We start from the raw sequence: 230,686 nt of genomic DNA on the forward strand, positions 1-230,686 counted from the left end.
GCCTGTGATGTGGGATTTCTATTAAAAATGGGTGTCGCGGAGCTGCTCCCCAATATTGTTACCTCAAATTTCATACAGGGTAAACAATCATAAGGCTTATCTTGCTTCTTTTTTCAGCTCTTTTTCAATCTCTTCCATAAAAATAAGATCGATACCTTCTTCGGCTGTTGGTACAATGTTTAGTACATTATCCAATTGCGATATGGTTACCAGGCGGGCTACCGCATCATTTAAACCTGCCAGGATAAATAAGCCTGTAGCATTTTTACATAAGCGGTGACCTACTAATAAGCTGCTTAAACCAGAAGAATCTGCAAATTTTACCTGTGAAAGATCAAGAATTATATTTCGCTGACCTTCAGTATTGATCAATATCAACTCGGACTTTAATTGAGGTGTAACCAATGAGTTCAATTTTGACTCATTAAGCTTCACTAAAATATATTTCTCGTGCTTATCGACAGTAAATTTCATTCCTATTAATAATTAGAAAGCTAAGATATGATAATTTTACGGGGAATTAAAAAACTACAAATTTGTTAGCGCTGTTTTGATGCCTGTTTCCACGCGATTAAGCACGCTTTCGTTATCAGGTTTTACAAATGGTTCACCAATAATTTGCTCGTATAACTCAATATAACGTTCGGAGATGGATTGCACAATTTCGGGGGTCATAACCGGTACAACCTGGCCATCTTTACCCTGGAAGCCGTTCTCAATTAACCATTTCCTCACAAACTCCTTGGATAGCTGTTTTTGAGCCTCCCCTCTTTGCTGACGCTCTTCATAACCCTCTTTATAAAAGTATCTTGATGAATCAGGTGTGTGTATCTCGTCGATCAGGTATATCTGGTCGTTAACCTTACCAAACTCGTACTTGGTATCAACCAGGATCAGGCCTTGTTTAGCGGCTATTTCGGTTCCGCGTTTAAATAAAGCCTTAGTATAAGCTTCCAGCTGAGCATAATCATCGGCCGAAACAATATTTTGTTTCAATATCTCTGCTCTTGATATGTCTTCATCGTGCCCAACAGATGCCTTTGTGGTTGGTGTTATAATGGGTTCGGGCAGTATATCATTTTCCTTTAAACCCTCGGGTAAGCTTTCACCACAAACTTGTCTTTTACCCGCGCTGTATTCACGCCAGGCATGACCTGCTAAGTAACCACGGATCACCATCTCTACCTTAAAGGGTTCACAAATGCGACCAATGGTAACACTTGGATCGGGTACTGATATCACCCAGTTAGGTACAATATCAGCAGTAGCCTCTAAAAAACGGGCCGCTATTTGGTTAAGCACTTGTCCTTTATAGGGAATTGGCTCTGGCAGCACCACATCAAAAGCAGAGATGCGGTCGGTAACAACCATGGCCAGGTATTTATTATCGATAGTATAAACATCACGTACCTTGCCCTTGTAGTAGTTAGTTTGGCCAGGTAAGTTAAAATGAGTTTCTTTTATTGCGTTCATTCTTTGAATTTAGATTTGAGATGTGAGATATGAGATTTGAGACCAAAAATCAATCAAAAGCTCATATTCCAATCCATCCATTTTAGATACAAATAAGAGATAGGAAACACAGCGAAGTGTCTCATATCTCACATCTAATATCTCATATCTACTATTGTATATCCCCGTAGGCTTCCAGTATTTTACGTACCAGTTTGTGCCTTACCACGTCTTCGCCGCTCAGGTAAACAATTTCAATTCCTTTAATATCAGTTAATATGCGCAGGGCGGTATGTAAGCCCGATTGTTGTTTTTTTGGTAAATCTATCTGGGTAACATCGCCGGTAACAATAAATTTGGCTGATGGCCCCATACGCGTCAAAAACATTTTGAGCTGCATATCAGTAGCATTTTGCGCCTCGTCCAATATTACAAAACAATTGTCCAGCGTACGGCCACGCATAAATGCCAGCGGAGCTATCTCAATGGTACGGTTCTCCAGATAAAACTTCAGTTTTTCTGCCGGGATCATATCATCAAGGGCATCATACAAAGGTCGCAGGTACGGATCTATCTTTTCTTTCAGGTCGCCGGGTAAAAAGCCGAGGTTCTCCCCTGCTTCAACCGCCGGTCTGGTTAAAATGATCCTTTTGATCTCCTTGTTTTTGAGCGCTCTTACCGCCAGGGCTACAGCTGTATAGGTTTTACCGGTACCCGCGGGCCCTATGGCAAAAAGTATATCGCTTTGATTAATGCAATCTACCATTTTGCGTTGGTTGGCTGTACGCGCCTTAACCATTACGCCGTTTGGCCCAAAAACAATCACCTCGCCACTGGCAAATTTATCAGTTGTTGTCTGATCTGTTGATGGTGCGTTTGTGTTTTTTGAACCCAGGATACGCTCCAGGTCGGTAATATTCAGGTTTTCGAACTTCTCTACGTGTTGTAGCAGGTGATCGAATTTTTCCTGAAAGATATTCAGTTCGTGATCATCACCCAGAATTTTAACTTCGCTGCCACGCGCAACTATTTTAAGCTTAGGATATTGTTTCTTAATGATCTCAAAATGATCATTATTTGGCCCCCACAATACTGCCGGATTTACATTTTCAATTGATAGCTTTAGCTCGTTCAATACTAATTTGATTTTTAGTTACGGATTTTTATGAATTAAAAATTGAATATTTGTAGCTTCAAATGCTACTACAAGATTAGCAATAAATATTATAAAATTAATGGCAATAATAACATTAACTACTGATTTGGGCGATAAAGATATTTACCAGGCTGCATTGAAAGGCAGCATCTACAAATTGTTGCCTACAGTGAATATTGTTGATATTACCAATAACGTTGCCGCCTTTGATGTACAGCAGGCGGCCTTTATACTAAAAAACAGTTTTTACTACTTCCCCGATGGCACCGTACACCTCATTGGTATTGATACAGTTTATAACGATCATACCAAATTTCTGGCTGTAAGATATAAAAACCATTATTTTGTTGGTGCCGATAATGGTATTTTTTCGCTGATGTTTAAAGAAACACCTGAGGAGATCGTGGAAATAAACATTATGCAGGATCTTAAATTTTTACATTTCCCATTGGCGGATATTTTTGTAAAAGCGGCATGCCACCTGGCTAAAGGCGGTAAGCTTAATGAGATAGGCATCCCGGTGCAGGACATTGAAAATAAGATGAACCTGCAGCCGGTTATCGAAAAAAACCTGATCAAAGGTGTGGTTATCTATATCGATTCGTTTCAAAATGTGATCACCAACATTACCAAAGAATTTTTCAATAGTGTACAGCAGGGACGTAAATTCGTATTAAACTTTAAACGTAATGAAACCATCAACCACCTGAGCTGGCATTATAACGAGGTGCCTGTTGGTGAAAAATTATGCCTTTTTGGTATAAGCGACCACCTGGAGATTGCCATTAATAAAGGTAACGCCAGTGGCTTATTGGGTTTAAATTTGAATGATAAAGTAATCATTGAGTTTCAGTAGTATTATCATTATGAAAAAATTCTTATTGATCGGCATCATCCTTTTTTTGTTTACGGATCTACGCGCGCAAACAAACGAGCAGGTAAGTGCTGATTCCATAGCCTATCAGCTACAGCGAAAAAAAATAAACAGTATGCTGGATATGCGCAAAGTACGTTTTGGTCAGTACAGCCAAAGTCTGAATGAACATACCGGAATATTCGGCCTGCAAACAAAAAGCGATATCCGCCGGTCGAACGATATTTTGATGGATATTGTTAAAACTGACGATAACATTTATAAAGAGCTTAAGATCCTGCTGGAATATCGTGCTTTTCAGCAAAGGCAGATCCAAAGTCACTCCAAAGAGGCTGAAACTATAAACCAGAATTATGTCAATCTGATCAGCAAGTTAAGACAGCAAAACGCCGTTTTAAAAGCCAGCGCACAAAAGGCCGATACCATGCAGTACATCTATATTTTGATCATTGTTCTCATGATTGCGTCAATTTTATTTCTGATAAGCAGAAAAAGTAAAGTTAAGGTGTAATTTTGCGATCTTGGATCCAGGTGCTTTACTTCGGATTTAGAACTTAGAGTTTAGAATTTAAATATATACATGGCAAGAGGACGACTGAATAGTGGCGCTAAAGCAGAAGCAGAATTACCAAAAGCAAAAATAAACCGGCAGAGCATACAGAACATCCGTAAGCTGCTCAACTACATTAAACCTTACCGGGGCAAATTTATAGCTGGATTGATATTTTTGTTTGTATCCAGTCTTGTAGGACTTGCTTTTCCTAAAATTTTAGGTGCTTTGATAGATGCCGCGCAAGGCAAATATCCTAACAGCTATTTACCGCACAGCCTTAATGCAATAGCTCTTGCCGGCTTTCTGTTATTGTTTGGACAGGCCTTCGTTTCATTTTTCAGGGTGGTTTGGTTTGTTCAGGTGGCTGAAAAGTCATTGGCTGATATCCGTCGCGATACTTATTTTAAGCTGATCACCCTGCCCATGAACTTTTTCGCCAACCGCCGTGTTGGTGAACTGAACAGCCGCATATCAGCCGATCTTTCACAGATACAGGATACGTTGACCACTACTTTTGCTGAAATCATCAGGCAATTAGTGATCATGGTGGGCAGCGTTATTTTGCTGGCCGTGGTATCTATAAAATTAACCCTGGCTTTACTGGCCATCCTTCCCTTTCTTGTCGGCTTCGCTGTATTTTTTGGAAGATATATCCGCAAACTATCACGTCAGGCACAGGACAGGCTGGCCGAATCAAATACCATTGTTGAGGAAACCCTGCAAGGTATTGCCAACGTTAAAGCTTTTGTGAACGAAGCCTACGAAGCTACCCGCTATGATAAAATTTTGCGCATGGTAGTGAACATAGCTGTAAAAGGCGCCAAATTCCGTGGCATATTCGCGTCGTTCATTGTATTTTGCTTGTTTGGCACTTTTGTAGGTGTCATATGGTACGGATCGGTTCTGGTGAGCCATCATGAGATCCTGGTAGGCGACTTGACCACCTTTATTATGTACTCCATATTTGTTGGAGCAGCTATGGGTACCTTCCCTGATCTGTATGCCAACCTGCAAAAAGCTGTCGGCGCGAGTGAACGTGTACTGGAAATACTGGCCGAAAAAGGCGAAGACATCCACATGGTTGAAAACAATAACCAGGTAGATCAAAAAATTAAAGGCAACCTGGCATTTGAAAATGTGGTATTCGCCTATCCTTCCCGTTCAGAATTGACTGTTTTAAAGGGTATCTCCTTTGATGCAGCTGCTGGTCAAAAAGTGGCTATTGTTGGGCCAAGCGGCTCCGGTAAATCAACTATGGCATCGCTTATCCTGCAATTTTATCATCCTCAAAGTGGTACTATATTGTTCGATGGTCGTGCCGCTTCAGATTTTTCCATTACCGATATCCGTAACCAGGTAGCCATTGTACCGCAGGACGTTATGCTTTTTGGCGGAACCATATCCGAGAACATTGCTTATGGCAGACTCAGCGCATCAAAAGAGGACATTATACAGGCTGCTAAACGTGCCAACGCTCACCAGTTCATTACTTCTTTCCCCGAAGGTTATGAGACCGTTGTGGGTGAACGTGGTGTTAAACTATCCGGTGGTCAGCGTCAGCGTATCGCTATAGCCAGGGCATTGCTTAAAAACCCTTCTATCCTGATACTGGACGAAGCTACTTCGTCATTGGATTCCGAATCGGAACGCCTGGTACAGGAGGCTTTGGAAGAATTGATGAAGGATCGTACATCGATCATCATAGCACACCGCCTGTCAACTATTCGCGAAGCTGATAAGATCATCGTACTGGAAAAAGGCGAGATCATTGAATGCGGTAATCACCTGGAATTGATCAGCAATGAACAAGGACTTTACCGCTATTTGAACCAGTTGCAGTTTGATGCGCAGAACGGTTAAAAATTTATACGTGGTACGTTTTGCGTAACACGTAAAAAGCTAAAAAAACAGATTTACAAATTATTATATTACACCACAAACGTAATAGCTATAACATATAAACTAACGTACCACGTATAACGTTATACAACAACCTCAAAAACGTAATACGTATAACGTAACACGTACAACCTAAAAAGTGTACCACGTATAAAAATGAAATTAACCATACACGGGGCAGCCCGTCAGGTAACCGGCAGCATGCATTTGCTGGAGGTTGACCGATATAAGATTTTAGTGGATTGCGGGTTAGATTACGAGAAAGACCGCAGCATACAGGATAACGAGAACTTCCCTTTTCGCCCCGAAGAGATCGACGTAGTGATATTAACACACGCGCATATTGATCACTCAGGCAATTTGCCAACGCTCATCAGGCTTGGTTTTAATGGCCAGATCTTGTGTACCCCGCCTACTGCCGACCTGACCGAGCTATTACTGCTTGACTCAGTTAGCATTTTTATGAATAAGGCTAACAAGGGCCATAGGAAGCGCGGTAAAGGCAAATTCAATACCGGCGGAGGTCCTCAACCCCTCTACCTGCAAAAGCATGTGATGGATGCGGTTGATCGCTTTGTGACCATCGGCTTTAACCGGCCTTTCCGCATCAACGGCAATATTGAATTGACTTTTATACCGGTTGGGCATTTATTGGGTGCCGCATCAGCAGTACTGCGTATCACCGAGAATGGGGAAGAAAAATCCATCGCCTTTACCGGTGATATCGGCCGCAAAAACTACCCGGTACTAAATGATCCGCAGGAATTACCTCCTGTTGACTACCTGGTTTCTGAATCAACCTATGGCGGGCGCTATCATACCAAAGATAAATCTGTTGAACAAACCCTGATAGAGGTTATTGATAAAGCATGTGTCAAAGAACAAGGGCGGTTAATTATACCCGCGTTTAGTATCGGTCGTACCCAATCATTGGTTTACTCGCTCAATAAGATATTCACCGAAGGACTGTTACCACCGGTTAAGGTGTTTGTAGATAGCCCTATGGCGACTATGGCGACGGGCATTTTCCGAAAATACCATAGCCTGGTAAACCAGGACGCCCAGGATTTTTACAAGGACAAAGGTGACGAGTTTGAATTCGAAAACCTCACCTATATAGAGAATTTGAAGGATAGCCGACAGATATCCAATTATTACGAGCCTTGTATCATCATCTCATCTGCAGGGATGCTGGAGGGTGGCCGTATCCAGGATCACTTGTTTTATAACATCCAGAACTATTATTGCACCATCCTATTTATAGGCTATTGCGCCAAAGGTACTTTAGGTCACCGTTTGCTGCGGGGCGACTCGATAGTGCACATCAAAGACCGCGAACTGGCCGTGTATGCAACCATCAAACAAACCGACGTGCTGAGCGCCCATGGCGATCATAATGACCTGCTGGAGAACGTAAAACAGCAGGACAAATCAAAGCTCAAAAACGTATTCCTGGTACATGGCGAAACCGAAAGTATGCAACTACTCGCTAACGACCTGGAACAGAATGGCTATACGGTTACTATACCGGAGAAAGATGTAGTTTATATGCTTTAATTTAATATTTAATTATCTTTATAGCTAAACGCTGATCATTAATACTATGGCTATATTGATGGATCCTATAACTCGCAAGCATGTCAGTCGGGCACTTTTTTGTTTTGGTTTTATTGCCGTTTCCTATGGTTTACTACGAAGAGAAAAAGCAATGAAACATACAGTAGTTGTTATTGCCAAAGTTACAGGGTTTCAACACCCTAAAATTGATAGAACTGAAGTAGATATACAATACAATTATGATGGGAAGATGGTAAACAGCGATTTTTCTCTACGTCATCCAGATAGTTTAAAAGTAAATACTAAAATAAGGCTGCTCATTTCAAGTGTATATCCAACTGAATCTCAGTATATAAAATATATTGGAGTTGAAAATCAGTAATTTTTTGCCTTTTCTACTTACCCCAATATTATATCAATTATTTTCAAGTACATAATGGTAAAATGACCGGTTACCACTATGCTCTGTTTGGGTAAGCGTAAAACCCAGTTTTTCAATTACATGAACAGAAGCATCATTTCCAACCTGTATCATGGTAACAATGCGTTTGAGGTGGTGCTTATTAAACCCAAAGCTGATCAGGGCGTGGCCTGCCTCAGTAGCAAAGCCATTTCTCCAGTATGGATAGGCAATATAAAGCCCCATGGAGGCATCCCCTGCTATGATCTCACCATTCTGGCCATAGTGAGGATATAAGCCGCATCTGCCAATATATTGATCATCTGCCTTTAATACGGTAGCCCACATGGCCCAGAAACCTTCGTGGGGCTGCATGGGGCCATTAATAAACCTGTCTTCGGCCTCTGCCCGGGTGCGGGGCTTACCGCCTACATACCGCCGTACTTCGGGATCCTGCTCCATGGCACAAAAATCGTCCATGTCATCAAGGGTATGCAGCCGGAAGAGCAGCCTTTCCGATTCCAGAATTATTTTTTGTTGGTTTGGTTCCATGTCGTGATCATGGTGAAAACCCTAAGATACAAATCCCTTCTGAAAACTTTTTAAACCTTTAATTTTAACACTTTTCTGCCCGAAATTGGATGAAAATCGCTCGAAAACCGCTTCAAAAACCCTCATTTTAACACTTTTTAACAAATTTTAACGCAGTTTTAAGCAGTTTTTAAAACTTTAAAAAGTATTAAATAATTGATTATCAATCAAATAAATACTAAATGATTGATTTTTGGCTTGGTTTCACCCTTAACTAAACAGCCCGGATCTCTTCAAAAAGAGACCCGGGCTGCTATTATTATAAATATACGAAAAATTAAGGAGATTGTCAAAACGACCGGGAGGCGAGCGGCTCCAAGAATCCCGCTCCCGTCATGCCGAACTTGTTTCGGTATCCCATCAACAAGGAATGCTACATGGCGGTTAACCTCTCCTGTGAGGTCCTGAAACAAGTTCAGGATGACTATATAGAGAGTTTAAATCGCCCTCAAAACAAAATAGCCAGGATCATTTACTGATCCCGGCTATTTGCGTTAATTGTAAACCTCGTATTTACTTTTACTTTTTGAAATGGTCAATGATCAGATTGGCCAGTTCAACACCTATGCGTTCCTGGGCCTCGTTGGTGGCAGCGCCAATGTGCGGGGTCAGGGAAATTTTAGGGTGTTTTAATATTTCTTCGCGCGGGGTTGGTTCGTTATCAAATACGTCAAGAGCTGCAAATGAAACCTGTCCGCTGTTTAAGGCATCGATCAGCGCCAATTCATCAATTAAGCCACCGCGTGAAATATTCACCAGGCCAACGCCTTTTTTAGTTTGAGCCAGTTCTTCGGCGCCTAAAAGGGCTTTGTCGATGAATGGTGTATGCAGCGTAATAAAGTCGGCTGTTTTGATAATTTCGTCAAGCGTAGCTTTTTTAACAGCTACTTTTACCGTAGTGCCACCGCCCAAAACGATATCCAGCTCGGGGTTAAAATCAAAAAGGTCATAAGCTAAAACATCCATACCAACACCGATAGCGATTTTCGCTACCTCACGGCCTATACGGCCAAAACCTACAATACCTAATGTTTTACCGCGCAGCTCGATACCTTTAGCATAAGCTTTTTTCAGATCGTTGAATTTGGCACCGCCTTCAACCGGCATTTTGCGATTACTGTCATGTAAAAAGCGTACAGCACCAAATAAGCTGGCAAATACCAGTTCGGCTACTGATAAAGAAGATGAAGCCGGCGTATTATAAACGCTTAAACCTTTCTCCCTGGCGTATTCTACGTCGATATTATCCATACCAACACCACCACGACCAATTACTTTCAGGTTTGGTGTAGCGTCAATTAAAGCCTTGCGAACTTTGGTTGCGCTGCGCACGGTGATGGCATCGTACTCTTTTAATTTTTCAGGCAATTCATCCTGAGGTATATTGTTGGTATCAACAAAAAATCCGGCATCTTCCAACAGTTTTTTACCAATTGGATCTATACCATCGTTAGCTAATATTTTGATCATGTCTTTTGTGTGAGTGGTGAGTAGTGAGCGGTGAATGGTTAAATAGCAGTAAACTACTCACCATTATCCACTCACCATTCACTAAATTATTTATTACTTTCTGCAAACTCGTTCATTACATCAATCAGCACTAAAATGCTGCTTAAAGGCAATGCGTTATAAATTGAGGCACGGAAACCACCTACGCTGCGGTGACCTTTTATACCTATTATGCCTCTTTCGTCGCATAGTTTAAGGAAAGGTTTTTCCAGCTCAGGGTTTTCCATTACAAAGCATACGTTCATGTTTGAACGATCCTCAGGAGCAGCTACCGCCTTGAATAACGGATTAGCGTCGATAGCATCATATAATACGCGTGCTTTGGTAATGTTTTCCTGCTCAATAGCAGCCACACCACCTTTTGCTTTTAACCATCTAAGCGTTAACATAGATACGTAAATAGCGAAACATGGAGGGGTATTGTACATAGAACCACCCTCAATTTGAGTCTGGTAGTTAAACATTGACGGGATCTTACGGTCAACTTTGCCTAAAATATCATCCTTAACAATAACCAGGGTTACACCGGCAGGACCCATATTTTTCTGGGCACCAGCGTAGATCAGGCCAAAATCGGCCACGTTAACTTTACGGCTGAAAATATCTGAGGACATATCACAAACCACCGGTATTGGCGATTTAGGGAACTCCTGTAACTGCGTACCGTAAATAGTATTGTTGGAGGTGATGTGAAAATAAGCGGCATCAGCAGGAATAGTATAATCCTTAGGGATGTAAGTAAAGTTGCTCTCTTTTGAAGTAGCCACAATTTCAACCTCGCCAAAATATTTAGCCTCTTTTAAAGCCTTGTTGGCCCACACGCCTGTTTCCAGGTACGCGGCTTTACCGGTTGATGGCAACAGGTTATAAGGAGCTAAAGCAAACTGCGTGCTGGCACCGCCTTGTAAAAACAGTACCGAATAACCCTCAGGAACGCTGAATAACTCCTTCACCAAACTAACAGCTTCATCTAAAACTGCCTCAAATTCTTTTGAACGGTGTGAGATCTCCAATAATGACAATCCTATACCATTCAAATCAATTACCGCCTCAGCAGCTTGTTTTAAAACTTCCTGAGGTAAAATGCCTGGTCCGGCACCAAAATTATGTTTCATATAGTTAACAAATTGTAGGTTCTGAATACACGATTAGGAACTTCGTATTTAGTTGGGCCGAAGTTAATTAATTTGACAAAATATATAGAGATTATTTGCATTTTTTGAAAAAATATACAATTAATCAACAAAAGGCCCTTTGATTGCAAATTTGTAATTTATCCTACTGACTTCGTAGAATTTATTACAATTGTAATAACTTTTCGGGGTATTTAAGGTGAGATATAGCGGCCGAGGGACTGGCCGACGAAAACACAGAACTGCCAGCAACCAACACATTGGCGCCGGCATCAACCAGTTTTTGGATGTTATGCTGATCAACACCGCCATCAACCTCAATAAAAAGGTTTGGATTTTTATCGCGGCTCAGTTCTTTCAGGTCCAGCAGTTTTTTGTAGGTATTTTCAATAAACTTTTGCCCGCCAAAACCGGGGTTTACAGACATGATCAAAACCAGGTCCAGATCGGCAATGATATCCTGTAGCAAAGTAACCGGCGTATGCGGGTTCAAGGCCACTCCTGCCCTGCAGCCCAGCTCTTTAATGGCTTGTATGGTACGGTGCAAATGTGGGCAAGCCTCATAATGAACTGTAATACCATCAGCACCGGCATCTTTAAAAGCTTTCAGATAGCGGTCGGGCTCCACAATCATCAAATGAACATCAAGCGGTTTGGTGGCGTGTTTTTTGGTCGCGCTAACCACCGGAAAACCAAACGATATATTAGGCACAAACATGCCATCCATAATATCAACATGCACCCAATCGGCATCGCTGCTGTTGATCATTTCCAGATCGCGTTGCAGGTTTGCAAAATCGGCAGCTAAAATTGATGGTGCTATTAGATGGTTCATATGCAAATATATAAAACCCTCCGGGCCATAAAAGGGAGAGTTATAAAATTTGTGTAAAGTTTTTTTGGGGTTATGACTAAATTAAATCCCATATGTCATTGCGAGGAGATTGCCACGCTATCGCTCGCAATGACATAGTTGGGTTTAATATATAAGAGACAAGAAAATTTAAAGGTAATTCAAAAACTCCCCCTTCAGGGTGCCGGGGGGCTTAATCGCAGTTAAGCAACAGGTCGTAGTACTTTTTCATGAGCACGGTATCGTAGTTTACCAGGGAGCTGTAAGCTTCGGATACCAGTTCGTTCAGGATAGAAGAGCCTAATTGGCCGCCTCCATTGGGGATAGAGTCGTAATACACAATGAGATCTTTGACCCTAATGATCTCATATAACAACAGCTGGACAAGGTCGGTTTGCGCGCCCGACTGTATTCCATGCGGATTGTTATTTAGAAAATCTAAAGGATCATTAGTAGAAGAAGTCATGTTTTCTCTCAAGCAGGATCAGACTAAGTGGTTTTATCAACTATCTCTCAATTTTACTAAAGTTCAAATAAGCCTGTTTTGTTTTAATTTTTTTTCAAAAAAAACGTTAACAAAACAGGCTAAACAACAAAACCCTCGTTACGAGGGTTTTATATGTTCAATTCAATAATTAATTCGCTTTTGGCGCTTCTGGCTTCGGTAATAATACTTTTCTTGAAAGTTTTAGTTTTCCTTGCTTATCAACATCAAGCAATTTAACCCTTACCTCGTCGCCAATCTGGAATATACCATCCATCGTTTCGATACGACGGTGATCAATTTCAGAAATGTGCAGTAAGCCATCTTTACCAGGCATAATTTCAACAAATGCACCAAATGGCATAATTGATTTTACTTTACCTTCATATATCTCGCCAACTTCTGGTTTAGAAGCGATATTGCGGATACGAGTTAAAGCTGCATCGATAGAAGCCTTGTTATCGGCAAATACCTGAACAATACCCTGGTTGTCTTTTTCTTCGATAGAAATGGTTGCACCTGTTTCGCGCTGCATTTCCTGGATGATTTTACCACCGGGCCCGATAACTGCACCAATAAATTCTTTGTCGATTTTAATGGTAACAATACGCGGAGCGTGTGGTTTGTAATCTTCACGTGGCTGTGTAATGGTTTTAGCCATTTCGCCAAGAATATGTAAACGACCATCTTTAGCCTGGTTCAAAGCGTTGGTTAACACTTCGTATGAAAGGCCGTTGATCTTTAAGTCCATTTGAACAGCAACAATACCTTTTTCGGTACCGGTTACTTTAAAGTCCATATCACCTAAGTGATCTTCATCACCCAGGATGTCAGAAAGGATAGCATATTTGGTACCCATTTCGTTGGTGATCAATCCCATCGCGATACCTGATACCGGCGATTTGATCTTGATACCAGCATCCATCAGCGCTAATGTACCGGCACAAACTGTTGCCATTGATGACGAACCGTTTGACTCCAATATATCAGAAACGATACGGATAGTGTATGGGTTTTCATCCTCAGATGGCAATACTTGTTTCAATGAACGCATAGCCAGGTTACCGTGACCAATTTCACGACGACCAGCGCCACGGTTAGGACGAACCTCGCCGGTTGAGAAACCTGGGAAATTATAGTGTAACAGGAATTTCTGGTAACCGTTGATGAACGCGCCATCAATCATTTGCTCATCATCCTTAGCACCTAAGGTAACGGTGGTTAATGATTGAGTTTCGCCACGGGTAAATACCGCAGAACCGTGAGCAGATGGTAAATAACCAACTTCGCTCCATATCGGGCGGATCTGTGTAGTTGTACGACCGTCTAAACGTTTACCTTCGTCTAATACCAGGTTACGGATAGCATCATACTCCACATCGTGGTAATATTTTTTAGCTAAGAATTTAGTAACATCATCAATCTCACCTAAAGTAGCGATATAAGTGTCACGTACTTCTTTAAATTTAGCAGAACGTTCGTCTTTTCCAGATGCAGAAGAAGCGATAGCGTATACCTGGTCATAAGTAGCAGCGTAGATGGCTTTTTTCAAGTCTTCGTTGCTGTTTTCATGGCTGTAAACACGTTTTTGAGTTTTACCAACTTCAACAGTTAACTCTTTTTGAGCTAAACACTGTAATTTAATAGCAGTGTGTGCGAATTTAATGGCTTCAACCAATTCAGCTTCCTGAATTTCTTTTGATTCACCTTCAACCATGTTGATGTCATGCTCAGAACCGGCAACAATAAACTCCAAAGTTGCATGTTCAAGCTGGCTCAGGGTTGGGTTGATTACTAACTGACCATCAACTTTAGCTACACGAACTTCAGAGATAGGGCCGTTAAAAGGGATATCAGAAACCGACAGGGCTGCTGATGCTGCCAAACCGGCAAGGCAATCAGGCATAATATCTTTATCGGCAGATATTAAAGAGATCATCACTTGTGTATCAGCGTGATAATCTTCCGGGAACATTGGGCGTAAAGCACGGTCAACCAAACGAGAGATCAATACCTCATAGTCTGATAAACGAGCCTCGCGGCGTAAAAAACCACCTGGTATACGACCAGTGGCTGCGTATTTTTCCTGGTAGTCGACAGAAAGGGGTAAAAAATCAACTCCCTCTTTCGCGTCCGGTGATGATACTACAGTAGCTAATAACATGGTATCACCCATTTTAATTACTACAGAGCCATCGGCTTGTTTGGCCAGTTTACCAGTTTCGATCTCAATGGTGCGGCCGTCACCTAAATCAATAACCTTTTTAATTACGTTTAAACTCATCTTGTTTTTGTTGTGATGCGCTTTTCATCTTTCGGAGCGCACCGGTTTTTTATGTGTGTATATATATTTGTTCAAAAGTAAAAAAGCCATCCTCTAAATCAGGATGGCTTTTAAATAAAAACGGAGATAATTACTTAATGATATCCCTTAGCTGTAAAGCTTTGATGATAGCACGGTATCTTTCAATGTCTTTTTTGAATAAGTATGCCAGTAATGCACGGCGTTTACCTACTAATTTTTGAAGTGATAACTGGGTCGAAAAATCGTGTTTGTTTTTTTTCAGGTGACCAGTTAAGTGTGCAATACGGGTGGTGAATAATGCTACTTGTCCTTCTGCAGAACCTGTGTCTGTAGCACCTTTACCGTGTTTTGCAAAGATCTCTGCCTTTGCTTCTTTACCTAAATACATTACTTGAATAATATTAAAGCGTGAATGATTAATTAATTGTGGGTGCAAAGATAGGTATAAGCTTACATATTTGCAAGGGGTTTAATAAGTAGACTTGGGGAGAAAACCAGGTTATTTTTATAGAAGCGTAGCTATAGATATCAATGGGGCGTTGCCTGCGGCCCGGGCTTTCCGCTCATACGCCTGCAGGCCTTAGGCTCAAGGCCGGTATCCGCTGCAATCCCTAACGCTGGTTATGCGATTCATACAACCAACCTAATGAACTATATTTGCCTAATGAATACTCCTGCCCAATACAGCACCTTTGAAACCGAACTCCGCGTACGCCCTGATGATATCGACATGTTTCAGCATGTGCATAACAGCAAATATTTTGATTATGTGCTGGCTGCACGGTATGATCAGATGGAACGCTGCTACGGCATGGCCATGGAAAAATTCATGGAGCGCGGCTTTGGCTGGGTGATACGTATTGCCCATGTAGATTATAAGCGCCCCCTGGCCATGGGCGATTACTTTATTGTAAAAACAGGTATCGAATCAATTAATGAAAAAGGCTGCCGGGTACAATTCACTATCACCAATAAAGGTACCGGCAAAATAAGCTGCGACGGCTATTTTGATTACGTGATGATTGATATGGCTACTGGTCGCGGTGCTAAGGTCCCGCAAGATGTGATTGAGCATTACCTGATATAGGTTATACGTATGACGTGATACGTTGTACGTTTGTGCTCCTCTTTTTTACTTACAACGTATCACGTCAAACGTATAACTTACTTCTCGTTCACCACCCCCTCATACCTATAATAGTTATTGTAGAAAAACAAGTAGGCAATAACCAGGTTCAGCGGGATCAATACCCAAAGCAGGCGAAACATGATCACCCAGAACAACACGATGAACAGCCCGAGGATCCATTGCAGGTATTGATCCATATTGAGGCCAAACCAGTATAGCAGACTGTGGAACAGCAGGGCTATGCTTAAGCCGGTCAATAATAACTCCACCGCCATCAGCGGGTGAAACCTGCTGAAAAGCCAAACACTTTCGGGCAACAATAAAAAGAAATAACCCCCGGCAAAATTTAAGAATAATCTGAACCGGCTGATAGGTAAATTACGGGCAAAGCTTAATTTGGTTTCTTCAAAACGGCGTTCTTCAAATATCAATATTACGTGAGCGGTGATCACCGCCAGTATGGCTATGCCTGCCAAACGGGTATCCGTACTTACATCGGCAAACAAATAAAACACTCCGCTAATGATCAGCCAGGATAACCCCTTAGTGATAAAGTAAGATACTTTTTTATCATCAAAAATATGATAGATATACAGGCTGAAGTAAGGTTTGCGCCATTTGCTGCTCCACCTGAGCAATAGCGATTGTTTACTACCGTCAATCAGACCATTCATTACGCGTACATAGAGCACCGCACTGCACCAGATCATACCACTTAAAAACAGAATGATCACCGCCGGTAATATATATAAATGATTTGCAAGCCCTACCCCAATCGTCAGTAATGCGTAAATAATGACAGGAGCTAAAATAGCAGCTTGCATATAACACCAGCTTTTACGTTGTTCTGATCTGCTCAAGACTGTACTGCTGTAAAACAGGAATTGTTTATCAGGGGCAAAAATCTGGGTGCTTACATAATGCCAGCTTTTGAAAATATAGACAAGCCAAACCGCCAATACCAAAGCCAACATGATGGGACTACTGGTCATAGCCAGCATTAACGATTTATGGTAGGTGATGAGCATATTGCCTGGCACGGTACCCACCATTATAAAAAACACAACAAACAATATCCCGGCATGCACCTGGTAAAAGCCACCGGCAAATACTTTAAGCAATACTTTGGTGAGTGGTTGCTGCATCAGGCAATAAATTTGAGGGTTTGGTCTTCTACCAATAATTCGCGGGCTATGGGCAGCTCTGCGTGCTCCAATGCCTGGTGCGATGAGAGCAGAAAACTGGTGCCTTCCTGGTTATAACGTTCGGCTATCCAAGTATTGAGTATTTTTAAAGATGCCGTATCTATGGTGATGAGAGGTTCATCCAGCAGTATCCATTTCGGTTTCCCCATAAATGCCAATACCAGCGACAGCTTTTTCAGCATCCCGCTGGAGTACGTACCAACCGGTCGGTTTACATAAGCCTGCATCTGCATGGTATCAATATAATGCTGCTCCTGCCCTGCCGGCGCGTCTTTGGCCTGAGCAAACAGGGCTATCAATTCCTTACCCGTTAAAAATTCAGGGAATATGGGTTCTGCCTCCGCAAAGTTTACCAGTTTTCTGTATTCAACCGGTTGCTTTTTGATGCTGATGTTATTATCCAGCAAGATATCGCCCTCAAAAGACAATATGCCTGCGATGGATTTGAGCAGGGTGCTTTTCCCGGAACCATTTACACCTTTTATCCAGTAGATACCCGGATCGATGGAGAGTTCATCAACCTTCAGTGCCGGGAAACCACCATATAGCTTTTTGAATTCTTTGAATTGTAGCATTGATGATTTGATGATGAAAGAGATGCCATTGTTACATATAAAATATTAAAAAGAAAGAGACGCATGTGATGCGTCTCTACGGGCCGTTTTTTGTAGAGACACATTATATGTGTCTCCTTTAAATAATCAAAATTTCTTAAATCGCTCCTTCTATCAGTGCGCTGTAAAACTCACCAAGATCCATACCTGCTGCTCTTACCTGTTGTGGTATTAGGCTGGCGGCCGATTGCCCTGGGGTAGTATTTACTTCAATAAAATAAAAATCGTTTGACCCTTCCAACAGGATAAAATCTATCCGCACCATGCCTTTGCAATTCAGGCGACTATATACTTCGGTCACAATACCGGCTATCCGTTCGTTTTGTTCTGTGCTGAGGTCAGCAGGTGTTATTTCTTCCGTTACGCCAGAGGTATATTTGGCTTCATAGTCAAAAAAGTCTTTAGAGGTAATGATCTCGGTAGCGGGCAAAACCGTGATTTTGCCATGCAGGCGGGCTATGCCGATGCTAAACTCCCGGCCTTTTATAAATTCTTCAACCAATATCTGCTGATCTTCGTGAAAGGCTTTTTTTAAGGCATCGGGCAAACCAGCTACATTATAAACCTTGCTCATGCCCACGCTGCTGCCACCGTTGTTTGGCTTGATGAACAGCGGAAATTTCAAAGTAGCGGCAATAATGGCCACATCATGCATATCCTTTTCAAACAGGCGCATGGAATGAGCGGTGTGCAGGCCATGTATGCCATTTACCAGGGTTTTGGTGTAGGCCTTATTCATGGTGATAGCCGATGTGGTGGCATCGCAGGTATTATATGGGATGCGCAGCATATCCAAATAGCCTTGTACCTTACCATCTTCGCCTGGGGTACCGTGTATAGTAATAAAAGCGAAATCAAATTTTATCTTCTCGCCGTTCAATGTGATGGTAAAATCATTCTTATCCACATCAACCGGACCATTCTCCGATTCATAAAACCATCTGTCGCGATTAATCAATAAGGTATAAATTTGATATTTTTCGGTTGGCAAAGTATTCGCTATGTTCCTGGCACTATTGATAGATACTTCATATTCACCGGTAAAACCACCGGCCAAAAGGGCTATGTTTTTTTTCATTTCGGATATCGGATGTTCGATTTGGAATTTAGTATTTCTGTTTTTATCGCAATTAAATGCTTTCTGTTTTTCGATTTCGAAATTAAGGATAAAAGTGATTAATATACCAGTCACATCAGCAAAAATCCTAAATTGAAATTCCCAAATCCGAAATTATCACTATGTTTGATACTTAATTTGAAGCAAATACCAATGAGCAAATTTGGGGCTTACTTAAAAACAAAGTCATTTCGCAATAACATTATTATGGCTATTATTTCGGTAATAGTCATCGTTTTAATAGCTTTTTACAGCCTCGGATATTATACCCACCATGGAGCCGGCATACCTGTACCTAAACTCAAAGGACAGCTGATAGACAGGGCTACCGCGATGCTGAAAGAACAAGGCTTTGATTATAAGATCGACTCGGTTTATGTGCAGGATGTAGCCCCGGGAACTATTGTAGAGCAAGACCCCGACGCGGGCACCAATGTAAAGGAAGGCCGTGTTATTTACCTCACCATGGTTACCCTGCAGGCTCCCAATATTTCGCTGCCCGATCTGGAGCAAAGTAGTTATCGCGAAGCGGTGGCAACGCTGTCAAACTATGGCCTGAAAATCGGCGATACTACTTATCGCTCAGATATTGCGCGTGATCGTATCCTGGAAGTTCGTTTTGGCGGCCAGGTGATCAAAGCAGGCACCAAAATACCTAAAGGTTCACGTATTGACCTGGTTTTGGGCGATGGCGAAGGTGCCAGTGAAGTGGAGATCCCGGAACTGGTTAAACTTGACTTGGACGCCGCTCGTTTTGCCATTAAGGGAGCGGGTCTTACTATCGGTACCATTACTTACCAGGGAACTATTACCGACTCTACCAATGTGGTTGTAGTATCGCAGTACCCAATGAAAACCGATTCGGCCAGTAAAGCCAGTATTGGTACACGCATCAACTTAACCGTAACTCAAGGCACCAAAACACCCGATGCCCCAACAAATTAATGCTACTGATCTGCTGGCCCGCCTAAACAAGGGTGAGCACCTGAACCTGGTAGATGTACGCGGGACAATGGAATACCATACCTATAATATAGGTGGGCTCAATATTCCTTTACCAAAACTGGAAGAAGTGATTAGTGACTGGGCCTACAACAAAACAGATGAGATCATCGTTATCTGCAAAGTTGGTTTGCGCAGCAAAACAGCACAAACTATATTGCAGCAAAATGGTTATCTTGATGTTAAAAATTTAAGCGGCGGATTGATAACCCTTCAAAAATTAAAATAATTAAAAATAAGAATCAAGATATAAGAGTCAGGAATTAAGAAAAACAATAATAGTCTGTTAATTTTGCCTGGTCTTAATATTGATTCAAATCATGCGGGTTTTAATTAACAAAGTTTTGTCCCGTCTTGATTCCTGACTCTTATATCTTGATTCTATAAAATAAATATCTATTTATCATGACTGAACAGAAAGCGCCGTCAAAGGGTATACTCAAAAAATTCCTCATAGCCCTGGTGCTCATTATCATTGTACTACTGGGCTTTACCGGTTTCAATTATTACTTAAAATACTTTGGCCCCAACGTTACTGGCAAACAGGAATACCTGTATATACATACAGGCGCTACTTATGACCAGGTATTAAAAACCATACAGGAGCAGGATTTGGTTAAAGATACAGCCACATTTAACTGGGCAGCTGTAAATATGAATTACCCTAAACGGGTAAAACCTGGCCGTTACCACCTGCGCCAGGGTATGGGCAACCGTAAACTGATCAATATGCTGGCATCGGGCACACAAGAACCCGTTCAACTGGAGTTTCATGGTTTAAGGCAAAAAGAACAGTTTGCCGGTTTCGTATCCAAAAAAATCGAGCCCGATTCAGCCGCTATTATCAACCTGTTGGATTCTCCCAGTTATGTGTCTAAATATGGTTTTACTACCGATGACGTGTATACTATGTTCATGCCTAACTCCTACCAATTATACTGGAATACATCGCCCGAGAAGTTTTTTGAAAAGATGTATGCCAACTATGAAAATTTTTGGACACCGGAGCGCAAGCAACAGGCAGCAGCACTTAACTTAACCTTGCCGCAGGTTTCTATTTTAGCCTCTATTGTTGACGCTGAAGCCCTACATGATGACGAAATGCCTGCTGTGGCCGGTTTGTACTTGAACAGACTAAAAAAAGGCATGACACTGGACGCAGATCCTACTGTAATCTTTGCCCTGAATGATTTTACTATTAAGCGCGTATTAACCCGTTATCTGTCATATAATTCACCATACAATACTTACTTGCATAAAGGCTTACCTCCAGGACCTATCATGATGCCATCGGTTAATGCGGTAAAAGCGGTATTGAACTATCAGAAGAACGACTACCTTTATATGTGCGCCAAGGCCGATTTTTCGGGCTATCATGCCTTTGCCACCAACGTGGCCGATCATTTGGTGAACGCGCATAAATTTCAGCAGGCGCTTAACGAGCGAAAGATCATGCGCTAATGTTTGAGCATACTACTAAAATACGGGTCAGGTACGGCGAAACCGACCAGATGGGCTATATGTATTATGGCAACTATGCCGAATTTTATGAAGTTGGTCGTGTAGAAATGCTGCGCAGCCTGGGTTTAACCTACAGCGGCATGGAGCAATCGGGCATTATGATGCCCGTGCTGGAGCTCAAATGCAAGTACCTGAAACCGGCACTGTATGATGAAGAGATCAGCGTAAAAGTGATCATGGATAAAATGCCCGGCATCCGCATCCATTTCAGGTATGAGCTGAGTAACCCCAAAGGTGAACTCATCAATCAGGGCGAAACATTGCTGGTATTCATCAACATGAAAACAAACCGCCCATGCCTGCCGCCACAGGATTTCATTGATAAATTAGTACAGTTTTTTAAGTAGATTTGGTTTAATGAGATGGCTGCACCATTTTTTGCTCCGGTTTGGTTTTTACAGATACTTTGTTGACTGGACAAAAGTTATCATTCTGCCGGGCTTTCGTCCCTTACCCCTATACACGGTTATTGTTTTTTTTTACAAGGAAATCGCCAACAGTTCGCTGGTTAACCGTGCATCTTCATTGGCTTATAGCTTTATGCTCGCTATATTCCCGGCAACCATATTTTTGTGCACGCTGATACCTTATATCCCCATAGATCATTTCCAGGTTGAATTATTGCGGATATTATCGACCATTTTGCCTACAAACGCATATCTGGCCTTCAGGGACACCCTCATTGATATCATCAAGAATCAAAATGGCAAATTATTATCCTTAGGCTTCTTATCTACACTATATTTTGCCACCAATGGGGTAACCAACCTCATGAAGGCTTTCAATAAATCATCGCTACTCAAAGACAGGCGCAGCTGGATAAAAAGACGAGGCGTGGCGCTTATGCTTACCATTGCCATCAGTTTTGCGCTTGTTATAGCCATAGGTATACTTGTAGCCGGACAAACGGCCATAAAATTCATTAGGCGGCATCTGATCAGCAAAAGCATTATCTGGCTGTATTCCTTACTCGGTTTGGTGTTGAGCTGGATAGTGATCATCATCATATTTTTTGTAACGGTATCCATTTTATACCGTTATGGGCCAGCTCACAAAAAAAGATGGAAGTTCATTAACCCGGGCTCTGTTCTGGCAACCGGTTTAGCTGTATTAACATCAATAGGATTCTCCTATTATATTAACCATTTTTCATCATACAACAAAGTGTATGGTTCCATCGGAACCATCATTGTGGTGATGATCTGGATGTACCTCAATTCGCTAATTTTGCTCATTGGATTTGAATTAAACGCCAGTATTGAGCTTTCAAAACGCAACATTCGCATCGTAAAACCCCTTCATAACACCTTTCGGAGCAAAAAAACAGACGTTCCAAAAAATTAACCTACTGAGCATCAAATGCTTATTTCCCAATATTAAATAATTGAAAAAAAACGGTAAACAGATTTGGTAATTCAGTCCGGATTTGTACTTTTGTCGCCGGAGAGCTGGCAGAGTGGTCGATTGCGGCAGTCTTGAAAACTGTTGAACTGTGAAAGGTTCCTGGGGTTCGAATCCCTAGCTCTCCGCTCCTTATAGGTAGTGTATCAATCGTGTTGTTATCAAATTAATAACCTGATAATCAAGAGCAATAAAAATACACCACATTAAAATTTATTAAAAAGGATGGTACTTATGTACCATCCTTTTTATTTTAGTCGATTATTTAGACTGTAATTGCCTGAGAATTGGATACCTGTATCAAAGCTGTTGTTAATTCAAATTGTCATCATTGTTTAGGGCCAACTATCAAGTTTGGCAAGATCCGAAGTCAGCAGCGCTATCGCTGTAACAGTTGTAATAAGACTCAAATGTCACATTACTTTAAAAAAGCATATAAATCTGGCACTAACTCCTACATTATCAATCATGTCAGAGAAGGATGTGGCATCAGGAGTATCGCAAGATTGTTGAATATCCCGCCAAATACGGTTATCCGGAGAATTAAAAACATTGCTTCAACCATTACAAACCTCCAATTAGCACAAACAGGGTGTATGAAGTAGATGATTGACCATAATATCTGTGCTTGCTGACGAGGAATGAAATGAAAAATATTGTCTGTACAACCAGATAGACAAATAGTCGTTGTTAAAATCATTGTGCCGGTGAGGTACAATGGAAAACGCTGACCGCAAAAGAAGAATATAAAAATAATGTTTCCCACGCTGATATTGTTTTTCTGCACCCGGCTGAATATTCTGATTTGTAAGGTTTCTGATCCTTTAGAGCTTCATTTTACAGAGATTTAAATAAGATCAACAAGTATAATTTTAGGCGTAAACTAAAACCATACTTACTGATCTTGTCATAGTTTATTTTCTCACCTGGTGGTCATTCTCAATGGTGTCACGGTCCTTATTTCGCCAGTAGCATTGGAAACCAAAACGTCACCTGCTTTTACTACCTGGAATTTGTAAGCGATCATTACGTAGGGCTTAACATGACGCAAAGTTTTAATGGTTTTTTTCTGAATAAGATCCCGCTGATTGAGCACCTCAAATGGAGAGAGTATCTGTCTTTCAAAATGCTATACGGTGGTTTGCGCAATGAAAACAATCCGCTTTATGCTCCCAATCTATATCAATTCCCTATGGGTTCAAATGGTGGCACCGGTACCTATGCCCTGGGCAAAACACCTTATGTAGAAGCTGGAGCGGGTATCGGGAACATTTTTAAGGTATTCCGCTTTGATGTGATCCGGAGATTTAATTATCTCGATCATCCGGGTGCTTCTCCGTACGGTATTAAATTCAGTTTCAATCTTGATTTTTGATCGTATCGATGGAATAACTTTTTCTATAAGGCTCCATTTATATAAACCAATAAGAAGTTAATAATCAATGGCTAAAGCAAGTAGTATTATAAACTATGAAGCAAAACCGAGTAATATATAGATGCCAGTAAAACCCTATTTTAAACTGTGATTTTATTTGGGTGGATCGGGATGATCATTAGAACTTGGTGCATAAATATTAGAAGGGGGATGAATCCCGCTTTCTGGAAATAATACCTGTAACTGGCCCTGCGGAATCTCTATCTTCTCTTGTTCAAATGCCAAATATATAGCGCGCATAACACTGCTTTTTAAACTTACCCACTTTGAAATATCCGCACTCCAAAACAAAGCCCGAAACTCTATTGCCGAGTCGCTAAAATTATATAAAACAACGGAAGCGGCTGGTGCCTTCATAATATCGGGATGGTTCTGAACAATCCCATTCAGGATATTTTCTACCTTTTCCACATCTGTGCCGTAAGCCACACGAATAAGGAGCTCCACTCTGCGGTGATTGTCGGTTAAAGTCCAGTTTATGACATGCTGAGATATCAGATCCCCATTGGGTATGATCAACTCTGATCCATCACCACATTCTATTTTACTTGATCTGATCCCTATCTCTTTGATCGTGCCTGATTTTCCGCTTACTTCAATGATATCACCCACCTGAACCGGCTTTTCAAAGGCCAGTATCACGCCAGATACAAGATTATTGACAATATTCTGTAAACCGAAACCAATACCTACACCTAAAGCTCCAATAATAATGGTTACCCTGTCCATCGGAATTCCAGCAGCAGTTATTGCCACAAAAAAACCAACCACAAATATGGTTAACCTGATGAGTAGTATAGATGACCGGGTTTTCTTTGCCTGAGGTGTAAGTTTGGTTTGTTGTCCGGCAAAATCATAAAAATAGCTAATCACACGTGCAATGAGACCAGAAGTCCAGATCACGATAATAAAAACCAACACGCTCCTGAAGGTAAAAGCAGTACTGCTAATCTTATAGGGGTGGTTCAGAAAATCATTACCCTGATCATACAAGTAGTCATCGATGGTAAGATTTTTAGCTAATGCTATCAACCATAATATCGCTGTAATTTTAACCAGGAACCCTTTGGATTTCTTTTGCAGTGTTTTAAAATCCAGGTAAGAGTTTATCGGATGCTGATCCGGATCTTTATTTCCTTCCAACTGTAAAAACAAACTTTCCATTAATATCTGCACTAACAGATAAAAGCCCATGGCCAGGCAAATATTTAACGTTGCACTGACTTCCACTATTTTAGCCAAACTGAATCTTCCTGTTAGGTTTAACAAGATGGAAATGATATGTAATGCAATAAATACCTTTAATATCAATGATAGATACGGCGGATATGTATCCTGGGATATTTTAATGTGCTTTAATAATGTAATTGATTGGTAAATAACCAACCCAGATAACAAGAGCAATATGATCCTGTCTTCATAAGTGATTGTTACCTGTAAACTACTCAGGCAAAAGATAATTGCCACAATAAACAATATTCTCCAAAATTTAAATAAAGACGTAGGCCAGTTTTCTTTTATCAGTATACCAATGCTACCCATCATGATCAATAGCATCGTATGTGCGAACGCTTGCACCGGATGATCATAAAAATATGGTGACAGTATACTGATAACCGTCAATGCCGACAAATAGGGATGCTTTACGATATAATGTATCTGATCAAAAATGACATTATGTTCTTGATTGTCACGCATCACCTTCCGTCTGCAATGATATACCCAGGCAAAAAAAACAATTAGTGTTAACAAGCTGGCCAGGTGCCCTCCCCAATTTGATTTACTTGTTAAAAAATAGCTGTACAACAGCACATTCAAACGTACTGTTTTAACAAGTGTTGAATCTAATCTGTCTAACGCCTGTGCTTTCTTCCAATCCCAAATAAAGCCATATTCATTAGTCATCGATTTTAAAGTAAATTCATGTATCTTCAAATCGATCTTATCATCCAGATCTATCAATAAAATAGACAAAGCAGAAATTCTGTTTTCCAAAACGCCAATTCTGATGATTGATCTTTGAACACTATTATCCAAGTCATTCCATTTCTTTTCCAGCGATTGAACCTCAATAAAGCACCTTTCCCGTAAACTGCTATCAGCTGGAATAGTGCGCAAACCCGTATCCGCTTTAAAATCTGACACCTTGGTATGGATATCATCTAACTGGTTGTTGTAAACGGTCACTTGATCCTCCCATAGGTTCATCTGATCTTTCAGATGATCAATTATACCACGGATAGTAACCAGGTTACCCAGTGTCGTCGATTTATTGATCGTATTGCGCATTAATGCCATCCTCTTTTCCAAGGGTGGCAATTGCTGACTTATCTCCAGCGTGTCAAAGCCACGGGAGAGATCACTATTTGTTTCGACGTAAGAGGTCGTATAATCTTCAATTTTAGCCAGCAGATTGTTGATGGAGCTATTGGAGTGCTTAAAGGAGCGGATAACAGAATCTCTGTGTAATACCCTTTCCCGTAATGAGTCCCTCAGTGACCCATGTAGCTTTTTGTTTTTAACCTGTGCAAAACATTCCTGGCTTAGCGCTGAAGTAGTTAATGCAATCAAGATGATACAGCATATCTTAAAAATATTTTGCATGGCCGATGTCTGTGGTTAGTTTTTCTATAGTTGATTAACAAACGCAGTTAAAGTCTATTCCATATGGTGCAACCAATTAGAATTTTAGTTGGATTTCCATTTAAATAGGTCTCCATAAAGATAATCAATAGTTTTAATGTGTTTAGGGTAACACTTCACTAGTCCAAAGAGTAATCATAATCAATGCAAAGTAATGCGCCCCGACCATTAAATTAAAGTTACCCAACAACGTAATCGGCTCCCTAAACAACGCTACTATTAACACTTCATTACCAATAGGTTAAGTTATCTGACCAGGGCAATTTATTCAATATTTCTCCCAAATTGACCGGGTGATTTGCAAAAAAATCACTTGAACATATGAGGAATAAACTTTACCTGATTGTTGTTTTTCTTTTTCTTTCTTCCGTAGCTGCGGCCCAAAATGCGACTATGAAGGGACAAATAATGGATGAAAACACCAAAGAACCACTAAGCGGTGCCTATGTGCACTTTGATGGTATAAAAGGAGGATCAATTACCGATGCTTTCGGACATTACCAGATCAGCGGAATATTGCCCGGATCCTATAAGGTCAAAGTAAAATACATAGGCTACAAAGAATATGAGCAGCATATTGAGCTTTCCGCAGGCCAGATGCTGACTTTAAATATGTCGCTCACCGAAAAAACCGAATCACTAAAAGCGATAAGCGTTTATGCAAAGGCCAACGCGGAATCTGAATCGTCCTCCCGTCGTTCAGAGAAAAATGCTGGTAATATTACCAATGTAATTTCGGCACAGGCCATGCAAAGATCGCCAGATATTAATGCAGCCAATGCCTTGCAACGGGTATCAGCGGTAACGTTACAGCGCAACAGCGGCTCTGATGAAGCATATGCCATCATCAGGGGGTTGGAACCTCGTTATAACAATACTTTAATTAACGGTGTAAAGGTTACCAGTCCTGACCCCGTGTCCAGGTTTATATCACTCAGCATCGTTCCATCTGATCTTTTAGAAAAAATTGAAGTAAGTAAAACATTAATTCCCGAAATGGAAGGCGATGCCATAGGCGGTACGGTTAATCTGGTGTTTAAAGATGCCCCCGAATATGAATATTTCACAGCCAATGCATCAGTTGGTTACAGTGCCCTGTTTTTTAACCGTAAATTTGATGATTTTGTTCACGGAGCTGTTGTAAAAAGTCCCACAGAAAGATTTGGGCAAGGTTATGTGGCCCCACCGGGCTATTTTACCCGTCCTAACCTTGATTTTACTAAAAAAAATGCACCGGTAACCTCCTTGTTAGGATTTACCTACGGTCGCCGATTTTTAAAGAATAAATTAGGCTTTATTGTGGCTGATAGTTATCAAAACCAGTATTACGGTACCAATTCACAGTTTAATCTTGCCCAGATAGATCCACAATCGAGTAACTTTCAACCAATAATCACTGATGTTGCCAACAGGGCGTATTCAACACAACAGCTTAATAATGGCTTATCGGCCCATTTGGACTATAAAATTGACGATAACAATAAAATAAGCCTGGATAATGTTTTTCTGTACACATACATAGCTCAAACCCGTTTAAGTATTGATACCTCTATAGTGGGTGGCAATGGCGGCAGGATAGGTCCCGGTACCGGAACTGTATTTAATGATAATCGATCAACTACCCAGAGCCAGTTTGTCGAAAATCTTAAGTTAAATGGTAAACATATAATTGCAAAGCATTTTCTTTTTGATTGGTCTGGTATATATTCCAATGCTACACAAAATGCGCCTGACCGGGCAGATATATCAATCAATCACCTGATCAATCCTGACTTTACAAGTACTCCTAACTACTTTGATAATATTTCAAGGATATGGCAAAAAAGTGGCAATAAGGATCTGAGCGCCATGGCTAACCTAGGGTATAAAACAGCATTAGGAGAAAAAAACTCTATAGAACTGAAGGTTGGTGGCTTATATAGACATAGTACAAGGTACAATCAGCAAAACTCGTATACGCTTAGGCCAACAGCCACAGCCAACGGTGTAAAAAGCCCATTTACCGATATTTATGCTGCCGATTGGATAGTTTATAATGTTACCGGGACCTCCACAAGCGATAAGGCGAATTATACGGCTTATGAAAACATTACTTCAGGATACGGAGAGTTTAAACTTACCATTGATAAGCTGGAGATAGTTGGTGGCGTACGTGTGGAAGGCACTGTACAAGGTTTTGATACCCATCCGGTTGTTTTGGATACTTCTAGTAGTGCAAAAAAAACATATACCGATGTTTTGCCCAGCTTAAATTTGAAGTATAAACTAAGCGACAGATCAAACCTCAGGGCATCATATTTTAAATCCATAGCGCGCCCCGCTTTATATGAATTAGTACCCACTCCTACTCTTGGTCAAAGTAGTGATATTACAGGTAGCCCATCTGTACTTCATACAGAGGCTGATAATTTTGATTTGCGGTATGAATTATACCCTGGCAAAGAAGAACAGTTTTTTATTGGTGGCTTTTACAAGAATGTTAAAAACCCAATAGAATTTGCTTTAAAAGAAATAAGCGGTGGGCAATTTGAACAAACTCCTCAAAATTTTGGTACGGCTAAGATAGCGGGGGCCGAGATTGTATACAGCAGGTATTTTGGTGATTTAGGGGTTTCTGCTAATTATACTTACACTTATTCCAATATTACTTCTCCCAAATTTTACACCTCAGTTAGTACATCAGATCCTACTGCTGCTCCTACTACTGTTCTTAAACTACAAAGCAGACCACTACAAGGGCAAACCGGAGATGTTGTTAATCTTTCACTCTTATATAAAAATGACAAACAAAAGGCATTTGTACAATTAGCCTATACCTATACCAGCAGGACTCTGCCTTTTGTATACTCCAACTATGGTTATGATTATTACCAACAACCACAATCCTTTTTAGCTCTATCCGGAGAAAAACAAGTAACCAAACATATTATATTCACTGCAAAAGTTAATAATTTGTTGAATACCCCTACTACCATTAAGATCAATAATCTGATACAATCACGTGATTTATCCAATGTGAGTTTTAATGTAGGTCTCCGTTACGCACACTAAGCATAAAATCAAAATGAAAAAAAGATATCATTATCTGTTAATAGTTAGCTGCTTGCTAACCATTATATTGAACTCCTGCAAAAAAGCAGAGGTCACCACCTTTAACAAAGTAAAAATACCAGCATCAAGTCCTATTACACCAGGCAATATCAGTGGTTTCGTTAAAGGAACATTATTAACCGGTGAAACTTACACCGTAACCGGCGACATAACTGTTAAAAAAGGTGATACACTGGCCTCCCAGCCTGGCGCCATTATTATTGTTAAAAATAATGCACAATTCACTATTCAAGGGGTATTGCAATTACTGGGTAGCAAGGATCAACCTATATTTTTCAATTCGGATTTGAATAAACCCGGTACATGGGGTGGTTTTCAGGCAGATACAGCCCAGGCTATAACCATTAAGTGGACACATATCGATAATACTGGTGGACCCGATGCTTCAGGAAGCGCCAGAAGAACAATCATTGTGGCAAGCGCTATTCCTGTTGATATTGAAGATTCATGGTTTACCAATGGTCAGGATGACCTGATGGGATTATTTGGTGCAACAGTAACGATACTCAGAAACACCATCAGTTCGTCAGGAAGTACAGACGGTGAAGGCATTAATCTAAAATCGGGCACTAAGGGAATTGTTGCTTATAATGTGGTCTTTAGTCAGGCTGGCAGTGGCATAAAACTTGAAACCAATGCAAGTAAACCTTTTCCACAAACCGAAGTGGATGTTTATAATAACACCCTGGTGTCCAACGGGTGGAGACGAGGCTCGGCCGAACCTGGGCGTGCGGTCTCAGTGGGTGTAAACGCTATTGGTCATATTTACAATAACATTATCGTGAACGATTATCATGGTATAGAGCTTTTTAGCGATGGCGACCTGGTGCACACCACTTATGGTAACAACCTGTTTTATGCTACTGTTGATACCTATGCAGATCTGGTTGATCCATCACAAAAGATCAATATCAGAGATAACTTTTACCCGGCATCCGGCCTGGGCAAACCGCAACCTACTGACCTGATCTCCAAAAAAATAGGCGACCTTAATCCTCTGTTTGTAAAGTTTGATGGCACCGTGGCTGCACCAAACGGTTTCCCAAATACCAATGATTTCCATTTACAAAGTACCTCACCGGCTTTTAGTGCCGGTAATACTAAATATAACCTTGATCTTGGAGCCTATACAAGTGATGGCAAAGGCAACCAGCACTAAAATAAATCATTTTAGAGGATGGGCACCACCCCATCCTTATTCACCTATAACAACTTAAAGTATGAAAATCAGCAATTGTAAACTATTCACCCTTCTTTTATTTACCATATTCCCTTTTTTCGCATCAGCCCAAAACCTAAGCTATGTGGCCGAAAAAACTATTCCGCTGCCCGGCAATGGCGGATACGATTATGTATATATCGACCAAATTAATCAGGTTTTATATGCATCACATGGTACCGCAGTAAATGTTGTGGATCTTAAAACCGAAAAAGTGATCGGCACCATTGCCGATATGAAAGGCGTACACGGTATTGCTATAGTTAATGAGCTTAACCTCGGCTTTATAAGCGATGGTAAAGCCAACGCGGTTATAGCTTTTGACATTAAAACATTAAAGGTTGTTAAAGAGATCCCGGTGACGGGTAATGGCGCCGATGGTATTATTTATGATCCGTACTCAAAAAAGATCTTTGCGTTTGAAGGTCATAGCAGCGCTTGTGTTGTGGTAGATCCGAAAGAACTAAAGCAAGTTGCCACGATAGACATGGGTGGCGCGCCTGAGTTTGCCGTTGCCGATAGCAAGGGCATTATTTACAACAATCTTGAAGATAAAAGCAGTTTAAATGTAATTGACTCCAAAACTTTAAAAGTGATCAAGAACTATCCGCTTTCACCCTGCGGCGGCCCTACAGGCCTGGCTCTGGATAAACAAAATAAACGTTTATTTACGGTATGCCGCGAAAACAAAGGCATGAGTGTAATTGATACTCAAACCGGTAAAATTGTGCAAACCCTACCTATCGGCGCTGGGGTAGATGCCGTTGTTTACGATGCTAAAAACAAACTGATAATTGCTTCTAACGGCGATGGTACAGCAACCGTTTTTAAACAGGATACACCAGATGCTTATACACTGATACAGACTATAACCACCCAAAACAGAGCTAAAACGATGGCTATTGACCTATTAACGCATAAGTTATATCTGCCAGTGGTTGATTTTCAACCGGGTACAAAAACACCTGTTCTGGATAGTTTCAAACTATTGGTTTATAGTTTAAATAAATAATTGCATGAAACGCAGAGACTTTGTAAGAAACACTACGATGGGAGCTATAGGCGCTACCCTGATTAGCCCTTTAACAAGCCTGGCCAAAACTGAGGTTACCCATTTTGAAAGTGACGATCTATCGCCAAGCGCATCTATAAAAGATGATTTTGCCTTGCACTTTATGGCCCTTGGAGATTGGGGCCGCAATGGTGAATACGACCAACTGGAGGTTGCCAAACAAATGGGCGAATGGGGCGCGGCGCACCCCAATAATTTTGTTATTTCGGTAGGCGATAATTTTTACCCCAAAGGTGTGGTTAGCGAAGCTGACCCGCTTTGGCATTACTCTTTCGAAAATATTTACACCGCCCACTCCCTACAGTGTGATTGGTACCCCGTATTTGGCAATCATGACTATCACGCTGATGTTGATGCACAGATCAGATATAGCAAGGTAAGCCGTAGGTGGAATATGCCTGCCCGTTATTACGCCAAAGAAGTAAGCTTAAATAAGGATAAAGACAAGGAGATAAAAAGCGTAGTGACCGATAAAAAGAAAGATAAAGTTCTTTTTATAATGATGGATACTGATCCTTTTTTACATGAAGATAAGGCCGATTATGTAGCCACCCAGATGAAATGGCTTAACGAAACACTGGAAAAAGCATCTGCTGATGTAAAATGGAAAATTGTTGTAGGGCATCATCCATTTTGTACTGTTGGGCCACGTATCAATAATTATGATACCATTACCATGAAGAAAGCCTTATACCAAACCCTGAATGATCATAAGGTGGATGTTTATCTGTCGGGCCATGAGCATTCTCTACAGCATTTAAAACTCGATGGCTTTACCCATCAATTTATTTCGGGCGCGGGCTCCGAGCTTACCAAAGTTACAGCAGGAGAAGCTTATAGCCGTTTCCAGGCATCAGAGCATGGTTTTATGTATTTTTCTGTCGATGCAAACCGTTTAAATGTAAAAGCGATCAATCAGGTTGGTAAGGTTTTGTACGAAACAGAATTAAAGAAGGCCTAGTATTCAGTTACCAATAGAGTTACCCACTAAAGAATTATGGGATAACTCGAACTATGTTATCTCCTGTGTGAAACTTATTGTGTTAACAGTAGAAAAACAGGACACGGATCTGTAAGCAGGATGCATTGATTAAAATAAAGTTGTTGTAAAACCTATATTGAAATTTAAACTACTCGGGTTAAGTAATTTGTAGTTTCCACGTGGAGCGAGATAAAAATAAGATGATTCAAGTGTGAGGGCAAAATGTTCTGCCAGGTAATATTCTATCCCGGAGGTGAGTTTTATACTTAAATGATGGCGGCTGATCTGATCGATACTTATTGTTTCGGGGTTAAAATTAACCAGGTCATAACTATTGATGGCTAAGCCGGGTTGCAAAAGACCAAACACTTTGATGATTCCGACTTTACGCCGATAACCTAAACCGAGGGAAAAGATGTCTGCGGATAGTTTTCCGGTATTTACATTGGTAGGCGAATTGGAATAAACCTGCTGGTAACGATTATGAACAGCGTCATAATTGAACCGAATAAATATCGCATTCCCGTTAACCGGTCTGTATTCCAATGCGGTTGTCAGCATCGTGCCGTTTTTTAAGTGGAGCCGGGAATCATCAAACGGTAGGTTCAGACCAATAGAACCCGGGAAATAAATCCTGGAGGTAACGCTTTCCGTCTGCGCGTAACTCCTGCTGCCAATTCCTGACAACAACAATAACACGACGCATTGAATAAACAATCGGGCTAATTTCATCCTTAAAGAACCGGGCCAAAGAACCATTACTTACGCTCCAGTTTTTGAAATGGGACTTTGAGTATATTCCGGAAACGACCGTTGGTTGATAGCTCCATATGCGTATCCACCCCGTAGATTGTCTCCTGTCTATCCAATTCGGCATAGGTTCCAAAAAGCCGGTCCCAGATGCTTAACACATCACCGTAATTGCGGTCAGTAAAGGGTAATTGATAATGATGATGAACATGATGTAAATTAGGTGTGATAAAGATCATACCTATAATTTTGTTGGCGCGTCTAGGTAATCTGAATTCGGTATGAGCCACAATATTAGAAAACGTTTGAAAAGTTTGCCGCAGTACCAATACACCCGCCACCGGGCCTAACAAAAACACCCACAACATTAAAAAGCAAGTACGTATAAATGTTTCTCCGGGGTGTTCCCTCACCGTTGTTGAAACATCAACTTTTAAATCGCTGTGATGTACCAAATGAAACTTCCACAGGAAATCAAATTTGTGCATAATAACGTGATAGGTGTACTCGCACAGGTCCAATAAGATAAACAGGCTGATATAGTACACCCAGGAGCTCTTATGGAAAGGGATATAATTAATCAATCCCCAATGATGCCTGTTATCCCAAAGTGATATCAACAACACGATGCTGATCATAAAAAGCTGTATGGGCAGCGCAGTAAAAATAAACAGTAAGTTAACGCGACTGTGTTTTAGCTTATGAATCAGCCCATTATTGGCAAACAACACCTCACTGATCCAAAGGGAAACAATAATCAGCGCAAAATAAGCAAGTTGAACAATATCCTGGTGTTTAGAGATCGTTGAAAGAACCGTCATTGATTAAATTGAGTTAATGTTAAGCAACAGGCATGGATATCGTCATTAAAATTAATTTATCAATTCAATAACTATATCTTAATGTAACAAACATATAGACAGATTCTGAGTGAAAGTTGAATTATCAGAGGTTTCAATTTAATAATTGATGAAATTTCTAATTAGTTGAACAGAATAATTGGTATAAAGGAACAGTTTCAGGCATAATCAAACCTGATGTAACAGTGTATAATGATTAAATTTGCGCTATGAAAATAATTGTTTTACCTGCTATCCTTTTGCTCCTGTGTTTTCCTTTTATAAGCAAAGCAAGCGGATACTGGCTGGATATAAAAGGAAGCGGAAAACTGAATGATCCTGTTCAGATACAGGTTTGCTATGGCTATATTGATGAGTCTAGCATACGTCATCGTGACACAGGTCCTGAACTCGCGCTTATTGGCGGTTTCAAGATCAGTGTTTTGGATGAAAATGGGCGGCGAATTATTATACCGATCCATCAAACGCAGGATTGCTGGGAAGGAACATTTTTGCCTAAAGCGAACGGCGTTTATCGGATATTGGGCATAAACGACACCCATCCAGTTGTTAACCGTTCAAAAACAAGCGGAAAAAATATACGCCCTATCGATTATCTATGTACTGCTTACCAGGTGGGCACCACCTCTTCCGTGTCGAAACCATCGCAATTTTTGGATATTGTTACTGCTCCTAAAGATAAACGGGTGATCGTAAAAGCATTTAATCATGGCACCCCGGCTATTAGCTCAACCAAGTTACGCGTATTTAACCCGGAGAATTGGGAAAAAGAACTTGTTATAGATGATCAGGGTGAAGCAACCTTTGTGCCCACTATGAAAGGCCTTTATATCATCAGGGAAGACTGGGTTGACCTAACTCCCGGTACTTATCAGGGATTAACGTACATCAGCATCCGCCACCGGTGTAATTATTGTTTGCTGGTTCAATAAGCTGCTGCACAATCAAATACAAAAGCCTCTTTCTCCTCGTTCTTTATCAACGATGAGAAAGAGGCCTTTTAAATAGCTGAAATGGCGACTAATTTAAAACCATAGTCAGTGTAGCTTTTTCGCGGAATACATCATAATGCACTCCTTTATAAGTCCCAGGCGTTTCAAACTTCAAGGTAACCAGTGCAAAATACCTGCCTGGTTTTGGATTATGAAAAGATACTTTACCATCCTGATCAGTAGTTAGCTTCTGTTCCTGCATTTCAGGATGGCGCATAAATAAGGTAGCATTGGGAACCGGTTTACCGTGGAGCAGTACCTGCAGAATTATGTCTGCACCCGGTTGGTTTTCCGGGTCTTTCAGAATTGTCAGATCAGTAAGGCTTTCTTGTGCAATGGTTTTATCATTCCCAACCTGTATAGAGGTACGAGCATAATAATGCTGTTTGGCAATGCCAATTTTCGATGTCGATTTACTCCAGTCTTCTACTTTGCGTTGTTTGTTTTCGAGCAGCACCACATAGACTCCTTGTTCTGCTGGAGTAAAACTAGCTTCGTAAGCAGTTTCCTTCGGAGAAAATTGTAAAGCAATATACTTTCCTTTAGGGCTGATCATCCAGCAGGTAAAGTCTTTCACTTCCTGGAATTCCCCATCTATTTTTTGCAACCTGTATTGATTGTATGACCCGAAGATTACTTTGATGATCTGTGACTTACCAACCTGTCCTGTGGCCTCGGCTTCTATCCACAAGGAATCTGCTTTGGCATATGCAGTACCTAGCAGAATGCTCAGAAAAATGAATGCTAAACGTTTCATATATAATTTTTAAGAAGTATGTATTAAAATTTCAGGCTCATGCTGCCAATAAACCTGGCCGGGGCTTGTGGCGTTAATCGTACCGACCATGCTTTTTCGCTGGTCAGGTTATCTACCTTAAAACCGATACGATATCTGGGCTGATCATAAAATATACTAGCATCTAACAATGTATAAGCTGGAATAATCACTTTAGCAGTTTTGGTATTGGTTTGATAAGATGAATTACCTGAGTTACCACCAAAACCCAGGCCCAGCCCTTGCAGGTCACCAGCAGGCAGGCGATAGCTAATCCAGAAATTCACAATTTTAGATGGGCCGGATAAAGCCGGGCGTAAGCCTTCTACAGAAGCATCTGCTTTAGTATATTTACTATCATTATAAGCATAACCCGCAACGATATTCAGTCCCGGAAAAGGATTGGCTGTCAGATCAATTTCAACACCCTTGCTTAGCTGGGTTCCATCCTGGATGGAGTAATTCGCATCATTCGGATCGGTTCTTAAAACATCCTGAACCCTGATGTCATAATAGCTTACCGTTCCAACCAATTTATGGTCAATCACATCGCCCTTTACACCAAATTCTAACTGGTTAGCATGCTCTGGTTTAAAATGACCTCCGTCTGCTGCCACGCCGCTTTTATTGAAAAAGCCATTCATGTAGTTACCGAACAAGGATACGCGGTCTTTCATCACCTCGTACACCAGGCCCATTTTTTGCGATAGCGCAGTTTGACCATAAGGCCCTGCTTGTATACCTCCGGCACCTAAACCTCCCGCGGTTACTCCTGTGGTAATATTGTATACACCTTTATATTGGTAGCGGTCAACCCTAAGGCTGGCCATAGCCAGCAATCTGTCGGTAATATTAAACACATCAGATACGTAAACAGCATAGGTATTATCGCCATTGTTTTCTATACGCAGGGCACCTCTGCTGCTTAATGAGTCTACTTTAAAGCGGCTTATCCTGTAAGTAGCCGGAGTATGTATAAAGTTCACATCAGCAATATTAACCGTTACCCTATCAAAACTATTGGAGTTGTTATAATAATCTAAACCAAGCACTACACGGTTACGGTGTGTGCCTAATTTAAAATCGCCGATAAAGTTCTGTTGCAGATCAGTTGCGATAAATGAGGTATTCCCGACAATTACCTGTGGGCGGATAGTAGAATCGGTACGACCGTTTAACGCGGTGATATAGCCGTTAATGGTTGAGCGGGCACGGGAAATAATAGTCTGTGAGGTCCATTTCTCCGAGATCTTGTAGTTCAGCTGCGCAAAGATATTCAACATCTGGGTAGAATAGGCCAGATCGTTGCTCATAAAAGTCTTATTGTATGGGAACTGCATATCCACAATAGACTGCACCTTGTTGCTGCCTATATAAGGATTAAAACGTACTACGGATGTTCCTTTACCCTGACCAAACTCTACATCAAGTAATAGTGATAATTTGTCGGTGATCTGATAGGAGAAACTTGGGGCCAGGCTAACGCTATTGGTAAAGCCCAGATCCTGGAAACTTTTCTCGAATGATGTGGCGCCGTTTAAACGGAACAAAGCTGTTTTATCTGCGTTTACAGGAGTATTCACATCCCAGGTTATACGGTTAAAATTCCAGCTGCCACCCAAATAAGCTACTTCGCCCCCAAAGCCATTGTATGGTTTTTTGGTTACGCGGTTATAGAGGCCGCCATAACTACTGGAAACGCTGGTACCAAATAAGGTTGCCGATGGGCCTTTAATAGCCTCTACCCGTTCAATGTTAGCCGGATCTATTGAGGAGAAAGCGGCTCCGGCCACACCATTCCTGGCATTGGGTTCAGTTTCAAAACCACGGGAACGAAAGGTAACCCTGCCCTGGTTAGCAATCATAGGAATACCCGCACCGGGAACATTTTTGGAAATGCTACCCAGATCAACAGCCATCTGCTCCTGAATAAGCTCCTTTGATACTGAGTTATAAACTTGTGGGTTCTCAAGGTTTTTCAAAGGAAGCCTGGCAATATATACGCTCTCCTTTTTTGAAAATTTATTGACGCTGCTGGCTATAGTTACTTCCTGCAAGGCTTGCACGTTTTCTTTGGGCAACTGATAATTAACTATTGTTGTATCACCGGCAACAACCTTAACCAACAGGTCTTTCTCCGCCGCCGCTAATACCTGGATCTTGAGATGGTAGGTTCTCGGCGCCACTCCATTAAAGGTATAGTTTCCTTGTTCGTCGGTAAGTGTATTTTTATTTAGTTCGATTAGTGTTACGGATGCTGATGCTAAAGGCTGTCCGTCAACCATGGTAATTTTACCGGTAATATTCCCAGTGGTAGATTGGGCGAAAGAATTAAAATGGCCAAGTAATATACAAAACAACAGGATTGTAAATAGAGATTTCATCAATAATCAAATATAAGTTAGTGTAGGGTAAACACCGGCAAATATAGAATATTATTTATAATCAGTCTAATTAAAAACAATTTTAATAAACTCACATTCCCTGGTGTTGTGCCATTTATGAATTGATGTTTAGTCCGTAGTATATTTATACAAAACATGGTTTACATGTTTTGTATAAATATCAATTCAAATAATTGATCAACAGATATTTACATACTAACTAACATTAAATTATGTAAACCCACTTTTCTTGTTAATTGAGTCACATCCGGTCAGTTACCGGCCCGTTTCTGTACATCGGAAGAGCCGGACTCTATATGCACCTTGCTGGTTTTCCCGGACCCGAAACGACAGGAAAAATTCAGGCTGATGTAACGAGAATAATCCTTGAAATAAGAATATTGATACAATCCAAGGTTCCGGTCAATCCCGTAATGAGCCTCGCTTTGCAGAATGTTATTGGCATTGAGTGAAAGGGATGCTTTTTTACCAAGGAGTTGCAGCTTGATTCCTATGCTCAAACCAGAATAAGCCCCGAAAGTGGAGGTTACATATTGCCGTTTGGAACTGTATTCAAAATCGCATTCCGCCATTAAGAATTCACTAAGCTGAAAACTATTATTGGCGGTCACATCTACAGAAGCGAGGCCGGAATTATTCAAGATATACCCCCTGGTCTGCCCGGTAAATGCATTCTGGTAAACTGAAATTGTATTGTCGGTTGCCCACCAATTGGTTAATTTTTTGGTGTAAACAATATCTATATCCCAGGCGTGTGCACCCTGTATGTTGATCGGCCTGCGGGTAAGCGTAGTTTGATCACTGTCGAGGAAAGGCAAAGTCCGGATATAGTCTTTATAAATATCATAATTCAGGGTAATGATGATTGTACTTTGCCAGGACCAGGACAGTTCACCGTGCCAGGAGGTTTGCGGCCGCAGATCTGGATTACCCTGGAAAAACAGCGTGGCAGTTTGCGGCCTGCGGAAAGGTACCAGCTCATGGTAATCCGGCCGTTCTGTTCTTCTGCCCAGGCGCAGGATCAGTGTATTTTGCTCGTTCAGTTTCTCATTAAGGAACAAGGTTGGGAACAACTGTAAATAATTCTGGTTGATAGAAGTACCTGATTGCCGATCATTTCCTTTGGTAATTGTTTGCTCCGCCCGCAAACCAGCCTGCAACGTTAGTTTGCTATAGGATTGGTTCAGATTGACATAGGCTGCATTGATATTTTCGGAATTAACGGTATAATCGCTTTGCAAGGGATCAGGAATACTTTGGCCACCGATTTGGTCGTAATAAGTGTTGTTATTGTTTGCTTTCACATAACTGGATTTGAGGCCTGCCTCAAAACTGCCATTGTTTCTCAATGGCTGGGTGTAGTCCACTTTAGCCCCATAAATATCCAGCTGCCTATGCTGTTTTAACAGTTCATTGGTTTCGCTGATGATGTTATTATTGACATTTTCGAGGGTGTTAAAATTATACTGCAAAGGAAAGTTACGGTATTCTGAATGGTCGACATCGATATTGATGGACCGGCCAGCGGTATCCAACTGGTGAACGAACTGCATACCCGCGGTATAATTGAAGGGGCTATCCTTCAACCGGCTGGTAAAACCAATATGGCTAGTCTTATTTCGCATACTATCGCGTACATCCATATCAGAGAGCAGCTGACTATTTGCTGAACCAGTCCCTAATGTGCCGGATAATGTTAATGTACTTCTTTTGGATAGGTAAATATCCAGGCCGATAGTTGGCCGATAGTTTTTGTTGATTGAGGAGCCGTTATTGCCGGATACCTGTTCGCTCAGCAGGTTTCCACCAACGTCCGAAATATCGCTTGTCACGGAACGTCCGGAAAAATCATGGCTATAGCTGTAAGTATTATTCACAAAAAGATTGTAATGCCCGTTTTTATAACTCAATGAAAAACCCCCATTATACCTTCCGTAATAACCCTGAACATAACTACCATTCACCATACCATTAAATCCTTCCTTTTGATTTTTCTTTTTCACAATATTGATGATCCCCGCTGTTCCGGCTGCGTCGTATTTCGAAGAAGGGTTGCTCATCAATTCAATTTTCTGGATAATGGAAGCCGGCATACCATTTAGCAGGCTGTTCAGATCGTCAGCCGACAAATAGGTTGGTTTTCCATCAATGAGGATGTTTACGCCGGGCTTGCCATTCATGGTGATCTGTCCGTCAGGGGTGATCTGTACACCGGGCAGCTTTTTCATGACCTCCAGCACCGTTGAACCGTCATTGTTGATGTTGCGCGCGACATTGATCACGGTCTTATCGGTTTGGCGGTCAACCAACTGAACGTCTCCTTTAATGGTCACACTGTTAAGCTGATTGACGCTGCTTTTTAGCATCAGTTCACCCAGGTCAATATCCGAATTTTTCAATTGAATAAATTTCACAAGTCTTTCAAACCCCACCATACTGATCTCCAAACGGTAGTTTCCGGCAGCTAAGCGATGTACGCGAAATTTTCCTTTATCATCGCTTTGCGTGCTGCGATAATTGATAGAATCAGGTGTTTTCAGGACGACGGTAGCATAAGGCAGCAACTGGCGCTGCTCGTCCACTAAATGACCATTGATTGCGTGACTCGTCTGTGCCTCTAAAGCCGTTGCGGTTAGGAATAGTAAGATGGTCAAAAGAAAGCGTTTTATCGACTGCATGAACAATAGTAGCGGAATCCTGAACACAAAAAAGAGAGTACAACCCGACAGGCATGCATGATTGCCAAACGGGTGATTCCGCCAGTTGAATCGGTTGTACTCCACAAAATCGCCTGTTCGGGGGGCGAACCAGCCTATTGGTCGACAGACGATGATTAAACAGCTTTTAAGCTTACTTTTGCCTATGAGCCTTTCGGAAAGGATATTGGACTTTAACAGCCGGCACCGGGTGACCAGCCACCTGATCTTCTGGATTTTACTATTATTCATTCAGCTAAGTTCAAGTAGTTATTACAATGGTGAACAAGTGCCTTTTCGCAACAACCTGATGGGCGATGGCACCAACATACTTGCGCAGATTCCAGCCGCTTATTTTTTAGCCTATTTTGTCGTTCCCAGGTTTATTTACACTGAAAAATATCTGTCAGCTATCCTTTGTTTCCTATTATGCAGTTATTTGATCTGTGTACTGTCCAGGCTTTCCGTAGTCCATATCGAGGAACCCTGGTACGGGACGAAACCTAATCCCAAAGAAACGTTGGGCGAGATTTTCACAGATATTCCCAAATTGATCTACGTCTATTTTTTTCGAATCTTTTCCGTGGCTTTTGTCTTTATGCTACTTAAGCTACTTAAAGATCAGCTGCTCATCCAGAAACGCACCCTTTCACTGGAAAAGGAAAAAGCGGAAACAGAGCTCAAGTTGCTGAAGACCCAACTGAATCCCCATTTTTTATTCAATACTTTAAATAATATTTATTCGCTGTCACTGTCGAATTCACCTGTAACTTCCACTTCCATCGGGCGGCTATCGGAGATCCTGGATTATCTGTTGTACCGTTGTGACAGTCCTTATGTCCCGGTATCAGGTGAGATCCATTTGTTAAAAAACTATATCGGACTGGAAAAACTCCGCTATGACGAGCGATTGAAGATTGAGTTCACCTGCCAGGTTAGCGAACAGGTCCAGATCGCACCAATGATCCTTTTGTCTATACTGGAAAATGCCTTTAAGCACGGTACTGGGAATGATGCGGGAAAACCAGTTATCCGGATTGATCTGCACGCCGATAGAAATTTGCTTACGTTTAAAGTAGTTAACACGTTTCAAGCCAAAGACGCTGTAAACGCCGGAAATATTGGTCTCAGTAATTTAACCAGACAACTGGATTTACTTTATCCGCAAAAACATATGCTGCTGATCGAACAGTCCGAAAACCTATTTATTGTAGACCTTAAATTGAACTTAGCATGAAGATCAGATGCGTCATCGTGGATGATGAGCCCCTGGCTATCCAGTTGATGCAAAAGCACCTGGCGCAACTGGATTTCTTCGAGGTTGTGGCCACGAGCAATAATGCCCTCAAAGCATTGGAGATCCTGAACCAGCAACCGGTCGATCTTTTATTCCTGGATATTAAAATGCCGCAGCTTTCGGGGCTTGATTTTCTCAAGACCCTGCGCAACCCGCCAAAAACCATTTTAACGACCGCCTACCGTGAATTCGCACTGGAAGGCTTTGAATTGGGTGTAATTGATTACCTACTGAAACCGATTACCTTTGACCGTTTTTTTAAAGCCATAGAACATTATCTCAGCACAGGCAATCAGTCGATGCCCGAAATCCTGTATTCATCCGAACCGCAGTTTATCTACCTCAAAACGGGCCATAAATTCTTTAAGGTCGATACGCGTGATATTTTATATGCGGAAAGTTTAAAGGATTATGTACATGTTCATACCAAGGAAAGCATAATCATCTCCAAATACAAAATCGGTGACCTGGAACGAGAATTAAAGGACAAAGGCTTTTTACGGATACACCGCAGTTTCGTGGTTAACCTGTTCCATGTAACCGCCTTTACGGCGAATGATGTCGAGATTGGCAAAGTAGAACTGCCTGTTGGTGACACTTATAAACAGATCCTGTTAAGGGCATTCCACAACCGATAACCGGATTAACCCAAAAGACCATTTAAAATTCCGCGGACAGCAATTGCTACAATCTTTGTATGCTTAAAAGACGCTTATCAGCATTGAAACAGGAACACATCGATCACTGCTTTTCTTCAGTATAATAGCCAAGCCGCCTATATTTAGTCCTCTTTGATTATCCCTTTGTATAGAGAAAATTAACTTCAGCATTACTTAAACACCATTATTTAAAGTCGTATTTCTTTACTTTTCCGTCTCTCCAGGTATAGAGCTCATAATAATGCTTTCTGAAACCAAAGACCTCTTCGATAAGGTAATTCGTCGAATTTTGAATTAATGGTGTAATCTTTGGATGTAGGTTGGCCGGAAGTTCGGAGAGCTGTAACTTACGTTCAATCTCAAAGCCTACATCATATTCGAACTCCAATGTAAAACTATCCTTCTTCCACTGAACGCTTGTAGTAAGACCATGAGAAAGCGGCGAGAGGCTAAATTTTAAATCATCATTGGATGTAATTTTTCTTGCACCTCCGACAAACAAGAATATCCCTGAAAATACCATTGCCGCATAACCAACTTTTTGAAATACCTTCTCACTAATAAAGGGTAATATATATTTAATACCGAACGAGGATACAATGCCTGCAACAGCTATCATTCCTCCATATAAAAATACTTGCGCAGTAAATAGTCCAAATGATACATATAGTCCCAACTTAATTATATGGAGTATAATCTCGTTAGCAGCTCTAGTTGCTACTATTTCTTCTTTTGAAAGCCCGTAGGTAAGATAAAACCTATTAAAAATTAAACCTACGGCACCAGTTAAACCAGAAACAAATCCAGTCAGGAAACCAATTATTGCTACTGTAAGTTTGTTTTTATGATTTGGCTTTCCTTTATTTTGAGGTTTAAAGATATACAGGATATTGTATAAGAGGAACAAGCCCAAAATCAATTCCAAAAATATTGGGTTAAAATAAGTAAGCAGCCTGGCACCTAACCATACAGTGGGTATAGCTGGTGGGATAAACCATTTCACCAGGTCCCACCTGATGTTTTTCCAAAGGACAATAATTCTGGAAAGCGAACTGGATGCGGTTCCAACAGAAAGAGCTGCAGGAATCTGGGCTCCCGGAAGCATTATTCCTAATATCGGAATTAATATAAAACTAGCTCCACCACCACATATTGCACTCAGTATAAATGCAAACAACGCACAGATAAATAAAAGCAACGCAGTAAAAAACATATAATTTATATATCCGCTAAATTATATATTAAAGGGAAACATCGACGGTCAATTTATTGTTTTCGCCGTAAAATGTGGGTATCCCGGAGTTATTTACTACCTCGTTCCGGAATATCAAAAATATCACTCCGAAATCATATGGTCTGGACTCCCGAAATATCTATATTTTCTTAATAAATTGGCTAAAATTCTGCCCAGTTATGGAAACAAAAATATGCCTTAGTCGTCGCTATTCAATGATTCTAAAAAACAGAAAGTTTTTTTTTGAGTCTAAAAAAGTCTGTATATTTGATTTAACAATTAGAGAAAACTTGCCGATTGCGTCATTCGTAGAGCAAGGAACTTTTAAAGATGTAACACACTGATTATTAGCACATAAGAGCGATGATTCTGTTCCCTAGCTCTCCGCTTAAATAAAAAGCCTGGTAAATAGTATTTACCGGGCTTTTTTTATGAAGTGGAAAACCGTTTTTTCGGAAATTTGGCATATTGACGATTGTACTCCCAGTATCAATCCTCTTTGATTTTATTCATTTTAGCGTATTTTTCACTTTGATACCAGGCTTTCTGAGGCCTGTTTGTAGAGAATCCGTATTTTTCCCGATAAGCCTTGCGTTCAGCGGTGAAATGCCACCAACGTTTGCTGTCGTCTCGATTTTCAATATAATGTACCAGCAACCGGTATGAGTCTTCCACACAAGGATCAGCCCAGGTACCGCAGTGCTGTTCAAAAGCATCAAAAAGCTCCACTGCAGATCTTCCTTTGAGTTGCTCCAGTGTATAATATCCCTGACAGATGAGCTCTTCTGCAAAATTAATACCAAGTGATGGTATGCTTTGAAATTGCGTCAGCGCGTTCAATTCCCTGGCTCGCTGAGGTGAAGCTTCCAGCAGGGAGGCGATCTCATCCGGCGCATAGTCTTGCAATACCTTCTGACTTACCTTTTTAGTTTTAAGTATTTGCTTTTCCGCCAAGGTCAATCGATAATTAATCGTTTTTTTCATAGCCTTTCTACATAATTGATGATAAAATCCGCAAGCTGTTCCTGCTCTCCTACAGATAACAGATCGCCATCATAGATCCAATATCCTTGCGCATCAAACAGTATACAGCCGAGTTCATCCGGGTCTTCGTCAAAGGCTGTATACAACCGGTAGCATTGTGCTGCTTTCTGGTAGAAACGGTCGGGAATGATCCGAACCACCTCATCAGGCCCATTGATGCGCTTTACAAAAGCTTTAGCCTCTCTGGTCAGATAGCTATACATGGTCATTTTTAACGGTTGTGATTTTTTCAAAGATAAATAAAATACTAATATTTTTAGTATTAGTTTTGTAATTCATTATTATGTCCGAAATAAACAGATATTATCAACCAGCTATGCAAAAAGCTTTCCTACAAAAGGTACTTTTTATTAGGGGCGAAATTTTCATTGATAATGTTATTATTGTAAACGAATGAACGAACTTAACCCCGCGATGCACCTGGCCGCCGATTACCTGGAATCAACCAATACGGTTATTTTCCTCACAGGTAAGGCAGGTACAGGCAAAACCACTTTCCTGCAAAACCTGAAACAGATTTCGAAAAAGAAACTAGCTGTGGCTGCCCCAACCGGTGTGGCGGCGATCAACGCGGGCGGGATGACCATTCATTCGCTGTTCCAGTTACCTTTCGGGCCGCTTTTACCTGGTGGTGATTCGCGACCGGATATCCATTATAATCCCGAAAAGAAGGAACTGTTGAGCAGTTTAGAACTGCTGATCATTGATGAGATCAGTATGGTACGCCCCGACGTATTAGACCAGATCGATCTGATCCTGCGGAATATCAAAGATTCCAACCATCCTTTCGGCGGCGTACAGCTCTTATTGATCGGCGACCTTTCGCAATTGAGCCCGATCATACGGGACGAGGAATGGGCCGTATTGAGACGTTATTATACTACGTCTTATTTTTTCAGCGCACTGGTGATGCAAAAAGCACCTTATGCTCGGATTGAACTGGATCATGTGTACCGCCAAAAGGAACAGGCTTTTGTCGATATCCTGAATGAAGTACGTAACCAGCAGGTCAGTGCGAAAAGCTTAGCATTATTGAATACGCGTTACATACCAGACTTCCGGCCAGCTACAGATGATCCTTACATTACACTGACCACGCACAATAGTATTGCCCAACAAGTGAATACGGAATTCCTGGAAGCTTTGCAGGGACAAGAATTTGAATTTGCGGCAACGGTCAGGGGCGATTTTCCTAAAGATGCCTACCCTACCGAAATAAATTTAAAATTGAAGATCGGTGCACAGGTGATGTTTGTTAAAAATGATGGCTCAGCAGAAAAATTGTATTATAATGGCAAAATCGGAACGGTTAGCCAGATCAAAGGTAATACCGTGTTTGTTCAATGCGGCAGGGAAGGTAAAGAGCTTGCGGTGGAAACCGTAGAATGGACGAATGTAAAGTACCAACTTGACGGTGAGGCTATCAATGAAAGCAATGCCGGCAGTTTTGCTCAGATACCCTTAAAACTGGCCTGGGCCATCACTATCCATAAAAGCCAGGGCTTAACCTTTGACAAAGCCATTATTGATGTTAGCGAAGCTTTTGCCTCCGGGCAGGCCTATGTGGCGTTGAGTCGTTGTCGTACTTTATCAGGTATGATCTTACGCAATCCCATCGGCTCCCACAATATTATTGGCGATCCGGCGGTCATTCGTTTTAACGAACAAGCCACTTTGATCACACCTGATGCATACACACTTCAGCGCGACCAGCAGCTATATGAAAAGTATTTACTTGGTGAACTATTTAATTTCGGTGCACTGCAAACCCGGCTCAAAGGTTTCGAAATACTGTTGCCTGATCTGGAAAAAGAAATCATCAGCGTTGCGCTCAAATTCACTAAACAGCTCAAAACCGAACGGAGCCTACAAGCCGCCGCTTATTTTCTCGAAAAACTAACAGTCGCTACTGAAAGCCTGCATCAACAATTGCCAGGTTTGATCGGGCAATCGAAAGAATTAGCTAAAAAAGCAGACCAATTGATCATTTGGCTAATGAACCGTATCCGGCTCATGGAATATTTCGCACAGGCTTCTTTTACGACCGCCGTGTATCTGGAACTGACCAAAGAAAAAGTCAAAACATATGATCGCTCCTATCTAAAGGCGCTGAATGCCCCACCCAACGAAAAACTGTATGAACAAATACTGGAATGGCGTGAAAAAGCAGCAGTTAAAGAAAACATCATGCCTAATATGGTGCTTTCTGAGAAAACGGCAGCCGCCATAGCAGAAAGGCTACCGGATACACTTAAAGCGCTCGGCGTGATCAAAGGGATCGGTGCGCATAAGGCTACTCAATATGGACCGGAATTGATTGGATTGATCCGCAGCTATCAGCAAGAATTACAAAGCCCAGGAACTGAACAGGTTAGTTTGTTTTAAGCCTGGCGTTACCTCATCGAAAAGATACTTACCAATTGCGTATACTGCATACAGATAAATGAAAAAATCCCGGCCGTATTACACAACCGGGATTGAACCAAGAAACACAACCAGACTTTGAATGAACAATCTTTAAATTAGCCTGTGGTCTTTGTTAAAAAACGTAGAATATGCTGGCCTGGATATTGGTGTTTTTAAAATCGTTATTGATAGTGGTGCTGGTAAAATTACCCACTTTTGAAATACCGTAAACGTACCTGGCGCCGATACCAAGACCAATTTTTGACTGGTAGCCGATACCACCTACAGCAGCACCATCTATTTTTTTAGCAAAATCGGTACCGCTGTACCCTGCTACTTCTTCTTTGAGCTTGATACCTACCTGAGCACCCCCCTCAACGTAGAAACCAGAGTTGGTGCGGTATTTAAGCAGGAAGGGTACGGTCATGTAAGATAGCTTTAGGTCTTGGGCACCAAGCGCGCCATCAGTAACTTTAGCTCCCTGCTGAGAGTATAAAAACTCTTCCTGGATCAAAAAATTATTGGTGATCTTGAAAGCCACTGTAGCACCGGCATGAAAACCGGCCAGATAATCGGTACCAAAATTGGCCTTATCAAAATTACTGTAATTACCACCGGCCTTAATACCGAATTCTAATTTTGAGGTTATTTTTTGAAAGAAGGTTTGGCTGAAGCCCTTCGTCGATACCAGAACAAAACAAATTAACATTAAGATTAGCTTTTTCATAAATTTCATTTAAAAGTTTGAGATACTATTTGCAACACGGGGCCGCACTTATTTTTTTATTTAGGCCAAAGGTGGGTCTTTATAGGTAGGTGCAGAAGGAAAAGGTAACCGAAGCGGGCAAAGTTGGCCCGGAAAAGGCGTAAAGGCATTTGAATAAAATCAACAGACAACTATTCCAGAAGAATCGTATCGATAAAACAGTAAAAGCCTGATGTGCTACCAGTTAACACATCAGGCTTTTGCAATGAAAGAGAAATATCAGAATGATAGCTCAAGCTTTCGCCAACCAGTTGAGAAACTGGGACGCCTTTCCTTTACTTACCACAACGCGTTCGCCAAAAGCTATATTAAGATTGAGTGATAATTTCCTGGAGAAAAAACTGGACACATCAATAATGGCTTTACGGCTAACCAAAAATTGCCGGTTTGCCCTGAAAAAGTAATTCCCGCATAATTTTTCCAACTCATCCAGGTTTTTATTGGGATAAAAGGTTTTGCCCGAAAAGGTCAATAAATTGGTCACCTCGTTCGCCAGGTAAAACAGGGCTATATCTTCGAGCTTTATTGGAATAATCTTATCCTGGTGGTATACCAGTACAGAAGATGACTTTTGTGTACCTCTGTCGGCCAGCATTTCCAACAAGGCGTTATATTGCGGCCCCTGATCAGCCGAAAATAACTTTTTAAGCTCTTCGTATCGTTGCAAAGCCCGTTCCAGTGTTTGCGTGGTAAAGGGTTTAAGGATATAATCTATCCCGTTAGCTTTAAAGGCATCCAGGGCATACTCATCATAAGCCGTACAAAAAATTACCGGAGCCGAAACAGTTACCGCGATAAATATCTCAAAACTTAAACCGTCGCCTAACTGAATATCGCTAAAGATGAGGTCGGGTGATGGATTATTTTTAAGGTAGACAACGGCCTCTTTAACGGAATGTAGCTGCACTATACTTACCGGGCCATTTATTAATTGGTTAATACTAAACTCAAGATCTTCGGCAACTACCCGTTCATCCTCTATGATCACTATATTCATTGGTCAATAATTTTATACTTACAGAAAATGTGCTTTTATCTTCTTTGATCAGGATCTCGTCGCCCGACAACAGATTGTATCGTTCGGCAAGGTTAGCAAGGCCGTGAAAGGTAGAGGAAACATTAACCGATTTTTTCTGCAGGTTATTATATACTACTATTCGCTCCTCCAGGCAAAAAATGTGCACGATCAATGGTGCCTCCTGGGTAAGATCGTTATGTTTGATAGCGTTCTCTAACAGCGGCTGCAATGAAAAAGATGGCAAATAGTGATCTTTCCGTATTTTATCCGGCACATCAATGGTACAATCCAGTGCGGTACCAAACCTGATCTTCTGCATTTCCAGGTAATCGCCCAGAAGGGTCAGTTCCTCCTCCAGGCTGGATACCTTGGCGGCATGGTTGTAGACAGAAGCTCTTAAAAAATTGGCTAAATGTACTATATAAATATCACCGGCACATGGATCTTTCCGGTAGAGGGCCTTGAGAGTATTTAACGCGTTGAACAAAAAGTGGGGATGTATCTGTTGTTTTAAAAGCAGGTTGGCGGCTTCTGCATTCGCAGTTTTTAGTTCTGACAGTTCCAGCCCCGCGCGAGCTTTATCGCTATGCAGAATGATAAAATCATGAAAAATAACAATAACCGTATTAACAACCACGCTGGAAACAACAAATATGGAAGGAAATACAAGGAAAGGATAAGAGTCGCTTTTTTTAGAGATGTGATCGAATACTGGTGACAGCGCAATATAAATTACCGCACTGGCCGCATAAGTGTATAAAAGGCGGTACGCCTTGAATCGTTTGGTTTCAGTGTTATACCTCCGCTCCAAAAAAATTAAAATACCCACATTGGCAAAGCCAACCAGGCCGATACCCACCCCCGTCATCACTGTATAAAATATCTTGTGCATAGGTATGTCTTCCAGCAAGAAAACAAAATACACTGATGAGATGGCCGTAAAAGCCGCCACCAGTAACCAATTAAGACGAACAAGGTTTTTGATTGGTAACGTTGAATCCATATACACAAATGTAAGTAATCGTAATAATGAAGTAAATAATTCTGTACCGAAGCGGGCAAAAACAACATCGAACATCACTTTTAGCCATTTAAAAAGTTGTGAGCGTTAAATCTTCTTCACTCCTATTCCCCCATCGGCATTCGCTACCGCGTTTCTACTCCCGGCCATCCCTGATTTTATTAAAACCGTTTATTGAAACATTCAGTTGGCATTTTGCCCGCTTCCATGTGTTTTTAATATAACACGATGTTTAATGCCAATACCTTCGCTTTCAAATAAATGTTAAATTTTAAAAAATAAACAAAATGAAAAAGACAACTGCATTCGGTATTACCCTGTTTATCTGTCTGCTGTTCATCCTCTTTGCTTCTTACACAAAAGCGCAGGAAACACAAATAAAAGTTACAGATATCCGGTCGGAAAAGGGAAAGATCATCCTTAATGTATTTAAAGACAACGATTCATACGACAAGAATCAGCCGTACAAAAAAATCACATTTGACAAGAAGGCTTTGGTCAACGGGACATTGAACGTGCATTTTGGTTTAGAACCCGGTGTGTATGGAATAACCCTGATTGATGACGAAAATGAAGATGGTAAGATCAATAAGAATTTCGTGGGAATGCCCAAAGAAGGGTTTGGGTTTTCAAACTTCTTTATGACTAAAATGAAAAAGCCATCATTCGACGACTTTAAAGTTGATTTAAAATCTCCCGAACACCAGATTGAGATCAAGGTAAAATACATGTAAATCTAATATCGCGGCAAAGCTGGTATAAGATTGAATGCCGTGTATTCATTAATTTCTGAGTTAACACAAAATAATTAAACAAGTACTATCATGAAAAGAAATAAAATTCATTACAACATATTGATTGGGGCAGCGCTATTAGTAACCGTTATATCCTTTTCTTCCTGCAAAAAAAATGATGTCAATCCATCAGAGACCTTTGATATCAAAGTAGTCAATGCCTCAGAAACTTCCGGTCCACAGAGTTTTACATTGGCAGATAAAGTATTGGTTAACGAGGGCCTTGATTTTACGGATGCTTCTGATTATATCACTACAAACTCCGGTACCCGGCTGGTTGAACAATTCAAAAACACAGCTTCGGGTACTGTCACGGCAACAGGTGAGATATGGACGGACAACGGCAAAAGATTTACCGTATACCTGGTTGGTGAAGGATCAAAAGCCCGGGTTAAAGAATTTGAGGATAAGTTGACGATACCGCCCAGCGGCATGGCAAGGGTAAAGTTTTTGCATTTGAGTGATGGTGCACCATCTGTGATCAATATCAAAGATGCCAATGGCAACAACCTCGTGACTACCCTCGCCGAAAATACTGATAGCGGATACTCTAACGTTGCGCCCGGAACGCTTTCCATTAAAATTTACGGCGTGGCCTCCAGAAATAACATCGGCAACTTTGATGTAACTGATCTTCAGGCCGGGAAGATTTACTCCATTTATCTTACCGGTTCTACAGATGCTAACCTTAGCGTACATAAGGTACTACATAATTAAAAGCAATCAAAACCATATAGCCCCATTCCCGGATCATTGACAGATTCAGGAATGGGTATATGAATCCGGTTACAAAAGAGTAGATCATGAGGAATTTTCCTGAAAACATAATTTCTGTTGTAGCAGGTAGCGGAACTACCTGCTACAACATTATAACAGCATTGTTAAGTAATAATGCTACAGTAATTGTTCCCATTAAAAGTTATGCTGAGATACAATCCCTTCAAGAAATCACTGCCAGTATTACATTGGGCGAATTAGTTCCTGTATTGGCAGATATCCCGGACTATCATAGAGCCAACCATTTTTTTGAAGATATTGAAGAGCGGTTTGGGCAAATAAACTTAACGATAATAGTGTTTGATAACGACTATTCCGATAGCCAGCTTACAGAAACCACCTATGAAGAATGGGAAAGAATGCAGCGAAATAGCATATCAGCCTGTTTCATTGTTGGCAAAGTTATACTTGAGTTTATGAAACGAAACGCGAAGGGTATTTATCGAAATGCACACGGCATTTATATAGCTGTAAGTAATACCTCCTCACCTGATAGTGCAAAAATCTCTCCGCTTAATGTTATCGCAGCACATATGCAGGCAGAACTATCTAAAATATTTGCGGAAGAAATTAAATACACCGGCATCAAATATTACCATGTTTTTGTCGATGATTTTAATACGCAGACGGATGATTATGATATTGCCCGGTACATTATTGATCTGTGCGCAACGTAATTGAAGCTTTTTACACCTCCTTATAAATAGCTTCTTATATTTATTATATAGAACGAATAATGAGATCCAGACCGTATTTATTGCTTTTGAGCTTTTTAATAATGGGTAAGGTATTCGGCCAAACCAAGGTTGATACTGCCTACATAGAAGCGTATGCAGAAAAAATGTCGGTAACCGGATTTGTTTCCACAAATTCCTTAGAAATAAAACAGGATCATGCTTATTATAAACCCAATTACCCGATCAATGTTGGGTTGGATTTCGCGATAAAAAATACTGTTATTGACTTGGAACTGGCTTATGGTATTGCACCCCTCCGGAAAAAAGAATTTGGGAAGACACGGTCATTTGATTTTCAACTCCATCGCTATGGGAGGCATTTCGTATTAGATCTGTTTTACCAAAACTATAAAGGCTTTTACCAGGAACAGAAAAATACAGAGATAAAGCTTTACCCGAATATGTTGGTAAGGCAAATTGGTGCCGAGGGTACTTATATTTTTAACGGCGACAAATTTTCGGCCAGGGCGGCTTTTGAACAAAGCGAAAAACAGTTGAAATCCGCTGGCAGTTTTGTACTCGGTGGCGCAATTTATCTGGATAAGATAGCTTTTGAAAAAGATCAGCCTGTTTCGGATCAAAACTATATCCAGAACCTTCAATTAGGGGGCAGTATGGGTTATGCCTATTCCTGGCCCATCAATGACCGCTGGTTGATGTCTGGTATGGCAACCGGGGGAATCAATGTTGGGAATGAAACAGAATTACTTCAAAAAGTAAAAATAAGAGCATACCCTACTGCCTTCGCACGAGGATCGGCCGGGTATCATAAATCAGATTGGGCGGCTGCTTTTTCCTTTTTGATCAATAGTAAATCATTGTCTGGTTTGCAAAACAACAGCCTCAACCTCACGTCTATCAGTATGCAGCTTTCCTATGTAAAACATTTTAACAATCTTTTCCGAAAAAGAAAGCTATAGCCATTCTGTAAAAATCCACGATCATTACTTTTTGAACATAGCTACACCTGATGGTTTAATTTTAAGTATATCACCCTTTTCATCAAAGTTTAAACTATCTAAACATAATTCCCGCAATACATATTGCTCCTTTTGCGGATGGATGCGATGATATAAAATATAATACTGTCCATGCTCTTTAAAAACAGTGTGATGCCCCGGACCCAGGGTTGTGCTATCTGGAGTAGTTGAAAGTGTAGGATCATTAGGACCTTCGGTCCATGGGCCTAGTGGCGTTTTACCTGTGGAATACCGAACCTGGTAAGTGCCGTCAATAGCTTTTCCGTAAGAATACATTAAATAGTATAAACCATTACGTTTTACCATATGGGGTGCTTCAAAATAGTGCGGTGGGGTGATCTCCTGTGGAATACCATCAAAAGTTACCATATCTTTTTTCAATTTGACAGCCATACAATGACCATTTACCCAATTAAAGCCCGAACCCCAATATAAATAAGCGTCGCCATTATCATCAATAAAACAATCCGCGTCAATATTATGCACTTTCGGAAAATCTGTTTTGGTTACCAGCGGCGAATTATCCGCCTTTGCATTTTTCCAGGGGCCAAGAGGGTGCTCGCTAACACCAACCCATATTTCACTGCCCACAGCTACATACATATAAAACTTGTCCCTGAATTTTCGTACCGATGGCGCCCAAACCATAGCGTCGCCAGAAGTTGGGCTTGTACATGCTTGTTTGGTGGGCCAATTGATATGCCTGCTCACAAATGTTTTAAAATCCTTTGTTTCTAAAACCCCCAGCTCCTTACTGCCCCAGGGATCGATGGTTGCATAAATATAGTATACGCCTTTATCCTTAATCACCGTTGGGTCGGCATAATAACCTTTTATAATAGGATTTTCAATACGTTTTTCCTGCGCAAAACAGTTAAGCGCGGTGATAAACAATAGTAAAAGTAATGCAGGTGATGTTAGGGTGCAGCTTTTTGTCATGTGTAAATAAAATGTTCAATTTACAGTTTTTTAGTTCTTCGTCAATAATTCTTTAATTGATCACCTGTTCTAAAAGCGAAGCTCAGCCTTACTGAAGTTTTCTTATTTTCTAAGAGATATAGCTTATTTTATTCTTGTTTATAACTTTTTAATGTACCATCTGTATTAAACCCGATTGAGTACATACTGCGGTCGCCTGTAATATAGTTTGGGAACCAATTTATTTGATTATTTCGAATGGTAATAAAAACTAAGGATAAAGGCGCGGCCCCCTCTACCTTGAGCGCTTTTTCTTTATAGATCCGGGCAACCCTGGCCACATTGCTAAAGCTGAAAGTATTGAGCGAAATTAGCTGGGATTGTATATTATTATTTACTGATTGTGGCTCCGGCGTAGGGCCAGACCAGCTGCCAATGTATCTGTAAGCATCTACATATTTAGGATTATGCGGATTCTGGAGCTTAGCAAGGATTAAGCCATTATCAAAAAAATGAACCGTAGCATAAAGAAAAATTTCTTTTCCGGCATATTGAGGGAGTTTCCGTAGCGCCATCTCTGCCTGTTCTAATTTTTTAGTGTTGGTTAAAAAACCCGTACTTAATAATTGCTGATAAGTATGAAATATGGTATCTATCTGGGTAGTACTGGTAGTATTACTACTACTTGTTGTTTTAGTGATACTGGTATACTCGCCTAATGTTCCCGGTTCGTTATCCTTAGTCCGTTTGTTAATAACAGAATCATTAGGGTTAATGGTTTCTTTAACACTTTGTGATATTTGCTTACAACTTAAAATAAAAGCGACGCAAATGATGACGAATATTGATTGCTTCATTTTCATTAGCTGATTTCATCTAAGTCGCTTGCAAAGGCAATACGAGTGGCATCCTCCCGGAGATAAAAAATATCGATAGTCTTCTGCCTGGTAATATCCAGATCCAGCAAATCAATAATCTTTTTTATGCGGGCCTTATGTATTTGCTGTTGTTCATCAGTATATTCCAGGTTAAATTCAATCTGCGGTTGTTCATTCACATACAAACCAGTTTGGCTCGCGCCGATGAGCCTGGCGGTGGTTCTTATCCCTTTAAATTTAATGAGTGGGGCATTTTTTGAGCTTCCGCCGAATTTAGCCATGAGTGTTTCCAGAAAGCCATAAAACAAGATCACAGCAGGGCAAATCAAGAGAGGGTGCCAAAAGGCCATAAAACGCCATCCCGCACCATAGTTTTCTAAGTGATAAGAGAAGATATAATAACCCGCGATGAGCGCCAAAAGCACTAACCAGCCTAATGTTATCAGCGCAATAATGGTTTTGTTTATGGTAACATCTGAGTTTGCAAAAATAAAATAAGGAATACGCTTCATGTCCTTATCAATAAGTATGGCTGTCTTTTTACCAACTTCAAACCGGTGCTCATGCGGTTTACCATCGTTTACGGAGGCTTTTTGTACAATCGGTGTACCTACTAAATTCTTAAATGACAAAGCGAGCTCGTAACTATCACAGTCATTATCCCGAATGGGGATTTTGACTGAAGATAAAATGTCTGCCTCTCGATGTACGCCTTCTGTTTTTAATTGTTCTATATTCTGCTTGGCAACAAAGGGATAAACTATCCATTTACGAAAATAACGGGTCAAAAGTATGCTCCAAAGCACCATGGATACCGCCAAAAGAGCAAAGGCCAGCCAGGGATCTTTATCCTTAAGTTCCATGATGTCCGACTCGCTTTTGATGTTGTAATACAAAAGCATAGGAAAGGGAACCGCAAAGAAAAATGCATAAAGCATATGGAATATAGAAAAAGCACGTCCCATTTTTTGAGTGTTAGGTATATAATATCTCTTCTATAGCACCCAGTACCTCTATCTCATAGCGCTTCTGCTCCTCTTTTCCTTTCCGGGTCTCCAGGAAAAAGTCACTGATGGCGTAATTTTTTCCGTACCTGTCTTTTTTGTTCGACATCACATAGTGCAATTCGCAGTTAACCGTTTCTGGCAGCAGATGTACATCTTCAAATGACATGAGTTTCCTGGAATATAGACCTGGTATTTTCAAGTACACCTCCCTGTTCAGAGGGTCAAAAACATAGGTAAGATTTACTTTAAACAAAAGATCGTACAGTGCACAAATAGTAAAAAGAATACCGAAACATTGTATAGGTCTGCGTAATTCATAATTTAACACCCACACTTCTGGTAGCGCAAAGGCTATCAGCGCCAGCAGCACACAAATAACAATTTTGTTCCGGTATCTTCGGTTAGGTTGAAAGTTCAGTGTACCATTTATATATTTCAGGTTGTACGATATCATTATTTATGCTTCAAGCCTTGGCTATCATTATCCATCTATACCCATAATTTGCGCCGCTTCGTCTGTAACCCTTTGCAAGGGTTTGGTAAAAAACATGGTTTGGTGCAGGAGTAAGTTTCGCTGCTTACCATTTTTTTCTATGATCATCGTCGCCGTTGCATTAATGGTGATCAACAGGATTTGTTTGGTGATCAGGAAATTCTGAAAATCCTCAAAGTGAAAAACATTAGGCGATGTAAAGAAAAAGGACTGCGCTGTGATAGTACGGGCAACTACATCAAACCGGGTAACGGCACTGGCTCGTAACAAGATAATGAGTCCAAGTATGGCAAACAAAGCACATACTACTTTATTACCATTGGTTTTATTGCCATACAGGTAAGCAATTACTGCTATTGCAAACAAAAATATGGCAACGGCATAGTATAACCCCTTTTGCGGTGTTTTGATATAAACATTCCCTTCCTGGGTAAAATATTTAAATGATTGCATAATGCAGGTTTAAAGTGCCTGAATAAGGTATTGATTTCAAGTATAGATGCTTGATTAGCCTATGAATGAAAAACTTTTCTCGAATGCTTTGCCAAAAACAGGTATTGGCTTTTGGGCACTATTGGCAGCGTTAATTATCCCCAGTACCCAAAATATAAAAATCACCCAGCCAATCATGCCTAGGAAAGATAAAGCAGGCAGCATAGACCCAATAAAATTCAAAACAACATTGAGGACAATACTTACGATAGCCAAACCTAAAGATTGTTTCAAATGATATTTGAGCAGGCTGTCTGCTTTATCTTTTCCTGAAAAATAAGCGATCAGCCATCCTATCAAGGTGATGTAGGAAACGATAGATAATGTTTTGTTGTTCATGGTTTCTGTATTCGATTTTAGTCGGCGATATTGCCACAACAAAATTGATAACTGTTGGCCGTCGATTCCAAACTTTAGCATCCTACAAAGTGTCTACCTCTATCAGAAAAGCATCTACAATACGTCTACAATATTTATAATTATCTCATTATTAAATAATTATAAATAGTAAAATATACAAACCAAAGATATTTTCTGTATAATTCTTATCAATTTATAGTAATTTGGCTTGATGAAGTATCCCGTATATGGTCTGTTGGTAGGTATTTGCATGCTGATGTCCTTAAGCAGCTTTGGTCAAAATAGATTATCAGATAGTTTACGATCGGCTATTGATAATCCAGCATTGGACGAAAAAGAAAAGCCCGCTTTACTCCTTCAACTTGCCGAAATATACCGGGGCAGTAAAAATTATGCCCTGGCAGAGACCAGAACCAGGCAGGGTGCTGCTATAGCATTAAAATATAAAAACTATACAGAGGTTACTAAAGCTTATACGTTGCTGGTAATTATTGTGAGTAGTTTGCAGCAATTAAAACATTTAAAATCACTAACAGACTCAACTCAGATATTTGCAGCAAAAGCTAATGATCCACTTGCAATGGCTTATGGTTATTACGCGCGGGTACAGTTATATAAAACACTGGGTGACCCAGAAGCTATAGTAAAGTCTTGCAATCTGGGACTGAAACAACTGGCCAGTAAACCAGATCCGTATATAGCCGCTAAAATATATTATAGGCTTTACGTAGTCTATTCGAACTGGAATAACGAAGCCAAAGTAAATACTTATGCACATGAGGCCACTAAAAATGCTTTGCAGGTAAATGATTATAACATTTTAAGTAATTGCTATACAGCATTATCAGTAGCACATGAGTATAACTACCATACCACTAAAAAAAAGGCAGAGCTCGATAGTACCTTATTTTACCTGCATCAGTCAGAGATATTGTACCATCAATATCCGGGACAAGTGGCTGATTACACCTATGCCATCGCCTGTATTAACATAGCCGATTATTATTTAAAATATTTTCCTGAACCAGATAAAGAAGCCAAAGCTCATGCTATACGTTATGCCAATATCGCAAGGGACGTTTTGAAAAACACAAATAACAATCAGGAAGTTATAGCCAGCAGCCTGGGCATACTCAGCGAATATGCTAAGCGGGACGGTAACAGTGCTTTATCAGAAAGTTACTTGTTGGAGGCTTACAAGGTAATGAAAACAGAACAGCCCCCCTACTACTATACCATGATCAACGTGGTACAGGCCTTATCTAACATTTATGAACAAAAAGGCGACTATAAAAAAGCCATCGGTTTTCAAAAAGAAGTAACGCAGTATAATAACGAAAACTTCAACCAACAGCAGGCATTCAATACCCAGAAATTGGAAATACAGTATGAAACAGAAAAGAAAGACAGTGAAATGCGCATCCTGAAAGAACGGGAACAGAGTCGCAGAATGCAAAATTATCTGTATGGCTGTATTGCTATAGCCTCACTGCTCGGATTGCTATTTATGTTCAGGGCTTATCATTTTAAACTACGCTATTCATTACAGCGTGAAAAACAGCTACAATTGGAAAAACAAGACTCCGAGCTCCAGGTAAAATTAGAAAAAGAAGAACAGGCCAGGCTAAAGGTCGAACAACAACTGCTCGAAACACAGCAGCAACAGTTAAAAACAGAGGTTATGGCCAATGTGCTGCAACTGGAACATAAAAATCAGATGTTGCTCAATATCCGGGATAAGTTAACCGATGGTGACCCGGTGAATATGCATAAAATATTAAGAGAAGAAATGGTACTGGACAGCGATTTTGAACAGGCAAAGTTACAGATCCAACAGGTTCACCCGGATTTCTTTAACCTGATCAATGATAAAGCGCAAAAGAAACTTACCTTGCTCGACTTAAAGCTATGCGCCTATCTGTATCTTAAAATGGATACCCGGCAGATTTCCCAACTGATGCACATCGAGGCTAAAAGTGTACGCATGAGCCGGTACAGGCTTAAACAAAAGCTGGGATTGGAAAAAGAAGAAGATCTCCATATTTTTCTGCAGGGATTGACAGGTTGATCATATCCATAATGACGCTATCGTAAACAGAAGCGCTATAGTCATGATCAAAAATCCAAGCTTCAGGAAGGCCCAGGCGCTAACACTTTGTCCTTCACGGCGCAGGGCTACCAGCCATAGGATCGTTGCGAGCGAGCCCGTTATCGATAAATTAGGCCCAAGGTCAACGCCAATTAAAACGGAGCTTTTTACAATTTCTGGTACATGCCCTCCTTGCATAACATTACCCGCTATCAGTCCTACGGGTAGATTGTTCATCAGGTTGCAGGCAAAGGAAATGATAATACCACTCCCCCAGGCAGTCTTATTAACAGCTTCCTGTGCACTTTGATGCAGGAGAACATTCAGCATTTGAGTTATACCTGTTTTACTGAGTGCCTCAACCAAAACAAAAAGCCCCCCTACCAATGGGAGTACACTCCAGGATACGTCTTTAATAACCACCCAGGGGTTCTTCCTGGCCCGGATAATCACTATGGCCGAAGTAAGTATTCCTGTAATTGCCGTAGGAAGACCAAGTTGAATATCCAGGGCTGAAGCGGCAAGTAGAATGATAGCCGTAATAGCAATACCAAAAATCGCTGTTTTTCCACCTTGTGAAAGTATAGGTACAGGAATATTGGTTTCGATCTTTTGCCTTAGTGTTTTGCGTTGTGTTAAATAAAGCATCACATATGTTATCCCTATAGCCACTACAGAGGGTATAATATACTGCGACAACCATTGTAATAATGACGGCATATGAGTACCGTAAATAACCAGATTTGCCGGATTGGATATGGGAAGTACGAAGGACGCGGCATTGGCAATGAACGCGCAAATTAAAAGATAAGGAAGCGGCTTTTCTACCTTAGCCGCCTTTACCGCGGCAGCTACCGCGGGTGTTAGTACAACGGCTGTAGCATCATTTGATAAAAAAGTAGTAACTACAACACCAACCAAGTAAATTAAAAGAAAAAGATTGGTTGATGATCCTTTGGCCATTTTGGTTGCATGGGCTGCCAGCCAGTCAAAAAGTTTTTCTTCCCGTGCAGTTTCAGCCAGTAACACCATACCTGTTAAGAACAGATAAACGTCGGTGCCTTTAGCGATTCCTGAAAATGCTTCCGCAGGTGATATAAGCTGTAGCACAACCAATATAACAGCACCAGATACCGCCCAGATGGCTTCCGGTATTTTAAATGGACGGATAATAACCCCCGCTATAGCTAAAAAAGTAATAATCCAGATAATATAATGAGTCATATCATGGTGCATGTTTCTTTGTCAGACAAAAACATGCCTTTTAATTTATATCTGGCAAAGCGTTCTTAAATGCACGTGAATTGAGACGATTAAAATTTAACCTGTAGCTTTTCCGAAATAAGCTTACCATCTTTATAGTATTCGTAGAACCAGCCATCGTTCTTTTTCAAAACTATGCCGTTAGAAGCGCTGTTGCTGACAATATAGTAATCCTGTACAGAGGTTTTAAGGAGAGTTAAAACTATTTTTGGTGTGGTATCAATTAATTGATATCCGTTGGCTATTGCCTGGGCGTATAAAGTTCCAACCTGCTGATTCGTTTCCGCCTGTACAGATTTCGCTGGAGTAGTTGAAATTGCTGGAGTACTTACAACCGTTACCGGAGGCGTAACAGTTGGGGCCGGGGTGGTTGTATTTACAGTTGCAACCGGAGCGACAATTGCGCTTGTGGCAACCGTTGGCTTTACCGGTTGTTCATTAGTTGTTCCATTATAGGTATATGGCACCGCATCTAATGATTTAAAAGCTTCCCGCAGGGCAAGATTATAAGAAACGCGATATTCTTTCTCCCTGCTTTTGCCCTCTTTGCTTTTAAAAACGATATTACCCTGGCAATCTTTTAATAAAAGCGTAAGGGTGGTGGTAAACATGCCGCTTTTTTCTAATACATCCGCGTTCAGCGCCTGGCATTTATTGTTAGCCACTTCACTTGGCAATTCAGTATTATCAAAATAAACTGTAAACCCTTTTTCTGCCAAAAGGGATTTAGTCAGATTGTTTAGTCCGTACTGATCATTTTGCTTCAGGAAACTGAATTTCTCGGGCACTACAACGTATTTATAGTTATTGATCGTATTTTGAGCGTATACCGAAAAAGAGGCAAACACCAGGAGTAATAAAACGTATCTTTTCATATAAAACAAGTATGATATAACCTAAGTTTAACCTATGATTTAGTTTAGAAAACACTTACTCTCAGAAGCTTTACAGGTTATAATGAATGGCACTAAAAATAGCAATATTTTCTAATAAGTTTGGGGCATTTTATATGTTCAGATACTTTTTTAATGTACCAACTGTTATAGGTTAGCAAAATCTTTAACTACCAATAATTTGCTTTAACATTATTTAACTAATATTTATTTGGTGTTCTGAGTTTGCTTTCTTTATTTTATAACATAATGCTGGCATTCTTATACTCACTTAAAATTCGGAAGTTAACGTTTATCACCCTGTTTGTTTTTCTTGTACCTGCACCGCTCTTTGCACAAAATCTTTTTTTGGAAAAAATAGATGTGTGTAATACGGCCACTTTTTGCATGGACTGCGGAGATCCCAAAGCAACGTGCGATCAGTTCACACTTGATTATATATGTGACCAGATCAATCGTAAATACATTTTGAAAGATGCTTTTGGATCAATATCCTTCCAGGTATTGGTTGAGGCCTCTGGTTTTAGTTGTGTGCTTAGCCATACCGATGTAACAAACGGGCCGTTAACTGCAGAGTTGATCAGGTATTTGAATGGTAATATATGGAGAGCCGCCAAAGTAAATGGCAAACCTGTTTATGCATCTGTCAATGTGATCTTTCGTTTTGCGAATGGGAAAATATCAGGTCAAATGCAAAGAATGGATCTAACCGAATTAAAACCACCCGGTGATCCCACTATTTATAACAAAACAACTGCTTACACTAATCCGTCTTTGAATTCTTATGAATTCACCACCTGGACTAAGTATAACTCCCCCCTTCCAGATAACATCAGTAAATCTTGTATTGTAGATAAATCTGATGTGTTATGGTATACTACCATTAAGGGACTAACTCGATTTGATGGTCAAAACTTTAATCCCATCAACGAATTTAATTCCCCATTCACCGCCGAAACAGCTGTGATGGATATTAATGTAGATAAGGATAATAACAAATGGGTGTACGTTGATGATAAAATGTACAAGTACAGTGATGCAGGCTGGCAGATATTTGATTTTAAAAAATTTGTAACACCGGGAGCTATCCGGATCTTAAACAACCAACATGGTGATCTTCTTTTTGCTACTAAAGCCGGCCTGGTTGTATTAAGAAAGGATAAGGTTGTTGTACTGAATAAAAAGACCATCCCGCTGCTGCCTTCAAGCAATGTTTACTATGTTTATGAAGATAGCCGCAAGCGTTTGTGGATAGGCACATCAAAAGGATGCATCATGATTGATCATAACGTGCCAACTACGTTTAATACATCCAATACCCCTTTGAAAGATACCTATATTTCTAATGCCGTAGAAGATGAGGCTGGTAATCTGTATTTCTCGTTAACTGCCTGTAATGCAACTCCGGGCGATAATGACAAGGAAGGCATAGCGGTGCTGAAAACCAATGGAACGTGGCTGCACTATACTGATAAAAATTCAGGAATGCCATCAAACCATGTTAACGACATGTTGTATGATAAATATGAACATGTTTTGTGGATAGCTACAGAGCAATCGGGCCTCGTAAGGTTTAACCTGAAAGATAGCTGGGAAAATTATCACAATAATAACACTCCTATGCCTGGCTATACCATAAATAAGTTAGCGCAGGATTCCAAAGGCGTTATTTATGCCGCCACAACTAATGGTTTATTAAGGATCAAAAAGAGGAGATAAAAGTACTGGGCATTATTGAGCAGGTATTAACTTTTTTGTAGCCGTATCCTTTTCCATTATCGAAGAGGCAAAGTCGCCGGTTCCTGAAAACTCAAGCCCTTTTGATTGTGCCCATTCAATAAAGTTTTTTATCCGGGATATAAACAGCTCTCCTGAATTTCTAGCTATATAACCAGGGAGGCCATATTTTTCTTTATCATGCAGATCGGTAAACTCCCAGGGATGGAAATAAAGGTTAAGATATCCGTCTTTGCGATGAGCAGCCAAGCTGATCCATTTGATCAATGGTAGAGATAAGTTGTGGAAACTTAACCAAAAAAGCGGAAAACGAACTAAAGGTGATACCGAAGCAGGGATCTGTAAAACACCATCTTCATAAAACCAGGTGCGCGGTTTATCAAAATTATTATAACGCCCCGGCAGCCATGTAGGATTAATAGATGAATTGTATGTATATCCTGCCATCTTAATCTCAGCCTCATCAACGGGCATCATCCGCGCCATCCTAAAACCAGTCACCTCAGTACCCGAAATATCCTCCAACACCTCTTTTGATTGCTTTAGGTGCTCTGGTTTAAAATCAGAATGATAGTAACCATGTGATGCTATTTCATGCCCCTCATTCACAATTTTGGTGATAATATCAGGTTTGTGAAGTGCATAGTTGGCTGTACAGAAAAAAGTGGCTTTTATATTTGCCGATCTCAGCAACTCCAAAATTGAATTTGTGCCATTTGTTGAGATCGACAATTGTTCATCGAAAGATATTGACCGGCCATATTCCAACGGCAAATCAAATTCTTCTACATCAAACCCCAATAAAATCATTGTTTATATTTTTTATGCTCAGAAGATTTGTTGAGCGAATAATATAATTAGGGCGATGTTTTGACTGCATAAATATTTTACCCACATACACGCCTATTATGCCCAGCACTAACAATTGCAAACCACCAAAAAACGCTATTGTAGCCAATACAGAGGCCCATCCGGAAACAGCATATCCGGCAAAGTAGCTAAACAATACATAAGGGATATATAATATAGCCATCGCTGAAAAAAACAAACCAATACCGGCAACCAAATATAAAGGCCGGGCGCTAAAAGCCATAATACTACCTACGGCAAGTTTAACCAGTTTAAAGAACGAGTAACTGGCTTCGCCGGTATGTCTTTTGGATGGTGTATAAGGGATGCCTATTTGCTTATAGCCGGCCCATTTGACTATTCCTCTGAAAAATATCTCATACTCATCAATAAGCTTTAGCTGCTTTACAACTTTTTCATCCATCAACCTGAAATCGGCAGTGCCATTTTCCAGTTTAATATCCGAGAGCATATTTATGCCCTTATAAAAAAGCTTTGACGTAGCTTTCTGATAACCTTTCGCATGCGGGTTACTGTTTTGCCTGTAGGTGTAAATAATGTCATAACCGTTTTCCCAATATTTCAACATTTTTAATATTAAATGCGGGGGATGTTGCATATCGGCATCCATAGTTATCACGGCATCGCCCTGGGCCATAGCAATACCTGCTTTAAGGGCATGGTCTTTTCCAAAGTTTTTTGAAAGTTCTATGTAAAAAACATTGGCATGTAATTGCGCATTAAATTTTATTTCATTTAGAGTATTATCACTACTGCCGTCATCAACAAAAATCAATTCATAGTCATAATTAGTATGACTCAGTGTTTCGTTAATCTGTTCAATTAAAAAACTTATATTTTTTTCTTCATTATAGGATGGTATAATTACCGATACTTTCTTTTTTATAACGAATGTCATGATATTTTAAACAGGGGATTTAAATTGTGATAGGTAACTAAATATTATATTGGTCAGGTTTATTTTTATAATTTTTCAATCTATTCCTTATGTAACAAACATGATACGAAGAATTAAACTACAACGTTACAACCTCATCGTAATAAAAACTTTCACACTTATAAAAAGGAAATACCTCTCAGATAATGTAACTTTAGTGTTACAAAAATAAATAATTAATGATGATTTAATCATAAAATAATCTAGAATTAGCCATAGAATTGTAAACATATTAACATTCCCCGGGGTGCGGATATGTCATAACGCCAATAGCTTATATAGCTTTAACCTGTTCTTGCTTAGAAAAATCTCGGGTTAAGGTTTCGTAGATAATCTTTAGCCAGATCAGAAAGCATGGCAAAGCTTTAAGTTTATAAGGTACAACATACTCCATCCTGATATATCGCGGAAACAGATCGGATGGGGAAAGACTGGTTATAATGAGGGCAAAAATCAATAAAAACACTTCGTAACTGGTAACCGGCCTGTTTAAATTCATATACCAGATAGCTACTCCGGTAAAAGCAATAATATAAGTTGATGATTCCGATGAACTGCTGAAAATCACGGCAAAGATCAAAGCCGACGACAGGATAAGTAATTGATATTGTTGCCATTTAAAGCTTTTTAACCTTAAATAGGAAAGTGCAAAGAGCACCAAGGCCGGCGCTATAACGTATATATTTTTTAGTCCGGGGTAATTAAATATTTTCCTGATCATTCCCATCACGCATATTTCCTGTAACACAGAACCCTGGTTACTGAGATTTTTGGCTACAAGATCATCATACCAATCATAATAAGTTTGAATAATAAAAGCCGGTGAAGAAATAAGCATGGGCAATATAAATAATATCACAGACCAGAAAACAAAACCTCCAATAAACTTTAGTTTGTTTTCGGAAAAGAAAAAGAATGCAAGCCCAACTATCCCATATAATTTTACAAATGTTCCGAGAGCTATCATTAAAGCAGCCCAAAAATCTTGTTTCTTCTTAATAAAACTAAAGCTCAAAATAATCAATCCGGCTATCATGGGATTACTTTGAACATTGGCCGAAGCCGTCATTAACTCATGTGCACAAATCAACAAAATAACAACATACTGATTTTCTTTAATGGGTAGCGATTGCATGGCTTTAAAAAGTATAAAAGCATTAAACATTACCCACATTAAAACTCCAACACTATCGGGCATTAATGCAAACGGTGCAATGATTATTGAAAATACCGGCCCGTAATGATTAAGATCGTTAAAGTGCTCTGGCTGATAGGTGTAAAGATGATGCTGGTGAACGGTATTGATAAAATTATATTTAAAAACCAGGTAGTTATTAAATATTTGATGAGTGAGGATTCCTTTAAGAACAATGAGGAAACTTAAACCAAACCATAAAGAAAATACAAGGGGCTTATTATAAATAAGCCTGGTTATTTTATACATGCAGCAGGGGTATTAAAAAGCGAATATACAAAACAAGCCCTTTGGTAGTATTTTATCTTTAGGTTGGCATAGATTACAGGTTGATTACCAATTTGAAAATTACAAGCCCATAAAAAAGCCACCCGTAATGAGTGGCTTTTTTTTATATTCAGTAAGTATCAGGATCCTGGAGTTCCTGCGTCGAGTTTAACTTCCAGTGCCGCCCGTACATTGACAGGCAGGCTCGACAATAAGGTGTAACCTGTTGCCAATTCTATATCTTTTACGGTTACAATGTATTTTGTCCAATCGCTATTGGTGGTGTTAATATTAGGTGTATTTACAGCAATAACTCTTGTTGAACTAGTTACACGGCCCAAATCATTATCCCCAACAGGTATAATAACCGCTACTTTCCATACATTACTTGGTACATTAACATGACCATTATTTACAGTAGTTGCCGATCCATTTGAACCTGTACCGCCTGTGCCATAACTACCCATAATAATGTATACTTCGTTACCTAGAACTACTTGCTCACGCAGATAATTCTCCAGATTTGCCCAGGTATGCTGATTATTATTAGGCGCCTGCGGTATCATATTGGTCATCAGGAATGTAGCAGAGTTAGCATTAGCTGAACTTGTACGATCAGCCGAAGGGCAATTATGTCCTCTGTCAAACCCACTTCCGGAATAGGCGTTATCATTAACCACGTACCAGTTTGCCGGTAAACTTGCCCATGCTGCAAAATTATTTAAACGGTCTGAAGCTCCGGTGATATTAGTAGCATCCAAATGCCAGCTAACCCAATTCGGCTCACCTTTTGTAGCGTTGTATGATTCTGTGTAATATTTCTGATCAACAAGATAGTTATCCATTGAGGAGGTACTGCTTTGTGCGTTTGAAGGGTTACCAAAAAGCAGATCGCTGTTGTCGCCAGTTGTTGGCGGAGCGTCTGTACCTCCCGTTACGTCTCTTGGTGTAGATGCGGGTGCTGTTGGTGAACCACCACCGTCATCGCCGCCATCATCAGGAGTACCTACAACAATGCCGGGATCGCCTTTTCCTTTAAAGGTAATATCATCAATGTTGACACGATTGGTACCTGTACCGCTTCGTTTAATTTCAAAACGCACCTTACCAGTTACGCTTACTTTAAATGAGTCGGTAACCAGTGTAGTATTGTTCTCGCTGATATCAGTACCTACCTGTGTATAGGTTTTTCCCCCATCGGTAGACATTAACAGTTGCCAGACAGAAGCCGGATCTGACCCATATTTAGCATGTTTAATATACAAGGTATTAAGACCACTGATATCAAAGTTCATGGCAATATCACCTGCACGCAGGCGCACAGCCCAAAGGCCATCTTTTACATCAGCGGCCAGGGTACCTAAAACAGCATCGTTAAAATTCCAGCTGCCGGTAAGTAAAGTTACATCAGCCGCGGCATAAGCAGATTTCTTGCCTTGTTCGAAAGTTTCAGTGATACTGTAAGATGGCACTACAGGAGGTGGTTTAACTACTGTTGTATCCCCCGGACTGGTGGGCGGCATGTCCGTTGATTTTTTTGAGCAACTTGCCATGGTCAACACCAAAGCAAAACCAAGCAGTAAGTTTTGAATTTTCATCATAATTTGTTTTTTGTGATAGATAAACAGCAAAGCATGGCCATAGCATATATGCCCATGAAAAAATTATATTAAGCGTGATGTGGATAGAGAAGTAAAATCAGGAGCATATGTAAACCATGCTCCTGATAATATAGATTATTAATTTTTAACCCAAGTTGTTCCGTTATATTTAAACGTAAGTGTTGTAGGAACATCGGCACTATTAACAAATGCCAAATAAGTAATATTATAAGGAATATTGAGGGTTGGTGTTGGGAAATGCTTGGTCAGCACCAGTATCATAGCGCTTTGGATATCAGCAGCAGTCCAGCTGGTTTGAAAATCTCCATATTTTGCCAGATTTGTCCGTTGTGCATCTGTGCCAATAGTTGAATTTCCGATAAGAGTAGCATCATCCTTTGTAAGCGTATAATAAACCGTAGGATTTTTAATCCAGGTACCACCGCTTTTTACAAACCCAAGTGTTGCGGTTGATGATGCTAATGCTTTGGTTGTCCAGTTGGCACCGTCATATATCAATGGCATAACACGCTGATAATTTTTACTATTAAAGTACTTGTAGCTTACGTATTGAACATCTCTTAATTTAGCTGTGCTGGCAACCGCAGCATCGGCCTTCAATAATGTGTTAAAGTAAGATGAAAGTTGCGCATCATCTGATGAGCTAAAATCATTGAACGTCCCTCCTTTACCTATCGCTGTATACTGGGCAGGGGTTAAGGTGTACAATTTTTTCCAGGCATTGTTCAAATTTAAAAATGATTGGGTTGCTGTACTTGTTACCCCGTTTTCATAGTAGGTAAAGGTTAACAAAGCCAATTGATTGGTAGCAGGGTTGGGATACTTTATAGGCACCCAACTTAATATCTGAGCCGCACTAAAATCAGTAAATTTATTCCCTGGCAATAACAAATAATCGCTTTTTGTAAGTGTATATGATACGCTGTCACTTAAACTATCTGCCAGCTTAGGGGCTTTGGGAGGTGCAATAGCAGTAAGTGTAAACGTAATTGTTGCTGTTGAACCATCGCCTAATTGTGGGTCTTTTGAATTCAAGATCATAGGAATATACTTGTTGGCATCCCCTAAAGAATCAAAAGTAAAGGCATTATGCGGGTAGGCAGACGAGGGCAGCAACTGGTAATCTGATTGCGCAAGGGTAAACGTCATAGCCTTGGTGTATGTTGGCTTTACGCTTGGTTGCTTTTGGCAGGCAGTAAAAGCCACAACAACAAAAGCAAATAAATAATATATCTTTTTCATGAAGTTTCTTTTTAAAATTTAACTTTTATACCGGTAGTGAATGTTCTGAGTAAACCATAGTAAACACTCAATTTGGTTGGATCGCCAGTAGCAGAGGCATCATATCCATCAGATATATATTTGGTATTCAACAAATTGTTTACGTTACCATTCAATGAAGCATCTAAACCGGCAATTTTAAACTTAAAAGTGGCATTCAGGTCCCATAAAGAATAATTTGGCACTTTATAAGGCTGCACACCCGGGCTGGTAATATTGGCAAAGTTGAAACTTGAATAATAGTTACCATAGAAGTAATAATTTGTGCCAAGTTTTAAATCAGGTAAAACTTTAATATCTAAACCAAATGCAGCTGTAGTTTGAGCCGCATCCCCAACTTTAATTCCTTTTATCAATACTTCTTTTACAGAAGGAAGAGCTACATTTTGGCTATTAAATACAGTTGCCGGGCCTGCGTTCTTGGTATAATACCAATCACCATAAGAGAACATGCCATGTAATATGATTGCTTTAATAGGCTGGTAGCTCAATTCCAATTCGGCCCCCTGATGCATTTCGTTTACTCCAGCAACGTTCGCAGTATAAATTTGATTGGTTAGTGGATCTGGGATAGGAACACTGAATGACTCATCTTTATACAAACTGCGGTAAAGGTTAACCTTGGCTACAAAGCCAGATGTTTTAAACTGATAGCCTAATTCATAACTCAATAATTTTTCATCAACAGAGTTTGGGTTAATGGAGTTAGTGAATTTTTGGAATACGTTATCAAAATACGGTGGCTTAGTGATGTAACCAATGTTGGCAAACGCATTCATCTGATCGTTCAGGTTGTAGTTCGCGCCAGCTTTGGCCTGATAACTTAAAAAATTCACATAACGGCTTGACTGTGCCGGGTCGTTGTTCAGATAGTTGTATAAATCAACCCTCTTATCACCGGTTCCGGAACCAGACAGGGTTACAAATGCCGAGAAGTCATTTTTAACATACTCTGCCTGGGCATACGCACCGCCAGACATTACATAATCCTTATTATAATAAGCTATTTTATCACCAACTACCGCGCGATGATTAGGATTATTGATATCACCCGTGCTGCCACCGGGTTGGGTTCCAGGAACATAAGGGTTATACACATAATCAGCACCTAACAAGTCTTTAACTTCTTCATAGTGGGTACCTTTGTAATATCTTAAATCAAGACCGGCGGAAAGATTTAAATATTGCCCTAATGTGGTGGTATAAGTACTTCTTAAACCATACCAGGCATGATCATTATGTGAAGCATACAAATAGGTAGCTGCAGAGCCATCTACACTGGCTGCATTTGTTTTTTGTACCGCATCCAAATCAAAGGGTGAATATAGGTTACCCACTCTTGGTGGAACAGTATTTGTCCCCCCTATTGCGCCGCCACCGCCTGTACCATAAGTAGCATACAATACAGTGGACAGACTTGATTTTTCATTGATAGACCAGTTATGGTTTAATGAAAATACTGGTTTGCTGAAAAAGTTGTTATACGGATTTATTTGTTTACCATCCTTAACGCCCAGATCATAGTTCCATTTAACACCTTGTGGGGCACTGGCGTAATCAGTTAATGGACGCTCTGGTCTTTGACCATGGGTTTGGGTTGCCCCCATTACTGTAAAGGATAAGGTTTGGCTTGGACTTAATACTTTTGATAAGTTAAAGAAATAGTTATAACCTAAAAAGTTCAATCCGTCGGCATAGCCATCACCTTTGGTTCTGCTGCCCTGGAAGGTTGCAGCCCAACCATTGGCATTTAATCCTGTTGATACCAGTACTGCTGTTTTTTCGTAATTATTGGTACCTATAGTTTGAGAAATATATCCGCCCTTTTCGGCATCAGTTGTACGTGTGGTGATATTAATGGTCCCACCAAATGATGGAACAATAATTTTTGAAGCACCTAAGCCACGCTGTACTTGTACAGAGTTAGTTACATCGGTAAGGCCTGACCAGTTTGACCAAAAGATCGAACCGTTTTCCATATCATTAACAGGGATACCATTAATGGTCAATGCAACGTTACCTTTTTTTGAACCGCTTGAGAAACCACGGATGCTGATACGCGAGTCGCCATAACCACCGCCCTGTGCAGTAGCCATTATACCCGGCGTACTTTGTAATAATTGTGGAATGTCACGACCGCCCAATTTTTCTTCAATATATTGCTGACTGATGGTCGATACCGCTATCGGTGTTTTACGGTCTATGGCCAGATCACCAGTTACCACAACTTCTTTCATGGCGTTGGCACTGGATTTCAGAAAAATAATGCCCAGGTCGTTTTTGCCGTTAAGCTCAACTTCTTGCGTAACGTATCCAATATATGATATCACCAATGCTTTGACATCATCATCACCTAATTTCAACTTAAAATCGCCGTTAAGCCCGGTTGAAGTGGCTTTGCCTCCGCCTTTTACACCAACAGAGGCCCCGATAAGTGGCTCTTTAGTATCGGCATCAACTACCTTACCGCTATACACTGATGCTAACATAGCCTGATCAGCTGCAGATACCGGTTTGCCTGAAGTTTTGGCTTTAACCACAATGGTATGACCAATGATGGCATAAGTAATAGGCTGGCCTTTAAATACCTTTTCAAGCACCTTTGCTAAAGGCTGAGCCTTCATATCTATGGACACCTTATTACTGCCGGCAAGCAGTTCAGTCTGCATAAAAATATCATAGCCGCTTTGCTGCTCTATTTTATTTAAAACGCTTTCGAGGCTTGCATTTTTCTCGGTAAGCGTAATGCTTTGACTAAAACTTGCAGCGCTCAAATGAAGGCATACGGCAAAAAGTAAAGCTGTGATAAGTTTAATCCGCATAATAAATTTCCTTTTTGTGGCCGGATCTATCCGGGAAAAACAATTGGTAATCTTATTAATTTTATTTACCCGCGTGCCTTCACATACGGGCGCAGGAAATGTAGAAAAATCCATACTTTTGTTTGGGTTGTTTAGTAAAAATGTATTAGTCAATATGATTTTAAATTGTCAGCCCGATACCTGGCCGGAGGTGCTCGCAACACTTTCCGGCTTTTTTATGGGCCAAACCCGGTTAACCGACCTTGCCGGTTGCCGTTATCAGGCTTTATGATCTTACTATAATCTTCCTCCCGTCAATTGTGAAGTTTATGCCGCTTGTTTTTAATATCTGGAATATCTCTGAAACCGGTACATTCCGCGAAATACGGCCCCGGTAATGTTTTTGTGCTACATTACCCTGATACTCTACATCTACATCATACCACCTTGATAACTGGCGCATAATGGTATGCAGATCGGTATTACGGAAAAGAAACTTGCCGTTTTTCCAGGCTATAGCTTCGTCTATATCTGCATTTTCTTTTACATCAATGGTGTTTATAGTATTTACAGCCTGTTCTCCAGGTTTAAGTTTAGCGGTTGCGCCATTGGTATTGCCGGTAACCCTTACACTGCCTTCAAGCAGTGTTGTTTTGGTGGCAATTTCATCGGCATAGCTGTTGATATTGAAATGGGTGCCTAAAACCGTAACTGTTTGAGTCGCGGTTTTTACATAAAAAGGTTTACTGGGATCTTTGCTAACTTCAAAATAAGCTTCTCCGTTTAGTTCAACCCGGCGATCATTACCAGCGAATGTTGTAGGATATTTTAAAGATGAAGCCGAGTTTAACCAAACCCGGGTACCATCGGGTAAAACAATTTGGTATTGCCCACCACGTGGCGTGGCCAACGTGTTCATTACATTTTTTTCAACAGGCGGCAAGTCCTCAGTTTGACTGGTTTCGGCAGCCTGGTAAACCACCTCCCCGCTTTGATCTTTAGTAATGACAGCATTTTGCTGACTGGCTATTTTCCCGCGTTTGGCATCATCCAGGATAACCTTGGATCCATCAGCTAACGTCAGAACAGCTTTATTGCTTCCGGGTAAAAGATCTTGCTGCGGTTTAACAGCTATCTTTTGTTCGCCGGAAGTATTACGGTACCTAGTTAGTGTAACACCCAGGGCTATCAATATAATTATAGCCGCGGCATACGCCAACCATGGTTTACCGGTAACGTTTTTACTGGTGGTGTTTTTAAACCCCGTTTTCTTTACAATATTTTTCCAGGCTTTATCTTTATTGTTTGTCTCAAAAGTTTCAAGTGCTAAATCAATTATAGTTTGATCAGTTAATTTTTTGAATAATTCCTGGTTGCGCGTATCTGATTGAAGCCATTGCTCCAGTTGGTCTTGTTCTTGTTCGGTAAGCTCTTTTCGCAGGTGTTTCGCTATTAGCTTACCCAGATCAAAATAGGGTTGGTAATTATTCATATTTCCTTTTCGTATATAAAGACACCTTCGTTTTCAAAAAGGATAAAGAAATACAAAATATTTTTTGATGAAGGTTTTTATAACCAGTTAATACATTCTTACACGGCTAGCAACACATTCCTAACAAGTATTATAAATGATCAATAAATTCTATAAATTCAATTGATTAAAATTAAATATTCAGATTCCTTATCATTCATTAAGACAATATTAGTTGTTTACTGTTAATCTATCTCCATATGGAAAACAATCAGCAAAGTGAATACAACATCATCCAGACCGTACCTTTTTTCTGGGTAAAGGACATGGAAGCATCATTAAAGTTTTATATCGAGGCCCTTGGTTTTACCCTTGTTAATCAATGGACCCCACGGGGAAAAATTGAATGGTGCTGGCTTACGCGCGACGCTATTGCTATTATGCTGCAAGAACTACGCAAAAAAGATCAGAGCACCGGAGAGCCTGAACGCCCAGGCAAAGGCATATCTATTTGCTACCAATGCAGGGACGCCCTAGCTTTATATCATGAGTTTACAGGAAAAGGCATTCAAATACAGGAACCCTTTGTGGGCAATAATAACTGGGTAGTTGCTTTTGACGACGTAGATGGTTATCGGCTGGATTTTGAGAGCCCCACCGACGTGCCCGAAGAAACAAAATATTCGGAATGGTTTAAATAACCTTTCTCCGGGGTATTTTACCAGAATGTATCGCCAGATAAAAAAATAATTCGCCCCCAGTGTCCAGTTTACTCCATCTCACTTGATACGAGGGTGTAATTCATATATTTATTAACAATTAAAATTTGAAATAATGGACGAGTTCATTTTAATTTTCAGGCATGAAGATGGTACTAAAATAGCTTCACCTGAGCAGATCGAGGTCTGGATGAAACAAACTATGGATTGGATAGGCGGTATCGCGGCACAAAATAAATTTAGCAGCGGCACCGGTTTACCCTTTGATGATGCCAGGGTAGTTTGGCACAACAATGTAGTTACTAACGGCCCTTTTGGCGAGATCAAGGAAACCATTGGAGGATATATTATTGTAAAAGCCGATTCTGTTGAAGAAGCTGTTGAGTTTGCCAAAGGCAGTCCTGTATTACAAGGCGATGGTAATAGCGTTGAGGTACGCAAAATTGCCAGGCGCGACGGTGTACATTAAATTATTGAGACCGTATCATCAATCAAACTGACTATCACCTACAAATTAACATTAAGCCGGTGATATTTATGCAAAAAAGTGGGTTTACATGGTTTACACATTTTACGGTTAACATTGATTTATATAACTGATAACCAATTAATTATATATTTTTTCCAGCAAATTGTGTAAACCCACTTTTGGGTTAATTGAGTCAATCCAACCCTCATCTTACCATGCAAAAACAGGAACTCATACCACACTTGTTCAGAACCGAATACCGGAAGATAGTAGCTGTACTTTGCCGCCGGTTCGGTTTTGACCAAATGGAAACTGCCGAAGATATTACCAGTGATACTTTTTTGGCTGCGGCACAAACCTGGGCTTTTCATGGCGTTCCGCCTAATCCAACCGCATGGTTATATAACGTGGCTAAAAACAAAGCCAAAAATCATCTGCAACGTAATACCGTTTTTGAAAGCAAGGTATCGCCCGAGGTAAAAACCAGCTCTTCCGAATTTCAGGAGCTGGACATCGACCTCTCACCCCAAAACATCAACGATAGTCAATTGCAAATGATGTTTGCTATTTGCCATCCTGCTATATCGCCAGAGGCGCAAATCGGCCTGTCACTGCGTATCCTTTGCGGTTTTGGGATTGATGAAATTGCCGAGGCTTTTTTGACCAATAAAGAAACCATCAACAAGCGCTTATTCAGGGCTAAAGAAAAGATCAGGAACGAAAAACTAAAAATTGAGCTCCCCAATCCTGCTGAAATCGACGAGCGGCTTGGAAATGTATTAACAACCATATACCTGTTATTTAGCGAAGGTTATTACTCCGTTAGCCAGAACCAAACCTTACGTAAAGACCTGTGCTTTGAAGCGATGCGTTTATGCCATATGCTGATAGAAAACAACAGCACCAACCAACCACCGGTAAACGCCCTGCTATCACTCATGTGTTTTCATGCTTCCCGTTTTGAGGCCCGCCTGAGTAAGAATGACGAGCATATTTTGTATGACGACCAGGACGTTAGTCTTTGGAACGCAGACCTCATCAGTAAGGGTGCCTATTTTTTAAAATGCGCTACAACCGGGAATGTCCTTTCCAAATACCACATCGAAGCTAGTATAGCTTATTGGAGCACTCAAAAGACCGATACCAAAGAAAAATGGGAAAATGTACTACAATTATACAATCGTTTACTACAGGTAGCCTATTCCCCCATTGCAGCGCTCAACCGTACATTCGCCTTGTCAAAAGCCAACGGCAAAGGCGAAGCGATTGTAGAAGCCGAAAAACTAAAGTTAACCGACAACCAATTTTATTTTACCCTACTGGGCGAACTTTATACCGGCATTAATCATGATAAGGCAAAAAGTAATTTAAAAACGGCTTTGTCAATAGCTCGTACCCCGGCCGATAAACAGGTAATCCAAAAGAAGCTTGATCAGCTACGACAATAATATTTATTTTTTTAAGGCAAGCACTGCTAATGCAAACCAGCTAAATAGTTCGGGCGAGAGTTTTCCCCGAAGCAGTTCCAAAGCTCTTTGCTTTTGCTTTTTTACGGTATTGATAGACATATTCAGCTCATCGGCAATTTCCTGGTTCTTTTTACCATCAAAATAACCCATGATAGATATGGATCTGTAACTATCAGGCAAGGCATGAACAGCGGCATGGATCTCGGCCATAGCTTCGGCTGTGATCATGGCTTCAATTACAGGTGGTTCTTCCGGCTCGGCATTTCCATAGTATTGTATATAACCCTCTACTACTTTATGATGCCTGATGCTGTTAAGGCTTGCATTACGAACTGTGCTGTATAGAAAGTTCTTGATGGCTATGCCGTCCTGCATTACCGTTTCACGATGATTCCAATATTTTATAAAGGCATCCTGAACAAGATCCTCGGCCTGATCTTTATCTTTAAGCAACTGAAAAGAAAAATACACCAGCCTGTCGTAATGCTCTTTAAAAAGAACATCCAGATCTATTTGTTCAATTGACCTCTCCGACTCACTTTTGTGCGTAAATATCCCTTTTACAATGCTCATCTATCCGTTTCAGAAATAAGTTTGAGCATTACACGCATCATTTCTGATGCATCATAAATACCCGGTTCAAAGTTGAACTTTACGTGTTCAATTTAAGTTAAATCCGGGTTAATTAATAGTGTTATTACAGTAACTTTTCAGTTGCAAACTTCAGAGCAAATTTAATAGTCAGTGGTGTACGCCGGTCATTACAGATCATCATAAGTTAAGCTCCAAAATCCACCCGAAACAATCGGGTGGATTTTTTTTATAATTAAGCTGACCTGCTTATAAAAGCTCGCAATAATACCCGTTATTATTCATCAATTTGATGACCCTGGGCACAGGGATATGCTCTCCCTCAATCCGTAAAACACAATCACAATCTTCCAGATCAAAATTTATCAAGACACCGGGAATGTGCTGACTTAGTTTACGGATAAGCTTAACTGACTGACTTGTGTTTTGAACATTTGTTTTAAAAACTTCCACCATCGTATCTGTCATTGTTGGTGCATATGTCTGTTTAACCATCATCACTTTGTTTTAGGAGAATAAATTGTATGGTTCGAAAAGAATTATTTTTAAAACCGGTAGTTAATTCCGGTTGAAACGGCCACGCCTGTTTTCTTTAATTCTGTTAAAGGCGCCCCCCGTTTGTCCAGATTATTAAACGGTACCCAGTTAACTTTTTGATCTTTATCGTACAGATCAAGTTTTTGGACAACATTATATCCGGCACTTACCTCTACTGAGAAGTTCTTCGCCAGCATATAATTGTAGTATAAAGAGGCTTTAAATTGTTGCGCCTGGAAATAATCTGAGTTCATCTTTTTTGATAAACGATAAGTACCACCACCGATGCCAAAATCGCCGCTAAAGCCAAGGTTGCTTTTTTGGGATAATTTATAGTTCAATTTTTCAGAAACCGGTAATGTTCCTGATAAGCTTAGTTTGTCGGAAATATTCCAGTCGATACCAAATACCGGGACAAGCACCGAACCAAAGAACTGTTTAGAATAGACTACCCCTAATGAATAGGTGAATTTAGCTGACGACCTGATCTTTAACATGGCCACCCCGGTATAAAGCATATCATCACCAGAGATATCCTTCAGATCAGAAGACAACGTTGGTACAGCCGAAATAAGCAAGGCATATTTGGGCGAAAATGCCTTTTGAAAAGTAATGGGAACCGAAATAGCGTGGAAATTATTGCCGCCAAACTGATTGCCCATGCCAGAAAGAAACAGACCGCTATATCCTATTCCTGCAAGTAAAAAATCAACTTTTCCGTTTTGCATTTTGCTGTATAAGGGTAAGGTCAAGTTTCCGTTTACTTGCTGTATATTCATGTCCTTACCATTAATTTTAAGGGGGGAATAAGTATAATCGGCTTCAAATGAACCTAAATTCGGGACCGACTTTATGGGTGCTGCAACACCTTCTTCTACCGGTGTACTTTGCTGTGCCTGTGCTGATAGCGCGAATGAAACTGAAACTATCGCAATTAAAGACAAGATCTTTGTTTTCATGAGTTGTTGTGTGGGGTTATTTTTTTTTGATAATTTGATAATTTGTTTGCCAAATCGGCTGCCAGGCGGATCCTTCCTTGCATACAGTTTAGCACCATTGTTTTTATTAATATTTCTCTTGAAACACGCTCAGGTTCATTTACCCTTACTCGTTATGAAAATTATTCTGAGATACAGTCAGGCTATATCCCGTTTACCCTTAGCCTGTATTTAAATTATTTTCGGCAAATGACATTTTGATGATTAAACTCCTTAGCAGTAGTGCTGGTAAAATAGAAGGTATAAAATACCATGATTGAAAATTCAATCTTAAAAAAGGCCAGAAATAAGAGCAATGAGAATGCTCAGGTATTATCCTGCAGAAATTGATAAGACACCTCCGAGTTGGTGATGAAAAAACTTTTTAAACCTTAAATTTTAACACTTTTCTGCTCAAAAACGAGGTAAAAACGGGTGAAAATTCATTCAAAACCATCGATTTTAACACTTTTTAACAAATTTTAACACGGTTTTGAGCAGTTTTGAAAGGTTTAAAAAGTATTAAATAATTGACAATCAAATATTTGAATACAAAATGATCAATTTTTGGTCTATATTTTCCTTTAACAAAACGGCCCGGTTCTCTTTTTTATCAGAAAACCAGGCCGTTGCTTATGGTAAAAATACGAAAATTCGGGCACAAAACCAAGACAGACACACCCTATTTTGCCTCATCCTTACCGGCCGACAGTAAGGCCAATACATCATTCTTCAAATGATCGGGTATCAAGATAATGCTTTGGGAAACCTGCCCTATATCCTGGATCCCGACCGGTGTTTCGGGGGCAGGACTACGGTAGCCTTTCAGAATAAAACAGCCTTTTTCGTTTTCATATTGCACGGTTATTCTTAATTCGGTAAGCAATTGGATGTCACGATATAGCGTACGGGTACTGATGTGGAATTTTTCTTTTAAATAATCAACCGTTACCACCTTTTGGGTTTGTAAAACGGCCAGCACCTCCAATAGCCTGTCTGTCCTGTTCATTTCGTTTTGTATTTCTATACAAAACTGGTACAGTGCCGTGACAGCAGTATGTCAGTAATGATTTGAGGAGCAAGGATTTTTGGAGTAAGGAGCAAGGATTTTTTGATTTTGGGCAAAGATCCTTATCCTTGCTCTTTCTGTCCTTGTTCCTTACTCCATAAGTCTTTGCTCCAATATTAATCTTTCCTCAGCCTATCTCTTTCGTCACCGGTAGTCTGTTTGGCCTGGCCGCTTGCGTGGATGCTGCCAAATGATTTGGAATAGGTGAGTTTGATGATGGGGAACTTGCTTGATTCTGTGCGCACATCCACATAGCTTTTGATATTAAAAGGCTCCTGCGTTAAGGTTCCGTAATAAACATGCACCCGGATGCTCCTTAAAATATCGGCTACAGAAAGCTGAAAACTCCCGCCGTTATTATTCAGTTCCTTTTTTATGCCCGCATTGAGTGAGCCCAAGCCATTTATTTTTGTGGTACCGTTATACCATTGCGAATTATACCAGCCCGAAAGCTCGAATGAATATTTTTTCGGTAATTTAAATGACTCATTAAAGTTGAATGTATAAATAAAATAGCTTTTCTGGAACGGAAATGCCGAATAGCCGCCCCCTTTAAACTGGCTCAGTCCGCCTGTAAAGCTGTAGGTCATATCCCACCAGTTGCTTACCTTAAAGGGCAGGTTTGCCTGAAAAGTAAGGTTGTTTTGATAGCTCAGGTTTTGTGGTGATATGTAAAGCAGGTCTTTTGACGGCCCGGTACTGAGCTGATATCTCGCTATGGGGTTATCGTCGCGACTGTAAAGCAGAGAGAATGAATAATCATGGTAATTATAACCCAGTTTAATGTTATTGGTGATGGTTGGTTTCAGGAAAGGATTGCCAGTATACACCGCCGTAGGGTCGCTGTAGCCAACATACGATGCCAGGTCGTTATAAGTAGGCCGACTGATTCGTTTGCTATAGGACAATTGCAACTCGGCGTTTTCGTTCAGTTTTTTCGAAAATAATATAGTGGGGAACAGTACGCCCAGTTTACGGTTAACCAGGCTTTTACCCGTATTAGGATCGGTCATGTCGGTGTAGGAATACTCGTACCTTGCCCCTACAGTTAGGTTCATAGACGGGCTTATCTGCGCATTAAATGAAGCATAAGCCGCACCGATCCCTTCTTTCATATAGATCTCATTGGCCGATTCTGTTCTTTTAACCCAGTTATTATCCAGTAGGCTTTCCAACCCCGATGAACTGGCGCTGGTTGTATAGGTTCCTTTGATACCTGTTTCCAGTTTCAGCTTAGGGTTCAGCTGTTTGGTGTAATCTACCTTAGCTACCCCAACTTTGATAGTTGTAGCAGCAAAACCTCTTTGTTGGGGTGAATTCAAACTGTCGTTAGTCCCCGCCACCTCACCATGCTTATTAACAAAGGAGGTTTGCACCTGCGATGGGTTATCGTTATGGTAATAAATATAATCAGCGCTAAAGCTAATCTTATCGTTGGTATTTATTTGTCTGTCGATACTTATCGAGCTTACCAGGTTGTTCCACCGGTTTTGGAAGGTGTTAACGCCATCATACATCAATAAAGAATCGGGCAATACATTATAGCCTGCATGATTTGTAGTTATAAGGGCTGCATTGCTGGTATTATAGGTGAGGTTACCGCTTATGGTAGTTTTTGTATTGACTTTTATATCCGCCCCGACACTGGCATTTTGATCGTTCTGCACGCGTTTGGCATAACTATCGAAAATAACTGCAACATCGCCACCCCAAAAAGGCATATTCTGGGAACTGGTTATAAACAGATCGGTATAGGTTCTGTCGTGCGAAAAGGTGTAGGAACCGTATAAATTCACATTTTTTGTATTGTGTGCCAGGTTCAAACTGGTCATCCCCTTTTCGCCCCAACCATAGCCGCCCGTTGCCGAAAATGAGCCATTGGTACCCTGTTTCTTATTCTTTTTGGTTACTATGTTAATGATACCCGCGCTGCCTTCGGCATCGTAACCGGCCGGTGGTGTGCTGAGCAATTCTATTTTTTCGATGTTCGCGGCGTTCATTCCGCTGAGCATATTGACTACCTGATCCATCGGCATACGCATCAGTTTGCCATCCATCATCACCATTACCCCACCTTTACCATTTAAATTGATACTGTTGTTGCGATGATCGATGACCACACCCGGCGATCGCTCCAGAACCTGCAGCGCGGTACTCCCTTTGGTCATTAAACTACTTTCTACATTCACCACCATGCCATCCGGACGCTGCTGGTACAGCGGTTTACTGGCTTTGATCACTACCTCGCCTAATTGCCGGGTACTTTCCTGCATCACGGTAGTACCGAGATCTTTATTGGCAGAACGAGAGTTGATCTCAAAAACCGGAGAATCCCAGGTTTGGTAGCCAACGCTACTGAGCCGGAGTTTATAAGTCCCCGCCGCGATATTTTCTATGTGATAAATACCGTTGGCATTGGTTTGCGTATTTTTTACTACCAATGTATCCACTGCTTTAAGGAGCGATACATTAGCAAACACGAGCGGCTTGCCATCAGCTGCAACAAGCTTGCCGTTTATCTGCCCAAAAGCGTTTTGCAACAGCAGAAAGGCTAATATATTCAAACAGAGCATTTTCGTTTTCATGACCAGTTTATTTATCCGGTTCAAAGGAATGGCCGTGACAGGTAAGAGAAAAACGAGAATGACCAGCGGTCGTTTATAATTGATAAACTACACAAAACCGCGCAAAAGCTATAAAAACCGTGATTAAGAGGTCCAAATTACCGCTTATACATCGGGTGATGTAAGTGGTCAATTACTTGATGGCATTCATGTATCAGGGATGTATAATTAGTGGCAATTGCGTATCTTTAAATAAGTTGCCGAAAAACATTTTATTGTAGAGACGTATCACATGCGTCTCTAAACCATACAGAGATAACAGGCAAGGAGCACACACAATTGAGAGACGAGACGCATGTGATGCGTCTCTACATATAGGAAAATGAGCACATTAACAGCCGATAAATTAAGCCAGAACTGGTTGTTTAAATACAAGCTATACCACATCCCGTTTTGGTGTGTGTACAACTATTTTTGGTATACGATTGCCGTTGGCGATGCTTTGGCAGCCGCTCACTCCATGTTTTTTTCGGCTTATACCGTCAAGATTTTTTCCTATGTGATCTTCCAAGCGCTCGCGGTATATTTCAATCTCTATTTCCTGATACCACGGTACCTCGAGAAAAACAGGCTTACCGAGTACATCATTTACCTGGCTATAACCATTGCCTGCACTTCGTCGCTGATCAACACTGGTTATTATTTAAGCGCTTTTTTTGCTCATTGTACTATAACAAAAATGTTTGGGGCTGAGGCTGGTAGTTTTTTTCATTTTTATAACACCTCGCTCCCATCCACTTTGGCCAGTATGACGCTGGCCATGAGCATTAAACTCACCAAAAACTGGATCCAGGCCGCGCGAAAGCAGCAGATGATGGAGAAGGAAAAGCTGGAAACGGAACTCAAGTTTTTAAAATACCAGTTTAACCCGCATTTCCTGTTCAACAGTATCAATTCTATCTTTTTCCTAATCCACAAAAATCCGGATATGGCTTCCGATTCACTGGCCAAATTTTCGGGGCTGCTGCGGTACCAGCTTTATGAATGTAACGATCAGCAGATATCGCTCGATAAGGAGATCACCTACCTGAAAAATTTTATCGAGCTGGAAAAACTTCGTCAGAATAACAATGTGGAGGTGATATTTGAAGTTGAACAATCCAACACCGAATACCTGGGCATAGCGCCGTTTATACTCATGACCTTTGTGGAGAATGCTTTTAAGCATGTATCAAAACATAGCGACATCCCCAACTGGATCAGCATAAAACTGAGTACCAACGAAGGCCAGCTGGATCTGCTGATCACAAACAGCACATCGCCCGACGAAGCCAACGAAGTGGTTACTTATGGCGGCATTGGTTTAAAAAATGTACAGCGCAGGCTGGATCTGGTTTACCCCGGCCAGTACGAACTGAATATACAGCATAGCAACAATTGTTTTGAGGTTAAGCTCCGCTTAAAACTGAGCGAACTGGGATTTGAGAACAATGACTTTTGGAGAAAAGAACAAGGGTTATTGGAGCAAGGACTTTAGGAGCAAAGAGTGAGGACTTTTGGAACAAGGAGCAAGGATAAAAGGAACAAAGAACAAGGATTCATAGAACAAAGAAAAAATCCTTGCTCCTTACTCCATAAATCTTTGCTCAAAAAAAATAAAGATGATCAACTGTGTAATTATTGACGATGAACCACTGGCACGGGAAGGCCTGGCTAACTATGTAAGGGAGGTTGATTTTTTACAATTGACAGGCACCTGCGAAAACCCGATCGCACTAATGAAACTGCTGGATGAGTACCCGGTCGACCTGATATTTCTGGATATACAGATGCCCAAAATGAATGGCATCGATTTTTTAAAGATCGTGCAGAATCCGCCCATGGTTATTATTACCACGGCCTACCCCAGTTACGCGTTGGAAGGGTTTCAGCTTAATGTGCTTGATTATTTATTGAAACCAGTTACGTTTGATCGTTTCTTTAAATCAGCCAATAAAGCTAAGGATTATCACCGGCTGCTAACTCAATCGGCCCAAAGCGGGGTTCAAAAAGAAGAACCTGATGCCGACTATTTCTTTATCAAATGCGGTAATAAATACGAGAAGATCTATTTCGACGACATACTGTACGTAGAGGGCATGCAAAACTACGTGAGCATTTACACGGTAAAAGGCAAGTACATGACGCTGCTAAACCTCAAAAACCTGGAGCAGAACCTGGACAGCCGGGCTTTTATCCGCGTGCATAAATCATACATCGTCTCCATCAGTAAAATAGAGGGACTGGAAGGCAACGAGATCTTTATCCAAACCCACCGCATCCCCATCAGTCGCAATTACCGCGAGCTGGTAATAGCCCAAGTGGTGGAGTGTAAGTTATGGGATAAAATAAAGTTGTCTTGAGGATATTAAATTGGCCTGTCACCCTGAGCTTGTCGAAGGGTCGCGCGCAGAGGCCTGCCCACCATGCTTCGACGGAGCTCAGCATGACACCCGCTAACATAAATTGATTTATGGAAATAAAATATCAAACCGTACTAAATAATAACCCTGTAATTAGGCCAACAGCAGGTGATATGGCTGATGGACGTGATCATTCTTTTGTTCTTAAACCACTAACTATTGATGAGATCATCAGTTTAGAAACTACTTATAATAGCGGCAATCAATTCCCTACCTCCTTGAGAGAACTGTTGTTCATTGCTGGCCAGGATTGTTACGTTTTGGATTATGGGTTGAATGAAAATCAGGAAGAAATGCAGGACGATGCCCGTGGGTGGTTAGTAGATCGGAGTCTCAATATCATTACACGACCTTTCTTTGTGATAGATGTGCATAGAGGAAGCTCTGTTTTTTTATTTGTGTATTTGGATGAAGGAATAAATGATCCAATAGTATACCAAGCTGATTTAGATAGTAACTTAGATCCAGGCTACTCCAGATTAATGAGTCTCGAAGCTGGCCTGTCATCATTTGTAAACGCCAGAATCAGTTATCTCCTACGTGGGATTAACCCCTATTGAATTTTATAAATTCAAAACCTTAATAAAACCCTGTGTCATTTCGAACGAGGTACGAGGAGAAATCTTTTGCGTTGGACTCATCGCGCGCAAAAGATTCTTCGCTGTCGCTCAAGAGATAGTTTCACCCTCCGGTCGAAATGACATGACGTATTTTTCCTACCTCTTATCCATATATCTCCTTACTCAAAAAGTCATTCCGAAACTTTCCTTTCGGATCATACTCTGCAACCAGCTTTTTAAAATCGTTCAGTTTTTCATAGCGCGATTCCAGTACTTTGGGCGCCATGGTAAATATTTTACCCCAATGCGGCCGCGCGTTAAACGGCGAAAGTTCCTTTTCAATCAGCGGTAATAGTTTTAATACCGCTGCTGTTTCCTGTTTCCAGGTAAAGTGAATGGTAACCGAGGTTTGATTATGACATGGGCTCATCCATAGTTTGTCGGCAGCAATGGTACGGATCTCGGTGATGAACAAATGAGGACCTATCTGCTTGCCCAAACGCGCTATAGCCGTTATGGCTTCCACCGCGTGATGTATCGGCACAAAATACTCAGATTGCAACTCTTTACCGCTACTGGGGGTAAAACCCATCTTAAAGTGCGGCAGGCGCTCGTACCAGGGTCCGGGTACCCCCATCTGTTCGGTACAATTTTCGGCAGAGAGCGCGATGATGGGATGCACATTTTTTGTAGCAGCTTTAGCACCGTAAAACTCGGGGCCATTATGATCTTTATCGGTACCGATGCGGCTTTTTATCCAGACCTCGTTGATGCTATCCTGCTGCCAGTCGGTAAATAGACTAACACTGTAGCCGGCAGATACTATTTTTTCAAAGTTTTGCTTTACCTGCGCCATAGGCATATGGGTAAATACCCGCTGCTGCATCATAAAGGTTGGCTCCACCTGCAAGGTAACTTTGGTGATAACCCCCAGGGCGCCCAGGCCAACCACCGCCGCATTCAGCTTTTCGGCATCCGCAGCTTTGGACAGATGAACGATACTGCCATCGGCCTTTACAATTTCCAGGGCGGTAACGGCGCTGGATAAGTTGCCATTTTTAACACCCGAACCGTGCGTGGCTGTAGTGATGGATCCCGCCACAGAAATGTGGGGTAAGGAGGCCAGATTGTTCAAGGCGAAGCCTTCTTTATGCAGATACGGAGCTAGTTCGCCGTATTTGATGCCACCTTCAACGGTAACGGTGTGCGCTTTCTTATCAAGGCTTATAACCTTGTTCAGCTCTTTGGTGGAGAGCAGGTTATCCTTACTGTCGGCAATGGTATTAAAACAATGTCTTGTGCCTAATACCTTAAGCTTGGTATGCGTTTTAACCAGTTGTTGAACTTCCTGAACCGATTTCGGGTAGAACACATGATCGGTGCTGAAGGTAAGGTTACCGGCCCAGTTTTTTAATCGTGGGGCCTGGGCCCAACCCTCTAACGATGACAATAACGGTGTAGCCATTAAGGTAGTGCTTAATTGAATAAATGTTTTTCTTTTCATAATGCAATAGGTTACTACAATGTAACACTAAAAATTAAGAATCAATAAAGTTTCAATCCGGGGTGTTTTTTTAACCTCTTGAGAATCGATGATATTTATTCATTATTAAAAACATTTTGCAGGTATAATGCTTTAATAAATAATCAATTAAACCAAACAATTAATACCGTTATGAAACACGCATTTATTTTTGGCACCAGCATATTTTTAAGCCGCCAAAATACCCTGACTTACACAGACGGTGATAAAAACACCGAATTTTTAAAGGTACTTTCATTTTATAACCATCAACGGGGCTCAGAAGATCGTTCGCTCGTTATTGATGCCAACATTACTTCTTTAACGGGTGAGGTCATCAAAATAAGTGGCAACCGATTGGAGAGCGGGCCTTCGTCTGTTCATGTTGAAAGTGAGGTTAATCGGGTTTGGGTGTTTCAAACCGGCCATCATGAACCTGTATTGGATGTTTACCAGCTAAATGAACACGAATTTCATGGTTTAGGCAGTCATATTGTTAACGAGATAGGTGTACAACACCCAGACGCGGTACTCACTATTAAAGGTAATTTTAAGGTTGACGGAGCCCATTTTATGATCGAAAACGAAAAGATGTTCATCAACCATAACGGTTTTGCCAATGGTGTGGAAAATGCGCATGAAGGCATCCTGTTATCAGCCGGTGAGCCAACTCATTAATTCACCCAAAATCAACAAAAAAGAGGCTGCTTCCATGCTTTGGAAGCAGCCTCTTTTTTATTATGACTGCTCATCGTGTCAGTTCACTATGTTATCGTGCTTAAAGCTAAAATATTCAATAAACTTCTTAAACCTTTTTTCAGATCTGGTGAATTGCTCCAACAGCGCTAACTGATTTTGCGCCCTTACCAGGTTTTGTAATGGATAAGTAGTGTGGTAATAAATATCATCATTTAAAAAATCGGTTAAAAACCGGAGCACCTGCATATAGATCATGTATTGACCAGAATAAGTAAAGTATTCCTTCTCGGCTGGCGTCAGGGCTGTGCCCATAGCAGAAATGTATCCTTTATAAATGGAATAAAAACACTCTTCGTTGATCTGGATCTTTGAAAAATCACGTTCCTCTTCATTCGCCGGCGAAAGATAAGTACGCAGCATATCCCCTACATCGCTCAGAAAATAACCAGGCATCACCGTATCCAGGTCGATTACGCATAATCCGTTATGATCCCGGTCAAACAACACATTACTGATTTTGGTATCATGGTGTATAACGCGTAATGGCAGCTGTTGACGATCTATCAGTTGTATATAGGTGAATAATATTCCCTGGTATTTATAAATATCATCGATGGCAGCCGCGGCTGTGGCCAGCTTATCAGCTCCGGCGGTTGAACAAGCTTCTTTAAACTGATCAAACCGCAGTTTAAGATCATGAAATTGAGGTAAAGTGTAGTGCAGTTTTCCCAGATCAAAACCACTCAGTAAATAAGTAAATTTTCCAAATTGCCGGGCTGCCTCAAAAGCCTCCTGCTGGTTTTTAATTTCAGTAATGGTTACCGAGCTGTCAATAAAAGGGAAAAGCCGGTAGTATTCTTTGTTATTTATTTTAGCCATGTGCTCACCCAATAATGTTGGTATAGGTGCTACAAAAAGATAATCGGGCGAGGTTTGTTTAAGATAATCGGCCAATAGCGCCATATTTTCAGCAATAGCCTCCGGGTTTTTAAAAACGTATGGATTAATACGCTGAAGAATATAATTTTCGGGCCCGCTAACTTTCCAGGTATGATTAATCAATCCCGTACCAAAACTTTTAATAGTATAGTTATTGGTGTTAAGTCCGTACAGTTCCAGGATCTGGTCAAGCATCATTTAAGGCAAATTTTAGCCAAACGTAATTAATTACTTATGAAAAAGCACGCGCAAACGTTTGTGTATTTTTTATTACGCATAAGCTAATTATCTTACTAAAAGACAATTATAAATACCAATAATATTTATAACGTCAATATTATAAAATATTACCTGATTATGCACTCCAGAAGATTTAATAAATCTGGATGAGGCATCAATTTCATCTGATTCTTCACCATATTTAAAATCGATGCAAACAGTCACGATCAGGTGTGCATATTGCAAACGTTTGCGTGATATTTTGTACAGTTAATTGGGCAGCCTTATCAATGAAAACACTAATTTCCATTATTCTATTTAAAGCATATCATCATATGAAATACAATGTCAGCCAAAATAATTGGGGCGAATTTAACGGTCACCAGATATTTCTTTACAAATTAAACAATGACAATGGCGTAAAAGTTTCCATTACCAATTTTGGCGCTGCTATTCAATCTTTATCGGTGCCCGATCATTGGGGTAATATGGCCGATGTTGTACTGGGCTACGATGATTTACAGGGCTATATTGATGATCAGTTTTATATTGGTACCATAGTTGGTCGATTTGCTAACCGGATAGCCGGTGGTAAGGTAATCATCAACGGCACAACACATCAGCTTACGGTTAAGGATGGCGGTTTTCATCATCACGGAGGCAAGGTTGGCTTTAATAAAAAAGTATGGCAATCGCGGTCATTTAACAATGATCAGGGAGTTGGTGTGATACTGGAATATCTTAGCGAAGATGGCGAAGAAGGTTTCCCGGGTAACCTGACCACCACAGTTACTTACACCCTCAATAATCAGAACCAGCTAATAGTTGATTTTGATGCGGTAACAGATCAGTCAACACTGATCAATTTAACGCAGCATGCTTATTTTAACCTGGCAGGTCATACCGGCGGATCAATTTTAGATCATCAACTCCTGCTACCCTTGGCAGAGTACCTGCCAGTAAATGCTATGCAGGTACCTGAAGGTACCCTTACCCCGGTGAGCGGCACCCCTTTCGATTTTACAGAACCTGTAGCAATTGGCAAACGTATCAATGAAGATAATGCTCAATTGGTATTAAGCCGTGGGTATGATCATTCCTGGGTTGTAAAAAAGCAGGACTCTGATGAGCTAAAGCTGGCGGCGCTGGTTTTCGAGCCCGCAAGCAAAAGAACATTACGGGTTTTTACCACCGAACCCGCCATACATATTTATACGGGTAATTTTTTAGACGAAACCTGTATCGGTAAACAAAATAGTAACTACCCTTTCAGAAGTGGATTATGCCTGGAAACACAGCATTATCCTGACGCGCCTAATAAACCTCATTTCCCTAGTACGTTGTTAAATCCGGGCGAGCGGTTTAAGAGCCGTACTATTTTTGAATTTGGGATAAATGAATAACACTATCAAACGTTTGCGGCGTGTTTGGGGTGGTTGATCTGTTGATTTTATAAATATGATCAATAACTTCAATCCCGATACATGGTTATAAACCAGACCATCAATTCAAACTAATAAATCATTATCAAACAATAACATAAATGGACAGAAGAACATTTGTAAAAAACAGCGCCATCGCTGCTGCAGGACTTACCATACTGCCAACAGGCAGCTTATTTGCTAAAGATACCGGTAAAGTACGGCTTGGTTATATTGGCGTAGGTGCTCGCGGCATGAGCCATATATCTGAAGGCGCCCTGCGCGATGACGTGGAGATTGTTGCTATATGCGATACCCAGGAGCACTCCCTGAATATCTGCCGGGAATATTTAGCAAAAAAAGGCCGGCCAGCAGCTAAAGAATACACCGGTGGTCTCGACGCTTACAAAAAACTACTCGAAAGGAATGATATTGACGCCGTAATTATTGCTACGCCATGGCAGTTTCACCATCAGCAATCTATTGATGCCATGAAAGCGGGCAAATATGTGGGTTGTGAAGTTATTGCCGGTCTTACAGTTGATGAGCACTGGGATATTGTTAAAACATCCGAAAAAACGGGCATTCCCTACATGACCCTCGAAAACGTATGCTACCGCCGGGACGTAATGGCCGCTTTAAACATGGTTAGGCAAGGCCTATTTGGCGAATTGATACACCTGGAAGGTGGTTATCAGCATAACCTTCGTGATGTTTTATTTAATGACGGCAAAGGCCGCTATGGCGGTAAAGGAGTAGAATATGGCGCAAAGGCCCTAAGCGAGGCCCAATGGCGCACCCAGTTTAACATCGATCGTGATGGTGACCTATACCCTACCCATGGCGCCGGACCGGTGATGAATTATATTGATATTACCCGTGGTAACCGGTTTACCAGCCTGGTTTCCTTTAGTTCAAAAGCACGAGGTTTGGCTGCGTATGTGGAAGAACTTTCACCGGGACATCCTAATGCCAAGCTCAATTACAAAAATGGCGATGTAACCACCACCATGATCAACTGTGCCAATGGCGAAACCGTTTTGCTATCGCATGATACACACTTACCTCGTCCGTACTCATTGGGTTTCCGGGTTCAGGGTACCAAAGGTATCTGGATGGATGTAAATCAATCGATCTATATCGATCACAAATCAAAAGAGGATGATAGCTGGGATCCGGCAAAAGAATGGTTTGCTAAATATGACCACCCGCTATGGAAAAAACATGATGCGGAAGCCGTAGGTGCCGGGCATGGCGGTATGGACTGGTTTGTATTTAACGCCTTTGTCGAATCGGTAAAGCATAAGCGCCAAACACCTATTGATGTATATGATTCGGTTACAATGAGCGTGATAGCGCCATTATCTACCCAATCTGTAAAAGAGGGTAAAACCCTGGAGTTCCCTGACTTTACAAAAGGTAAATGGAAAGACCGTAAAAACACATTCGCGTTAGATGACAGCGGTTTTTAAGCTTGTTTTAATAAAAAATTCATTATTTTGAGCTGTGTTTGATCAGCTAAAAAAATTATTACCGCAACAACTTCAGGGCTCATGGGAAAGATACGCCAGCTTTTACCATCGCCTTGAAGTTCCTGCAAAAACCATCCTTTTGCACGAGGGAGATGTATCCAAAAAAGCCTGGTACATCGAAAAGGGCTGCCTGCGGGTCTGGTTCAACAATAAAGGCAAGGATGTAACCTTCCAATTCTTTTTTGAACAGGAAGGCGTATCATCTATAGAAAGTTTCAGGAAAGGTATACCAAGCCTGGTCACACTTGAAACCATTGAACCCTGCATACTTTACTGGATCCATAAAAAAGACTACGAAAACCTGATGAAGGAGTTAAATGAGATCCCGGAGTTCAGGAACCAACTTGCCGGGGTAATGCTCGACCGTCAGCTCAATTATATGAACCATTTTATGTCGTTCATCAAATACACACCTAAGGAACGTTACCTGACCTTGCTGAAAGAAAAACCCCACATTATTAAGCGTATACCTCAACATTATATTGCCTCTTACCTGGGTATTACCCCGGTTTCGTTAAGCCGTATTCGTAACGCCGTGACCAAATAGCAAGCCTTTTCATTTATTAACATTTGTTATCGTAGCCCCGCTGCCAAGTGCTGAAATTTGTTTGACAAATAACAAATTAAATGAAAGCAGCAGTATTATATCAAGCAGGGAAAATTCCTCAATATGCAGATTTTGCAGAACCTATCCCCGCTCCTCACGAACAACTCATCAACGTAAAAGCGGCCAGTATCAAAAACCTGGATAAGGGACGAGCTAAAGGTACCCATTACGATAAGCATAAAAATTATCCGGCAGTTGTTGGGGTTGATGGTATTGGCGTACTGGAAGACGGAACGCGGGTTTATGCCAGTTCACAAGCTGGTATGATGGCCGAAAAGGCCCTGATCAACAGCCACTGGTATGTTCCAGTACCGGACGGATTGGATGACGTTACCGCGGCCGCTCTACCCAATCCGGCTATATCGGCATGGCTGTCATTGGCGTACAAGGGGAAATTAAAACAAGATGATACCGTACTAATATTAGGAGCAACGGGGATTACCGGAAAACTGGCCGTACAAATAGCCCGTCATTTAGGTGCGGGTAAGATCATCGCCCTGGGCCGCAACCAGGGAGCATTGGATAGCCTTGGTGCCGATGTAACTATATCCCTTAATCAATCTGACGACGACATTAAACAAGCCATCAAAACCGAAGCAGCGAAAAAGCCATTTGATGTAGTGATTGATTACCTATGGGGAAAACCCGCTGAGTTGCTATTAGGCGCTTTGGCCGGGCACGATCTTAATGCTACGGCTGATCATATAACCCGTTATGTACAGTTAGGCGAAATGGCAGGTTCTGCTATCAATCTACCAGCTGCTATCCTGCGCAGTACCGCTATTGAGCTTACCGGCTCAGGCGGCGGAAGTATTTCAAAAGAAGTGATCGGTAAAATTCAAACAGAGATACTGCCCGAAGTATTTAAGCTGGCAGCGGAGGGTAAGTTATCTATTGATATCCTGGCCATACCTTTAAAAGATGTAGCTGAGGCATGGCAGCAGGAGGCAAAGGGTAAACGGGTGGTTATTACGATGTGATATACCTATTAGGTAAAAAAGCGTCATTGCGAGGTACGAAGCAATCTCTATACTGTACAGAGCACCATACATAGTTGACCTGCCTATGTAGAGATTGCTTCGTACCTCGCAATGACGCTTTTTTTATCTATCTACTTGCGCTCGTTTGCAACGAGTGCTTAATCTGGGTTTGCGTTTAAAACGCAAGAGCGATGCAATCGCTGCTCCACAATAAGCACTCGTTGCAAACGAGCGCAAGATGCTATTTACATTAATTAACCGGTAAGCCCTCCTCAAAACCAGCTTGCTCATCGCTCTTGCTTTTAGCGGCATTAATATTCCATGCCGAGGTTAGGAAATACGGCGTTGTACCGGCTGCATCTTTGTTGCTATAGGTGCATTTGATCACCCTTGTTTCGCCCGGCGCCAGAGAAACATAATTGTCGCTGAATATTACCGGCAATATATCATCACCATCCTTACCTTTCAATGTCCGCAGGTGTACAAAAAAGGCTACTGATTTCCCGGTGTTGGTAATCGCTACTGCATGTGTGGTACTATCGCCTTTGGCATCTTCCTGAACGCGGCTCAGTTTTAGTGCCGTTTTGGGAATCTGCTGTAAAGCCGTGTAATCAGCATAAGCCGATTCTGGTGTGGTATACCAGTTCGATTTTTTCCAATTCAGTACTTCCACTTTTTGCGACAACCAGTACCAGTTGATGCTCTCTACCTTGCCACGACTATCAGTCAGCTGCAAACGCACAAAATAAGCCGGGGACAGCCCTGTAATGGCAGGCAAAGCAAAGACCGCTTTCGAGGCATCTGCTTCTATGCTTACCGGGACTGTTTTAGTGTATTTTACCGTACCATCAATATTATAAACTGTGGCCTTTACCTGCAAACCGCTAAATTTTTTAAGATAGGAGTTTATAACCCCCACCTCGTTTGATTTATAGGAATACATCACATGCAATGGCTCCATCGACTTTTTCATACCGAAATAGGTGCCAGCCGGATACAAATAGTAATCATACGTATGCCATATCAATCCGGGCCATGGGTTGGCCAGCATCCATTGTACTACTCCCGTTGCTGTATTGTATTTTTTAAAGCCGTAAGCTTCCATCATGGCACGGTGCGCCTCATAATTTTGCGCCTGTGCCTTGGCTATATAATTTTTGATAGCTGTTGATTCGCCATAGCGGTTTGCCAGGGCTTTATCAAATACCTTGGTAGTTCCAAATGATCCCGTACCGCAATGATATAGCCATGCCGGCGAACTGGTTGACAGGGAATCTTTAGGTATAAATTTGATCAAACTCTCGTATGGAGGGATAGACGGGCCAGGTGATATTTCTGTAGCGAAACTCCAGGTACCACCGAACTTGTGCGTAGCATCTGTTTCCCAGTATATAGGCGGCACCCATTCATATGGGCCGGCCATTTTTACACCGCTGAAGCCGGATACTTTTGATTTGATTTCATTAGCCGTTGATAATATAGGATTTGGCCATTTCAGCGTTTTCTCGATCTTTAGGTAATCACTTTCTACCGAAGTATCTGTAGGTGGCATATCACTACCATTGAGCCAAACCATGAGACTGGCTTTGTTACGTAGCCAAAACATCACACTACTGTCAGATGCCATGGCTACCTTGCGCTCAGCGGCATCCCAGTGCTCGGGATGTTGCCATACGCCGCAGCACATCCAACCGGTCATCACCAGCATACCGTACTGATCGCACAGATCATAAAAATTATCATCCTCCATTTTACCTTCGGAGCGAATGATATTCATGTTCATATCGCGTACCAGTCTCACTTCCTGCTCTTGACGTTCGGGCGACCGACGCTGGAAAATATCCGGCGACCATGCCGCACCGCGGATCAGGATAGGTTTACCATTCACAATAAACTCGCGCGATTCATTGTCGATCAGCTTAGAGTCCATCTGGCGGATGCCAAATTTCTCCCAAAGGGTGTTACTCACTTTACCCCCTACCACTGCTGATAGTTCAACCCGGTTCAGCTCGGCCTTGCCGTATTGCCAAGGCCACCAGATACGCGGATTTTTGATATTGAGCTGTTTATAAACTTCCGGACTAAAATCTACATTCTTTGATTCGTGGGGCAGCAAATGCACTTTTTGTTCAAAGCTCAAATCACTATTGATCTGCCCTTTGATCACCGCATCCTGTGCAGTATTGGTATAATTGGTCACCAGCGCATCAACATATAAATGCGCTACGGCCAGTGATGGCAGATCAAAACGGGTAGTTACCAGCGGATACTGCACCCCTACTTTATCATAAGTTTTGATCTCCACATTGTTTACGATACCGCCATTGTAATCAGGCGGATAAGGTATCCAGTCGGCATAATCAATGGCCAGGTCGCCTTTTGCTTTGTTGGGCGTAAAAGGTCGTGTTATTTGAAGAGCCAACACATTGTTACCGGTATAATTGATGTGTTTGGTTACATCCAGCTGAATGATGCGGAAAGGCCCTTTGGTTTGGGTCGTATCGGCAATTTTTACACCGTTAAGCCATATGTTCGCCTTATAATTGATGCCATGCAAACGCAGGATCACATTTTTACCATTCTCGGCGGCAGGCAAGGTAAATTCCCGACGGAACCACCAGGGTTTATCCAGTTTAGGATCGCTGAGTTTTTTTAGATTACGGCCCATGAATGGGTCAAAATCATAAACCTTATTAGCCAGCAAACCGGCTATGATGGTAGTAGGTACGCTTACTTTGTACCAGCTTTGGGTATCGTAATTATCTTTCGAAATTTTATCGGCTGGTGCAGCATCGGTTACAGCCGATTGCATTTTCCAATCGTCTTTAAGAATAAGCTGAAAACTTTCCTGCCTGGCCTGGCTAAATGCCTGTTGAAAACACAAAGGCAAGATCAGCGTGAGTATGAATTTTTTCATGATAGCGTTAGTTATATTTATTGTTGATGATCATAATACAAAGCGGCGGCGCCTATGATGCCGCTATTTTCCAGTTCAGATACCTCTACCCTGATCCGCTCGACAGTTTTGGTATAGGCGAATCTTTTGATCTCCTGCCACATCGTTTGCTGAAAAAACGCGTAAGCATGCCGCACAGAACCACCCAGTACAATCAGCTGCGGATCATAAGCATACATCACCTGTTTTATAGCATGGCCAATATGAGTACCCAGCTCGCCATAGAGTTTTAATGCCTGCTCATCTCCCCTTTTAGCATCCTCAAATACCTGTACACCATCTAAACCATACACGTTGTTAAAGAAAGATCCGCTGCTGTAAAACTCCAATATGTTATCCAGGTATGGAAAGAAACCAAATTCACCGGCTCCGCAGTTAAAGCCAGGGTACAATCGTTTGTTGATCATGATACCGGCTCCTAAACCCGTCCCCAGCGTTAAACCGATCATCGAATCCACGTTATTCCCTTTACCGAAGTAATATTCACCTACAGCAAAGCAATTGGCATCGTTATTTACATAAACGGGGATGCCATAACGCGTTTCCATCAGCTGCTTTAAATGCACCTCTTTCCATGAAGGAATGTATTGCACATCATATACAATACCTTCGGCAACATCAACCACACTGGGTACACCAATACCAATGGCGGCCACCTGGTCTTTCTGAAGCAGGCTGTCAACTACCTGGTATATATCATTCATTACATCCTCAACAGATCCATCACTTTTTATTTTTTGTGATACAATGGCCGACAAAGTGTTATTATTTACAACAGCGCCTCGGATATTGGTAGCACCCAGATCTATTCCTATAACTTTAATATTATTCATGAGTAGCTTTCTTTTTAATGTCGATGGTTTTATTGGTGATGAGTGGTTTTGCCCAGAAGCCTACGCTTAATATATAACCCAGGGTGATGTACAAAAAGAACATCCCTGCCCGCAAGCCAAACGCGTCGCCCAGCAAACCGATAACCGGTGGTATTACCGCGCCGCCAATAATGGCCGTAACCAGCAGGCCAGCGAAAGATCCATGATCTTTATTGATGGAGTTAAGCGCCAGTGAAAATATAATGGGATACATCACCGAAGCAAAGAAACCTACGAGCGGAAACGCGATCAAAGCCACGCTGGTTGGCCCAAACAAAGCTGCCGTTAAGCAAACTAAGGCCAATACGGTAAAACTGATGAGCACTTTACGGCTATCCATGATCTTCAATAAGAATAAACCCAGGATACCTCCGGCAGTCATCAGTCCCCAGAAATAGGCTACGGTATCTGCTCCTTTTGTTTGAGGGTCGAGACCATGATAGGTTTTCAAAAATTGAGAGATCCAGTTGGCTATACCCTGCTCGGTACCTACATAACAAAACATGGCTACCAAAAACAGGATAACTATGGGTTGTTTAAACAAAGCGAAATGGGTTTGTAAAGAGCCCACCTGCTCATCTTCTTTCAACTCTACTTTAGGAAATTTGGTGAATAATAGCAACAAAACCATGGCCAGGCAGATCACCGTAAAAAGCCAATACAATGAGATCCATGGTAAATTGGCTGGCACCAATGAATGCAATAAACCCATGATACCGCCACTATTATTCTCTTTTAAAGCTTTAACCATATAAGAGTAAACCAGCGGACTTAGGAAAGATGCCAGTCCGAATATCAATTGCGCCAATACGGATGTAAAAGCATAATTCTCTTCGCCGCCTGAGGTGCGTAACAGCGGATTGATGACCACCTGCAACATAGCCATACCGCAGCCTATCAGGAATAAGGAAATGATAGCGCTCAGATAATTAGGTTCCATAGCCAGCAATAGCGAACCTAAAAAAGCCACGATAAACGCCGCCACCATGATCTTTTTCTCTTTAAATGTTTCCAGCATAATAGCCGATGGTACCGACATCACACCATAGGCTATAAAGAATGCCAGTGGAAGTACGCCTGCCAATGTGTAACTTAAATTGAATACTTTTATGATATCCGGTATCAGCGGACCGATGACATTGGTTAGAAAAGAGATCACGAAAAAGATCAGCATGATCAGGGCTACAATGTAGTAGTTACGTTTCATTGGCTAGGGTTAAAGGTTTATAAGATTTAATACTGCAAACAATGTTATTAATATTCTTTTATAATAACAGTTCCGTTTTATTCGTAACGGCACATGAAGGACAATTGTAGAGGCAAATACCCTCAAAGACAGAATAAATATTTAATTAACAATCGTTAAATTGAGCATAGAACAAATTATCAATCAAATTTATGCTGTACCCGAAGCCTCCGGGCAGAAGCTTCGGCAGGTTATCGAAGAAATTACTTTGCCTAAGGGGCATATCTTGTTTGAGGCCGGCAAAATTAGCAGGAACGTTTATTTTATAAAAAAAGGCATTGTAAGGGCCTATTTATATCAACATGATACTGAAGTAACCTTTTGGTTTGGCCGGGAAGGCGATACCGTTATCTCGATGAAAAATTATGTGGAGAATAAACCCGGTTACGAAAATATTGAGCTTTTAGAGGATTGTATATTGTACCGCATTAAAAACAGCGAACTCCAAAGGCTATTTACCGAAGACATACATATTGCCAACTGGGGTCGCCGATTTGCCGAAACAGAGCTGATTAAAGTGGAGGAAAGATTGATCTCCCGGCAATTCAGCATGGCGGCCGACAGATACCAGGATATATTAACCAACAGTCCAGATCTTATCCAAAGGGTTCAATTATGCCACATAGCCTCTTACCTGGGCATTACGCAGGTGAGTTTAAGTCGTATAAGATCGAAAATAAGGTAGCTGCATTATTTATCCTATGTTAATTTTTAGGCTGTTTATACTCCCCAACTTTATAGTCGAAATAAATATAAGATAAAATGAATTGGATAATATTAATCATCGCAGGTCTTTGCGAAGTGGGTTTTGCCTCCTGCCTGGGCAAAGCCAAACAAACAACAGGTACCGAAATGTACCTTTGGTATACCGGATTCTTCGTCACCATGACCCTGAGCATGGTACTGTTGATAAAAGCCATCCAAACCCTGCCCATAGGCACAGCATATGCCGTTTGGACAGGCATCGGCGCCGTAGGCACCGTGCTGGTAGGTATTTTGGTATTTAAAGATCCGACCAACTTTTGGCGCCTGTTTTTTATGAGTACGCTCATCATCTCTGTTATCGGGCTTAAGTTTGTTGCCGAATAAGCATAAAACAAAACCGGCGACCTGATATGGTCGCCGGTTTTGTTTATAAGGCTTTGTAAAAAGCCCTCCCTTCCGGGGAGGGTTTGGGTGGGGTTTATTGGTTTATTCGGAACTGCTCTGTTCCGGTTATAGTTGTTCGGGTGCAAGTCATGGCCACAGTACCTCCTTCGCTTGAAAGATAAGCGCCATTATTGCCTCTTAAAGAGATGGTACCGTTTGAATTGAAAACCCAATCAAATTGTTCCCAGGGGCCAATAGCGGTGCGGTTACAGTTAATGGCCTGTGTACCGTTTTCTGAGGATACATATTTGCTGGAATTTAACAAGGAAACCTTTCCGTTACCTGCGTTAACAACTGTAAACTGCTCCCAGCCTTGGGCGGTTGCACGGTTACAGTTCATGGCTTGTGTACCGTTCTCAGAACTCACATATAGGTTATTTGAACCTTTTATGGTTACTACTTGCCCGAAGGGCACCGTGCCAGTACTGCCTCCCACTACTGGCTGTGTTGGTCTTGTAGCTGTTAATGCAATTTGTCCTTTCAACATCCTGCCACCGTCGCCGGTTAAGCGCAGGTAGTAATCGGCAGAGCATACGGTACCATCTTCATCCAATGATAAAAAATTGGAACCAGCCGGAACGAACGATGAGTTTTCGGTCGTTTTAGCAATCTGATTACCTTCATTATACTCGTCAAACATGGATATATATATGCCCTGTGCACCACCACGGATCAGGTTGTAAAACTGCGTCCACATCAGGTCGCCATGCGCCCGTTGATGTAATTGCAGATCGCCAGGTAACACGCAAGGCTGGTAATCGATACCGTTGGCATTACAATAGGTCTGATCGCCTGCCTGATGATCGTTATAGAAGTTATTAGCTTCGGTTACGTTACTTATTTTACCGATCATCCATGGCGATATCATGTTCAAGGCAGTAGCGGTGGGTAAAAAGTTAGGCTGTATATCGGTCGCATTGGTGTCGCGCCATGAGGCAGGTACACCTCCTATAATATAAACACCCTGGCCTTTAAACCAATTGATCACATCCAGACAAACAGCTGAAGAAAATGGGTGATTAGCATCATTAAAGCCCAATCCCCAGATACATACTACCGGTTTTCCGTTTTGTTTGGCATAAGCAGATGACGAAGTATATGCCGACATTTTGTTCGTCCAGTCGGTTTTAATCTCCGATTGCATATTTGTCCATCCGGTTATATCATACATGATATAAAACTTGCGACCGGTAGCCTCTGCCGCGGTTTTTACCTTGGCAGTTATAGCGTCACGCACCGGGCCTTCGCCTCCCGTAGGATTAAAACGTTGTAGGGCAGCACAATCAATATTATTTTGCTGCATCCACTGGAACTGTACATTTACGGTTTGATCATTAAAAGACGAGAATAACTTAGCCGGAGTTCCATTATTCAAATTAGCGAACCCGGTTTGATATGAACTGGTATACTCGCGCATATCGGGCCATGATTTGATGCCGATGTTGTTTGTTGATGGTGCCTGGCCCGCATTTGGCGCCCAATGCCACCAGATATTAATGGGCGAACCATCGCCAATAGCGGCGAACCAGCCCTGATACCCCACGGTGATTTTACCCACAACATCGCCTACAGGTGATGCGGATGTTTTTTTGTTTTTTCCGGCCAAAGCACCAGCGGTGTTATTGTCTAATCCCTTTTTACAGCTGCTTACGCTTATTATACCAAATAGGGCTAATAAAAATATTGCCTTAATAGTTTTCAATTTCATAATTTAAGTGTTTAATAATTGGTCTGATATTAGTTAATTTTACAATTGGGCATAGCAATCCCTAAGGGGGCATAAAAACATGTTTTTTCATAGATATTAAGGTTTTAATAAACCGAAAACTTTAAGAAAAAGCTTATCGGCATAAATTGGTTATTGACATAAAATAAGCGGATGGATATTAAAAAAATCTTAATAAATACTTAATTTTTAAACTATTATAGATTATTAATTAATCGAAAAGAACTTTATATAACTTATTAAGAAATTCACAAACAATATATATGACCAATAAAACTTAATAAGTATCTGATAATTATCCATAAAAAAAGCCAGGCTTCATGAAGCCTGGCTTTTTTATTCTTTATAGAAAGACACATGTGATGTGTCTCTACGACCAATTTAACTGTAGAGACGCATTACATGCGTCTCCGACTTATATCTACCGCCATCCGCCACCCAGCGCGCGGTATAAATTCACAATGGCTTGTAATTCCTGTAGTTTATCGCTCACGCCGCTTAATTGAGCGGCTAATAAATTTTGTTCGGAGGTCAATACATCAGTATAGTTAGTAGCCGAACTATAGCGTAATAATTCCTGCGTATAATCAACCGATTTTTGCAGGGCGATGATCTGTTTGCTGCGTGAGTCCTGCTTTTCAACCGCGGTTTCATGCGCATATAGTGCGTTGGAAACTTCCTGTCCTGCCACCAGCAGTGTTTTCTGAAAGCTGTTCAGTGCTTCCTGCTGCTGCGCCTGCGCGGTACGTAAACGGGCTTTATTAATTCCCTGATTAAAAATAGGTTGTGTTAAACCCGCCGCTGCATTATAGAATATTGACTTATCAAAAAAGTCTTTTAAAGTCAGGCTTGATAAACCTCCCGAAGCGGTTATGGTAAATGATGGATAAAAATAAGTCCGCGCCAGGTTGGTATTCTCAAAAGCTGCTCTAAACGCATATTCGCTTTGCTGCACATCCGGGCGATTGGTCAGCAGTTGGGTCGGAACGCCTGTTTGCAGTTCGGTGGTCACCTTTTGATCGGCCAATGCGCTACGGCTAATTGGCCCGGGCGCTCTTGAAAGCAGGATGTCTAATGCATTTTCTGTTTCGCGGATACTGCGTTTAATGTCGGGAATAGATACCTCCGCAGCGTAGCGATTGGCCTCGCTTTGTACTACGGCTGCACCATTAACCACTGCTCCTTTTTTGAGCTCCTTCATGGTCTCCACATCCTTTATCCGGTTTTGGAGCGTTTGTTGGGTAATTTCTAACTGCTTATCCAAAGCCAGCAGACTGAAATAATTATTGGCGATATCAGCTATCAGTTGGGTTTGTACGGCTCTCTTAGCAGCATCGCTTTGTAAAAAACTGGCCAGGGCAGCTCTTTTGGTACTACTCAGCTTACCCCAAACATCAGCTTCCCAGGAGGTGCTTAAACCTGCCTGGTAAGTAGTTGTAAGGGTATTGATATCGATGCCTTCCGGAAAATTCAAGCCCGCCTGTGATTGTTTTGATCGTGTAACAGAGGCATTACCACTTAAACTGGGTAAATAAGCCGCTTTGCTCTGCCGCAATGTTGCCTGCGCTTCCAATATCTTTTGTACCGCGGTTTTCAGATCAAGGTTATTATTTAAACCTTCCTGTATCAATGACCGCAATACAGTATCCGCAAACAGGCTTTGCCAGGACATAGAAGCTATGGTGGTAGTATCAGTCGACTGGCTACCACGATAAAGGCCTTGAGTATTTACATCGGGTCGTTTATACCTTTTAGTTATCCTGCAAGATAACAGGACACTCGAAAGAGAGACAAATAGTAATATATATTTTAAACAATTTCTGTTCATGGCGATGTTTTTAATTGATAGATCAATGAGCAGGTTTGATTTCTACCGCGTCATCCTCATCGTCGTCATTATCTTCTTTCGGCGGACCGCTTACCTTTTCCTGCAAATGCTGGAAGATGATAAACAATATCGGGATCACAAATACCCCGAATATCGTTCCCACAAACATACCACCTACTGCACCTGTACCGATAGACTTGTTGCCATTGGCGCCTGCTCCTGTCGAGAACATCAATGGCATAATACCAAATATAAAAGCGAAGGAGGTCATCAGGATCGGTCGTAAACGGGCTTCGGCACCGGCAATAGCGGCTGGGATCAATTCCATACCCGCCCGTCGTCTTTCCAAAGCAAACTCCACTATCAGGATGGCATTTTTGGCCAGTAGTCCAATGAGCATGATCAGCGAGATCTGCAGGTAAATATTACTTTCGATACCGAAGATCTTGGCAAACAGGTAAGTCCCTGATAAACCTACAGGCAGGGAGAGCAATACCGCGAAAGGCAGAATATAGCTTTCATACTGGGCGCTTAATAAAAAGTAAACAAACACCAGGCAAAGCATAAATATATAAGCCGACTGTGTTCCTGCGGTTAATTCCTCACGTGTTAAGCCCGAAAACTCATAGCCGTAACCCGCAGGCAGGCTCTCTATAGCAACCTCTTTGATGGCTTTAATGGCATCACCGGTACTAAAACCCGGTTTTGGTTGCCCCGAAACTGATATGGCTGTAAACAGGTTAAACCGGGAAATAGACTCTGGCCCAAACACTCTTTTCAAAGAAATAAAGGAGGTTATAGGCGCCATAGTACCTGCGCTATTGCGTACAAATATTTTGCTCAAACCAGTTTCGGTGGCCCGGTAATCATAATCGGCCTGAACCATTACGCGGTATTGTTTACCAAACTGGTTAAAGTTGGAAGCATATAAGCCGCCATAATACCCTTGTAACGTATTCAGCACCGAATTTACCGTTACACCGGCCTCTTTACATTTGGCTACATTAACATCAACCTGGTATTGCGGAAAATTGGGGTTGAACGAAGAGTTAAGGCTCTGGATTTCGGGACGTTTGCCGAGGGCTGCTATAAAATCATTACTCACTTTAAACAATTCGTTCACCGTATGACCACCTTTGTCCTGCAGCTGGAATTCAAAACCATCGCTGTTACCAAAGCCATTTAAAGTAGGCGGCGAAAAATAAAACACATTGGCCTCCCTCATCCCACTGGTTTTGCCATAAAGCTGACCAATAATACCCTCCTGGCTATCACTTTTTGACTTACGCTGATCCCAGGTTTTCAGCTTCAGGATCACCATAGCATAAGCGCTGCCATTACCTGCTATAAAGTTAAACCCAACCAGCTTTAAAGAACTCACTACGGCCGGAAAGGTATGCCCGATGCTATCGATCTTACTGGCAACCGCGTCTGTGCGTTCCATTGACGATGCCGGGGGCAGACTAATGGCAGCAAATACAACCCCCTGATCTTCATTGGGTACAAAACTGGAAGGGGTAGTTTTTACCAGATAAATAAGAACCGCAGCAAATATGGCTATAGCAGCAAGCGCGATCCACTTTTTATGCGCCAGGAAACCTACTGACTTTTTATATTTACCGCTTACCGCATCAAAGGCGGTATTGAATATCACATAAAAATGATTGATAAAGCCGTGTTTTTTAGTCCCCTTTTCATGCGGTTTTAAGAATAGGGCACACAAAGCCGGGCTAAGCGTTAACGCGTTGATGGCCGAAAGCATAATAGCCACAGCCAACGTAATACCAAATTGTTTATAAAACACACCAGTTGAGCCCGATATGAAAGTTACCGGCAGAAACACTGCCGACATCACCAGCGTAATGGAAACTATAGCGCCTGATATTTCGCTCATGGCATCAATAGATGCCTTGCGGGCCGATTTATAGCCTATATCCAATTTGGCGTGTACGGCTTCGACCACCACAATAGCGTCATCCACCACAATACCAATGGCCAGTACCAATGCAAATAGCGTAAGCAGGTTAATGGTAAATCCAAACAGGTTAAGGAAAAAGAAGGTACCTACAATAGCCACCGGAACCGCGATAGCCGGAATGAGGGTTGAGCGAAAATCTTGCAGAAACACAAACACCACGATAAACACCAATATAAAGGCCTCTATAAGCGTACTGATCACTTTTTCTATCGAGGCATCCAAAACCTCATTGGCATCAACCAGGTAGGCGATCTTCATCCCTTTAGGAAAAGTTTCTGCAGCTGCATCCAGGATCTTTTTTGATTCGTTGATCACATCGCGGGCATTTGACCCTGCTGTTTGGCTAATGGCTACACCTACTGATGGCTTGCCATCTGTAATGATATGAAACGAATAATCCAACGAACCTAACTCAACACGAGCCACATCATTCAATCGCAGTAATTGTCCATTGCCTACCGATTTGATAATCATGTTGCCAAATTCAGCCGCGGTTTGCAATCGCCCTTTGTACCTGATTACATATTGAAAGGACTGATTACTGTTTTCGCCAAATTTACCCGGTGCAGCCTCTATATTTTGTTCGTTAAGCACATCGGTAATATCATCGGGCACCAGGCCATAGCGTGACATCACATCTGGCTTAAGCCAGATACGCATAGAATAATCCCTTGAGCCAAAAACCTCGGCAGTACCTACGCCGGTTACACGCTGTATTTGCGGTACCAGGTTTATTTTGGCATAGTTCTGCAAAAAGGTTTCGTCGTAGGTTTTGTTATCACTGTATAGCGAAAAAATAACCAGGTTGCTGCTTTGGCTTTTAGCCACGGTAACACCAGATTGTGTAACCACCAACGGCAATAGACTGGTTGCTCGCGATACCCTGTTCTGCACGTTCACCGCGGCCAGATCGGGATTGGTACCTACTTTAAAATATACCGTGATTGATGCAGAACCATCATTACTGGCGCTGGAGGTCATGTAGGTCATATTCTCCACCCCGTTGATCTGCTCCTCCATCGGGATGATCACACTTTTAAGCACTACATCGGCATTAGCGCCATTATAAAAGGCGGATACATTTACCGTTGGCGGCGCTATATCCGGATATTGAGATATGGGTAGATTAATAAGCCCGAGTATACCCAGTATCAGCAACAAAACTGATATAACGGTTGATAATACCGGGCGTTCTATGAATTTTTTAAGCATACAATTGCTTTAACAGGATTGATAAATTAAACTCCACTATTTAAGGTTGCCATAAACAGATGCCGCGCTAACCGGGTTGGCTTTTATAGTTGTACCATCAGGTAAATTATTGGCGCTTTGCAGTACTATTTTATCGCCGGCATGTAAACCATCGGTAACCACGTAAAACTGGCCGGCGGTGTTATCCATTACTTGTATAGCTACGTTTTTGATCTTGTTCTGTTTATCAACCAGGTACACAAAGCGTTTATCCTGTAATTCATATGTGGCGCTTTGCGGCACCAATAAGCCCGATTTGATGGTGTTTGGTATTCTTACGGTTGCGCTGCTTCCGCTTCGGATCAATCCACGGGGATTAATAAATCCTGCCCGTACGTTAGCTGCGCCAGTGGCGGTGTTGATCAATCCGTTTACCGTTTCCACACGGCCGGTATGTTCATAAATAGTACCATCAGGGAGTATGAGCGATACGTTAGGTAGTTTACTCAATTTTGATTTGAAAGAGGTTGTACCAGTACTATCCTTGCTAAAATCGAGCAGTTGTTTTTCGTTCAGCGCAAAGTAAGCGTAAATATTGGATGTGTTATAAACCGTTGTTAAAGGATCGGTTGTAGTACTGGTTACCAGGCTACCTAATTTATATGGTAATGAACCAATAACACCATTTACCGGACTGGTAATAGTAGTGTAACCCAGGTTAACCTGGGCATTTACCAGTGAGGCTTTTGCCTGTGCCAGAGCAGCCGCTTTTGATTGCTGTGTATACTCTGCCGATTCCAGTTCGTAATGACTGATGATGTCTTTGTCAACAAGTGGCTTTACTTTGTTCACCTGCATTTTGGCCAGGCTCAGGTCGGCCTCTGCAGTTTTGATACCAGCCTGGGCGGTACGTACATCCTGTTCATACTGTGGCGCATTGATCTTAAAAAGCAATTGCCCTTTTTTCACTATGGAACCTTCGTCAACATATATTTTTTCTACATAGCCGTCAACCTTGGGCCGTATCTCGATATTTTGCTGGCCTTGTATGCTTGCCGGATAATCTACATTTAAAGTAGCGGGGCGCGGTTGCAAAGTAAGTACCTTATAATCCAATACCTGCTCTCCCCCCTGACCTTCGGCTGCTTGTTTATTTTTACTGCCACAGGAACTCAATATAGCCGTTGATAAAACGATCGTAAAAAATGCAGCCCATTGTTGAGGCGAAAGTACATGATAAGTTTTGCAGGACGATTTTAAAAGTATCATAAGGTAAAATAATCGTGAAAATATAGGGCGTAGGGGTTTACGCCACTAAATACGGCATTAATTAGGTATTTTGATTGTTAAATATAGTTAATGTTACAGCTTATTTTAAAATTGCAGGTGTTATTAATCAAGCATCCATTAAAATAGCCTTTATTTTTTGATCAAGATCCTGCGCGTCAAAAGGCTTTGCTACAAAGTCATTCATACCGTGATCCATGCATTTTTTCATTACTAACAAAACTAAAAAAGGCCACCTGTTGGCAGCCTTCTTATTAAACTGGATATCTAAAGAATTAATGAAATACCGCGATAGAAGGGAAATAATAGCCGGTGTAAGCAATGTCATTAATCAATGAGCCTGTTGAAGCGTTGTAAAAACACAGATCATTAAAACTAAAATTGGTGGTAAAGCCAGAGTGTACCGTATTAACAACAACTTGATTATGAGCCGGATCATAAGCCACACCAGCACCATACAATTCCCTGCCCGTTGCTACGGTTATAAATGGCGTAGTAAATGAAGCACTGTTGGCAGCTGTATATTTATAGATCTGGGTTCCGCCAGAAAATGTAGCATTTTTGGCTATGAAGATGGCATTTTCGGTAGTAGAAGCCGTGATAGAGCCAGGATGCCATGCCGCCCATGAGCCGTATATGGCAAAAGGTACAGTTATGGTTTGTACCGCCAAAGTAGCCGGATCAATACGTACCAATTGTGTACCACCAGCAGCCCAAACAGCACCGTCAGGAGTTTTGGCAAACGCGCATAACATGCCGGCAATAGAGGTAACCACAGCATTGGTAGAAGCATTTAATACCACTACCCCATTTGATGCCGAAAGCACAAAAACATAATTACCGGCTTTGATCATATCACCTACCTGGCCGGTTACACCGCTGAGTTTGGTACCCAGCACCAGTGTTTGCAGATTGATAGGATAAATGCCCGAACCTGTGCTTACCAGGCCATTGTTAGCATCAATCCCAACAAAGGCTCTAAAATCATTAGTGCTTTTTGCGGCAATACGGTTTATTTCCAGCAAGCTGTGTGAATCGGCAACTACCAGGGGGCCGCCAACTTTGCTTACCAGATATAGCCTGTCGTTAAAAATAGTACCATACTGTAAAGTACTGCTGGTTGGGTTCAGGTTTTTACCCGGGTTTTCTTTGGTGAATAAGCTGTCGCTGATTAAGCCCGTTCCAAAGTCGTAAAAACTTACTGTTCCGGTACCGTGGCCATACCAGCCTTCGTTTACCAGGAAAAAGCCGTTATCATATTTGCCTGTGCCATGCACCTGGAGTTTTCCGCTTGCCTGATTGGCATTCAGTGTATTGTTAGCAGCATCTTTTTTACAGGAGCTCAGCATTCCCATCAGTAATACCGGAAAAATGTAGGGTAACAGTTTTACAAGGGTAGATTTTTTTGTGTTCATCTTTTTAGGTTTTGTGGTTTTGATAAGTAGAATTATTTATTTGATTTTAGTTTTTAAGCATGCTCAGATCGGCCGCACCGCCAAACTCGGTTGATTGTTCGCCCAGCCAGCCCATATTGTAAAGGATACCTGTTTGTACTTTGATGAAATCTATACCCTTCAGGCTTACTTTGTTTCCTTTGGCATCAATGGCGTTATCAATATCTACTTTGTCGCCACCGGCTGTATTATCGCCGTAGCCATAATCAAAAGCAGCACTGGTAATGTATGATGGATCGTCATCGTTAATATTTGATGATGGCAGCAGCGTACCACTCAGCGTATAGCTATCACCTTTAAGCCCTATCGGGAAATAAGGCTGCGTATGAAATATATTAGTTTGCACAACCCCGGTTTTGCCCTTATTGTCTTTCCAGGGCACGCTGCAGGTATCGCATTTAGGCCGGGTGTAGGTAACCGAGTAATTGCGGGTGTAACCATCTTTGTATTGGGCGCTTCCGGTTAATTCATACCAGGTATCATCGGGTTTGCCATTGTTATTGGTATCCTGCATCACCCATATTACGCCAGGTTCAGCAAAGCTGGAAAAGGCGTTTCCGTAAACAATAAAATCCTCTTTATAGGGTACGTTTAAAACGGTGTGATCAAAGCCAACCACGATATAGCCACCCCAGGCCCCCAAGCTTACCAGGCCCTGATCGTTATTTAAAGTACCTTTGGCTGCTACAGTATCGCCAATTCCCGTATTGTCAAACTGACCAGGGGCCGGATTAAAATCAAATAATTGATTTACATACGACTTACTTTGGGCAGTAATAGGGTGTATAGGTGTTTCGGGTGTTGTATCAGTTGATTTATCCTTTTTACAGGACGATAATAACGCTACGCCAAGCAAAAGCGCGAAGGACAGGTTTTTCATGTGGTTTAAGTTGATCTTTATCATTTTTATTGGTTCAATTTTAGTATTCTGTTTAATAAGCAAATGCAAAATGCGCGGGTATATCTCCGGCCACAACCGACCATTTTTTCTTGCCTGAAGGATCAAAGCAATACAGCGTTCCCGGAGTAACATAATCTTTAGCATCGGTAACCAATACCTCTTTGGTTATGGGATTTACCGCTATACCATAAGGAACTTTGATCTGACTTTCGGTGCCATCTGTAATGAACTTGCTGGACAGCACGGTTTCGTCCTTTACGTTAAGCATAGCATAGGTTGTAGTATTTTTACCCGTGATGTAGCTAAACTCATAGCTATACATATAGGCAATGTCATCATCGATCCAAAGGTTGCTCACCCCAAAATCAAATTCCTTTTTCACCTGGTCGGTTTTGGTATCGATCACAAATAGTTTTGATGGGATGTTATAATAATCACCGCGGGAGGTAATGTAGATATCGCCATATCTATCGGCCTTTACCCTATCCAGGTTAATGGCTACATCAATACGTTTCAATTCGGTAAATGAAGCCAGATCAATTACCGAGACTGTACGTTCATAATTTGGCGGACTATAGCCTCCTGAATTAGCCACATACAGCTTTTCGCCCACGATGGCCATCTCTTCGGGCTGGCGACCGACGGTTACCTTTCTTGTGATCTGCAGGGTAGCAGTATCTATCTCATTAACGGCACCATTTGGTGCTTTGGGATCACCAACTTTACCCAAATAGGCACTTACATAGGCTTTACCATTATGAAAGGTTACGTAGCGACAGTTATCTATATTAATAAGTGATATCCGCTTACCGGTTTTAGTATTCAAAACCTCCACCTTGTTGGATACATTGACCACTACATACACTTTTGAGCCATAAATACCGATGTCGTTACCCACATCGCCCAAACCTTTGGTAACATCGGGGTTGGTTTGATTATATATGTTACGGCGATATTGCCCGGTGGTATAATCCAGGTAATCAAGCGAAGCCTTGTTCATGTTCATATTACCCTCATTAAGCAAATAGAACCCTTTAACCACGGCGGTTGGGTCAGGCGGCAACAGGGGTTTATCCTGCTCCGGAATAGGCTGGGTATCCTTTCTACAGGCGCTGTAGCCCAGAATGATACATCCAAGCAGCAGATATTTGAAGAGTTGTATATTTTTCATAGCAGATACTTAAAATGTTGAACTTATGGTGAAGCGATAATTGCGCCCCGGTAAAGGGAAATTGTAGATCACGTCGTAGTATTGATTGAGCAGGTTATTAACCTCTGCTGTAAGCCTGACCTTATGTTTGTTGAACGGTGTAGCATAGGTAAAGCCTATATCATGGGTGTACCATGGCGGCATATAATTGGCCGCTTCATGATATTTTTGATTATACCTTTCGCCGGTATAGATATAGCTGTAGGTGAAGGCCAACTTATGCCACTCCACACCTATCAGCACCGAACCACTATTTACCGGGGTATAAGGTATTTGCTGATTATAATTAATGTCGGCTTTGTCGGTTACATCAACCGATTGCTGGTAGGTGTAGGATATGCCGGTGTTCAGTACCGCATCATGCCATAACTGCCATGTAGCCTGCGCATTTACCTCAGCTCCTTTAATATGTACTTTCCCGAGATTAATGATCGACCAGCGACCAAGATCTGCTCCAGGCACAGCCACTATTTTATCCTTCACCTGGTTGTAATAAGCATCGGCCTGTACCGCGAAATAAACCAGTATTTGCTGGTGCAGGGTTCTGTTATAGGTGAATCCCACATCATACTGCTTGTTAAATTCGGGCTTTACGGCAGCGTAACCCACAAAGGTGTAGTACAGATCATTAAAAGTGGGCAGCCTGAAAATGCTCTTGTAAAAGCCTCGCAGCCTGAAATCAGGATTTTTAGTTGGCTGCCAGGATATCAGCACAGCCGGTGTATACTCGCTTCGATTATCTGCATTAGCCAGGATCGGTACTTTATCCCGAACGAAGGTACCCAGCACATTGGCTTGTAAATTAAACCGGGCAAAATGCAATTCGGTAGCCAGAGCAGTTAACAGCTGATTACGGATCGGCGGTACAAAGGCATATTTGGCCGAGTCGTTTTCCGTAATGTGTAAGGTACTCCACTCATAATCGGCAGAGAGCGCCACATCCCAGAACTTGCTGACTTTGTATTTATTAGCTAACGAAAAGTAAAGTTCATTTTCATAGTAGCGGTCGTTCAGAAGCCCTGTGGTTGTGGTGATATCCGGATTAGTATAATGGCTGTAGGTATTTGCATACTTGGCAATAAGCATCAGGCTGTACCGGTCGCCAAGGTTTTTGTTATAGGTAGATTGTACAAAGATATCTCTATCCCACAAGCGTTCATGCGAATCAAACTTGTTAGATACGATAGCGGCTGGTAACCCCCTTGCGGAGTTATACAGATACCCTTTTACCGCCCATTTACTGCTATCCCGGAGTTTGCCATTTAATCCCAATTCCACACGTTGTGAGGTGATATCGCTATTTTGCCGTACCGCAGTAGTATCATAAACCCCATTGGTATACCTGAACTTGTAACGACCATTGGCATGCACAAACTCGGTGCTGATGGTGCTGTAGGTATTGTTACTCAGCTTATACTGCCAAAAGAACGATGGGTTAACCAAACCTGATGACCCGGTTTTAAAACTCACCTTGCCTGTTGAGCGACTGCTATCCTCAAAATGCGGCTGGCGCGAGGCAAGGTAAATAGCGCTCCCCGAAGCAAAACCCTTGGCGGGTTGAAATATGGTACCTTTCTGGGCATTGTATAGGGCTATTTCCTCGATGTTATCCAGCGAAAACTTACCCAGATCAACCTGGCCGTTTTGCGAGTTGCCAAACTCCACACCATCATAAAAAACACCTACATGGTTACTGCCCAAGCTGCGTACATTAATGGTTTTCAGACCACCTACTCCGCCGTAATCCTTGAGTTGCACACCCGAGAAATAGCGAATGGCGTCGGCTACGGAAAAACTATTCAGTTTTTCCAGCTCTGCTCCTTTTAGTATCTGTAGCGGCGTGGCCGAAGTACTGCGTGATGAGATCCTGCCTGCCCGAACGGAAACCTCTTTCAGATGATGGCTTTTGACTGTATCTGTAGCCAATTTCTTATGACTGGTATCTGCAACTTGCGCCAGGGCGTTGCCGCAAAACAGGCCCTGTATCGCCGTAAGGCAAATAAAAAGCGTCAGGAAGCACAAATATTTGTACAGGTGTTGCAATAGGTTCTGTTCGTAAAAAAATTAAACAAACAGCAAACAGGGTACAATAAATGGAAATACACACTACGTGAGATATCTTCATTCCAGCTTCAATCCCCGAAAGCTATGAATACATATAATGCAATGGCAGGTCTTCTGACTTACTCCCCGTTTACCCGGCCTTCCCGTCGCGATCATATCGAAACAGTGGCTAAAGAATGGATAGCGGTTAACAGAGCTTACAGCTGCGGGACAGTTCCGGAGTTACACCGGATTCCCTTTTAATCCCGAAACCTTAAAGGCTTCGGGAACCAAAAGCGACGCAAATATAGAAATAAAAAAGGCAAGGAATTTTATTTTAGTATCCCTCCAAAGTGTAACTTAAAATCGGTAGTCTGCATCGGACAAAACTTTTTAAACCTTAAATTTTAACACTTTTTTAGTCGAAAACGGGGTTAAAACGCTTGCCTTTTGGCCATTTTAACAAAGTTTTAACGCCATTTTAACACTTTTTAACAAATTTTTGATGGGTTTTGAAAGCTTTAAAAAGTATTAATTTATTGATTACCAAATAACTAAACACAAACTAGCCGATTTTTGGTCTTGTTTTATCCTTAACTAAACAGCCCGGATATCTGTTAAAAGATACCCGGGCTGCTGTTGATATAAATATACGAAAATTCGGGCAGATATACACTACTTTAATAAAACAACAACACTCAAGTCATGCCGAACTTGTTTCGGCATCCCATAAGCAAAGTCTACAGTATGTCGGTTAACCTGTCCTGAGGGATCCTGAAACAAGTTCAGGACGACTTATCAATTATACTATCTCCCCTGCATGCCTCCCACGAGATACGCTGCGCTAATCTCGCGGGAGCGAAGAGCGAGTTAAAATAAATCTGTCATCCTGAGCAATAGCGAAGGATCTTCTTCAACATGCATATTGCACAATAGATGCTTCAAGTGTTCAGCATGACAAATTTTTAAAAGCGGGTCCTTTCCCAATTACTACAAGCCTAAATATCCGCCGTAACCGCTTTCATTTTACGCAGTGCTGTTTGGGCTACCTTTAAGGCATCCTGTGCATAATAGCTTTTGTTGAACACTTCGCAGGATATAATGAGCGGCTTTTCGGGATGTTTTACCAATTGCAGGATCCGCTTTAGCGGCGCTACGCCATCACCGGGGTATACGCGGTCGGGCTCGGATATAATATCCGGATTGATACCTGATGGATAATCATTTACGTGAAATACCTCCAGCGCAGGTTTACCCACCAACTGCAGGGTCTCCACCGCCGATTGCCCTTTGTATATATGAAATACATCCAGCAATACCCGGGCATCCGGATGCCCGCTTTGCAGCGCCACATATAATACCTGGCTGATGTGTTTCAGATTCACCGATCCACCCCACATTTCCAGCTGCGGAACAACGCCGGTATCCTTGCCCATAGTCAGGATAGTGCTATAGCGTTCGGTCACGACATCGAGATTGATGATATCTCCCTTGGTAGCGCCAGCCGGTGGGGCGGCAATACGCTTACAACCTAATTTGGCCAGCAGTTCCATTTCGCCTTGTAGCTGGGTAAGCGCTTGTTTACGGGTGGCTTCATCATCCACTATCCATTGGGCAAAGCCTATGGCGTTTTGAATGGTGATACCCAAGCCGTCTACAATCTTTTTAGCCTCCGTTACCGAGCCACCATTTTTCAGATAGGTTTGCAAAGTATCCAGCCAGATCTCTACCGAAGTAAAGCCTGCTTGGGCGGCTGTTTCCAATTCTTTGATAAAACCCAGGTTTTGCCCGCGGATGGTACTCATGTTTAAAGAATACTCAAAACCGTGCCCGTTTTTATCAACCTTAATGGCGGCCTCCGCACGGTTTCCGACAACCGCCGCTCCTGCCGCTACACCTAAAGTTTTCAATGCGGTTCTCCTTGTTACAGATTTGAAATTCATCGACTTATATTAATTTTAAAAACTTTTGATATAAGCTATAGTAACCGGCAATTGTTTACTGTACGACGGACTTTCATCCTCGATAAAATAATGTTTGATGCCCGCTTTTTTAGCCACCTTCAGCACCTCAGGAATATTGATCTGCCCGGTTCCCAGGGCTACATCGTTCCGGGTATCGGTGCCGCCAGTGAGGTCGTTAGCCACGCCTTTGCGAATATCTTTCAGGTGCATGAGTTTCATACGCGAGGGGTATTTATTGATAAGTTGTGCGGGGTCCTGCCCGCCATGGAAGGACCACAGGATATCGATCTCAAAGGATACATACCGCGGGTCGGTATTTTTGGCGATATAATCAAACAGCGTCCCATCCTCATATTTACCAAACTCATAGCCGTGGTTATGGTAACAAAAGGTCAATCCGTTATCCTTTAATATCTTGCCTACCCGGTTAAAATCGGCAGCGGCTTTTTTGGCATCTTCCAGTGTAAACTCTTTTTTATGCGGGATCCAGGCTACCATTACATAGCTTGCTCCCAATGTTTTAGCCAGTTTAACTACAGCCAGCGGATCTTTAACAATATCCTCATACCCCGCCCCAACCGATGGGATCTTGATGCCGCGCTCGTCACAAAGCTTTTTAAATTCTTCCTTGGGCATATCTTTTGGCCCCTCACCTTCCAGCTCGGTTATACCCAGGGCTTTAATGGTGTCCAACACCGCAACCGTAGCTTTGGGCATACTGCTGCGAAAGGTATAAGCCTGTACGCCTATAGCGTTGGTAAAAATCGACTTGCCGCTTTGGGCAAAAGCCGAAGATGTGAGTGCCAGGCAGGCGCTTAAAATGATGGTATGTTTTTTCATAAAAATGGGATTATAGTTTACTTGTTGTTCTGTTCTTCCACATGTCATTGCGAGCGCAGCGTGGCAATCTCCTCGCGTTCTCATCGGTGAGAATAGCTACGAGATTGCTTCGTCGTTCTTCCTCGCAATGACATATTTTTAATTTGTTTTCATTCAAACTGTATATCCTTAATACTCAAAATCCCCTCGCTTGGTTTGGTTCGTTTGATGGCGAAAAAGTAAATATCATGCTTGCCGCTTACCGGTTTCTGTATATCACCGGTCACGGAAGCCGCTTTCTTCCAATCACCGGTTTCTGTATAGGCCGCCGAACTGATCACCGGGCCTGCCTGCGAATCGATACGTACCTCTATCTCGCCTGCCGCCTCTTTGGAGGCATACTGATAAACAAACTTTTTAATGTTCGACAGGTCGATATCCTTGAACATTACGTAAGATTTATGGTTCCCGGCCGATAGATCGTTCTTAAAACGATTAAAACCTTTCAGCTCATCAGCATATACCGCTTTTACATCCGCGTTGCGCAAAGTAACTACGTCGGTACCGGTTAGCGAGCCAATTACCTTACCACCTTTATCGGTGTACGATGCCAGTAGGGTGTACTGGCCACGTGGTTCGGCATCATTGAATTTCAAATTCAACGTACCATGCAGCGGCAATGGCATGGCCTTGTTCTTTTTATCTGTGAGCGAAAAAATATAACGTACGATCTCTTTGGTATCTGGGGTTGACAATTGTGGGTGCGCGCTCATCAAATGCTCCGTACCCCAACTACCCGCTCCACCGTTGATGATCTTTTTGGCCAATTTATCAGTCGCGCCCTTTTGTGTTTTATAACGGTTGGCTATGGCCGTAAAGCTTGGCCCTACGGCTGTTTTATTGATTGTATGGCACGATTTACAATCGCTGGCGGCCATCAGGGCTTTGCCGGGGTAACTCACTTCTGCGGTTGATAAGGCCGCCAGGTTTTTAACGGCCTTCCCGTCTGTGGATGGCTGCGGGTTATAAATGTAAAACAGCTTTACCCGTTTTGGATCGATCACCTTATCTTCCTTGTCCTTCACCATCACATTGTACTTAAAGGGCTTGCCTTTCCAGATGAAGGATTTATTATCGGCACTGGCAATAGTTACCGATGGTACAGTATTACCCACTTTAACTAATATAGTATCGCGGCCTACCGCACCAGCCTTATCCGTTACTTTAAGTATGGCCTTGTAAATACCTGGTTTGGTGTAGGTATGTGTTGCAGAAACGGTGGTAGCGCCTACTGTTTTCCCATCAAAAAGCCATTGATAACTGATCTTGTCATCATCGTCCAGATCGCGGCTGCCCTGCCCGTTAACGGTTAGCATAAGTGGCGCCTGGCCGGCTATTTCTTTTTTAACCAGTATGGTTTTGAGCTCGGCAGTGAGGTATTTGGTATGCTGATACAGGCTGATCAGGGCGGTATCGGTGATACCTGCTTTGGCTATCGGCGCACGGTTACCAGTATTGTATTCAATTTTCACCAGGCGGGCGTCTTCATTCTGCGCACCATAAACAGAGCCGTACTCCAGCATATAAAATACGCCATCGGGCCCAAACTCCATATCGATAGGGCGCCTGAAATCGCCGGTTGAGGGCATAAAGGCTTCGTTGCGCACATAATTTTCGTTCTGATCAAACCTGAGGTCGATAACCCAGTTGCGCATCCAGTCGGCCACAAACAAGGCACCGTCATAATACGCCGGGAATTTGTTAGGATTGGGGTTAGCGGCATTATACTCGTAAAAATCGCCACCGATAGCACACCTGCCACCCAAACCCAGCTCCGGGAATTCGTCCGAAGCAGCATAAGGATACCAGATCATGGCCGGTGTAGCCGGAGGCAATACATTTAAACCGGTATTATTGGGCGAATTGTTCAGGGGTGCTTTAGGATCAAACAAGGGGCCGGGCTTGCCGGTCACAAAATCCCAGTGCGAATAAGCAAAGTTATTGCCCACAAAATAGGGCCAGCCAAAATTACCCGCCTTTTTGGCCTGGTTAAACTCATCATAACCTCGTGGGCCACGCGGTGAATCATGCCCTGCATCAGGCCCAATCTCGCCCCAGTACAACACCGAGGTTTTGGGATTAACTGCTATACGGTAAGGATTACGACAGCCCATCACATAAATTTCAGGGCGGGTTTTGGCTGTACCTTTCGGGAACAGGTTACCTTCGGGAATGGTATAGGTACCATCAGGTTCGGGATGGATCCTCAGAATCTTTCCTTTCAGATCATTGGTGTTGCCGGCGCTGCGTTGCGCATCCAGGCTATAATGTTCCTGACCGGGGCGTTCATCTAGTGGTGCATAACCATCTGAAGGGAATGGACTAGAGCTGTCGCCGACTGAAAGATACAGGTTGCCGTTCTTGTCCCAGGCCAATGAGCCGCCATGATGTGCGCCGCTCACCTTTTGAACCGGAACTTTAAATAAGATCTTTTCTGATTTGAGGTCGAGCATGTTCTGCTGACTTACAGTGAACCTGGACAGCTGAAAATTCAATGGCTCTATGGTTTGCCCGGCAGGCATGTAATAAATATAAACATAGCCGTTGCTTTCAAATTTAGGATCGATGGTTAGGCCGATAACACCCGTACCACCATCATCTGTGATCGGGAATTTGTGGATCACCTTGTACTGTTTGGTATGAGTATTATACACCGAAAAGTTGCCGAACAACTGCGTAAAAAACACCCGGCCATCTTTGGCAACAGCCAGTTCCATTGGCGAAGCGATATTATTCACCAATACTGTTTTTACAAAACGGCCCTGATCTGGCGCTACTTTGGAATAAGCTTTACTATAATCCAAAGGTTTGCCATTGCCCATGGCGTATTTGATACCGCCCAGCAGCTGACCTAAGAACAGCGGATCGCTATAACTTTCGTCGGTATGGCCGCAACCGGTATAAAAAGAACGGCCACCATCAAACTCGTGATACCAGGTAATGGGATGATCGGCGCCGTTGGTGCCGCCATCGTAGGTATTTTCATCCAAACTGGCCAACACATGGATGCCGCTGTAGATGGATTTGTAGTTATACCATTCGTCCGTACGTTCCCAGCGGGCGGGTAAATTAGCCGTAATGGGGTTAGTATGGTCGGTAACATCAATGGTAGCCTTGCGGATATTGGAGTTATTGGGGTGACTGGAAAAGTATGCCCCTACCAATTTACCATACCAGGGCCAGTCGTATTCGGTATCCGCCGCCGAATGCACACCGGCAAAACCACCACCAGCCTGTATATAACGCTCAAAAGCAGCCTGCTGCTCCGCATTCAATACATTGCCGGTGGTGCAGTTAAATATTACGGCTTGGTATTGCTTAAGATTATCATCAGTAAAGAGTGCGGCGTTGGTGGTGGTATCCACTTCAAAACCGTTCTCTTTACCCAGCTTTTGGACAGCCGCTATGCCAAAAGGGATACAGGAATGGTGCCAGCCCAATGTTTTCGAAAAAACCAGGACACGCGGCCCAGGAGCCGGCCTTTTAAACGAATACAGCAAAAAGCTAAGCCCAAGCCATAGAATACAGATGAGTTTGAATTTCAGAGACATGATGTGAGATTTAGTTGATATTTTTTATTTCATCAACCGGCAAAATCCATCGTCATGAAGCATAATTATCTTGTACTGAGCGTGCAATGATAAATTAGTACTATGTAATGATAAAATACTACCGGTTAAGTAATTGGCTATTACAATATTAACATTTATTGTGTATTTACTACACTTATATTTTATTCATTAAATATTGTAAGTAAATTGTTACCCAACGTAATTCTTATCAACTCATTTACCCATCCTATTACAGGCTATATCGGTTTAGTAAATTTTTATCTCAATGCTCATTCAATTTTTCTTCAATACGTTCCTGCATCTGTTTTTTATACTTTTCATCCAGCTTCAATTCAGTAACTTTTCCCGGATGGAAAAGCTCTCGCACCTTCTTATTAATGAGCGCGCTTTGCTGTTCAAACACCCGGCAAACCGTGCAACCGGCCAGGTGGATCTTCAGCTCCAGTTTTTCGCGGAGCGTTAAATGGTCTATCAGCTTCTTCTCAATTAAATGAGTGGCTTTGCGACAGTTGTATGCTATTTTTGTTAGTTCATCCATATTCCTCCCCTTTTAAAGAGTTAGTCGTGCGGAATGGCACTCCCTTACAGTTTTTTTGGAGCAATGATATTTGGAGCAAGGAACAAGGACTTTTGGAGCAAAGATTTTTGGAGCAAAGAACAAGGATAAAATGGAGAAGGTGAATTAATCTTATTGTCTTTAGTCCTTGTTCTAAAAATCCTTGTTCTTTGTTCCTCCTATCCTTGCTCCTTGCTCTTCTTATCCTTACTCCTAAAAATCCCCTACCTTTGCAGGCAATGGATTATTTCAAAAAACTCCTTGACCTGCTGAACAAAGAAAAAGAGGAAGATCGTAACGCTTATCTTAAACTAACGGAAAATACATCAGCTGCTGACCGCAGGGCACAGGGACTTAGCTGGTATCCTATCGCTATCCGTGGAACGGAACCCGGCCGGGGCGATTATATCAATGTTGAAGTGGAACGCACCACGCATAAAGACCTATCGCACCAGTTGCGTTTTGGCGTACCTGCGGCCCTGTTCTCCAATCATGATCCAAAAACCGACCGTGTGGAAGGCACCATTACCTACCAGGGTGGCGACCGCTTAAAGATCACCTTATACACCGACGAACTGCCCGACTGGGCCCGTGATGGTAAACTGGGCATCGACCTGCTTTTTGACAACAACAGCTATGATGAAATGCAGAACGCCATAAAACAGGCTTCGGCATTGGCAGCAAAACCACAGGAAGGGCGTTTGATCCAGATCCTTACCGGGGAGAAAGCACCCTCGTTTAATACCACTGCTCCTATTTTTGTCACTCGCTTAAATGCGTCGCAGACGGAGGCGGTTAATAAAATAGTTTCGGCACAGGACCTGGCTGTTGTTCATGGGCCGCCGGGTACGGGTAAAACTACTACACTGGTACAGGCCATCAAGGCGCTTATACAGCAGGATAAAAAACAGGTTTTGGTTGTCGCGCCGAGCAATACCGCGGTTGATCTGCTCAGCGAAAAACTAACCGATGAGGGCCTGAATGTACTGCGTATTGGCAACCCGGCCCGGGTATCCGAAAAACTGTTCTCCTTAACGCTCGATAGCAAGATTGCCGAGCACAGCGATAACAAAGAGATCAAAAAACTCAAGAAACAAGCCAGTGCGTATAAGGACATGGCCCATAAATACAAACGCAGCTTTGGTAAAGCGGAGCGCGACCAACGCAAGGCCCTATTCAACGAAGCGCATAAGATCATGAAGGATGTGGCGGCCACCGAGCAGCATATTGTTGATGACCTCGTCGGTAAAGCCCAGGTGATCACCGCGACGCTGGTGGGCGCCAATCATTACACCATACGCGATGTAAAATTTGAAACCGTAGTTATTGATGAGGCCGGTCAGGCGCTGGAGCCTGCCTGTTGGATCCCCATACTCAAAGCCCAAAAAGTAATATTGGCCGGTGACCATTGCCAGTTGTCCCCTACCATTAAATCGGCAGAGGCGGCAAGGAACGGATTGAGTACTACCCTGCTGGAAAAATGCGCCGCCCTGCACCCTGAAGCTGTAGTATTACTGGAAGAACAATACCGCATGCACGAGGCCATCATGGGCTTTTCGTCAGCAGAGTTTTATCAGAACAGGCTGAGAGCGCATGCCTCTGTAGCGCAGCGTTTATTATTTCCGGGCGATATGCCTGTTTCTTTTGTAGATATCGCAGGTTGTGGCTTCGACGAGCAGCAGCAAGGCACCAGCGTAGCCAACCCGGAAGAAGCCGCGTTTTTATTAAAGCATCTGAATAAGCTGGTCGGCAATTTAACTGATACCGCCAATTTCCCCTCCATTGCCATTATAGCGCCTTATAAAGAGCAGATCAGGGTGTTGAATGAGCTGGTGGCGGCCCATCCAGAATTATTTCCCTACAGCGAGCATATTTCGATAAATACGGTTGATAGTTTCCAGGGACAGGAACGGGATGTGGTTTATATCAGCATGACGCGCAGTAATTCCGAAGGTGAGATCGGTTTCCTTTCAGATATCCGCCGGATGAACGTTGCCCTGACCCGTGCCCGGAAGAAACTGGTAGTTATCGGCGATAGTTCTACCCTAACCAGACTGCCTTTTTATGCCGATCTTATCGACTATACCGAACGCCTGAATGCTTACGAAAGTGCATGGACATATGCCGGTGAATAATATACCGTGCTAACACCTTTTAGTAGCAATTTTTACACTATCAAATCACATTACGCAATCGTTATCGACGATAAATATTGCCAAATTGTTTCATTTTAGGCTTTTTTATGATTATCTTGTCAGCAAACCAAGGACAAATTAATACGTAAAAAACACACTAAGCCTATGGCACAAGCAAAAACATTAGGACAATTTATCATTGAAAAGCAAGCCGACTTTCCTTACGCCAAAGGTGAGCTTTCGCGCCTGTTGCGTGATATAGGTATTGCGGCAAAAATTGTTAACCGCGAGGTGAACAAAGCCGGTTTGATGGATATGCAGGGAGAAGCTGGTAGCACCAATGTTCAGGGCGAGAGTCAGCAAAAACTGGATATTTATGCCAATGAGCAATTTATAACAGCCCTTAAAAGCGGTGGGGAATGCTGTATCGTTGCATCCGAAGAAAACGAAGAGATCGTGATGCTGGATACCGATGTGTCCCTAAATGCTAAATATATTGTAGCTATTGACCCCCTGGATGGATCATCCAATATTGATGTAAATGTATCGGTAGGTACTATATTTTCTATATATCGCCGTCAAAGTACCAGTGGTCGTGCTACACTGGCCGATGTTTTACAAAAAGGAGTAAACCAGGTTGCCGCCGGTTATGTGATCTACGGTACATCAACCATGCTGGTTTATACCACCGGCAAAGGCGTTAACGGCTTTACACTGGATCCGTCAATAGGCGAATTCTGTTTATCGCACCCGGACATGAAAATACCCAAAACAGGCATTATCTATTCTATCAACGAAGGTTACTACGTACATTTCCCGCAAGGGGTAAAATCATATATCAAATATTGCCAGGTAGAAGACGAAACTACTCATCGTCCCTACAGCTCGCGTTACGTAGGCTCTATGATAGCCGATCTGCACCGCAGCATGATCAAAGGTGGTATTTTTATTTACCCGGTTACCGCGGCCACCCCTGGTGGTAAATTACGACTGGTTTATGAGTGCAACCCCATGTCCTTTGTTATTGAGCAGGCCGGTGGTCGTGCCACAGACGGTAAAAACCGCATTATGGAACTGGATGTTAATTCCCTGCACCAACGTACCCCTATTTTTATTGGCTCCGAACAAATGGTGCTTAAAGCCGAAGAGTTTATGGCCGAAGCTGTGGAAGAGGAAATGAGTATGGGGTTGGCGGGGTAAAGAATAGTAAACAGATTATGTCATTGCGAGCGATAGCGTGGCAATCTCTTCGCGTTTATGTACGCGAGGAGATTGCTTCGTCGTTCCTCCTCGCAATGACATATTTTTTATTTTTCTATAAAAACACAATTATGATCTATTATCAGGCTGCTACAACCGTTGGCCCAACGGAGCATAACATCCCATCAGAGAAACCTTTATACTGGCTACAGTTTTTGCGAAAAAGTTCCGCCAGGTGGGTGGCCGTTTCTTCGTAATTGTAGGAATCGGTCCAGGTATTGGCCGGGTTCAGCAATTCTGATGGCACACCAGGACAGCTTTCCGGTATCATCAGATCAAAAATAGGTAGCTTTTGGTAAGGCACATCAATCAGCTGTCCTTTTAGTGCAGCCTTGATCATGGCGCGGGTATAACTCAACTTGATACGTTCGCCCGTTCCATATGATCCTCCTGTCCAGCCGGTATTCACCAGCCATACATTAAGTGGGTACTTATCCAGTTTTTCGCCCAGCATTTCGGCATATTTGGTCGGATGCAGGGGTAAAAACGCCCTACCGAAGCAAGCCGAGAAAGTAGCTTCGGGCTCGTTAATACCATATTCCGTTCCGGCTATTTTTGCCGTATAGCCCGACAGAAAATAATACATAGCCTGCGACTTATTCAGTTTAGAAATAGGCGGCAACACACCAAAGGCATCAGCTGTAAGAAAAAATATATTCTTCGGAACATCTCCAATTGCTGGTTCAATAGCGTTGCTGATAAAATGCATGGGGTACGATAAGCGGATATTTTCGGTTTTGGACAGGTTATCAAAATCGACCGTTTTTGACCAGGGCTTAAAACAAATGTTTTCCAGAAGCGCGCCCGGCTGCATGGCATGGTATATCTGCGGCTCCTTTTCGGCCGTTAATCCGGCTATTTTGGCATAACACCCGCCTTCAAAATTAAACACCGAGTTTTCGCCCCAGCCATGCTCATCATCGCCAATCAGCTGTCGGTCCGGATCGGCAGAGAGTGTGGTTTTCCCGGTTCCCGATAAACCGAAAAAGATGGCCGTATCGCCTTCAACGCCTTTATTGGCGGCACAGTGCATGGGCAGAATATCCTGGCGTGGCAAAAGAAAATTCAATACGGTAAACACCGCTTTTTTGATCTCGCCGGTATAGCCTGTCCCTCCTATCAGGATCACCTTGCGGGTAAAGTTGATGATCGAAAAATTATGCTGACGGGTGCCGTCCACAGCAGCATCGGCTTTAAAACCCGGGGCCGATATGATTGTCCACTCCGGATCAATAACCCCATCAGGGCGCAGGAACAGGTTGTAAGCAAACAGGTTCTGGCTGGCGGTTTCGGTGATCACACGCAGGGTGAGACGGCTGCTTTTGTCGGCGCAAACCATGGCATTACGTATAAAAATAGACTTACCATACAGGTAATCTATTACCTTAGTGTACAGACTATCAAACACTTCCGCATCCACGGAAATATTAATATCACTCCACCAAACAGTGTCTTTTGTCACACTGTCCAGCACAATAAAGCGGTCTTTTGGCGAGCGGCCGGTAAACTCACCAGTGTCGATAGTTAAAACGTCATGATCTGTCAAATAGCCTTCTTTACGCTCCAGAGCAGCTTTTATCAAGTCCTCCGGCGATAATTGATAGTGAATTTCCTGGGCTTTATTGAGCTCAGGAAACTCCGTTTGTAAGCTTGTTTCTTTATTAGTGACTTGTCCCATATCACATTAATTTTGTTATTGGTTTGGGGCAAAACTAAGACTACAAAAACGCAATTCAAAATATATAATAACTGATAATCAATAAGTTGTATTCAATACACTAAGTCAGTTACACCTACTAATCAGGGGGTTACCATCATATTTGACGGGGAATTGTTTTTGAAATATTTATAGCTGTAATATTGACGGAAATAAGCCAAAAATGGCCATTTGGGGGTATTTTCATAATTCCCTATGTCATCTCGAACGATAGTGAGAGATCTTTTGCGCGCGATAAGCCCGGCGTAAAAGATCTCTCCTCGTACCTCGTTCGAGATGACATTTCTGATAGCTCCGTTTATTGTTTAATTGGCACACTGATAAAACTATCATTATACCAATGAATACGCAGCGGAATTTTTCCGTCGCTGACAGTTTCGGTGCTGACGTCCTTACCCGTTCCGTAGTTAACCTGCGCGAATGAGTTTTTGTTGATATCCAGTATTACCAGCAGTCGGCTACCCTTGCTTAATTGACGGCTCACCATACGGCTACGATAAAACGGGATGGTTTCTATTTTACCCGGCTGCAATAAATGCCGCACGCTCATATCTTCCGCATAACTGGCACGTCCCAAAAAGTACGATAGATCAAAAAAATCGCCATTGGGCATCACTTCATATAGGGAAACGCCGATATCCATATCCTTTTTGTTGATCATGGCTTTTAAACTGCCGCCAAACATACCGTTTACCTCTACTGGTTTATCAAAAGGCTGGCTCATAAAAAATAAACCAGTGCTATGATCGAGCTCTTTTTTGATGATGGGATAAGGGTAGTAATTGTTATTGTTTGAAGTTTGATGATCGGCCAGATTAACCTCCTGGTTAAGCGCCGCCAGTGTGTCGGTTTTTTTATCGGAAAGCAGGTAATGATCGCCCTCCTTTTTATCAGTAAGGTATAAGTTTAGTGTGGTATTGGCCATTTTTGGTATCGAGGCCGCATGCTCCCACTTGTTGGCACCCATCACCTCAAAGTTCACCCTATCCTGTAATATAGCTGGCTTTTTAGCGCCTTTTAAGATGTGATCCAGCCACTGAAAAGTAATATCCCGGGTGCTGATCAGGGCTACGGAATCAACAGCATAATCGCGCAATACAGGATATCCGCCGCGTTGCGCCCCAAAATGATCATACGGGCCGATGATCAGGTAATGCTCGGCCTTAGGGTTATATTTTAAATGCTCTTGCAAGTAATGTATAGCCGATATCTGTCCATCGTCATAATACCCGGTAACGGTAAGTATGGGGATGTTGATATTAGCAAAACCTTTTTGATAAGGTATCTGCTCCTGCCAATACCGGTCAAAGCCGGGATGTTTGAGCCAGCGCTGCAATAAAGGATTTGTCGTTCCGTCGATGCTGTCGAGTTTGTTATAGGCTACGCCGCTGGTATACCATTTATCGTTCATTGATCGCCATCGCTGCGGGTTGTAATAAACCTCGTTATCCAGATATTTATTATTGGTAACATACAGGAACCAGCCATAATTGGCATTAATAAACACATTGTTTTCCATCGGCAAACCCAAACCCGACATTGCCGCCACATAGGGCACAATGGTTTTAAGTGCCGGGTGATGATATTTGGCTGCTGCCCATTGTGTAAAGCCATTATAACTGCCCCCATACATGCCTATTTTACCGTTACACCAGCTTTGCTTACTGATCCAGTCGATCACTTCATTGGCATCTTTTCCATCATTTTCATAAGGAACAATCTGATCCGGACTTAAACCTTTACCACGAGTATAAGCCATCACTCCGGTATAACCATGAAGAGCAGGTTCCAATATAGATGACCATGCCGTGCTATCGGCATAAATAGTGTATTGCAAAACCACCGGCTGAGGGCCTGTAAAACCTTTTAAACGAACAACAATGGCTGCAATGGAAGCACCATCCTTTGTTTTAATGAGTTGGTTACGGATAATATATCGCTTGTTAAATTCATCGTTTAATAAGGTTTTTGATATGGCCTCAGCCTGCTGATAAAAGTTAAGCAGGTAGTATTTCTTGCATAGTATCACAGCATCTTTTATATCCAGGCTGTCGTTTTTATCAGCGTCGGACAATGCCTGGGTAAAATCTTTTTTTACTTCATTTATCCCACTGCGGGTGATGAATGCGAGCGAAAAATGTACGGCATCCTTATTGCTCAACCCGGAAAATGCATCGATGAACAATGGTTTATAGGTCTGATTAAACGAGAGACCACCTGATGACTGTTTGAGCCTGGTTTGCGCAAATAGTTCGTGTTGTTTATATAATAGCTCATCGGTGTTTTTTGCCATCCCACACAAGGCGGCAATACTTTTCAAAGCATCCACGTTCCTGCCGGCTAATATCTGCAGCCTGAACACATCATTAAGATAGCTGTTTTGATCAGCAGTATGCTGATATTTTGCCAATACTTCATTAGCCAGCACGGGCATTTGCCGGGCTATAGCCACACTATCAGTTTCATTTAGTTTCTGAAAATGAACTCGTTGCGCGTGGCAACAAAAGCTTATCAAAAGGCATAGCAATGCCATACAGAGTTTTCTGTTCATAATTTTAATGTTTTACCTCACCTAAATCCTCTCCAAAGGAGAGGACTTGGATGAGCAGGATGATACTTTTTGTTATTAAATCCTCCCTCTGGTCGTTTTCCTTCTCCTTTGGAGAAGGTGGCCGAAAGCCGGATGAGGTCTATACACGGCCCATACTTTTCAGCTTTACGGATTGCCGGTCGGAGGCCTCGAGCACCTCCCCCGTTCGCAGGCTGATCTGCAGGCGGCCATTGGGAACGATTTGAATGTTTTGAATAAATTGCAAGTTGATGATCTGTGAACGATTGATCCGGAAGAAAATATTGGCATCCAGTTTTTCTTCCAGTTGATTGAGCGAGCTTTTCAGGAATACATTTTTTTCCTCAAAATACAGCCGGGCATAGTTGTCCATGGATTCTATCAAATGCACCTTACTCCATTTAATAAAATGATACTGCTGCCTGTCTTTTACAAATATTTGTGGATCGTTGGTTTGTTGCGCCAGCTTTTGTCTCACCTTTTCCATAGCCTGGGCAAAACGTTCTTCGCGGATGGGTTTTGTCAGGTAATCCAGCGCGTTCACCTCAAAGGCCTTTACCGCATATTCATCAAAAGCCGTGGTAAATATCACTTCAGGTACTTCGTTCAATGATTCCAGCAGATCAAACCCCGAACGTTCGGGCATTTGCACATCCAGAAAAAGCAGGTCGGGATGTTTTTCTGTTATCTGTAGTTCGGCCTCATCAGCGTTTTTGGCCTCTCCTATGATCTCCATGTCGGCATAAGGCAACAACAGGCGTTTGATCTCCTGCCGGGCCATGCGTTCATCATCAACTATCAATACACGCAGTTTTTTCATGAGTTGGGGATCATTATAGTGGCTAAAACAATGCCCGGCATTCGTCCGGTAATAGTAAAAGTCGCTTTGCCTTTATATTGTAATTCCAGGCGTTCCTGTAAATTTTTTAAACCAACACCATTAGCAGACCCATCAATATCCAGATGCCCCGGGTTTTGAACCCCGATATGAATATGTTCCGGAAATTTCTCGACCCGGATGCTGACAAGCCCTCCATCTTTTTGCTTCGAGATGCCATGTTTAATGGCATTTTCGACCAAGGTTTGCACGCTCAGTCTTAGTATCGATATTTTTAAAAGTTCATCATCAACCTTAATGGTAAATTGCAATCGCTCCTCAAAGCGCAGTTTTTCCAGTTCGAGGTAATCTTTTACCAGTTCAATTTCATTGTTTACGAATGTCAACATCATATCACCACTATACAAACTGGTACGCAGGATATCTGACAGCAGATCGATACCCCTGCGTGCCGACTCGGGATTTTCGATCACCAGTGCTTTTATGTTATTGAGCGAATTGAACAGAAAATGCGGATTAAGCTGAGCCGACAGGTTATTCAGCTGCGCCTCACGGGTAATAATGGCTAACCGGGCGTTTTCTTTAGCGATGCGAATCTCCCGTTGTTCATATTGATATAAATGATAAGCCAGCAACCAGATGGACATGAGCCGAACTCCTGCTACAAAGATTCCCTGCATATTCAGATGCGTAAATTCCTGAAGAGATTGATGAAATGATGGGATAAACCAGGATTTTAAAAGGTATATCTTAAACAAGGTAACAGCAGTATAAATTAAACCTAATATGAAAGCAGCAGGTATAATTCTTTGAAGCAATTGGTCAAGCCCCAACAATTGCCATTGGTGGCGCAATGCAAAATTGCGGTATAAATGTGTGATGAGGATGTAAAAACCAACATCGGTTATAAACTGCGCTAAACCTAGTAATGGATCAAAGCCATCTCCAGTAATGCCCGTGTACCCCCAATACAGCGCGGCCACCGACCAGCCGATGAGCTGACATTTCCAATAAAGAGAAAGGGAGAAAGGCTTTTTCAATTTGTGCTTTACTTATTTATACTCCAAAGCAACAAAATCTATCCTCAACAAAAAAATAAAGTACAGGAACGGGGCATTTCGGGGATAAACGGGTTATAAAACATTCAAGGCAAACAACATATCTAATATGGCTTATTCATCTTCCATATCTATACTATTTAATATTAGTTATTACAAAAACAGCCGACTAATTTGATTTATAATGAATTAACCGCAACAGAAATGTATTTTTTTTGATACAAATCACTATATTAAACCCAAATCTTATTAACTATGAAAATTCTGTACATTAAAACTTCGCTATTATTAGTGTTTATGGCCAGCGCTAATATATTATTTGGCCAGGGAATAAAAGGCAAAATAACTGATGCCGCAAATGGTGCAACCATGCCGGGCGTAAGCGTTTCGGTTGTTGGCACTTCGCAAGGAGCTTCCTCAAACGAAAAGGGCGAATATTCCCTAAAACTATCGCAGGGCAGTTATCAGCTTAAAGTTTCCTTTATCGGGTACGAAACCCAAACTACCAGTGTAACTGTTAGCGGCAGCACGCAAACACTTGATTTTAGCCTAAAGCCTTTGAGCAACGCGCTTAATGAGGTGGCAGTAGTAGGTTCGCGCTCCACCAAACCACGTACCAATATCGAATCGCCGGTGCCTGTGGATGTGATCTCGGCCAAAGAGATGCGCAGTTTCCCGCAAACGGATATTACCCAGGTATTAAATTACATAGCCCCCTCCTTCAGCTCCAACCGGCAAACCGTAGCTGATGGTACCGACCACATCGACCCGGCATCATTAAGAGGCCTTGGGCCCGACCAGGTGCTGGTTCTGGTGAACGGTAAAAGGCGCCACACCACTGCCCTGGTTAACATCAATGGTACATTTGGTCGTGGTACGGTTGGTACCGATATGAACTCGATACCATTGGCCGCTATTGATCATATTGAGGTATTACGTGATGGCGCGGCCGCCCAATACGGTTCAGACGCTATTGCCGGGGTTATCAATATAGTATTGAAAAAGGTAACTCCGCTGGTGATATCTACCAGCTACGGACAATCGGCCACATCAACTAATGGAAATACTTATACCGATGGCAAAACTTACCAGATAGACGGCAGCAAAGGCTGGGATTTGAACGGAAAGGGTTTTGTGAACGTAGCGGCTCAGTATTTGGATCGAGGTGCAACCAATCGTGGCGGTTTGGATACCCACCCTTTGATCTATTCGGCCCTGCCAACCAAAGGTGCAAATGAATCCGAAGCTGATTTTGAAACACGCTTTGCAGGCATTAAAGCCGCCGACGATGCCAAAGCCAAGGCGGATGGCTTTAAGCGCGATAATATGATGATTGGTAACTCCCATTCCAAAAATTTCGGAAGTTTTGGTAACGCCCAATACAGTGTAGCTGATTGGGCCACTGTTTATCTGGCAACAGGCTATACACACAAAACCGGCTCGGCCGCAGGGTTTATTCGCCTGCCCAACCAGTTTACCCAGATCGATGCCACTATTTATCCCGATGGTTTTTTACCCTTTATCAATACTTCTATCAATGATATATCAGCAAGTGGTGGCGTTAAAGGAAAAATCAGCGACTGGACCTACGACCTGAGCAATACTTTTGGTGAAAATAACCTGAGCTATACTATTGATCATACCCTGAATGCCTCATTGCCGATAGGTACAAGTCCAACCTCATTTAAGGCCGGCGAGCTCATCTTTAAGCAAAACACCGTTAACCTTGATGTTTCACGCAAGTATGATTTTACGGGCTTCCTGACTTCATTAAATATGGCGTATGGCGCTGAATACCGCATTGATAATTACGAAATAAAACCCGGCGAGGAATTGTCGTACTCTTACGGTCAACCATCAAAAAATATCCCCGGCAGAGTAGTAGGCGCCACACCCGCCGCGGCCGGCTCGCAGGTATTCCCCGGTTTTAAACCCAGCAATGCTATTGATAAATCAAGAAACAACCAGAGTTTATATGCCGATTACGAAGCTGAGTTTGGCCCGCGCGTATTGTTAGAAGCAGCCGGTCGATACGAGCATTTCAGCGATTTTGGATCAAACTTTTCGTATAAATTTACCGGCAAGGTAAAGGTTATTGATCAACTGGCTATCCGCGGAGCTATAGCCACAGGCTTTAGGGCGCCATCATTAGCTCAACGGTATTTTAATAATGAGAGTACGCAGTTTGTAAGTGGCAACCCTACCCAGGTACTAACCGTTAATAACGACAACCCCATTGTGAGGAAGTTTGGCGTAGGGTCATTAAAACCGGAGAAATCAAAATCATATAGTTTAGGTCTGGCCGGTAAAATAACATCAGCATTAACATTTACCATAGATGCTTACCAGATTGATATCAAAGATCGTATCGTGTTTTCGAGCCAGTTTACCCGGGCTATTCCCGCAGTGGCCGACATATTGAATACCGTTGACCCCAACGGCCAGATCAACAGCGTACAGTTTTTCACCAATGCCATCTCTACCCGTACCAAAGGGCTGGACATTGTATTGGCCGATAGGATCAGTATCAACGCTGCAAGCAGTTTAACGCTTTCCGCAGCGGCTAATTTTAACCAGACTAAGGTACGCTCGATACAGGGATCCGACATTATAGAAGGCAGTGCTGCATTAAAAGCCAAACTGTTCGACCGTACAGAACGTTCACGTTTTGAATCATCGGTACCGGCCAGCAAGATCAATCTGAGCGCCTTATACAACATCAGGAAGTTCGACTTTTCACTAAGATCAGTTTATTTCGGCAAGGTGACCTACCTCAATTCGGTTGATCCTACTATTCCGGCCAACAACCTGCCCCTGGAGCTTGACCAAACTTACTCAGGCAAATGGGTAACCGATCTGGCGATAAGTTATAAGGTGATCAAACAATTAGGCGTTACCCTTAGTGCCAGCAACCTGTTTGATGTATACCCGGATAAAAACTACATGGATCCACGCAACAATGTAAATAACCTGAGCGGCAACCCGGCCAATAATTACACTACCAACCGCGACAATACCTCCAACGGTCACTTTGTATACAGCCGTGCGGTGTCGCAATTTGGGTTTAACGGCAGGTTCTTATCAGGAAAGGTTGTTTATACTTTTTAAAGGAATTATGAGAGAGACACATATGATGTGTCTCTACAAAACAAAACCGTAGAGACGCATTACATGCGTCTCTTTTTTATTTCCCTCTCCCAGTTAAATTTTTGATCAGTTCAGTTTCTTCCGGTTTGTAAGCGCTACCATCCTTGCGAAAAATATCATGAAACCATAGTTTCGGTTCGCTGCCATCAGGTATGGGGGTGTCCCAGGCATAAATGGTATTGGTTTTACCCGATACAAAGCCCCAGTTAATAGCACCTACATTCTCTTTCTTCAACATGGGCAATACCGTGCTGAACAAACTGTTGCGCGGACGTGCCATGTACTCGGTACAGATCAACGGTCGACCGATCATTTTCAGGAACTGAACCGTTTTTAAATGATCCGCTTCGGGCGAGTAATCATGATAAGTAATCACATCAGAATTGGCTATCTGGTACTGGTTCAGGGTTTCTAAATTCCAGCTCCACACCCCGGCACTTACCGGCTGGCCTGGGTTTACTGCTCTGGCCCATTTAAAAACCGATTTTAATAAGGGTAAGGACTTATCGCCTTTACCGGAATTGCCGGGTTCATTGTACAGATCCCACAGCAATATGCGCTTGTCGGCAGCAAAGCGTTTTAATACATCTTTTACATATTTTTCGAGCGCCGGAAAATTGGCAGCCTCTTCAGAAGCCGACTGACCAGGATCCTGCATCCAGCCCGAGTTATGGATACCCGGTTTGGGCTCGGGTTGCTTGCCTGTTTTGGGTTCTTTGTTCCAGCAATCATCAAAAAACACAAACATGGTTTGTATGCCGTGCTTACTGGATATAGCCAGGTATTGATCAACCCGTTTTTTAAAACCTTCGGGATCCTGCTGCCAGGCCAGGTGATGTAAGAATACGCGCATCACATTCATACCTATCCCTTGTGCATAACCCAGCTCTTTGTCTATCGTATTAGGATCGAAGGTATCGGCCTGCCACATTTCTAATTGGTTGATAGCCGTGCTGGGTATAAAATCGCTGCCCACCAACCATTGATGTTTTGCATACCATGTTTTTGCTTTTTGCGCCGACCATACGGGTGCCGGTGCTTTTTGCTGCGCTGATGCCGTCTGGAACAGGACGATCAATGTTATGGCCAGTAATTTTAGTTTATTTTGCATATGTAATATGGTTATTTAATAAGTTGTTCTTTGGCTAAATGTCCTTTGATCATCCAGATAGCTGTGTAATTAGTATAGGCATCTGTTGAGGTAAGGGCTATGATGGTACCATCTTGAAGTACGCACAATGAATTCCACAAGCCGTGTTTATTTAGCGGGACATTAAAAGGCGTAGCTGTATTTACAAAGTCCTCACCCTTACTATTGCCTACAGCAACCTGCATACAGGCCAGCTCCCAATTGCCGTTCCTGCCAAAAGTGCTTTGGTACGATAAAACCGTTTGTCCGCCCGGTAGCTGGCGCAAATAAGGCGCACCGGCATAAACGGTATCAGGGAGTTTAGGTGTTAAGGCATAGCTGCGCTCAGGGTCATTTGCACCAACCGTTTTTCGCCAGTTTTGACTAAAACTATTACGGATGATGGATGGCTTAAACTGTCGGCCGGCATTGTCTTCAATAGAAAACAAGATCTCTTTTGTCCCTTTCAGGATAATGGGGATGGGCATACCATCGCGATGACCGGGTGTAAAAGAAACTATTTCAGGTTGTTTAGTCCATGTTAGGCCGTTATCATGCGACCGGAAAATGGAGATATTTTGCTCATTGGAGTGGGTATAAACCCCTTCGTTAGAGAAGTACAACTGTATTTCGCCGTTGGGTAACTGTATTTGTGATGGCTCCCAGCAGCCGTCCTCAAATTGATAACTGGCCTCGTATATGAGCCGCTCATCCTGCCATGTCTTGCCCTGATCATAGCTCTTTTTAGTTCGGATAGCAAAGTGTTTAGTAGTATCCCAGTTGCCATTTATTTTGTGAGGCCGGGGATTATAGGATATCAGCAGGGAATGATCTCTCAGCTCCAGGATATCGGGTACAGCCATATTTACGCCAGCAACTGCAGAAGCTATCACAACCGGGTTAAGCCAGGTTTTGCCCAGATCATGACTTTGCGTACACTCCACCCCACCATTGCTTTCATATACACATAACAAGTTACCATTATGCAGCTGTATCATTCGGGCATAATTAGCATCCCTGCTTTTGGATAGTGGCGCGATCTTTTTTAGTGATGATTGATCCCAAACGATGGCTGCCTGCCCCATCGACACCAACGGAACAAACAGAAGAATCAAGCAGGTAAACGTTTGTTTCATGACCGTTATTTAATATCGTCAAGCCAAAAATTAAATGGTTTATCTCTGTCGCAAACAAGTGTACCGTTACTAAATTCCAGCTCGGCAGCATGTATGGAGGTACGCTTGGTGGAATAAGAATATGCGCCATCCTTATCTAAACCACCATCATCCTGATGCGTTTTGCGACCTGGATGGGTAAAGTAAATAATATAGGCATGATCATTAGATACAACCACATCGGCATGGGCTCCTGTTGGCGTATCCTCCTTGCGATGACCTGGCGTATCCAGTACCAGTCCCTGGCGCTCCCAGGTTTTGGCGTCATTGGAACGATAAACCCGCTGGCCGTGCCATTCGTCGGTGATCATCCAGTAATAGTTTCTGAACCTGAATATTTTGGGGCCCTCATGTGCCTTGCCATCAATGGCCGGCTTATCAGCAACTTTCCAGTTGATCAGGTCGTTACTTTCGGCAGTCATGGTGATGCTACCCAGTTTCTGATCTTTGTACCACATATACCATTTGCCATCAGGTAGTTTGGTAAGTGTAGGGTCGATGATGTTATGATCGGGAAGATTTAGCAGCCCGGCATATTTCCAATCCCATAAATTCTTGCTGGTATAGTGTATCAGGTGCGCGTCGCCCCCCCATTGACTATAGACCCCGCGAATATAAACTACAAACATGTGATAGATGCCCCTTTCATAAATAATATCGGGTGCCCAAAAGGTATTCTGCCCCTGTTCAAATTCCAACTTCAGCGCGCCTTTGTAAACCCAGGTATGACCGTGATCTTTAGAAGTGGCTACCCCTATTGCGGAGCCATAACAATATGCCACACCCTGCGACTGAACATTGGCCCGGCGCTGAGTATACATCATTGTCCATTCTTTTTCGGCATGATTATAAGCCAATACCGGATCAGCCGCACCATCATAGATCGGGTCGCGGTAAAGCGGCGATGGCGGCTGATGTGTTGTAGATACTGAGTTTTGAGCCTTAAGTTGTGCTACAGACAGCAAAACCAGAACTAATAATGTTATAAAACCCTTCAATTTCATTATTTTCTATTCAAAATATTACTCCAAAACCGGGAATGAGGAAATCCTTAACCTTGCCCCACCCATAGGCACTAATGTCAGTTCAGACAAAGGCTTATCCGTTTTTACCGGGCTTTGGGGCAGTACACCACAAAGACCATATTGATCTATAGCCCAGCCGGGAATTTGTTTACCTTTTGCTTTGAGTTCGATGGGCGCGTTGGTGTTGGTAAATGGATTATCGTCCTTTGGCCAGCTGCGACGAATCACCTTGATAGATTTTTCAGGATGTTGTTCATCTATCACTAAACCATAATTCCAGGCAGATGCCGGATGAATTTCATACGATGGCCATTTCTGCGGATCAGCAGTGGCTTGCCAGTGCGAATCGCCCTGGGTTGATTTACGGCCATCCTGCTTGGTATATTGCTCGTCAATCTTTAACGAATAAGTAAGCGGACCGTAATTTACGCTCACACTATTCTTATTGGCTGCCCACTGGCGCACTTTTAGTTGCATAGGTAGATGCAAGGTTATTTTATCACCATTTTTCCAGGTTTTGGCCAGCTTTATATAATTACCTGTAGAGGTATTTACTGCTACAGAAACACCGTTTACTTTTACAGCCGCTGCCTTGCACCATTCCGGGATACGCAGATAAAGCGGAAAGCTTACCGATCTGGATGTATTAACCGTAAAATTCACCTGGTCTTCAAAAGGATATTTAGTAGTTTCTGTGAGATTTACCGGTGTATCATTACCTACTTTGGCATTTACCTGTCCCTGAGTATACAACTGCACGGCAAGGCCATTATCCGGCGTAGCCATCCAGCTATTCTCAGCATAGTAAACCCAGCCGGCGGCATGGTTGTGCTGGCAGCAGCGGCTGCTGAATGGGTTCATCATCAAAAACGGGCCTTCGTTGGAGATACCCGGGTGATGATCTTTACTGTCACTCACTACCATATTGGGAGCGGTTAGGTAACGCAGCGAACGGTAATCTGGCATAAAAGCAGCAGAGAAAGTATTGAAAGCCACATCTTCGCAGTTCTCAGCCCAAAAGGCATCACCTGTCGAGCCCAGCAACATTTGGTCTGATGTCATTTGCTCTACCATACCACAGGTTTCAACGGCCTGGCGCGGATCGTCATAACCTTTGCGGGCGTTTTCATCGGCGCCGAACATTCCACCGGGTACTTGCCCATAGATTGTGCGGATGAGTTTAAAATCGTTATACGTGGCAGCCAGATCTTTAGGATCATGGCTTTGCAGGTAATAGGTTGCCGGTTCGCGGAAGCACTGCGCCACATTTACGTTATGCCAGTTGGGCAGGGTGTTGGCCTGGCGCCAGTTGGCGGTATTCTTATCGAGTTTGGCAGCCAGATCAAGCAGAAATTTATCGCCGGTACGGTTATACAACCAGTATACACTGAGCATGTTATCACCGCCGCGGCTGTTTTCCCAATAATCCTCTAAAAAATAATCATCGGGTATGGATAGTTCGTATTTAAAATACTTGGTCATAAAGGGTATAACCCGCGGATCTTTACTGTATTCATAATACGATTGCAGGCACCACAGCATCGGCATGTTCGTCCACAGATCGCGGTTGCCTTTATTCATCCTCGCCGGACCGAAATCGCCGCTATCCCGTTGGTTATCCAGCACCGCATCTATCCAGAACTTAGCCTCGGCAATCATCTTTTTATCGTTCAGCATGTAACCGATATCGGCGTAACCTTTTAACCAGTACGGCAATTCCTCCCAACCGTATTCGCCTTTACCTTCTTTGTTCAGCCAGGCATTGTTTGTTTTGGAAAGCCAGATACTGATCTCGCCGAGGTTGCCGGTCAAACCATCTCGCTGCAATTCCAATGCTTTCTTGAGCCAGCCACCCGCTTTGATACTGCCCACAGGCAACTTGGTAAAATATTGCCTGTTCAGTGGTACGCGGTTATTTATGTAGAAGGCATTAGTCTTCCCGTTATCAATCTTGGTTATAGTGGAAGCTTTCACGCCTGTTTGGGCTGTAGCCGCCATATATGAGCATACTAAAGCTGTGGTGAGGCAAAAACTTGTTTTAATAATATTAATCTTATTTTTAAAGCGCATAATCAGCGTTATTTATTTTACTAAAGATGGATCGTACAGTTTGCTATTCACTTTTTGCAGTGATTCAACAGGCATTTTAATCACTTTACGATCATAGGTCATAAAACCGTTTACTTCACCCTCCACATCGGTAGTTTGCGTGTATACCGCGGCTGAAAGACCTAATTTGATCAACTCCTGCAACCTATCAGTAAACGAAGCATATTTTTTAAACAGATCATCGCCATTCTTAAAATTCTGATATCCCCAGTTTTTATTAGCCTGCCAGGTATGGCCTTCCACTGGCCAGCCTAAGCCGCCAAACTCACCCAATACTACGGCCTGCGTTTTACCAAAGATCTCGGCACGAGGCATAGCAGGGTGTGGGTAGTTATGTAAGTCGACAATATTACCGGTAGCATAAAAATTACCACCGCTGGCGCTGTTCACCAGGCGGGATGGGTCTTTTTTCATTGTCCATTCGGTGATCTCCACCGTTTTAAACTGGCCCCAGGCTTCGTTAAAGGGCGTCCAAACTACAATGCACGGGTAGTTGTATAAGGCGTTGATGATGGCGTTCCATTCTTTGCGGTAATAACCCTCAGATTCGGGCGTACGTTGCTGATCTGTGGCACGGTCATACACACCGGGGCGGTTTTCCCAATGATTACCTAAATCGCCACTGGGCATATCCTGCCAAAGCAGCATGCCGATTTTATCGCAATAAGCATAGTAACGGGCAGGTTCAACCTTGATGTGCTTACGGATCATATTAAAGCCCATTGCCTTCAGCTTATCAATGTCAAAGCTCATGGCCTCATAAGTTGGCGGGGTGTATAAACCATCGGGCCACCAGCCCTGGTCAAGCGGGCCGTATTCAAATACGAATTTGTTATTCAGTAGCATACGCTGTACACCATTAGCATCGGTACCTAATGAGATCTTGCGCATGGCGAAATAGCTTTTCACTTCGTCAACCGGTTTATTATTCCTGATAAGCGCTACCCGAAGATCATACAGAAAAGGATCTGTAGTCGACCATAGTTTCTCATTCTTAATATCCAGCACAGCGGTTGCACCGGCATCCACAATCTTTTCATCAACCTGTGTCTGACCGTCCCAGGCGCTAATCTTTAATTGATCACCAGGCTGGCTATTGGTAACTTCGGCCGAAACCGAAAGGGTGTGATCGTCAATATTGGGTGTTTGTTTGGTCGCTTCAATATGCGTTTTGGCTACACTCTCCAACCAAACGGTTTGCCAGATCCCGGTAACCGGAGTATACCAGATCCCCTCAGGCTTTTTAACCTGTTTGCCGCGCGGCTGCGGACCATCATCCGTTGGATCCCAAACGCTTACTTTAATTTCCTGTTTCGAACCACCTTTTAAATAAGGAGTTATATTGAAGGTAAAGGGATCGAAACCGCCTTCGTGTATTCCGGCACTTTTGCCGTTAACAAATACTTCGGTGCGCCAGTCTACCGCACCAAAGTGCAGTAAAATGTCTTTTCCTTTGATGGTTTTATTAAGGGTTATACTTGTTTTATACCACAGCATACTATCCTTGCCTACTGTTTTGCCCACCCCAGATAATGCCGATTCGACAGCAAAAGGTACCAGTATCTTTCCCTCATATTTAGCGGGGCCTGCTATTGCTTTAGGTACTATAGCATAGTCCCACAAACCATTCAGGTTTTGCCAGTTGGGGCGTACCAATTGCGGTCGTGGATACTCCGGCAAAGGTCCTTTCGGGTCAACTTTTTCGGCCCAGGGCGTGGTGATCCTGTCCTTAATCAAATGCCAGTCGCTTTGCTGTGCACCGGCCGACAGGGAAGCGGAAATTAAAAGAGATAAGCAAAAATTCAGTTTTTTCATCAGGGATGATGTGTAATGGTATATGGAATTAAGATTTATTTGATAAAGATAAGGGGCCATTGCTAAGTATGGCCCCTTTAAATTGTAATTAATAAGATACTTTAACTACCGGCGAAAATATCATGTCCTCTACCCCGGCTATCCGGATGCCAACACGGGCATAAACATAGTTTTGCGTTACCGGGAATGAAGGTATAGCCACGTTTAAAGATACATTAGCAGGATCGGTAATGGCTCCGCCATCCAGATCAGCTTCTGCCGCGTGGTCACCTGGCGATACAAACTGGGTTTTGTTTACAAATAAACTTACCGTTTGTATGTTCTTTGCGGAGGCATCTGTGATCACTTTTTCGATGCTAAAGTTGGCCGTGATCTTACCGCTGGCAGCAGTTAATTGCGCGTTCCTGATCATATAATAAGGAGTCACCTCAATGTTTACGGTTTGGTCGCCATTCAGGGCGATATTGATCGTATCCCTTCCTCCGGATGGAAGCTCTTTCCATTGAAAAGGTCCCTGTCCGCCCGGAATGGTGAATTTGTAATTACCGTTGAAGGTTAATACAGAGTAACTGCCATCCTGGTCAAATGTACCGCTGATAGGCGTATTACCTTTATAACCTGTTTGATAAAGCTGAAAAGGAACCTGGTTATACTCCACACCAATGGGCGAGCCTTTGTACATTAACTGCCCGTTCAACTTAACCGAGGGCGGTTTAACATTATCCAGTTTACAGCCCGCGGCCGAAAGTAGGAGGATAAATAGGGCTATGTGATGAAATTTGATTTTCATGATCTTTGAATTATAATAATTGACTTATTGATTTGGTTGTCTCTTAATTTTTGGATTGGCAGATATAATACCATCGTTAATTTGTGAATAGTAATTACCCAACCTGAAATTAAGAACACCAGTTACCGGCGATGGTAAAACCTCCCTGAATACCCATTTGCCATCATTCGGGCTACCCGGACTATAATATTTATAAGGATACAGGCCCCATGGCTGTGTGTTTCTTTTTGTTGCCGAGCTGATATTGCTGGTTAGGTCGTTTAAACTTTCCGGATTGCCATCCCAAACTTTGGTGGCTATTCTCCAGCGTTTCATATCAAACAGTACATGCCCTTCAAATGAAAGCTCCGCACGGCGCTCATGAACTATACGATCAAAAGTGATATCACCGGCAGTTAGAGGTGTGGTTAAACCTGCACGGGCCCTTACCTGGTTCATATAAAGCGTAGCATCACTGGTTTGCCCTAATTCGAAAGCGGCTTCCGCGGCATTTAATAGAACCTCGGCATAACGGTAACGGATAAAGTTAACATCGCTTTGACGCCCCCTGCGACCAGATCCCGTTGCTGGGTCAAGATACTTACGGACATAAAAACCGGTTTGAGTACGTAACGGTTCGCCGGTTGGTGTAGGACCATCTTTACCTACAACCTGTACCTGCTCAGAGCTACCGGGCAGCGCGGCATAGTGTGTAGCATCGTCGCTGCTGATGATATTACCGTTAGATAACAGATAACCACCCCATATATCGATGTATGCTGTTTTCCAGAAAAAGTGCGGCAGCATTACGGTACCGGCTAAACGGGCATCCCTACCCGCAAACGGATCCTGCTGATCTGCATAATAGATCGGGTTGCCTGCCCCGTCTTTAGTAGCTATCGGTGCAAAGGTGTTATCCAGTTTTTCAAATGACTGCACCAGGTTTAAGGAAGGATCTAAACGACCGGCATCCGAAGCCTCGTCTGATACGGAATAAGGTTGATCATTAGTAGTAAATGAATGTACTTTACCGGCGAGAGCTTTGAAATCCTCCACCCAAATTGATTCCTGGTTTACGCTGCTTTTATCTAAAAATATAGCGGCAAAATTGTCGGAGAGATTGGGCAGTACCTGGTATAATTTATATGATCCGGCAGAGCCGCTGATGATCTCTTTTGCCGCGGCCAGGGCTTTGGTATAGTAGCCTGAAGCCATGCTTGATGGAATACCAACCTCACCACCGGATAAGGAAACCTGCGGTGTTGTGGCACCGTATTTTGCGATAGAGCCTGCATATAAGGCAGCTCTTGCTTCCATAGCCAGGGCCGCTGCTTTGGTGGCTCTTGATTTTTCAGTTGGATCTGAGGGTAATAAACCTTTGATCGCTTCGGCTTCGCTGATCACAAAATCATAGATATCAGATTCTTTGGAACGTGGAAATTGTAAGCCGATTACATTACCGCTATTATCATAAGTAAGTGTTTGGGTGATCAAAGGAACACCGCCCATTCTTTTAACCATTTCAAAGTAGTAGGTGGCACGTAAAAAACGCCCTTCGGCCAGGAAACGGCTTTTGTCAGCGGCTAACAGTTTGGTGGAAGCGGTTACATTATCAATAAACAAGTTAAGGTCGCGTACATACCCGTAATCCCAGGTACCCCAGGTGCCATAATCCCATGATCGGTTTTGCACAAAGCCGTATTGTCCATTATCTGAAGGGAATGATTCTCCAAAATCGGCAAAGGTTGTCCAGCCGTTATCCAGGCTCGAAAAGTCAAGCACCCGGTTATACAGATCGCCCAATACAGATAATACCAGTGCCGGATCTGAAAAAACCACATCGGTAGTGACCACTGATTTTGGCGGCACATTTAAAAAATCGCTATCTTTTTTGCATGATTCCGCGCTTATCAGTACCGAAATCATTGCTATTGTGAATATCTTTTTCATTAGAACAATTTGTTTTTTAAGGGCAATGAAGCTATCAGGAGCTATATTTATTTTGTTTTTTGAGCGGCAGCTCATGATGGTTTCATTGAATATTTTACTTAATGTTTTTATTAAAAGGTTAGGTTAACACCAAAGTTGTAAACCCTGCTTTGCGGCGTTTGCAAACCGTTATCGTCATTAACCTCCGGGTCAACTCCATACTGACGCAGGTTATCTATAGAAAACAGGTTGTATACGTTGGCGTAGAATCTCGCCCTTTTAATTTTCACCTTCGCTAACAGGTCTTTGGGTAACGAGTAACCTATTTCAATTGTCCTGGCCCGTAAATATTTCACATTGTGTAACCAGAAAGTAGAGTTTGCAGAGTAGTCATAATGATTAGTGCCCACATTGTTCCGGTTCACCGGGTATTTACCAGACACCCAGGTACTGTTCACATCATTAGGGTTGCTCAGGTGCCAGCTATCCAGGAAAATGGTATTTAAGTTGCCATTATTCTGGAAAGCCCATCTCGATTCCCAGTTTTGGCTCCATGAATAACCAGAACCACCAGAGAAGTCGGCGTGAAAATCAAAACCTTTATAAGCCAGACCCAATGAAAAGCCAAAATTTATGTTAGGTTGCGCACCCAGGCCATAACCAATGGGGCGAGTATCGTTACCGTCAATTTTACCATCGCCATTTTGATCTTTGTAGATCAAATCGCCGGGTAATACGGTGCTGTTACCTTTTCCGTCTTCATTTATTTTATAAGCATTGATCTGGTCGGCTGAGGTAAATTGTCCGATAACCTGGTATCCCCAGAAAATATTAGCGGTACGGTTATTTTGTGAGCGGAAGTACTCATCCAAAGAGTTACTAAAAGGAGTATCAGCAAAAATCCCTGTTTTTTTGCGGCTATAAGAGAAATTTCCGCCAATGTTGTAGCTTACTTCGCCAATTCTGTTGTTATAAGCCAGGGATATTTCAGCGCCGCGTTGCGAGTCGGTATTTTCATTGATGCCGGGTAAACCAAAGCCTACTTCATTCGGCAGCACTACGCTATAATTGTTTCCAACAATGCCGGTACGTGATCTTTTAAAATACTCAATAGCACCGGTTAACTTGTTATTCAACATACTGAAATCGGCACCTACGTTAAATATTTTACTTTTCATCCAGGATACATTAGTAACCGGGATACCTTTATTAATTGATGTTGAAACCGGGTTGCCATCCAATATAGCTACGTTACCGGCGGCACCATTTGCGTAATTATAGCCAGACAGATAAGCATATGGAGTTACAATAGGTGTATTTCCGCTCGCGTCATAAGGGCTCCTGTCATCACCCAATACACCGTATGATGCCCTGAATTTCAAATCATTCAGGAAACTGTTATCACCCAGCAGTTTTTTCATAAAACCCTCATTGGTGATCCTCCATCCTACGGATACTCCAGGGAAATAACCTACCCGGTGAGCCGGGTCAAACAGATAGGATGCATCCCTTCTGCCCAATGCTTCTAAATAATAACGATTATCATAGTTATAATTTAAGCGGGCTACATAACCTATACGAGCCTCTGAATCGTCACTATCCTGGTACTGATCCATAGTTGGGAAATAGATCAGGGGCAGGTTATTTGATATGGGGTTAGCATGCAGCCAGTTCCTCAAGTGCTCTTTATGGATGCGTTCGTTAACCAACGTAGCGCCAATAGTGCTTTTACCAAACGTGTTATTATAGCTTAACTGAAGCTGGGTTGTAGTGCTAAGCTCTTTCCGTTGCTCACGCTCACGCCATGGGTTGGTAACAGCATGGGTTATATCATAATTACCGGTTTGTTGATTGTAGGTATAGGCGTTGTAAGTATACTCGTGGTTGTTTAGTAACTCATCGGCATAGTAATACGAATAGTCATACTTTGCGGTAAGGCCCTTTATCCCGGGGATAATATACTCGGCTTCAAAATTAGTTTGTAATACCCGCCAGTCTTGGTGCCAGACACCCGAAAGCTTATCATTTAAAAACGCGTAGTTTGCTTCGGTATGCGGACCGTTATCGCGCAAATAAGCTGGGTTGTCATTGGCATAAGGCCGATCTAAAGGGGTATTTTCCAAGATTCCCAGTTTTGCTAAGAAATAGTCGTCCCCACCAGGAACACCTGGATTTTCACGTGTTTCTATCCTACCATTAATATTCATGCTCACCGAAAGACCGGCTGCTACCCTTGCCTTTACGTTTGATTGAATATTGGTACGCCTGAAAAGATATTCGGCTCCAGCCGGTGAATTTTGATATAAACTGGTTCCTGCTACATAGTAGGTCACCCGATCGTTTCCCCCGGTAAAATCGGCATGGAACGAATTTAGCGGCGCGCCGGAATTTGCCAAAACAAATGGTTTCCAGTTAAAGCTCTGGTATCCGGGATCTGTACCTGCTTTATACTTTGCCAGCTCGGCATCGGTTATAGATGTACTACCATTGGTAATTACCTGTGCGGCGGCCAGAGCTTTCATATAATCGTAGGAATTGGTCAATACGTTTGGAAACCTGTCCCATGATTGGAATCCCAGGTAAGAGTCGACATTAATGCGACCTTCACCAGAACCTCTTTTTGTGGTTACCACTACCACACCATTACCAGCACGTACACCATAAATAGCCGCCGATGCATCTTTCAATACCGAAATACTTTCCACATCATTGGGTGCGAGGTTATTAAACTGCCCTTCATCCTGCTGAATTCCGTCGATTACGTATAATGGCGTACCCATATTACGGATCTGGACGCTGGCGCTGGCACCTGGTCGCCCTTCTGATTGTCTGAAGGTTACTCCAGGTATTTTGCCTGCTAAACCCGTACTAACGGTAGAACCACCATGCACGCGTTCAATATCCTTACTGGTTATGCTGGATATAGCACCTGTTATAGAGGCCCTTTTTTGCGTGCCGTAGCCCGTTACCACCACTTCCTGAAGCGACGAGTTATTTGATTTAAGACGGATAGCAATAACCGACCTGCCATTAGTCGGGATCTCGGCGGTTACAAAGCCAATATAACTCACAACCAAAATACTGTTGGCATCGGGAACATTGAGGGTAAATTTCCCTTTAATGTCGGTTGTTGTACCGGCCTGGGTTCCTTGCACACGGATAGCAACACCGGTAAGCATTTCGCCGGTGGTATCAGCTACCGTACCGCTTATCCTGAATTTATTTTGCGCGGATGCGAAGAACGGGGTAAATAGGTAAAACATAAAGAAAAAAGCAACTAATGCTAATTTTAGGTCCCATTTATTGGGCGGCCATTGCAAGCGGAAATACTCTACTTGTTTGAGTAGTAAAAATTTTCTCATAAATGATTTATTTAATTGGTTAAGTATTTAATTTAAAAATGTAGGTTTGACAGATTTAAATTATACCGTAAAGAAAAAGCATTTTCGCCCCACCTATTAACCAAATCATATCAATTATTAGTCAAAACGTATCATTTTTTACCGTAACGAAAACGCTTGCTGAGAATGGTTATATTTGCTTATTGAACGATTTTGAAACCTGTATTTTTAGCTTCTTTATTATTACTCCTGTCATTTAATATCTGCTGTGCACAATCGTACTATTTCAGACATTACCAGGTAGAACAGGGGTTGTCAAACAATACCGTTTACTGCATTGTGCAGGACAAACGCGGTTTTTTATGGCTCGGAACCAAGGATGGGCTCAACCGTTTTGATGGATATAGTTTTAAAACTTTCAGACACGATACCAAGGATAAAAAAAGCGTTTCCAGCAACATGATCCATGCTTTGTGTTTGGACAAGGATGGAAATTTATGGGTAGGTAATGATCAGGGGCTTGATCGTTATGACTTTAAAACCGAAACCTTCACACATATAAACGCTTCTAATACCGACGCAGTTAGGTGTATAGTAAATGATCAAAATAATAATTGCTGGTTTGTAGGCGGGCCTCTGTTGATGAAATATAATGGTAAAACAGGTAAAATATCAGATTACAAATCATTCCAGCATTTTGAAGCCACTTCCGTAGCTATCAATACTGATGGTACAGTATGGGTATCATCATCAATAGGTAATCTGGAAAAGTTAGACACCATAACTCATTCGTTTACAAGCTATAGCATGTTTAAAAACTCCAGGCCCGTAGCTTCAAACTTTATCGAAAAAATATATGAGGCCGGTGATAATAAGATATTTGTAGGCACGACCAATCAGGGTTTTAAAGAATTTGACTGTACAAATGGAAGATACCGAGATCTCCTGACCTACAATCCAAATAAAACTGAAATTTATGTGCGCGATTTCGTGAGATATACTGATCATGAATTTTGGATAGCTACAGAATCGGGCGTATTTATTTACGATACCCAAAAAAACTCATTTATCAACCTTAAAAAACATTTTAACGACCCCTATTCCATATCTGATAATGCTGTATATGCCGTTTACAAGGACGCGGAAGGGGGGCTTTGGGCGGGCACTTATTTTGGCGGAGTGAATTATTACCCCAAGCAATACTCCACCTTCAATAAGTTTTACCCAGGCTCAGATAAAACTGGTTTACAGGGTAATGTAGTCAGAGAAATTTGTAAAGATCAATACGGCAACCTGTGGATGGGGACAGAAGATAATGGACTGAACAAACTAAGCCCCAACAAACGAACCTGGACACATTACTCTCCGGGTGTTAGAAATAGCATATCAAATACCAACATACATGGTTTACTGGCCAACGGAAATGAGTTGTTTATCGGGACCTTTGAACGTGGACTTGATATTTTAGATATCCCAAGCGGTAAAGTCATAAGATATTACCTGGCAGGCGAAGCCCGGAACATGTTGAAAAGTAATTTCATAATTACTTTTTGTAAAACGCGCTCGGGTATAATTTTAGTTGGCACTACCCGGGGCTTATACAGATATAATAACGCTACAAAAGATTTCTCACTAATTAACGGTGTTCCGCCATATGACTTTATTTACTGCATTACAGAAGATCATAGCGGCAAGATCTGGGTGGGCACAGTACATGATGGTATTTACTATTATGATCCGGTTAAGGATACGGGCAGCAAACTAAATGATGTACATGCTATAACAAATACCCTCAACAGCAGTACCGTTAACGGATTGTTTGAGGATAGCGATCATCAATTGTGGTTTGCGACTGAAGGTTTGGGGTTGTGGAATTATAATCCAATTCAAAAAAGCTATAAATTTTACAACTTAAACAATGGTTTTCCAAGTAACTATGTTTTCAGAATATTAGAAGACAATGAAAAAAATCTTTGGATAAGCACCACCCGTGGCCTTGTGTCCCTAAACATCACCACCAGAAATATAAAAATCTACACAAAAGCTAGTGGCTTGTTAAGCGATCAGTTTAACTATAACTCCGCCTTCGAGGACACTGATGGCACTATGTATTTTGGTTGTGTAAGGGGCATGGTTAGCTTTAACCCTTCACAATTTAAAAAAAATGATTTTGTAGCGCCTGTTTATATTACCGGTATACAAGTACACAACCAGGAGATCTCCGTTAACGGCAGCGATTCTTTACTACACCGGTCAATCATCTGTACCAAACAGCTCAGCCTAAATCATAACCAGTCCTCATTCAGTATTGATTTCGCGGCATTGAGTTATCCCTCGCCCGAGATGACCCAGTATAAATATATGATGAAGGGTCTTGATAAGAACTGGACTTTTTTAAAAACCAACCGTAAAGTATATTTCACCCAATTACAGCCGGGGCACTACACCTTTATTGTTAAGGCAGCCAATAACAATGGCTTATGGTTAACCAAAGAAGCAAGGCTCGAAATCACTATAACCCCTCCTTTCTGGGAAAGCATCTGGGCTTATATAATTTATCTGTTATTGATATTACTTGCTGTATATTACTTACTTAAGCAATACCACATTAAAACACGCGACAAGAACAAAAGGCTTATCGAGATACTGGAAAACGATAAGGAAAAGCAGATCTATAATGCCAAAATAGAGTTTTTTACTAATGTGGCCCATGAGATACGTACCCCGCTTACCTTGATAAAAGGGCCGATGGAAAAGGTGATCAAGAAAGCAGGCAGTGTTCCGGAGATACAGCACAACCTGCAGATCATGGAAAAAAACACCAATCGCTTGTTGGAACTGACCAATCAACTGCTTGATTTTCGAAAAACCGAAACCAATGGTTTTAGTCTCAGCTTTGTTAAAACGGATATCACCGAATTGCTTGCCGATACCTTTTTAAGGTTCAAACCCATGGCCGAACAGAAAAATATTCATTACGAATTTAAGCATCCCCCAAAAAACTTGTATGCTTATGTGGATATTGAGGCTTTCACCAAAATTATAAGCAACCTCATCAACAACGCCATCAAATATGGCCGCTCGGTGGTTGAAGTAGAATTATTGGAGCTTCAACCTGATGAGGGTACCTTTTCTATTGAGATCAGGAATAACGGGCACATCGTTCCTTACGAAATGCGCGAGAAAATATTTGAACCTTTCTTCCGTCTCAAAGAGTCTGAAAAACAGATTGGTACCGGCATCGGGCTCTCTCTTTCACGCTCCCTCACCGGGCTGCATAAAGGTGTATTGGTGCTTAGCAAACCTATTGATGATCTGAACACATTTTTGTTAACCCTACCGGTACACCAGGATGAGGAATTTGATCTGTACAATATACCCGACGATTATGAACTGACTGATAAAACCAAAGAGGAGGATTTTGACTTTATGAAACCAATTATACTTTTAGTGGATGATAACCCCGAAATACTCGATTTTATTTCGGACGACCTGAGCGAAAAATATTCGGTCATTAAAGCTTTGAACGGTCAGGAAGCCCTGGATATGATTGAAATTGAGAACATCCAGCTCATCATTAGCGATGTGATGATGCCTGTAATGGATGGCTTTGAACTATGCAAAAAAATAAAGACCAACTTTGATCATAGTCACATCCCCATCATACTGCTTACAGCCAAAAATACCCTGCAAAGTAAAATAGAAGGGCTTGAAGTAGGTGCCGATGCCTATATCGAAAAGCCTTTCTCGCCCGAGCATTTACAGGTGCAGATAGCCAACCTGTTGATTAACCGCAATAAGATACGGGAGCATTTTGCCAGTTCGCCGCTGGCCGGTATCAATACCATGGCTTACTCCAAGCCCGATGAAAGCTTCCTGGACCGGCTAAACGCAGCCATCATCAAAAACATCCAAAACCCCGAGCTTGATGTGGAGCAAATTGCCAGCTTAATGAACATGAGCAAACCTACCTTATATCGTAAGGTAAAAGCCATATCCAACCTCACCATTAACGAACTCATCAACATTACCCGGCTAAAAGCTGCCGCCAAGCTGCTGGAAGATGGCGATTATAAGATCTACGAAGTAGCTGCCATGGTGGGTTACAGTTCGCAATCGCACCTGGGGCGTAACTTCCTGAAACAGTTTGGCACTACCCCCACCGAGTATCAGCAAAACAAAAAAAACCTCAAGACCCGACCCGTTAATTAAACATCCTATACCACTATACATGAAAAAGTTATCCCTCACTTTTTACCTTTTCATACTAGCCATGATGAGCTGTTTAGCTCAAAATACCTTTACCAATCCCTTGCTGTCATCAGGTGCCGATCCATGGGTTATTTACCACAATGGTTATTATTACTATACCAACTCGACCGGTAGCAACCTGGTGATCTGGAAAACCAAACGGATCACTGATTTGAACAAGGCGGAGAAAAAAGTGATCTGGACACCGCCTGTAGGAACAACACATTCCAAAGAACTATGGGCTCCCGAACTCCATTTTTTGCAGGGTAAATGGTATATGTATTTTGCTGCCGATGATGGCGATAACAACCATCACCGTTTATACGTACTGGAAAACGCCTCTGCCGATCCGCTACAGGGCGAATGGACATTTAAAGGACAAATCGGCGACAGTACAAACAAATGGGCTATCGATGTTTCTGCATTTGAGAACAAGGGCCAGCTTTACCTGATATGGGCCGGCTGGGAGGGTGATACCAACGGTCAGCAGAACATTTATATTGCCAAAATGAAGGATCCCTATACCGTAAGCAGTCAACGGGTTAAAATATCAAGTCCGGAGTATCCCTGGGAAAAATATGGCGACCTCCATGACGACAAAAATCCGGCCCATGTCAACGTGAATGAAGGCCCGGAGATATTGAAACATGGCAACAAACTGTTCCTGATATACTCAGCAAGCGGTTGCTGGACAGATTATTATGCACTCGGTATGCTAAGCACCAGCGCCAACAGCAATTTGCTTGATGCCGCCTCCTGGAGAAAATCACCGGAGCCGGTTTTTAAACAGTCGCCGGAGAATGGGGTTTATGCGCCGGGGCACAATTCATTTTTTAAATCGCCAAATGGTAAGGAGGACTGGATCTTATACCATGCCAATTCTAAACCCGGTCAGGGTTGCGGGCACGACCGCTCGCCACGGGCACAAAAATTCACCTGGAATAAAGATGGTTCGCCAAATTTTGGTGTGCCCCTGAAAGCGGGAGAGCCTTTACCGGTGCCGGCAGAGTAAAAACTTTTTAAACCTTGAATTTTAACAAATTTCTGCCCGAAAACGGGGTAAAAACAGGCAAAAACTCATTCAAAAACATCGATTTTAACACTTTTTAACAAATTTTAACACGGTTTTGATGCGTTTTTGAAACTTTAAAAAGTATTAATTTACTGATTATCAAATAACTAAACACAAAATAGTATTTTTTTGACCTTATTTTGTCTTAACCAAACAGCCCGGTAGTCCAAAAAAGGAGACCGGGCTGTGTTGTATATACAATATACGAAAAGTTATTGGAAGATTTAGTGGCGGAGTTTTGTCTGGTTGAACACTACCAACTTACCCTGGCATCCCTCCACTAGCGGCTGAAAGTGAGACTAAGAATCCCTCCGCGCGTCATTGCGAGGAGGAACGACGTGGCAATCCCCTACTTACAGAGCGCCCCTACTAATTGGGGATTGCCACGCTTCGCTCCAATGACGTTATTTTTGTCGGGTCATTTTTTTGACACCATTATCATTTTTCTTTCAAACATTATCCTTAAACTACAATGTTTTATATTTAAACCCAAACCATTAACATCTAAATAAACACACATCCTTATGAAAATAATTATTGTTGGCGCCAGCGGCACCATTGGTAAAAAAGTAACCGAGGCCCTTCGCGGCGAAAATGAGATCATTACCGCGGGCTCCAAAAGCGGCGATATACAGGTGGATATTACCAGTTCCGAATCTATCAAAGCATTTTACAAACAAACAGGTGGTTTTGACGCCCTGGTGAGTGTTACTGGCAGCGCGCATTTTGGCCCGCTCAATACCATGACTGCTAAAGATTTTGATATCGGTTTGCAAAACAAATTGCTGGGCCAGGTAAACCTGGTACTCATCGGTCAGCATTATATCAACCCCAAAGGGTCGTTCACCCTCACATCCGGTATCCTGTCTGATGATCCCATTGTACTGGGCGCTAACCTGAGCGCGGTGAACGGGGGAATCAACGCGTTTGCTAAAGCTGCCGCCATTGAGCTGGAAAACGGGGTACGTATCAACGCCATCAGCGCGGGCGTGGTTGAAGACGCTCCTGGCTATTTCCCTTACTTCCCGGGTCATATCCCCGTAACTATGGATAAAGTAGCTAATGCCTATTACAAAAGCGTATTTGGCGCTTTAACCGGGCAGGTGATACAGGTTTGGTAACCTCACCCCAACCCTCTCCAAAGGAGAGGGAGCTAGAATAAATATGCTAAGTAAAGTCCTCTCCTTTGGAGAGGATTTAGGTGAGGTCTACTCAAATTCACCCGCCTATCCAAGCGTCCGCGCTTGGATATTGTTTTTGGTAAGCGTCCACGCTTACTTTTTAATAACCTTAAGCGTGGACGCTTGAATCGGCGAATTCTTCACTCCGTTCAGAATGACAAATATTTTTTATGATTACGCGCTGCCTAATCCATCACATCAGCACCCCTCTCCCCCCAAAGCAAGGATATATACCATTTCATTTTAGTTTTAGGTTTAAAAAACATAAGTTTGATGTCTGTAAATCCTTTTTAATTTAATGAACCAGTTAATTGAATCGTCAACTGTTCCCGGCTTTATACGTAACGTTGTAGCCAATATCCATCCCGATAGTCATACTTTTTTAATGCACAAGGTAAAAGATACCTGGGTTGAAATCACCTATAAACAGGCATTAGAGAAAATTGACGCTATATCGGCCTGGTTCCTGCACATGGGTGTACAAAAAGGCGACCGTCTTTCGCTCATTATCGAGAACGGTCCGGATTATGTTTATTACGACCAGGCCCTGCAGCAGATAGGCGCCATCAACACCTCCATCTACCCTACACTTAGCGAAAGCGAGATAGAATATATCCTGAATGATTCGGGCGCTAAAGCCATCTTGGTGGGCAACCCTTTCCTGTTCCGGAAAGTCTCAAAAATTGCCAATAGCTGCGAATCGCTCATCCGCATTATACCGGCTTTTGACGATTTTGAAAAATACAGCGATAAAGTAAGCCTGAATGCCGGTGTGGTTGGCTTTGACCAGGTGATACAGGAAGGCCTTGCCCTGGTTGAGCAGTATAAGCATACTATTGCCGCCGCCCGCGAAGCTATTTTAACTACCGATATTTCTTGTTTGATCTATACTTCGGGCACTACGGGTATTCCTAAGGGGGTTATGTTGACGCACCATAACCTTACCCAAAATGTGATCAACAGTTTGATCCAGATCCCGTATATCGAAAAAACGGATCTGTTCCTGTCGTTCCTGCCGCTGTCGCACGTGTTTGAGCGTACAGCCACTTATCATATTTGCTTGTCGAAAGGTTGTACCATAGCCTTTGCACAAAGCCTGGAGCTGCTGGCCAAAAACATGGCCGAGGTTAAACCAACTGTATTGTGCTGCGTGCCGCGATTACTGGAACGCATCCATGATAAGGCTATCAAAAACGGTACATCTGGCGGAGGCGTAAAATCAAAAATATTCCTTTGGGCCCTGGAGATTGGTAAAAAATACCGGCTGGTTCAGGAAGCAGGCAAAAAATCCGGCATCATTTTAAAAAACCAGCATAAAATTGCCGAAAAGCTGGTATTCAGCAAGATCAAGGAGAAAACCGGCGGTCGCCTAAAGTTCATGGTATCGGGCGGGGGCGCTTTGCCACGCAACATCGGTGAGTTTTTTGGCGATCTGGGTATTGTGATCCTGGAAGGCTTTGGCTTAACAGAAACATCGCCGGTTATGGCCGTTACCGAATATCACCGGGTAATTTATGGCACGGTTGGCCGTATCATTCCGGGTATTGAGGTGGCTATTCAAAATGTGGAAACACAGCATATTTATACCATACAAACGCACGATAACTTTAAGGAAGACCTGCAATCGGAAGAAGGTGAGATCATTGTGCGCGGGCATTGCGTAATGAAAGGCTACTGGAACAAACCCGAAGAGACCGCTACTGTGATTGATAAGGACGGCTGGTTCCACACCGGCGATATCGGCAGGTTTTATCGTGGTAACCTGCAAATAACCGACCGTTTAAAAAATATGCTGGTAAATGCCTACGGTAAAAACATATACCCTACCCCGGTAGAGAACACATACCTCAAAAGCCCTAAAATTGAACAGATATTTTTAGTAGGCGATAAACGTGAGTACATCACGGCCATCATCGTACCATCGCGCGAAACCATGCAGGAAACTTTCGGACTTAAAGACGCGTTTTTTGAACAGCCCGATGTATTTATTGAAAATAAAGAACTGGTTGACTGGGTTGGCCAGGATTTGCGCAAACTGAGCCACGAACTGGCCAAGTTTGAGCGCATCAAAGCCTTCAAGGTAAAACGTAACCCCTTCAGCATGGACGATGGAGAGATAACCCCTACCATGAAAGCCAAACGCAAGGTGATCGAAAAGAAATACGCCGCAGATATTGACGAAATGTACCTTCAGGAAACGGAGGCTGACTAGACCGCTGATTTTTATTTTGATTACATTGATTTCGTTGATAGATTTAACTATCTATTTAACCATCACATCATTGCGAGGTACGAAGCAATCTCTACATAGGCAGGTCAACCATAAAAGTTCACTCTGTATAGTATAGAGATTGCTTCGTACCTCGCAATGACGCGCGGAGAAGAAAAGGCTCAGAAAAATCAACGAAATCAAAAAAATCAATGGTCATTTTTGCTAACTTTGTTAGTATGAAACGATCCGGCAGTGCCGATATGCCTTTACATTATGGTTATGTGCCGCAATGGCTTGCCGAGCGTATGGCCAAGCTGGGCCTGGCCGTGGTGGAAAACATTGTGATAGATTATGGCAAAGATGAAGTATTGCGCCGCCTGAGCGATCCTTTTTGGTTTCAAAGCTTGGGCGCGGTGATGGGTATGGACTGGCACTCTTCGGGCATTACCACTTCGGTGATGGGCGCACTTAAACGGGCCATTAACCCACATAGCCGCGAACTGGGTATCTATATCTGCGGCGGCAAAGGTAAATATTCCAAACAAACTCCGGCCGAGTTGATGAAGATCAGCGAAACTATAGGGCTAGACGGTAACCACCTGGTTAAATGCAGCAAGCTAAGCGCCAAAGTGGATAATACCGCTATACAGGATGGCTTTCAGCTGTACCTGCATAATTTTATCCTGAGCGATACCGGTAAATGGGCCGTGGTACAGCAAGGCATGAGCGATGCCAGCAGCACCGCACGCAGGTATCACTGGCATTCGGAACAATTAACCTCTTTTGTTAACGATCCGCATACGTTTATTTACGGGCAAAATCATGGTCTTATCCTCAACATGACTGATAAGCAGGCCGATAGCTCCCGAAATGGTGTAATGAAGATAGCCTCCGAAAATCCAGAGCACATGTTACGGGAGATCAATAAACTGGTGATGCCCAATAATCATCATGTTACCGCGAAGGATGTGGACCTGAAACGACTGGGCGCAGTGCTATGGCTTGCACATGAGAAGCAACCCGCCGATTTTGAAGAGTTATTGTTACTACAGGGATTAGGCCCGCGAACATTACAATCATTGGCCCTGGTGAGCGAGGTGATCCATGGTACGCCATCACGTTTTAAAGACCCTGCCAGGTTTTCGTTCGCGCATGGCGGTAAGGATGGTCACCCCTTCCCTGTACCTACCAAAGTTTATGACGAAACTATCAGCACTTTGCAAAACGCCGTTTATAAAGCTAAAATAGGCCAATCGGAAAAGAACGAGGCCATCAAACGCCTGTCGAAAATAGCCGAGAACGCCGAAAAAGATTTTACACCCAACGCCAATTTTGAGCAGGTAATAGCCCGTGAACGTGAGGATTCCTGGAAATATGGTGGTCGCACCGTAATGGGCAGGGCCAAACCGCCGGTACAACAGCAATTGAAGTTATTTTAACACCGTCTCCAATGTCTTTTCCGACTCCAGACGGGCGCGTAAAGCCGGTAGTTTGATCTTAGCAAAATCGGCTACATTAACGTTGCTGTTATGGCTGGCATCCTCAAATAAACTGATAAGCTGCTGCTGTTCATTAATGACTTCCTGTAAATAAGCCTTATCAAACGGGGCTCCATGCTTCTTCTCTAACAGGGTTATCATTTGTTGATGCGTATCGCTTATCGAGTCGCCGGAGGTTACAAAATTATCATCCTTGAGTTTTTTCAGATCATCGACAAGCTTTGTATTATCACCAGTGATCTTTTTGGCAAACTGGATAACCAGCTGATTTTTAGAGTTTGATACCGGCATACCCGAAATTTTGATCATGGTAAGTCCTGTTTCCGTTCCACCGTTCAGAAAGGTTAAGCCCTTATCATCAACCAATGGTTTGTTATTATAATTACTGGGGCGTTGATTACCCGTGCAGCCCTGTATCAAAACCAGGGTCATCAATCCTAATAATATTCCTGCTATCTGCTTCATTTACAATTTGCATATATTTTACATAAAGTTTAACAAAAATTAATCCTTCTGGTTTAGCAAAGCATTCATATTTAGGTTATCCATTCCAATTGTTACATACTTAATTTTTAATTTGTGTAACCAAAAGGTTTCATTTATATTTGTAACCTAAAGGTTTCAAATAAAATTAAAATGCTTCAAAGAGACGTTTTTAAGGCCATTGCCGATCCTACCCGGCGCGAGATCATCAACCTCATCGCCCATAATAACATGAATTTAAACGCCCTGGCCGATAATTTTAACATCAGTCGCCCTGCGGTATCAAAGCATATTAAAATATTAACCGAATGTGGTTTGCTGGTGATTAAACAGCAAGGCCGTGAACGGTTTTGCCAGGCCGACCTCCGCCAGCTACAGGAAGTAACCGATTGGGCCGAACAATACCGCCAGTTCTGGATGCAGAAACTGGATGCCCTGGGGAATTTCCTGGATAAAGAAAAAAGCTAAAAGCTGAAGGCATAAAGCTGAAAGCTAAAATTTAGAAAACTTAATTATAAACCTATAAAATGAGCATTTATGAGCGCACAACCATTTGTGATAGACCGAATTTATAACGCCCCAGTCGAGCGTGTTTGGCAGGCTATTACCGATAACAACCAAATGAAGAAATGGTATTTTGACATACCCGATTTTAAGCCCGAAGTAGGTTTTGAATTTACTTTCGATGGTGGAAGTGAAGGAAAAATATACGTTCACCTGTGCCGCGTAATTGAAGTTATTGAAGGCAAAAAGCTATCACATACCTGGCGATATAAGGATTACGAGGGCGACTCCGTAGTTACCTGGGAATTATTCCCCGAAGGCGATAAAACCAGGCTTGTATTAACCCATACCGGCCTGGAAACCTTCCCACCATTAAAAGATTTCGCCAAAGAAAGCTTTACCGCCGGATGGACCGAGATTGTTGGCCGTATGCTGAAGGAATATGTAGAAAAGATATAAATCCTAAATATCAATAGACGCATGTGATGCGTCTCTACAAAAAACAAACGTAGAGACGCATAATTGCGTCTCCTGTACAGGGTGAAGTAATTCTTATTATATTCGGGTTGATAATTATGCAGAGCTACCTTACAAATCATATCGAAAAATTCGTGGAGCTTAGTGAAGCTGATATCGAACTGATCGGCAAGGTTGTAACGGTAAAATCTGTTAAAAAGAAAACTTTCCTGCTACAGGCTGATCAGGTTTGTCGTGAGCTTTATTTTGTAAGCAAAGGTTGCCTGCGCTTGTATTTCATCAACAAAAAACTCAACGAACAAATAACCCAGTTCGCTATTGAAAACTGGTGGATGAGCGACCATGGTAGCCTGGAGAGTGGTAAACCATCCAGTTACTATATTCAGACGGTCGAAGACTCCGAGGTCATCAGCATCAGCAAAGCCAAACTCGAAGAGCTTTTTGAAAAAGTCCCTCGCCTGGAGCGTTATTTCCGCATAGTACAACAGCGTGCCTTTACCGCCTCTCAAAAACGCATCGAATACATTTACAGCATGAGCGACGAAGAACGTTACCGTCATTTCAGCAGTCTTTTCCCAGATTTTATACAGCGTATACCGCAATATATGCTGGCCTCGTACCTGGGTTTTACCCCACAGTTTATGAGTAAAATACGGGCAAAAAAAGTTTAACCAACCCGGTATTTCTTAATCTTGATTCATTTTTCGGGGCCTGTTTTGTCCGCAACTTTGGGTATCACAAAAACATAAAGAAAATGAAAGCAAGAATTTCGATCCCCAAAGTAGATCCAGAAGCATACAAGGCATTAGCTGTTTTAAGCAATTATATTGAAAACAGCAGCTTAACCAAAACCCATAAAGAGCTGATAAAAATACGTGCTTCACAAATAAACGGCTGTGCTTATTGTATCGACATGCACACCAAAGATGCCCGCAAAGCCGGCGAAACCGAACAACGCATTTATGCCCTGAACGCCTGGCGCGAAACCCCCTTCTTTACCGAAGAAGAGCGTGCTATACTGGCCTTAACCGAAGAGGTTACCCTGATACAAAACCATGTATCTGACAAAACCTATGAAGCCGCTGCCAATATTTTAGACGAACACTACCTGGCACAAGTAATCATGGCTATCATCAACATCTGCGCCTGGAACCGTGTGGGTATTGCTACAGGTATGCAGCCAGGTTTGTAAAGGGGTTATCTTCTATAAAAAAATGTCATTGCGAACGATAGCGCGGGCAACCGACCAACGGGAGCTCATTAATACCTAAAAAAAACAATTAACAACATTAATAATCTCATGCTGTACAGGGAGACTTGCATAGTTCGCGATTGCTTCGTCGTTCCTCCTCGCAATGACATGAGGGAAATATTTAGCAGACTTACGAAGTTTATTTTCAACAAAAAAAGCCGGGTCTTTTTCAAGAGCCCGGCTTTTGGATTTGGATTTATAATTCAAATTAGAACACGCTAATTAAAATACTTGGTCAAATTGGTTAACAGCGTCTTTGCTTTCGAGCACGGAGTGCCCCATCAAAAACTCATCAACCTTGCGGGCTGTTTCGCGGCCCTCAGATATGGCCCATACCACAAGTGATTGCCCGCGGCGCATATCGCCGGCGGTAAATACTTTGCTTACATTGGTACGATAAACACCTTCTTTTGCTTTTACGTTTTTACGCTCATCCAATTCAATGGCTAATTGCTGGATCATACCCACATGCTGCGGATGTAAAAAGCCCATCGCCAGGAATACACGCTGACAAGGAATTTCGCGCTCAGAACCTTCTATTATATTGAATTTTACCGGACGACCCAGGAAATCTTGCTCCCACTCCACATCAACTACTTTAAGCGCTCTCAGGTTACCTTCATCGTCGCCTAAAAACTCCAGGGTGTTTACACCCCAGGAACGTTCAGCGCCTTCTTCGTGCGAGCTGGTCGTTTTCATCACCATAGGGTAAGTTGGCCATGGCATGTGTTTGGTGCGTTGCTCAGGTGGCTGAAACATTACCTCAAACTGTTTAATAGAGCTTGCCCCCTGGCGGTTTGATGTACCCACGCAATCAGAGCCGGTGTCGCCACCGCCAATCACTACTACATCTTTACCAGTAACCAATATATCCTCGCCCTGAACCTGAATATCGCTTACACGTTTATTTTGTTGTTTCAAAAAGTCCATCGCGAAGTGGATGCCTTTAAACTCACGGCCCGGGATGTTCAGGTTACGCGGTATGGTTGAACCGCCTGCCAATACTACGGCATCGTTATTACGCACCAGCTCTTCAGCAGCTACGTTAACACCAACCTCGCTGTTGCATTTAAATACAACACCATCTTTTTCCATCACTTCGATACGACGCTCTACCACCCATTTTTCCAGTTTAAAATCGGGAATGCCATAACGTAACAGGCCTCCTGGTTTATCATCGCGCTCGTAAACGGTAACGGCGTGCCCGGCTTTGGTCAACTGGGCTGCTGCTGCCAGTCCTGCCGGACCTGAGCCTACTACAGCTACCTTTTTACCGGTTTTAACCAGTGGCGCGGTTTGCTTTACCAGGTTTTTCTGGTAAGCTATCTCGATAATATGTTTCTCAATTTCCTCAATAGCTACAGCGGGTTTGTTGATACCTAGCACACATGCCGACTCACATGGAGCAGGGCATATACGGCCTGTAAACTCAGGAAAGTTATTGGTTGACGATAAAATATGGTACGCTTCTTCCCAGTTTTTACGATACACCGCATCGTTAAACTCCGGAATAATATTTCCCAGTGGGCATCCCGAATGGCAAAACGGAATACCGCAATTCATACACCTGGCCGATTGCTGGTTCAGCTTTTCGTCTGTATATAAATTAACAAACTCTTTATAGTTTTTTACGCGTTCAGCAGCAGGAACCTTGGTTGGTAATTCCCTGTTAAACTCCTGAAATCCTGTTGGTTTTCCCATTGAATTTAGCCTATTGTTTGATATTGTAATTTCTCTATTGCTTTTTTATACTCTTTCGGATACACCTTTACAAACTGTGTAGATGCTTGTGCCCAGTTGCCAAGGATCTGCTGTGCCAGCTTGCTCCCGGTTAGGCTGATGTGCTTGCGTAACAGTGTCTGGATCTGCTCAGCGTCCTGTAACGATAGCGGGTCAAGATCAACCATCTCTGTGTTACAGTTCTCGGCAAATGTACCTTCCGGATTATACACCCATGCTATACCACCGCTCATACCAGCCGCGAAGTTGCGGCCTGTTTTGCCCAGTACCAGCGCACGGCCACCGGTCATGTACTCACAACCGTGATCGCCTATGCCTTCAACTACGGTAGTAGCACCTGAGTTACGTACCGCAAAACGCTCGCCTGCCATACCACCGATAAACAACTCGCCGGATGTAGCGCCGTACAGGGCCACGTTACCAATGATGATATTATCTTGTGGTACAAAAGTGGCATTACCTGCCGGGTAAATAGCCAGTTGTGCTCCTGATAGGCCTTTGCCTACATAGTCATTCGCTTCGCCTTCCAGCTCAAAGGATAAACCTTTGGTGGCAAACGCGCCAAAACTTTGACCGGCAGAGCCTTTGAATTTATAGTTGATGGTATTGTCAGGTAATCCTGCCGATCCGTATTTTTTTGACACCTCGTTTGATAACAGCGTACCAATGGTACGGTTAACATTGATCACATCAAACGATGCGAACACCGGGGTTTTATCTTCCAAAGCGGCTTTTGCACTTTCAACCAGTTTCCAGTCCAGTATATCGGCCATACCATGATCCTGGCTTTCGCTGTTATACAGGGTCATGCCTTTGGTATTGGTTACCGGGTGCAGGATGCCGGATAGATCAATCTTTTTAGCTTTCCAGTTATCCAGATGGTCTTTTACTTTCAGGAACTGAACGCGGCCGACCATCTCCAGAATAGTACGGAAGCCCAATTCGGCCATGATCTCACGCAGCTCCTCAGCCATAAAGCGGAACAGGTTAACCACGTGCTCAGGTTTGCCCGAGAACAGTTTACGCAGTTCAGGATCCTGTGTAGCCACACCTACCGGGCAGGTGTTCAGGTGGCATTTACGCATCATGATACAGCCGCCGGCAACAAGGGCCGCGGTAGCAACACCCCATTCTTCGGCACCCATCAGGGCGGCAATAGCCAAATCCCTGCCGGTTTTTAACTGACCGTCTGTTTGCAATACCACACGGCTGCGCAATTTGTTGCGTACCAGTGTTTGGTGAGCCTCGGTTAAGCCAAGTTCCCATGGTAAGCCCGCATGTTTTACAGAGCTTATAGGTGATGCGCCTGTACCACCGTCGTATCCTGCAATCAGGATCACATCGGCATGTGCTTTGGCCACACCTGCGGCAATAGTACCAACACCGGCTTTTGAAACCAGTTTTACGTTGATACGCGCGGCACGGTTAGCATTCTTTAAGTCGAATATCAATTGGGCCAGATCCTCGATAGAATAAATATCGTGGTGCGGTGGCGGCGATATCAAACCAACACCTGGTGTAGAGTGACGGGTTTTAGCGATCCAGTCATCCACTTTATGACCAGGTAATTGTCCACCTTCGCCCGGTTTTGCACCCTGGGCCATTTTTATCTGTAATTCATCGGCATTCGTCAGGTAATTAGAAGTTACTCCAAAACGTGCCGAAGCGATCTGTTTAATGGCCGAACGCATCGAATCGCCGTTTGGCAATGTTTCATAGCGCATTTCGTCCTCACCACCTTCGCCGGTATTACTTTTACCGCCTATACGGTTCATGGCAATAGCCATGGTGCTGTGTGCCTCATGCGAGATAGAACCGAATGACATGGCGCCTGTTGCAAAGCGTTTCATGATGTTTTCGGCCGGTTCAACCTCATCAATGCTGATAGCCTCACGGTGGTGGGCAAAATCAAGCAGGCCACGTATGGTGAAATGCTTTTCGGTTTGCTCGTTGATTTCCTTAGCGTACTTTTTATATACCTCGTAATCATTGGTACGGGTAGCGTGCTGCAATAAGTGTACGGTAGTTGGGTTAAACAGGTGAACCTCGCCCCTGCGTTTCCACTGATAGATACCACCCTCAGGCAGTAAATTATCAGCAGCTTTAGCACTAAAACCTATGCGGTGTTTGCAAAGCGCTTCTCGGGCAATTTCATCCAGTCCTAAACCGCCTATACGGGTAACAGCACCGGAGAAATAACGATCGACTACAGATTTGTTTAAACCTAATATTTCAAACACCTGCGATCCGTGGTATGATTGCAAGGTAGAGATCCCCATTTTAGAGAAGATCTTCAGCAAGCCATCATTTACAGATTTTACATAGTTCTTCTGCAGATATTTAATGTCCAGACTGGTTTCCAGGCTACCATTGTTTTTAATAGTTTCAATAGTTGATAGTGCCAGGTATGGGTTAATAGCAGTTGCACCAAAAGCCAGCAAGCAGGCAAAGTGGTGTACTTCCCAGGCGTCGCCGGTTTCTACAACCAAACCTACAGCACCACGGCGACCAATTTTAACCAAATGATGGTGAACAGCAGATACCGCCAGTAATGATGGTATAGGGGCGTGTTCAGAATCAACAGCACGATCCGACAGGATCAATACCTCAAAGCCATCATCAACCGCGTCCTCGGCATAGCGGCAAAGCCTGGCTATACCTTTTTCCAGCGAGCCCGGCATGCCATCGGCATTAAAATAAGTTTGCAGGGTTTTAGCATGGAAAAGGCCGGTATCAATACTGCGCAGTTTCTCTAACTGGTGGTTTTTTAATATCGGGTGCTTTAACACTACGCAATGGCAGTGCATTTTATCTTCATCCAGCAAGTTACCGTTGTTACCGATGAAGGTAGCCAAACTCATCACCAAACGCTCACGGATAGGATCTATCGGTGGATTGGTAACCTGGGCAAAAAACTGTTTAAAATAGCTCGACAGGTGCTGTGGCTTATCAGACAGGATAGCCAATGGCACATCCGTACCCATAGAACCTACAGGCTCTTTACCATCAACCGCCATAGGTTTAATGATGGTATCGATATCCTCACGGCTGTAGCCAAAAACCTGCTGATAACGGAATACGGCCGGTTCAGACAACGGCGCAAAAGCCAAACGTGGCTCGGCCAGTTCGCTCAGGTTTATTTTATAATTCTCCAACCAGCGACCATAAGGCTGCTGTGAGGCAATCTGTTGTTTAATTTCTTCGTCGGTAATAATGCGGGCCTGCTCGGTATCGATCAGTAACATTTTACCCGGCTGCAAACGGCCTTTGCGCAATACGGTGCTTTCGTCAATGGCCAAAGTACCGGCTTCGGAAGCGGCAATTACACGACCATCATTAGTGATCACATAACGCAGCGGACGCAGACCGTTACGGTCAAGTACGGCGCCTACCAGTTTACCATCGGTAAAGCTGATAGCGGCAGGGCCATCCCATGGCTCCATTAGCGTAGCGTGATATTCGTAGAATGCTTTTTTAATCGGGTCCATTTGCTCGTTGCCATCCCATGCTTCAGGGATCAACATCATCATAACGTGCGGTAATGAACGACCAGAATGCAGCAGTATCTCGATGATATTATCCAAACAGGCAGAGTCAGACTGGTTATTGTCGATCACCGGCATAATCATTTCCATTTCTTCTGCACTAAAATAGGTCGAAGCATAGGATTTTAAGCCGGAGTAGAACCAGTTTAAGTTACCGGTAAGGGTATTGATCTCGCCGTTATGAGCAATCAGGCGGAAAGGTTGCGCCAGTTTCCATGACGGGAATGTATTGGTTGAGAAACGCGAGTGGATCATGGCAAAGCCAGATGCGATACGCGGATCGTTCAGGTCTGAATAGTATTTACGCAGCTGATAGGTAGTCACCATGCCCTTGTAAACAAGGGTTTTGCATGACAATGAAGTAAAATAAAAATATTCCGGAGCCCCGGGTACCGTTTCGGTAATGGTTTTATAAATATACCTTCTTAATACAAACAGTTTACGTTCAAAATCATCGGCATTGGTAATATGATTGGGCCTGCCAATAAATATTTGCTCCACATCCGGTTCAGAATGACGGGCGGTTTCGCCCACAGCCATGGAGTTAACTGTTACTTTGCGGTAACCTAAGGCATGCATGCCTAATTTTTCAATAGCATTGGTAATTACCTTACGGCAGGCTTTCTTTTGTGCCGAATCCTTCGGAAAAAATATCATCCCCACACCATACTCACCGGGTTCAGGCAGGCTGATCTCCAGGTTTGAGCATTCTTCCATCAAAAATTCATGTGGTAATTGTATCAGTATACCCGCGCCGTCGCCGGTTTCAGGGTCGCATCCGCAGGCGCCGCGGTGTTCCATATTTTCCAACATGGTTAGCGCGTCGTCAATTATCTGGTAAGATTTATGACCATTAATATTGGTTATAAACCCAGTTCCGCAGGAGTCGTGTTCAAATTCTGGCCGGTAAAGGCCCTGGTGGCTCTCAGTTTGATTCATCGTAAAATTTAAACCAGTTTTATAAAAAGGGTGTAACTACGAAATTACTAAATACAACATAAATTATAAAATCATCGGTTATTTTTTAAAATTTCTAAAAAATCCATTACTAAAACAATGTTTATTTAACAAATCGATAACAATAAATATCGATTATTATGATTACACAAATCAAACACCTGATTTTGTTATTTAGAATCGGTATAAAGTTGCACAAACAAAGCAATTTTCAGTTATAGCAACGGTAATTTTTGTTATAACAGAATTAAATTTTGTGCAATTTATCTACATATCCTATAGGGTAACGCTCAATTTAAATTAGTGTACTATTTACATTAAGGTATCATTTCTAAATTATCGCTTGGGGAAAGAGTATTAAAAAAAGTACGTCATTGCGAGGCACGAAGCAATCTCTATGCTATACAGAGCGGATTTGCTTATTGGGGATTATTAATGTTGTGTTTGTTTTTATCAGTATTAATGAGCTCCCTCCGGTCGGTTGTCTTCGTACCTCGCAATGACGCGTGGAGAGGAAGTGCAGTAGCTGAAGAGAGGGTACCCGCGCCTAGCACAGATCGGGTGAGTCGACACCGCGTGAAAATTTAAAATGCGCCCTACATCAACGTACCATTCAACCTAAATTTTAGAATTGTTAACTTCGCAAAAAATTTAAAACTGATGCCAGCAAAAAATAAAGCCGTTTTTTTAGATCGCGATGGGGTACTTAACCAGGAAATGGGCGACTATGTGCGCCGCCTGGAGGATTTTCATATACTGGACAATTTTGAAGCCCTGAAAACCCTGCAGGATCGCGGTTACCTGTTACTGGTGGCTACCAACCAGGGCGGCCTGGCCAAAGGCTGGTATACCGAAGAGGAACTGACTAAAATGCACAGTCTGCTGAAACAAACCTATCACGAACACGGTATAGAGATCACCGACTTTTTTTATTGCCCACACCATCCCCTCTTTACCGGCGATTGTGATTGCCGCAAGCCAAAACCGGGTTTATTGTTACAGGGCATTGCCAAATATGATATCGATCCGTCAAAGTCATACTTCATTGGTGACCGTGAACGTGATGTAGAAGCCGGAACCGCCGCCGGTGTTAAAGGTATATTAATAGACAGCGACCAGCCGATAAGTACGGTGCTGGATCAAATAAAATAACCCCACCCAACCCTCCCCGATGGGGAGGGCTTTGAAAATCTCACCAAGGTTATTTTAAATATAAAAGTAAAAGTCTCCCCCCTCGGGGGAGATTTAGAGGGGGTGAGACTAATTTTTTTAAAACATTTTCGCCCTGTACAACTTTTACCACTATTAACCAGTAACATCACACATGCAACTAAACCGCTATTTAAAAAATTACGACACTTTTATAGCCGCGCTCCTTGGTTTTTTTGCCGTGCGTATATTTTGCAGTTATAGCGGTATCGGTATCTCGCCCGATTCTATCATGTATGTGAGCGCTGCCCGTAGCCTGAACACCAACGGCACGCTGCAAACCTTTAATCATATCCCCATCGTTGATTTCCCGGTGTTCTACCCTGTTTTCCTGGGCTGCATCAAATTCATTACCCGTATTGATCCGGTTATTTACGGATCGGTATTGAACGGGTTAATGTTTGCCGGTTTAATATATACCAGCGGGTGGATCATGCACCGTTTTGTACCCACATCTCGGGTTTATAAATGGTTGATACTGGTGGCTATTGTACTAAGTCCGGCGCTTTTACAGGTGTACTCCTATTTATGGTCAGAGACCTTATTCATTTTTGAAACGCTTTTGTTCCTGGTCGCTTTCAGGCAATATCTTTTAAAACATACGCTTAAACCGTTATTAGTAGCTGCTATTATAGCGGCTATAAGCTGTGTTACCCGTTATGCTGCGGTTACTATTGTGGGCACCGGAGGCTTGCTGTTACTGCTCGACAGGGTATTACCGCTTAAAAAGAAGATCGTACATATTATTATATACGGCTTTGTTTGCATATCGCTGCTGGTGAGCAACCTGCTGTTCAACGCCTTCATGTCGGGCACTACCACCGGGCCGCGCGAACCATCTATTACCTCCTTTGGTAAAAATCTATACTATTTTGGCACCGTAATGTGCGACTGGATGGGCTTTACCCCCAACCAATACTACCTGGCCACACCCATCGCCACGCTCATGTTATTGGGTTTTATAGCGGCGCTGGCTTACAATTATTATCGCCGAAGGCTGGATAGTTTTGAAAACCTTGCTATCACCTTTGCCCTGGTTTATGGTTTGTTCATTCTCGTTTCCTCCACCTTTTCACGTTACGAACGCATCAATCACCGTTTGCTGGCGCCTATTTTTATTCCGGCGCTCTGGGGCTATACCAGCTGGGGCTTGCTCATTCTGAAGAAGATTAGCAATATCACCACCCGTCGCATTGTAGCCGCCGTATTTATAGTGATGATGCTGGGCTTTGTAACCAAGGAGTTTTTTATAGATAAGCAGCGCTATAGCGAGCAGATAGCTGATAGTTACGGTGTACCCGGCTATACTTCTGACGATTGGTTGGAATCGCCCTTTGCGGCTTATTTGAAACATATTGATAAAAGCATGTTTAAGCCCAAGGTTACCATTTATACCGATGCGCATGAGGCCGTTTATTTCTTCTCGGGCATGTCATCATACCTGGTACCGCACAGGTTCTTTAAGAAGGATATAGCCAGTTTCTATAAAAAGAAACATTTTTACCTTATCTGGTTCAACGTATTGGAAAACCCCGAACTGATCAATCTAAAAGATATCCAAAAAGTAAAATCACTCAAGCTGATCAAAGATTTTGGCGAAGAAGGAGGCATTTATGAATGTGATGAGCAGTAGTAATCTAAACTGGAATTAGATGAATTTATTTAAATTCTTTTCTTAAACTCACCTCAATAATTTTCATTAGTTCTGGTAAAGTTTTCTCAAGATCAATTTCCCTAATGTCAGACATTCTTTTACCTGAATCTATTGAATTAGGATTTCTAACATTTACATGAAAAATATCTATATCCTGTTTTATTTGAAATAAAACCTTCTCCAATTCAGTAATTTTTAAATAGTCCTTCTCATCCAAGAAAAGTTTAACAATCATACTTTCATATTGAAAATCCCGCAAAAGAGGAGTTAAACTACTTGAAATAACACCAGCAGTTTCAGTATCTTTAATTGTGAAACGAAACATAGTATAGTTGTAATAATCCTCAACTCCAAGTTTAAATGCTTGGTAACTTTTGTAAAAATTCTTAACTTCTATAATTTTATTTTCGTGGGCTTTATTATTTTTAAAAGATACTTTATTTAAATAAAAACTTACTATCGCGGTAAGGATAGAGCTACCTAAAACAGCACTAATAGTAGTTGTAAGGTAATTTATTTGTTGAACAGATATTGCCATAACTGAGATTTTAGTTACAAAGGTAATTATAATTCCCCCTCAGATATTATTCATTTAAATCGGCACTACTGATACTTAATTCCGAAGACCCGTTTAATTCTGGTTTAGACAATTTCACATTAAATTTTGATTTAAAAAACATCTGTCTATATTTGCGACAGCTAATCCATAGTTTTACTATATAAAAATGAACGGCATCGCACTACATCATCTTCATCTGCATCACCACCATGTGGTGATCAGCTAATATGTATGTTTCTACGCGAAATAACAACCTCCGTTTATACTCTTTTTTATCATAGTTTCTTAAATTCAATCTTTTGAAAACACTTAAAATAGCGATCCAGAAATCTGGTCGTCTCAACGAAAAATCCGTTGAATTACTAAAAAATTGCGGCTTAAATTTCGAAAATTACAAAAGCTCGCTTATCTCCCCCGTTTCCAACTTCCCTTTAGAGATCCTTTTTCTGCGCGATGATGACATCCCCGAATACGTTCAGGATGGCATTGCCGATCTGGGTATTGTAGGTGAAAATGTGATACAGGAAACCGAAGTGGAGGTGAGCTACCTGCAACGCCTGGGTTTTGGCAAATGCTCGCTGAAAATAGCCGTGCCCAACAACAACGATATTCAAAACCTCAGCGACCTGAACGGTAAAGCCATCGCCACCACCTACCCGGTTATTTTAGGTAAATTCCTGAAACAGCAAGGTATCCAGTCAGATATCCGTACCATTTCAGGTTCGGTAGAAATTTCTCCGGGCCTGGGCCTGAGTGATGCGATCTGTGACCTGGTGTCTACAGGTGGTACCCTCAAAAGTAACGGGTTGAAGCCATTTGCCGATGTGATGTCGTCAGAAGCCGTGCTTATCGGCTGCAAAACTATCGAAGATAATCACCTTGTACAGGAGTTAATACAGCGTATCCAGTCTGTTTTACGTGCCAAAGAAACTAAGTACGTGGTATTGAACGTTCATGTAGGTAACCTTGAAGCAGTAACCGCTTTATTACCAGGCGTAAAAAGTCCATCGGTAGTACCATTGGCCGAACCTGAATGGGTTGCAGTACACACCGTGATCCCTGAGCGTGATTTCTGGGACAGGATAAGTCAGCTGAAACAAGCCGGCGCACAAGGCATTGTGGTAATGCCGATTGAGAAGATAATTTTATAGTTAGTGTGCAGTTGGCGGTTTGCAGTTAGCATTTTGAAACTGCAAATAAAGCAAACTGCTAACTGAAAACTGCAAACTGAAAAATGAAGACATACAATTATTCAGATTTAAGTAGCACCGATATCCAGAAACTGGTTCAGCGAAATGTTGATCCGGCCAATGAGATCCGTACCATTGTTGAAGAGGTTATTGATAACGTGCAGCAACATGGCGACAGCGCCCTGTATGAATATGCCCGCAAGTTTGACAAGGTTGAATTGAGCAACCTGTACCTGGACAAAACCGATCTGGAAGAACTGGCCGAATCGGTATCTGCCGAGCAAAAAGCCGCGCTGGAAACGGCCTATAATAATATCTATAAATTTCACCGGGCGCAGGTAAAACCAGAGGATAAAGTGGAAACCATGCCCGGCGTTACCTGCTGGCGCGAGTTAAGACCGATTGAAAAAGTTGGCCTGTATATCCCCGGTGGAACCGCCGTTTTGCCAAGTACATTTTTGATGCTGGGCATCCCCGCGCGTATAGCAGGATGTCATGAAATTGTGGTGTGTTCGCCGCCGCAAAAAAATGGCAAGGTGAATGCTTTTATAGCCTATGTTGCCTTGCTATTGGGTATCGATAAAATATACCTGGTTGGTGGTTCACAGGCTATTGCGGCCATGGCTTACGGCACCGAAAGTATCACTAAAGTTGACAAGATATTTGGACCTGGAAATCAGTTTGTTACCAAAGCAAAAACCATCATCCAATCGACTACCTCAACGGCTATTGATATGCCTGCGGGCCCGTCGGAGGTTTTGGTGATTGCCGATGAAACCGCTACCCCGGCTTACATCGCTGCCGACCTTTTGGCACAGGCCGAACATGGTATCGACAGTCAGTCGGTACTGGTATGTACCTCTGCTAAAATAGCTCAGGAGGCACTGGCCGAAGTGGAGAAACAATTACCAACCTTGCCCCGTGCCGAGATAGCTAAACTGGCTATTGATAACTCGTATATCGTGGTTACTTCCAATTTGGAACAGGCCATGGATTTCAGTAATCAGTACGCACCCGAGCACTTGATCCTGGCCACCGAAAGGTGGAAGGAGATCACTGGCTTCATCATCAACGCAGGCTCGGTATTCCTGGGTAATTTAACCCCTGAAAGCGCCGGTGACTACGCCTCAGGCACCAATCATACGTTGCCTACCAGCAGCTATGCCAGGGCTTATTCAGGTGTTTCGGTTGATTCTTTTGTAAAGAAGATCACCTTTCAGCATATCACCCGCGAAGGGATTAACAATATTGGCCCAACAGTACAAACGCTGGCCGAGTTGGAGGGTTTACATGCCCATGCTAATGCAGTATCAATAAGGAATAAAAATTAAAATATAATTAAAGAACAACGTTTCTCTATCAAATATGTCATTGCGAGGAGGAACGACGAAGCAATCTCATCATATACATAAACGCGAGGAGATTGCCACGCTACGCTCGCAATGACATGATTAATATTACAATGTATAATATCAACAATATACTCCGCGAAAACATCAAAAACCTGACCCCCTACTCTTCCGCACGTGATGAGTACCAGGGGGAGGCTAGTGTTTTTCTGGATGCTAATGAAAACGCGTTTGGGTCGCCTTTGAACCAGCAGTTTAACCGCTATCCTGATCCATTACAATATCAATTAAAAAAACGCATCACCGAAATTAAAGGCGTACCACCCCGCAACATTTTTATAGGCAACGGCAGCGACGAAGCTATCGACATCCTTTTCCGCAGTTTTTGCAACCCGGGTGTCGATAATGTGATCATCGTGCCCCCTACCTACGGTATGTACCAGGTATCGGCCAATATCAACGATGTAGAGGCCCGCAAGATTCTGCTCACTGAAGATTATCAACTTAACCTGGAAGGTATTGCCGAAGCTATCGACGAGCACACCAAACTCATCTTTATCTGTTCACCCAACAACCCTACCGGCAACTCCATTAACCGTGCTGATGTAGAAACCCTTTTGGCCAACTTTAACGGCCTGGTGATTGTGGATGAAGCTTATATCAACTTCAGTCGTCAAAAAACTTTCATACAGGAGTTGACTGAATATGCCAACCTGGTGGTTTTGCAAACCCTTTCCAAAGCCTGGGGATTGGCTGGTTTACGCGTAGGTATGGCCTTTGCCAGTGAAGAGATCATTGAGGTGATGAACAAAGTAAAACCACCTTATAATGTAAACGAGGCCTCACAGCAACTGGCATTGGAAGCACTGGCTAATATCGACCAGATCAATAGCTGGATCAAAGAAACATTGACACAGCGCGACAGATTGGTGCTTGAACTCAAAAACTTTGATTTTGTACTGGATATTTACCCATCGGATGCTAACTTTATCCTCGTGAAAACAACCGATGCCAACAAGATCTATGACTATCTGGTAAGCAAGGGCATCATTATCCGCAACCGCTCCAAAGTGGAGCTTTGCGAAGGCTGTCTCCGCATTACCGTTGGCACGCCCGATGAAAACACCACTTTACTCCAAACTCTACAAAACTTCAAATGAGTAATTTAAAAAAAATATTGTTTGTTGACCGAGACGGCACCCTGATCAAAGAACCTGCGGATGAGCAGATCGATTCTTTCGAAAAACTGGAATTTTATCCCGGTGCCTTAACTTATCTACCTAAAATAGCCAAAGAGCTTGATTTTGAACTGGTGATGATCACCAATCAGGATGGTTTGGGTACTGCATCATACCCGGAAGACACTTTTTGGCCTGTGCATAATTTTATTCTGAAAACATTTGAGGCCGAGGGAGTAAAGTTTGATAACATTGTGATCGACCGTACCTTCCCGGCCGAAAAAGCGCCAACACGTAAACCCGGTACCGCACTGCTTACTCCATATTTTGATACTGAAAAATATGATCTGCCAGGTTCATTTACCATCGGCGATCGTAAAAACGATGTGCTGCTGGCCCGTAATTTAGGCGCTAAAGCCATCTGGATCAACAATGAATCGGGATTGGGTGGCGCTGAGTTCACCGAGGCCGATCATATCAGCGATACCATTGCCCTGGAAACTACCGACTGGCAACAGATCTACGAGTTTCTGAAACTGGGTCAGCGTGTGGTTGAACATCGCCGTGCCACTAAAGAAACCGACATCTATATCAAAATCAACCTGGATGGTACCGGCGAAGCCAAAGTATCAACCGGTCTGCATTTTTTTGATCACATGTTGGATCAAATCGCCCGCCACGGCAGCATCGACCTGGAAGTAATTGCCAAAGGCGATCTGCATATCGACGAACATCACACCATTGAAGATACCGGCATAGCTTTAGGCGAGGTTTTTGTAGAAGCTTTAGGTAATAAAAAAGGTATAGAACGATACGGCTTTTGCCTGCCTATGGACGACTGTCTGGCACAAGCGGCCATTGATTTTGGCGGTCGTAACTGGATAGTTTGGGAAGCTGAATTTAACCGCGAAAAGGTGGGCGATGTGCCAACAGAAATGTTCTACCATTTCTTCAAATCATTCTCAGACGCGGCCAAATGCAACCTCAACATCAAAGCCGAAGGACAAAACGAGCATCACAAAATTGAGGCTATATTTAAAGTCTTTGCCAAGGCAATAAAAATGGCCGTAAAACGTGATGTAGATAAGATGGTTTTACCAAGTACTAAAGGGGTATTATAAGAGAGGCAAGAGATTAGAATCAAGAGGCAAGATTTTTTTCTGTCCTGATTCTTGACTCTTATATCTTGATTCTAAATAAAAACATGACAGGCATTATTCTATACGGCGCGGGTAATATATTTTCTTTAACGGCTGCTTTGGAGCGGCTGGGCATTCCGTATGGCTTTATCAATAGCCAGGAGGATTTTGAAAAGTTCGACCGTTATATTATTCCCGGGGTTGGGCATGCCGGTGCGGCTATGGATAAACTGGAGAAAACCGGCTTGGTTCCTGCTATTAAAGCGCTTAAAAAGCCAACACTGGGTATTTGCGTGGGGATGCAGTTGCTTACCTCCTACTCTGAAGAAGGTGATTCCGATCTGTTAAATATCTTCCCGATCAAAACTTTAAGGTTTCAGGATAGTTCTGAATATAAAGTACCACACACCGGCTGGAACCAGGTCTATCCAGAAAAAGACAACCCTTTATTTAAAAATATACCGTCAGGTTCACATTTTTACTTTGTACATTCATACTTTATTGAGTATGACAAAACATACACTTTACTATCAGCCAATTACAACACCGAATTTTCGGCATCAATTTGGCATGATAACTTTTACGGCGTACAATTTCACCCCGAAAAATCAGGGGTATACGGCGAAACTCTATTAACTAACTTTTCAAAATTATAAAAGACATGTACATTATCCCTGCTATTGACATATTGAACAAAAAGGTAGTGCGATTGCGTGAGGGCGATTATGGTCAGGTAACAGAATACGATGTTACATTGGAAGAAATGATTGAGCGCTACCAGAGTAATGGTACCAATTTCATCCATGTTATTGATCTTAACGGTGCCAAAAACGACTTCAGCAACCAGCAATACCTGTTTGATGTGATCCGTAAAACCGATATGAAGGTACAATACGGTGGCGGTATCCGCAGCATTGATAAAGTGAAAGAACTGATAGATGCCGGTGTTCACCGCGTTATTGTAGGCACGCAAGCCCTCACTAATCCCAGCTTTTTACCCGAACTGGGTTCTGAAATTTGTGGTAAAGATAAATGCTCAGACCAGGTAGTTATTGCCATCGATGTGCTTGACGAAGTGATCAAATATTCCGGATGGATGGAAAGTTCACCCATAAAACTGATGGATTACGTTGATAAATGCCTTTCCTTAGGCTTTTTCCGTTTCCTATGCACCGACATCAATAAAGACGGTAAATTGGGCGGTGCAGGTATCGAGCTGTATGAAAAACTGCTGGATCATTCGCCGTTTATTAAGCTGATCGCTTCGGGCGGTGTAAGTTCTATGAAAGATATTGAACAGTTGAGTCGCTTAAAGGTAGAATCATGTGTGGTAGGCAAAGCCATTTACGAAGGTCACATATCTATCGAAGACGTCAAAAACTGGAATTTGGAATCTTTGATCTCCATTTAAGACGCCTCAATCAATCTAATTCCCATGTCATTGCGAGGTACGAAGCAATCTCCTCATCATAGTTAGGAGATTGCCACGCTACGCTCGCAATGACATGTTAAAATAAAGCATGTTAAGTAAAAGAATCATCCCCTGTCTTGATGTTAAAGACGGTCGTACGGTAAAAGGCGTAAACTTTGTCGACCTGCGCGATGCCGGCGACCCGGTTGAACTGGCCTGGAACTACTCGCGCCAGGGTGCCGACGAACTGGTTTTCCTGGATATTACAGCAACAGTAGAGCGCCGTAAAACCATGGTTGAGCTGGTAAAGGCCGTAGCACGCCAGATCAATATACCCTTTACCATAGGTGGTGGTATAAACGAAATTGCCGATGCCGACGCATTGTTAAATGCCGGTGCCGATAAAATATCTATCAACTCCGCAGCAGTGCGTAACCCCGCCCTGATTGATGAACTGGCCAGAGCGTTCGGTGTTCAGTTTGTGGTAATTGCGGTTGATACCCGCCGCATTGATGCTAAAAATATAGTGCACCTGAATGGAGGTCGACTGCCAACGGAGCGACAAACGTTAGAATGGATAAAAGAAGCTGAAAGCCGTGGAGCAGGCGAAATACTGCTCACCTCCATGGATCATGACGGCACCAAGAACGGCTTCGACAACGGACTGCTAAAAACTGTTAACGATGCCGTGCATATACCAGTTATTGCCTCGGGAGGTGCAGGTGCGGTGCAGCACTTTGTGGATGTTTTTGAAAAAACTAATGTCGACGCGGCATTGGCAGCATCCGTATTTCATTATGGCGAGATACTAATACCCGATTTGAAAGCGGTGCTAAAAAGTAATAATATTGAGGTAAGGATATGATTAAGTGCGGGTTAAAACCCAGCAGCCATCCCGAATTCATTTCGGGATCCCACAGGCAAGGTCTACAACATACAAATGTAATACCCTGCTGATGAGGTGCTGAAACAAGTTCAGCATGACTTAAATTTTTAATAGACACACGAACCACAACCCTGGCAACAGGCAACAGATATGAATATAGATTTCAACAAAACCGACGGACTGGTTCCGGTGATCATACAGGATGAGCAAACGCTTGAAGTGCTGATGCTGGGTTATATGAACCAGGAAGCCTATGATAAAACCGTACAGGAAAACATAGTAACCTTTTTCTCCCGCTCCAAACAACGCTTGTGGACAAAAGGCGAAACCAGCAGCAACTTTTTGCATGTAAAAAACATCAGTATTGATTGCGATAGCGATACCCTCTTGATCAAAGTTAAAGCCGATGGCCCAACCTGCCACACCGGTTCACGCAGCTGCTTTAAAACCGAGTTTAATCAAAACTTTATCCTGGAACTGGAAAACATTATTGCCGATAGATACGAAAATCCGGTTGAGGGCTCATACGTCAATAAACTACGCAACAAGGGCCTCAACAAAATAGCCCAAAAAGTAGGCGAGGAAGGCGTAGAAACTGTTATAGCAGCCCTTGCCGAAACCGAAACAGACCTCATCAACGAATCGTCAGACCTGGTATTTCATTTATTGGTGCTGCTACGCGAAAAAGGCCTTGATCTGAAAACAATAGCTAAGAACTTAGAAGGAAGACATAAATAGTTGACGATTACCAGTTTGCAGTTGATAACTAAATTTATCTGCAAACTGATAGCTGCAAAGTGCAAACAGAGAACTGCAAACTAAAAAAATGACCGTAGAAAAAATAGCAGAGCTAACCGGACATGGCAATCCCATTTTTACGCTGGAGCTTTCGCAAAAGCCGGGTATACTATTTACCGGGGGCAACGATAAGGGACTGGTGGAATGGAGCTTGCTTGACCACACCTTTATAAAAGTGATGTTCCCGGTTAGGGCCTCTATTTATGCTATACATGGCCCGGCAGGCTATCCTTTGCTGTTCACCGGTTTACGCAGCGGCGAGGTTCTGGTATTTGATTTTATACAGCAAAAGGTCATTAAATCGCTACAGCACCACTTGAAACCAATTTTTGATATCAAGTCTGTACCTCATAAAAAAGAGCTGCTGGTGGCCTCTGAGGATGGTACAGTTTCGGTATGGAGCCTGGATACACTGGAGATGGTACACACTATCAAAGCATCGGCCGATACCATCAGGTGTATAGCTGTTACACCCGATGAAAAACAGGTAGCTTTTGCCTGCCGCGACAATACCATCAAAATTTACGATCTGCAAGATTATGCTCTGCTAAAATCATTACACGGCCATACCATGTCGGTTTTTGCACTGGCTTATAGTCAGGATGGTACGTACCTGGCATCAGGCGGACGTGATGCACAGATCAAGATCTGGGATAGTGTTACTTATCAGCCTATCAAAAATATCCCCGCACATTTATTTGCCATAAACCATATCCTGTTTCACCCCAGCAAGCCCTATTTTGCCACAGCCAGTATGGATAAGGGCATCAAGATCTGGGGAGCCGACGATTTTAAATTATACAAGATCATCAGCCGCGAAAAAGGGCACCCAGGCCACGTGTTATCAGTCAACAAACTGGCCTGGAATGATGATCAGCTCCTATCCGTAAGCGACGACAAGAAGGTAGTGGTGTGGGATATTAAATTTGATTGAAGTAGCAAACCTGATCGGTCAATAAGGCCTGTCAGTCTGAGCTTGTCGAAGACTCGCGCGTAAAGGCCTGCCCACCATGTTTCGACCGGCTCAACATGACATCCACCTTATCTTAATGAGTACTACATAAACCTCTTAATGCTATGCAATTTATGCGTATGGCGTTTCTGCTCCTGTGAATAGATGCCTTCTTTATCTATTGTATCAATTTTAACTTTTCCGGAGGCGTGGATAATGTATTCATTGTTCAGCATGATGCCTACATGGGTTACCTTACCGGCTTCGTTGTTAAAAAAGGCCAGATCACCTAAGCGGACCTGTTCAATACTTTCAACCAGGGTACCCTCCTGCGCCTGCTGACTGGCATCGCGCTTGATCTTAATATTATTAAGGCTAAATACCACCTGTGTAAAGCCGGAACAATCAATACCAAAATGAGTACGGCCTCCCCACAAGTAGGGTGAGTTTAAAAATGATTTGGCTGTGGTGGCTATGTCTTCCCGCTCACCTATTTCACCGATGATCTCGAAACGCTCGGTTCCTATGCGGCAGGTAGTTCCTTCCAGGAACGCTAAAGAGCTTCCCGCAGGCAGATAAACAACACTATTATCGGCAATTTTCCAGGCCTGGGTTACAGCACGGTAGGTTAATGGTGGTTTTATATGCTTGAAGCTTTTGTAAGCGATATGACCGAGCATAGCAAACTGCAGGCGGCCTATCCACCCTTCATAGCCATCGCTTTCGGTGATGATCCTTACCCAACGTTCGCTCCATTCTATGATCTCAAATGCTTCGCCAAACAATAACTGCGACACCTGTTCGCTGCGGTCATTAGCCTCGGCACGCAGCGGGATAACCGCCAGATTACAAATACCGTATTCCATTTATAATAGTGAAAAACAAATATAGAAATAAAAATAATTTATATATTTGTAAGTACTTACGTAACAACTATGAGTTTAATTGACGATTTAGAAGAACTGGCCGTTGGAGCAAGGCTCAAACGGCTATATGAATACTTTGCAAAGGATGTTGTTTTGATATATAAAGATGAGCAACTGAACTTTGAACCTAAATATTTTACCCTTTACTACCTGATCAGCAAACAAGGTGAAGCTGGCGTAACCGAAATTGCCGAAGAACTGGGCTGCACCCACCCGGGTGTCATCCACCTGGCGAAAGAGCTGGAAGAACTGGGCTTTATTGAATCGGTAAAATCCGCTTCAGATAGCCGTAGGCGTATACTGCGCCTATCAGAAAAGGGTAAAGCTTCCCTGCCAAAATTTGAACGGGTATGGGCCAAGATCCTGGCCCTTAATAAATCTTTATTTAATAGTCAACAAAATAATTTACTAAGCGCCATTATGGAAACAGAAGCACAACTCAACGAAAAGCCGTATTACCAGCGTTTTCAGGAAATGTTTAATCCACAGGGTAATAACCCGGTAACAGTTACTACCTATGATCCCCAATATGCCCGCCATTTTAAAAACCTCAACATAGAATGGATCAATACTTATTTCACGGTAGAGGAACACGATCTGGAGCAATTGAACCACCCCGAGGATCATATATTGGCCGATGGCGGCGAGATCCTTTTCGCGCATATTGATGACGATGTTGTGGGTACCTGTGCGGTCATCAAAACCGGCCCGGCAGAATACGAGCTGGCCAAAATGGCGGTAAGCCCCAAATACCAGGGACGTAAAATTGGCAATGCCCTGATGGATGCGGCTATAGCCAAAATCAAAGAATTGGGTGGTACCCGCATCTGGTTAGGCTCAAACACCAAACTTACGCCTGCCATTACCTTATATAAAAAATACGGCTTTAAGGAGTTCCAGGCGGCCGCATCACCCTATACCCGTGCCAATATCCACATGGAAATGGATCTTTGATAGATATGAGATATGAGATATGAGATATGAGATATGAGATATGAGATATGAGATATGAGATACAAAAAAAGGAACAGCAAGCTGTTCCTTTTTTTGTATCTGTGTTTTTTTCTCAAATCTCACATCTCATATCTCACATCTAAAAAATATTATTCATTAATGTGCAGCCAGTCTTTCTTGGCTAACAATTCTTCTTTGCTTTCGCGGATATCCTCATCATCCACACAACAATCTACAGGGCATACTGCAGCACACTGTGGTTCATCATGAAAACCAACACATTCGGTACATTTATCAGGTACAATGTAATATATATCATCAGACAGGGCAGCCTGTGATTCTTCAGCATTTAATGTGTTACCATCGCCAAAATCAATAACCCCTTTAAGCCCTGTACCGTCGCTAAAGCGCCATGCCGCGCCTGCATCATAAATGGCATTATTGGGGCACTCCGGTTCGCAGGCTCCGCAGTTTATGCATTCATCGGTGATTTTAATCGCCATATTTCTAAATATCTAATATTCTCAATTAACTTTGCCTGAAATTACCAAGCGCACAAATATAACAAAAAAAGGGTTTCGGGGTTTAAAACCTTACCATATATATGTCAAAAATTAATATAAAAAACGCAATAAATTCATTTTCAGCCTTAGGAAAACAGTTATCGGAACCCGATGAGCAGTTAATGGCCATTATCAACGACGAACAATACCACAACGCCTGGTTTACACCCCAAAGTGTTTTACGCGCCGTTACCGCCATTGGCAAAATGCTCAACGAGGCCGATTTAACTATCTGGCTCTCCAAATACGACCTTTCCGGCGAGGCCCAGCCCAAAAAAGTGGGACTCATACTGGCGGGCAACATCCCACTGGTGGGTTTTCATGATGTACTTTGCGTGCTGGTCACAGGCAATCACGCGCTCATCAAAACATCATCGCAGGATGCCTATCTGATCAAGCATGTACTGCACCGATTGGTTGATATCGATGGCAGTTTTGCCAATCAGTTCAGTTTTATAGAGCGCCTCACCGATTTTGATGCCATTATAGCCACCGGCAGCAATAACAGCTCGCGGTATTTTGATTATTATTTTGGCAAAGTACCCAACATCATCCGTAAAAACCGCAACAGCATAGCCCTGCTTACCGGCAATGAAACTGCTGAAGACCTGTTTGATCTGGGTCATGATATATTTGATTATTATGGGCTTGGCTGTCGTAATGTGTCAAAGTTACTGGTACCGGAAGGTTATGTTTTCAATTTCTTTTTTGAATCGATAGAGGAATTTAAAACTATCATCCATCACCACAAATACAGCAATAATTACGATTACAACAAATCCATTTACCTGGTAAACAGCGACAAGCATTTTGATAATGGCTTTTTGATGGCTAAGGAAGATGAGCGGATAGCATCGCCCCTGGCCGTGGTATATTATAGCCATTACACCAATCTGCAGGCAGCGCAACAATTGCTGACAGATCAAAGCGAAAACCTGCAATGTATCGTCACCAAAGCGCCCATTGATGTACAAAGCCAGGTGGTAGGCTTTGGCCAGAGCCAGCAACCCGCTTTATGGGATTATGCTGATGGGATTGATACGATGGAATTCTTGGCAAATCTTTAAAATAACAATACCTTTGGGGGGAAGCTAAAAGCTTAAGGCTAAAAGCCGAAAGCACAGATTTTTTTAATAAAATGATTGCTTTAGGCTTTGTGCTTTTAGCCTTAAGCCCAAAAAGTTGCTTTTAGCTTTACGCTTTAAGCCTTAAGCTTAAAAAATGTATATTATAAAAGTAAAAGGCGTTGCCAAGATACCCGATTATGTACAGCTGCGTGATGATAAATTTACGCTGCTGGCTTATTTCAGGGTCGACAGGCCTGATAAATCGCTGGATAAGGTTGGACTGGCCGATAAGGCCGAATATATTATGAATATAATCAAGGACCTGCCTTTTGGACAGATCTTAAAATTAGAGCTATAAAAAAAGATGATCGGAAATTCTATTATTAAGCTAAACAATGTTGATATTTTTCAGCAGTCGCACCTGGTACTGTCAAACGTTAACCTGCATATTGATAAAGGCGATTTTGTATGGCTCATAGGCCAAACCGGATCGGGCAAGAGCAGTTTGCTTAAAATAATTTACGGCGATCTGATCCCAAAGGCCGGCACCGGTCATGCCTGCGGCTACGAACTGAGCAAATTGCCAAGTCGCGAAGTACCTTACCTGCGCCGCAAACTGGGTATTGTTTTCCAGGATTTCCAATTGCTTACCGATCGCTCCATCGAACAAAACCTGCTGTTTGTCATGCGCGCTACCGGCTGGACAGATAAAAAACTCATCGCCGACCGTACCCTGGATGTGTTGGAAAAAGTAGGCTTGCGTTCTAAATTAAAGAAAATGCCGCATGAGCTATCAGGCGGCGAGCAGCAACGCGTGGTAATTGCCCGCGCCCTGTTGAATGATCCCGAAATTATACTGGCCGATGAGCCAACCGGTAACCTTGACCCCGAAACATCCGAAGAAATCGTGCTGCTATTAAAACAGATTAGTCAATCGGGCACGGCTGTATTGGTAGCTACACATGATTATCACATCATTCGCGCTTTCCCATCACGCATTATCAAATGCGAGAATGGTAAAGTTCTGGAAGACGCGGAAATATAACCGCTGAATATTGTCTGAATCAGAATTTACAGAATTAAAGGATTTTCAGAATAATGAAATAGCATCCTGTTAATTTTCTAATTCTGTAAATTCTGATTCAGACAAAATCAACGGTCAACCTGTCACCCCTGCGTAAAACGTGTCACTCCTTCCTGATATTAAAACATACCACTGACAGCTTGTCGGCTTTATGCTAATGGCAGGATACTTGATTGGCACTATCAGCTATGAAATTTAACGATATGTTGAAGAAAAAGAAGAAAGAAAATACGGACACCCCAGATATGAATACGGCAGACCAGGAAAACTTACAAGAGAACGGGCAGGAACAAGCCCAGACCGAAACTACTGAAGCAACAGCAGAAGTTGTATCTGCCGAAGACAAATTGAAAGAAGAATTGGCACAGGCAAACGACAAATACCTGCGCTTATATGCCGAATTTGATAACTTCAGAAGACGTACCATCAAAGAGCGCGCGGAAGCCCGTGAAACAGAAGGTAAAGAGCTGTTAGTGGCTTTACTGCCTGTTCTTGACGATTTTGAACGCGCACAACGTTCTATGGAAAACGCTGTTGATGTTGCCCCTGTTAAAGAAGGCGTTACGCTGATACAGAACAAATTAAAAAACATATTGGCTCAAAAAGGCCTGAAGGAAATGACAGCAATTGGCGAGCCTTTTGATGCCGACCTGCATGAGGCCATTACCAATATACCCGCCCCTACCGATGATTTGAAAGGTAAAGTGATGGATGAAATGGAAAAAGGTTATTACCTGAAAGACAGGGTAATACGTTTTGCCAAAGTAATTGTAGGAGCGTAAATTGATTTCGGATTTGGGATGTTCGATTTGGGATTTAAATATTCAATTGATCATCCATCCTAACATCAAAACTAGAAATTAACAATACAGTAAATCCGAAATCGAAACTTCGAAATCCGAAATAAAGAATTATGGCTAAGAGAGATTATTACGATATCCTGGGAGTCGCCAAAGGTGCCGATGCCGACGAAATAAAAAAGGCATATCGTAAAATGGCTATTAAATATCACCCTGATAAAAACCAGGGTGATAAAGAGGCGGAAGAAAAATTCAAGGAAGCTGCTGAAGCCTACGAAGTACTGAGCAGTCCTGAAAAGCGCCAGCGTTATGATCAGTTTGGTCATGCGGCCAATGCCTCATCGCCAAATGGCGGTGGTTATGGCGGTCAGGGTATGAATATGGACGACATATTTAGCCAGTTTGGTGATATTTTTGGCGGTGGCAGTCCGTTTGAAGGATTTTTTGGCGGCGGCCGTCAAGGTGGCGGTGCTGGCAGACGTGTGGCACGCGGCAGCAACCTGCGCATCAAAGTACGTTTAACTCTTGAAGAAATAGCTAACGGCGCCGAAAAGAAGATCAAAGTTAACAAACAGATAGTTTGTAAAACCTGTGATGGTTCTGGCGCTAAGGATAAATCATCATTTCAAACCTGTAAAACATGTGGTGGCTCGGGCGCGGTGCGCAGGGTAACCAATACCATATTGGGCCAGATGCAAACTACCAGCACCTGCCCTACCTGTAACGGCGAAGGCTCAACCATACTGTCAAAATGTACTGTTTGTCATGGTGATGGCGTAGTTCGCGGCGAAGAACTGATCACCATTAACGTTCCTGCCGGTGTAAGTGAAGGCATGCAGCTGAGCATGAGCGGCAAGGGTAACGCTGCCCCACGTGGCGGTGTACCGGGCGATCTGATCATCCTGATCGAGGAGGTTCCGCATGAAACATTAAAACGCGATGGCAACAATGTAATATATGACCTGCACGTAAACTTTGTTGATGCCACCTTAGGTACCACTGTTGAAGTGCCTACCATTGACGGCAAAGCCAAGATTAAAATTGATCCGGGAACCCAGGGTGGTAAAATCCTGCGCTTAAAAGGCAAAGGTGTGCCTGAGGTGAACTCTTATCACCGTGGCGACCAACTGGTACATATCAACATCTGGACACCAAAAGCACTAAGCCGCGAGGAGCGCGAACTATTGGAGAAATTACAATCGTCACCAAACTTTAAACCCAATCCCGGCAAAAACGAAAAAAGCTTTTTCGACCGGATGAAGGAATATTTTGAATAAAAGCTAAAAGCAGAAGGCTTAAAGCCGAAAGCGTATATTTAAAAGCCTGGAGTTTATACTTCGGGCTTTTTTGATTTTGATAGTTCAAGCGAGGGATACTTAACCTTGCAAGGTTAAAAGCCTAAGCCTTTTTGTTTTTCTTTAAACGAAGACATGAAATCATTTACAAAAGCACCTAATAGATCTGTAATGTCTTTTTTTGATAAATCTTCCTTGTAAAGTTTTGTTTTCTTTTTATCTCCATTAACAAAAATCAAATAGTTATATCGCCAAAATTCAATTTTTATTTCGTTTCTAATAGAGAACATGTTTGTTGAGTTTTTGAAATCATTATGAACTACCACAAACACAATCTGAGAAAACTCTTTTTCATCATCATTTATGTTCTTTATGATGTGAGGTATATTTTCTTCGGAAAAAGATTCTCTCGTATCGCTAAAAGTGTGGTCAATTACATTTTCCCTTCGGCCTGAATATGAAAAAACAATACTATTTGCCCTTTTTAAAAATAGATCATCAAAAGGCCGGATTTTATTCAACAATTTCCTGAACACGATTAATAAATTATCAATAATTACTTCCTTTACGCGTTGATTCGATTTCTCCTGGTCTAAATGAACTTTGCTTTCGGCCTCTATTTTAAAAAGTGCAATTTTTTTATCGATATCGTCATCTTCATCAATTTCCTCACCATTTGCAGCTTTCAAGTATAACTGTAACGACCATCTCAGAAGCTCAACTACATACTCCACAAACGGCCAACTCTCTCCTACATCAGCCCTGCTCAATAATGAATAATAATTTCCTTTATCATCCATTTTCACAACAACTGGAGGATATCGTTTTTTGAGCAATGCCAAGTTCATCAAAATCCTTGAGAGCCTGCCATTACCATCGTCAAAAGGGTGTATTTCCACAAACTTGTGATGAAACAGTGCAGCCACTACTACCGGGTGTATTTCTGTGTTATTATCAGCTTCGTAGTACCACTCCATCAGTTCGCGCATTTTGGCAGGCGTTTCTTCAGGTGTGGCATAGTAGTGCATCTCGCCGGTAGCGGTTTGCACATGGTTAGCTGTTGTTTTGTATACACCAGGAATAATACGTTTGGTGGTTGGCATTCCCTCGCCAGTTTGAGCTTTCACATCATATGGCTCAACCAATATCATTTCATGTAAAGCCCTTATGTCAGCCTCAGATAGTAGTCGTTCATCTTTAACCAGATCAAGTAAAAAGTTTATGGCTTCGTTATGGCCTCGAATATCCAGATGATCTTTTAGCGGTTTACCTTTGGCAGTTATACCCTCCATTAAAAAAGCTACTGTTTCACCATAGCTCAATTTATTACCTTCAATAGCATTAGAGTTATAGTTCCAATCCAGTCGTAGTTTTTGCATCACTCGCCCCTCTACATCAGGTGGCAAAGTGCCCAAATCATCAATCTGCTGTTTTAAAGCATCAATTTCTTCAAGTATGGAATCTTTGCTAAATTCCTCTTCGAGCTTCAGGTTCATTTTTTAAAGATATAAATTACAATTTACACAAATTGTAACGATGGCGAAAATCGCAGGGAAAGGCATTTGAACTTTGCGCCTCATTAGGCTGAAGCCAATTCCTATTTTATCTTTTCCGCCCCATAAATGGGACGGCAATGAATTTTGCTTCTATTTCCGAATATTTTTTATTCATTGCCATTTGGCTTTAGCCAACGGATTAAATTCATCTACTTAGCTGGCTTCAGCCCAAAATTTCTCACAGGGTATTTTCAAAGCAATTTCCTGATAAAAATCGGCTTTAATTATTTGAATATTTTATGTTAATTGGCGATATGCCATTCAAGATCAAAGCCATTCTGAACACGGTGGTGCTATTGCTTGCCTATAGCTACCTGTCCGCCCAAACCCCATCCATCCGCAACAACTACCAAACCGAAGCTGGCGTACCCCGTTTAAAAATTGAGCGGAGCATGATCTACTCGCCGGATAAGGAATGGCTGTATAACCACCACCCTTCTATTATTCATTTTAAGGATCAGTTTATAGCGATCTGGAGCAATGGGCTGATCGATGAGGATTCACCGGGCCAACGGGTGGTTTACGCTACTTCTGCCGATTTTGTACACTGGTCGAAACCCGAAGTACTAGCCTCCCCGGTAAAAGTAAATGATACTTTAACCGTGCTTACAGCTGCCGGTTTATATCAATACAAAGGCACCCTGGTGGCCTACTATGGCGAATACACCAAACATCGCCAAAACACGCACCTGTGGGCCAAAACCAGTACCGACGGCATCCATTGGAGCAATGCCATAGATATGCATGTACCGCTGATCCCCAATCATGGCCCCGAGGCTACCAAAAGCGGGCGGCTCATCATCAGTGGTAATTTCATGTTTCCGTATACCGATGACCCTAAAGGTATTTCGGGTTGGAAAATCAGCAGTTTTTACCCCGATTCCTTATACACCCAGGATAACTCCGCTGCCTTTTATGCCCCGGCTGCCAAGCTGGGCCTGCCACCGCTGTGTGAGGGCTCATTTTTTGAAACTGACGACCATGTATTGCACATGCTACTGCGGGTTACCGGCAAGGGTTGGAAAGGCCGCTTATGGCTTACCGAAAGCAGAGATAATGGCCAAAGCTGGTCGCGCCCGGTGGAAACTGCCTTTTCTGATAACGACAGCAAATTTCATTTCGGTCGCCTGCCCGATAAACGTTTTTACTATGTGGGCATCCCGGATACGCTGCATCATTACGACCGTAACCCGCTGGTACTGTCACTCTCCAAAAACGGCGAAGCATTTGACAAAAATTACATCATAGCCGATGAGCTATACCTCCTGAAAAAGGAAGGTTTGTGGAAAGGCGGTCAGTATGGTTACCCGCACACCATCATTTATAAGGGCTATATGTATGTGATCATCTCCCGGCAAAAAGAAGCCATTGAAACATTAAGGTTTAGTTTAGATCGGCTTCGTTAATAACCTTTGCACAAAAGGTCGGGACTTTAACAATCCCGGCTTTTTCGTTTTTAAACTATTAGTTTATAAATTACAGATCTAAACCACTACCAATGAACAATCCTCCTGCCGTAAAAATTGGTATCATCATCGCGTTCATACAAATTGCCGTTCAAATTTCATTTCTGTATATCATCATGAACTTTGGCTTGCCGAACACCTATTTGAACGTTCTTCTATCTGTATTCACCGTTGCGGCTTATTCAATAGTGATATATTTTTTGAGGGCCACATTGGTTTACTTTGATGAAAAACGAAGTATAGTTAACGCCTTTAGTATTTATCTTGGGCTTAATATTGCGCTTTTTCTTGCCGGTACAGCCATTAGTTACCTGGTAAAGGATTATCATTTATTTTCCTATGCCGTCAAGCTATATTATGTAATTCTACTTTATATAATTGTACAATCATTTAGAGTGAGCCAACCCGTTATTAAAAGCGGTTTCGCACTGTTTGCTGTAATTTTATTGATCGTTACTTTAAGTAATCTGGCCTTGCCTGCTGCTTTTAATTTCTTTAACGTTGATCATCATTTATACGCTTATATCCACCTCTTGAGCATACTGCCCCCTATTGGCGCCATCATTATATTTAGTAGTGTAGGTAATGGCGCTAAAACTCCTGCTGATTTTAGCGAAAAGCCACTGTTTAAGAACGATCCATTTTGATGGCACATCAATGCTGATGTAACATTTTGAAATAGCCCGTATCTAAAGCGTACTATTAACATCATAAACCAATTAAATGTTAAGCATACGCCATATTGTTAAACAGTACGCCGGTCACCGGGCTCTGGACGATGTAAGTCTGGAAGTGGAAAGCGGACAAATATTCGGGCTTTTAGGCCCGAATGGTGCGGGTAAAACTTCCCTTATCCGCATTGTGAACCAGATCACGGCACCCGATTCGGGCGAGATCTATTTCGACGGTCAAAAGCTCAATCAATCGCATATCGAACGCATCGGTTACCTGCCCGAAGAACGCGGTCTCTACAAAAAAATGGAGATCGGTGAGCAGATGATCTACCTGGCCCGATTGAAAGGCCTGAGCCGCGATGAAGCCAATAAACGCCTCAAATTCTGGTTCAAAAAGCTGGATATGGAGAGCTGGTGGAAAAAGAAAATAGAAGAACTATCCAAAGGGATGCAGCAAAAAGCCCAGTTTGTGGCTACCGTACTGCATGAGCCCGACCTGATCATCCTGGATGAGCCATTCAGCGGGTTCGACCCCGTAAATGCCGAAGTGATCAAGGATGAGATCCTGGAGCTTAACCGCAAAGGAGCCACTATCCTGTTCTCTACCCACCGTATGGAATCGGTCGAGGAACTTTGCGATTCGATAGCGCTTATCCATAAATCGCATAAAATACTGGATGGCAAGGTTAAACACATCCGCAACTCCTATCGCAATGATGTTTACCTGGTTGAATATTCGGGCGATCCGTTAAACTTTAACGGTGTACAACCTTTTGACCAGATCGGCGAAACCATCAGTGATGACGACAGACATACCATCAGGATTAGACTCCATGATGGCCGCAGCTCCAATGATGTGCTGCAATACCTCATCCCCCAAACCCGCATCAATATGCTGCAAGAAGTGATACCCAGCATGAACGAGATATTTATTGAAAAAGTAAACTTAATACCTTAACCATGAATAAAGTTTTGCTCATTATACAAAGAGAATACCTGACCAGGGTAAGGAAAAAGTCTTTTATCATCATGATATTCGTGGTGCCTCTGCTCATCCTGGTAATGGGTGCCGTTATTGCCATGATAGCCAAAAGCAGCGACCAGTTAACCAACCTGCAAGTGGTTAACGTGGTTGACAATACAGGCATTTTCGCAAAAAAATTGCACGATGTTCCCAATATAAAATTCACCATTACCAATCAGGATATTAATACAGCCAAGGCCCTGTCAAAGAAAGATGAGACTATCTCTACTTTATACATCCCTACAGATTATAACAAGCAAGGGGCTATTCAAATATTTGCCAAAAAGAAATCGCCGCTTCAGCTTACGGATGAGATCCAGAAGCAGATGAACGATATCGATTTCAACAACAAGATGATCCAGCATCATATTGATACCGCGGCTATCCATTCCATCAAGAAAACGGACGTTTCTGTTAATGCTGTGGAAATTACCGACAAAGGCGATAAGGATGCCAATATAGGCCCCAACATAGCCGTTAGTATTGCCTGCGCTATATTTATTTACCTGGCGCTTTTCATTTATGGCGGACAAGTAATGCGTGGTGTTATTGAAGAAAAAACCAGTCGTATCATTGAAGTGATAATATCCTCGGTAAAACCTTTCCAACTGATGCTGGGTAAAATTATTGGTGTGGGCCTGGTGGGTTTAACCCAATTTAGCGCCTGGATCATTTTATCTATTATATCATCAAAAATAGCCGGGCATGTTTTTAATACGCCGCAAAGCCCTATGGTGAGTGCCATGGCCGTAATTCAAACCATTCCTTTTGGGTATATACTGGGTTGCTTCCTGTTTTACTTTTTAACCGGATATTTGCTGTACAGCGCCTTATTCGCGGCAGTAGGTTCGGCGGTGGATAGCGAGACAGAAACACAGCAGTTCATGTTCCCGATCACTATGCCGCTATTATTCACTTATATTTTATCAGTATCTGTTTTGTTCAGGGCTCCTGATAGCGCGCTGGCAGTTTGGCTCTCCATTATACCATTCACCGCCCCGGTGGCCATGATGGTACGGCTACCTTTTGATCCACCGGTATGGCAATTAGCCTTATCTATGTGTTTAATGGTGGTTGGTTTCATGTTTACCACTTACGTAGCTGCCCGCATATACCGCGTTGGTATTTTGATGTATGGCAAAAAAGTAAGCTTTAAAGAACTGGGCAAATGGTTTTTTTATAAAGAGTAAGGAAGCAGAAACCTAAAAGCCGAAGGCTGAAAGCTTTTTTAAGCTCAAAGCAGAAAGCTTAAGGCAGAAAGCTTTTTTTGAAATGCTTTTTGCTTTGAGCTTTTTGCTTTCGGCTTTTAGCCTTATTTTAGTCCCATGAGTAAACGCGTTGCCGTAATGGATTTGGGTACCAATACTTTTCATTTGTTGATTGCCGAGGGTACGGTAAACAACTATCACGAAATTGCACATGACCAGGAGCCTGTAAAACTGGGCGAAGGTGGTATTAACAAAGGTTATATTTTACCCGAGGCATTTGCACGCGGCATAAAAACTATGCAGCAATTTCAGCAGCAGATCAGTGCCAACCAGGTACAGCAGGTACGGGCTCTGGCTACATCGGCACTGCGCAGCGCATCAAACGGTAAGGATTTTATTGACGAAGTAAAAGCAAAAACAGGCATCAGCATCGAGATCATCAACGGCGAACAGGAAGCCTGCTTTATTTATGATGGCGTAAAGATCAGCGGTTGCTTATCAGCCCAAAACTCCCTCATTATGGATATTGGTGGTGGCAGCGTGGAATTTATCCTGGGCAATGCCGATCATATTATCTGGAAACAAAGTTTTGAAATTGGCGCGGCGCGATTGATGGATCTTTTTCATCGGACCGACCCTATCCCGCCAGCCTCCATCGAGGCATTGGATGTTTACCTACAGGATAACCTCACCGATCTGTTTGCCGCCCTTGAAGGTCATGAAGTGGATACCTTAATCGGTTCATCGGGTGTGTTTGAAAGTTTTGCAGCAATCATCGAAACAGAAAAAGGCCATTCCTTTGATCTCAAAACTACCCCAACCTACAGCTTTGACCATGAAGAACTCCTGATCGAAACCAATAAAATTGTGCAATCAACCCACCTGCAAAGGGCAGCTAATGAGAATATTATTCCAGTACGGGTAGATATGATCGTGGTGGCATCGCTTATTACCCGGTTCATTATACACAAACTGGCTATTCAAAAAGTATCGATGTGCACCAACTCCCTGAAAGAGGGCGTTTTGGCCGGGATGCTGGATTAATGAGTATTAGCAAAAACAACCCAGCAAGATGAAAAGCCAATAAGCAGCACCAGTCCGGCGCTTAATAAAAACTCTTTGCGGTAAACAAAAATGGCCAGTATAAGACATAGCATTACCTGCAACCCTATAAAAACAGCCTCGCCCAATATGATCAGTTCTTGATAAGCGGCAGTTCTGAAATAGATAGTATATGCCACAAGCACCAACAGGTTAATACCGACGATGATCATTTTACGATTGGGAACGGGGGCTTGTTTCTGTAACTCTTCCATATTGTTAATGCATATTGCCCAAACTCAACAATGATACACAAGTTGAAAAACCGATTACCAGTACCAATATACCTGACAATAACCATACCCAGCTCCTGGCGACAATAGCCATAATGATACAAACAAACACGTGTATGGCTACAAAAAACATGTCGAAAATGGCACCACCGTCAGTAGCTGCAAACCTGCTTAATAGCGTATATACAATTAAAGCCAGTAAATTGTAGCCAACTATTTTCATACTGGTATTCTGGCGTTTAGGTTGCTCTGGTGGTGGATTGCTTCCTCCTGAAGCAGAGGGTTCTTTATCCATATTCTCGTCTTCTGTCATACTACTATTTCGTTTCTTAGCTGTTCCAGGTATTCCCGTTTATCATCGCGGTAAAAGATGTTCATGGTTTCAAAGGGGATGATCTGCATATCCTTGTTCACGATGTGTACACATGATTTTTTGATGGCGCGCACATCAAAGTTCTGCGCGTCGATAAACTGCATAATGATCACCCTGAACAAATTATCATAGCTCAAACTTGGCGCGTCAATCTCCGGCAGGCAGCACAACAGCGAATGTAAATGCTCCTTAGCCTTATCTACCGAGTTACCGGTACTGAACATATTAAGCAAATGCCCTTTCAGGCGTTCGTCCTGCTCGTATACAATGGTATTTTTGGAGTTATCCAACAGATCGTCGGGGTTGATCATCCGGGTGAGCGGTATCACCTCGCCGCCCAGTTTCAGCGCGTAGCCCATCACCAGCGCGTCGGGATTGCAGGGTACCGGGATCAGGTCGTTATGGTTAAATACCTTAGTTTGCTCCAATATGGCGCTACGTACTTCGGTTAGGGTATAGCGGTCGGTTTTTTCATTAAAGTTCTCCAGGCGGCCTGCCTGTTGCGTTGGCTGAAAGGTTACACCCCGTACACAAGGCTGCTGTAAGGCATATTCAATGATCTTACCTATCTCATCGGTATTCAACCCTTTTTGCAGGGTTACTACCAGGGTGGTCGACAGGTTATATTTATTCAGATGCCCCAGCGCTTTAAGCCTCACTTCGCGCAGGTCTTCGCCACGCAATTGCTCCAATGCCTCTTTTTTGAACGAATCAAATTGCAGGTAAATTTCAAAATCGGGCATATAGGTAGCCAGGCGTTTTACAAATTGTTCGTCTTTAGCTATGCGGATGCCATTGGTATTCACCATCAGGTGTTTGATGGGTTTTGTTTTGGCAATATCCAGGATCTCGAAAAACTGCGGGTGCACGGTGGGCTCGCCCCCGCTTATCTGTATCACGTCGGGGTTACCTTCATTGGCCACCACCACATCCAGCATTTGCTCAATTTCTTGCAGCGTGCGGTGCCGGCCATAACTTGGCGACGACATGGCATAGCAAGTCGGGCAGCTTAAATTACAGCGGTCGGTAACCTCCACCACGGTTAAGCAGGAATGCTGTTCATGATCCTGACAAAGACCACAATCGTACGGACAGCCATAATGAGTTTTGGTATTAAATTTCAGCGGCATTTCGCTGCGCTTGGCATAATTGCGGCAGTTTTTATAATAGGCTATATCGGTGGATATCAATACCTTTTCAAAACCATGCTGACGGCAGTTTTTAAGCATGTACACTTTGTCGTCCTCAAAAACTATCTTGGCATCAACCCTGCGCAAACAGGTGGAGCAAATGCTCAGCGTAAAATCATAATAAATATACGGGCGTTCAGGCATGGTTTCTCAGAAGTTTGGTTGGATACAGAAATACTTTATAATAATACAAAATCCCCCCGATACAAACCAATTGAATTACCGATAAACCAAAGCTAAAGAAGTAGTCGGGCTTAATAAATTCAACCAGCAGCCTGAATAGCAGGTAGCTCACCATAAATAATTTAAAACGGGCGCCATCGGCAAAGGAGTGTTTTTGTTCAATCATCCGCAGTACTATCCAAAGCAGCAACCAAAAAATGATCTCGTATAAATTAGTCGGATGCCTGCGGATGCCGTCACCAAAGTTAATAGCCCAGGGCAGATTGGAAGCGATGCCATAGGTGCCATCTTCCAGTCCGGCCAGGAAACAGCCGATACGCCCGATGATCATGGCCAATATAAGCGGATACACCATCATATCGCCGGAGGATACGCTTACACCTATCTGTTTTTTGGTCAACTCTACCCCTATCAATCCGCCCAGCATACCGCCAACAATGGTTTTGTTGCCCATAAAATAGATCAATCCAAAGTGCGACAATAACGTGGGGTTCTCCAATACACCCACCACATGCGAGCCGATAAAAGCCCCGAAAGCCGCGCCTATAAATATCAGCAGCCGGTTATGATCGCTGATCTGATCGACCGTGTGGCGGCGCAGATAAACATAATACCGGTAACCCAGAAAATAGCTCAGGGTTTCGCACACAAAATGTACGGGGATGGACGACGAATGACCTATGGGAATGTTTACAGGGAAGTGCAAGATGTGTAAATGTTATAGCAAGAGCAATGTACCAATTCATGGTATCATTTTAAAGCGCTCACGGATTTTATTGTCCTGAAACGATTCACCCCGGCAAGCGCGCTTAAACTTATCACTTCATGTCATTGCGAGCGCAGCGTGGCAATCTCATCACAAGTAGAGGTCCACGAAGAGATTGCTTCGTCGTTCCTCCTCGCAATGACATGGAGAGGAAACATGCAGATCGGGTGAGTCTTCTGCACCATTTTAAAACTCCCTCAAAAAATACCCCCATCCTTTGTATATTGTGGCCTTAAAATCCCTACATGAAATTAAAATTTACCGGCTTTGCCTTATTGGCCCTGTTTGCTGTTTCGGCACAGGCCCAGCAAAGAAAGATCAACCCTAACGATACCACTTCCAACTATAACCCTGCCGACGCATTTTCGCCGCAGTTTTATACCGATAAGGGTAATGATTTTCATTCGGCCAATGGCAATCCAGGTCCACGGTACTGGCAAAACCGGGCTAACTATACCCTGAACGTTAAATTGGATACCGTGGCCAAAACTATCGGCGGTACCGAAACTATCGATTATATCAATAACAGTCCGGATGCTTTACCATTCCTGTGGTTGCAGCTGGATCAGAACACCTATAAAAAAGATGCGCGCTCCAACTTTGTAACCGGCTTTGCACCCAAACCGGCCGACCATACCGATGGCTACCAGATTGAATCGGTTACCATAGAAGAAGCCGGTGTAAGCAAAGAAGTAAAATACGTGATCACCGATACGCGCATGCAAATCCGCCTGCCAAAAGCCGTACTACCTAACAAGGGTAGTATCCGCATCAAGATCAAATACCATTATACCATACCCGGCGCTTTTGGCGGTCGTACCGATTATACCGATACCAAAAACGGTAAGATCTTTGAAATTGCCCAGTGGTTCCCGCGCATGTGTGTTTATGACGACAGCCGCGGCTGGGATACCCTGCCATTTTTGGGCAGCGGCGAATTTTACCTGGATTATGGAGATATCGACTACAGCGTAAACGTTCCCTGGGATATGATCGTAGCCGGTTCCGGCGAGTTACAGAACCCTAAAGAAGTATTGACCGCCAAACAAACAGCGCGACTGGAAGCCGCCCGCAACAGCGACAAAACCATCATGATCCGCGACCTGGCCGAGGTGAACGATCCGGCAAGTCGACCGGTGCAAAAGGGTACGCTTACCTGGCATTTTAAAATGCTCAACACCCGCGATGTGGCCTTTGGCGCATCCAAAGCTTTTATTTGGGATGCCGCAAGGGTGAACCTGCCCGAGGGTAAAAAATCGCTGGCAATGTCTGTTTACCCTGCCGAAAGCTATGGTAACGATGCCTGGGGTCGCGCAACCGAATATCTTAAAAAATCGATCGAATATTTTTCAGAGAAATGGTTTGTGTACCCTTACCCTGTAGCTGTTAACGAAGCCGGTATTGCCGGTGGTATGGAATACCCGGGTATTGTGTTTGATGGTATTACCGACAAAGGCGCCGTACTGTACTGGGTAACCGCGCACGAGATAGGTCATAACTGGTTCCCGATGATCGTAGGATCTGACGAGCGCCGTTTTGGTTGGATGGACGAAGGCCTGAACACCTTTATTGATATCTACGCATCTGACGCCTTTAACAAAGGTGAATTTGCACCAAAACGTGACAGTGAATATGCCGAAAAAGGCGGTAACCCGGCCGATGAGATCATCCCGTTTATCACCGCTCCTGGCTCGCCCAGCATCATGACCGCGGCTGATGGCCTTGCCGAAAAGTACCGTCACCCCCTCACCTATTTTAAACCGGCTTTCGGACTGGTGTTGCTGCGCGAGCAGATCCTGGGGAAAGATAAGTTTGATTACGCTTTCCGCAATTACATCCACCAATGGGCCTACAAACATCCGCAGCCTGATGATTTTTTCCGTTCTATAGAAAACGGTGCGGGCGAAGACCTGAGCTGGTTTTGGAAAGGCTGGTTCTACAACAACTGGACACTCGACCTGGCCTTGATTGATGCCAAACAAGTAAATAACAAGAACGACAAAGGTGTGAGCATCACCCTAGTGAACAAAGAAAAACTGCCGATGCCATTCACCATCGAAGTAAAATATAAAGACGGCAGCAAAAAACGCACTTACTTACCGGTTGAAACATGGCTGCAAAACAAACAGATCACCCTTACCCTACCCGGCACCCAGGATGCCGAAAGCGTAACCGTCGATCCGGATAACGCGCTGCCCGATTTGAATAGAAGTAACAATACGTTGAAGGTGAAGTAGTGAGTAGTCAGTTTGGAGTGGTAAGTGATAAGTTTTAAATATTAAACTCGTTGTCATCTCGAACGAGGCACGAGGAGAGATCTTTTATGTGGGATAAGCACATAAGCCAGATATCATAGCAATACCAATCATGATTACAGAGATAGAACAAGAAACATCTGACATAACCTGGTTCTTCACCAACGGGAATGAAATTGGCTTTGTAGCATCAGGGGGTGGTAAATTACCCAATTCTATTTCCATTAAATCAATTGATGAAATAGAGTTATTAGCTCATTATTTTGAGGCTTTACCACCAATAACTAATGTTATAGTAAGTCCGGAAGTCAAAAATTTCATTACACCCGGCACAAACAGGAATGAATATATCTCCTACTTTTCTGAAATGTCAAAGAAGGGACTTTTCACTTTCGATAAAGCAGTTATGAATAGATTTTCAGACACCAATTATCATTTAGTTACCCAACCAACAGCTCCTTTAAACATCCATAATCTGCCAACGGAAATACTAAATCTATTAACCCAAACAAGCCTAACAGGTGATATTGAGAAACATTTAGACGTAGCCAACTTCAATGAGGGACATAACCAACGATATTAAAAAAGCGATCGAAACGAATGTTCTTTGGAGCATTGATCAATTTTACCTGTTCTTAGAAGTTGCCGAAGAAAATAATTTCGGCATTTCTTACTGGGATGATGAGATAAACTGGGCTACCTTATTATCTGATGATGTTATGATAGGATACGTATATCTAAAATTTCCATTCGCATTATTATCAAAAGAACACCAGGGTAACCTAAAAAATGTTCTTAACAAATTCAAGTATCTTGTTTCTGTATTTGTTACCGATCTGACATCAAACGAGCTCCTTATTAACGACGATCCAATTTTAGTTGAAAGATTTGGGTATCTGGAATATAACCAACCAGTGTCCGCATCAGATATATGGTTTTGTACAATTACTTAGACAGGCACTTGCAATACGAGGCAACAAGCAGAACAGGCATAAAATCATGAGAATTCTTCTAACAAATTGGATTAATGTTTTAGGCGTATTTTTGGTTGTACTTGCATTATCTTTTGTATTGACTTTAACTGATACTAACTTATCCTATAATATATTTCAATCTGTAATTGCAGCCTTGTTCTTAGTTTGTGGTTTTGGGATGATGTTTTGGGCGCTGTTTATAGTTTCGTTAGTTATTTTAGACCTAATCATCATCATTCCAAATAGAAACAATCTTAAAACGAGGCTAATAATAGAATGGCTTATTATAAGTAGCCCCTGCACTTACCTGACAATTAAATATCATGAATGGATGTTTGTAGCTGCTATTATAGCTTTCTTTATAACACAATTATTGCGGGAAAAACGCATAAAAAAACTAAGTAAATAATGTGCGTTGTATAAAGAATGAAAATAATCTCCACTGTCATCTCGAACGAGGTACGAGGAGAGATCTTATACGAGAGATAAACTAACCCGGTAATCGGCTCACCTGCATTCATTCTTCCTATCGGCTTTTATACGTGAGATATGTTAATTTTACCTAGTACCCATTATAAAATGCTAAAGAAAAGTGTATTCTGTTTCATTGTATTTCTTACCTCATGCCAATTTGCAGAGAAAGAAAAATATTTAATTTCTGCCAATTCCCTTGGTAACAAATACATCTTTAGCAATCTAAAAAATGGAATGCCCAGGCAATACGATGAAAAGGGTTACAGAATTTATTCGATCCCGGAATCTGGTATATTGATCACGCAGTTTAAAGAAACATACGGTATAATTAACAAAACATTCTTCTATAAATCTAAAGATGGGAAACTGATTGAAATTAAAGGCATCCCCTTTCAGGATGATAAAACATCCTTAAATCACAATAAGATCTATGCTTTTTATGGGAAGGACATGACTATCAACTTTCCAAAATTCAAAGATACTATAGGTATACAGATCATTACCATTTGTAAGCCTCAGGATTTTAATAGTCTGAATGAAGAACCATTTATGAAAGAAATAATAGCCACTCATATCACGGCAGAAGACTTTACATATAAAAAGTTGATTGAAATGAGGGCTAAGTGTAATATAAATCAGCGAGCAAAATAAGAGGGCTATCGTAGTATCGCCTCCCAACCGGTTCAAGCGTTCACGCTTACAGTTATCAAAAGTAAGCGTGGACGCTTACCTAAAACAATATCCAGGCGTGGACGCCTGAATAGGCGGTCTTTGCCAGGCACGTTTTAAGCTTTACTTCCAAACTTTATAAATAATAATTGCGTAAATGACGCAGCCGGCAAACACCATATTTAACGTTTCAAATAAGGTTTCGGGAAATGTGGGCGATTGGATGACATAAGCCGAAAAAGACAAGACGATCACCACGAGCGAACTCACGCTTAATATCCATTTTCTTGGCAGATTTGGTTTGACGGGGACGGTATCGATTGATTCAGAAACCAGTGCATGTTGAGACTCGTGGCTTAAGTCCAGATTGATATGCTCAGCAAGTCGGCGCCAGGTGTACAATCGGGGTAACACTTCAGCATTCTCAATGCGCTGAAGTGAGCGCAGGCTGATACCGGCGAGCCCGGACAGTTCCTTTTGGGTCAGTGATTTTTTCAGCCGCCCGTGCCTTACCATCATGGCCGTTTGCCCGGGCGTCAAAGAGGATATTTCGGTTATGACATTCAACGACATTTAGGCGACATTTCAGGCGGTTGTTTTTATTCGGAAAACGAAGATAGTAATTTAGCTGCCACAATGAAAAACTGGTTCCTCACTTATCCCAATATGTCACGCCTCATCCTCGCTGCGTTTCTGATAGCTGCCGCACTTATCGGCAGCGGATTTATTCATATACCTTTTGTACCCGTTGGCATGGTGCTGGTCATACTGGTGACCTGGTTAATGCTGCGCAGCGAGGGGAGAGATTTGAGTGTCTTAGGCTTTGATCTGAAAGGCCGTCACCTCGTGTTAATACCTGTTGGCTTGTTATTAGGTATAACTTCGTACTTATTATCGTTCTACGTCGGAGCGCTGGTGCGAGGCGACCATATCAGGGTTAGCCAAACAATTGACGGCACCATGTTGTTAAAAGAGTTTTGGCGGGTTTTGCCGACTGCGGTAGTTCAAGATTTTATTATTGTGGGTTACTGTTATGTTAAGTTTATCCAACTGACTAATAAACTAATCGCCACTGTTGCGTTCGGGCTCTTTTTTATTTACCTCCACGATGTGTGGGGCAGCAATATCGCTAATGACCTTTTTTATGCTTCTGGTTTATTCGTGGGGTATTTGATGTTCTCCACTGCGCTCTTGCGTTCGGGTAGCATTTGGCTGGTGATCGGTTTGCATTGGGGCAACAACTTTGCAAATTCTAATCTATTCACCTTCACGCATACCCCAACATCCTGGCTCTCTCTCAGTGGGCAACAGCACAACCCGACGGTGTGGCAGGTCATTGGCTTGTTTATAGCACTCAATATTGGCGTCGTCAGTGTGATTGCAATTACCAAACTAATATGGCGACCCCAAAATTGATTTTCATTATAAATATGTAAACGCTAAATCTCAATGGCGTTAAAATAGTTTACAAGATATCATACCTTCATATCGATTTCAAACCACCACGTCTTCGTCAAAATTTTCGTATATTGTATAAAACAACAGCCCGGTTCTCCAATCAACGAGAACTGGGCTGTTTAGTTAAGGATAAAAAGGGCTCAAAAACAGGCCATTTATCATTCAGTTATTTGACAATCAATCATTTAATACTTTTTAAAGTTTTAAAAACACGTTAAAACCGTGTTAAAATTTGTTAAAAAGTGTTAAAATAGATGGTTTTGGATGAATTTTAAGCCGTTTTTAGATCGTTTTTGAGTCGAAAAGTGTTAAAATTGGAGGTTTAAAAAGGTTTCTTCAGATGAAATATTTTTAAGCAGTTCAGATTTTTAAAAATTAGTTTTAAAAACGGCAAACTCATTAATTTGTCAATCTTATCCCTCACATGAACCTATTCATAATCTAAAACTTTATCTTTGTTAAATGAACACAGCCGATCTGTTGCAACGCGCTTTGCGGTTTGAATTTTTAACCCAGGACGAAGGGGTTTACCTGTATAATAATGCCTCTACTGCCGATCTGATGTATACCGCCAACGAACTGCGTAAAAAACAGGTTCCGCATGGCAAGGTTACCTGGCAGATTGACCGTAATGTGAATACCACCAATGTTTGTATAGCCAATTGCAAGTTCTGTAACTTTTTCCGCAGGCCCGGCCATGAGGATAGCTACATCACTGATATTGAGACTTATAAAAAGAAGATCGAGGAAACTTTCCGCTATGGCGGTGATCAATTGCTGCTGCAGGGCGGTCATCACCCCGATCTGGGTCTTCAGTTTTACACCGACTTGTTCAGGGAGCTTAAACAGCTGTATCCTAAGCTAAAGCTGCATTCATTAGGTCCGCCGGAGATTGCTCACGTAGCCAAACTGGAAGGTATGGCCCATATTGACGTACTGAGAGCTATGAAAGAAGCTGGTCTGGATTCATTGCCAGGAGCTGGTGCCGAGATCCTGAATGACCGTGTACGTCGACTGATATCAAAAGGTAAATGTGGCGGTAAAGAGTGGCTGGACGTAATGCGTGCGGCTCACCAGCTTAATCTGCCTACATCCGCTACCATGATGTTTGGGCATATTGAAACTATAGAAGAACGCTTTGAGCATCTGGTTTGGATCCGCGAGGTACAAGCCGAAAAACCGGAAGGTGCCCATGGCTTCGTAGCCTTTATCCCCTGGCCTTTCCAGGACGATGGCACTCTGTTGCGTAAAGTACGGGGCATCACCAATAACGTAACCGGCGACGAATATATCCGCATGATAGCGCTGAGCCGTATTATGCTGCCGAATGTCAAGAATATACAGGCCTCGTGGCTTACCGTAGGTAAACAGGTGGCACAAATCTGTTTACATGCCGGCGCTAATGACTTTGGATCTATCATGATCGAAGAAAATGTGGTATCTGCCGCTGGTGCACCACACCGGTTTACCGCCAAAGGCATCCAGGATTCGATCAAAGAAGCTGGTTTTGAGCCACAACTACGTACACAAAAATACGATTGGCGCGACGTTCCCGCCGAAATTGAAGAACAGGTTATAAACTATTAGTGGGCAGTTTTCAGTAAGCAGGAGGCAGTCATAAACTTCAAAACTGCAAACTGTAAACCGCCAACTGCAAACTGAACAAATGGAGCATCACATAGAGGCATTAATTTTCGCGTCGGAGCAGGGTATCCGTATAGAGGAGATCATGTACTGCCTCCAGGCCGCGTTTGAGCGCGATTTTACTACCGATGAAGTCAATGAAAGTTTAACCGCTATCAAAAACAAATACAGTGTTGATAGTCTGGCTATTGAGTTGGTCAAAATTAACAATGGGTACCAGTTTCTGACCAAAAAACAATATCACCCGGTTATTAATTTGCTACAGTTACAGCGTTCCAAAAAAAGATTAAGTCAGGCCGCTTTAGAAACACTGGCTATTATTGCCTACAAGCAGCCAGTGACCAAAACTGATGTTGAACAGATACGCGGTGTAAATTGCGATTACTCGATACAAAAATTGCTGGAAAAAGAACTGATTGCCATAATTGGGAAGTCAGAAGGCGTTGGAAAACCGATTTTATATGGCACCAGCAATATGTTTATGGACTATTTTGGCATAAATAGCATTGATGAATTACCTCAAATTAAGGATTTTACGACTAATACCGCAACCATAGGCGAACAAACAGAATAATTTTAAAAGATATTTTTAATAAAAATGATTTTAATTATTTTTACTACTGAATTAGCTGCCAGAAGTAAAAAAGTAACCTAAGGCCGATTTAAATTATATTGATAAAGTTTTACTAAAAAAATCCGTTACAATGGGAACGCCAAAAAAACCGAGCACTAAAAAGATCGACAACTCAGAAGACGAAAATGATGACGATGATGATCAATCGCTTACCCCGAAAAAGAAAAAGGTGATTGACGAGGATGAGGACGATTATGACCAACCCTTAGATGATGATTTGGGCAGAGGAGGGTACGAATCTTTTGACGACGACGACGACGACGACTTTTAATTTTTAAGATACAACTTTTTAAAAAGCATTCAGAGGCATGCCCTGGATGCTTTTTTTTTATATTTGGCCGTCAGCAACATCCTTATGACTATTACAGAAGTAAAAGATACAAGCACAAAAAAAGCATTCTTAAACGTAGCCCGCATTATTTATAAAGATGATAAAACCTGGGTTTGTCCACTTGATAATGATATAGAGGCCGTATTTGATCCAGCAAAAAACAATTTTCATCAGGATGGAAAATGTACCCGCTGGATACTCACCGATGATAATAACCAGTTAATTGGTCGCGTTGCGGCATTTATCAATAACAAAAAGGCCTATCATTATGAACAGCCAACAGGTGGCATGGGCTTTTTTGAATGTATTGATAACCAGGATGCTGCCTTTTTATTATTTGATACCGCCAAAAAATGGCTGCAGGATAACGGCATGCAAGCCATGGATGGCCCCATTAATTTTGGCGAGAACGATAACTTCTGGGGTTTATTGGTTGAGGGTTTTACTCATCCTTCATATGGGATGAATTATAATCCCCCCTACTATAAGTTTTTTTTTGAATCATATGGTTTTAAAACACTCTATGAGCAGATCACCAATCATTTAGATGTACACAAGCCATTTTCAGAAAGGTTTACTAAAATTGCCAATTGGGTGATCAAAAAACCAGGTTATGATTTCAGGCATTTCAAGGTAAAGGAAATGGAGAAGTTTGCCGCCGATTTTATAGAGATATATAACGATGCCTGGCGCGATTTTGAAAATTTTGTCCCCATAACACACGCTACCATAGCCGAAAGTTTTGAGAAAATGAAACCCTTGATGGATGAAAAATTGATATGGTTTGCCTATATCGATGATGAGCCTGCATCATTTATCATCATTTTGCCAGACGCTAATCAAATGCTCAAACCACTTAACGGAAAGTTAAATTTGATAGGTAAACTCAAATTTTTGTATTATCGGTGGATGGGTGTATCCCGTATGCGAGCCATTGTAATGGGTACCAAGCAAAAATTTCAGAAGCATGGTTTGGAGTCGGCCATATTTATCAAGTTAAAAGAATACGTTTTGCCTTTAAAGCAATATGATGAGTTGGAATTATCCTGGGTTGGGGATTTTAACGAGAAAATGATAGCTATACACAGTGCAGTTGGAGCTACATTTGGCAAAAAGCATTTAACAATGCGTTACATTTTTTAACTAAGCCCGGCATTACACCGGGCCCTAAAATTATGCAGTAGCTTTTGAATGCCTTAGTTCTTCAAATAGTTCGATCACCTTTTTTTGCAGATCAATAACTTCTGTTTCCCGATCCATCAAACGTTTATTAACGGTTTCAAGTTCATTAACAAATTTTTGATCCTGCTCGGCATCATTAAATGTAAGAAGTTGTACTACAGACATTTCGAACAAAGTTGCAATTTGTTCAAGCCTCGATAAATTGATGTCAGTTATTCCGGTTTCAATCTTCGAAAAGGCCGGAATAGAGATATCCAATCGTTTGGCAACATCTTCCTGGCTCCACCCTTTTTGATGACGTAACAGTCTGATTTTTTTCCCAAGTGTTTTCATGTGAGTTTATATAATAGTAATAGTTAGGTTTCGCGAAAGTTAATTACTTTGCAATAGTATTTATTATTACGCTAATTATCAACTAATTTGCATAATTTTTTATTTAAAAGTGAACTTTTTTAAAACAATTCCCGTTTAAGTGCGTTTTGTCGCGAAAAATCTGCCTACATAATGCTCATTAACCCAGTAGATTAATTCTTAATTAAGTTATTGTTTATCATTAAAACGTAATTTAACGTTAATATAATCAAATATTCTTATCAGCTAAAATATAAATTCTATATTTGTACTGTAACTTTTTTAATTACAGATGAACGGACAATTTCAGATAGCAATTCACATTCTCACCCTGCTTGACCACGCTAATGGTGAGCTTTTGTCGTCTGAATATATCGCTGGCAGTATCAACATTAATCCGGCATTAGTACGTAAAGAGATACGTAACCTGCGTAATTACGGCTTGATTAACAGTAAAGAAGGAAAAACTGGTGGCTACAGCCTGGGGAAAGCTCCGGATAACATTGTCTTAGCCGATGTGTATAAGGCAGTAAAAAGTCATCCGGCATTGGGCCAAGCTAAAAACCTCCCCAACCCTGCCTGCGCTGTTGGCCGACAGATCAATCAGCACCTGGATGCTTTAGCTGCTGAAGTAGATACGGCCATCATCAGTAAACTAACAAAAATTACCCTGGCTGATTTCAGTCAAAAATTTAAATAATTTTTCTAAACAAAACTGTAACAAACTTAATTACATAAAAAAACAAATCCATTATGAAATTAGCACTGATAGGCGCCACAGGCAATGTAGGCAAAACCATTTTAAATGAAGCCCTGTTCCGCGGCCATGAAGTAACCGCTATTGCCCGCGATCCAAAAAAACTGGATATAACCAATGAGAAACTAACACTAAAAGCCGTTGATATATTCAATATTGATACCTTGGCAGAAGTACTTAAAGGTCATGACGCAGTAGTAAGCTCCTACAATTCCGGTTGGGCAAACCCCAACATTTATGATGATTTCATTGCAGGTTCCAAAGCTATACAACAAGCAGTAAAACAATCAGGCGTTAAACGCTTATTGGTTATCGGCGGTGCCGGAAGCCTGGAAATCACTCCCGGTGTTCAATTGGTTGATTCTCCAAACTTTCCTGCAGCCTACAAACCCGGCGCTTCGGCAGCTCGTGATTATCTGAACATCATCCGTAAAGAAGAGGATCTGGACTGGACATTTTTAAGTCCGGCTATTAATATGCATCCCGATGCACATGGTGAGCCCACCCGGAAATTCCGTTTAGGTACCGATCAGCCTGTTTTTAATGAAAAGGGAGAAAATAATATCCTTATTGAAGACCTTGCAGTAGCCGTTATTAACGAACTGGAAAACAACCAGTTTATAAAACGCAGGTTTACTTTAGGATACTAATTATTTTATTTGTCATCCTGTGTGCAACGAGGTATCAGCCAGTTCGCTAATAGATCCTTCGCTACGCTCAGGATGGCAGATAAAAAAGAATAAAAATCTATTTTACAAACTTGGCGGCTACCCAATCATTTGTTTTTTTATGGTTGATATATTTTAAGCCATGTTTTCGTGCCTCGTCAGTAATGATCTCCAGATCAGGCGATTCATAAAAACCGCTGAAATAAATTTCGCCTCCCGGCTTTAATACCTGGGCGTAGCGCTCCATTTGATCAAGCAGGATATTACGGTTTATATTAGCCAGAATAGTATCATACTGCTCATCGGGGATAGCTTCTTTTGAGCCACACAATGGGATGATATTGGTTACATGATTAAGAGCTGAGTTTTCGATCGTACTGTCGTAACATACCGGGTCATAATCAATGGCGGTAATTTCGGCAGCACTCAGTTTCGAGGTCATTATAGCCAGGATACCTGTACCACAGCCCATATCCAGCACTTTTTTACCTGCAAAATCATTTTCCAATATCAATTCCAGCATCATAGATGTGGTTTGATGGTGCCCTGTTCCAAAAGCCATCTTGGGGTCGATCACGATCTCATAAGGAAACTCAGGCCGGGCCGGGTGAAAAGTAGCCCGTACATATATCTTATCCCCTATCTTTATCGGTTCAAAATTACTTTCCCATACTTCATTCCAATTTTTCTGTGGTATAAGGGTTATTTCATAGCTAAAAGTGAACATTTCCTGATAGGGCAACAAGTGCTCCTTCAGTTGTTGTTCATCAAAATCATCTGTTGGAATATATGCCTTGAAACCAAATTCCAGCTCTTCAAAAGTATCAAAACCGATCTCGCCCAAAGCGTTGATTAACAGATCCTGCTGATAATCTTCGGTAGTGATGGTCGTAAAAAGTAATTCGTAATAGTTCATTATAATTAATTGGATAAATGGTTATCCTGATTGGTCTTTATGCAGGACTTTCAACTTCTGCCGGCGTTACTGTTTTAACAAACTTGCGCCGATCAATCAAAAACAGGATCACAAAGGTAAAAACCCAGTAAAAAAGCTGGATCTCAGACAAATACCACCAAAAGCTATAAAACGGTGCAGTCCCTTCGGCCTGATCCCATATGATATAACTGATGGAACCTGCAAAAGCAATGCAAACCACCGCGATACATATCCCGATTATTAAACGTGCTTTAAAGCTTTTTACAGCCTGGTTATCCCATAAGGGCACAACGATCAGGTATTGGGTTAAAATACCAACAGCCAGCAACAAAGGCCAAAAAAGGTGAAAGTAAGCCATTAAGCTGTATAAATTACCATCCCCGATCTCGATCAGCTTCATTGGATGAGTGGGCATATTATACTCCATTATCGCCCAAAAAATTCCGAAATCAATTAAAACCGGTAATAAAACTTTTAATAGCTTTCTCATGATCAGATATGAGTATTGAGATGTGAGATTTGAGATGTATCTTGATCTAACATCTCAAATCTTTTTCTGTTTGATATGAGAGCAAATGCATTGTTATCTCAATACTCATATCTCACATCTCAAATCTAATTAATTGAATACTTTTACAATATCCACAAAATCGCGCGATTTTAAAGAGGCGCCACCTATCAAACCACCATCAATATCTGGCTGGGCAAACAACTCCGGCGCGTTTTTAGGGTTACAGCTACCGCCATACAAAATAGTGGTATTATCAGCTACTTCCTGGTTGTATTTAGCAGCGATCTCCTTGCGGATAAACGCGTGAATTTCCTGCGCTTGTTCTGATGAGGCTGTTACACCTGTGCCAATAGCCCAAACTGGTTCATAAGCAATAACCAATTTTGAAAATTGCGCCGCATCCAAATGAAACACCCCCTCAACAAGCTGGCTTTTGATGATATCGAAATGCTGATTGGCTTCACGCTCCTGCAGGGTTTCACCGATACAAAATATCGGGCGCAAATCATTTGCTAATACCGTGTCAGTTTTTTTAGCCAGCAACTCATTGCCTTCGCCAAAATACTGGCGGCGTTCTGAGTGACCAAGAATCACATAAGCTGCACCTATTGATTTGATCATTTTGGCAGATATTTCGCCGGTATAAGCTCCGGATTCTGCCTGGTGGGCATTTTGAGCTCCTAAAGAAACTTTGTTATACCCTTTTGCCAATTGTACTAGGCTATGCAGGTGAATAAAAGGACTGCAGATAACCGCTTCCTGTGTACCGGTTACTTCATCTTTTACCATGTTGATGATTTCAGAAAATACGCCTAAACCTTCGTTATAGTCAAGATTCATTTTCCAGTTACCGGCAACAATTTTTTTTCTCATGATGGTGTTTTTTTGATTGTTTTATTGAGTTGAGTTGGTAGAGTTTAAATTAAAAGACGCAAATATGCGTGTCTTTGCAATTATATCCTCTTAAAATATTCTGTATTCTTCGGTTAATTCAAATATTCGCGTCAGTAGGTCTTGTTCAGTTTGATCAAACGTGCGATGCTCACGGCGTTCAAAAACTTTCTGAGCGGTTTCGAGCATTTTATGGAGCATATAAACCTCAAAACCCGCTGCCCCTCCCCATGAAAAATCGGCTATGAAATTGCGCGGAAAACCCGCGCCAAAAACATTAGCCCCTACACCTACTACGCTACCCGTATTAAACATGGTATTGATGCCGCATTTGGCATGGTCGGCCATGATCAAGCCACAAAACTGCAAGCCGGTTTTACGGAAACGTTGTGTACTATAATCCCAAAGCTTAACCTCCGCATAGTTATTTTTGAGGTTGGAGTTATTGGAATCGGCCCCGATATTGCACCATTCGCCCAGTACAGAATTGCCCAGGTAACCCTCATGTCCTTTGGATGAATAGCCCCAGATCACCGCGTTATTAATCTCACCGCCTACACGCGAATATGGCCCTACGGTTGTAGCACCGTAGATCTTTGTGCCCATTTTCACCTGTGAGTGTTCGCAAATGGCAAAAGCGCCACGAATGTGGGTACCTTCCCAAACTTCAGTATCGTTTGATAAGTATATGGGGCCGTTGGTGGTATTAAATGTAGAACATTCGGCAACTGCGCCTTCTTCAGCAAAAAAATCGTTTCCAATAATGACGTTTGTGGCACTTATGGTAGCGCTTGTGCGGCCTTTGGTAAGCAATTGAAAATCCTTACGCAATTCGATATCATTTTTCCGGAAAATATCTTCAGGATAACGGATAGCGACAAAAAGATTTGGGTAGTTGATAATATTGTCAAATTTGGCTTCCGGGTTGAAGTTAATCGCGTCGGTTTGGTTTAACCTTACCGCCAGCAATTGCTCGTTATATTGAAGTGCCTGGCCTGTTTGCAGCTTACTAACAGCCTCCAACAGGTTTTCATCCGGACAAACAGCACCGTTTATAAATAAATTATCAGCTTCGATCTTAGCAGGATACTTGGCCTGTAAATAATCAGCGGTATGAAAAGAATGATCTGTATTTAAATGCTTTGCCCATTTTTCGGCTATGGTTAATATACCTATCCGCAGATCGGCCACAGGCCGGGTATAAGTAAGGGGCAGTAGCGTTTGGCGTGCGTTATCGTCAAAAAAGATAATAGACATGGCACAAAAATAAAAAAGTCGCCCGATACATCGGGCGACTTGAAAATATTTAATTCAACAAGTAATTATTTCTTGTTGTAACGTGTGCGGAATTTATCAATACGACCTGCAGTATCAACCAGTTTCATTTTACCGGTGTAGAAAGGGTGCGAAGTGTGAGAAATTTCTAATTTCACTAATGGATACTCGTTACCGTCTTCCCATTTTACGGATTCACGGGTATCGATGCAAGATTTAGTTATGAAAGAATAGTCGTTTGACATGTCTTTGAATACAACTAATCTATAGTTTGATGGATGCAGATCTTTTTTCATTATATATAAACTTATACCTTCTGTACTTTTTAAAAGAGGCGCAAATGTAATTTTTTTTTCGGAATTAACAAAATGGTATTTAAAATAGTGGACCAGTTTGCAGTGAGCGGTTTGCATTTAAAAAAAGCTCCGCCCATATCTGCTTTAAAACTTATTGAAAGTGAGTATTTTACATTAGCACTTAAACTGCAAACTGATAACAGCCCAAGCTACTAAATACTCTGGCACAACTCAATCAATACCCCGCCAGCGCTTTTTGGGTGTACAAAACATACCAGTTTGTTATCAGCACCGGGTTTCGGTTTATCGCTTAACAGCACAAAGCCTTCATTTTTCAACCGCAACATTTCGGCTTCAATGTCATCAACCTCAAAAGCAATGTGATGTATCCCTTCTCCTTTTTTTGCTATAAACTTAGCTATCGGGCTATCGGCATGTGTGGCCTGTAACAACTCTATCTTATTGGGGCCGGTTTTCAGAAAAGCGGTCTCTACCCCCTCCTGTTCTACCAATTCTGTTTTATAAACACCTGTATTTAGTAGCTTTTCATATATATTACCTGCTATTTTAATATCATTTACCGCAATACCTATATGCTCCACTTTGTTCATGTCCAAATATTGTAAATTAATAGTCAGGATTAATAATTTGCCGTTTGTTTTGAATGAATTTAAATAAAAACTTGCGTATCTTTGTTCCTGTTAATATACTTAAGATATGAATATCCCAATTTATTTAGATAATAATGCAACAACTCCGATGGATCCTCGGGTCCTGGAAGCTATGTTACCTTATTTTAACGAAAAATTCGGTAATGCAGCAAGCCGTAACCATGCTTTTGGATGGGTGGCTGAAGAGGGTGTTGATTATGCACGTGAGCAGGTGGCCAAATTAATTGGCGCATCAGACAAGGAGATCATTTTTACATCGGGCGCTACTGAATCAGATAACCTTGCTATTAAAGGTGTATTTGAAATGTATAAAGATAAAGGTAACCACATTATCACTACTGTTACAGAACATAAAGCTGTGCTTGATGCCTGCAAACACGTAGAAAAATTGGGAGGAAAGGTTACTTATCTGCCGGTTAAAGAAGATGGACTGATTGATCTGGCAGAATTAGAAAGCAACATGACACCAGAAACCATCCTGGTATCGATCATGTATGGCAATAACGAGATCGGCGTAATTCAGCCGGTTAAAGAGATTGCTGCTATTGCCCACAAACACGGTGCTTTGTTCATGACAGATGCGACCCAGGCTGTTGGTAAAATACCGGTTGATGTTAATGCCGATGGTATTGACCTGCTGGCTTTATCGGCACACAAAATATATGGCCCTAAAGGTGTTGGCGCTTTATACGTACGTCGTAAAGGTCCACGTGTTAAAGTTACCGCTCAAATGGACGGTGGTGGTCACGAACGCGGTATGCGTTCAGGTACATTGAACGTTCCTGGCATTGTTGGTTTGGGTAAAGCTTGCGAACTTTGTGGCTTGGAAATGGAAAGCGAAGCAAAACGCCTTTCAACTTTACGCGACAAATTGCAAAAAGAATTAACCGTACTGGAAGAAAGTTATGTAAACGGTAACGTTGAACACCGCTTGCCACATGTAGCTAACATATCATTTAAATATGTAGAAGGTGAAGGTTTAATGATGGCCATGAAAGATCTTGCTGTATCATCAGGATCGGCTTGTACATCGGCATCACTGGAACCATCATACGTACTGAAAAGCTTAGGTTTATCAGATGACCTGGCACACTCGTCTATCCGTTTCGGTTTAGGCAGGTTCACTACCGAAGAAGAAGTCGATTACGCTATTGAAGTAACCAAAAAAGCGGTTACCCACCTGCGTGAACTATCACCACTTTGGGAAATGTTTAAAGAAGGTATCGACCTTAACTCTATTGAGTGGGCAGAACACTAATAAAATATGCAGATGTGCAGATTCCAAATGTGCAGATGCTTTAAAAGATAAAATATTACGAGTTCAGATTATTCAATAATTCATTAACTCACTAATTCAATAATTAAAAGAAAATGGCATATTCAGATAAAGTAATCGATCACTATACTAACCCCCGCAATGTGGGCACTTTGGATAAAAGCAGTCACAAAGTAGGTACCGGTTTAGTAGGTGCACCTGAGTGCGGCGACGTAATGCGTTTGCAGATACAGGTTGATGATAACAATGTTATCACCGATGCAAAATTTAAAACTTTCGGATGCGGTTCGGCTATCGCTTCTTCATCATTAGCTACAGAGTGGTTAAAAGGCAAAAGCATTGACGATGCCATGAAGATCGATAACATGGATATCGTTGAAGAATTAGCATTGCCGCCGGTAAAAATTCACTGTTCAGTTTTGGCAGAGGATGCTATTAAGGCAGCAATCAATGATTTCCGCGTAAAAAACGGCTTAGCGCCAATTGCAAGCGAAAAAGTACATCACTAAAAAGATGTAAGATATTAGATGTGAGATTTGAGACTTACATCTGATTTTATAATGTATTATTGATTTGATTTTTGTGATGGGGGTTGATCTCACGTTTCAAATCTCATATCTCAGATCTAATAACAATGGTAACAATAACTGAAAAAGCAAAAAGCAAAATAGATCACCTGATGCAGGATGGAGGACTTGATGCCTCTTACTTTCTGCGTGTTTCTGTTCAGGGTGGTGGTTGCTCAGGTTTATCCTATAATCTTGATTTTGATAATGAAGAGAAAAAAGGCGACCAGTTTTTTGAAGATCAGGGTATCCGTTTTGCACTTGACATGAAATCATTCCTGTACCTTGCCGGTACCGAACTTGATTTTTCTGACGGTTTGAACGGAAAGGGTTTTGCATTCAATAACCCTAACGCCAGCCGTACCTGCGGTTGCGGCGAAAGCTTCTCTGTATAAAAATTACTATAAATGATATTTAAAAGCGGCTCCAAATTGGAGCCGCTTTTGTTTTTACTTGTTTTTGTGTGTCATCCTGAACTTGTTTCAGGATCTCTCAGGACAGGTTAGCCATTATATTGTATACCTTGCTGGTGGGATGCCGAAACAAGTTCGGCATGACGTATCTGTTTATCCATCAAAACATAGCAGCAGGTTCCACCCCATCCGGAATAACCTGCTCTACGCTCCAGTGCTCTACTATTTTACTATGCTCAACCCTGAATATTTCATAAAATGCGAAAGACTTATCCTCTTTTCTAAATTCAGATTGGACGGTTACAAAATCGCCTTCGGCAATTATTCGATGTATTTTGATAGCACGACCCGGATCATCATTTAAATAGCTGGCCAAGTTTTTTCCACTGTTAATTATTACAGGATCATGCTCTACGTAAGCTTTATCGATAAAAGAGTGCATCTCAGAATCCCTATTCCTAATTGCTTTGTAAAACCGGTCTACAATCGCTTTGCTGTTAACAGTTGAGGCATCCTTATCAACCTCATTGCTTCCGTTGGTAGCGGTGACTACCATACCAGTTTGATCAGGCATCTCCTGTATCGCATCCCAGTGCTCAGCAAGCACGCCATCCTTCAATTTAAACACATCGATAACGACCATTCGTTTACCCATAAACACGATATCCAGATGTGTAACCACCAGATCGCCTTCCTGTATGGCCCTAATGATGGGCGATTTACCCCCCTCTGGCGGCGGTGGTAATGTTTTTAAATAATTGATCACATCTGTAATACCAGCCCTCCCCTGTTTAACGTTGGGATTATGCTGAATATAATCTTCCCGTACAAATTCAGGGATCAGTTCGGCCCGGCGCTGGCCAACAATTAGTTTATAAAATGATAGTACTCTTTGTTTATTGGTTAAGGTATCCATAATTGTATTTGCTTTGCCAGGCAAGCTTATGCATAGTAAAATGCAGGAAATAGCCATTGCCTGTAGTTGTGTAATTTTCATTACTTGTAGTAAAAAATAAATGATGTAAAATTTAGTTCATGCGAAACACTGACGCTAAAAGCTCAGCGTTTTTAATAACCTCTTTAACAGGCCGGATTTTTGGCAATCCTGATTTGATATGTGGTAAAAGTAATTATGCATTAAAGGTAGCAATATTTTCGATATAGAGATGAAATGGGTGCAATTCAAATATGAGCAATTCCTTTGCTTTAAGTCGGTTAACATAAATCCATGATATTATGACAATTAAAACATTCAACTATTTTATTATCAAATAATTAAACTAATGTTAACCATAAAATATGTAAACCATGTCAACCCACTTTTTAACAGGCAAATCGCAGATTGGGCAAGTCTAAATATCCTGTGGGATGCCGAAATAAATTCGGCATGACATGCTGCATTTTTTTAACGGGATTTCCCTGCTTACTCCTCTGCCGGGGCGGCATAAAACCGGCCATCAAAATTAACCAGGAAAAGCTCGGTAGTAGCACGTGTAACCGCAGTATAAAACCAGCGCAGAAAATCCATATTGATCATTTCGTCGGTCACGTAACCCTGATCAACAAATACGGCATCCCACTGTCCGCCCTGGGCTTTGTGGCAGGTAATGGCGTAGGCAAACTTGATCTGCAATGCGTTGTAGTATGGATTTTGTTTTAATTCATTATGCATAGCACGTTTGTTAACCATACCCTCATAATCCTTCATCACTTCCTCATAAAATCGCTTCTGATCGGCCTGTGACAGGGCGGGTGAGTCAGCATACAAGGTATCCAGCAATACTTTACAATCCAGCACCGGGTCTTCGGCGTAATCAATAAACTCTATTTGCACATCGGCAAACCTGAAACCGTACATATCTTCAATCCTGCGCACCTTTCTGATGCGGGCAATATCGCCATTGGCAATAAAATTGGTACTGCTTTCGTCCTGTTCCTGTAGCCAGAAGTAATTATTTTTCACCACCATGATCTGGTCGCCGCCGGTAAGCTCTTCCTCTCGATATAATATCCGGTTCCTGATCTGCCCATTGTACAGATTGGCATTTTTATTGGAGCGGCAAATGATTAACGTACGATCATAACCATATTTCCGGTAAGCGTACTCCAGCCCCTCAGAAAGTCGCTCACCCGTCATCCTGAATACATCTTTATATCCTTTGGTAACTACCTTTGGCGTGCTGATTTCTTTTACCCTGATAATATCACGTATGCGGGTAGCATTATACAGGATCCCGGAATTTTTCCCCTGGCGCAGCACGTCGGTCAGTTCATAGCTAAACACGGTTAGCCCAAACTTATCTTTCATAAAACCCGCATCGAGCGCAGGGCTGTTTTCAGAGCCTACTGGCGGCAATTGGGCCGTATCACCCACTAATACCAACTTACAGTTTTTGGTGTTGTATACGTACTTTAATAGGTCGTACAGTAACGATGCGCGGTTGAAGCCTCCCGGTTCGTCAGATATCATAGATGCCTCGTCCACTATAAAAAGTGTATCGCTGGCCAGATTATCTGCTATAGCAAAGCCATCATCCAGATTCAAAGCAGATTTTTTTCGGTAGATGCGTTTATGTATGGTAAACGCCTTACGACCGGAATAATTCGTGATCACTTTGGCGGCACGCCCCGTTGGCGCCAGCAAAACGGCTTTATACTTATACTCACGCAATGCTTTTACCAAAGCACCTAATACAGTGGTTTTACCTGTACCGGCATAACCTTTTAATATAAAACACTCATCTCCATCATCGCTCAGCAAGAACTCATGTAAACGATTGAACAACTCTAACTGCTGCCCGGTGGGTTGATGCGGAAAGGCCTTACGTATATGATCAATTTCAGTCACTTTACAAAAATGATGATAAGTTAATTACTTAACATCATTTTTATAAATTTGACCATGGAATTTGATGAAAATAAAGACGACGAAATAGAATGCAAATATTCCGAAGATGATTATGTAGATATATACTCTAAAAGGGCCATATTCTGGTTCTGTATATTTTTTGATGTAGTGTTTGGCGGTGTATTGTTAATGATTAACCTCATAACCGCAGGCTACAGAAAAGCCGCAACCCATGTTTTACTTTTTTCGGTTTTGTATTATATACTAACAATTTATATCATCAGTTTTTCAGGTATCAAAGTTGATGTAGCAACGCTTAAAAAAGCTTCTTCCGGTGTACAGTTAAGTCCAGCTGAAATAAAACCACTGTTATCGTTGGCGGGGCTAACCATACTTTTAAAAATAGTGGGTGGACTTATATTAACCAGGTATTTCTTTAAGAAATATTTCCCGGATGATGATTATTATCCTAAACCAATCTGGAGAGCCATCATGGTATCTTTATTGATATCATTCTTTTTAGCTTACATATTGCCATTTCTATAAATTGTACTTAGTGTATTTTTAATTACGATATCTATAGTATCTGCCAAAAAATACTACTTTTGTTAAACTGGCATGAGCGAATACAATTATAACTACCATGATGATAACTTTAGCCTTGATGAGGCTGAGCGTTATAATTTATTGATACAGATTGATAAAGCTACATTTTCGTACGCGATCACCGATCAGGATAAATTGGTTGCCTGTGCGGATATGCATCCGTTAGATGAGTTAACCAATCCACAGGAATTGCTCGACCTTTTATCGGCCAAGTACAAACAGGTAGTGGTGGGTTTGCCAGCTAATGGCTTTACCCTGGTACCTAAAAGTTTGTTTAGCCCTGATCACGTTACCGATTTTGCCCGCTTTTTGGATGTCCAATCAGGCGAAAAAGTATCCGCTCAATCTTTAGATAACAGCAATACCATCATTTACAAAACCGACAGCGCTATCATTAACGCGGCCGAAGAATTTGGCCTTCGTAACAGCGTGTTTTCGTCAAAAGGATGGATAACTGCCATTGCTAAAAATAACCCTGCCGATCATGATCTGTACCTGAATTTAAATGGTTCACATGTCGAGATCGTAACTTTCAAAGGTGGGTCTTTACGCTTTTATAACCGCTTTGAATTTCAAAATAACGACGAGCTTACTTACTTTATAGCTCTGACAGCCAACGAGCTTGGTTTGCAATTGGCTGATGTTCATATTTACTTAAATGGCGATATTGACACCGGCGATAAAAGCATTAGTCATCTGGCGGACTTTTTTGGCCAGGTACAGCTTAATCAACTACAAGTAGTACAAGTCCCAGCCGAAATACTTGCACACCAAATATTGCCACTCGCTGCTTTATCTTTATGCGCATCATCGGAGGCAGTTTAAAGGGGCTGCGACTTAACCCACCCAAGAATCTTCCGGTACGCCCTACAACTGATCTGGCTAAGGAGGCATTGTTCAATATCCTGCAAAATCAGATTGAATTTGAGGACATTAAGGTACTTGATCTGTTCAGCGGAACGGGTAATATCTCCATGGAGTTTGCCTCCAGAGGAGCCGCACAGGTAATCTCGGTTGACCGCAGTATCCATTGCGTTAACTATTTGAAGGATATATCGCGCCAGCACAAGTTGGAGCAGATAAAGGCCTATAAGGAGGATGTTTTCAAATATCTACAGATGGAAACCGAGCAGTACGACCTTATTTTTGCCGACCCACCTTACGATCTTAATAAGATCCCCGAAATATCAAAAATAGTTTTTGAACGCAACATCCTGGCACCCGACGGACTACTGATCGTGGAGCATCAATCCATGCAAAATTTGAACAATCACCCAACTTTTGTGGAGCAACGAAAATACGGGCATTCCTCCTTTTCATTTTTCAGACATCCCGCTGAGTAATGCTGCTAAAAACTTTTTAAACCTTTAATTTTAACACTTTTTTAGCTAAAACAGCGTAAAAAAGCGTGATTTTTATCCATTTTAACAAAGTTTTAACGCCATTTTAACACTTTTTAACAAATTTTTGATGGGTTTTGAAAGGTTTAAAAAGTATTAATTTATTGATTATCAAATAACTACCTACAAAACAGCCGCTTTTTGCTTCCTTTTGTTCTTTAACAAAACAGCCCGGATCTCTGTAAAAAGAGAACCGGGCTGCTTATATTATAAAGATACGAAATTTTTCCCGCAGTTTCAAACCAACATATTTCCCTAAATAAGTTGAACATTCGTTACTCTATACCACCTGTAAAATAGTCAGCGCCGTATCTTTAAAGCCCGCGAGTTTTTGGTCATCCGCATTCGTGATAATAGCCTCAACCTGGTTGATATCAGCAAATTTGAGGTAGGTCTCCTTCCCTACTTTGCTGTCGTCGCATAACACGTAGGTGTAGGCGCTTTGATGGATATACATCAATGTAATTTCGGCCTCCAGCTCGCTGTTGGCAAACAAACCATGCGCCGATATACCATCCACTCCTAAAAAAGCCTTGCCTGCACGGTACCTGGCAATATGCTCATTGGCTATTTTACCATGGGTAGCCTGCCGCTCGTTATTAAATTCGCCGCCGATGATATTGATAGATACCGAACAGTTTTGCAGTTCATAAATAACCGGCAGGGAGTTGGTGATCACCTTGATTTTTTTATGCTTAATAAACTGGCACAATCTGAAAACCGTGCTGCCACAATCCATAAAAATAATATCGCCATCGTTAATATGCTCAACCGCCCTGCGACAAATACTATCCTTCACATTAGCATTTTGAGCCGCCTTATTTACAAAATCATGCGGTTTAGCTAATGGATCAACTTTCATGGCGCCGCCGTGGGTACGATAAAGCAAACCATCATTAGCCAACTGGTTCAGATCGCGCCGGGCAGTGATCTCCGAAATATCCAATTCGGCCGCCAACTCTTTGATGTCAACCTCGCCGGTACGGTCCAGTTGCTCCATTATTTTTTGCTTTCTTTTTTGAAAGTTCATTTAAATAGTTTTAATTTGATCAAAATTAATCATAATTGATCATTTTTAATCAATTAATATATGACTGATATCAAAATCTTAAAAACAGAGGTACTATCAGACAATTGGTACATCCTCCGGAAAATAATTTTTGAAGCTACAAAAAAAGATGGCACGGTACTAAAACTTACCCGCGAAGCATACGACCGGGGCAATGGCGCTACCATACTTTTATATAACCGCGACAATAAAACGGTGATACTGACCAAACAATTCCGGATGGCTACTTACATCAACGGCAATGACAACGGAATGCTGATTGAGTGCTGCGCCGGTTTGCTGGATCAAAACAATGCCGAAGATTGCATCAGGCGGGAAACGGAAGAGGAAACAGGTTACCAGATCAGGAATGTAAAAAAGGTGTTCGAAGCGTATATGTCGCCGGGCTCGGTAACGGAGATCCTTTATTTCTTTGTCGCGGAGTACACTAAAGACATGAAAATAAGCGCTGGCGGCGGACTGGAAGAAGAACACGAAAATATTGAAGTGCTGGAACTGCCATTTGCCACGGCCCTGCAAATGGTGCAAACTGGCGAAATAAAAGATGGCAAAACCATCATGCTTTTACAATACGCACAACTTAATCAGTTAATATCATGAAGAACACACCCTTGGTAATTTTAATTGCAGGCCCGTACCGCTCGGGCACCAACGATGATCCAAACCTGATGGCTCAAAACCTAAAGAAACTGGAAGAAATGGCGCTACCGATATTCAGGGCCGGGCATATTCCGGTAATTGGTGAATGGTTTGCCTTACCCCTGCTGGAGCAAGCGGGTTCAAAACACCCCGGCGATGCTGCCTACGAAGAGATCCTGTATCCCGTAGCCCAGCGTCTGCTTACCAAATGCGACGCAGTTTTAAGGATTCCCGGCGCCTCCAAAGGAGCCGATGAGGATGTACGAATAGCGCAGGAACGTGGCTTGGAGGTTTATTACCGATTGGAAGATATTGTTGGAGCTTAATTATTTTAAGACTTACGAAGTTTAACTCATTCCGTTTAAAACTTCGTAAGTCTTGCTTTCGACGTAATTCTTTTTGACATCTGAAGTCATGCCGAATTTATTTCGGCATCCCACCAGCAAGGTGTACAACCTGGTAGTTAACCTGTCCTGTGGGATCCTGAAACAAGTTCAGGATCCCACATTTCCGTTAACACCCCATCTTATATCATTTCTATATCATCCTTTGCTTTTATATAGGAGATGTTGTAAAAATTCGCTTAGTATTACCATTAGTTACTATCACACAACAACCTTCAAAAGCATGAACACGATACCGGAAATTGCCAATCGCTTGGCTTCATTATGTAATGAGCTTAAATTTGTAGAAGCTTACACCGAATTATACGCTGATAATGCCGTAAGCATTGATCCTAATAATAACAATGAACCGATAACCGGCCTTCATAACCTGCTTGAGCGCGAAAAACAATTTTTAGCCGTTGTAGAGATCCATGACATTAAAGTATCTGAAGCAATTTTTGCAGGGAGTTACTTCAGTGTAATTCTTTCCATGCATTTCACCATTAAGGGCCAGGGCACTAAAATGCTTGAAGAGATCTGCGTTTATAAAGTTGAGAACGGAAAAATTGTTAGTCAGCAGTTTTTTATAGGTTGAAGGAGGGCTGAAAAAACTCTCCTGCGTCATTGTGAGGAGGAACGACGAAGCAATCTCTACATAGGCAGGTCAGCCATAAAAGTTCACTCTGTATAGCATAGAGATTATTAATGTTGTGTTTATTTTATTGGTATTAATGAGCTCCATGCGGTCGGTTGTCTTCGTTCCTCGCAATGACGTTACGTTTCGATATCATTAATTAGTTAAAAAAGCGACAGATTTTCCTATCCTGATTCCTGGCTCTTAATTCTTGATTCTTCCTTCTAAAAAACCTACTTTTGGTGAAAGCAATAACATCAGCCTAAAATGAAGATCGCTCTTTTCCCTGGTTCTTTTGATCCGGTTACCAAAGCCCACGTTGATATTGTAAAACGCTCTGTTGGTTTGTTCGACAAGGTTTATATAGGCATAGGCGCCAACAGCAGCAAACAGGGTCTGCTCAGTATTGAAACCCGCGAGCAGATGCTCCGGGCGGTTTTTAAGCATGATGAGCGGATACATATTGTGGCCTACGAAGGGCTCACCGTAAACTTTTGCAAAAGTATCGGTGCCACCTACATGATCAGGGGTATCCGTACCGTATCTGACTTTGAATACGAAAAAGCCATAGCCCAGATGAACCATGCCCTGGTGCCCGATATTGAAAGCATCTTTATTGTAAGCAAACCGGGTTATTCGTCTATCAGTTCAACCATTGTACGCGAAATTATGCGCCATCATGGCGATGTGGCCCAATTTATCCCCGCAGAGGCATTAGCTTATTTGTAACCAGCTTTTCTTTATGCAATACATCCATAATGGATGGGAAAGTATTTTCAACAATGGGCTCAATGTGTTCTTTTTTAAACCAGCGCACATCGGTAATACCTTCTTCTTTTTGCGGTTTTAGCTTGTCCTTACCTTTGCTATCCATGGCAAACCAATGTGTTTTTTTAAGCACCACCTCGCCCCTGCTAATGTAAACATGGTAAGTTTTGCATATTTTCTCGTTCAGCTTGCTCACTTTTATACCGCATTCTTCTTCCACTTCGCGCACGGCAGCTTCCTTAACTTTCTCGTCCTTCTCTATTTTACCTTTGGGCAGGTCCCATTTATCGTTACGGTAAATAAACAAAAAATCGCCGGCGGTATTCATAACCAAGCCACCCGCAGCCTCAATAAGTGTTATATTTTTAATAACCGATTTTAGGAAAAGCTTGGCATTGCCGCAGGGCACATAGAACAACTTTTTGGGGTTTGCCAGTATCCAGGTGTAAATTATTCTAAGGTCAAATGTCTCTGCGTCAAGCCTTTCATAACTTTCTACGTGCGATGGTTCCGATTCAGTTAGCAGGATAACCTTTTCGTTGATATAAATTCTGTATTTTTGAGCCATGTTTAATAATAATGAGATCGAGCAGCAAGTTGCTGAATTCCTGCTGCAAATTAAAGCAATTAAATTACAACCTAACAATCCTTTTACATGGGCGTCGGGATGGAAATCGCCAATTTATTGTGATAACCGAGTAACACTTTCTCATCCGTCTATCCGTACTTATATCCGTCAGCAATTAACCGTTGCTATACAGGAAAAATTTGGCAGCGTGGGTTGCATAGCCGGTGTAGCAACCGCCGGTATACCACAAGGAGCCCTGGTAGCCCAGGAATTGGGGTTACCTTTTATTTACGTACGTTCCAAACCAAAAGATCATGGAACCGGCAGCCTGATTGAAGGTGATGCCTCCACAACTACCGGCAAACGTGTAGTGGTTATTGAAGATCTGATATCAACCGGCAAAAGTAGTTTACAGGCCGTTGAAGCCTTACGCGCCGCCGGTTTCGAGGTAGCGGGCCTTGCAGCCATATTCAGCTATGGTTTTGATGTAGCCACCGAAAACTTTAAACAAGCCGGTTGCCCCTTCGTTACCCTATCAAACTATAATGCATTGATAAAATATGCCGAAGAGCATCAATATATTATTGACAAAGATGTGGCTATTTTAAAACAATGGCGCGAAAACCCGGCCGCCTGGGGACAGATAGCTTCCAGTTAAGACCGTTGATTTTTTTTGATTCGATGATTTCGTTGATTCTGTCGGAAACCATGATTAACTGATTAAAGGATGGTGATGATTTTTTTGACCTAGTCGTTTCCTAACGTAAAACTTACAACGTATCACGTACAACGTAAAAAAATGAGCACTTTCACCAGCAATATCAGCATTAATAAACCCATCAGTGAGGTTTATGCTTTTTTGGCCGATTTTAACAATCACCAGAAACTGATGCCAGAAAATATACAGGAATGGGTTTCCACCGCCGACGAAGCTCATTTCAGCATCCAGAATATGGCTAAACTGTTCTTAAAGATAGAAAGCCGGGTGCCTGACCAGGAAATTATTATTGTACCGGCAGCTAAACCGCCCTTTGATCTGAAATTAAAATGGTCGCTATCTTTCGATAACGACCATACAGATGTTATTTTTACTATTGATGCAGATCTGAATATGATGATGAAGATGCTTGCCTCGGGACCGCTTCAAAAACTGGCGGATCATGAAACAAATAGCTTAACCGAAATATTGAGTTAAGCGCAGTATCTGCCTATCAATATACTTTTCTTTTCTGTGTATTGTTAATGGCTATTATGATATTGATAATAACCAATGTGATGATTAATGCTCCCATGACTGGTAATATTTAATAATGTATAAACTTGTTGAGTCAAAGGTTGTTCCATTTTCTGTAATTGGTTAATTTATAACTATATAACGCTCAAATGAGCTCTTAGTTTTAAAGTTACCCATAATATGGGCAAATATGTACACGGCAATGTCAATTAAATGTGACGGTATAGCCATTAAAATCCTCAAAACTCCCCATTTAATATCCGCCTGCATACCAAAAAAATGAACTATTTACCGTATTTTTGCGCCAAATTACAGGTGCAGCATGATCACGGTATCCAATCTATCATTACGTTACGGAAAACGAACTTTATTTGAAGACGTTAACCTTAAATTTTCACAGGGCAATTGTTATGGCATTATAGGTGCCAATGGTGCCGGTAAATCAACATTTTTAAAGATCCTTTCGGGCGATATTGACCCTACAAGCGGTTCTGTAGGCTTTACACCTGGCGAGCGTATGGCTGTTTTAAGCCAAAACCACTACGCCTTTGATGAGTTTACAGTTATCGAGACTGTAATGATGGGTTACAAAGAGATGTATGCCGTAATGAAGGAAAAGGACGCCATATACCTGAAAGAAGATTTTACTGATGCCGATGGAGAACGCGCCGGAGAACTGGAAAACCTGTTTGCCGAAATGGATGGCTGGAATGCCGAAAGCAATGCCGCTACCCTATTGAGTAACCTGGGTATTAAAGAAGAATTTCATTACAACCTGGTAAAAGACCTGGACAATACCCAAAAAGTACGTGTATTATTAGCCCAGGCTCTTTTTGGTAAACCTGATATTTTATTGCTGGATGAGCCTACCAATGATCTGGACATCCACACCGTAAGCTGGCTGGAAGACTTTTTAGCATCATATGAAGCTATCGTTTTAGTTGTATCGCACGACAGGCACTTCCTGGATACGGTTTGTACACACGTGGTGGATATCGACTTCTCTAAAATGACCATCTATACCGGTAACTATACCTTCTGGTACGAATCAAGTCAGCTGGCTCTGAAACAACGCTCTGATCAGAATAAAAAGACAGAAGATCGTGTGAAGGAGCTGCAGGAATTTATCCGCCGCTTTAGCGCCAACGCTTCTAAATCAAAACAAGCCACCAGTCGTAAAAAAGCGCTGGATAAGATCAATATCGACGAGATACAGCCCTCAAACCGTAAATACCCTGGAATTATATTCAATAATCTGGGCCGTGAAGCGGGTGACCAGATATTACAGATTGAAAATTTAAGCAAAACCCTTAATGGCGAGCTTTTATTTAACAACATCAGTCTTACGGTAAACAAAGGCGATAAAATTGCTGTACTGTCACAAAACAGTTTAGCAACCACCGCGTTTTATAATATTTTAACTGGCAGGGATACCGACTTTAAAGGCTCATTTAAATGGGGCGTTACCATTAATCCGGCCGACATTCCTATCGATAATGCCGAATACTTTAAAGGCAAGGATGATAACCTGATAGACTGGCTGCGCGAATACTCACCGGGCGAAAAGGATGACCAGTTTATCCGCGGCTTTTTGGGCCGGATGCTATTCTCAGGCGAAGAGGTATTGAAAAAAAGCAATGTACTTTCTGGTGGCGAGAAAATGCGCTGCATGTTTAGCCGTATGATGCTACAACAAGCCAATTTGCTGATGTTTGACGAACCTACCAACCACCTCGACCTGGAATCGATCACAGCGCTTAATAATGGCATGAAAGACTTCAGGGGCACTATCCTGTTCACCTCACGAGATCATGAACTGGTTGAAACCGTGGCCAACCGCATATTTGAACTAACACCAGGTGGCTATATAGATAAGCTGATGACCTACGACGAATATATCAACAGCGATGTTGTAGAAAAACAAAGGAGCGACCTATACGCTTTGGCGTAACTAATTGGCAGGTAAATAGTCATATGGGTATGAAAAATTTAGCACTTTTTACCCTATTCAGCATTTGGGTCCTATTTGCCCATGCCCAGGTAGTTGATGGTGTGGTTAAAGATGCCAAAACCAATTTGCCCTTACCTTATGTAAATGTGGGTATTGTTAATAAAGGTGTAGGTACCGTTACAGATAATGCCGGCCGCTTCAAGCTTAATTTAACAGGCCACAATACCGATAGTCTGAAACTATCTATGATAGGCTACCAATCGCTCACCTACCGGGTGGCCGGTTTTATTAAGGATATAGAAGCTCATAAAACACTGCTGTTACAGCCAACTGTTACCCAGCTAAAAGAAGTAAAGGTTAACAACCATAAATGGAAACAGGTAGTATTAGGAAATACCTCACAATCTAAATCCACCAACGCGGGTTTCACCGACAACAAACTTGGATATGAGATAGGCGCCATTATCAAGATCAAAAAGTCGCCTACTTTTATAAAGCAATTTAACGCCAATATAGCAACCGAAGTAACCGATTCCGTAAAACTTCGCCTTAACTTTTACAGTGTTAAAGACGGCATGCCCGATCAGCTGTTGCAAAATGAAAACATATTTGTGACCGTTAAAAAAGGCCAGCAAAGGATAAGTGTAAACCTTGAACCCTTTAACATAGTTGCCGACGACAAATTTTATGTAAGTCTGGAGTGGATACAAAATGCAGATGGGCATGGCGTAATGTTTTCTGCAAGTTTCTTAGGTGGCTCCATCATCTCGCGCGAAACCAGTCAGGCAAAATGGGAAAAGGTAGGAATAGCAGGTATTGGCTTCAATGTACTGGCCGAATATTAATTTTTTACCTAACACCTCAATGTTAAGCGGAACAGTATTAAGGTATTCATCAAAAAAATATCCAAAATCAAATATCCTGAACCTAAAATCAAAAATAAATCAGCATATTTGCAACCCTAATAAAAAATGACTTGGTAGCTCAGCCGGTAGAGCAACTGACTCTTAATCAGTGGGTCGAGAGTTCGATCCTCTCCCAGGTCACAAAAGCACGGTAGTACCCGGTATTACTGTGCTTTTTTTGTGCCAAATAATTTACGGATATTTTTTATGGCCTTTTCAATGAGTGTAAGTTCGGGTTTCACGGTGTCGAAAAAGTATGCGCTGAATTTTATATCCTTATCTTCCTTTAATAGCTTTTCTGCCATTCCAATAGGGTTGAAGCTTTCCGATTTCTTAACCAGTTCGTTAAATGTAATTTTAATCTTTTCCGAACTCATAATTAATTGGTCGACGTTTATATTTGCGAGTTTTAAGCTCCCGATATAGCCGAAATCGGCCATTTTAAAACTATATCCTGCCCATTTACTTTGACACTGTTCCCACAAACCAAATTCACTATTGTCAATTACAATAGCCTTATGTATCAAATCAATTATCAAGGTTGCAAATGCATTATCTTCTTCTTCTTTTGGTAACGGATGTTCGTTTTTACTTAATAAAATGTCTACAACTCCCTGACCATAGTTTAATATGCCAGCTACGCTAACTCCTCCCAATTACGTGATATGCGTTTTGGCTACAGTTTTTATAATGATTATTGTATTACCAAATTCGCTAACCTCATCATTTATAATGTCATCTTCAGTATTTATCGATAAAGGAAATTGTTTTTGTTGTGAAATATAATCAATATTTAAAATCTGTTCGATGTCGTACATTTTGTTGTAAAGCAAATTTACAGACCAGTTTTTCCATTTGCCCCGAAGCTCTTTTAAATAAAACTCAGTGGCTGATGTTGTACCAAATTCTAAACTCCAAAAGTGAAGTGATTTTTTATCGATATTTATAACTACACATCCTTCTATCCAAACTTCATCCAGTAAAACATTCACCAATTTACATGATCTTACGAAATCTATGAAACGCTTCTCTCCAAGATAAAGATCGGAGGTTATGCAATTAGCCCTCCAATGATTATAATGAATAGCCTGTTGGGAGTTTTCAATAAGTATGTAATCTGCTCTTTGTCCCATCTAAATATTATATGTTCTTTAAAGCTACAATTTTCTTACAATCATCTATAAAAGAGTTCGATATCTGTGCTTTATCGGTCACGAAATTTCAAAAACCGCTTCTAATAACAATAGAGGCGGTTTTTTGTTTTTAAGCTATTTTCAAATATTCCTTTCTGCACGATAGAGGCACTTTTTGAGTTCGAGCCTCGTTGGGTTAAACCAATGGGACAGATGCGTAAAATCGTTTTCTGCTCAATTTTTTTTACAATTTATTGTTAATCAGATAGATAATATTAACACCTCCATAAAAAGATTTAGTTGACTTAATTCAGAAAGCGGTCTTTAAATTTATTTGGAGTGGTACCTACTTCTTTTTTAAACAGTTTCGAAAAATAGCTTGGATTGTCAAAACCAAGCGACGACGAGATCTCCGAAATATTCATATCGCCATCCGTTAACATATTTTTTGCTTCGCCGATCAAAAAAAGGTGAATAAGTTCTAACGCTGTTTTTCCTGTTTCTTCTTTAAGCAGATCAGTTAAATAACGGGGTGATATATGCATCTTTTCTGCCAGGGAAGCTACAGTAGGTAGCCCGGTATTATTCAATTTTCTTTCTTCGAAATTTGCAGCGAGTAAAGCATTGAACCTGGTAACCGTCGCGCCGATCAATTCAGTCCGATGAATAAATTGTCTTTTATAAAACCGCTGCGCATATTTTAGCATGGAATCAATATGACTGATAATGATCGCTTTGCTATGTTCATCTGTATTATTATTATATTCCTTTTCTATGCTGAAATACAGGTTCCAGATAATATTTTCTTCAGCTGGAGAAAGGTGCAGTGCCTCATTCACCTCGTAGTCAAAATAACTGTATTTTTTAATTTCATTATAGAGCGGCGTTCCAGGTAAAAAGTCCTCATGGATGATGATTAAAAACCCCTTTTCCTCTAACTCCATATTTTGGAAAAATACTTTCTGCTGCGGTTTGATAAATGACATGGAGCCAAGGTCATGGTCATACTTGGTTTTTCCGTAAAGCATTTGCCCCGATTTTAGCTTTTTGAATCCAATGATGTAAAATGCTGAAGTAAATTCAAGTTCGCTGATGGCGGTGCAATTATCCCGTTCACCGTAAGCCACACTGAAAAGTGGGTGCTCAGGCGGCTTGACACCCAGAACTTCATGCAGGTCGCTGATTTTATTAAAATGCTTCATATTGTTTGCCATTATAAAAACGGGACCGGGCAAATCCGGATCCCGTTCCTGTTACTTTTCTTAACCATGTGCTGCCACAGAAACATCCTGCCATGATTCCCATGTTTTCAGGCGTTCTTCATAAGTGTATTTTACCCAGGGGTAAGTAGTTTTACCCAATAGCAATCGTAACGGCGGATTTTCCGAATCCACCAAGCTAAGAAGAGCTTTGGCAGTTGCTGCAGGGTTACCGGAATCTTGTTCACCAGCGAGTTCATAAAAATCTTTTCTTATGCCATCGTAAGCCGGTATCGATTCACTTAATGCAAGGGAATTGGTACCGAAGAAATCAGTAGAGAAACCACCCGGTTCCAGTATGGTTACTTTAATGCCAAAACCACTTACTTCGCCAGCCAATGTTTCAGTAAGACCTTCAACTGCGAACTTGGATGCACTATACAATCCCATTAATGATACCGTATTCAAGCCCAGAGCACTTGAAAGTTGAATGATTTGCCCTGATTTTTGCTGACGCATGATGGGCACAACCGCTTGTATAGTCCATAATGAACCCAATACATTAGTTTCAAACTGCGCCCTAACATCTTGCTCGTTTAGCTCCTCTACAGCTCCAATGTGCCCGTAACCTGCATTATTTATTAATACATCGATGCCGCCAAAGTGAGTTTTTGCAGTTTCAATCACTTCAAAACTTGCTTTTTTGTCAGTAACATCAAGTTTTAGTACCAATAGATTTGAAGAAAATTCTTTTGTAAGTTCGGTTAATGCTTCAGGGTTACGAACAGCCGCAACTACATTATCGCCACGTTGTAAAAACGCTTCAGCCCAAATCCTGCCGAATCCGTGGGATGCGCCCGTTATAAAAATTGTTTTTGCCATTATCTTATTTTTAATATTTATAAGGACAAAGTTCCGCCAATTTAATACAGCTATTCTGATTCAAAAGTAGGCAATAATGAAACGTTTTTACGAAATGTAAGTATGGGGGCAACTTAAGCTAATCATTATTCCCGTTCCGTCACTTTTTTACGGTGATTCACCCCCCAGTCTTTCAAGGAATAAATGATGGGCGTCAGCGTATCAGCATATTGAGCCAATTGATAGGAGGTCTTCACCGGGTAACCATCGATCACGGTCCTGATAACCAAACGGTGCTGTTCCAGGTCTTTCAGTTCTTTTGCCAAAACTTTGGGCGTAATACCGGGGATACTTTCCTGTATATCGGTGAACCGATCGTTTCCAACACCTACAGAAATGATAATGGGTAGTTTCCATTTACCATTAATCACGTCGAGTGCATCCCTCACGGGCTTTATCGTTTCGATGCAATCACAATGTGCTTTTTTTGCTGCCATAAAACCTCATTTAAAACAATTTCACTTTCCTTTGGGAAAGCACTATACAAAAGAAAGTACAAATTCGCCAATTTTGCAAAAGAATTTATTGAGAATTTAAAACAAGCGTAATGAAAATAGGAATTATAGGTACCGGAGCAATTGGCGGCATCATCACAAAGAAATTAGCTGTAACCGGTCACGAGGTAAAGGTTTACAGCTCAGGAGGTCAGCAAAAATTGGAAGAAAGGGCTCGGGAACTGGGCGTTATACCATCCACCAAAGACCAGATCATAGTGGATGTCGAGGTGCTTATCGTATCCATTCCCACAATAGCTATCCCGGAATTATCAGATCTTATCGCAAAAGTTTCTGATAAAGTGATCGTGATCGACACATCGAACTATTACCCGTTTCGCGATGGTGATATCGAAGACTTGAAGAATGGCAAAGTCGAAAGTGTATGGGTTTCAGAAACTCTGGATAGACCGGTGATCAAAGCTTTTAACAATTTACTAGCGCATAGCCTTGAATATGGTGGCAAGCCTCAAGGTGCCAAAGACCGTATCGCGATGGCCGTTTCAGGTGACGATGCCGAAGCTAAAAGGATAGTTTCAGCTTTGGTCAACGATGCGGGGTTCGACGCTGT

Annotated in this window: 202 protein-coding genes, 2 tRNA genes, 1 pseudogene and 1 riboswitch (2 of these 206 running past the window's edge); of the genes and pseudogenes, 103 read left to right on the forward strand and 102 right to left on the reverse strand. The window is 42.1% G+C overall.

What is annotated here, in order from left to right; genetic code table 11:
- The 4 genes from BLR84_RS11415 to BLR84_RS11430 form a co-directional block, all read right to left on the reverse strand.
- Positions 1–74, reverse strand: partial view of a ribonuclease Z gene (locus BLR84_RS11415; RefSeq protein ID WP_090468023.1) — the 5' end (the start) only. It extends 841 nt beyond the left edge of the window; 74 of the gene's 915 nt are visible here — the first part of the coding sequence; its start codon is at positions 72–74; its stop codon lies off the left edge, out of view.
- A gap of 22 nt (positions 75–96) precedes the next feature.
- Positions 97–474, reverse strand: coding sequence for an STAS domain-containing protein (locus BLR84_RS11420; RefSeq protein ID WP_076378832.1), 378 nt, complete (start codon positions 472–474; stop codon positions 97–99).
- A gap of 54 nt (positions 475–528) precedes the next feature.
- Positions 529–1,473 carry a phosphoribosylaminoimidazolesuccinocarboxamide synthase gene (locus BLR84_RS11425; protein WP_090468025.1) on the reverse strand — a complete coding sequence of 315 codons (945 nt, stop codon included), beginning with the start codon at positions 1,471–1,473 and terminating at the stop codon, positions 529–531.
- A 151-nt stretch (positions 1,474–1,624) separates the two neighbouring features.
- Complete coding sequence (locus BLR84_RS11430; protein ID WP_090468027.1) at positions 1,625–2,587, reverse strand: PhoH family protein; 963 nt, start codon at positions 2,585–2,587, stop codon at positions 1,625–1,627.
- Between the two features lie 100 nt (positions 2,588–2,687).
- Between BLR84_RS11430 and BLR84_RS11435 the strand changes: the two genes are divergently transcribed.
- The 5 genes from BLR84_RS11435 to BLR84_RS11455 all read left to right on the forward strand — a co-directional run bounded on the left by BLR84_RS11435 (position 2,688) and on the right by BLR84_RS11455 (position 7,873).
- Positions 2,688–3,464, forward strand: a complete 777-nt coding sequence (locus BLR84_RS11435) for an SAM hydrolase/SAM-dependent halogenase family protein (protein WP_090468029.1) — start codon at positions 2,688–2,690, stop codon at positions 3,462–3,464.
- Between the two features lie 10 nt (positions 3,465–3,474).
- Entirely contained in the window at positions 3,475–3,993 is a 519-nt protein-coding gene (locus tag BLR84_RS11440) for a hypothetical protein (protein WP_255366919.1), read from the forward strand.
- Between the two features lie 69 nt (positions 3,994–4,062).
- Positions 4,063–5,895 carry an ABC transporter ATP-binding protein gene (locus tag BLR84_RS11445; protein WP_090468030.1) on the forward strand — a complete coding sequence of 611 codons (1,833 nt, stop codon included), beginning with the start codon at positions 4,063–4,065 and terminating at the stop codon, positions 5,893–5,895.
- Positions 5,896–6,090: 195 nt separating this feature from the next.
- Positions 6,091–7,491: an MBL fold metallo-hydrolase gene (locus tag BLR84_RS11450; protein ID WP_090468032.1), complete on the forward strand. Its 1,401-nt coding sequence runs from the start codon at positions 6,091–6,093 to the stop codon at positions 7,489–7,491.
- A 46-nt stretch (positions 7,492–7,537) separates the two neighbouring features.
- A complete protein-coding gene (locus tag BLR84_RS11455) occupies positions 7,538–7,873 on the forward strand; it encodes a hypothetical protein (RefSeq protein WP_090468034.1) in 336 nt (111 codons plus the stop codon).
- Between the two features lie 33 nt (positions 7,874–7,906).
- Here the strand turns inward: BLR84_RS11455 and BLR84_RS11460 are convergent, their stop codons facing one another.
- The 7 genes from BLR84_RS11460 to rpsO all read right to left on the reverse strand — a co-directional run bounded on the left by BLR84_RS11460 (position 7,907) and on the right by rpsO (position 15,154).
- On the reverse strand, positions 7,907–8,443 hold the full coding sequence (locus BLR84_RS11460; RefSeq protein WP_090468037.1) for a GNAT family N-acetyltransferase: 537 nt from the start codon (positions 8,441–8,443) through the stop codon (positions 7,907–7,909).
- 558 nt (positions 8,444–9,001) lie between these two features.
- Positions 9,002–9,952 (reverse strand): D-2-hydroxyacid dehydrogenase, encoded by a 951-nt coding sequence (locus tag BLR84_RS11465; RefSeq protein WP_176852034.1) that lies wholly within the window; start codon positions 9,950–9,952, stop codon positions 9,002–9,004.
- An 86-nt stretch (positions 9,953–10,038) separates the two neighbouring features.
- The gene (serC, locus tag BLR84_RS11470; protein ID WP_090468040.1) at positions 10,039–11,106 is read right to left on the reverse strand and encodes a 3-phosphoserine/phosphohydroxythreonine transaminase; all 1,068 of its coding nucleotides are present in this window, start codon (positions 11,104–11,106) and stop codon (positions 10,039–10,041) included.
- 184 nt (positions 11,107–11,290) lie between these two features.
- On the reverse strand, positions 11,291–11,959 hold the full coding sequence (rpe, locus tag BLR84_RS11475; protein ID WP_090468042.1) for a ribulose-phosphate 3-epimerase: 669 nt from the start codon (positions 11,957–11,959) through the stop codon (positions 11,291–11,293).
- A 211-nt stretch (positions 11,960–12,170) separates the two neighbouring features.
- Positions 12,171–12,443, reverse strand: a complete 273-nt coding sequence (locus BLR84_RS11480) for a hypothetical protein (protein WP_090468044.1) — start codon at positions 12,441–12,443, stop codon at positions 12,171–12,173.
- 169 nt (positions 12,444–12,612) lie between these two features.
- A complete protein-coding gene (gene pnp, locus BLR84_RS11485; protein ID WP_090468045.1) occupies positions 12,613–14,745 on the reverse strand; it encodes a polyribonucleotide nucleotidyltransferase in 2,133 nt (710 codons plus the stop codon).
- 130 nt (positions 14,746–14,875) lie between these two features.
- The gene (gene rpsO, locus BLR84_RS11490) at positions 14,876–15,154 is read right to left on the reverse strand and encodes a 30S ribosomal protein S15 (RefSeq protein WP_076379122.1); all 279 of its coding nucleotides are present in this window, start codon (positions 15,152–15,154) and stop codon (positions 14,876–14,878) included.
- Positions 15,155–15,430: 276 nt separating this feature from the next.
- Between rpsO and BLR84_RS11495 the strand changes: the two genes are divergently transcribed.
- Positions 15,431–15,853, forward strand: a complete 423-nt coding sequence (locus BLR84_RS11495; RefSeq protein WP_176852035.1) for an acyl-CoA thioesterase — start codon at positions 15,431–15,433, stop codon at positions 15,851–15,853.
- Between the two features lie 77 nt (positions 15,854–15,930).
- On the opposite strand, the gene BLR84_RS11500 is transcribed toward BLR84_RS11495, so the two are convergent.
- The 3 genes from BLR84_RS11500 to BLR84_RS11510 all read right to left on the reverse strand — a co-directional run bounded on the left by BLR84_RS11500 (position 15,931) and on the right by BLR84_RS11510 (position 18,792).
- Positions 15,931–17,040, reverse strand: a complete 1,110-nt coding sequence (locus BLR84_RS11500; protein ID WP_090468049.1) for a hypothetical protein — start codon at positions 17,038–17,040, stop codon at positions 15,931–15,933.
- The gene (locus BLR84_RS11505) at positions 17,040–17,675 is read right to left on the reverse strand and encodes an ABC transporter ATP-binding protein (RefSeq protein ID WP_090468050.1); all 636 of its coding nucleotides are present in this window, start codon (positions 17,673–17,675) and stop codon (positions 17,040–17,042) included. The genes BLR84_RS11500 and BLR84_RS11505 overlap by 1 nt, the downstream gene beginning before the upstream one ends.
- Before the next feature lie 136 nt (positions 17,676–17,811).
- Positions 17,812–18,792 (reverse strand): D-alanine--D-alanine ligase, encoded by a 981-nt coding sequence (locus tag BLR84_RS11510; RefSeq protein WP_090469224.1) that lies wholly within the window; start codon positions 18,790–18,792, stop codon positions 17,812–17,814.
- Positions 18,793–18,984: 192 nt separating this feature from the next.
- Here BLR84_RS11510 and BLR84_RS11515 point away from each other — a divergent pair, with 192 nt between their 5' ends.
- The 8 genes from BLR84_RS11515 to BLR84_RS11540 all read left to right on the forward strand — a co-directional run bounded on the left by BLR84_RS11515 (position 18,985) and on the right by BLR84_RS11540 (position 24,130).
- Positions 18,985–19,776 carry a PASTA domain-containing protein gene (locus tag BLR84_RS11515; protein WP_090468052.1) on the forward strand — a complete coding sequence of 264 codons (792 nt, stop codon included), beginning with the start codon at positions 18,985–18,987 and terminating at the stop codon, positions 19,774–19,776.
- A complete protein-coding gene (locus BLR84_RS11520) occupies positions 19,760–20,062 on the forward strand; it encodes a rhodanese-like domain-containing protein (protein WP_090468054.1) in 303 nt (100 codons plus the stop codon). Before BLR84_RS11515 ends, BLR84_RS11520 begins: the two co-directional genes overlap by 17 nt.
- 176 nt (positions 20,063–20,238) lie before the next feature.
- Positions 20,239–21,294 carry an endolytic transglycosylase MltG gene (gene mltG, locus BLR84_RS11525; RefSeq protein ID WP_090468056.1) on the forward strand — a complete coding sequence of 352 codons (1,056 nt, stop codon included), beginning with the start codon at positions 20,239–20,241 and terminating at the stop codon, positions 21,292–21,294.
- Positions 21,294–21,701, forward strand: coding sequence for an acyl-CoA thioesterase (locus BLR84_RS11530; protein ID WP_090468058.1), 408 nt, complete (start codon positions 21,294–21,296; stop codon positions 21,699–21,701). Before mltG ends, BLR84_RS11530 begins: the two co-directional genes overlap by 1 nt.
- A gap of 10 nt (positions 21,702–21,711) precedes the next feature.
- Positions 21,712–22,698 (forward strand): YihY/virulence factor BrkB family protein, encoded by a 987-nt coding sequence (locus BLR84_RS11535; RefSeq protein WP_090468060.1) that lies wholly within the window; start codon positions 21,712–21,714, stop codon positions 22,696–22,698.
- 98 nt (positions 22,699–22,796) lie between these two features.
- Positions 22,797–22,883 (forward strand) — tRNA-Ser (locus BLR84_RS30010).
- A gap of 282 nt (positions 22,884–23,165) precedes the next feature.
- A complete protein-coding gene (locus BLR84_RS30570) occupies positions 23,166–23,360 on the forward strand; it encodes an IS1-like element transposase (RefSeq protein ID WP_143013885.1) in 195 nt (64 codons plus the stop codon).
- 437 nt (positions 23,361–23,797) lie between these two features.
- A complete protein-coding gene (locus BLR84_RS11540) occupies positions 23,798–24,130 on the forward strand; it encodes a hypothetical protein (RefSeq protein ID WP_090468061.1) in 333 nt (110 codons plus the stop codon).
- Positions 24,131–24,283: 153 nt separating this feature from the next.
- Here the strand turns inward: BLR84_RS11540 and BLR84_RS11545 are convergent, their stop codons facing one another.
- Positions 24,284–26,794: a mechanosensitive ion channel family protein gene (locus BLR84_RS11545; protein WP_090468063.1), complete on the reverse strand. Its 2,511-nt coding sequence runs from the start codon at positions 26,792–26,794 to the stop codon at positions 24,284–24,286.
- 360 nt (positions 26,795–27,154) lie between these two features.
- Between BLR84_RS11545 and BLR84_RS11550 the strand changes: the two genes are divergently transcribed.
- The 4 genes from BLR84_RS11550 (at position 27,155) to BLR84_RS11565 (ending at position 33,196) form a co-directional block, all read left to right on the forward strand.
- The gene (locus tag BLR84_RS11550) at positions 27,155–29,884 is read left to right on the forward strand and encodes a TonB-dependent receptor (RefSeq protein WP_090468064.1); all 2,730 of its coding nucleotides are present in this window, start codon (positions 27,155–27,157) and stop codon (positions 29,882–29,884) included.
- 13 nt (positions 29,885–29,897) lie between these two features.
- On the forward strand, positions 29,898–31,103 hold the full coding sequence (locus BLR84_RS11555; protein WP_090468066.1) for a right-handed parallel beta-helix repeat-containing protein: 1,206 nt from the start codon (positions 29,898–29,900) through the stop codon (positions 31,101–31,103).
- A 61-nt stretch (positions 31,104–31,164) separates the two neighbouring features.
- Complete coding sequence (locus tag BLR84_RS11560) at positions 31,165–32,175, forward strand: YncE family protein (RefSeq protein ID WP_090468068.1); 1,011 nt, start codon at positions 31,165–31,167, stop codon at positions 32,173–32,175.
- Between the two features lie 4 nt (positions 32,176–32,179).
- Entirely contained in the window at positions 32,180–33,196 is a 1,017-nt protein-coding gene (locus BLR84_RS11565; RefSeq protein ID WP_090468069.1) for a metallophosphoesterase, read from the forward strand.
- Between the two features lie 129 nt (positions 33,197–33,325).
- Here BLR84_RS11565 and BLR84_RS11570 read toward each other — a convergent pair whose 3' ends face one another.
- Together BLR84_RS11570 and BLR84_RS11575 are read right to left on the reverse strand one after the other, a co-directional pair.
- Positions 33,326–33,949: an outer membrane beta-barrel protein gene (locus BLR84_RS11570; protein ID WP_176852036.1), complete on the reverse strand. Its 624-nt coding sequence runs from the start codon at positions 33,947–33,949 to the stop codon at positions 33,326–33,328.
- A 26-nt stretch (positions 33,950–33,975) separates the two neighbouring features.
- Entirely contained in the window at positions 33,976–34,788 is an 813-nt protein-coding gene (locus BLR84_RS11575; RefSeq protein ID WP_090468073.1) for a sterol desaturase family protein, read from the reverse strand.
- A gap of 248 nt (positions 34,789–35,036) precedes the next feature.
- On the opposite strand from BLR84_RS11575, the gene BLR84_RS11580 reads away from it, so the two are divergent.
- Entirely contained in the window at positions 35,037–35,759 is a 723-nt protein-coding gene (locus BLR84_RS11580; RefSeq protein WP_090468075.1) for a hypothetical protein, read from the forward strand.
- Positions 35,760–35,847: 88 nt separating this feature from the next.
- On the opposite strand, the gene BLR84_RS11585 is transcribed toward BLR84_RS11580, so the two are convergent.
- From BLR84_RS11585 to BLR84_RS11595, 3 genes are all read right to left on the reverse strand, one after another.
- Positions 35,848–36,576: a DUF4198 domain-containing protein gene (locus tag BLR84_RS11585; protein ID WP_090468076.1), complete on the reverse strand. Its 729-nt coding sequence runs from the start codon at positions 36,574–36,576 to the stop codon at positions 35,848–35,850.
- 23 nt (positions 36,577–36,599) lie between these two features.
- Positions 36,600–38,978, reverse strand: a complete 2,379-nt coding sequence (locus BLR84_RS11590; protein ID WP_090468077.1) for a TonB-dependent receptor — start codon at positions 38,976–38,978, stop codon at positions 36,600–36,602.
- A gap of 272 nt (positions 38,979–39,250) precedes the next feature.
- Positions 39,251–41,677, reverse strand: a complete 2,427-nt coding sequence (locus BLR84_RS11595; RefSeq protein ID WP_176852037.1) for a TonB-dependent receptor — start codon at positions 41,675–41,677, stop codon at positions 39,251–39,253.
- A 184-nt stretch (positions 41,678–41,861) separates the two neighbouring features.
- Here BLR84_RS11595 and BLR84_RS11600 point away from each other — a divergent pair, with 184 nt between their 5' ends.
- Together BLR84_RS11600 and BLR84_RS11605 are read left to right on the forward strand one after the other, a co-directional pair.
- The gene (locus BLR84_RS11600) at positions 41,862–42,932 is read left to right on the forward strand and encodes a sensor histidine kinase (RefSeq protein WP_176852038.1); all 1,071 of its coding nucleotides are present in this window, start codon (positions 41,862–41,864) and stop codon (positions 42,930–42,932) included.
- Positions 42,929–43,630, forward strand: a complete 702-nt coding sequence (locus BLR84_RS11605) for a LytR/AlgR family response regulator transcription factor (RefSeq protein WP_090468081.1) — start codon at positions 42,929–42,931, stop codon at positions 43,628–43,630. The genes BLR84_RS11600 and BLR84_RS11605 overlap by 4 nt, the downstream gene beginning before the upstream one ends.
- Positions 43,631–43,835: 205 nt before the next feature.
- Here BLR84_RS11605 and BLR84_RS11610 read toward each other — a convergent pair whose 3' ends face one another.
- The 3 genes from BLR84_RS11610 to BLR84_RS11620 all read right to left on the reverse strand — a co-directional run bounded on the left by BLR84_RS11610 (position 43,836) and on the right by BLR84_RS11620 (position 46,162).
- Positions 43,836–44,864: a sulfite exporter TauE/SafE family protein gene (locus tag BLR84_RS11610; RefSeq protein WP_090468084.1), complete on the reverse strand. Its 1,029-nt coding sequence runs from the start codon at positions 44,862–44,864 to the stop codon at positions 43,836–43,838.
- Between the two features lie 510 nt (positions 44,865–45,374).
- Positions 45,375–45,869: a helix-hairpin-helix domain-containing protein gene (locus BLR84_RS11615; protein ID WP_090468086.1), complete on the reverse strand. Its 495-nt coding sequence runs from the start codon at positions 45,867–45,869 to the stop codon at positions 45,375–45,377.
- Positions 45,866–46,162 (reverse strand): hypothetical protein, encoded by a 297-nt coding sequence (locus BLR84_RS11620; protein WP_143013886.1) that lies wholly within the window; start codon positions 46,160–46,162, stop codon positions 45,866–45,868. Before BLR84_RS11620 ends, BLR84_RS11615 begins: the two co-directional genes overlap by 4 nt.
- Positions 46,163–46,322: 160 nt before the next feature.
- On the opposite strand from BLR84_RS11620, the gene BLR84_RS11625 reads away from it, so the two are divergent.
- Positions 46,323–48,314 carry an HRDC domain-containing protein gene (locus BLR84_RS11625; protein ID WP_090468090.1) on the forward strand — a complete coding sequence of 664 codons (1,992 nt, stop codon included), beginning with the start codon at positions 46,323–46,325 and terminating at the stop codon, positions 48,312–48,314.
- Positions 48,315–48,468: 154 nt separating this feature from the next.
- Here the strand turns inward: BLR84_RS11625 and BLR84_RS11630 are convergent, their stop codons facing one another.
- From BLR84_RS11630 to BLR84_RS11640, 3 genes are all read right to left on the reverse strand, one after another.
- A complete protein-coding gene (locus BLR84_RS11630) occupies positions 48,469–49,062 on the reverse strand; it encodes a porin family protein (RefSeq protein WP_090468092.1) in 594 nt (197 codons plus the stop codon).
- A 271-nt stretch (positions 49,063–49,333) separates the two neighbouring features.
- A complete protein-coding gene (locus BLR84_RS11635; protein WP_090468094.1) occupies positions 49,334–50,098 on the reverse strand; it encodes a LytR/AlgR family response regulator transcription factor in 765 nt (254 codons plus the stop codon).
- Entirely contained in the window at positions 50,073–51,122 is a 1,050-nt protein-coding gene (locus tag BLR84_RS11640; RefSeq protein ID WP_090469230.1) for a sensor histidine kinase, read from the reverse strand. Before BLR84_RS11640 ends, BLR84_RS11635 begins: the two co-directional genes overlap by 26 nt.
- A gap of 305 nt (positions 51,123–51,427) precedes the next feature.
- Here BLR84_RS11640 and BLR84_RS11645 point away from each other — a divergent pair, with 305 nt between their 5' ends.
- From BLR84_RS11645 to BLR84_RS11660, 4 genes are all read left to right on the forward strand, one after another.
- Positions 51,428–51,874, forward strand: a complete 447-nt coding sequence (locus tag BLR84_RS11645; RefSeq protein WP_090468096.1) for a DUF2141 domain-containing protein — start codon at positions 51,428–51,430, stop codon at positions 51,872–51,874.
- Between the two features lie 90 nt (positions 51,875–51,964).
- Complete coding sequence (locus tag BLR84_RS11650) at positions 51,965–52,651, forward strand: DUF4397 domain-containing protein (protein WP_090468098.1); 687 nt, start codon at positions 51,965–51,967, stop codon at positions 52,649–52,651.
- A gap of 86 nt (positions 52,652–52,737) precedes the next feature.
- Entirely contained in the window at positions 52,738–53,388 is a 651-nt protein-coding gene (locus BLR84_RS11655; protein WP_090468100.1) for a Rossmann-fold NAD(P)-binding domain-containing protein, read from the forward strand.
- A gap of 101 nt (positions 53,389–53,489) precedes the next feature.
- Positions 53,490–54,368, forward strand: a complete 879-nt coding sequence (locus tag BLR84_RS11660) for a DUF4421 family protein (RefSeq protein ID WP_176852039.1) — start codon at positions 53,490–53,492, stop codon at positions 54,366–54,368.
- Positions 54,369–54,392: 24 nt separating this feature from the next.
- On the opposite strand, the gene BLR84_RS11665 is transcribed toward BLR84_RS11660, so the two are convergent.
- The 6 genes from BLR84_RS11665 to BLR84_RS11690 form a co-directional block, all read right to left on the reverse strand.
- Positions 54,393–55,367, reverse strand: coding sequence for a family 43 glycosylhydrolase (locus BLR84_RS11665; protein ID WP_090468104.1), 975 nt, complete (start codon positions 55,365–55,367; stop codon positions 54,393–54,395).
- 128 nt (positions 55,368–55,495) lie between these two features.
- Entirely contained in the window at positions 55,496–56,203 is a 708-nt protein-coding gene (locus BLR84_RS11670; RefSeq protein ID WP_143013887.1) for a hypothetical protein, read from the reverse strand.
- Positions 56,204–56,208: 5 nt separating this feature from the next.
- A complete protein-coding gene (locus BLR84_RS11675; protein ID WP_218128307.1) occupies positions 56,209–57,087 on the reverse strand; it encodes a hypothetical protein in 879 nt (292 codons plus the stop codon).
- A 112-nt stretch (positions 57,088–57,199) separates the two neighbouring features.
- Positions 57,200–57,685 (reverse strand): hypothetical protein, encoded by a 486-nt coding sequence (locus BLR84_RS11680; protein ID WP_090468108.1) that lies wholly within the window; start codon positions 57,683–57,685, stop codon positions 57,200–57,202.
- 27 nt (positions 57,686–57,712) lie between these two features.
- Positions 57,713–58,177 (reverse strand): hypothetical protein, encoded by a 465-nt coding sequence (locus tag BLR84_RS11685; RefSeq protein WP_090468110.1) that lies wholly within the window; start codon positions 58,175–58,177, stop codon positions 57,713–57,715.
- Between the two features lie 54 nt (positions 58,178–58,231).
- A complete protein-coding gene (locus BLR84_RS11690) occupies positions 58,232–58,555 on the reverse strand; it encodes a magnetosome magnetite crystal formation protein family (protein ID WP_090469233.1) in 324 nt (107 codons plus the stop codon).
- 232 nt (positions 58,556–58,787) lie between these two features.
- Between BLR84_RS11690 and BLR84_RS11695 the strand changes: the two genes are divergently transcribed.
- Complete coding sequence (locus BLR84_RS11695; RefSeq protein WP_090468112.1) at positions 58,788–60,644, forward strand: hypothetical protein; 1,857 nt, start codon at positions 58,788–58,790, stop codon at positions 60,642–60,644.
- Here the strand turns inward: BLR84_RS11695 and BLR84_RS11700 are convergent, their stop codons facing one another.
- Both BLR84_RS11700 and BLR84_RS11705 read right to left on the reverse strand, forming a co-directional pair.
- The gene (locus BLR84_RS11700) at positions 60,645–61,889 is read right to left on the reverse strand and encodes an arsenic transporter (protein WP_090468114.1); all 1,245 of its coding nucleotides are present in this window, start codon (positions 61,887–61,889) and stop codon (positions 60,645–60,647) included. It abuts the gene before it with no gap.
- A gap of 89 nt (positions 61,890–61,978) precedes the next feature.
- A complete protein-coding gene (locus BLR84_RS11705; RefSeq protein ID WP_090468116.1) occupies positions 61,979–62,803 on the reverse strand; it encodes a hypothetical protein in 825 nt (274 codons plus the stop codon).
- A gap of 366 nt (positions 62,804–63,169) precedes the next feature.
- On the opposite strand from BLR84_RS11705, the gene BLR84_RS11710 reads away from it, so the two are divergent.
- Positions 63,170–64,540, forward strand: a complete 1,371-nt coding sequence (locus BLR84_RS11710; RefSeq protein WP_176852040.1) for a ligand-binding sensor domain-containing protein — start codon at positions 63,170–63,172, stop codon at positions 64,538–64,540.
- Between the two features lie 12 nt (positions 64,541–64,552).
- On the opposite strand, the gene BLR84_RS11715 is transcribed toward BLR84_RS11710, so the two are convergent.
- From BLR84_RS11715 to BLR84_RS11745, 7 genes are all read right to left on the reverse strand, one after another.
- On the reverse strand, positions 64,553–65,368 hold the full coding sequence (locus tag BLR84_RS11715; RefSeq protein WP_090468121.1) for a polysaccharide deacetylase family protein: 816 nt from the start codon (positions 65,366–65,368) through the stop codon (positions 64,553–64,555).
- Positions 65,349–66,326 (reverse strand): glycosyltransferase, encoded by a 978-nt coding sequence (locus BLR84_RS11720; protein ID WP_090468123.1) that lies wholly within the window; start codon positions 66,324–66,326, stop codon positions 65,349–65,351. Before BLR84_RS11720 ends, BLR84_RS11715 begins: the two co-directional genes overlap by 20 nt.
- 313 nt (positions 66,327–66,639) lie before the next feature.
- Positions 66,640–67,809 (reverse strand): glycosyltransferase family 87 protein, encoded by a 1,170-nt coding sequence (locus tag BLR84_RS11725; protein ID WP_090468125.1) that lies wholly within the window; start codon positions 67,807–67,809, stop codon positions 66,640–66,642.
- A 158-nt stretch (positions 67,810–67,967) separates the two neighbouring features.
- A complete protein-coding gene (locus BLR84_RS11730; RefSeq protein ID WP_255366920.1) occupies positions 67,968–69,428 on the reverse strand; it encodes a DNA/RNA non-specific endonuclease in 1,461 nt (486 codons plus the stop codon).
- 138 nt (positions 69,429–69,566) lie between these two features.
- The gene (locus tag BLR84_RS11735; protein WP_090468128.1) at positions 69,567–70,691 is read right to left on the reverse strand and encodes a hypothetical protein; all 1,125 of its coding nucleotides are present in this window, start codon (positions 70,689–70,691) and stop codon (positions 69,567–69,569) included.
- A gap of 11 nt (positions 70,692–70,702) precedes the next feature.
- Positions 70,703–73,552, reverse strand: coding sequence for a TonB-dependent receptor domain-containing protein (locus BLR84_RS11740; RefSeq protein WP_176852041.1), 2,850 nt, complete (start codon positions 73,550–73,552; stop codon positions 70,703–70,705).
- A 265-nt stretch (positions 73,553–73,817) separates the two neighbouring features.
- Positions 73,818–75,023, reverse strand: coding sequence for a FecR family protein (locus BLR84_RS11745; RefSeq protein WP_090468131.1), 1,206 nt, complete (start codon positions 75,021–75,023; stop codon positions 73,818–73,820).
- Positions 75,024–75,262: 239 nt separating this feature from the next.
- On the opposite strand from BLR84_RS11745, the gene BLR84_RS11750 reads away from it, so the two are divergent.
- The 3 genes from BLR84_RS11750 to BLR84_RS11760 all read left to right on the forward strand — a co-directional run bounded on the left by BLR84_RS11750 (position 75,263) and on the right by BLR84_RS11760 (position 77,638).
- Positions 75,263–75,703: a VOC family protein gene (locus tag BLR84_RS11750; protein ID WP_090468133.1), complete on the forward strand. Its 441-nt coding sequence runs from the start codon at positions 75,263–75,265 to the stop codon at positions 75,701–75,703.
- Positions 75,704–75,836: 133 nt separating this feature from the next.
- Positions 75,837–76,190: a YciI family protein gene (locus BLR84_RS11755; RefSeq protein WP_090468134.1), complete on the forward strand. Its 354-nt coding sequence runs from the start codon at positions 75,837–75,839 to the stop codon at positions 76,188–76,190.
- A 215-nt stretch (positions 76,191–76,405) separates the two neighbouring features.
- Positions 76,406–77,638 (forward strand): RNA polymerase sigma factor, encoded by a 1,233-nt coding sequence (locus BLR84_RS11760; protein WP_090468136.1) that lies wholly within the window; start codon positions 76,406–76,408, stop codon positions 77,636–77,638.
- Positions 77,639–77,641: 3 nt separating this feature from the next.
- Here BLR84_RS11760 and BLR84_RS11765 read toward each other — a convergent pair whose 3' ends face one another.
- From BLR84_RS11765 to BLR84_RS11785, 4 genes are all read right to left on the reverse strand, one after another.
- Entirely contained in the window at positions 77,642–78,232 is a 591-nt protein-coding gene (locus BLR84_RS11765) for an RNA polymerase sigma-70 factor (RefSeq protein WP_090468138.1), read from the reverse strand.
- 563 nt (positions 78,233–78,795) lie between these two features.
- Entirely contained in the window at positions 78,796–79,746 is a 951-nt protein-coding gene (locus BLR84_RS11775; RefSeq protein ID WP_090468140.1) for a DUF6268 family outer membrane beta-barrel protein, read from the reverse strand.
- Between the two features lie 700 nt (positions 79,747–80,446).
- Positions 80,447–80,773: a helix-turn-helix transcriptional regulator gene (locus BLR84_RS11780; RefSeq protein ID WP_090468142.1), complete on the reverse strand. Its 327-nt coding sequence runs from the start codon at positions 80,771–80,773 to the stop codon at positions 80,447–80,449.
- 176 nt (positions 80,774–80,949) lie between these two features.
- Positions 80,950–83,418 (reverse strand): TonB-dependent receptor domain-containing protein, encoded by a 2,469-nt coding sequence (locus tag BLR84_RS11785; protein ID WP_090468144.1) that lies wholly within the window; start codon positions 83,416–83,418, stop codon positions 80,950–80,952.
- A 361-nt stretch (positions 83,419–83,779) separates the two neighbouring features.
- Here BLR84_RS11785 and BLR84_RS11790 point away from each other — a divergent pair, with 361 nt between their 5' ends.
- The 3 genes from BLR84_RS11790 (at position 83,780) to BLR84_RS11800 (ending at position 86,419) form a co-directional block, all read left to right on the forward strand.
- Complete coding sequence (locus BLR84_RS11790; protein WP_090468146.1) at positions 83,780–84,934, forward strand: sensor histidine kinase; 1,155 nt, start codon at positions 83,780–83,782, stop codon at positions 84,932–84,934.
- 124 nt (positions 84,935–85,058) lie between these two features.
- Positions 85,059–85,799 carry a LytR/AlgR family response regulator transcription factor gene (locus BLR84_RS11795; protein WP_090468148.1) on the forward strand — a complete coding sequence of 247 codons (741 nt, stop codon included), beginning with the start codon at positions 85,059–85,061 and terminating at the stop codon, positions 85,797–85,799.
- A 110-nt stretch (positions 85,800–85,909) separates the two neighbouring features.
- Complete coding sequence (locus BLR84_RS11800; protein ID WP_090468150.1) at positions 85,910–86,419, forward strand: hypothetical protein; 510 nt, start codon at positions 85,910–85,912, stop codon at positions 86,417–86,419.
- A gap of 163 nt (positions 86,420–86,582) precedes the next feature.
- Here BLR84_RS11800 and BLR84_RS11805 read toward each other — a convergent pair whose 3' ends face one another.
- The gene (locus BLR84_RS11805) at positions 86,583–87,923 is read right to left on the reverse strand and encodes an FAD-binding protein (protein ID WP_090468152.1); all 1,341 of its coding nucleotides are present in this window, start codon (positions 87,921–87,923) and stop codon (positions 86,583–86,585) included.
- A gap of 171 nt (positions 87,924–88,094) precedes the next feature.
- Here BLR84_RS11805 and BLR84_RS11810 point away from each other — a divergent pair, with 171 nt between their 5' ends.
- Positions 88,095–88,619, forward strand: a complete 525-nt coding sequence (locus tag BLR84_RS11810; RefSeq protein WP_143013888.1) for a hypothetical protein — start codon at positions 88,095–88,097, stop codon at positions 88,617–88,619.
- A gap of 78 nt (positions 88,620–88,697) precedes the next feature.
- Here BLR84_RS11810 and BLR84_RS11815 read toward each other — a convergent pair whose 3' ends face one another.
- On the reverse strand, positions 88,698–89,777 hold the full coding sequence (locus tag BLR84_RS11815; RefSeq protein WP_255366921.1) for a phosphotransferase enzyme family protein: 1,080 nt from the start codon (positions 89,775–89,777) through the stop codon (positions 88,698–88,700).
- Positions 89,778–90,133: 356 nt separating this feature from the next.
- Between BLR84_RS11815 and BLR84_RS11820 the strand changes: the two genes are divergently transcribed.
- The 4 genes from BLR84_RS11820 to BLR84_RS11835 all read left to right on the forward strand — a co-directional run bounded on the left by BLR84_RS11820 (position 90,134) and on the right by BLR84_RS11835 (position 94,338).
- Entirely contained in the window at positions 90,134–91,201 is a 1,068-nt protein-coding gene (locus tag BLR84_RS11820) for an aldose epimerase family protein (protein ID WP_176852042.1), read from the forward strand.
- Between the two features lie 140 nt (positions 91,202–91,341).
- Positions 91,342–92,691: a Gfo/Idh/MocA family protein gene (locus BLR84_RS11825; RefSeq protein WP_090468157.1), complete on the forward strand. Its 1,350-nt coding sequence runs from the start codon at positions 91,342–91,344 to the stop codon at positions 92,689–92,691.
- 34 nt (positions 92,692–92,725) lie between these two features.
- Positions 92,726–93,298: a Crp/Fnr family transcriptional regulator gene (locus BLR84_RS11830; RefSeq protein ID WP_090468159.1), complete on the forward strand. Its 573-nt coding sequence runs from the start codon at positions 92,726–92,728 to the stop codon at positions 93,296–93,298.
- An 80-nt stretch (positions 93,299–93,378) separates the two neighbouring features.
- Positions 93,379–94,338: a quinone oxidoreductase family protein gene (locus BLR84_RS11835; protein ID WP_090468161.1), complete on the forward strand. Its 960-nt coding sequence runs from the start codon at positions 93,379–93,381 to the stop codon at positions 94,336–94,338.
- 250 nt (positions 94,339–94,588) lie between these two features.
- Here BLR84_RS11835 and BLR84_RS11840 read toward each other — a convergent pair whose 3' ends face one another.
- From BLR84_RS11840 to BLR84_RS11850, 3 genes are read right to left on the reverse strand one after another with little or no spacing between them, the layout of a single operon-like run.
- On the reverse strand, positions 94,589–97,255 hold the full coding sequence (locus tag BLR84_RS11840; protein ID WP_090468162.1) for a glycosyl hydrolase 2 galactose-binding domain-containing protein: 2,667 nt from the start codon (positions 97,253–97,255) through the stop codon (positions 94,589–94,591).
- 17 nt (positions 97,256–97,272) lie between these two features.
- Complete coding sequence (locus tag BLR84_RS11845) at positions 97,273–98,127, reverse strand: ROK family protein (RefSeq protein ID WP_090468164.1); 855 nt, start codon at positions 98,125–98,127, stop codon at positions 97,273–97,275.
- A complete protein-coding gene (locus BLR84_RS11850) occupies positions 98,120–99,373 on the reverse strand; it encodes a sugar MFS transporter (RefSeq protein WP_090468165.1) in 1,254 nt (417 codons plus the stop codon). The genes BLR84_RS11845 and BLR84_RS11850 overlap by 8 nt, the downstream gene beginning before the upstream one ends.
- Before the next feature lie 160 nt (positions 99,374–99,533).
- On the opposite strand from BLR84_RS11850, the gene BLR84_RS11855 reads away from it, so the two are divergent.
- A complete protein-coding gene (locus BLR84_RS11855; RefSeq protein ID WP_090468167.1) occupies positions 99,534–100,097 on the forward strand; it encodes a Crp/Fnr family transcriptional regulator in 564 nt (187 codons plus the stop codon).
- A gap of 77 nt (positions 100,098–100,174) precedes the next feature.
- Positions 100,175–100,501, forward strand: coding sequence for a DMT family transporter (locus tag BLR84_RS11860; RefSeq protein ID WP_090468168.1), 327 nt, complete (start codon positions 100,175–100,177; stop codon positions 100,499–100,501).
- Positions 100,502–100,595: 94 nt separating this feature from the next.
- Here BLR84_RS11860 and BLR84_RS11865 read toward each other — a convergent pair whose 3' ends face one another.
- The 12 genes from BLR84_RS11865 to BLR84_RS11920 form a co-directional block, all read right to left on the reverse strand.
- Positions 100,596–102,269 carry a lectin gene (locus tag BLR84_RS11865; RefSeq protein ID WP_090468170.1) on the reverse strand — a complete coding sequence of 558 codons (1,674 nt, stop codon included), beginning with the start codon at positions 102,267–102,269 and terminating at the stop codon, positions 100,596–100,598.
- A gap of 439 nt (positions 102,270–102,708) precedes the next feature.
- Positions 102,709–104,115 carry an efflux transporter outer membrane subunit gene (locus BLR84_RS11870; protein WP_090468172.1) on the reverse strand — a complete coding sequence of 469 codons (1,407 nt, stop codon included), beginning with the start codon at positions 104,113–104,115 and terminating at the stop codon, positions 102,709–102,711.
- 22 nt (positions 104,116–104,137) lie between these two features.
- Entirely contained in the window at positions 104,138–107,305 is a 3,168-nt protein-coding gene (locus BLR84_RS11875; protein WP_090468174.1) for an efflux RND transporter permease subunit, read from the reverse strand.
- Positions 107,306–107,341: 36 nt separating this feature from the next.
- Positions 107,342–108,553 carry an efflux RND transporter periplasmic adaptor subunit gene (locus BLR84_RS11880; RefSeq protein ID WP_090468176.1) on the reverse strand — a complete coding sequence of 404 codons (1,212 nt, stop codon included), beginning with the start codon at positions 108,551–108,553 and terminating at the stop codon, positions 107,342–107,344.
- 293 nt (positions 108,554–108,846) lie between these two features.
- Complete coding sequence (locus BLR84_RS11885) at positions 108,847–109,986, reverse strand: DUF5074 domain-containing protein (RefSeq protein WP_090468178.1); 1,140 nt, start codon at positions 109,984–109,986, stop codon at positions 108,847–108,849.
- A 46-nt stretch (positions 109,987–110,032) separates the two neighbouring features.
- Positions 110,033–110,929 carry a cell surface protein gene (locus BLR84_RS11890; RefSeq protein WP_090469242.1) on the reverse strand — a complete coding sequence of 299 codons (897 nt, stop codon included), beginning with the start codon at positions 110,927–110,929 and terminating at the stop codon, positions 110,033–110,035.
- A 28-nt stretch (positions 110,930–110,957) separates the two neighbouring features.
- Positions 110,958–112,097 carry a YncE family protein gene (locus BLR84_RS11895; protein WP_090468179.1) on the reverse strand — a complete coding sequence of 380 codons (1,140 nt, stop codon included), beginning with the start codon at positions 112,095–112,097 and terminating at the stop codon, positions 110,958–110,960.
- A 9-nt stretch (positions 112,098–112,106) separates the two neighbouring features.
- Entirely contained in the window at positions 112,107–114,179 is a 2,073-nt protein-coding gene (locus tag BLR84_RS11900) for a TonB-dependent receptor plug domain-containing protein (RefSeq protein ID WP_090468181.1), read from the reverse strand.
- A gap of 107 nt (positions 114,180–114,286) precedes the next feature.
- A riboswitch (cobalamin riboswitch) is annotated at positions 114,287–114,489 on the reverse strand.
- 688 nt (positions 114,490–115,177) lie between these two features.
- Entirely contained in the window at positions 115,178–116,122 is a 945-nt protein-coding gene (locus tag BLR84_RS11905; protein ID WP_090468183.1) for a sugar phosphate isomerase/epimerase family protein, read from the reverse strand.
- A 15-nt stretch (positions 116,123–116,137) separates the two neighbouring features.
- Complete coding sequence (locus tag BLR84_RS11910) at positions 116,138–116,983, reverse strand: sugar phosphate isomerase/epimerase family protein (protein WP_090469245.1); 846 nt, start codon at positions 116,981–116,983, stop codon at positions 116,138–116,140.
- A 149-nt stretch (positions 116,984–117,132) separates the two neighbouring features.
- Positions 117,133–120,573 carry a ThuA domain-containing protein gene (locus BLR84_RS11915; protein ID WP_090468185.1) on the reverse strand — a complete coding sequence of 1,147 codons (3,441 nt, stop codon included), beginning with the start codon at positions 120,571–120,573 and terminating at the stop codon, positions 117,133–117,135.
- Between the two features lie 283 nt (positions 120,574–120,856).
- Complete coding sequence (locus BLR84_RS11920) at positions 120,857–121,132, reverse strand: hypothetical protein (protein WP_090468187.1); 276 nt, start codon at positions 121,130–121,132, stop codon at positions 120,857–120,859.
- A 257-nt stretch (positions 121,133–121,389) separates the two neighbouring features.
- On the opposite strand from BLR84_RS11920, the gene BLR84_RS11925 reads away from it, so the two are divergent.
- Complete coding sequence (locus tag BLR84_RS11925; protein WP_090468189.1) at positions 121,390–123,285, forward strand: AAA domain-containing protein; 1,896 nt, start codon at positions 121,390–121,392, stop codon at positions 123,283–123,285.
- A 165-nt stretch (positions 123,286–123,450) separates the two neighbouring features.
- On the forward strand, positions 123,451–124,485 hold the full coding sequence (gene fbp, locus BLR84_RS11930) for a class 1 fructose-bisphosphatase (protein ID WP_090468191.1): 1,035 nt from the start codon (positions 123,451–123,453) through the stop codon (positions 124,483–124,485).
- Between the two features lie 142 nt (positions 124,486–124,627).
- On the opposite strand, the gene pckA is transcribed toward fbp, so the two are convergent.
- The 4 genes from pckA to BLR84_RS11950 all read right to left on the reverse strand — a co-directional run bounded on the left by pckA (position 124,628) and on the right by BLR84_RS11950 (position 130,709).
- Positions 124,628–126,223 carry a phosphoenolpyruvate carboxykinase (ATP) gene (gene pckA, locus BLR84_RS11935; RefSeq protein WP_090468193.1) on the reverse strand — a complete coding sequence of 532 codons (1,596 nt, stop codon included), beginning with the start codon at positions 126,221–126,223 and terminating at the stop codon, positions 124,628–124,630.
- Positions 126,224–126,560: 337 nt separating this feature from the next.
- Entirely contained in the window at positions 126,561–128,813 is a 2,253-nt protein-coding gene (locus BLR84_RS11940) for a CocE/NonD family hydrolase (RefSeq protein WP_090468194.1), read from the reverse strand.
- 139 nt (positions 128,814–128,952) lie between these two features.
- Entirely contained in the window at positions 128,953–129,651 is a 699-nt protein-coding gene (locus BLR84_RS11945; RefSeq protein ID WP_090468196.1) for a LytR/AlgR family response regulator transcription factor, read from the reverse strand.
- Complete coding sequence (locus BLR84_RS11950) at positions 129,648–130,709, reverse strand: sensor histidine kinase (RefSeq protein WP_090468198.1); 1,062 nt, start codon at positions 130,707–130,709, stop codon at positions 129,648–129,650. Before BLR84_RS11950 ends, BLR84_RS11945 begins: the two co-directional genes overlap by 4 nt.
- A 273-nt stretch (positions 130,710–130,982) precedes the next feature.
- Here BLR84_RS11950 and BLR84_RS11955 point away from each other — a divergent pair, with 273 nt between their 5' ends.
- Positions 130,983–133,835, forward strand: coding sequence for a TonB-dependent receptor (locus BLR84_RS11955; RefSeq protein ID WP_090468200.1), 2,853 nt, complete (start codon positions 130,983–130,985; stop codon positions 133,833–133,835).
- 76 nt (positions 133,836–133,911) lie between these two features.
- Here the strand turns inward: BLR84_RS11955 and BLR84_RS11960 are convergent, their stop codons facing one another.
- The 8 genes from BLR84_RS11960 to BLR84_RS11995 all read right to left on the reverse strand — a co-directional run bounded on the left by BLR84_RS11960 (position 133,912) and on the right by BLR84_RS11995 (position 147,187).
- Positions 133,912–134,985 carry a cellulase family glycosylhydrolase gene (locus tag BLR84_RS11960; protein WP_090468202.1) on the reverse strand — a complete coding sequence of 358 codons (1,074 nt, stop codon included), beginning with the start codon at positions 134,983–134,985 and terminating at the stop codon, positions 133,912–133,914.
- Positions 134,986–134,996: 11 nt separating this feature from the next.
- Positions 134,997–136,139 (reverse strand): sialidase family protein, encoded by a 1,143-nt coding sequence (locus tag BLR84_RS11965; RefSeq protein WP_090468204.1) that lies wholly within the window; start codon positions 136,137–136,139, stop codon positions 134,997–134,999.
- 5 nt (positions 136,140–136,144) lie between these two features.
- On the reverse strand, positions 136,145–137,182 hold the full coding sequence (locus BLR84_RS11970) for a family 43 glycosylhydrolase (protein ID WP_090468205.1): 1,038 nt from the start codon (positions 137,180–137,182) through the stop codon (positions 136,145–136,147).
- Positions 137,183–137,200: 18 nt separating this feature from the next.
- On the reverse strand, positions 137,201–139,201 hold the full coding sequence (locus BLR84_RS11975; RefSeq protein ID WP_176852043.1) for a beta-L-arabinofuranosidase domain-containing protein: 2,001 nt from the start codon (positions 139,199–139,201) through the stop codon (positions 137,201–137,203).
- Positions 139,202–139,285: 84 nt separating this feature from the next.
- Complete coding sequence (locus tag BLR84_RS11980) at positions 139,286–141,127, reverse strand: glycoside hydrolase family 2 protein (RefSeq protein WP_090469248.1); 1,842 nt, start codon at positions 141,125–141,127, stop codon at positions 139,286–139,288.
- 88 nt (positions 141,128–141,215) lie between these two features.
- Positions 141,216–141,917 carry a DUF3823 domain-containing protein gene (locus tag BLR84_RS11985; RefSeq protein ID WP_090468209.1) on the reverse strand — a complete coding sequence of 234 codons (702 nt, stop codon included), beginning with the start codon at positions 141,915–141,917 and terminating at the stop codon, positions 141,216–141,218.
- Positions 141,918–141,941: 24 nt separating this feature from the next.
- Entirely contained in the window at positions 141,942–143,846 is a 1,905-nt protein-coding gene (locus BLR84_RS11990) for a RagB/SusD family nutrient uptake outer membrane protein (protein ID WP_090469251.1), read from the reverse strand.
- A gap of 110 nt (positions 143,847–143,956) precedes the next feature.
- Positions 143,957–147,187 (reverse strand): SusC/RagA family TonB-linked outer membrane protein, encoded by a 3,231-nt coding sequence (locus tag BLR84_RS11995; protein WP_090468211.1) that lies wholly within the window; start codon positions 147,185–147,187, stop codon positions 143,957–143,959.
- Positions 147,188–147,379: 192 nt separating this feature from the next.
- Between BLR84_RS11995 and BLR84_RS12000 the strand changes: the two genes are divergently transcribed.
- The 5 genes from BLR84_RS12000 to BLR84_RS12020 all read left to right on the forward strand — a co-directional run bounded on the left by BLR84_RS12000 (position 147,380) and on the right by BLR84_RS12020 (position 157,321).
- Positions 147,380–151,378, forward strand: coding sequence for a hybrid sensor histidine kinase/response regulator transcription factor (locus BLR84_RS12000; RefSeq protein WP_255366922.1), 3,999 nt, complete (start codon positions 147,380–147,382; stop codon positions 151,376–151,378).
- Positions 151,379–151,397: 19 nt separating this feature from the next.
- Entirely contained in the window at positions 151,398–152,429 is a 1,032-nt protein-coding gene (locus BLR84_RS12005) for a glycoside hydrolase family 43 protein (RefSeq protein WP_090468215.1), read from the forward strand.
- Between the two features lie 584 nt (positions 152,430–153,013).
- Positions 153,014–153,610: a short chain dehydrogenase gene (locus BLR84_RS12010; RefSeq protein WP_090468216.1), complete on the forward strand. Its 597-nt coding sequence runs from the start codon at positions 153,014–153,016 to the stop codon at positions 153,608–153,610.
- A 358-nt stretch (positions 153,611–153,968) separates the two neighbouring features.
- Positions 153,969–155,882: an AMP-dependent synthetase/ligase gene (locus BLR84_RS12015; RefSeq protein ID WP_090468219.1), complete on the forward strand. Its 1,914-nt coding sequence runs from the start codon at positions 153,969–153,971 to the stop codon at positions 155,880–155,882.
- Positions 155,883–156,118: 236 nt separating this feature from the next.
- Entirely contained in the window at positions 156,119–157,321 is a 1,203-nt protein-coding gene (locus BLR84_RS12020; protein WP_090468221.1) for a DUF763 domain-containing protein, read from the forward strand.
- Here the strand turns inward: BLR84_RS12020 and BLR84_RS12025 are convergent.
- Positions 157,313–157,846 carry a DUF4142 domain-containing protein gene (locus BLR84_RS12025; RefSeq protein WP_090468223.1) on the reverse strand — a complete coding sequence of 178 codons (534 nt, stop codon included), beginning with the start codon at positions 157,844–157,846 and terminating at the stop codon, positions 157,313–157,315. The two genes, BLR84_RS12020 and BLR84_RS12025, sit on opposite strands and share 9 nt — an antisense overlap.
- 171 nt (positions 157,847–158,017) lie before the next feature.
- Here BLR84_RS12025 and BLR84_RS12030 point away from each other — a divergent pair, with 171 nt between their 5' ends.
- From BLR84_RS12030 to BLR84_RS12045, 4 genes are all read left to right on the forward strand, one after another.
- Positions 158,018–158,332: an ArsR/SmtB family transcription factor gene (locus tag BLR84_RS12030; protein ID WP_090468225.1), complete on the forward strand. Its 315-nt coding sequence runs from the start codon at positions 158,018–158,020 to the stop codon at positions 158,330–158,332.
- A 69-nt stretch (positions 158,333–158,401) separates the two neighbouring features.
- A complete protein-coding gene (locus BLR84_RS12035; protein WP_090468226.1) occupies positions 158,402–158,827 on the forward strand; it encodes an SRPBCC family protein in 426 nt (141 codons plus the stop codon).
- A gap of 116 nt (positions 158,828–158,943) precedes the next feature.
- A complete protein-coding gene (locus BLR84_RS12040; RefSeq protein ID WP_090468228.1) occupies positions 158,944–159,516 on the forward strand; it encodes a Crp/Fnr family transcriptional regulator in 573 nt (190 codons plus the stop codon).
- Between the two features lie 83 nt (positions 159,517–159,599).
- The gene (locus tag BLR84_RS12045) at positions 159,600–160,037 is read left to right on the forward strand and encodes a carboxymuconolactone decarboxylase family protein (protein ID WP_090468230.1); all 438 of its coding nucleotides are present in this window, start codon (positions 159,600–159,602) and stop codon (positions 160,035–160,037) included.
- A 282-nt stretch (positions 160,038–160,319) separates the two neighbouring features.
- On the opposite strand, the gene BLR84_RS12055 is transcribed toward BLR84_RS12045, so the two are convergent.
- Positions 160,320–161,798 carry a glutamate synthase subunit beta gene (locus BLR84_RS12055; RefSeq protein WP_090468233.1) on the reverse strand — a complete coding sequence of 493 codons (1,479 nt, stop codon included), beginning with the start codon at positions 161,796–161,798 and terminating at the stop codon, positions 160,320–160,322.
- A gap of 5 nt (positions 161,799–161,803) precedes the next feature.
- Positions 161,804–166,321, reverse strand: coding sequence for a glutamate synthase large subunit (gltB, locus tag BLR84_RS12060; protein WP_090468235.1), 4,518 nt, complete (start codon positions 166,319–166,321; stop codon positions 161,804–161,806).
- A 678-nt stretch (positions 166,322–166,999) separates the two neighbouring features.
- On the opposite strand from gltB, the gene BLR84_RS12065 reads away from it, so the two are divergent.
- Together BLR84_RS12065 and BLR84_RS12070 are read left to right on the forward strand one after the other, a co-directional pair.
- Positions 167,000–167,491 (forward strand): D-glycero-alpha-D-manno-heptose-1,7-bisphosphate 7-phosphatase, encoded by a 492-nt coding sequence (locus BLR84_RS12065; protein ID WP_090468237.1) that lies wholly within the window; start codon positions 167,000–167,002, stop codon positions 167,489–167,491.
- A 172-nt stretch (positions 167,492–167,663) separates the two neighbouring features.
- Positions 167,664–169,181 carry a hypothetical protein gene (locus BLR84_RS12070; protein WP_090468238.1) on the forward strand — a complete coding sequence of 506 codons (1,518 nt, stop codon included), beginning with the start codon at positions 167,664–167,666 and terminating at the stop codon, positions 169,179–169,181.
- Positions 169,182–169,206: 25 nt separating this feature from the next.
- Here the strand turns inward: BLR84_RS12070 and BLR84_RS12075 are convergent, their stop codons facing one another.
- Entirely contained in the window at positions 169,207–169,740 is a 534-nt protein-coding gene (locus tag BLR84_RS12075) for a hypothetical protein (RefSeq protein ID WP_090468240.1), read from the reverse strand.
- 320 nt (positions 169,741–170,060) lie between these two features.
- Here BLR84_RS12075 and hisG point away from each other — a divergent pair, with 320 nt between their 5' ends.
- The 9 genes and pseudogenes from hisG to BLR84_RS12120 all read left to right on the forward strand — a co-directional run bounded on the left by hisG (position 170,061) and on the right by BLR84_RS12120 (position 178,646).
- Positions 170,061–170,912, forward strand: a complete 852-nt coding sequence (gene hisG / locus BLR84_RS12080) for an ATP phosphoribosyltransferase (protein ID WP_090468242.1) — start codon at positions 170,061–170,063, stop codon at positions 170,910–170,912.
- Positions 170,913–170,995: 83 nt separating this feature from the next.
- Positions 170,996–172,282 (forward strand): histidinol dehydrogenase, encoded by a 1,287-nt coding sequence (gene hisD, locus BLR84_RS12085; protein ID WP_090468243.1) that lies wholly within the window; start codon positions 170,996–170,998, stop codon positions 172,280–172,282.
- Between the two features lie 116 nt (positions 172,283–172,398).
- Positions 172,399–173,460 carry a histidinol-phosphate transaminase gene (gene hisC, locus BLR84_RS12090; protein WP_255366923.1) on the forward strand — a complete coding sequence of 354 codons (1,062 nt, stop codon included), beginning with the start codon at positions 172,399–172,401 and terminating at the stop codon, positions 173,458–173,460.
- The gene (gene hisB / locus BLR84_RS12095; protein ID WP_090468247.1) at positions 173,457–174,599 is read left to right on the forward strand and encodes a bifunctional histidinol-phosphatase/imidazoleglycerol-phosphate dehydratase HisB; all 1,143 of its coding nucleotides are present in this window, start codon (positions 173,457–173,459) and stop codon (positions 174,597–174,599) included. Before hisC ends, hisB begins: the two co-directional genes overlap by 4 nt.
- A gap of 83 nt (positions 174,600–174,682) precedes the next feature.
- On the forward strand, positions 174,683–175,273 hold the full coding sequence (gene hisH, locus BLR84_RS12100; RefSeq protein WP_090468248.1) for an imidazole glycerol phosphate synthase subunit HisH: 591 nt from the start codon (positions 174,683–174,685) through the stop codon (positions 175,271–175,273).
- Between the two features lie 5 nt (positions 175,274–175,278).
- Positions 175,279–176,028 carry a 1-(5-phosphoribosyl)-5-[(5-phosphoribosylamino)methylideneamino]imidazole-4-carboxamide isomerase gene (locus tag BLR84_RS12105; RefSeq protein WP_090468250.1) on the forward strand — a complete coding sequence of 250 codons (750 nt, stop codon included), beginning with the start codon at positions 175,279–175,281 and terminating at the stop codon, positions 176,026–176,028.
- A gap of 109 nt (positions 176,029–176,137) precedes the next feature.
- Entirely contained in the window at positions 176,138–176,893 is a 756-nt protein-coding gene (gene hisF / locus BLR84_RS12110) for an imidazole glycerol phosphate synthase subunit HisF (protein WP_090468252.1), read from the forward strand.
- 168 nt (positions 176,894–177,061) lie between these two features.
- Positions 177,062–177,652, forward strand: a pseudogene (hisIE, locus tag BLR84_RS12115) (bifunctional phosphoribosyl-AMP cyclohydrolase/phosphoribosyl-ATP diphosphatase HisIE); the annotation flags it as partial.
- Positions 177,653–177,740: 88 nt separating this feature from the next.
- Positions 177,741–178,646: a WD40 repeat domain-containing protein gene (locus BLR84_RS12120; protein ID WP_090468255.1), complete on the forward strand. Its 906-nt coding sequence runs from the start codon at positions 177,741–177,743 to the stop codon at positions 178,644–178,646.
- Between the two features lie 122 nt (positions 178,647–178,768).
- Here the strand turns inward: BLR84_RS12120 and BLR84_RS12125 are convergent, their stop codons facing one another.
- On the reverse strand, positions 178,769–179,530 hold the full coding sequence (locus tag BLR84_RS12125; protein ID WP_090468257.1) for a C40 family peptidase: 762 nt from the start codon (positions 179,528–179,530) through the stop codon (positions 178,769–178,771).
- Positions 179,531–179,599: 69 nt separating this feature from the next.
- On the opposite strand from BLR84_RS12125, the gene BLR84_RS12130 reads away from it, so the two are divergent.
- A complete protein-coding gene (locus BLR84_RS12130; RefSeq protein ID WP_090468259.1) occupies positions 179,600–180,544 on the forward strand; it encodes a bifunctional helix-turn-helix transcriptional regulator/GNAT family N-acetyltransferase in 945 nt (314 codons plus the stop codon).
- A gap of 149 nt (positions 180,545–180,693) precedes the next feature.
- Here BLR84_RS12130 and BLR84_RS12135 read toward each other — a convergent pair whose 3' ends face one another.
- Positions 180,694–181,047 carry a 4Fe-4S dicluster domain-containing protein gene (locus tag BLR84_RS12135; protein WP_076378133.1) on the reverse strand — a complete coding sequence of 118 codons (354 nt, stop codon included), beginning with the start codon at positions 181,045–181,047 and terminating at the stop codon, positions 180,694–180,696.
- 101 nt (positions 181,048–181,148) lie between these two features.
- Here BLR84_RS12135 and BLR84_RS12140 point away from each other — a divergent pair, with 101 nt between their 5' ends.
- The 5 genes from BLR84_RS12140 (at position 181,149) to dnaJ (ending at position 185,335) form a co-directional block, all read left to right on the forward strand.
- Positions 181,149–182,174: an acyl-CoA reductase gene (locus BLR84_RS12140; protein ID WP_090468261.1), complete on the forward strand. Its 1,026-nt coding sequence runs from the start codon at positions 181,149–181,151 to the stop codon at positions 182,172–182,174.
- A gap of 154 nt (positions 182,175–182,328) precedes the next feature.
- Positions 182,329–182,532 carry a fructose-6-phosphate aldolase gene (locus tag BLR84_RS12145; protein WP_076378137.1) on the forward strand — a complete coding sequence of 68 codons (204 nt, stop codon included), beginning with the start codon at positions 182,329–182,331 and terminating at the stop codon, positions 182,530–182,532.
- 6 nt (positions 182,533–182,538) lie between these two features.
- Positions 182,539–183,219 carry a cell division ATP-binding protein FtsE gene (locus BLR84_RS12150; protein WP_090468263.1) on the forward strand — a complete coding sequence of 227 codons (681 nt, stop codon included), beginning with the start codon at positions 182,539–182,541 and terminating at the stop codon, positions 183,217–183,219.
- Between the two features lie 227 nt (positions 183,220–183,446).
- Positions 183,447–184,040: a nucleotide exchange factor GrpE gene (locus tag BLR84_RS12155; RefSeq protein WP_255366924.1), complete on the forward strand. Its 594-nt coding sequence runs from the start codon at positions 183,447–183,449 to the stop codon at positions 184,038–184,040.
- Between the two features lie 131 nt (positions 184,041–184,171).
- On the forward strand, positions 184,172–185,335 hold the full coding sequence (gene dnaJ, locus BLR84_RS12160; protein ID WP_090468265.1) for a molecular chaperone DnaJ: 1,164 nt from the start codon (positions 184,172–184,174) through the stop codon (positions 185,333–185,335).
- 113 nt (positions 185,336–185,448) lie between these two features.
- Here the strand turns inward: dnaJ and BLR84_RS12165 are convergent, their stop codons facing one another.
- Complete coding sequence (locus BLR84_RS12165; RefSeq protein ID WP_090468266.1) at positions 185,449–186,849, reverse strand: Fic family protein; 1,401 nt, start codon at positions 186,847–186,849, stop codon at positions 185,449–185,451.
- 299 nt (positions 186,850–187,148) lie between these two features.
- Here BLR84_RS12165 and BLR84_RS12170 point away from each other — a divergent pair, with 299 nt between their 5' ends.
- The 5 genes from BLR84_RS12170 to BLR84_RS12190 all read left to right on the forward strand — a co-directional run bounded on the left by BLR84_RS12170 (position 187,149) and on the right by BLR84_RS12190 (position 192,325).
- Positions 187,149–188,315 (forward strand): exo-alpha-sialidase, encoded by a 1,167-nt coding sequence (locus BLR84_RS12170; RefSeq protein WP_090468270.1) that lies wholly within the window; start codon positions 187,149–187,151, stop codon positions 188,313–188,315.
- A gap of 92 nt (positions 188,316–188,407) precedes the next feature.
- Positions 188,408–189,022, forward strand: a complete 615-nt coding sequence (locus BLR84_RS12175; RefSeq protein WP_090468272.1) for a hypothetical protein — start codon at positions 188,408–188,410, stop codon at positions 189,020–189,022.
- Between the two features lie 76 nt (positions 189,023–189,098).
- Positions 189,099–190,007 carry an ABC transporter ATP-binding protein gene (locus BLR84_RS12180; RefSeq protein WP_090468274.1) on the forward strand — a complete coding sequence of 303 codons (909 nt, stop codon included), beginning with the start codon at positions 189,099–189,101 and terminating at the stop codon, positions 190,005–190,007.
- A 2-nt stretch (positions 190,008–190,009) separates the two neighbouring features.
- Complete coding sequence (locus tag BLR84_RS12185; RefSeq protein WP_090468276.1) at positions 190,010–191,263, forward strand: ABC transporter permease; 1,254 nt, start codon at positions 190,010–190,012, stop codon at positions 191,261–191,263.
- Between the two features lie 135 nt (positions 191,264–191,398).
- A complete protein-coding gene (locus tag BLR84_RS12190; protein ID WP_090468277.1) occupies positions 191,399–192,325 on the forward strand; it encodes a Ppx/GppA phosphatase family protein in 927 nt (308 codons plus the stop codon).
- On the opposite strand, the gene BLR84_RS12195 is transcribed toward BLR84_RS12190, so the two are convergent.
- From BLR84_RS12195 to BLR84_RS12210, 4 genes are read right to left on the reverse strand one after another with little or no spacing between them, the layout of a single operon-like run.
- Positions 192,322–192,597: a hypothetical protein gene (locus BLR84_RS12195; protein WP_090468278.1), complete on the reverse strand. Its 276-nt coding sequence runs from the start codon at positions 192,595–192,597 to the stop codon at positions 192,322–192,324. The two genes, BLR84_RS12190 and BLR84_RS12195, sit on opposite strands and share 4 nt — an antisense overlap.
- A 4-nt stretch (positions 192,598–192,601) precedes the next feature.
- On the reverse strand, positions 192,602–192,928 hold the full coding sequence (locus BLR84_RS12200) for a hypothetical protein (RefSeq protein WP_090468280.1): 327 nt from the start codon (positions 192,926–192,928) through the stop codon (positions 192,602–192,604).
- Positions 192,925–194,322 (reverse strand): radical SAM protein, encoded by a 1,398-nt coding sequence (locus tag BLR84_RS12205; RefSeq protein ID WP_090468282.1) that lies wholly within the window; start codon positions 194,320–194,322, stop codon positions 192,925–192,927. Before BLR84_RS12205 ends, BLR84_RS12200 begins: the two co-directional genes overlap by 4 nt.
- Positions 194,315–195,067, reverse strand: coding sequence for a prolipoprotein diacylglyceryl transferase (locus BLR84_RS12210; RefSeq protein ID WP_090468284.1), 753 nt, complete (start codon positions 195,065–195,067; stop codon positions 194,315–194,317). The genes BLR84_RS12205 and BLR84_RS12210 overlap by 8 nt, the downstream gene beginning before the upstream one ends.
- A gap of 305 nt (positions 195,068–195,372) precedes the next feature.
- On the opposite strand from BLR84_RS12210, the gene BLR84_RS12215 reads away from it, so the two are divergent.
- The 5 genes from BLR84_RS12215 to BLR84_RS12235 all read left to right on the forward strand — a co-directional run bounded on the left by BLR84_RS12215 (position 195,373) and on the right by BLR84_RS12235 (position 199,481).
- Positions 195,373–197,364 carry a M1 family metallopeptidase gene (locus BLR84_RS12215; RefSeq protein ID WP_090468285.1) on the forward strand — a complete coding sequence of 664 codons (1,992 nt, stop codon included), beginning with the start codon at positions 195,373–195,375 and terminating at the stop codon, positions 197,362–197,364.
- A 130-nt stretch (positions 197,365–197,494) separates the two neighbouring features.
- Entirely contained in the window at positions 197,495–197,965 is a 471-nt protein-coding gene (locus BLR84_RS12220; protein ID WP_090468287.1) for a hypothetical protein, read from the forward strand.
- Complete coding sequence (locus BLR84_RS12225) at positions 197,940–198,335, forward strand: hypothetical protein (protein WP_090468289.1); 396 nt, start codon at positions 197,940–197,942, stop codon at positions 198,333–198,335. The genes BLR84_RS12220 and BLR84_RS12225 overlap by 26 nt, the downstream gene beginning before the upstream one ends.
- A 46-nt stretch (positions 198,336–198,381) precedes the next feature.
- A complete protein-coding gene (locus BLR84_RS12230) occupies positions 198,382–198,765 on the forward strand; it encodes a hypothetical protein (RefSeq protein ID WP_090468291.1) in 384 nt (127 codons plus the stop codon).
- Positions 198,766–198,935: 170 nt separating this feature from the next.
- Entirely contained in the window at positions 198,936–199,481 is a 546-nt protein-coding gene (locus BLR84_RS12235; RefSeq protein ID WP_090468293.1) for a DUF6843 domain-containing protein, read from the forward strand.
- A 141-nt stretch (positions 199,482–199,622) separates the two neighbouring features.
- Here BLR84_RS12235 and BLR84_RS12240 read toward each other — a convergent pair whose 3' ends face one another.
- Positions 199,623–200,039 carry a helix-turn-helix domain-containing protein gene (locus tag BLR84_RS12240; RefSeq protein ID WP_176852044.1) on the reverse strand — a complete coding sequence of 139 codons (417 nt, stop codon included), beginning with the start codon at positions 200,037–200,039 and terminating at the stop codon, positions 199,623–199,625.
- A gap of 96 nt (positions 200,040–200,135) precedes the next feature.
- Between BLR84_RS12240 and BLR84_RS12245 the strand changes: the two genes are divergently transcribed.
- From BLR84_RS12245 to BLR84_RS12265, 5 genes are all read left to right on the forward strand, one after another.
- Positions 200,136–200,915, forward strand: coding sequence for a CPBP family intramembrane glutamic endopeptidase (locus BLR84_RS12245; protein WP_090468297.1), 780 nt, complete (start codon positions 200,136–200,138; stop codon positions 200,913–200,915).
- A 504-nt stretch (positions 200,916–201,419) separates the two neighbouring features.
- A complete protein-coding gene (mqnC, locus tag BLR84_RS12250) occupies positions 201,420–202,544 on the forward strand; it encodes a cyclic dehypoxanthinyl futalosine synthase (RefSeq protein WP_090468299.1) in 1,125 nt (374 codons plus the stop codon).
- Between the two features lie 79 nt (positions 202,545–202,623).
- Positions 202,624–203,175: an SMC-Scp complex subunit ScpB gene (gene scpB, locus BLR84_RS12255; RefSeq protein WP_090468300.1), complete on the forward strand. Its 552-nt coding sequence runs from the start codon at positions 202,624–202,626 to the stop codon at positions 203,173–203,175.
- 130 nt (positions 203,176–203,305) lie between these two features.
- Positions 203,306–203,506, forward strand: a complete 201-nt coding sequence (locus BLR84_RS12260) for a hypothetical protein (RefSeq protein ID WP_090468302.1) — start codon at positions 203,306–203,308, stop codon at positions 203,504–203,506.
- Positions 203,507–203,590: 84 nt separating this feature from the next.
- Complete coding sequence (locus BLR84_RS12265) at positions 203,591–204,709, forward strand: N-acetyltransferase (RefSeq protein ID WP_090468303.1); 1,119 nt, start codon at positions 203,591–203,593, stop codon at positions 204,707–204,709.
- A gap of 30 nt (positions 204,710–204,739) precedes the next feature.
- Here BLR84_RS12265 and BLR84_RS12270 read toward each other — a convergent pair whose 3' ends face one another.
- Positions 204,740–205,081, reverse strand: coding sequence for a helix-turn-helix domain-containing protein (locus BLR84_RS12270; RefSeq protein WP_076378169.1), 342 nt, complete (start codon positions 205,079–205,081; stop codon positions 204,740–204,742).
- 310 nt (positions 205,082–205,391) lie between these two features.
- On the opposite strand from BLR84_RS12270, the gene BLR84_RS12275 reads away from it, so the two are divergent.
- Together BLR84_RS12275 and BLR84_RS12280 are read left to right on the forward strand one after the other, a co-directional pair.
- Complete coding sequence (locus BLR84_RS12275; protein WP_090468305.1) at positions 205,392–205,799, forward strand: Rrf2 family transcriptional regulator; 408 nt, start codon at positions 205,392–205,394, stop codon at positions 205,797–205,799.
- Between the two features lie 53 nt (positions 205,800–205,852).
- On the forward strand, positions 205,853–206,506 hold the full coding sequence (locus BLR84_RS12280) for an NAD(P)-dependent oxidoreductase (RefSeq protein WP_090468307.1): 654 nt from the start codon (positions 205,853–205,855) through the stop codon (positions 206,504–206,506).
- Positions 206,507–206,603: 97 nt separating this feature from the next.
- Here the strand turns inward: BLR84_RS12280 and prmA are convergent, their stop codons facing one another.
- The 6 genes from prmA to mce all read right to left on the reverse strand — a co-directional run bounded on the left by prmA (position 206,604) and on the right by mce (position 211,045).
- Positions 206,604–207,440 carry a 50S ribosomal protein L11 methyltransferase gene (prmA, locus tag BLR84_RS12285; RefSeq protein WP_090468309.1) on the reverse strand — a complete coding sequence of 279 codons (837 nt, stop codon included), beginning with the start codon at positions 207,438–207,440 and terminating at the stop codon, positions 206,604–206,606.
- A gap of 37 nt (positions 207,441–207,477) precedes the next feature.
- Positions 207,478–207,951 (reverse strand): hypothetical protein, encoded by a 474-nt coding sequence (locus BLR84_RS12290; protein ID WP_143013889.1) that lies wholly within the window; start codon positions 207,949–207,951, stop codon positions 207,478–207,480.
- A 129-nt stretch (positions 207,952–208,080) separates the two neighbouring features.
- Entirely contained in the window at positions 208,081–208,845 is a 765-nt protein-coding gene (tpiA, locus tag BLR84_RS12295; RefSeq protein WP_090468313.1) for a triose-phosphate isomerase, read from the reverse strand.
- A gap of 90 nt (positions 208,846–208,935) precedes the next feature.
- Positions 208,936–210,120 carry a GlmU family protein gene (locus BLR84_RS12300; protein WP_090468315.1) on the reverse strand — a complete coding sequence of 395 codons (1,185 nt, stop codon included), beginning with the start codon at positions 210,118–210,120 and terminating at the stop codon, positions 208,936–208,938.
- A 65-nt stretch (positions 210,121–210,185) separates the two neighbouring features.
- Positions 210,186–210,434: a type B 50S ribosomal protein L31 gene (locus BLR84_RS12305; RefSeq protein WP_076378181.1), complete on the reverse strand. Its 249-nt coding sequence runs from the start codon at positions 210,432–210,434 to the stop codon at positions 210,186–210,188.
- Positions 210,435–210,646: 212 nt separating this feature from the next.
- Positions 210,647–211,045, reverse strand: a complete 399-nt coding sequence (mce, locus tag BLR84_RS12310) for a methylmalonyl-CoA epimerase (protein ID WP_090468317.1) — start codon at positions 211,043–211,045, stop codon at positions 210,647–210,649.
- A gap of 106 nt (positions 211,046–211,151) precedes the next feature.
- Here mce and BLR84_RS12315 point away from each other — a divergent pair, with 106 nt between their 5' ends.
- The 3 genes from BLR84_RS12315 (at position 211,152) to BLR84_RS12325 (ending at position 213,342) form a co-directional block, all read left to right on the forward strand.
- Positions 211,152–212,363, forward strand: a complete 1,212-nt coding sequence (locus BLR84_RS12315; RefSeq protein WP_090468319.1) for an IscS subfamily cysteine desulfurase — start codon at positions 211,152–211,154, stop codon at positions 212,361–212,363.
- A 113-nt stretch (positions 212,364–212,476) separates the two neighbouring features.
- Positions 212,477–212,890 (forward strand): Fe-S cluster assembly scaffold IscU, encoded by a 414-nt coding sequence (iscU, locus tag BLR84_RS12320; protein WP_090468322.1) that lies wholly within the window; start codon positions 212,477–212,479, stop codon positions 212,888–212,890.
- Positions 212,891–213,015: 125 nt separating this feature from the next.
- Complete coding sequence (locus BLR84_RS12325; RefSeq protein WP_076378187.1) at positions 213,016–213,342, forward strand: HesB/IscA family protein; 327 nt, start codon at positions 213,016–213,018, stop codon at positions 213,340–213,342.
- 178 nt (positions 213,343–213,520) lie between these two features.
- Here the strand turns inward: BLR84_RS12325 and BLR84_RS12330 are convergent, their stop codons facing one another.
- Positions 213,521–214,357 (reverse strand): nuclear transport factor 2 family protein, encoded by an 837-nt coding sequence (locus BLR84_RS12330; RefSeq protein ID WP_090468324.1) that lies wholly within the window; start codon positions 214,355–214,357, stop codon positions 213,521–213,523.
- 426 nt (positions 214,358–214,783) lie between these two features.
- On the reverse strand, positions 214,784–216,208 hold the full coding sequence (locus tag BLR84_RS12335) for an ATP-dependent DNA helicase (RefSeq protein WP_090468326.1): 1,425 nt from the start codon (positions 216,206–216,208) through the stop codon (positions 214,784–214,786).
- 54 nt (positions 216,209–216,262) lie between these two features.
- Between BLR84_RS12335 and BLR84_RS12340 the strand changes: the two genes are divergently transcribed.
- The 3 genes from BLR84_RS12340 (at position 216,263) to rsmD (ending at position 218,157) form a co-directional block, all read left to right on the forward strand.
- On the forward strand, positions 216,263–216,754 hold the full coding sequence (locus BLR84_RS12340; protein WP_090468328.1) for a hypothetical protein: 492 nt from the start codon (positions 216,263–216,265) through the stop codon (positions 216,752–216,754).
- Between the two features lie 72 nt (positions 216,755–216,826).
- The gene (locus BLR84_RS12345) at positions 216,827–217,639 is read left to right on the forward strand and encodes a DUF3822 family protein (RefSeq protein WP_090468330.1); all 813 of its coding nucleotides are present in this window, start codon (positions 216,827–216,829) and stop codon (positions 217,637–217,639) included.
- Positions 217,615–218,157 (forward strand): 16S rRNA (guanine(966)-N(2))-methyltransferase RsmD, encoded by a 543-nt coding sequence (gene rsmD / locus BLR84_RS12350; protein WP_090468332.1) that lies wholly within the window; start codon positions 217,615–217,617, stop codon positions 218,155–218,157. The genes BLR84_RS12345 and rsmD overlap by 25 nt, the downstream gene beginning before the upstream one ends.
- A gap of 337 nt (positions 218,158–218,494) precedes the next feature.
- On the opposite strand, the gene BLR84_RS12355 is transcribed toward rsmD, so the two are convergent.
- A complete protein-coding gene (locus BLR84_RS12355) occupies positions 218,495–219,244 on the reverse strand; it encodes a DeoR/GlpR family DNA-binding transcription regulator (protein WP_090468334.1) in 750 nt (249 codons plus the stop codon).
- A gap of 60 nt (positions 219,245–219,304) precedes the next feature.
- Between BLR84_RS12355 and nudK the strand changes: the two genes are divergently transcribed.
- The 4 genes from nudK (at position 219,305) to coaD (ending at position 221,671) form a co-directional block, all read left to right on the forward strand.
- Positions 219,305–219,883 carry a GDP-mannose pyrophosphatase NudK gene (gene nudK, locus BLR84_RS12360; protein ID WP_090468336.1) on the forward strand — a complete coding sequence of 193 codons (579 nt, stop codon included), beginning with the start codon at positions 219,305–219,307 and terminating at the stop codon, positions 219,881–219,883.
- A complete protein-coding gene (locus BLR84_RS12365; protein ID WP_255366925.1) occupies positions 219,880–220,248 on the forward strand; it encodes a DUF4406 domain-containing protein in 369 nt (122 codons plus the stop codon). The genes nudK and BLR84_RS12365 overlap by 4 nt, the downstream gene beginning before the upstream one ends.
- Positions 220,249–220,549: 301 nt before the next feature.
- Complete coding sequence (locus BLR84_RS12370) at positions 220,550–220,903, forward strand: nuclear transport factor 2 family protein (protein ID WP_090468338.1); 354 nt, start codon at positions 220,550–220,552, stop codon at positions 220,901–220,903.
- A gap of 306 nt (positions 220,904–221,209) precedes the next feature.
- Complete coding sequence (coaD, locus tag BLR84_RS12375; RefSeq protein ID WP_090468340.1) at positions 221,210–221,671, forward strand: pantetheine-phosphate adenylyltransferase; 462 nt, start codon at positions 221,210–221,212, stop codon at positions 221,669–221,671.
- Here coaD and BLR84_RS12380 read toward each other — a convergent pair.
- Positions 221,640–222,278 (reverse strand): NUDIX hydrolase, encoded by a 639-nt coding sequence (locus tag BLR84_RS12380; RefSeq protein ID WP_090468341.1) that lies wholly within the window; start codon positions 222,276–222,278, stop codon positions 221,640–221,642. The genes coaD and BLR84_RS12380 overlap by 32 nt on opposite strands.
- Here BLR84_RS12380 and pyrE point away from each other — a divergent pair.
- From pyrE to BLR84_RS12405, 5 genes are all read left to right on the forward strand, one after another.
- Entirely contained in the window at positions 222,277–222,936 is a 660-nt protein-coding gene (pyrE, locus tag BLR84_RS12385) for an orotate phosphoribosyltransferase (RefSeq protein WP_090468343.1), read from the forward strand. The two genes, BLR84_RS12380 and pyrE, sit on opposite strands and share 2 nt — an antisense overlap.
- A 141-nt stretch (positions 222,937–223,077) precedes the next feature.
- Positions 223,078–223,473, forward strand: coding sequence for an SRPBCC family protein (locus BLR84_RS12390; RefSeq protein ID WP_090468344.1), 396 nt, complete (start codon positions 223,078–223,080; stop codon positions 223,471–223,473).
- 361 nt (positions 223,474–223,834) lie between these two features.
- A complete protein-coding gene (locus BLR84_RS12395) occupies positions 223,835–225,463 on the forward strand; it encodes an ABC-F family ATP-binding cassette domain-containing protein (RefSeq protein ID WP_090468345.1) in 1,629 nt (542 codons plus the stop codon).
- A gap of 29 nt (positions 225,464–225,492) precedes the next feature.
- Entirely contained in the window at positions 225,493–226,308 is an 816-nt protein-coding gene (locus BLR84_RS12400) for a carboxypeptidase-like regulatory domain-containing protein (RefSeq protein WP_176852045.1), read from the forward strand.
- A 128-nt stretch (positions 226,309–226,436) separates the two neighbouring features.
- A tRNA-Lys gene (locus BLR84_RS12405) sits at positions 226,437–226,509 on the forward strand.
- 23 nt (positions 226,510–226,532) lie between these two features.
- Here the strand turns inward: BLR84_RS12405 and BLR84_RS12410 are convergent.
- The 5 genes from BLR84_RS12410 to BLR84_RS12430 form a co-directional block, all read right to left on the reverse strand.
- Positions 226,533–227,024 (reverse strand): hypothetical protein, encoded by a 492-nt coding sequence (locus tag BLR84_RS12410; RefSeq protein WP_090468349.1) that lies wholly within the window; start codon positions 227,022–227,024, stop codon positions 226,533–226,535.
- Complete coding sequence (locus BLR84_RS12415) at positions 227,025–227,501, reverse strand: hypothetical protein (protein WP_090468350.1); 477 nt, start codon at positions 227,499–227,501, stop codon at positions 227,025–227,027.
- Positions 227,502–227,806: 305 nt separating this feature from the next.
- Entirely contained in the window at positions 227,807–228,703 is an 897-nt protein-coding gene (locus BLR84_RS12420; protein ID WP_090469260.1) for a helix-turn-helix domain-containing protein, read from the reverse strand.
- Positions 228,704–228,763: 60 nt separating this feature from the next.
- Positions 228,764–229,582 (reverse strand): SDR family NAD(P)-dependent oxidoreductase, encoded by an 819-nt coding sequence (locus BLR84_RS12425; RefSeq protein WP_090468352.1) that lies wholly within the window; start codon positions 229,580–229,582, stop codon positions 228,764–228,766.
- A 125-nt stretch (positions 229,583–229,707) separates the two neighbouring features.
- Positions 229,708–230,058 (reverse strand): winged helix-turn-helix transcriptional regulator, encoded by a 351-nt coding sequence (locus BLR84_RS12430; RefSeq protein WP_090468353.1) that lies wholly within the window; start codon positions 230,056–230,058, stop codon positions 229,708–229,710.
- 110 nt (positions 230,059–230,168) lie between these two features.
- On the opposite strand from BLR84_RS12430, the gene BLR84_RS12435 reads away from it, so the two are divergent.
- On the forward strand, positions 230,169–230,686 hold the 5' portion of the coding sequence (locus BLR84_RS12435) for an NADPH-dependent F420 reductase (protein WP_090468355.1). 235 nt of this gene lie beyond the right edge of the window; 518 of the gene's 753 nt are visible here — the first part of the coding sequence; its start codon is at positions 230,169–230,171; its stop codon lies beyond the right edge, outside the window.

The organism is Mucilaginibacter sp. OK268, assembly GCF_900103125.1.
Taxonomy (GTDB): domain Bacteria; phylum Bacteroidota; class Bacteroidia; order Sphingobacteriales; family Sphingobacteriaceae; genus Mucilaginibacter.

Excerpts from the sequence above, each read along its gene's own strand:
- BLR84_RS11420 (WP_076378832.1), bottom strand. The coding sequence starts at position 474 with ATGAAATTTACTGTCGATAAGCACGAGAAATATATTTTAGTGAAGCTT.
- BLR84_RS11425 (WP_090468025.1), bottom strand. The coding sequence starts at position 1,473 with ATGAACGCAATAAAAGAAACTCATTTTAACTTACCTGGCCAAACTAAC.
- BLR84_RS11435 (WP_090468029.1), top strand. The coding sequence starts at position 2,688 with ATGGCAATAATAACATTAACTACTGATTTGGGCGATAAAGATATTTAC.
- BLR84_RS11440 (WP_255366919.1), top strand. The coding sequence starts at position 3,475 with ATGAAAAAATTCTTATTGATCGGCATCATCCTTTTTTTGTTTACGGAT.
- BLR84_RS11445 (WP_090468030.1), top strand. The coding sequence starts at position 4,063 with ATGGCAAGAGGACGACTGAATAGTGGCGCTAAAGCAGAAGCAGAATTA.
- BLR84_RS11450 (WP_090468032.1), top strand. The coding sequence starts at position 6,091 with ATGAAATTAACCATACACGGGGCAGCCCGTCAGGTAACCGGCAGCATG.
- BLR84_RS11455 (WP_090468034.1), top strand. The coding sequence starts at position 7,538 with ATGGCTATATTGATGGATCCTATAACTCGCAAGCATGTCAGTCGGGCA.
- BLR84_RS11460 (WP_090468037.1), bottom strand. The coding sequence starts at position 8,443 with ATGGAACCAAACCAACAAAAAATAATTCTGGAATCGGAAAGGCTGCTC.
- BLR84_RS11465 (WP_176852034.1), bottom strand. The coding sequence starts at position 9,952 with ATGATCAAAATATTAGCTAACGATGGTATAGATCCAATTGGTAAAAAA.
- serC (WP_090468040.1), bottom strand. The coding sequence starts at position 11,106 with ATGAAACATAATTTTGGTGCCGGACCAGGCATTTTACCTCAGGAAGTT.
- rpe (WP_090468042.1), bottom strand. The coding sequence starts at position 11,959 with ATGAACCATCTAATAGCACCATCAATTTTAGCTGCCGATTTTGCAAAC.
- BLR84_RS11480 (WP_090468044.1), bottom strand. The coding sequence starts at position 12,443 with ATGACTTCTTCTACTAATGATCCTTTAGATTTTCTAAATAACAATCCG.
- pnp (WP_090468045.1), bottom strand. The coding sequence starts at position 14,745 with ATGAGTTTAAACGTAATTAAAAAGGTTATTGATTTAGGTGACGGCCGC.
- rpsO (WP_076379122.1), bottom strand. The coding sequence starts at position 15,154 with ATGTATTTAGGTAAAGAAGCAAAGGCAGAGATCTTTGCAAAACACGGT.
- BLR84_RS11495 (WP_176852035.1), top strand. The coding sequence starts at position 15,431 with ATGAATACTCCTGCCCAATACAGCACCTTTGAAACCGAACTCCGCGTA.
- BLR84_RS11500 (WP_090468049.1), bottom strand. The coding sequence starts at position 17,040 with ATGCAGCAACCACTCACCAAAGTATTGCTTAAAGTATTTGCCGGTGGC.
- BLR84_RS11505 (WP_090468050.1), bottom strand. The coding sequence starts at position 17,675 with ATGCTACAATTCAAAGAATTCAAAAAGCTATATGGTGGTTTCCCGGCA.
- BLR84_RS11510 (WP_090469224.1), bottom strand. The coding sequence starts at position 18,792 with ATGAAAAAAAACATAGCCCTTTTGGCCGGTGGTTTTACCGGTGAATAT.
- BLR84_RS11515 (WP_090468052.1), top strand. The coding sequence starts at position 18,985 with ATGAGCAAATTTGGGGCTTACTTAAAAACAAAGTCATTTCGCAATAAC.
- BLR84_RS11520 (WP_090468054.1), top strand. The coding sequence starts at position 19,760 with ATGCCCCAACAAATTAATGCTACTGATCTGCTGGCCCGCCTAAACAAG.
- mltG (WP_090468056.1), top strand. The coding sequence starts at position 20,239 with ATGACTGAACAGAAAGCGCCGTCAAAGGGTATACTCAAAAAATTCCTC.
- BLR84_RS11530 (WP_090468058.1), top strand. The coding sequence starts at position 21,294 with ATGTTTGAGCATACTACTAAAATACGGGTCAGGTACGGCGAAACCGAC.
- BLR84_RS11535 (WP_090468060.1), top strand. The coding sequence starts at position 21,712 with ATGAGATGGCTGCACCATTTTTTGCTCCGGTTTGGTTTTTACAGATAC.
- BLR84_RS30570 (WP_143013885.1), top strand. The coding sequence starts at position 23,166 with ATGTCACATTACTTTAAAAAAGCATATAAATCTGGCACTAACTCCTAC.
- BLR84_RS11540 (WP_090468061.1), top strand. The coding sequence starts at position 23,798 with ATGACGCAAAGTTTTAATGGTTTTTTTCTGAATAAGATCCCGCTGATT.
- BLR84_RS11545 (WP_090468063.1), bottom strand. The coding sequence starts at position 26,794 with ATGCAAAATATTTTTAAGATATGCTGTATCATCTTGATTGCATTAACT.
- BLR84_RS11550 (WP_090468064.1), top strand. The coding sequence starts at position 27,155 with ATGAGGAATAAACTTTACCTGATTGTTGTTTTTCTTTTTCTTTCTTCC.
- BLR84_RS11555 (WP_090468066.1), top strand. The coding sequence starts at position 29,898 with ATGAAAAAAAGATATCATTATCTGTTAATAGTTAGCTGCTTGCTAACC.
- BLR84_RS11560 (WP_090468068.1), top strand. The coding sequence starts at position 31,165 with ATGAAAATCAGCAATTGTAAACTATTCACCCTTCTTTTATTTACCATA.
- BLR84_RS11565 (WP_090468069.1), top strand. The coding sequence starts at position 32,180 with ATGAAACGCAGAGACTTTGTAAGAAACACTACGATGGGAGCTATAGGC.
- BLR84_RS11570 (WP_176852036.1), bottom strand. The coding sequence starts at position 33,949 with ATGAAATTAGCCCGATTGTTTATTCAATGCGTCGTGTTATTGTTGTTG.
- BLR84_RS11575 (WP_090468073.1), bottom strand. The coding sequence starts at position 34,788 with ATGACGGTTCTTTCAACGATCTCTAAACACCAGGATATTGTTCAACTT.
- BLR84_RS11580 (WP_090468075.1), top strand. The coding sequence starts at position 35,037 with ATGAAAATAATTGTTTTACCTGCTATCCTTTTGCTCCTGTGTTTTCCT.
- BLR84_RS11585 (WP_090468076.1), bottom strand. The coding sequence starts at position 36,576 with ATGAAACGTTTAGCATTCATTTTTCTGAGCATTCTGCTAGGTACTGCA.
- BLR84_RS11590 (WP_090468077.1), bottom strand. The coding sequence starts at position 38,978 with ATGAAATCTCTATTTACAATCCTGTTGTTTTGTATATTACTTGGCCAT.
- BLR84_RS11595 (WP_176852037.1), bottom strand. The coding sequence starts at position 41,677 with ATGCAGTCGATAAAACGCTTTCTTTTGACCATCTTACTATTCCTAACC.
- BLR84_RS11600 (WP_176852038.1), top strand. The coding sequence starts at position 41,862 with ATGAGCCTTTCGGAAAGGATATTGGACTTTAACAGCCGGCACCGGGTG.
- BLR84_RS11605 (WP_090468081.1), top strand. The coding sequence starts at position 42,929 with ATGAAGATCAGATGCGTCATCGTGGATGATGAGCCCCTGGCTATCCAG.
- BLR84_RS11610 (WP_090468084.1), bottom strand. The coding sequence starts at position 44,864 with ATGTTTTTTACTGCGTTGCTTTTATTTATCTGTGCGTTGTTTGCATTT.
- BLR84_RS11615 (WP_090468086.1), bottom strand. The coding sequence starts at position 45,869 with ATGAAAAAAACGATTAATTATCGATTGACCTTGGCGGAAAAGCAAATA.
- BLR84_RS11625 (WP_090468090.1), top strand. The coding sequence starts at position 46,323 with ATGAACGAACTTAACCCCGCGATGCACCTGGCCGCCGATTACCTGGAA.
- BLR84_RS11630 (WP_090468092.1), bottom strand. The coding sequence starts at position 49,062 with ATGAAAAAGCTAATCTTAATGTTAATTTGTTTTGTTCTGGTATCGACG.
- BLR84_RS11635 (WP_090468094.1), bottom strand. The coding sequence starts at position 50,098 with ATGAATATAGTGATCATAGAGGATGAACGGGTAGTTGCCGAAGATCTT.
- BLR84_RS11640 (WP_090469230.1), bottom strand. The coding sequence starts at position 51,122 with ATGGATTCAACGTTACCAATCAAAAACCTTGTTCGTCTTAATTGGTTA.
- BLR84_RS11645 (WP_090468096.1), top strand. The coding sequence starts at position 51,428 with ATGAAAAAGACAACTGCATTCGGTATTACCCTGTTTATCTGTCTGCTG.
- BLR84_RS11650 (WP_090468098.1), top strand. The coding sequence starts at position 51,965 with ATGAAAAGAAATAAAATTCATTACAACATATTGATTGGGGCAGCGCTA.
- BLR84_RS11655 (WP_090468100.1), top strand. The coding sequence starts at position 52,738 with ATGAGGAATTTTCCTGAAAACATAATTTCTGTTGTAGCAGGTAGCGGA.
- BLR84_RS11660 (WP_176852039.1), top strand. The coding sequence starts at position 53,490 with ATGGGTAAGGTATTCGGCCAAACCAAGGTTGATACTGCCTACATAGAA.
- BLR84_RS11665 (WP_090468104.1), bottom strand. The coding sequence starts at position 55,367 with ATGACAAAAAGCTGCACCCTAACATCACCTGCATTACTTTTACTATTG.
- BLR84_RS11670 (WP_143013887.1), bottom strand. The coding sequence starts at position 56,203 with ATGAAGCAATCAATATTCGTCATCATTTGCGTCGCTTTTATTTTAAGT.
- BLR84_RS11675 (WP_218128307.1), bottom strand. The coding sequence starts at position 57,087 with ATGGAACTTAAGGATAAAGATCCCTGGCTGGCCTTTGCTCTTTTGGCG.
- BLR84_RS11680 (WP_090468108.1), bottom strand. The coding sequence starts at position 57,685 with ATGATATCGTACAACCTGAAATATATAAATGGTACACTGAACTTTCAA.
- BLR84_RS11685 (WP_090468110.1), bottom strand. The coding sequence starts at position 58,177 with ATGCAATCATTTAAATATTTTACCCAGGAAGGGAATGTTTATATCAAA.
- BLR84_RS11690 (WP_090469233.1), bottom strand. The coding sequence starts at position 58,555 with ATGAACAACAAAACATTATCTATCGTTTCCTACATCACCTTGATAGGA.
- BLR84_RS11695 (WP_090468112.1), top strand. The coding sequence starts at position 58,788 with ATGAAGTATCCCGTATATGGTCTGTTGGTAGGTATTTGCATGCTGATG.
- BLR84_RS11700 (WP_090468114.1), bottom strand. The coding sequence starts at position 61,889 with ATGACTCATTATATTATCTGGATTATTACTTTTTTAGCTATAGCGGGG.
- BLR84_RS11705 (WP_090468116.1), bottom strand. The coding sequence starts at position 62,803 with ATGAAAAGATACGTTTTATTACTCCTGGTGTTTGCCTCTTTTTCGGTA.
- BLR84_RS11715 (WP_090468121.1), bottom strand. The coding sequence starts at position 65,368 with ATGATTTTATTGGGGTTTGATGTAGAAGAATTTGATTTGCCGTTGGAA.
- BLR84_RS11720 (WP_090468123.1), bottom strand. The coding sequence starts at position 66,326 with ATGACATTCGTTATAAAAAAGAAAGTATCGGTAATTATACCATCCTAT.
- BLR84_RS11725 (WP_090468125.1), bottom strand. The coding sequence starts at position 67,809 with ATGTATAAAATAACCAGGCTTATTTATAATAAGCCCCTTGTATTTTCT.
- BLR84_RS11730 (WP_255366920.1), bottom strand. The coding sequence starts at position 69,428 with ATGATGAAAATTCAAAACTTACTGCTTGGTTTTGCTTTGGTGTTGACC.
- BLR84_RS11735 (WP_090468128.1), bottom strand. The coding sequence starts at position 70,691 with ATGAAAAAGATATATTATTTATTTGCTTTTGTTGTTGTGGCTTTTACT.
- BLR84_RS11740 (WP_176852041.1), bottom strand. The coding sequence starts at position 73,552 with ATGCGGATTAAACTTATCACAGCTTTACTTTTTGCCGTATGCCTTCAT.
- BLR84_RS11745 (WP_090468131.1), bottom strand. The coding sequence starts at position 75,023 with ATGAATAATTACCAACCCTATTTTGATCTGGGTAAGCTAATAGCGAAA.
- BLR84_RS11750 (WP_090468133.1), top strand. The coding sequence starts at position 75,263 with ATGGAAAACAATCAGCAAAGTGAATACAACATCATCCAGACCGTACCT.
- BLR84_RS11755 (WP_090468134.1), top strand. The coding sequence starts at position 75,837 with ATGGACGAGTTCATTTTAATTTTCAGGCATGAAGATGGTACTAAAATA.
- BLR84_RS11760 (WP_090468136.1), top strand. The coding sequence starts at position 76,406 with ATGCAAAAACAGGAACTCATACCACACTTGTTCAGAACCGAATACCGG.
- BLR84_RS11765 (WP_090468138.1), bottom strand. The coding sequence starts at position 78,232 with ATGAGCATTGTAAAAGGGATATTTACGCACAAAAGTGAGTCGGAGAGG.
- BLR84_RS11775 (WP_090468140.1), bottom strand. The coding sequence starts at position 79,746 with ATGAAAACAAAGATCTTGTCTTTAATTGCGATAGTTTCAGTTTCATTC.
- BLR84_RS11780 (WP_090468142.1), bottom strand. The coding sequence starts at position 80,773 with ATGAACAGGACAGACAGGCTATTGGAGGTGCTGGCCGTTTTACAAACC.
- BLR84_RS11785 (WP_090468144.1), bottom strand. The coding sequence starts at position 83,418 with ATGAAAACGAAAATGCTCTGTTTGAATATATTAGCCTTTCTGCTGTTG.
- BLR84_RS11790 (WP_090468146.1), top strand. The coding sequence starts at position 83,780 with ATGAGCACATTAACAGCCGATAAATTAAGCCAGAACTGGTTGTTTAAA.
- BLR84_RS11795 (WP_090468148.1), top strand. The coding sequence starts at position 85,059 with ATGATCAACTGTGTAATTATTGACGATGAACCACTGGCACGGGAAGGC.
- BLR84_RS11800 (WP_090468150.1), top strand. The coding sequence starts at position 85,910 with ATGGAAATAAAATATCAAACCGTACTAAATAATAACCCTGTAATTAGG.
- BLR84_RS11805 (WP_090468152.1), bottom strand. The coding sequence starts at position 87,923 with ATGAAAAGAAAAACATTTATTCAATTAAGCACTACCTTAATGGCTACA.
- BLR84_RS11810 (WP_143013888.1), top strand. The coding sequence starts at position 88,095 with ATGAAACACGCATTTATTTTTGGCACCAGCATATTTTTAAGCCGCCAA.
- BLR84_RS11815 (WP_255366921.1), bottom strand. The coding sequence starts at position 89,777 with ATGATGCTTGACCAGATCCTGGAACTGTACGGACTTAACACCAATAAC.
- BLR84_RS11820 (WP_176852042.1), top strand. The coding sequence starts at position 90,134 with ATGAAATACAATGTCAGCCAAAATAATTGGGGCGAATTTAACGGTCAC.
- BLR84_RS11825 (WP_090468157.1), top strand. The coding sequence starts at position 91,342 with ATGGACAGAAGAACATTTGTAAAAAACAGCGCCATCGCTGCTGCAGGA.
- BLR84_RS11835 (WP_090468161.1), top strand. The coding sequence starts at position 93,379 with ATGAAAGCAGCAGTATTATATCAAGCAGGGAAAATTCCTCAATATGCA.
- BLR84_RS11840 (WP_090468162.1), bottom strand. The coding sequence starts at position 97,255 with ATGAAAAAATTCATACTCACGCTGATCTTGCCTTTGTGTTTTCAACAG.
- BLR84_RS11845 (WP_090468164.1), bottom strand. The coding sequence starts at position 98,127 with ATGAATAATATTAAAGTTATAGGAATAGATCTGGGTGCTACCAATATC.
- BLR84_RS11850 (WP_090468165.1), bottom strand. The coding sequence starts at position 99,373 with ATGAAACGTAACTACTACATTGTAGCCCTGATCATGCTGATCTTTTTC.
- BLR84_RS11860 (WP_090468168.1), top strand. The coding sequence starts at position 100,175 with ATGAATTGGATAATATTAATCATCGCAGGTCTTTGCGAAGTGGGTTTT.
- BLR84_RS11865 (WP_090468170.1), bottom strand. The coding sequence starts at position 102,269 with ATGAAATTGAAAACTATTAAGGCAATATTTTTATTAGCCCTATTTGGT.
- BLR84_RS11870 (WP_090468172.1), bottom strand. The coding sequence starts at position 104,115 with ATGAACAGAAATTGTTTAAAATATATATTACTATTTGTCTCTCTTTCG.
- BLR84_RS11875 (WP_090468174.1), bottom strand. The coding sequence starts at position 107,305 with ATGCTTAAAAAATTCATAGAACGCCCGGTATTATCAACCGTTATATCA.
- BLR84_RS11880 (WP_090468176.1), bottom strand. The coding sequence starts at position 108,553 with ATGATACTTTTAAAATCGTCCTGCAAAACTTATCATGTACTTTCGCCT.
- BLR84_RS11885 (WP_090468178.1), bottom strand. The coding sequence starts at position 109,986 with ATGAACACAAAAAAATCTACCCTTGTAAAACTGTTACCCTACATTTTT.
- BLR84_RS11890 (WP_090469242.1), bottom strand. The coding sequence starts at position 110,929 with ATGATAAAGATCAACTTAAACCACATGAAAAACCTGTCCTTCGCGCTT.
- BLR84_RS11895 (WP_090468179.1), bottom strand. The coding sequence starts at position 112,097 with ATGAAAAATATACAACTCTTCAAATATCTGCTGCTTGGATGTATCATT.
- BLR84_RS11905 (WP_090468183.1), bottom strand. The coding sequence starts at position 116,122 with ATGAATTTCAAATCTGTAACAAGGAGAACCGCATTGAAAACTTTAGGT.
- BLR84_RS11910 (WP_090469245.1), bottom strand. The coding sequence starts at position 116,983 with ATGAAAAAACATACCATCATTTTAAGCGCCTGCCTGGCACTCACATCT.
- BLR84_RS11915 (WP_090468185.1), bottom strand. The coding sequence starts at position 120,573 with ATGTCTCTGAAATTCAAACTCATCTGTATTCTATGGCTTGGGCTTAGC.
- BLR84_RS11920 (WP_090468187.1), bottom strand. The coding sequence starts at position 121,132 with ATGGATGAACTAACAAAAATAGCATACAACTGTCGCAAAGCCACTCAT.
- BLR84_RS11925 (WP_090468189.1), top strand. The coding sequence starts at position 121,390 with ATGGATTATTTCAAAAAACTCCTTGACCTGCTGAACAAAGAAAAAGAG.
- fbp (WP_090468191.1), top strand. The coding sequence starts at position 123,451 with ATGGCACAAGCAAAAACATTAGGACAATTTATCATTGAAAAGCAAGCC.
- pckA (WP_090468193.1), bottom strand. The coding sequence starts at position 126,223 with ATGGGACAAGTCACTAATAAAGAAACAAGCTTACAAACGGAGTTTCCT.
- BLR84_RS11940 (WP_090468194.1), bottom strand. The coding sequence starts at position 128,813 with ATGAACAGAAAACTCTGTATGGCATTGCTATGCCTTTTGATAAGCTTT.
- BLR84_RS11945 (WP_090468196.1), bottom strand. The coding sequence starts at position 129,651 with ATGAAAAAACTGCGTGTATTGATAGTTGATGATGAACGCATGGCCCGG.
- BLR84_RS11955 (WP_090468200.1), top strand. The coding sequence starts at position 130,983 with ATGAAAATTCTGTACATTAAAACTTCGCTATTATTAGTGTTTATGGCC.
- BLR84_RS11960 (WP_090468202.1), bottom strand. The coding sequence starts at position 134,985 with ATGCAAAATAAACTAAAATTACTGGCCATAACATTGATCGTCCTGTTC.
- BLR84_RS11965 (WP_090468204.1), bottom strand. The coding sequence starts at position 136,139 with ATGAAACAAACGTTTACCTGCTTGATTCTTCTGTTTGTTCCGTTGGTG.
- BLR84_RS11970 (WP_090468205.1), bottom strand. The coding sequence starts at position 137,182 with ATGAAATTGAAGGGTTTTATAACATTATTAGTTCTGGTTTTGCTGTCT.
- BLR84_RS11975 (WP_176852043.1), bottom strand. The coding sequence starts at position 139,201 with ATGGCGGCTACAGCCCAAACAGGCGTGAAAGCTTCCACTATAACCAAG.
- BLR84_RS11980 (WP_090469248.1), bottom strand. The coding sequence starts at position 141,127 with ATGAAAAAACTGAATTTTTGCTTATCTCTTTTAATTTCCGCTTCCCTG.
- BLR84_RS11985 (WP_090468209.1), bottom strand. The coding sequence starts at position 141,917 with ATGAAAATCAAATTTCATCACATAGCCCTATTTATCCTCCTACTTTCG.
- BLR84_RS11990 (WP_090469251.1), bottom strand. The coding sequence starts at position 143,846 with ATGAAAAAGATATTCACAATAGCAATGATTTCGGTACTGATAAGCGCG.
- BLR84_RS11995 (WP_090468211.1), bottom strand. The coding sequence starts at position 147,187 with ATGAGAAAATTTTTACTACTCAAACAAGTAGAGTATTTCCGCTTGCAA.
- BLR84_RS12005 (WP_090468215.1), top strand. The coding sequence starts at position 151,398 with ATGAAAAAGTTATCCCTCACTTTTTACCTTTTCATACTAGCCATGATG.
- BLR84_RS12010 (WP_090468216.1), top strand. The coding sequence starts at position 153,014 with ATGAAAATAATTATTGTTGGCGCCAGCGGCACCATTGGTAAAAAAGTA.
- BLR84_RS12015 (WP_090468219.1), top strand. The coding sequence starts at position 153,969 with ATGAACCAGTTAATTGAATCGTCAACTGTTCCCGGCTTTATACGTAAC.
- BLR84_RS12020 (WP_090468221.1), top strand. The coding sequence starts at position 156,119 with ATGAAACGATCCGGCAGTGCCGATATGCCTTTACATTATGGTTATGTG.
- BLR84_RS12025 (WP_090468223.1), bottom strand. The coding sequence starts at position 157,846 with ATGAAGCAGATAGCAGGAATATTATTAGGATTGATGACCCTGGTTTTG.
- BLR84_RS12030 (WP_090468225.1), top strand. The coding sequence starts at position 158,018 with ATGCTTCAAAGAGACGTTTTTAAGGCCATTGCCGATCCTACCCGGCGC.
- BLR84_RS12035 (WP_090468226.1), top strand. The coding sequence starts at position 158,402 with ATGAGCGCACAACCATTTGTGATAGACCGAATTTATAACGCCCCAGTC.
- BLR84_RS12040 (WP_090468228.1), top strand. The coding sequence starts at position 158,944 with ATGCAGAGCTACCTTACAAATCATATCGAAAAATTCGTGGAGCTTAGT.
- BLR84_RS12045 (WP_090468230.1), top strand. The coding sequence starts at position 159,600 with ATGAAAGCAAGAATTTCGATCCCCAAAGTAGATCCAGAAGCATACAAG.
- BLR84_RS12055 (WP_090468233.1), bottom strand. The coding sequence starts at position 161,798 with ATGGGAAAACCAACAGGATTTCAGGAGTTTAACAGGGAATTACCAACC.
- gltB (WP_090468235.1), bottom strand. The coding sequence starts at position 166,321 with ATGAATCAAACTGAGAGCCACCAGGGCCTTTACCGGCCAGAATTTGAA.
- BLR84_RS12065 (WP_090468237.1), top strand. The coding sequence starts at position 167,000 with ATGCCAGCAAAAAATAAAGCCGTTTTTTTAGATCGCGATGGGGTACTT.
- BLR84_RS12070 (WP_090468238.1), top strand. The coding sequence starts at position 167,664 with ATGCAACTAAACCGCTATTTAAAAAATTACGACACTTTTATAGCCGCG.
- BLR84_RS12075 (WP_090468240.1), bottom strand. The coding sequence starts at position 169,740 with ATGGCAATATCTGTTCAACAAATAAATTACCTTACAACTACTATTAGT.
- hisD (WP_090468243.1), top strand. The coding sequence starts at position 170,996 with ATGAAGACATACAATTATTCAGATTTAAGTAGCACCGATATCCAGAAA.
- hisC (WP_255366923.1), top strand. The coding sequence starts at position 172,399 with ATGATTAATATTACAATGTATAATATCAACAATATACTCCGCGAAAAC.
- hisB (WP_090468247.1), top strand. The coding sequence starts at position 173,457 with ATGAGTAATTTAAAAAAAATATTGTTTGTTGACCGAGACGGCACCCTG.
- hisH (WP_090468248.1), top strand. The coding sequence starts at position 174,683 with ATGACAGGCATTATTCTATACGGCGCGGGTAATATATTTTCTTTAACG.
- BLR84_RS12105 (WP_090468250.1), top strand. The coding sequence starts at position 175,279 with ATGTACATTATCCCTGCTATTGACATATTGAACAAAAAGGTAGTGCGA.
- hisF (WP_090468252.1), top strand. The coding sequence starts at position 176,138 with ATGTTAAGTAAAAGAATCATCCCCTGTCTTGATGTTAAAGACGGTCGT.
- BLR84_RS12120 (WP_090468255.1), top strand. The coding sequence starts at position 177,741 with ATGACCGTAGAAAAAATAGCAGAGCTAACCGGACATGGCAATCCCATT.
- BLR84_RS12125 (WP_090468257.1), bottom strand. The coding sequence starts at position 179,530 with ATGGAATACGGTATTTGTAATCTGGCGGTTATCCCGCTGCGTGCCGAG.
- BLR84_RS12130 (WP_090468259.1), top strand. The coding sequence starts at position 179,600 with ATGAGTTTAATTGACGATTTAGAAGAACTGGCCGTTGGAGCAAGGCTC.
- BLR84_RS12135 (WP_076378133.1), bottom strand. The coding sequence starts at position 181,047 with ATGGCGATTAAAATCACCGATGAATGCATAAACTGCGGAGCCTGCGAA.
- BLR84_RS12140 (WP_090468261.1), top strand. The coding sequence starts at position 181,149 with ATGTCAAAAATTAATATAAAAAACGCAATAAATTCATTTTCAGCCTTA.
- BLR84_RS12145 (WP_076378137.1), top strand. The coding sequence starts at position 182,329 with ATGTATATTATAAAAGTAAAAGGCGTTGCCAAGATACCCGATTATGTA.
- BLR84_RS12150 (WP_090468263.1), top strand. The coding sequence starts at position 182,539 with ATGATCGGAAATTCTATTATTAAGCTAAACAATGTTGATATTTTTCAG.
- BLR84_RS12155 (WP_255366924.1), top strand. The coding sequence starts at position 183,447 with ATGAAATTTAACGATATGTTGAAGAAAAAGAAGAAAGAAAATACGGAC.
- dnaJ (WP_090468265.1), top strand. The coding sequence starts at position 184,172 with ATGGCTAAGAGAGATTATTACGATATCCTGGGAGTCGCCAAAGGTGCC.
- BLR84_RS12165 (WP_090468266.1), bottom strand. The coding sequence starts at position 186,849 with ATGAACCTGAAGCTCGAAGAGGAATTTAGCAAAGATTCCATACTTGAA.
- BLR84_RS12170 (WP_090468270.1), top strand. The coding sequence starts at position 187,149 with ATGTTAATTGGCGATATGCCATTCAAGATCAAAGCCATTCTGAACACG.
- BLR84_RS12175 (WP_090468272.1), top strand. The coding sequence starts at position 188,408 with ATGAACAATCCTCCTGCCGTAAAAATTGGTATCATCATCGCGTTCATA.
- BLR84_RS12180 (WP_090468274.1), top strand. The coding sequence starts at position 189,099 with ATGTTAAGCATACGCCATATTGTTAAACAGTACGCCGGTCACCGGGCT.
- BLR84_RS12185 (WP_090468276.1), top strand. The coding sequence starts at position 190,010 with ATGAATAAAGTTTTGCTCATTATACAAAGAGAATACCTGACCAGGGTA.
- BLR84_RS12190 (WP_090468277.1), top strand. The coding sequence starts at position 191,399 with ATGAGTAAACGCGTTGCCGTAATGGATTTGGGTACCAATACTTTTCAT.
- BLR84_RS12195 (WP_090468278.1), bottom strand. The coding sequence starts at position 192,597 with ATGGAAGAGTTACAGAAACAAGCCCCCGTTCCCAATCGTAAAATGATC.
- BLR84_RS12200 (WP_090468280.1), bottom strand. The coding sequence starts at position 192,928 with ATGACAGAAGACGAGAATATGGATAAAGAACCCTCTGCTTCAGGAGGA.
- BLR84_RS12205 (WP_090468282.1), bottom strand. The coding sequence starts at position 194,322 with ATGCCTGAACGCCCGTATATTTATTATGATTTTACGCTGAGCATTTGC.
- BLR84_RS12215 (WP_090468285.1), top strand. The coding sequence starts at position 195,373 with ATGAAATTAAAATTTACCGGCTTTGCCTTATTGGCCCTGTTTGCTGTT.
- BLR84_RS12220 (WP_090468287.1), top strand. The coding sequence starts at position 197,495 with ATGATTACAGAGATAGAACAAGAAACATCTGACATAACCTGGTTCTTC.
- BLR84_RS12225 (WP_090468289.1), top strand. The coding sequence starts at position 197,940 with ATGAGGGACATAACCAACGATATTAAAAAAGCGATCGAAACGAATGTT.
- BLR84_RS12230 (WP_090468291.1), top strand. The coding sequence starts at position 198,382 with ATGAGAATTCTTCTAACAAATTGGATTAATGTTTTAGGCGTATTTTTG.
- BLR84_RS12235 (WP_090468293.1), top strand. The coding sequence starts at position 198,936 with ATGCTAAAGAAAAGTGTATTCTGTTTCATTGTATTTCTTACCTCATGC.
- BLR84_RS12245 (WP_090468297.1), top strand. The coding sequence starts at position 200,136 with ATGAAAAACTGGTTCCTCACTTATCCCAATATGTCACGCCTCATCCTC.
- mqnC (WP_090468299.1), top strand. The coding sequence starts at position 201,420 with ATGAACACAGCCGATCTGTTGCAACGCGCTTTGCGGTTTGAATTTTTA.
- scpB (WP_090468300.1), top strand. The coding sequence starts at position 202,624 with ATGGAGCATCACATAGAGGCATTAATTTTCGCGTCGGAGCAGGGTATC.
- BLR84_RS12260 (WP_090468302.1), top strand. The coding sequence starts at position 203,306 with ATGGGAACGCCAAAAAAACCGAGCACTAAAAAGATCGACAACTCAGAA.
- BLR84_RS12265 (WP_090468303.1), top strand. The coding sequence starts at position 203,591 with ATGACTATTACAGAAGTAAAAGATACAAGCACAAAAAAAGCATTCTTA.
- BLR84_RS12270 (WP_076378169.1), bottom strand. The coding sequence starts at position 205,081 with ATGAAAACACTTGGGAAAAAAATCAGACTGTTACGTCATCAAAAAGGG.
- BLR84_RS12275 (WP_090468305.1), top strand. The coding sequence starts at position 205,392 with ATGAACGGACAATTTCAGATAGCAATTCACATTCTCACCCTGCTTGAC.
- BLR84_RS12280 (WP_090468307.1), top strand. The coding sequence starts at position 205,853 with ATGAAATTAGCACTGATAGGCGCCACAGGCAATGTAGGCAAAACCATT.
- prmA (WP_090468309.1), bottom strand. The coding sequence starts at position 207,440 with ATGAACTATTACGAATTACTTTTTACGACCATCACTACCGAAGATTAT.
- BLR84_RS12290 (WP_143013889.1), bottom strand. The coding sequence starts at position 207,951 with ATGAGAAAGCTATTAAAAGTTTTATTACCGGTTTTAATTGATTTCGGA.
- tpiA (WP_090468313.1), bottom strand. The coding sequence starts at position 208,845 with ATGAGAAAAAAAATTGTTGCCGGTAACTGGAAAATGAATCTTGACTAT.
- BLR84_RS12300 (WP_090468315.1), bottom strand. The coding sequence starts at position 210,120 with ATGTCTATTATCTTTTTTGACGATAACGCACGCCAAACGCTACTGCCC.
- BLR84_RS12305 (WP_076378181.1), bottom strand. The coding sequence starts at position 210,434 with ATGAAAAAAGATCTGCATCCATCAAACTATAGATTAGTTGTATTCAAA.
- mce (WP_090468317.1), bottom strand. The coding sequence starts at position 211,045 with ATGAACAAAGTGGAGCATATAGGTATTGCGGTAAATGATATTAAAATA.
- BLR84_RS12315 (WP_090468319.1), top strand. The coding sequence starts at position 211,152 with ATGAATATCCCAATTTATTTAGATAATAATGCAACAACTCCGATGGAT.
- iscU (WP_090468322.1), top strand. The coding sequence starts at position 212,477 with ATGGCATATTCAGATAAAGTAATCGATCACTATACTAACCCCCGCAAT.
- BLR84_RS12325 (WP_076378187.1), top strand. The coding sequence starts at position 213,016 with ATGGTAACAATAACTGAAAAAGCAAAAAGCAAAATAGATCACCTGATG.
- BLR84_RS12330 (WP_090468324.1), bottom strand. The coding sequence starts at position 214,357 with ATGAAAATTACACAACTACAGGCAATGGCTATTTCCTGCATTTTACTA.
- BLR84_RS12340 (WP_090468328.1), top strand. The coding sequence starts at position 216,263 with ATGGAATTTGATGAAAATAAAGACGACGAAATAGAATGCAAATATTCC.
- BLR84_RS12345 (WP_090468330.1), top strand. The coding sequence starts at position 216,827 with ATGAGCGAATACAATTATAACTACCATGATGATAACTTTAGCCTTGAT.
- rsmD (WP_090468332.1), top strand. The coding sequence starts at position 217,615 with ATGCGCATCATCGGAGGCAGTTTAAAGGGGCTGCGACTTAACCCACCC.
- BLR84_RS12355 (WP_090468334.1), bottom strand. The coding sequence starts at position 219,244 with ATGAACTTTCAAAAAAGAAAGCAAAAAATAATGGAGCAACTGGACCGT.
- nudK (WP_090468336.1), top strand. The coding sequence starts at position 219,305 with ATGACTGATATCAAAATCTTAAAAACAGAGGTACTATCAGACAATTGG.
- BLR84_RS12365 (WP_255366925.1), top strand. The coding sequence starts at position 219,880 with ATGAAGAACACACCCTTGGTAATTTTAATTGCAGGCCCGTACCGCTCG.
- BLR84_RS12370 (WP_090468338.1), top strand. The coding sequence starts at position 220,550 with ATGAACACGATACCGGAAATTGCCAATCGCTTGGCTTCATTATGTAAT.
- coaD (WP_090468340.1), top strand. The coding sequence starts at position 221,210 with ATGAAGATCGCTCTTTTCCCTGGTTCTTTTGATCCGGTTACCAAAGCC.
- pyrE (WP_090468343.1), top strand. The coding sequence starts at position 222,277 with ATGTTTAATAATAATGAGATCGAGCAGCAAGTTGCTGAATTCCTGCTG.
- BLR84_RS12380 (WP_090468341.1), bottom strand. The coding sequence starts at position 222,278 with ATGGCTCAAAAATACAGAATTTATATCAACGAAAAGGTTATCCTGCTA.
- BLR84_RS12390 (WP_090468344.1), top strand. The coding sequence starts at position 223,078 with ATGAGCACTTTCACCAGCAATATCAGCATTAATAAACCCATCAGTGAG.
- BLR84_RS12395 (WP_090468345.1), top strand. The coding sequence starts at position 223,835 with ATGATCACGGTATCCAATCTATCATTACGTTACGGAAAACGAACTTTA.
- BLR84_RS12400 (WP_176852045.1), top strand. The coding sequence starts at position 225,493 with ATGAAAAATTTAGCACTTTTTACCCTATTCAGCATTTGGGTCCTATTT.
- BLR84_RS12415 (WP_090468350.1), bottom strand. The coding sequence starts at position 227,501 with ATGGGACAAAGAGCAGATTACATACTTATTGAAAACTCCCAACAGGCT.
- BLR84_RS12420 (WP_090469260.1), bottom strand. The coding sequence starts at position 228,703 with ATGAAGCATTTTAATAAAATCAGCGACCTGCATGAAGTTCTGGGTGTC.
- BLR84_RS12425 (WP_090468352.1), bottom strand. The coding sequence starts at position 229,582 with ATGGCAAAAACAATTTTTATAACGGGCGCATCCCACGGATTCGGCAGG.
- BLR84_RS12430 (WP_090468353.1), bottom strand. The coding sequence starts at position 230,058 with ATGGCAGCAAAAAAAGCACATTGTGATTGCATCGAAACGATAAAGCCC.